The organism is Pseudonocardia abyssalis, assembly GCF_019263705.2.
Classification (GTDB): Bacteria; Actinomycetota; Actinomycetes; order Mycobacteriales; family Pseudonocardiaceae; genus Pseudonocardia; species Pseudonocardia abyssalis.
This window is the reverse complement of record NZ_JADQDK010000001.1, coordinates 909,751-1,134,619: the sequence shown is the minus strand read 5'-3', so window position 1 is coordinate 1,134,619 and position 224,869 is coordinate 909,751. Positions and strand designations below refer to the sequence as shown.

General features: G+C 73.8%; 222 protein-coding genes, 1 tRNA gene, 1 other RNA gene and 5 pseudogenes (2 of these 229 running past the window's edge). 103 read left to right on the top strand and 126 right to left on the bottom strand.

Annotated elements, in window-relative coordinates:
- The 6 genes from pheT to infC all read right to left on the bottom strand — a co-directional run.
- Positions 1-1,604: the 5' portion of a phenylalanine--tRNA ligase subunit beta gene (gene pheT / locus I4I81_RS05465; RefSeq protein ID WP_218615856.1), read on the bottom strand. It extends 874 nt beyond the left edge of the window; 1,604 of the gene's 2,478 nt are visible here — the first part of the coding sequence; its start codon is at positions 1,602-1,604; its stop codon lies beyond the left edge, outside the window.
- Between the two features lie 12 nt (positions 1,605-1,616).
- Positions 1,617-2,669 (bottom strand): phenylalanine--tRNA ligase subunit alpha, encoded by a 1,053-nt coding sequence (pheS, locus tag I4I81_RS05460; protein WP_218605974.1) that lies wholly within the window; start codon positions 2,667-2,669, stop codon positions 1,617-1,619.
- Positions 2,670-2,752: 83 nt separating this feature from the next.
- Positions 2,753-3,556 (bottom strand): TrmH family RNA methyltransferase, encoded by an 804-nt coding sequence (locus I4I81_RS05455; RefSeq protein ID WP_226363768.1) that lies wholly within the window; start codon positions 3,554-3,556, stop codon positions 2,753-2,755.
- An 8-nt stretch (positions 3,557-3,564) separates the two neighbouring features.
- On the bottom strand, positions 3,565-3,951 hold the full coding sequence (rplT, locus tag I4I81_RS05450; protein WP_218605973.1) for a 50S ribosomal protein L20: 387 nt from the start codon (positions 3,949-3,951) through the stop codon (positions 3,565-3,567).
- A 38-nt stretch (positions 3,952-3,989) separates the two neighbouring features.
- Positions 3,990-4,214 carry a 50S ribosomal protein L35 gene (rpmI, locus tag I4I81_RS05445; protein ID WP_218605972.1) on the bottom strand — a complete coding sequence of 75 codons (225 nt, stop codon included), beginning with the start codon at positions 4,212-4,214 and terminating at the stop codon, positions 3,990-3,992.
- A gap of 37 nt (positions 4,215-4,251) precedes the next feature.
- Positions 4,252-4,851, bottom strand: a complete 600-nt coding sequence (gene infC / locus I4I81_RS05440) for a translation initiation factor IF-3 (protein WP_218616524.1) — start codon at positions 4,849-4,851, stop codon at positions 4,252-4,254.
- Between the two features lie 229 nt (positions 4,852-5,080).
- Between infC and I4I81_RS05435 the strand changes: the two genes are divergently transcribed.
- Positions 5,081-5,302 carry a hypothetical protein gene (locus I4I81_RS05435; RefSeq protein WP_218615855.1) on the top strand — a complete coding sequence of 74 codons (222 nt, stop codon included), beginning with the start codon at positions 5,081-5,083 and terminating at the stop codon, positions 5,300-5,302.
- A gap of 247 nt (positions 5,303-5,549) precedes the next feature.
- Here I4I81_RS05435 and I4I81_RS05430 read toward each other — a convergent pair whose 3' ends face one another.
- The 3 genes from I4I81_RS05430 to I4I81_RS05420 all read right to left on the bottom strand — a co-directional run bounded on the left by I4I81_RS05430 (position 5,550) and on the right by I4I81_RS05420 (position 10,492).
- Complete coding sequence (locus I4I81_RS05430; protein ID WP_218605677.1) at positions 5,550-6,146, bottom strand: hypothetical protein; 597 nt, start codon at positions 6,144-6,146, stop codon at positions 5,550-5,552.
- A 381-nt stretch (positions 6,147-6,527) separates the two neighbouring features.
- The gene (gene uvrA, locus I4I81_RS05425) at positions 6,528-9,437 is read right to left on the bottom strand and encodes an excinuclease ABC subunit UvrA (RefSeq protein ID WP_218605678.1); all 2,910 of its coding nucleotides are present in this window, start codon (positions 9,435-9,437) and stop codon (positions 6,528-6,530) included.
- A gap of 458 nt (positions 9,438-9,895) precedes the next feature.
- A complete protein-coding gene (locus I4I81_RS05420) occupies positions 9,896-10,492 on the bottom strand; it encodes an SMI1/KNR4 family protein (RefSeq protein ID WP_218615854.1) in 597 nt (198 codons plus the stop codon).
- A gap of 54 nt (positions 10,493-10,546) precedes the next feature.
- On the opposite strand from I4I81_RS05420, the gene I4I81_RS05415 reads away from it, so the two are divergent.
- On the top strand, positions 10,547-10,951 hold the full coding sequence (locus I4I81_RS05415; RefSeq protein ID WP_218603678.1) for an OsmC family protein: 405 nt from the start codon (positions 10,547-10,549) through the stop codon (positions 10,949-10,951).
- Here I4I81_RS05415 and I4I81_RS05410 read toward each other — a convergent pair whose 3' ends face one another.
- From I4I81_RS05410 to I4I81_RS05370, 9 genes are all read right to left on the bottom strand, one after another.
- On the bottom strand, positions 10,952-12,508 hold the full coding sequence (locus I4I81_RS05410; protein ID WP_218603679.1) for a polyamine aminopropyltransferase: 1,557 nt from the start codon (positions 12,506-12,508) through the stop codon (positions 10,952-10,954).
- A 51-nt stretch (positions 12,509-12,559) separates the two neighbouring features.
- The gene (locus tag I4I81_RS05405; protein WP_218603680.1) at positions 12,560-13,003 is read right to left on the bottom strand and encodes a DUF350 domain-containing protein; all 444 of its coding nucleotides are present in this window, start codon (positions 13,001-13,003) and stop codon (positions 12,560-12,562) included.
- 14 nt (positions 13,004-13,017) lie between these two features.
- Complete coding sequence (locus tag I4I81_RS05400) at positions 13,018-13,410, bottom strand: DUF4247 domain-containing protein (RefSeq protein WP_218603681.1); 393 nt, start codon at positions 13,408-13,410, stop codon at positions 13,018-13,020.
- Positions 13,407-13,910 carry a DUF2617 family protein gene (locus I4I81_RS05395; protein WP_218603682.1) on the bottom strand — a complete coding sequence of 168 codons (504 nt, stop codon included), beginning with the start codon at positions 13,908-13,910 and terminating at the stop codon, positions 13,407-13,409. The genes I4I81_RS05400 and I4I81_RS05395 overlap by 4 nt, the downstream gene beginning before the upstream one ends.
- Positions 13,911-14,214: 304 nt before the next feature.
- Positions 14,215-14,916, bottom strand: coding sequence for an ABC transporter ATP-binding protein (locus tag I4I81_RS05390; RefSeq protein ID WP_218603683.1), 702 nt, complete (start codon positions 14,914-14,916; stop codon positions 14,215-14,217).
- A complete protein-coding gene (locus I4I81_RS05385; protein ID WP_218603684.1) occupies positions 14,913-15,671 on the bottom strand; it encodes an ABC transporter ATP-binding protein in 759 nt (252 codons plus the stop codon). Before I4I81_RS05385 ends, I4I81_RS05390 begins: the two co-directional genes overlap by 4 nt.
- Positions 15,668-16,636: a branched-chain amino acid ABC transporter permease gene (locus I4I81_RS05380; RefSeq protein ID WP_218603685.1), complete on the bottom strand. Its 969-nt coding sequence runs from the start codon at positions 16,634-16,636 to the stop codon at positions 15,668-15,670. Before I4I81_RS05380 ends, I4I81_RS05385 begins: the two co-directional genes overlap by 4 nt.
- Entirely contained in the window at positions 16,633-17,490 is an 858-nt protein-coding gene (locus tag I4I81_RS05375; RefSeq protein WP_218603686.1) for a branched-chain amino acid ABC transporter permease, read from the bottom strand. Before I4I81_RS05375 ends, I4I81_RS05380 begins: the two co-directional genes overlap by 4 nt.
- Before the next feature lie 4 nt (positions 17,491-17,494).
- The gene (locus tag I4I81_RS05370; RefSeq protein ID WP_218603687.1) at positions 17,495-18,715 is read right to left on the bottom strand and encodes an ABC transporter substrate-binding protein; all 1,221 of its coding nucleotides are present in this window, start codon (positions 18,713-18,715) and stop codon (positions 17,495-17,497) included.
- A gap of 142 nt (positions 18,716-18,857) precedes the next feature.
- Here I4I81_RS05370 and I4I81_RS05365 point away from each other — a divergent pair, with 142 nt between their 5' ends.
- The 9 genes and pseudogenes from I4I81_RS05365 to efeB all read left to right on the top strand — a co-directional run bounded on the left by I4I81_RS05365 (position 18,858) and on the right by efeB (position 29,555).
- The gene (locus I4I81_RS05365; protein WP_218603688.1) at positions 18,858-19,544 is read left to right on the top strand and encodes an MBL fold metallo-hydrolase; all 687 of its coding nucleotides are present in this window, start codon (positions 18,858-18,860) and stop codon (positions 19,542-19,544) included.
- A gap of 185 nt (positions 19,545-19,729) precedes the next feature.
- Positions 19,730-20,611, top strand: coding sequence for an ABC transporter permease (locus I4I81_RS05360; protein WP_218603689.1), 882 nt, complete (start codon positions 19,730-19,732; stop codon positions 20,609-20,611).
- Positions 20,608-21,390 carry an ABC transporter ATP-binding protein gene (locus I4I81_RS05355; RefSeq protein WP_218603690.1) on the top strand — a complete coding sequence of 261 codons (783 nt, stop codon included), beginning with the start codon at positions 20,608-20,610 and terminating at the stop codon, positions 21,388-21,390. Before I4I81_RS05360 ends, I4I81_RS05355 begins: the two co-directional genes overlap by 4 nt.
- Positions 21,391-21,400: 10 nt before the next feature.
- Positions 21,401-22,162, top strand: coding sequence for an ABC transporter permease (locus I4I81_RS05350; RefSeq protein ID WP_218615853.1), 762 nt, complete (start codon positions 21,401-21,403; stop codon positions 22,160-22,162).
- 11 nt (positions 22,163-22,173) lie between these two features.
- Positions 22,174-23,301 (top strand): ABC transporter substrate-binding protein, encoded by a 1,128-nt coding sequence (locus tag I4I81_RS05345; RefSeq protein WP_218615852.1) that lies wholly within the window; start codon positions 22,174-22,176, stop codon positions 23,299-23,301.
- 113 nt (positions 23,302-23,414) lie between these two features.
- Entirely contained in the window at positions 23,415-24,650 is a 1,236-nt protein-coding gene (locus tag I4I81_RS05340) for an LCP family protein (RefSeq protein WP_218615851.1), read from the top strand.
- Positions 24,651-24,677: 27 nt separating this feature from the next.
- Positions 24,678-26,750: a S9 family peptidase gene (locus I4I81_RS05335; RefSeq protein ID WP_226363767.1), complete on the top strand. Its 2,073-nt coding sequence runs from the start codon at positions 24,678-24,680 to the stop codon at positions 26,748-26,750.
- Positions 26,751-27,442: 692 nt separating this feature from the next.
- Positions 27,443-28,312 (top strand): EfeM/EfeO family lipoprotein, encoded by an 870-nt coding sequence (locus I4I81_RS05330; RefSeq protein ID WP_218603326.1) that lies wholly within the window; start codon positions 27,443-27,445, stop codon positions 28,310-28,312.
- Positions 28,312-29,555: pseudogene (gene efeB, locus I4I81_RS05325) on the top strand (iron uptake transporter deferrochelatase/peroxidase subunit). Before I4I81_RS05330 ends, efeB begins: the two are co-directional and overlap by 1 nt.
- Here efeB and I4I81_RS05320 read toward each other — a convergent pair.
- Entirely contained in the window at positions 29,556-30,965 is a 1,410-nt protein-coding gene (locus tag I4I81_RS05320) for an MFS transporter (protein WP_218603339.1), read from the bottom strand.
- 140 nt (positions 30,966-31,105) lie between these two features.
- On the opposite strand from I4I81_RS05320, the gene I4I81_RS05315 reads away from it, so the two are divergent.
- From I4I81_RS05315 to I4I81_RS05305, 3 genes are all read left to right on the top strand, one after another.
- Positions 31,106-31,480 (top strand): FKBP-type peptidyl-prolyl cis-trans isomerase, encoded by a 375-nt coding sequence (locus tag I4I81_RS05315; RefSeq protein ID WP_218603328.1) that lies wholly within the window; start codon positions 31,106-31,108, stop codon positions 31,478-31,480.
- A gap of 94 nt (positions 31,481-31,574) precedes the next feature.
- Positions 31,575-32,006 carry a YkvA family protein gene (locus I4I81_RS05310; RefSeq protein ID WP_226363765.1) on the top strand — a complete coding sequence of 144 codons (432 nt, stop codon included), beginning with the start codon at positions 31,575-31,577 and terminating at the stop codon, positions 32,004-32,006.
- A 149-nt stretch (positions 32,007-32,155) separates the two neighbouring features.
- A complete protein-coding gene (locus I4I81_RS05305) occupies positions 32,156-32,917 on the top strand; it encodes a ribonucleotide-diphosphate reductase subunit beta (protein ID WP_218603329.1) in 762 nt (253 codons plus the stop codon).
- Here the strand turns inward: I4I81_RS05305 and I4I81_RS05300 are convergent.
- Positions 32,904-33,677 (bottom strand): hypothetical protein, encoded by a 774-nt coding sequence (locus I4I81_RS05300; RefSeq protein ID WP_218603330.1) that lies wholly within the window; start codon positions 33,675-33,677, stop codon positions 32,904-32,906. The two genes, I4I81_RS05305 and I4I81_RS05300, sit on opposite strands and share 14 nt — an antisense overlap.
- Positions 33,678-34,114: 437 nt before the next feature.
- Between I4I81_RS05300 and I4I81_RS05295 the strand changes: the two genes are divergently transcribed.
- The 7 genes from I4I81_RS05295 to pqqE all read left to right on the top strand — a co-directional run bounded on the left by I4I81_RS05295 (position 34,115) and on the right by pqqE (position 39,550).
- A complete protein-coding gene (locus I4I81_RS05295; RefSeq protein ID WP_218603331.1) occupies positions 34,115-34,576 on the top strand; it encodes an MSMEG_3727 family PQQ-associated protein in 462 nt (153 codons plus the stop codon).
- A 31-nt stretch (positions 34,577-34,607) separates the two neighbouring features.
- Positions 34,608-36,296, top strand: coding sequence for a PQQ-dependent dehydrogenase, methanol/ethanol family (locus I4I81_RS05290; RefSeq protein ID WP_218603332.1), 1,689 nt, complete (start codon positions 34,608-34,610; stop codon positions 36,294-36,296).
- Between the two features lie 45 nt (positions 36,297-36,341).
- Positions 36,342-36,434 (top strand): pyrroloquinoline quinone precursor peptide PqqA, encoded by a 93-nt coding sequence (gene pqqA, locus I4I81_RS05285; protein ID WP_218603333.1) that lies wholly within the window; start codon positions 36,342-36,344, stop codon positions 36,432-36,434.
- Between the two features lie 73 nt (positions 36,435-36,507).
- Positions 36,508-37,407 (top strand): pyrroloquinoline quinone biosynthesis protein PqqB, encoded by a 900-nt coding sequence (pqqB, locus tag I4I81_RS05280; protein ID WP_218603334.1) that lies wholly within the window; start codon positions 36,508-36,510, stop codon positions 37,405-37,407.
- Entirely contained in the window at positions 37,404-38,159 is a 756-nt protein-coding gene (pqqC, locus tag I4I81_RS05275) for a pyrroloquinoline-quinone synthase PqqC (RefSeq protein ID WP_218603335.1), read from the top strand. Before pqqB ends, pqqC begins: the two co-directional genes overlap by 4 nt.
- 4 nt (positions 38,160-38,163) lie before the next feature.
- Positions 38,164-38,478, top strand: coding sequence for a pyrroloquinoline quinone biosynthesis peptide chaperone PqqD (pqqD, locus tag I4I81_RS05270; protein ID WP_226363764.1), 315 nt, complete (start codon positions 38,164-38,166; stop codon positions 38,476-38,478).
- Positions 38,471-39,550, top strand: coding sequence for a pyrroloquinoline quinone biosynthesis protein PqqE (gene pqqE, locus I4I81_RS05265; RefSeq protein ID WP_218603336.1), 1,080 nt, complete (start codon positions 38,471-38,473; stop codon positions 39,548-39,550). The genes pqqD and pqqE overlap by 8 nt, the downstream gene beginning before the upstream one ends.
- A 1-nt stretch (position 39,551) precedes the next feature.
- Here the strand turns inward: pqqE and I4I81_RS05260 are convergent, their stop codons facing one another.
- On the bottom strand, positions 39,552-40,595 hold the full coding sequence (locus I4I81_RS05260) for a calcium:cation antiporter family protein (protein ID WP_218603337.1): 1,044 nt from the start codon (positions 40,593-40,595) through the stop codon (positions 39,552-39,554).
- Positions 40,596-40,752: 157 nt separating this feature from the next.
- On the opposite strand from I4I81_RS05260, the gene I4I81_RS05255 reads away from it, so the two are divergent.
- The 6 genes from I4I81_RS05255 to I4I81_RS05230 all read left to right on the top strand — a co-directional run bounded on the left by I4I81_RS05255 (position 40,753) and on the right by I4I81_RS05230 (position 47,173).
- A complete protein-coding gene (locus I4I81_RS05255; protein ID WP_226363762.1) occupies positions 40,753-41,256 on the top strand; it encodes a metallophosphoesterase family protein in 504 nt (167 codons plus the stop codon).
- A gap of 193 nt (positions 41,257-41,449) precedes the next feature.
- Positions 41,450-42,403, top strand: coding sequence for a DNA polymerase domain-containing protein (locus I4I81_RS05250; protein ID WP_218602214.1), 954 nt, complete (start codon positions 41,450-41,452; stop codon positions 42,401-42,403).
- A gap of 19 nt (positions 42,404-42,422) precedes the next feature.
- Positions 42,423-42,722, top strand: a complete 300-nt coding sequence (locus I4I81_RS05245) for an antibiotic biosynthesis monooxygenase family protein (protein WP_218602213.1) — start codon at positions 42,423-42,425, stop codon at positions 42,720-42,722.
- Between the two features lie 61 nt (positions 42,723-42,783).
- A complete protein-coding gene (locus tag I4I81_RS05240) occupies positions 42,784-45,588 on the top strand; it encodes an alpha/beta fold hydrolase (protein WP_218602212.1) in 2,805 nt (934 codons plus the stop codon).
- Positions 45,585-46,475, top strand: a complete 891-nt coding sequence (locus I4I81_RS05235) for an ABC transporter permease (protein ID WP_218602211.1) — start codon at positions 45,585-45,587, stop codon at positions 46,473-46,475. The genes I4I81_RS05240 and I4I81_RS05235 overlap by 4 nt, the downstream gene beginning before the upstream one ends.
- 80 nt (positions 46,476-46,555) lie before the next feature.
- Positions 46,556-47,173 (top strand): hypothetical protein, encoded by a 618-nt coding sequence (locus tag I4I81_RS05230; protein ID WP_225924492.1) that lies wholly within the window; start codon positions 46,556-46,558, stop codon positions 47,171-47,173.
- 29 nt (positions 47,174-47,202) lie between these two features.
- On the opposite strand, the pseudogene I4I81_RS05225 reads toward I4I81_RS05230, so the two are convergent.
- A pseudogene (locus I4I81_RS05225) lies at positions 47,203-48,054 on the bottom strand (EamA family transporter); the annotation flags it as partial.
- A gap of 71 nt (positions 48,055-48,125) precedes the next feature.
- Here I4I81_RS05225 and I4I81_RS05220 point away from each other — a divergent pair.
- Positions 48,126-49,082 carry a LysR family transcriptional regulator gene (locus I4I81_RS05220; protein WP_218602209.1) on the top strand — a complete coding sequence of 319 codons (957 nt, stop codon included), beginning with the start codon at positions 48,126-48,128 and terminating at the stop codon, positions 49,080-49,082.
- A 35-nt stretch (positions 49,083-49,117) separates the two neighbouring features.
- Here the strand turns inward: I4I81_RS05220 and I4I81_RS05215 are convergent, their stop codons facing one another.
- From I4I81_RS05215 to uvrB, 4 genes are all read right to left on the bottom strand, one after another.
- Complete coding sequence (locus tag I4I81_RS05215) at positions 49,118-49,564, bottom strand: glycosyl-4,4'-diaponeurosporenoate acyltransferase CrtO family protein (protein ID WP_218602208.1); 447 nt, start codon at positions 49,562-49,564, stop codon at positions 49,118-49,120.
- A gap of 39 nt (positions 49,565-49,603) precedes the next feature.
- Positions 49,604-50,866: a glycosyltransferase family 87 protein gene (locus tag I4I81_RS05210; protein WP_218602207.1), complete on the bottom strand. Its 1,263-nt coding sequence runs from the start codon at positions 50,864-50,866 to the stop codon at positions 49,604-49,606.
- A 69-nt stretch (positions 50,867-50,935) separates the two neighbouring features.
- Positions 50,936-51,301, bottom strand: a complete 366-nt coding sequence (locus I4I81_RS05205; protein ID WP_226363761.1) for an MmcQ/YjbR family DNA-binding protein — start codon at positions 51,299-51,301, stop codon at positions 50,936-50,938.
- Between the two features lie 36 nt (positions 51,302-51,337).
- Entirely contained in the window at positions 51,338-53,518 is a 2,181-nt protein-coding gene (gene uvrB, locus I4I81_RS05200; protein ID WP_372453554.1) for an excinuclease ABC subunit UvrB, read from the bottom strand.
- A 41-nt stretch (positions 53,519-53,559) separates the two neighbouring features.
- On the opposite strand from uvrB, the gene I4I81_RS05195 reads away from it, so the two are divergent.
- Entirely contained in the window at positions 53,560-54,105 is a 546-nt protein-coding gene (locus I4I81_RS05195) for a ribonuclease FAU-1 family protein (RefSeq protein ID WP_218602217.1), read from the top strand.
- Here I4I81_RS05195 and I4I81_RS05190 read toward each other — a convergent pair.
- The 5 genes from I4I81_RS05190 to rpsA all read right to left on the bottom strand — a co-directional run bounded on the left by I4I81_RS05190 (position 54,081) and on the right by rpsA (position 59,080).
- The gene (locus tag I4I81_RS05190; RefSeq protein ID WP_218602206.1) at positions 54,081-54,734 is read right to left on the bottom strand and encodes a hypothetical protein; all 654 of its coding nucleotides are present in this window, start codon (positions 54,732-54,734) and stop codon (positions 54,081-54,083) included. The genes I4I81_RS05195 and I4I81_RS05190 overlap by 25 nt on opposite strands.
- Positions 54,734-55,456, bottom strand: coding sequence for an RNA polymerase sigma factor (locus I4I81_RS05185; protein WP_218602205.1), 723 nt, complete (start codon positions 55,454-55,456; stop codon positions 54,734-54,736). Before I4I81_RS05185 ends, I4I81_RS05190 begins: the two co-directional genes overlap by 1 nt.
- Before the next feature lie 85 nt (positions 55,457-55,541).
- The gene (gene coaE / locus I4I81_RS05180) at positions 55,542-56,723 is read right to left on the bottom strand and encodes a dephospho-CoA kinase (RefSeq protein ID WP_218602204.1); all 1,182 of its coding nucleotides are present in this window, start codon (positions 56,721-56,723) and stop codon (positions 55,542-55,544) included.
- A gap of 10 nt (positions 56,724-56,733) precedes the next feature.
- Complete coding sequence (locus I4I81_RS05175; protein WP_218602203.1) at positions 56,734-57,414, bottom strand: hypothetical protein; 681 nt, start codon at positions 57,412-57,414, stop codon at positions 56,734-56,736.
- A gap of 157 nt (positions 57,415-57,571) precedes the next feature.
- Positions 57,572-59,080 carry a 30S ribosomal protein S1 gene (rpsA, locus tag I4I81_RS05170; RefSeq protein WP_218602202.1) on the bottom strand — a complete coding sequence of 503 codons (1,509 nt, stop codon included), beginning with the start codon at positions 59,078-59,080 and terminating at the stop codon, positions 57,572-57,574.
- 221 nt (positions 59,081-59,301) lie between these two features.
- Here rpsA and I4I81_RS05165 point away from each other — a divergent pair, with 221 nt between their 5' ends.
- Both I4I81_RS05165 and I4I81_RS05160 read left to right on the top strand, forming a co-directional pair.
- Positions 59,302-60,117 (top strand): class I SAM-dependent methyltransferase, encoded by an 816-nt coding sequence (locus I4I81_RS05165; RefSeq protein WP_218602201.1) that lies wholly within the window; start codon positions 59,302-59,304, stop codon positions 60,115-60,117.
- On the top strand, positions 60,114-61,211 hold the full coding sequence (locus tag I4I81_RS05160) for a DNA glycosylase AlkZ-like family protein (protein WP_218602200.1): 1,098 nt from the start codon (positions 60,114-60,116) through the stop codon (positions 61,209-61,211). The genes I4I81_RS05165 and I4I81_RS05160 overlap by 4 nt, the downstream gene beginning before the upstream one ends.
- A gap of 45 nt (positions 61,212-61,256) precedes the next feature.
- Here I4I81_RS05160 and I4I81_RS05155 read toward each other — a convergent pair whose 3' ends face one another.
- Entirely contained in the window at positions 61,257-62,570 is a 1,314-nt protein-coding gene (locus I4I81_RS05155) for a BtrH N-terminal domain-containing protein (RefSeq protein WP_225924488.1), read from the bottom strand.
- A gap of 222 nt (positions 62,571-62,792) precedes the next feature.
- Here I4I81_RS05155 and I4I81_RS05150 point away from each other — a divergent pair, with 222 nt between their 5' ends.
- The gene (locus I4I81_RS05150; protein ID WP_218616523.1) at positions 62,793-63,173 is read left to right on the top strand and encodes a hotdog fold thioesterase; all 381 of its coding nucleotides are present in this window, start codon (positions 62,793-62,795) and stop codon (positions 63,171-63,173) included.
- 93 nt (positions 63,174-63,266) lie between these two features.
- Here the strand turns inward: I4I81_RS05150 and I4I81_RS05145 are convergent, their stop codons facing one another.
- The 6 genes from I4I81_RS05145 to I4I81_RS05120 form a co-directional block, all read right to left on the bottom strand.
- A complete protein-coding gene (locus I4I81_RS05145; RefSeq protein WP_218605116.1) occupies positions 63,267-63,989 on the bottom strand; it encodes an ABC transporter ATP-binding protein in 723 nt (240 codons plus the stop codon).
- A 70-nt stretch (positions 63,990-64,059) separates the two neighbouring features.
- A complete protein-coding gene (locus I4I81_RS05140; RefSeq protein ID WP_226363760.1) occupies positions 64,060-64,866 on the bottom strand; it encodes an ABC transporter ATP-binding protein in 807 nt (268 codons plus the stop codon).
- Complete coding sequence (locus I4I81_RS05135) at positions 64,863-66,608, bottom strand: branched-chain amino acid ABC transporter permease (protein ID WP_218605117.1); 1,746 nt, start codon at positions 66,606-66,608, stop codon at positions 64,863-64,865. Before I4I81_RS05135 ends, I4I81_RS05140 begins: the two co-directional genes overlap by 4 nt.
- Positions 66,605-67,537 carry a branched-chain amino acid ABC transporter permease gene (locus I4I81_RS05130; RefSeq protein ID WP_225924487.1) on the bottom strand — a complete coding sequence of 311 codons (933 nt, stop codon included), beginning with the start codon at positions 67,535-67,537 and terminating at the stop codon, positions 66,605-66,607. Before I4I81_RS05130 ends, I4I81_RS05135 begins: the two co-directional genes overlap by 4 nt.
- 106 nt (positions 67,538-67,643) lie before the next feature.
- A complete protein-coding gene (locus I4I81_RS05125; RefSeq protein WP_218605118.1) occupies positions 67,644-68,870 on the bottom strand; it encodes a branched-chain amino acid ABC transporter substrate-binding protein in 1,227 nt (408 codons plus the stop codon).
- A gap of 194 nt (positions 68,871-69,064) precedes the next feature.
- On the bottom strand, positions 69,065-69,691 hold the full coding sequence (locus I4I81_RS05120) for an ANTAR domain-containing response regulator (protein WP_218605119.1): 627 nt from the start codon (positions 69,689-69,691) through the stop codon (positions 69,065-69,067).
- Between the two features lie 107 nt (positions 69,692-69,798).
- Between I4I81_RS05120 and I4I81_RS05115 the strand changes: the two genes are divergently transcribed.
- From I4I81_RS05115 to I4I81_RS05105, 3 genes are all read left to right on the top strand, one after another.
- Positions 69,799-69,871, top strand: a tRNA-Leu gene (locus I4I81_RS05115).
- Between the two features lie 58 nt (positions 69,872-69,929).
- On the top strand, positions 69,930-70,409 hold the full coding sequence (locus I4I81_RS05110; RefSeq protein ID WP_218615849.1) for a DUF309 domain-containing protein: 480 nt from the start codon (positions 69,930-69,932) through the stop codon (positions 70,407-70,409).
- A gap of 393 nt (positions 70,410-70,802) precedes the next feature.
- Positions 70,803-71,417 (top strand): class I SAM-dependent methyltransferase, encoded by a 615-nt coding sequence (locus I4I81_RS05105; RefSeq protein WP_226363759.1) that lies wholly within the window; start codon positions 70,803-70,805, stop codon positions 71,415-71,417.
- On the opposite strand, the gene dprE2 is transcribed toward I4I81_RS05105, so the two are convergent.
- Entirely contained in the window at positions 71,414-72,142 is a 729-nt protein-coding gene (dprE2, locus tag I4I81_RS05100; protein ID WP_218605065.1) for a decaprenylphospho-beta-D-erythro-pentofuranosid-2-ulose 2-reductase, read from the bottom strand. The genes I4I81_RS05105 and dprE2 overlap by 4 nt on opposite strands.
- A gap of 36 nt (positions 72,143-72,178) precedes the next feature.
- Between dprE2 and I4I81_RS05095 the strand changes: the two genes are divergently transcribed.
- The 3 genes from I4I81_RS05095 to I4I81_RS05085 are packed head-to-tail and all read left to right on the top strand — an operon-like array spanning position 72,179 to position 73,618.
- On the top strand, positions 72,179-72,463 hold the full coding sequence (locus tag I4I81_RS05095) for an MSMEG_0570 family nitrogen starvation response protein (RefSeq protein WP_225925024.1): 285 nt from the start codon (positions 72,179-72,181) through the stop codon (positions 72,461-72,463).
- Positions 72,460-73,269 (top strand): shikimate dehydrogenase, encoded by an 810-nt coding sequence (locus I4I81_RS05090; protein WP_226363758.1) that lies wholly within the window; start codon positions 72,460-72,462, stop codon positions 73,267-73,269. Before I4I81_RS05095 ends, I4I81_RS05090 begins: the two co-directional genes overlap by 4 nt.
- A complete protein-coding gene (locus tag I4I81_RS05085) occupies positions 73,259-73,618 on the top strand; it encodes a DUF3253 domain-containing protein (protein ID WP_218605068.1) in 360 nt (119 codons plus the stop codon). Before I4I81_RS05090 ends, I4I81_RS05085 begins: the two co-directional genes overlap by 11 nt.
- On the opposite strand, the gene I4I81_RS05080 is transcribed toward I4I81_RS05085, so the two are convergent.
- Entirely contained in the window at positions 73,551-74,207 is a 657-nt protein-coding gene (locus I4I81_RS05080; RefSeq protein ID WP_218605069.1) for a class I SAM-dependent DNA methyltransferase, read from the bottom strand. The genes I4I81_RS05085 and I4I81_RS05080 overlap by 68 nt on opposite strands.
- A gap of 596 nt (positions 74,208-74,803) precedes the next feature.
- Positions 74,804-75,529: pseudogene (locus I4I81_RS31795) on the bottom strand (maleate cis-trans isomerase family protein); the annotation flags it as partial.
- Between the two features lie 63 nt (positions 75,530-75,592).
- Here I4I81_RS31795 and I4I81_RS05070 point away from each other — a divergent pair.
- Together I4I81_RS05070 and I4I81_RS05065 are read left to right on the top strand one after the other, a co-directional pair.
- Entirely contained in the window at positions 75,593-76,948 is a 1,356-nt protein-coding gene (locus tag I4I81_RS05070; protein ID WP_218605071.1) for a PLP-dependent cysteine synthase family protein, read from the top strand.
- Between the two features lie 7 nt (positions 76,949-76,955).
- Entirely contained in the window at positions 76,956-77,660 is a 705-nt protein-coding gene (locus I4I81_RS05065; RefSeq protein WP_218605072.1) for a DsbA family oxidoreductase, read from the top strand.
- Positions 77,661-77,674: 14 nt separating this feature from the next.
- On the opposite strand, the gene I4I81_RS05060 is transcribed toward I4I81_RS05065, so the two are convergent.
- On the bottom strand, positions 77,675-78,913 hold the full coding sequence (locus I4I81_RS05060) for an MFS transporter (protein WP_226363757.1): 1,239 nt from the start codon (positions 78,911-78,913) through the stop codon (positions 77,675-77,677).
- Positions 78,914-79,060: 147 nt separating this feature from the next.
- Between I4I81_RS05060 and I4I81_RS05055 the strand changes: the two genes are divergently transcribed.
- The 7 genes from I4I81_RS05055 to I4I81_RS05025 all read left to right on the top strand — a co-directional run bounded on the left by I4I81_RS05055 (position 79,061) and on the right by I4I81_RS05025 (position 87,025).
- Positions 79,061-80,596: an ABC transporter substrate-binding protein gene (locus I4I81_RS05055; protein WP_218604290.1), complete on the top strand. Its 1,536-nt coding sequence runs from the start codon at positions 79,061-79,063 to the stop codon at positions 80,594-80,596.
- A gap of 2 nt (positions 80,597-80,598) precedes the next feature.
- Positions 80,599-81,540, top strand: a complete 942-nt coding sequence (locus tag I4I81_RS05050) for an ABC transporter permease (RefSeq protein WP_218604289.1) — start codon at positions 80,599-80,601, stop codon at positions 81,538-81,540.
- On the top strand, positions 81,537-82,355 hold the full coding sequence (locus tag I4I81_RS05045) for an ABC transporter permease (RefSeq protein ID WP_218604288.1): 819 nt from the start codon (positions 81,537-81,539) through the stop codon (positions 82,353-82,355). Before I4I81_RS05050 ends, I4I81_RS05045 begins: the two co-directional genes overlap by 4 nt.
- A gap of 42 nt (positions 82,356-82,397) precedes the next feature.
- Positions 82,398-83,207, top strand: a complete 810-nt coding sequence (locus I4I81_RS05040; protein ID WP_218604287.1) for a TauD/TfdA family dioxygenase — start codon at positions 82,398-82,400, stop codon at positions 83,205-83,207.
- A 33-nt stretch (positions 83,208-83,240) separates the two neighbouring features.
- Entirely contained in the window at positions 83,241-85,877 is a 2,637-nt protein-coding gene (locus I4I81_RS05035) for a winged helix-turn-helix domain-containing protein (protein WP_218604286.1), read from the top strand.
- Between the two features lie 112 nt (positions 85,878-85,989).
- Positions 85,990-86,679: a hypothetical protein gene (locus I4I81_RS05030; protein WP_218604285.1), complete on the top strand. Its 690-nt coding sequence runs from the start codon at positions 85,990-85,992 to the stop codon at positions 86,677-86,679.
- A gap of 55 nt (positions 86,680-86,734) precedes the next feature.
- Positions 86,735-87,025, top strand: coding sequence for a DUF8691 family protein (locus I4I81_RS05025; RefSeq protein WP_218604284.1), 291 nt, complete (start codon positions 86,735-86,737; stop codon positions 87,023-87,025).
- 185 nt (positions 87,026-87,210) lie between these two features.
- On the opposite strand, the gene I4I81_RS05020 is transcribed toward I4I81_RS05025, so the two are convergent.
- Positions 87,211-89,142, bottom strand: a complete 1,932-nt coding sequence (locus I4I81_RS05020) for a sensor histidine kinase (RefSeq protein ID WP_218615847.1) — start codon at positions 89,140-89,142, stop codon at positions 87,211-87,213.
- Positions 89,139-89,813 carry a response regulator transcription factor gene (locus I4I81_RS05015; protein WP_218615846.1) on the bottom strand — a complete coding sequence of 225 codons (675 nt, stop codon included), beginning with the start codon at positions 89,811-89,813 and terminating at the stop codon, positions 89,139-89,141. The genes I4I81_RS05020 and I4I81_RS05015 overlap by 4 nt, the downstream gene beginning before the upstream one ends.
- 174 nt (positions 89,814-89,987) lie before the next feature.
- On the opposite strand from I4I81_RS05015, the gene I4I81_RS05010 reads away from it, so the two are divergent.
- The 3 genes from I4I81_RS05010 (at position 89,988) to I4I81_RS05000 (ending at position 93,033) form a co-directional block, all read left to right on the top strand.
- A complete protein-coding gene (locus tag I4I81_RS05010; protein ID WP_218615845.1) occupies positions 89,988-90,692 on the top strand; it encodes a hypothetical protein in 705 nt (234 codons plus the stop codon).
- A gap of 282 nt (positions 90,693-90,974) precedes the next feature.
- The gene (locus tag I4I81_RS05005; protein WP_226363756.1) at positions 90,975-92,606 is read left to right on the top strand and encodes a helix-turn-helix transcriptional regulator; all 1,632 of its coding nucleotides are present in this window, start codon (positions 90,975-90,977) and stop codon (positions 92,604-92,606) included.
- Positions 92,607-92,883: 277 nt separating this feature from the next.
- Entirely contained in the window at positions 92,884-93,033 is a 150-nt protein-coding gene (locus I4I81_RS05000) for a hypothetical protein (protein ID WP_218604764.1), read from the top strand.
- A 286-nt stretch (positions 93,034-93,319) separates the two neighbouring features.
- Here the strand turns inward: I4I81_RS05000 and I4I81_RS04995 are convergent, their stop codons facing one another.
- Positions 93,320-94,240, bottom strand: a complete 921-nt coding sequence (locus I4I81_RS04995; RefSeq protein ID WP_218604763.1) for an alpha/beta hydrolase — start codon at positions 94,238-94,240, stop codon at positions 93,320-93,322.
- Between the two features lie 112 nt (positions 94,241-94,352).
- Here I4I81_RS04995 and I4I81_RS04990 point away from each other — a divergent pair, with 112 nt between their 5' ends.
- Positions 94,353-94,670, top strand: coding sequence for a putative quinol monooxygenase (locus tag I4I81_RS04990; RefSeq protein WP_226363755.1), 318 nt, complete (start codon positions 94,353-94,355; stop codon positions 94,668-94,670).
- Between the two features lie 17 nt (positions 94,671-94,687).
- Here the strand turns inward: I4I81_RS04990 and I4I81_RS04985 are convergent, their stop codons facing one another.
- On the bottom strand, positions 94,688-95,206 hold the full coding sequence (locus tag I4I81_RS04985; RefSeq protein WP_218604762.1) for a hypothetical protein: 519 nt from the start codon (positions 95,204-95,206) through the stop codon (positions 94,688-94,690).
- 390 nt (positions 95,207-95,596) lie between these two features.
- Here I4I81_RS04985 and I4I81_RS31530 point away from each other — a divergent pair.
- Both I4I81_RS31530 and I4I81_RS04975 read left to right on the top strand, forming a co-directional pair.
- Positions 95,597-95,998, top strand: a pseudogene (locus I4I81_RS31530) (DUF222 domain-containing protein); the annotation flags it as partial.
- Positions 95,999-96,056: 58 nt separating this feature from the next.
- Positions 96,057-96,239 carry an HNH endonuclease family protein gene (locus tag I4I81_RS04975; RefSeq protein WP_218604767.1) on the top strand — a complete coding sequence of 61 codons (183 nt, stop codon included), beginning with the start codon at positions 96,057-96,059 and terminating at the stop codon, positions 96,237-96,239.
- Between the two features lie 88 nt (positions 96,240-96,327).
- Here the strand turns inward: I4I81_RS04975 and I4I81_RS04970 are convergent, their stop codons facing one another.
- The 3 genes from I4I81_RS04970 to I4I81_RS04960 form a co-directional block, all read right to left on the bottom strand.
- Positions 96,328-97,740 (bottom strand): DUF2252 domain-containing protein, encoded by a 1,413-nt coding sequence (locus I4I81_RS04970; protein ID WP_226363754.1) that lies wholly within the window; start codon positions 97,738-97,740, stop codon positions 96,328-96,330.
- A 20-nt stretch (positions 97,741-97,760) separates the two neighbouring features.
- A complete protein-coding gene (locus I4I81_RS04965) occupies positions 97,761-97,907 on the bottom strand; it encodes a hypothetical protein (RefSeq protein ID WP_218604761.1) in 147 nt (48 codons plus the stop codon).
- A gap of 64 nt (positions 97,908-97,971) precedes the next feature.
- Entirely contained in the window at positions 97,972-99,075 is a 1,104-nt protein-coding gene (locus tag I4I81_RS04960) for an ABC transporter ATP-binding protein (RefSeq protein ID WP_218615844.1), read from the bottom strand.
- A gap of 37 nt (positions 99,076-99,112) precedes the next feature.
- Here I4I81_RS04960 and I4I81_RS04955 point away from each other — a divergent pair, with 37 nt between their 5' ends.
- Complete coding sequence (locus I4I81_RS04955; protein ID WP_218615843.1) at positions 99,113-100,729, top strand: CocE/NonD family hydrolase; 1,617 nt, start codon at positions 99,113-99,115, stop codon at positions 100,727-100,729.
- Positions 100,726-101,106 (top strand): hypothetical protein, encoded by a 381-nt coding sequence (locus I4I81_RS04950; protein WP_218606052.1) that lies wholly within the window; start codon positions 100,726-100,728, stop codon positions 101,104-101,106. Before I4I81_RS04955 ends, I4I81_RS04950 begins: the two co-directional genes overlap by 4 nt.
- On the opposite strand, the gene I4I81_RS04945 is transcribed toward I4I81_RS04950, so the two are convergent.
- Positions 101,096-101,332: a hypothetical protein gene (locus tag I4I81_RS04945; protein WP_218606053.1), complete on the bottom strand. Its 237-nt coding sequence runs from the start codon at positions 101,330-101,332 to the stop codon at positions 101,096-101,098. The genes I4I81_RS04950 and I4I81_RS04945 overlap by 11 nt on opposite strands.
- A gap of 126 nt (positions 101,333-101,458) precedes the next feature.
- Here I4I81_RS04945 and I4I81_RS04940 point away from each other — a divergent pair, with 126 nt between their 5' ends.
- On the top strand, positions 101,459-102,229 hold the full coding sequence (locus tag I4I81_RS04940; protein ID WP_218606054.1) for a tetratricopeptide repeat protein: 771 nt from the start codon (positions 101,459-101,461) through the stop codon (positions 102,227-102,229).
- Between the two features lies 1 nt (position 102,230).
- Here the strand turns inward: I4I81_RS04940 and I4I81_RS04935 are convergent, their stop codons facing one another.
- Genes I4I81_RS04935 through I4I81_RS04925 form a run of 3 tightly spaced genes read right to left on the bottom strand, consistent with a single transcriptional unit; the run spans position 102,231 to position 104,801 of the window.
- Positions 102,231-102,968 carry an ABC transporter ATP-binding protein gene (locus tag I4I81_RS04935; RefSeq protein WP_218606055.1) on the bottom strand — a complete coding sequence of 246 codons (738 nt, stop codon included), beginning with the start codon at positions 102,966-102,968 and terminating at the stop codon, positions 102,231-102,233.
- A complete protein-coding gene (locus tag I4I81_RS04930; protein ID WP_226363753.1) occupies positions 102,961-103,800 on the bottom strand; it encodes an ABC transporter permease in 840 nt (279 codons plus the stop codon). The genes I4I81_RS04935 and I4I81_RS04930 overlap by 8 nt, the downstream gene beginning before the upstream one ends.
- Complete coding sequence (locus I4I81_RS04925; protein ID WP_218604626.1) at positions 103,797-104,801, bottom strand: ABC transporter substrate-binding protein; 1,005 nt, start codon at positions 104,799-104,801, stop codon at positions 103,797-103,799. The genes I4I81_RS04930 and I4I81_RS04925 overlap by 4 nt, the downstream gene beginning before the upstream one ends.
- A 179-nt stretch (positions 104,802-104,980) precedes the next feature.
- Between I4I81_RS04925 and I4I81_RS04920 the strand changes: the two genes are divergently transcribed.
- Positions 104,981-105,298: a hypothetical protein gene (locus tag I4I81_RS04920; protein WP_218604625.1), complete on the top strand. Its 318-nt coding sequence runs from the start codon at positions 104,981-104,983 to the stop codon at positions 105,296-105,298.
- Between the two features lie 4 nt (positions 105,299-105,302).
- Here the strand turns inward: I4I81_RS04920 and I4I81_RS04915 are convergent, their stop codons facing one another.
- The 4 genes from I4I81_RS04915 to I4I81_RS04900 form a co-directional block, all read right to left on the bottom strand.
- Positions 105,303-106,493, bottom strand: coding sequence for an ROK family protein (locus tag I4I81_RS04915; RefSeq protein ID WP_226363752.1), 1,191 nt, complete (start codon positions 106,491-106,493; stop codon positions 105,303-105,305).
- Positions 106,494-106,515: 22 nt separating this feature from the next.
- Positions 106,516-107,970 (bottom strand): sugar ABC transporter permease, encoded by a 1,455-nt coding sequence (locus I4I81_RS04910; protein WP_218604624.1) that lies wholly within the window; start codon positions 107,968-107,970, stop codon positions 106,516-106,518.
- Positions 107,970-108,743 (bottom strand): ATP-binding cassette domain-containing protein, encoded by a 774-nt coding sequence (locus tag I4I81_RS04905; RefSeq protein ID WP_218604623.1) that lies wholly within the window; start codon positions 108,741-108,743, stop codon positions 107,970-107,972. The genes I4I81_RS04910 and I4I81_RS04905 overlap by 1 nt, the downstream gene beginning before the upstream one ends.
- Positions 108,744-108,815: 72 nt before the next feature.
- On the bottom strand, positions 108,816-109,931 hold the full coding sequence (locus tag I4I81_RS04900; protein ID WP_218604622.1) for a sugar ABC transporter substrate-binding protein: 1,116 nt from the start codon (positions 109,929-109,931) through the stop codon (positions 108,816-108,818).
- A gap of 255 nt (positions 109,932-110,186) precedes the next feature.
- On the opposite strand from I4I81_RS04900, the gene ppk2 reads away from it, so the two are divergent.
- On the top strand, positions 110,187-111,125 hold the full coding sequence (gene ppk2, locus I4I81_RS04895) for a polyphosphate kinase 2 (RefSeq protein ID WP_218604621.1): 939 nt from the start codon (positions 110,187-110,189) through the stop codon (positions 111,123-111,125).
- Between the two features lie 100 nt (positions 111,126-111,225).
- Here the strand turns inward: ppk2 and I4I81_RS04890 are convergent, their stop codons facing one another.
- Positions 111,226-112,116, bottom strand: coding sequence for an EamA family transporter (locus tag I4I81_RS04890; protein ID WP_218604620.1), 891 nt, complete (start codon positions 112,114-112,116; stop codon positions 111,226-111,228).
- A 279-nt stretch (positions 112,117-112,395) separates the two neighbouring features.
- Here I4I81_RS04890 and I4I81_RS04885 point away from each other — a divergent pair, with 279 nt between their 5' ends.
- Positions 112,396-112,581, top strand: coding sequence for a DUF7455 domain-containing protein (locus tag I4I81_RS04885; RefSeq protein WP_218604619.1), 186 nt, complete (start codon positions 112,396-112,398; stop codon positions 112,579-112,581).
- 462 nt (positions 112,582-113,043) lie between these two features.
- Here the strand turns inward: I4I81_RS04885 and I4I81_RS04880 are convergent, their stop codons facing one another.
- Positions 113,044-114,711: a DEAD/DEAH box helicase gene (locus I4I81_RS04880; protein ID WP_218616520.1), complete on the bottom strand. Its 1,668-nt coding sequence runs from the start codon at positions 114,709-114,711 to the stop codon at positions 113,044-113,046.
- Between the two features lie 269 nt (positions 114,712-114,980).
- Between I4I81_RS04880 and I4I81_RS04875 the strand changes: the two genes are divergently transcribed.
- From I4I81_RS04875 to phaZ, 3 genes are read left to right on the top strand one after another with little or no spacing between them, the layout of a single operon-like run.
- Positions 114,981-115,964: a YihY/virulence factor BrkB family protein gene (locus I4I81_RS04875; protein WP_226363751.1), complete on the top strand. Its 984-nt coding sequence runs from the start codon at positions 114,981-114,983 to the stop codon at positions 115,962-115,964.
- Positions 115,961-117,664, top strand: coding sequence for a PHA/PHB synthase family protein (locus tag I4I81_RS04870; protein ID WP_218605053.1), 1,704 nt, complete (start codon positions 115,961-115,963; stop codon positions 117,662-117,664). The genes I4I81_RS04875 and I4I81_RS04870 overlap by 4 nt, the downstream gene beginning before the upstream one ends.
- Positions 117,661-118,482 (top strand): poly(3-hydroxyalkanoate) depolymerase, encoded by an 822-nt coding sequence (gene phaZ, locus I4I81_RS04865; RefSeq protein ID WP_218605052.1) that lies wholly within the window; start codon positions 117,661-117,663, stop codon positions 118,480-118,482. The genes I4I81_RS04870 and phaZ overlap by 4 nt, the downstream gene beginning before the upstream one ends.
- A 4-nt stretch (positions 118,483-118,486) precedes the next feature.
- Here the strand turns inward: phaZ and I4I81_RS04860 are convergent, their stop codons facing one another.
- Entirely contained in the window at positions 118,487-119,131 is a 645-nt protein-coding gene (locus I4I81_RS04860; protein WP_218605051.1) for a class I SAM-dependent methyltransferase, read from the bottom strand.
- Between the two features lie 7 nt (positions 119,132-119,138).
- Positions 119,139-119,387: a DUF3039 domain-containing protein gene (locus I4I81_RS04855; RefSeq protein WP_218605050.1), complete on the bottom strand. Its 249-nt coding sequence runs from the start codon at positions 119,385-119,387 to the stop codon at positions 119,139-119,141.
- Between the two features lie 10 nt (positions 119,388-119,397).
- Between I4I81_RS04855 and I4I81_RS04850 the strand changes: the two genes are divergently transcribed.
- The 4 genes from I4I81_RS04850 (at position 119,398) to I4I81_RS04835 (ending at position 122,689) form a co-directional block, all read left to right on the top strand.
- Positions 119,398-120,318 carry a pseudouridine-5'-phosphate glycosidase gene (locus I4I81_RS04850; RefSeq protein ID WP_225925009.1) on the top strand — a complete coding sequence of 307 codons (921 nt, stop codon included), beginning with the start codon at positions 119,398-119,400 and terminating at the stop codon, positions 120,316-120,318.
- Positions 120,315-121,145: a carbohydrate kinase family protein gene (locus I4I81_RS04845; protein WP_218615842.1), complete on the top strand. Its 831-nt coding sequence runs from the start codon at positions 120,315-120,317 to the stop codon at positions 121,143-121,145. Before I4I81_RS04850 ends, I4I81_RS04845 begins: the two co-directional genes overlap by 4 nt.
- Positions 121,146-121,841: 696 nt before the next feature.
- The gene (locus I4I81_RS04840; protein ID WP_225924485.1) at positions 121,842-122,243 is read left to right on the top strand and encodes a hypothetical protein; all 402 of its coding nucleotides are present in this window, start codon (positions 121,842-121,844) and stop codon (positions 122,241-122,243) included.
- 182 nt (positions 122,244-122,425) lie between these two features.
- Positions 122,426-122,689, top strand: coding sequence for a hypothetical protein (locus I4I81_RS04835; RefSeq protein ID WP_218602578.1), 264 nt, complete (start codon positions 122,426-122,428; stop codon positions 122,687-122,689).
- Between the two features lie 19 nt (positions 122,690-122,708).
- On the opposite strand, the gene I4I81_RS04830 is transcribed toward I4I81_RS04835, so the two are convergent.
- From I4I81_RS04830 to I4I81_RS04800, 7 genes are all read right to left on the bottom strand, one after another.
- Positions 122,709-123,023 carry a DUF3099 domain-containing protein gene (locus tag I4I81_RS04830; protein WP_218602579.1) on the bottom strand — a complete coding sequence of 105 codons (315 nt, stop codon included), beginning with the start codon at positions 123,021-123,023 and terminating at the stop codon, positions 122,709-122,711.
- Positions 123,024-123,115: 92 nt separating this feature from the next.
- Positions 123,116-123,979 carry an energy-coupling factor ABC transporter ATP-binding protein gene (locus I4I81_RS04825; RefSeq protein WP_226363750.1) on the bottom strand — a complete coding sequence of 288 codons (864 nt, stop codon included), beginning with the start codon at positions 123,977-123,979 and terminating at the stop codon, positions 123,116-123,118.
- Positions 123,976-124,710, bottom strand: a complete 735-nt coding sequence (gene cbiQ, locus I4I81_RS04820; protein WP_218602580.1) for a cobalt ECF transporter T component CbiQ — start codon at positions 124,708-124,710, stop codon at positions 123,976-123,978. Before cbiQ ends, I4I81_RS04825 begins: the two co-directional genes overlap by 4 nt.
- Positions 124,710-125,030 carry an energy-coupling factor ABC transporter substrate-binding protein gene (locus I4I81_RS04815; protein ID WP_218602581.1) on the bottom strand — a complete coding sequence of 107 codons (321 nt, stop codon included), beginning with the start codon at positions 125,028-125,030 and terminating at the stop codon, positions 124,710-124,712. The genes cbiQ and I4I81_RS04815 overlap by 1 nt, the downstream gene beginning before the upstream one ends.
- Before the next feature lies 1 nt (position 125,031).
- Positions 125,032-125,718, bottom strand: a complete 687-nt coding sequence (locus tag I4I81_RS04810; protein ID WP_218602582.1) for an energy-coupling factor ABC transporter permease — start codon at positions 125,716-125,718, stop codon at positions 125,032-125,034.
- A gap of 107 nt (positions 125,719-125,825) precedes the next feature.
- Positions 125,826-126,227: an ArsR/SmtB family transcription factor gene (locus I4I81_RS04805; protein ID WP_218602583.1), complete on the bottom strand. Its 402-nt coding sequence runs from the start codon at positions 126,225-126,227 to the stop codon at positions 125,826-125,828.
- Between the two features lie 2 nt (positions 126,228-126,229).
- A complete protein-coding gene (locus I4I81_RS04800) occupies positions 126,230-126,808 on the bottom strand; it encodes an HhH-GPD-type base excision DNA repair protein (protein WP_226363749.1) in 579 nt (192 codons plus the stop codon).
- 159 nt (positions 126,809-126,967) lie between these two features.
- On the opposite strand from I4I81_RS04800, the gene I4I81_RS04795 reads away from it, so the two are divergent.
- The 4 genes from I4I81_RS04795 (at position 126,968) to I4I81_RS04780 (ending at position 130,347) form a co-directional block, all read left to right on the top strand.
- Positions 126,968-127,624: an anti-sigma factor gene (locus tag I4I81_RS04795; RefSeq protein ID WP_218602585.1), complete on the top strand. Its 657-nt coding sequence runs from the start codon at positions 126,968-126,970 to the stop codon at positions 127,622-127,624.
- A gap of 18 nt (positions 127,625-127,642) precedes the next feature.
- Complete coding sequence (locus I4I81_RS04790; protein WP_218602586.1) at positions 127,643-129,127, top strand: DUF7782 domain-containing protein; 1,485 nt, start codon at positions 127,643-127,645, stop codon at positions 129,125-129,127.
- Positions 129,124-129,546 (top strand): D-aminoacyl-tRNA deacylase, encoded by a 423-nt coding sequence (gene dtd / locus I4I81_RS04785; protein ID WP_218602587.1) that lies wholly within the window; start codon positions 129,124-129,126, stop codon positions 129,544-129,546. The genes I4I81_RS04790 and dtd overlap by 4 nt, the downstream gene beginning before the upstream one ends.
- Before the next feature lie 123 nt (positions 129,547-129,669).
- Complete coding sequence (locus I4I81_RS04780; protein WP_218602588.1) at positions 129,670-130,347, top strand: head GIN domain-containing protein; 678 nt, start codon at positions 129,670-129,672, stop codon at positions 130,345-130,347.
- Position 130,348: 1 nt separating this feature from the next.
- On the opposite strand, the gene I4I81_RS04775 is transcribed toward I4I81_RS04780, so the two are convergent.
- Positions 130,349-130,726 (bottom strand): helix-turn-helix domain-containing protein, encoded by a 378-nt coding sequence (locus I4I81_RS04775; protein ID WP_218602589.1) that lies wholly within the window; start codon positions 130,724-130,726, stop codon positions 130,349-130,351.
- A 72-nt stretch (positions 130,727-130,798) separates the two neighbouring features.
- Positions 130,799-132,541, bottom strand: a complete 1,743-nt coding sequence (locus tag I4I81_RS04770; protein ID WP_218602590.1) for a PHA/PHB synthase family protein — start codon at positions 132,539-132,541, stop codon at positions 130,799-130,801.
- 237 nt (positions 132,542-132,778) lie between these two features.
- Between I4I81_RS04770 and I4I81_RS04765 the strand changes: the two genes are divergently transcribed.
- Positions 132,779-134,029, top strand: a complete 1,251-nt coding sequence (locus tag I4I81_RS04765) for a DUF3141 domain-containing protein (RefSeq protein ID WP_218602591.1) — start codon at positions 132,779-132,781, stop codon at positions 134,027-134,029.
- Between the two features lie 328 nt (positions 134,030-134,357).
- On the top strand, positions 134,358-135,308 hold the full coding sequence (locus tag I4I81_RS04760; protein ID WP_218602597.1) for a sigma-70 family RNA polymerase sigma factor: 951 nt from the start codon (positions 134,358-134,360) through the stop codon (positions 135,306-135,308).
- A 151-nt stretch (positions 135,309-135,459) separates the two neighbouring features.
- Here I4I81_RS04760 and I4I81_RS04755 read toward each other — a convergent pair whose 3' ends face one another.
- The 3 genes from I4I81_RS04755 to I4I81_RS04745 form a co-directional block, all read right to left on the bottom strand.
- Positions 135,460-135,999 (bottom strand): NAD(P)H-dependent oxidoreductase, encoded by a 540-nt coding sequence (locus I4I81_RS04755; protein ID WP_218602592.1) that lies wholly within the window; start codon positions 135,997-135,999, stop codon positions 135,460-135,462.
- Positions 135,996-136,496 carry a flavin reductase family protein gene (locus tag I4I81_RS04750; RefSeq protein WP_218602593.1) on the bottom strand — a complete coding sequence of 167 codons (501 nt, stop codon included), beginning with the start codon at positions 136,494-136,496 and terminating at the stop codon, positions 135,996-135,998. Before I4I81_RS04750 ends, I4I81_RS04755 begins: the two co-directional genes overlap by 4 nt.
- Positions 136,497-136,667: 171 nt before the next feature.
- Positions 136,668-139,487, bottom strand: coding sequence for a helix-turn-helix transcriptional regulator (locus tag I4I81_RS04745; protein WP_218602594.1), 2,820 nt, complete (start codon positions 139,485-139,487; stop codon positions 136,668-136,670).
- Positions 139,488-139,624: 137 nt separating this feature from the next.
- Between I4I81_RS04745 and I4I81_RS04740 the strand changes: the two genes are divergently transcribed.
- A complete protein-coding gene (locus I4I81_RS04740) occupies positions 139,625-140,266 on the top strand; it encodes a GNAT family N-acetyltransferase (protein ID WP_218615841.1) in 642 nt (213 codons plus the stop codon).
- Between the two features lie 4 nt (positions 140,267-140,270).
- Here the strand turns inward: I4I81_RS04740 and I4I81_RS04735 are convergent, their stop codons facing one another.
- From I4I81_RS04735 to I4I81_RS04725, 3 genes are all read right to left on the bottom strand, one after another.
- Positions 140,271-140,645 carry a tautomerase family protein gene (locus I4I81_RS04735; RefSeq protein WP_218604399.1) on the bottom strand — a complete coding sequence of 125 codons (375 nt, stop codon included), beginning with the start codon at positions 140,643-140,645 and terminating at the stop codon, positions 140,271-140,273.
- A 175-nt stretch (positions 140,646-140,820) separates the two neighbouring features.
- Positions 140,821-141,171: a hypothetical protein gene (locus tag I4I81_RS04730; protein ID WP_218604398.1), complete on the bottom strand. Its 351-nt coding sequence runs from the start codon at positions 141,169-141,171 to the stop codon at positions 140,821-140,823.
- A 379-nt stretch (positions 141,172-141,550) separates the two neighbouring features.
- The gene (locus tag I4I81_RS04725) at positions 141,551-142,432 is read right to left on the bottom strand and encodes a hypothetical protein (protein WP_218604397.1); all 882 of its coding nucleotides are present in this window, start codon (positions 142,430-142,432) and stop codon (positions 141,551-141,553) included.
- Positions 142,433-142,765: 333 nt separating this feature from the next.
- Between I4I81_RS04725 and I4I81_RS04720 the strand changes: the two genes are divergently transcribed.
- Positions 142,766-142,903: a globin family protein gene (locus I4I81_RS04720; RefSeq protein WP_218604396.1), complete on the top strand. Its 138-nt coding sequence runs from the start codon at positions 142,766-142,768 to the stop codon at positions 142,901-142,903.
- A 181-nt stretch (positions 142,904-143,084) separates the two neighbouring features.
- Here the strand turns inward: I4I81_RS04720 and idi are convergent, their stop codons facing one another.
- The 3 genes from idi to I4I81_RS04705 are packed head-to-tail and all read right to left on the bottom strand — an operon-like array spanning position 143,085 to position 146,594.
- Positions 143,085-143,630: an isopentenyl-diphosphate Delta-isomerase gene (idi, locus tag I4I81_RS04715; RefSeq protein WP_218604395.1), complete on the bottom strand. Its 546-nt coding sequence runs from the start codon at positions 143,628-143,630 to the stop codon at positions 143,085-143,087.
- Positions 143,631-143,654: 24 nt separating this feature from the next.
- Positions 143,655-144,197 carry a mycothiol transferase gene (locus I4I81_RS04710; protein ID WP_218604394.1) on the bottom strand — a complete coding sequence of 181 codons (543 nt, stop codon included), beginning with the start codon at positions 144,195-144,197 and terminating at the stop codon, positions 143,655-143,657.
- A gap of 24 nt (positions 144,198-144,221) precedes the next feature.
- Positions 144,222-146,594 carry an FdhF/YdeP family oxidoreductase gene (locus I4I81_RS04705; protein ID WP_218604393.1) on the bottom strand — a complete coding sequence of 791 codons (2,373 nt, stop codon included), beginning with the start codon at positions 146,592-146,594 and terminating at the stop codon, positions 144,222-144,224.
- A 123-nt stretch (positions 146,595-146,717) separates the two neighbouring features.
- Between I4I81_RS04705 and I4I81_RS04700 the strand changes: the two genes are divergently transcribed.
- Positions 146,718-146,900 carry a hypothetical protein gene (locus I4I81_RS04700; protein ID WP_218604392.1) on the top strand — a complete coding sequence of 61 codons (183 nt, stop codon included), beginning with the start codon at positions 146,718-146,720 and terminating at the stop codon, positions 146,898-146,900.
- 7 nt (positions 146,901-146,907) lie between these two features.
- Here the strand turns inward: I4I81_RS04700 and I4I81_RS04695 are convergent, their stop codons facing one another.
- Entirely contained in the window at positions 146,908-147,810 is a 903-nt protein-coding gene (locus I4I81_RS04695) for a universal stress protein (protein ID WP_218604391.1), read from the bottom strand.
- Positions 147,811-148,174: 364 nt separating this feature from the next.
- Between I4I81_RS04695 and I4I81_RS04690 the strand changes: the two genes are divergently transcribed.
- Entirely contained in the window at positions 148,175-149,164 is a 990-nt protein-coding gene (locus I4I81_RS04690) for an Acg family FMN-binding oxidoreductase (RefSeq protein WP_218604390.1), read from the top strand.
- Between the two features lie 3 nt (positions 149,165-149,167).
- On the opposite strand, the gene I4I81_RS04685 is transcribed toward I4I81_RS04690, so the two are convergent.
- The 3 genes from I4I81_RS04685 to I4I81_RS04675 form a co-directional block, all read right to left on the bottom strand.
- Positions 149,168-150,205: an acetate/propionate family kinase gene (locus I4I81_RS04685; RefSeq protein WP_225924484.1), complete on the bottom strand. Its 1,038-nt coding sequence runs from the start codon at positions 150,203-150,205 to the stop codon at positions 149,168-149,170.
- A gap of 37 nt (positions 150,206-150,242) precedes the next feature.
- Positions 150,243-152,633, bottom strand: a complete 2,391-nt coding sequence (locus I4I81_RS04680) for a phosphoketolase family protein (RefSeq protein WP_218603243.1) — start codon at positions 152,631-152,633, stop codon at positions 150,243-150,245.
- Positions 152,634-152,999: 366 nt separating this feature from the next.
- On the bottom strand, positions 153,000-153,323 hold the full coding sequence (locus I4I81_RS04675) for a ketopantoate reductase C-terminal domain-containing protein (RefSeq protein WP_225925000.1): 324 nt from the start codon (positions 153,321-153,323) through the stop codon (positions 153,000-153,002).
- A gap of 96 nt (positions 153,324-153,419) precedes the next feature.
- Between I4I81_RS04675 and I4I81_RS04670 the strand changes: the two are divergent.
- From I4I81_RS04670 to I4I81_RS04660, 3 genes and pseudogenes are all read left to right on the top strand, one after another.
- Positions 153,420-153,809: pseudogene (locus I4I81_RS04670) on the top strand (type I restriction enzyme endonuclease domain-containing protein); the annotation flags it as partial.
- 76 nt (positions 153,810-153,885) lie between these two features.
- Positions 153,886-159,045: a PDDEXK-like endonuclease domain-containing protein gene (locus tag I4I81_RS04665; RefSeq protein WP_226363747.1), complete on the top strand. Its 5,160-nt coding sequence runs from the start codon at positions 153,886-153,888 to the stop codon at positions 159,043-159,045.
- 595 nt (positions 159,046-159,640) lie between these two features.
- Complete coding sequence (locus I4I81_RS04660; protein ID WP_218603244.1) at positions 159,641-159,970, top strand: tyrosine-type recombinase/integrase; 330 nt, start codon at positions 159,641-159,643, stop codon at positions 159,968-159,970.
- A gap of 358 nt (positions 159,971-160,328) precedes the next feature.
- Here the strand turns inward: I4I81_RS04660 and rnpB are convergent.
- Both rnpB and I4I81_RS04650 read right to left on the bottom strand, forming a co-directional pair.
- Positions 160,329-160,751: RNase P RNA component class A (gene rnpB / locus I4I81_RS04655), an RNA gene on the bottom strand.
- Positions 160,752-160,908: 157 nt separating this feature from the next.
- The gene (locus I4I81_RS04650; RefSeq protein WP_218603242.1) at positions 160,909-161,580 is read right to left on the bottom strand and encodes an HAD family hydrolase; all 672 of its coding nucleotides are present in this window, start codon (positions 161,578-161,580) and stop codon (positions 160,909-160,911) included.
- Between the two features lie 37 nt (positions 161,581-161,617).
- Between I4I81_RS04650 and I4I81_RS04645 the strand changes: the two genes are divergently transcribed.
- Positions 161,618-162,382 (top strand): sulfite exporter TauE/SafE family protein, encoded by a 765-nt coding sequence (locus I4I81_RS04645; protein ID WP_218603241.1) that lies wholly within the window; start codon positions 161,618-161,620, stop codon positions 162,380-162,382.
- A 1-nt stretch (position 162,383) separates the two neighbouring features.
- Here I4I81_RS04645 and I4I81_RS04640 read toward each other — a convergent pair whose 3' ends face one another.
- The 6 genes from I4I81_RS04640 to cobC form a co-directional block, all read right to left on the bottom strand.
- Complete coding sequence (locus I4I81_RS04640) at positions 162,384-163,631, bottom strand: ArsB/NhaD family transporter (RefSeq protein WP_218603240.1); 1,248 nt, start codon at positions 163,629-163,631, stop codon at positions 162,384-162,386.
- Positions 163,632-163,637: 6 nt separating this feature from the next.
- Positions 163,638-164,168, bottom strand: a complete 531-nt coding sequence (locus I4I81_RS04635) for a beta-class carbonic anhydrase (RefSeq protein WP_218615839.1) — start codon at positions 164,166-164,168, stop codon at positions 163,638-163,640.
- 90 nt (positions 164,169-164,258) lie between these two features.
- Positions 164,259-164,915, bottom strand: coding sequence for a histidine phosphatase family protein (locus tag I4I81_RS04630; protein WP_372453677.1), 657 nt, complete (start codon positions 164,913-164,915; stop codon positions 164,259-164,261).
- Complete coding sequence (locus I4I81_RS04625; protein WP_225924483.1) at positions 164,912-165,649, bottom strand: zinc ribbon domain-containing protein; 738 nt, start codon at positions 165,647-165,649, stop codon at positions 164,912-164,914. The genes I4I81_RS04630 and I4I81_RS04625 overlap by 4 nt, the downstream gene beginning before the upstream one ends.
- On the bottom strand, positions 165,646-166,800 hold the full coding sequence (locus I4I81_RS04620) for a Nif3-like dinuclear metal center hexameric protein (protein ID WP_218605489.1): 1,155 nt from the start codon (positions 166,798-166,800) through the stop codon (positions 165,646-165,648). The genes I4I81_RS04625 and I4I81_RS04620 overlap by 4 nt, the downstream gene beginning before the upstream one ends.
- An 86-nt stretch (positions 166,801-166,886) precedes the next feature.
- Positions 166,887-167,984: an Rv2231c family histidinol phosphate aminotransferase CobC gene (gene cobC / locus I4I81_RS04615; RefSeq protein WP_218605488.1), complete on the bottom strand. Its 1,098-nt coding sequence runs from the start codon at positions 167,982-167,984 to the stop codon at positions 166,887-166,889.
- Between the two features lie 23 nt (positions 167,985-168,007).
- On the opposite strand from cobC, the gene I4I81_RS04610 reads away from it, so the two are divergent.
- Positions 168,008-168,466 (top strand): low molecular weight protein-tyrosine-phosphatase, encoded by a 459-nt coding sequence (locus tag I4I81_RS04610; protein WP_218605487.1) that lies wholly within the window; start codon positions 168,008-168,010, stop codon positions 168,464-168,466.
- A gap of 20 nt (positions 168,467-168,486) precedes the next feature.
- Here I4I81_RS04610 and I4I81_RS04605 read toward each other — a convergent pair whose 3' ends face one another.
- From I4I81_RS04605 to I4I81_RS04565, 9 genes are all read right to left on the bottom strand, one after another.
- Positions 168,487-169,407, bottom strand: coding sequence for a GNAT family N-acetyltransferase (locus tag I4I81_RS04605; protein ID WP_218605486.1), 921 nt, complete (start codon positions 169,405-169,407; stop codon positions 168,487-168,489).
- Between the two features lie 45 nt (positions 169,408-169,452).
- The gene (locus I4I81_RS04600) at positions 169,453-170,847 is read right to left on the bottom strand and encodes a WS/DGAT/MGAT family O-acyltransferase (RefSeq protein ID WP_218615838.1); all 1,395 of its coding nucleotides are present in this window, start codon (positions 170,845-170,847) and stop codon (positions 169,453-169,455) included.
- A gap of 9 nt (positions 170,848-170,856) precedes the next feature.
- A complete protein-coding gene (locus I4I81_RS04595) occupies positions 170,857-172,083 on the bottom strand; it encodes an SAM-dependent methyltransferase (protein ID WP_218603295.1) in 1,227 nt (408 codons plus the stop codon).
- Complete coding sequence (locus I4I81_RS04590) at positions 172,083-173,477, bottom strand: FAD-binding oxidoreductase (protein ID WP_218615837.1); 1,395 nt, start codon at positions 173,475-173,477, stop codon at positions 172,083-172,085. The genes I4I81_RS04595 and I4I81_RS04590 overlap by 1 nt, the downstream gene beginning before the upstream one ends.
- A gap of 60 nt (positions 173,478-173,537) precedes the next feature.
- Positions 173,538-174,263, bottom strand: a complete 726-nt coding sequence (locus tag I4I81_RS04585) for a DUF899 family protein (RefSeq protein WP_218603291.1) — start codon at positions 174,261-174,263, stop codon at positions 173,538-173,540.
- The gene (locus tag I4I81_RS04580) at positions 174,256-174,609 is read right to left on the bottom strand and encodes an ArsR/SmtB family transcription factor (RefSeq protein ID WP_218603290.1); all 354 of its coding nucleotides are present in this window, start codon (positions 174,607-174,609) and stop codon (positions 174,256-174,258) included. Before I4I81_RS04580 ends, I4I81_RS04585 begins: the two co-directional genes overlap by 8 nt.
- Positions 174,599-175,030, bottom strand: a complete 432-nt coding sequence (locus tag I4I81_RS04575; RefSeq protein WP_218603289.1) for an SRPBCC domain-containing protein — start codon at positions 175,028-175,030, stop codon at positions 174,599-174,601. The genes I4I81_RS04580 and I4I81_RS04575 overlap by 11 nt, the downstream gene beginning before the upstream one ends.
- A gap of 71 nt (positions 175,031-175,101) precedes the next feature.
- Positions 175,102-176,076: an aldo/keto reductase gene (locus tag I4I81_RS04570; protein WP_218603288.1), complete on the bottom strand. Its 975-nt coding sequence runs from the start codon at positions 176,074-176,076 to the stop codon at positions 175,102-175,104.
- Positions 176,077-176,109: 33 nt separating this feature from the next.
- The gene (locus tag I4I81_RS04565; RefSeq protein WP_226363746.1) at positions 176,110-177,165 is read right to left on the bottom strand and encodes a polyhydroxyalkanoate synthase family protein; all 1,056 of its coding nucleotides are present in this window, start codon (positions 177,163-177,165) and stop codon (positions 176,110-176,112) included.
- 88 nt (positions 177,166-177,253) lie between these two features.
- Here I4I81_RS04565 and I4I81_RS04560 point away from each other — a divergent pair, with 88 nt between their 5' ends.
- Positions 177,254-178,399: an acyl-CoA dehydrogenase family protein gene (locus tag I4I81_RS04560; protein ID WP_218603287.1), complete on the top strand. Its 1,146-nt coding sequence runs from the start codon at positions 177,254-177,256 to the stop codon at positions 178,397-178,399.
- 6 nt (positions 178,400-178,405) lie between these two features.
- On the opposite strand, the gene I4I81_RS04555 is transcribed toward I4I81_RS04560, so the two are convergent.
- The 6 genes from I4I81_RS04555 to I4I81_RS04530 form a co-directional block, all read right to left on the bottom strand.
- Entirely contained in the window at positions 178,406-178,870 is a 465-nt protein-coding gene (locus I4I81_RS04555; RefSeq protein ID WP_218603286.1) for a hypothetical protein, read from the bottom strand.
- A complete protein-coding gene (locus I4I81_RS04550; protein ID WP_218603285.1) occupies positions 178,867-179,712 on the bottom strand; it encodes a PPK2 family polyphosphate kinase in 846 nt (281 codons plus the stop codon). Before I4I81_RS04550 ends, I4I81_RS04555 begins: the two co-directional genes overlap by 4 nt.
- A 171-nt stretch (positions 179,713-179,883) precedes the next feature.
- Positions 179,884-180,624 (bottom strand): Uma2 family endonuclease, encoded by a 741-nt coding sequence (locus tag I4I81_RS04545; protein WP_218603284.1) that lies wholly within the window; start codon positions 180,622-180,624, stop codon positions 179,884-179,886.
- Positions 180,625-180,741: 117 nt separating this feature from the next.
- Positions 180,742-181,563, bottom strand: a complete 822-nt coding sequence (locus I4I81_RS04540) for an ABC transporter ATP-binding protein (protein WP_218603283.1) — start codon at positions 181,561-181,563, stop codon at positions 180,742-180,744.
- Positions 181,560-182,657: a FecCD family ABC transporter permease gene (locus I4I81_RS04535; RefSeq protein ID WP_218603282.1), complete on the bottom strand. Its 1,098-nt coding sequence runs from the start codon at positions 182,655-182,657 to the stop codon at positions 181,560-181,562. Before I4I81_RS04535 ends, I4I81_RS04540 begins: the two co-directional genes overlap by 4 nt.
- Positions 182,657-183,760 (bottom strand): FecCD family ABC transporter permease, encoded by a 1,104-nt coding sequence (locus I4I81_RS04530; protein ID WP_218603281.1) that lies wholly within the window; start codon positions 183,758-183,760, stop codon positions 182,657-182,659. The genes I4I81_RS04535 and I4I81_RS04530 overlap by 1 nt, the downstream gene beginning before the upstream one ends.
- Positions 183,761-183,836: 76 nt before the next feature.
- On the opposite strand from I4I81_RS04530, the gene I4I81_RS04525 reads away from it, so the two are divergent.
- The 9 genes from I4I81_RS04525 (at position 183,837) to I4I81_RS04485 (ending at position 189,229) form a co-directional block, all read left to right on the top strand.
- Entirely contained in the window at positions 183,837-184,562 is a 726-nt protein-coding gene (locus I4I81_RS04525) for a pyrimidine reductase family protein (RefSeq protein ID WP_218615836.1), read from the top strand.
- An 88-nt stretch (positions 184,563-184,650) separates the two neighbouring features.
- Entirely contained in the window at positions 184,651-185,118 is a 468-nt protein-coding gene (locus tag I4I81_RS04520; RefSeq protein WP_218605339.1) for an Asp23/Gls24 family envelope stress response protein, read from the top strand.
- Between the two features lie 14 nt (positions 185,119-185,132).
- Positions 185,133-185,507, top strand: a complete 375-nt coding sequence (locus I4I81_RS04515; protein ID WP_225924482.1) for an Asp23/Gls24 family envelope stress response protein — start codon at positions 185,133-185,135, stop codon at positions 185,505-185,507.
- A 40-nt stretch (positions 185,508-185,547) separates the two neighbouring features.
- On the top strand, positions 185,548-185,799 hold the full coding sequence (locus tag I4I81_RS04510; protein ID WP_218605340.1) for a hypothetical protein: 252 nt from the start codon (positions 185,548-185,550) through the stop codon (positions 185,797-185,799).
- 31 nt (positions 185,800-185,830) lie between these two features.
- Complete coding sequence (locus I4I81_RS04505) at positions 185,831-186,010, top strand: hypothetical protein (protein ID WP_218605341.1); 180 nt, start codon at positions 185,831-185,833, stop codon at positions 186,008-186,010.
- Positions 186,007-186,390, top strand: coding sequence for an Asp23/Gls24 family envelope stress response protein (locus I4I81_RS04500; protein ID WP_218605342.1), 384 nt, complete (start codon positions 186,007-186,009; stop codon positions 186,388-186,390). Before I4I81_RS04505 ends, I4I81_RS04500 begins: the two co-directional genes overlap by 4 nt.
- Before the next feature lie 9 nt (positions 186,391-186,399).
- A complete protein-coding gene (locus I4I81_RS04495) occupies positions 186,400-186,939 on the top strand; it encodes a DUF6286 domain-containing protein (RefSeq protein ID WP_218605343.1) in 540 nt (179 codons plus the stop codon).
- Positions 186,936-187,592: an alkaline shock response membrane anchor protein AmaP gene (locus I4I81_RS04490; protein WP_225924481.1), complete on the top strand. Its 657-nt coding sequence runs from the start codon at positions 186,936-186,938 to the stop codon at positions 187,590-187,592. Before I4I81_RS04495 ends, I4I81_RS04490 begins: the two co-directional genes overlap by 4 nt.
- A 227-nt stretch (positions 187,593-187,819) precedes the next feature.
- A complete protein-coding gene (locus I4I81_RS04485; protein ID WP_226363744.1) occupies positions 187,820-189,229 on the top strand; it encodes an alpha/beta hydrolase in 1,410 nt (469 codons plus the stop codon).
- A 4-nt stretch (positions 189,230-189,233) separates the two neighbouring features.
- Here the strand turns inward: I4I81_RS04485 and I4I81_RS04480 are convergent, their stop codons facing one another.
- Together I4I81_RS04480 and ligD are read right to left on the bottom strand one after the other, a co-directional pair.
- Positions 189,234-190,730: a DUF732 domain-containing protein gene (locus tag I4I81_RS04480; RefSeq protein ID WP_218615835.1), complete on the bottom strand. Its 1,497-nt coding sequence runs from the start codon at positions 190,728-190,730 to the stop codon at positions 189,234-189,236.
- 202 nt (positions 190,731-190,932) lie between these two features.
- The gene (gene ligD, locus I4I81_RS04475) at positions 190,933-191,970 is read right to left on the bottom strand and encodes a non-homologous end-joining DNA ligase (RefSeq protein ID WP_218605844.1); all 1,038 of its coding nucleotides are present in this window, start codon (positions 191,968-191,970) and stop codon (positions 190,933-190,935) included.
- 32 nt (positions 191,971-192,002) lie between these two features.
- Here ligD and I4I81_RS04470 point away from each other — a divergent pair, with 32 nt between their 5' ends.
- Positions 192,003-192,299, top strand: coding sequence for a hypothetical protein (locus tag I4I81_RS04470; protein ID WP_218605845.1), 297 nt, complete (start codon positions 192,003-192,005; stop codon positions 192,297-192,299).
- Positions 192,300-192,358: 59 nt separating this feature from the next.
- Positions 192,359-192,790: a peptide-methionine (R)-S-oxide reductase MsrB gene (gene msrB, locus I4I81_RS04465; RefSeq protein WP_218605846.1), complete on the top strand. Its 432-nt coding sequence runs from the start codon at positions 192,359-192,361 to the stop codon at positions 192,788-192,790.
- A gap of 190 nt (positions 192,791-192,980) precedes the next feature.
- Here msrB and acs read toward each other — a convergent pair whose 3' ends face one another.
- A complete protein-coding gene (acs, locus tag I4I81_RS04460; RefSeq protein ID WP_218615834.1) occupies positions 192,981-194,888 on the bottom strand; it encodes an acetate--CoA ligase in 1,908 nt (635 codons plus the stop codon).
- Between the two features lie 97 nt (positions 194,889-194,985).
- Between acs and I4I81_RS04455 the strand changes: the two genes are divergently transcribed.
- Positions 194,986-195,237: a hypothetical protein gene (locus I4I81_RS04455; RefSeq protein ID WP_218615833.1), complete on the top strand. Its 252-nt coding sequence runs from the start codon at positions 194,986-194,988 to the stop codon at positions 195,235-195,237.
- On the opposite strand, the gene hemQ is transcribed toward I4I81_RS04455, so the two are convergent.
- Genes hemQ through hemE form a run of 3 tightly spaced genes read right to left on the bottom strand, consistent with a single transcriptional unit; the run spans position 195,221 to position 198,539 of the window.
- Positions 195,221-195,916, bottom strand: coding sequence for a hydrogen peroxide-dependent heme synthase (gene hemQ / locus I4I81_RS04450; protein ID WP_218606431.1), 696 nt, complete (start codon positions 195,914-195,916; stop codon positions 195,221-195,223). The genes I4I81_RS04455 and hemQ overlap by 17 nt on opposite strands.
- A 50-nt stretch (positions 195,917-195,966) precedes the next feature.
- Positions 195,967-197,472, bottom strand: coding sequence for a protoporphyrinogen oxidase (hemG, locus tag I4I81_RS04445; protein WP_218615832.1), 1,506 nt, complete (start codon positions 197,470-197,472; stop codon positions 195,967-195,969).
- On the bottom strand, positions 197,472-198,539 hold the full coding sequence (gene hemE / locus I4I81_RS04440; protein ID WP_218601875.1) for a uroporphyrinogen decarboxylase: 1,068 nt from the start codon (positions 198,537-198,539) through the stop codon (positions 197,472-197,474). The genes hemG and hemE overlap by 1 nt, the downstream gene beginning before the upstream one ends.
- A gap of 117 nt (positions 198,540-198,656) precedes the next feature.
- Here hemE and I4I81_RS04435 point away from each other — a divergent pair, with 117 nt between their 5' ends.
- The 3 genes from I4I81_RS04435 (at position 198,657) to I4I81_RS04425 (ending at position 201,464) form a co-directional block, all read left to right on the top strand.
- Entirely contained in the window at positions 198,657-199,253 is a 597-nt protein-coding gene (locus I4I81_RS04435; protein ID WP_218601874.1) for a DUF3000 domain-containing protein, read from the top strand.
- A 295-nt stretch (positions 199,254-199,548) separates the two neighbouring features.
- Positions 199,549-200,202, top strand: a complete 654-nt coding sequence (locus I4I81_RS04430) for a LuxR C-terminal-related transcriptional regulator (RefSeq protein WP_075949948.1) — start codon at positions 199,549-199,551, stop codon at positions 200,200-200,202.
- A gap of 38 nt (positions 200,203-200,240) precedes the next feature.
- Positions 200,241-201,464: a ribonuclease D gene (locus I4I81_RS04425; RefSeq protein WP_218601877.1), complete on the top strand. Its 1,224-nt coding sequence runs from the start codon at positions 200,241-200,243 to the stop codon at positions 201,462-201,464.
- A 66-nt stretch (positions 201,465-201,530) separates the two neighbouring features.
- Here the strand turns inward: I4I81_RS04425 and I4I81_RS04420 are convergent, their stop codons facing one another.
- The 8 genes from I4I81_RS04420 to I4I81_RS04385 all read right to left on the bottom strand — a co-directional run bounded on the left by I4I81_RS04420 (position 201,531) and on the right by I4I81_RS04385 (position 211,044).
- On the bottom strand, positions 201,531-202,631 hold the full coding sequence (locus tag I4I81_RS04420) for a sensor histidine kinase (protein WP_218601873.1): 1,101 nt from the start codon (positions 202,629-202,631) through the stop codon (positions 201,531-201,533).
- Positions 202,632-202,635: 4 nt separating this feature from the next.
- Complete coding sequence (locus I4I81_RS04415; RefSeq protein ID WP_218601872.1) at positions 202,636-203,301, bottom strand: response regulator transcription factor; 666 nt, start codon at positions 203,299-203,301, stop codon at positions 202,636-202,638.
- Positions 203,301-205,217: a 1-deoxy-D-xylulose-5-phosphate synthase gene (gene dxs / locus I4I81_RS04410; protein ID WP_218601871.1), complete on the bottom strand. Its 1,917-nt coding sequence runs from the start codon at positions 205,215-205,217 to the stop codon at positions 203,301-203,303. The genes I4I81_RS04415 and dxs overlap by 1 nt, the downstream gene beginning before the upstream one ends.
- Before the next feature lie 35 nt (positions 205,218-205,252).
- Entirely contained in the window at positions 205,253-206,554 is a 1,302-nt protein-coding gene (locus I4I81_RS04405) for a GGDEF domain-containing protein (protein ID WP_218601870.1), read from the bottom strand.
- Between the two features lie 81 nt (positions 206,555-206,635).
- Positions 206,636-207,907: a GGDEF domain-containing protein gene (locus I4I81_RS04400; protein ID WP_218601869.1), complete on the bottom strand. Its 1,272-nt coding sequence runs from the start codon at positions 207,905-207,907 to the stop codon at positions 206,636-206,638.
- Between the two features lie 810 nt (positions 207,908-208,717).
- Complete coding sequence (locus tag I4I81_RS04395) at positions 208,718-209,944, bottom strand: MFS transporter (RefSeq protein WP_218601868.1); 1,227 nt, start codon at positions 209,942-209,944, stop codon at positions 208,718-208,720.
- A gap of 57 nt (positions 209,945-210,001) precedes the next feature.
- A complete protein-coding gene (locus I4I81_RS04390) occupies positions 210,002-210,616 on the bottom strand; it encodes a histidine phosphatase family protein (RefSeq protein ID WP_218601867.1) in 615 nt (204 codons plus the stop codon).
- Positions 210,617-210,618: 2 nt separating this feature from the next.
- Positions 210,619-211,044 carry an HIT family protein gene (locus I4I81_RS04385; protein ID WP_218601866.1) on the bottom strand — a complete coding sequence of 142 codons (426 nt, stop codon included), beginning with the start codon at positions 211,042-211,044 and terminating at the stop codon, positions 210,619-210,621.
- A 27-nt stretch (positions 211,045-211,071) separates the two neighbouring features.
- Between I4I81_RS04385 and I4I81_RS04380 the strand changes: the two genes are divergently transcribed.
- From I4I81_RS04380 to treY, 3 genes are all read left to right on the top strand, one after another.
- Complete coding sequence (locus I4I81_RS04380; RefSeq protein WP_218601865.1) at positions 211,072-211,533, top strand: PPOX class F420-dependent oxidoreductase; 462 nt, start codon at positions 211,072-211,074, stop codon at positions 211,531-211,533.
- Positions 211,534-211,597: 64 nt separating this feature from the next.
- Positions 211,598-213,766, top strand: a complete 2,169-nt coding sequence (gene glgX, locus I4I81_RS04375) for a glycogen debranching protein GlgX (RefSeq protein ID WP_218601864.1) — start codon at positions 211,598-211,600, stop codon at positions 213,764-213,766.
- A 65-nt stretch (positions 213,767-213,831) separates the two neighbouring features.
- Positions 213,832-216,138 carry a malto-oligosyltrehalose synthase gene (treY, locus tag I4I81_RS04370; protein ID WP_218601863.1) on the top strand — a complete coding sequence of 769 codons (2,307 nt, stop codon included), beginning with the start codon at positions 213,832-213,834 and terminating at the stop codon, positions 216,136-216,138.
- Positions 216,139-216,171: 33 nt separating this feature from the next.
- On the opposite strand, the gene I4I81_RS04365 is transcribed toward treY, so the two are convergent.
- A complete protein-coding gene (locus I4I81_RS04365; protein ID WP_218601862.1) occupies positions 216,172-217,044 on the bottom strand; it encodes a DUF8692 domain-containing protein in 873 nt (290 codons plus the stop codon).
- 151 nt (positions 217,045-217,195) lie between these two features.
- Between I4I81_RS04365 and treZ the strand changes: the two genes are divergently transcribed.
- Complete coding sequence (treZ, locus tag I4I81_RS04360) at positions 217,196-218,935, top strand: malto-oligosyltrehalose trehalohydrolase (protein WP_226363743.1); 1,740 nt, start codon at positions 217,196-217,198, stop codon at positions 218,933-218,935.
- On the opposite strand, the gene I4I81_RS04355 is transcribed toward treZ, so the two are convergent.
- Both I4I81_RS04355 and I4I81_RS04350 read right to left on the bottom strand, forming a co-directional pair.
- The gene (locus I4I81_RS04355) at positions 218,932-219,468 is read right to left on the bottom strand and encodes an OsmC family protein (RefSeq protein ID WP_218601860.1); all 537 of its coding nucleotides are present in this window, start codon (positions 219,466-219,468) and stop codon (positions 218,932-218,934) included. The two genes, treZ and I4I81_RS04355, sit on opposite strands and share 4 nt — an antisense overlap.
- A gap of 188 nt (positions 219,469-219,656) precedes the next feature.
- A complete protein-coding gene (locus tag I4I81_RS04350; protein ID WP_218601859.1) occupies positions 219,657-220,649 on the bottom strand; it encodes a malate dehydrogenase in 993 nt (330 codons plus the stop codon).
- 95 nt (positions 220,650-220,744) lie between these two features.
- Here I4I81_RS04350 and I4I81_RS04345 point away from each other — a divergent pair, with 95 nt between their 5' ends.
- Together I4I81_RS04345 and I4I81_RS04340 are read left to right on the top strand one after the other, a co-directional pair.
- Positions 220,745-221,905: a DUF418 domain-containing protein gene (locus I4I81_RS04345; RefSeq protein WP_218615831.1), complete on the top strand. Its 1,161-nt coding sequence runs from the start codon at positions 220,745-220,747 to the stop codon at positions 221,903-221,905.
- 10 nt (positions 221,906-221,915) lie between these two features.
- Positions 221,916-222,344, top strand: a complete 429-nt coding sequence (locus tag I4I81_RS04340; RefSeq protein ID WP_218615830.1) for a hypothetical protein — start codon at positions 221,916-221,918, stop codon at positions 222,342-222,344.
- On the opposite strand, the gene I4I81_RS04335 is transcribed toward I4I81_RS04340, so the two are convergent.
- The 3 genes in view from I4I81_RS04335 to I4I81_RS04325 are tightly spaced (each overlapping or abutting the next) and all read right to left on the bottom strand, a layout consistent with a single transcriptional unit that may run on beyond the window.
- Positions 222,316-222,801, bottom strand: a complete 486-nt coding sequence (locus tag I4I81_RS04335; RefSeq protein WP_218606334.1) for a CoA-binding protein — start codon at positions 222,799-222,801, stop codon at positions 222,316-222,318. The genes I4I81_RS04340 and I4I81_RS04335 overlap by 29 nt on opposite strands.
- Complete coding sequence (locus I4I81_RS04330) at positions 222,798-224,093, bottom strand: O-acetylhomoserine aminocarboxypropyltransferase/cysteine synthase family protein (protein ID WP_218606335.1); 1,296 nt, start codon at positions 224,091-224,093, stop codon at positions 222,798-222,800. Before I4I81_RS04330 ends, I4I81_RS04335 begins: the two co-directional genes overlap by 4 nt.
- Positions 224,086-224,869, bottom strand: the 3' portion of a protein-coding gene (locus I4I81_RS04325) for a PPE domain-containing protein (RefSeq protein ID WP_218615829.1). It continues 650 nt past the right edge of the window; only the last 784 of its 1,434 coding nucleotides appear in the window; its start codon lies off the right edge, out of view; the stop codon is at positions 224,086-224,088. Before I4I81_RS04325 ends, I4I81_RS04330 begins: the two co-directional genes overlap by 8 nt.

Sequence of the window (224,869 nt, the reverse complement as noted above, 5' to 3'; positions counted from 1 at the left end):
TCGGCGGGGAGGCCGAACGCGTCCCACGCCGCGGGCCCGACGAACGGGAACGGCAGCACCTCGACGTACCCGGCCTCGGCCAGCGCGCGGGAGACCGTGCGGCGCCGCGTCTGGGCCGGGGTGAGCCCGCGGCCGCCCGGGGCGGCGGGCAGGACCGAGGGGATCGAGTCGAGGCCCTCCAGCCGCAGGACCTCCTCGACGAGGTCGGCGGGCTGGACGAGGTCGGGCCGCCACGACGGCGGGGTCGCGATCACGCGGGCGCGCCCGTCGTCGCCGGTGACGAGCTCGACCGAGCAGCCGACCTGGCCGAGCCGCCGGACCGTCGCACCGCGCGGGTAGGCGCGGCCGGCGACGCGGTCGGGCTGGTCGAGCGGCATCGTGACGGCGGAGCGCTCGGGGGCGACCCCGGCGTCGGTGCGGCCCTCGGCGATCGTGCCGCCGCCGTGCTCGACGAGCAGCTGCGCCGCGCGCTCGGCCGCGACCGGGGGCAGCAGCGGGTCGACGACCCGCTCGAAGCGCTTGGACGCCTCACTGGGCAGCTTGTGCCGCCGCGCCGCACGGGCGATCACCGCCGGGTCGAAGTGCGCGGCCTCGATGAGGACGTCGATCGGGCCGTCGCCGTCGCGGATCTCCGTCGACGCCCCGCCCATGACGCCCGCGAGCCCGATCGGGCCGGAGTCGTCGGTGATGAGCAGGTCGTCGGGGTCGAGCGTGCGGGTGGCGTCGTCGAGGGTGACGAGCTGCTCCCCCGCCGTCGCCCGGCGCACCGAGATCGCCCCGGTGAGCCGGCCCGCGTCGTAGGCGTGCAGCGGCTGGCCGAGCTCGATCATCACGTAGTTGGTGACGTCGACGATCAGCGAGATCGGGCGCATCCCCGCGGCGAGCAGTCGGCGCTGCATCCACCACGGGGCGGGCAGGGCCGGGTCGACGCCGTCGACGCGGCGGGCGACGAACCGGGCGCACCCGGGGTCGTCGAGGGTGACCGGCCAGGCGTCGGCCTCGGCCGTCGGCACCGAGACGCGGGACGCGGGGTCGGTGTAGTCGGCGTCCAGCGCGGACGACATCTCCCGCGCCAGCCCGCGGATCGAGAAGCAGTAGCCGCTGTCCGGGTTGACGTCGAGTTCGATCACCGCGTCGTCGAGGCCCAGGAGGTCGCGCGCGTCGTCGCCGGGCTCCCCCGAGCCGGGGGGCAGCACGAGGATGCCGGCGTGGTCGCTGCCGATCCCCAGCTCGCGGACCGACGCGATCATGCCGTCGGAGACGTGGCCGTAGGTCTTGCGCGCGGAGATCGCGAAGCCGCCGGGCAGCACCGCACCCGGGAGCGCGACGACCACGAGGTCGTCGACCGCGAAGTTCTGCGCGCCGCAGATGATGCCGTTGGTCTGGTCGGGCCCGACCTGCACCTGGCACCAGCGGATCGGCTTCTTGAGGCCCGTCAGCTCCTCGATCTCGAGGACGCGGGCGACGACGAGCGGCCCGGTCAGCTCCGGGGCGCGGTGGATCTCCTCCACCTCGAACCCGACGCGGACGAACGCCTCGGCGGTGTCGTCGACGGAGGGGAGGTCGCCGACGAGGTCGGACAGCCAGGACTGGGGAACGCGCACGGGGACTCTCTCCTACACGCCGAAGGCGCGGCTGAAACGGACGTCGCCCTCGACCATGTCGCGCATGTCGGGGATGCCGTTGCGGAACATCAGCGTGCGCTCGAGGCCCATGCCGAACGCGAAGCCCGAGTACACCTCGGGGTCGACGCCGCACGCCCGCAGGACGTTGGGGTGCACCATGCCGCAGCCGCCCCACTCGACCCAGCCCGCGCCGCCCTTCTTCTGCGGGAACCACACGTCGGGCTCCGCGGAGGGCTCGGTGAAGGGGAAGTACGACGGGCGCAGGCGGATCTTCGAGGTGGTGCCGAACATCGCGCGCGCGAACGCGTCGAGGGTGCCCTTGAGGTGGGCCATGGTGAGGCCCTTGTCGATCGCGATGCCCTCGACCTGGTGGAACACCGGGGTGTGGGTCGCGTCGAGGGCGTCGGTGCGGAACGTGCGGCCCGGGCAGACGACGTAGACGGGCAGGTCGCGGTCGAGCAGCGACCGGATCTGCACCGGCGAGGTGTGGGTGCGCAGGACCCGCCCGGCTGTGTCGTCGGAATCGGCGAGGTAGAACGTGTCCTGCATGGTGCGCGCCGGGTGGTCCTTGCCGAAGTTCAGCGCGTCGAAGTTGAGCCAGGACGACTCGACCTCCGGGCCCTCGGCCACCTCCCAGCCCATCGCGACGAACACGTCGGCGATCTGCTCGGAGATCTGGGTCAGCGGGTGCCGGGCCCCGCGGGGGGTGCGGTCCCAGGGCAGCGTGACGTCGACGGTCTCGTCGGCGAGCACCGCCGCGTCGCGCTCGGCGGCGAGCACCTCGCGGCGGGCGTCGAACGCCTCCTGCGCCTCCTGGCGGGCGGCGTTGACGCGCTTGCCGGCGTCGGCGCGGTCGGGGCCGGGCAGCGAGCCGAGCTCGCGGCGGGCCAGCAGCAGCGGCGCGCGGTCGCCGAGGTGGGCGGGCTTCACGGCCGTCAGCGCGGCGAGGTCGGCGGCGGCGGCGAACGCGGCCCGGGCCGCGGCTACGGCGGCGGCCAGCGTGTCCGGGGTCAGTGCGCTCGCAACGTCGGTGCTCTCAGTCATGGTGGTGTCGATCCTAGGACGGCGCCCACGGGGGCCTGACGGCGCGCTGTACCGGCGTGACCGATCCCGGGGCGTCCACCTGGTCAGGAGGAGCGGCGGCGGGCCGCGGCGACACTGGCGTACAGGCAGATCGCGGCCGCCGTGGCCAGGTTCAGGCTCTCCGCGCGACCGAGGATGGGCACCCGCACGCGGTGTTCGGCGGCTGCGGCGAGGTCGGAGGGCACGCCGTGCGCCTCCCCCCCGAAGATCCACGCCACCGGTCCGGCGAGCACGGCGTCTGCGGCGGGATCGTGCAGGTCCAGCTCGCCGTGGCCGTCGGCCGCGAGCAGCGTCAGCCCGGCGGCCCGGCAGGCGTCGAGTACCGCGGAGGCGTCGCGGTCACGGGCCAGCGGCAGGTGGAACACGCTGCCGGTGGACGCCCGCACGGCCTTCCCGTTGTGCGGGTCGACGGTGTCGCCGGCGAGCAGCACGGCGTCGGCCCCGGCGGCGTCGGCCACCCGGATCACCGTGCCGGCGTTGCCGGGGTCGGCGATGCCCGCGCAGACGGCGACCAGCCGCGGCGTGCCGAGAAGCGCGTCGGCCACGGGGACGTCGACCAGCTCGCAGACCGCGACGATCCCCTGCGGCGTGACGGTGTCGGACAGCGTCTCGGCCGCGCGCTCGTCGACGAGGCTCACCCGGACCTCGGTGTCGACGAACTCCGGGTGGCGGGTGGCCGCCGCGGCGGTGACGAACAGCTCGTGGACGACGCCGTACGCGAGCGCCTCGCGGACGGCCTGCGCCCCCTCCACGAGGAACCGCCCGGCCCGATCTCGCCCCGCGCGGCGCAGCAGCTTGCGCGCTGCGACGACACGAGGGGTGCGTTCGGTGCCGGGCGGTGACTCCACGGGACGGCTCAGGCCGCCGTCTCCTTCTTGCCGTCCTGCGCCGGGACGTGCGCGCGGGCGATCTCGACCAGCGCGGTGAACGCGGCCGGGTCGCTGATGGCGATCTCGGAGAGGATCTTGCGGTCGACCTCGACACCCGAGAGCGTGATGCCCTGGATGAAGCGGTTGTAGGTCATGCCGTTGGCGCGGGCTGCGGCGTTGATGCGGGTGATCCAGAGCTTGCGGAACTCGCCCTTCTTCGCGCGGCGGTCGCGGTAGGCGTAGTTCAGCGAGTGGAGCATCTGCTCCTTCGCCTTGCGGTAGAGCCGCGAACGCTGACCGCGGTAACCGCTCGCGAGCTCCAGGGTGCTGCGACGCTTCTTCTGAGCGTTCACCGCGCGCTTCACGCGTGCCATGGTGATTCCTTACGTAGCGGGGGTGGGGCGGGAGAGGATCAGCGGCCGAGCATGATGTTGACGCGCTTGCGGTCGGCCTTGGCGACCTCCTTGACACCGGACAGGTCGCGCGTCTCCTTGCTCGACTTGACCTCCAGGCGGTGACGCAGGCCGGCCTGCTGGCGCATGAGCTTGCCGCCGCCGGTCACCTTGATCCGCTTGGCGATGCCGCTGTGCGTCTTGTTCTTCGGGGTCTTGCTGTGGTTCCGGGCCTTCTTGGGCATGGCTGTTCCTACTCCAGTGCTGGGGACGGTCAGGCCGTCAGGCCTGGTCCGCCTCGGCCTCGGGGGCCTGCTCCGCCTGATCGGTGGCGGCGGTGCGGGCACGCGGGGCCGGCTTCTTGGTGGGTCCGATCACCATCGTCATGTTGCGACCGTCCTGCTTCGGCGACGCCTCGACCACACCCAGGTCCGCCACGTCCTCCGCGAGGCGCTGCAGCAGCCGGAACCCGAGCTCGGGCCGGGACTGCTCGCGCCCACGGAACATGATCGTGACCTTGACCTTGTTGCCGCCTTCGAGGAAGCGTCGGACGTGCCCGCGCTTCGTCTCGTAGTCGTGCTTGTCGATCTTCGGTCGGAGCTTCTGCTCCTTGATCGTGGTGAGCTGCTGGTTGCGGCGGGACTCCCGGGCCTTCTGCGCGGACTCGTACTTGAACTTGCCGTAGTCCATGAGCTTGCAGACGGGCGGGCGGGCCTGGGCAGCGACCTCGACGAGGTCGAGCTCGGCCTCCTGCGCCAGCCGCAGGGCGTCCTCGATACGCACGATGCCGACCTGTTCCCCGTTCGGCCCGACCAACCGGACCTCGGGAACGCGGATTCGGTCGTTGATGCGCGTCTCTGTGCTGATGGGGTCTCCTCGTATCGACGTCGTGTGGAGCGACGGAGCGAAGACCCGACAACGGTCACATACCGACGCGCGCCACCATTGCGGTGGCTCGTTCGGCCGGGACCGGACCCGAACACCAGGGGTGGGCGGGTGGGAGCGGGGCTCCACTTGATCGCCCTGACGCCATCGTGAACGCGCGACAGGGTGGTCGCATTCCGCTACGGTAGCAGCCCCCCACCGGGCCGGTCGACGGGCCCGGGCGGACGTGCGGGACTCCCCCACCGCCGAGCAGTTCGGCGAGCGCCTGTTCGGCGCCGTGCTCGGCGCACCGTTCACCCAGGCCGCGTACCTCGGCTGGTATCGGGCGCTCGCCGCCGACGGCCCGCTGACCCCGGCGGAGCCGCCCGCCGCACCGACACCGCGGAGCGCCACGCCCGTGAGTGGGGCGAGCACCAGGCGGTGTGCGGCGTGCTCACCGTCGTGGTGATGGACGAACGGGTCGCCGGGGAGTTCACCGCTCCCGGCGACGAGGTGGAACAGCTGATGTACGGCTACGGCCTCATGCGCTGCTGCCCTGCGGCCTGGAGCAGGAGGGGTCCGTCGGGACGGGGACGGTCATGCGCCCGACACGCTGCGCCGGTACACCCGCGAGGCCGGGTTCGCCGGGGCCGGGTTCGCCGGGGCCGGGTTCGCCGGGGCCGAAGCGCCGCCGATCGACGACACGTTGTCCGCTTCTACCCGCCGGCCTGTTCCGGGCGGTCGAGCCAGCGCCGCAGCTGCGCCGTGCCGACCGACACCACCCCCGTCGCGGGCGACCCGTAGTAGGGGTGCCAGCCCGAGTGCAGCGTGCAGGCCAGCCGCCGTCGGCGGAGGTAGACGTACACACGGCGGTCGACCATGGCGACCACGTGGGTGCAGCCCTGCTCGCCCGCGACCCGCGCCGCAGCCCCGAGCATGTGCTCGAAGATCCGGCGGTTGCGGAACCGTCGACGGACCGCCGTGGTGAGGATGTCGAGGAGCACGACGGGCTCGTCGCCCGCGAGGTCGGCGAGGACGTCCGCCTCGAACGGTGGCGCGACGGAGTCCTCCAGGCTCAGCGACGCGAGCGGCCCCGGTAGGCCCAGGCGCATCATCCCGGCCCAGCCGCCGTCGTGGACGAGCACGATCCGGGTCTGCGGGAGGTGGTCGGTGTAATAGGCCCGCAGGTTCTCCGCGGTCTCGCCGAACCGGGTCCGGAACACCCCCGCCTCGATCCGCTCCGCCACACCCAGCGCCTCGGGGAACGGGGGTCGGCCGGCCGGGAAGGCGAGGCAGGTGACCGTGTCCGTCATCCACCCATCTGTAACGACGTTTCGGGGAGGTGTCCACGGCGGTGGAACTTCAGCTCCGGATGGCCCAGGACCCGCACCCGACCAGTCGAACCTCCGACGCCCCAGGGTGACCGGACCGCCTGAGCGGACGCGCGGCCCGCAGTGGCCCGGCCCTGACCGCAGTGGGGTGGCTCCACTGCAACCGGGCTGGAGTGGAGCCACCCCACTGCAACGCGGGCGGCGGTGGGCGTGATCGCCTCCGCCGCGCGGCAGGCGACGGGGCCGGCCGAGCTGCCCACCGACCGGCCGGCGGCTCGCACACAGCCCGGACCTGTGTGCGAGCCCGCAACCCGTGTGCGAGCCATCGGGTTGCGCCGTGGGTACGGCCGCGACGGGACCGCGTCAGCTGGCGGCGGTGGCCTTGCGGCGGCGGGCGGGGGCCTTGCGGGCGACCTCCGGGGTGACCAGACCCGCGAGGAACTGGCCGGTGTAGCTGGTGGGGTGGGCGGCGATCTGCTCGGGCGTGCCCTCGGCCACGACCGTGCCGCCACCGGAGCCACCCTCGGGGCCCATGTCGATGACCCAGTCGGAGGTCTTGATGACATCGAGGTTGTGCTCGATGACCAGCACCGAGTTGCCCTTGTCGACCAGCCCGTTGATGACGAGCAGCAGCTTGCGGATGTCCTCGAAGTGCAGGCCCGTGGTGGGCTCGTCGAGGATGTAGATCGTGCGGCCGTTGGACCGCTTCTGCAGCTCCGACGCCAGCTTCACGCGCTGCGCCTCACCGCCGGACAGCGTGGGCGCGGGCTGCCCGAGCCGCACGTACCCGAGACCGACGTCGACCAGCGTGCGCAGGTAGCGACTGATCGAGTTGATCGGCGCGAAGAACTCCGCGCCCTCCTCGATCGGCATGTCGAGCACGTCGGCCACGGTCTTGCCCTTGTAGTGCACCTCGAGCGTCTCGCGGTTGTAGCGGGCGCCCTTGCAGACCTCGCACGGCACGTAGACGTCGGGCAGGAAGTTCATCTCGATCTTGATCGTGCCGTCGCCGGAGCACGCCTCGCAGCGCCCGCCCTTGACGTTGAACGAGAACCGGCCGGGTTGGTAGCCGCGCACCTTCGCCTCGGTGGTGGAGGCGAACAGCTTGCGCACCTGGTCCCACACCCCGGTGTAGGTGGCGGGGTTGGAGCGCGGGGTGCGGCCGATCGGGCTCTGGTCGACGCGCACGAGCTTGTCGAGCTCGTCGAGCCCGGTGATCCGGGTGTGCCGACCCGGGACCTGGCGGGCACCGTTGAGCTTGTTGGCCAGCACCGTGGCGAGGATGTCGTTGACCAGCGTGGACTTGCCCGACCCGGACACCCCGGTGATCGAGACGAGCGCCCCGAGCGGGATGTCGACGTCGATGCCGCGCAGGTTGTGCTCCCGCGCCCCGACGATCGTGAGCTTGCGCTTCGGGTCGATCGCGCGGCGCGACTCCGGGACCGGGATCGAGCGGCGTCCGGACAGGTAGGCGCCGGTGAGCGAGGTGTCGTGGGACTCCAGCCCGTCGACGGGGCCGCTGTAGACGATGTGCCCGCCGTGCTCCCCCGCCCCCGGACCGATGTCGACGGCCCAGTCGGACGCGCGGATGGTGTCCTCGTCGTGCTCGACGACGATCAGCGTGTTGCCCAGGTCGCGCAGCCGCACGAGCGTCTGGATCAGGCGGCGGTTGTCGCGCTGGTGCAGCCCGATCGACGGCTCGTCGAGGACGTAGAGCACCCCGACCAGCCCGGACCCGATCTGCGTGGCCAGCCGGATGCGCTGCGCCTCGCCACCGGACAGCGAACCGGCCGCGCGGGACAGCGAGAGGTAGTGCAGCCCCACGTCGAGCAGGAAGCCGAGCCGGGCCTGCACCTCCTTGAGGATGGAGCCCGCGATGATCGTCTGACGCTGGTCGAGGACCATGCCGCCGAGGAACGCCGAGCACTCCGAGACCGACATCGCGGAGATCTCGGCGATCGACCGCTCGCCCTGGTCGCGGTGGGTGAGGGTGACCGCGAGGACCTCGGGCCGCAGCCGCGCGCCCTTGCAGACCGGGCACGGCACGTCGCGCATGTAGCCCTCGTAGCGCTCGCGCTGCGAGTCGGACTCCGTCTGGTCGAGCCGGCGCTCCAGGAACGGGATGACGCCCTCGTAGCTGGCGTAGTACGAGCGCTCGCGGCCGTAGCGGTTGCGGTAGCGCACGTGCACCTGGTCGTCGCTGCCGTGCAGGACGGCCTTCTGCTCGGCGGCCGACAGCTTGCGCCACGGGGTGTCCATCCGGAACCCGATCGCGCTCGCCAGGCCCTCCAGCAGCCGCCCGAAGTACTCCGCGGACTGGCCGCCCGCCCACGGCGCGATGGCCCCGCCGGCGAGGCTCGCGTCCGGGTCGGGGATGACCAGCTCGGGGTCGACCTCCTTCTTGATCCCGATGCCGCTACACTCCGGGCAGGCGCCGTACGGGGAGTTGAAGGAGAAGGTGCGGGGCTCCAGCTCGTCGAGTGCGAGCGCGTGGCCGTTGGGGCACGACATCCGCTCGGAGAACTTGACCTCGCGGTGCGGGTCGTTCTCCGGCAGGTCGACGAAGTCGAGCACGATCAGCCCGTCGGCCAGCCGCAGCGCCGTCTCGACGGAGTCGGTGAGCCGCTGCTTGGCCGAGCCCTTGACCGAGAGCCGGTCGACCACCACGGAGATGTCGTGCTTCTCCTGCTTCTTCAGCTTCGGCGGGTCGGTGAGCTGGTGCACGGTGCCGTCGACGAGAACGCGCGAGTAGCCCTGCGTCTGGAGCTGGTCGAACAGGTCGACGAACTCGCCCTTGCGGGTGCGCACGATGGGCGCGAGCACCTGGAACCGGGCACCCTCCTCCATCGCGAGGACCTGGTCGACGATCTGCTGCGGCGTCTGCTTCTCGATCACGTGCCCGCAGACCGGGCAGTGCGGGATGCCGGCACGGGCGTAGAGCAGGCGCAGGTAGTCGTAGACCTCGGTGATCGTGCCGACGGTGGAGCGCGGGTTGCGGTTCGTCGACTTCTGGTCGATCGAGACCGCGGGGGAGAGCCCCTCGATGAAGTCGACGTCGGGCTTGTCCATCTGCCCGAGGAACTGCCGCGCGTACGCGCTCAACGACTCGACGTACCGCCGCTGGCCCTCTGCGAAGATCGTGTCGAACGCCAGGCTGGACTTGCCCGAACCGGACAGCCCGGTGAACACGACCATGCTGTCGCGCGGCAGGTCGAGGTCGACGCCGCGCAGGTTGTGCTCGCGGGCGCCGCGCACGATCAGTCGATCCGCCACGGAAGGGCCTCCTGTGAGCCGGAGTGGGGCGAAGCGGCGGTGCTCTCGCCGGTCCTCCCCATGCTAGGCAGGCCCACCGACAATCACGCGCCGACGCCGAGGATCGCACAGACGTTCGACCGGTCGTGCGACCGCACCCCGCTCCCCCGCGGAACCCCAGGTCACCCGGCCCCGGGACGCCGATCGGGGTGATCGACACCGGTCGCGGCGCCGTCCGTCACGAACGCGATCCGACGCCGACCGGTCGTCGGGTTGCGCCGGACGGCCCATGAGGTCGGTGGTCAATGGCTCCCGGGCGGAAGGACGGCGACCCGGGGCTCAGAACCGACGACCCACGGGCGCGGAACCAGCGACTCACGGGCGGGAGAACGCCGACTCGCGGGCGCGGAACCAGCGACTCGCGGGCGGGAGAACAGCGACTCGCGGGCGCGGAACCAGCGACTCGCGGGTGGGCGGGGTCAGCGCAGTTCGGGGGCGTCCCACCAGAACACCCCGTCGCCCACCCCGTCCACCACGAGGTCCGCGGCCGTGAGCGCGCGCAGATACTCCGTCACACCGGGCGCGAGGCGGCGGCGCTCGTCCTCGTCCGGTCCGGCGACCACGATCTGACCGACGGTCCCGCCCTCCGCCGGGTCGGTGTCGACGACGAGTACGTTCCCGCCGCCGTCCTCGGCGAGGGGCCACCAGCCCGGGAGCCAGTACTCCCTGCGGACCGGGTCGCCGGCGCGCACCGTGACGTGCTCGGCGTGGTCGGCCATCCCGTCCGCGCCCTCGTGCCGGCGCACGTCGTCCCATCCGCCCCACACCACGAGGGCGTCGGCGACGGGCAGGAAGCGGTACTGCGGGAAGACCTGCGGGTCCTCCGGGGTCCGGCCCTGCCCGTCGGCGAGGGTGTAGAGCGCCGCCAGGTCGGCCGGGAACCGGATCCCCGTGCGTGCCTGCGCCGCCGCGACCCCGGCGGGGTCGGCGGGCGGGCGGAGCCCGGGCCGGGGGTCGAACCCGGCGGCGGCGAGGGTGGCGGTCCAGCTGGTCCAGGCCGCGGTGAGGTCGTCCACGCGCCCACCCTGGCGCACACCGCCGGGGAACCCTCCCCGGGCTACTCTGCGCCTGTGGGAGAGCCGAACGTCTGGTCCACCGCCCGTCTCCCCGACGGCGACGGGCGCACCGCCGAGGTCGACGTCAACGGGTTCGGACTGAGCTGCGACATCCCGCTCGACGCCGGCCCCGAGCCGACGGGCGCCACGCCGTTCGGACTGCTCGCGGCGTCGTTGTCGTCGTGCACCGTGATGTCGGTGCGCACGTTCCTGCAGCGCTGGCACGTCCCGCCCGGCGAGGTCGAGGTGCGGGTGGCCGTGCAGGGCGGTGCGACCCCGGTCCTCGTGCGCACGGTCACCGTCGGCGCGGTCGTGGAGCCGGACCTGCGCGAGCAGCTCTCCGCCGAGGTCGACAACACCCCGGTCACCCGCCTGCTCCGCGACGCCGTACCGATCCGGACCGTCCTGAACACGGCCTGATCAGCGCACGTATCCGGCCCGGGTGTCGTCGACGATCAGCGGGCGGTCCAGGGTGGACGGCTCCAGGTCCAGGCGCGGCCGGTCGCGGGGGAACACCGCGGCCGCGGCGAGCCCCGCCTCGTCGAGGAAGCGGAGCGCCGGGGCCCGCGGCGACAGCGCGAGCGGCGGCGGCCCGCCGACCTGCGCGAGCGTGAAGCCCCAGTCGCCGAAGCTGGGCACGTGCACGTGGTACGGCGTGACTCCGAGCCCCGCCGACGCGATCGTCGACACCGTCCGCCAGTACGCCTGCGGCGTCGAGTACGGGCTCCCCGACTGCACGACGAGCTGCCCGCCGGGGGCCAGCGAGCGCGCGACGAGCCCGTAGAACTCGGTGGAGTACAGCCGTCCGAGGGTCGGGGTGTCCGGGTCGGGCAGGTCGACGATGACCGCGTCGAAGGTGCCGGGCGCGGCCTCGCGCAGCCAGCGGAACCCGTCGTCGACGACGAGCCGGACACGCGGGTCGTCGAGGGCGTGGTCGTTGAGGTCGGCGAGGCGGGTGCGGGCGAGGTCGAGCACGGCGGGATCCAGCTCGACCTGGACGACCTCGGTCACCGACGGGTGGCGCAGCAGCTCGCGGGCCGCGAGTCCGTCGCCGCCGCCGAGCACCAGGACGCGCCCGGGGTCGCGGGACAGCACGGGGTGCACGAGCGCCTCGGTGTAGCGGTGCTCGTCGACGCTGGAGAACTGCAGGTCGCCGTCGAGGTAGAGGCGCAGGTCGGGGCCGCGCTCGGTGAGCACGATCTGCTGGTAGGCCGAGGTCAGATCGGCGACGACCGGGTCGGCGTAGAGCCGCTGCCGCGACGTCTCGACGATGTCCTGCGCCTGCACCAGCAGCACGGCGAGGACCGTGGCGGCGAGCAACAGCGCCGCCGTGGCGACGGCCCGAGCCCGCACCCCCAGCTGTCCGCGCAGCACGAACGCCGCGACGACGGCCGCGGCCACCAGGTTCACCATGCCGGTGACCGCCGACCCACGGATCTGCCCGACCAGCGGCAGCAGCACGAACGGCCAGGCCAGGCCGCCGACGAGCGCGCCAGCGTAGTCGGCGGCGTTGAGGTCGGCGACCAGCCGCCCCGCGGAGCGCCCGTCGCCCGCGAGCAGCGTCATCAGCAGCGGCACCTCGGCGCCGACCAGGATCCCGATGACGGCGGTGGCGAGCACCAGCACGGCACTGCTCGTGCCGTGGAAGGAGAACGCGACGTAGAGCGCGGTCGCCGACAGCCCGCCGACGACCCCGAGCACGATCTCGATCGCGACGAACGCGGTGGCGGCGTGCGGCAGCAGCGGCTTGGCCGCCAGCGCCCCGACGCCCAGCGCGGCGACGAACCCGGCCACGATCAGCGACGTGACCGCGATCCCGCCGCCCGCGAGGGTGACGGCCAGGGTGAGCAGGACCAGCTCGTAGACCAGCCCGCAGGCCGCGCACACCGCGACCGCGGCGAGGAGCAGCGGGCGGGCGCGTCGTGAGCCCAGGGGCGGCGCGTCGTCGGGGACGGCGAGCACCGGCGGCGCGGTCACGACGCCGCCGCGGGACCGCGCGTCACGGCGCGACCGGTCGGGGCGGCACCGTCACGACAGGGCCGCCGCGTTCACCGCCCCGATCGCGAGCAGGCTCGACCCCACCGCCCACGCCGCGCCGCACATCCGCGGCTCCGTGACCAGGGCCCGCAGATGACCCGGCACGAACGCGTCGAGCAGCCGCAGCGCGACGCCCTGCAGGACCACCCCGAGCAGGCCGTAGACCAGCGAGTCGACCAGGCCCTGGCCCAGCGAGTCGTCACTGGTCAGGATGGCCGTGACGACGATCAGCGCCAGCGCGAGGTGGTTGGACGCGAGCAGGATCGCCGCGTTGGGGTTGCGGTCGGTGTAGACCTGCCTGCGCAGGTTGCCGGGCGTCAGGACGTCGAGCGCGACGAAGCCCAGCGCCAGCACGGCGAAGCCGATGACGAAGTACAGCAGGGTGGCGAGGACGCCCTGGCCGAGCAGGCCGGCGTCCACGGATCCGAACTCCATGGCGAAGATCATCCTCACTTCACGTCGTCGTCGTCATCGTCGGTGGCGGCCGGGGAACCGGGGGTGAATCCCTGGCCGAGGTAGGCGTAGGAGCCGTCGCGGTAGGCCCCGTCGAGGTCCTCGACCCGCACGGTGCTGCCGCCGCTCGCCGGGCTGACCACGACGATGTCGTCGTCGTAGCGCAGGTACTCGCTGCCCGAGTCGCTGGCCTGCGCCGCGGGCGGCACCGCCCCGGCGATCTGCGACGCCGCGGCGGTGGCGGGGGCGGTCGCCAGGTAGGTGCTGGTGTCGCCCGACTCGCTCTGCTCGTCGAAGGTGTCGTCGAGGAAGCTGCGCACGTTCGAGCCTGCGCCGCATCCGGTCAGCAGGGCGAGCGCGACCGCCGCGCCCGCCAGATGTCGCTTCACGGGGTCCACCTGCTCCGCGTCGTCACGATCACGCCCTCCTCGGGTCCGGGGTAGAGGTGCCAGGTGCGCCAGGTCCAGCCGCCGTCGAGCGGGGCGCCGGTGAGTGCGGTGAGCGCCGCGCCGTCACCGGGGAACGCTCCGCACACCCAGGACGCGTCGTCGGTGGCACTGCGCCGAAGCGCCGACGCAGTGGCCGCCAGCTCGGCCGCGGGGACCGTCCGGCTCTCCGACGTCAACCGGTACGCCCCGGCCCGGGCGCTGCGCGGCAGGGGCCGACCGCCTGCGGCGACGGCGTCGCAGGAGACCTGCTCGGTGAGCCGCGCGGAACCCGCGGTCGCCGTGACGGCGTGCGAGGCACCCAGGACGCCGAGGACCAGCCGGGCGTCGCCGTGGGTGAGGACCAGCTCGGCGAGCGTGGGCGGCGCGGGGGCGTCCAGCAGCAGCCCGAGCGCGTCGGCGTCGACGTCGCGCGGCAGCACCCGGAGGCGGTGCAGCGTCATCCTTCGTCTCCCATGATCATGCGGTGCCGGGACCGTACCGGTTGCCGGGGTGATCGTCACCCGTCCGACATCGGGCCGGAACCGTAGTTCCACCACTCCGTGACGCGTGGCAGGGGTGAGCACCTCGCTGGTGGGGTGGCTCTCCGACGAGGTCGCCACGCGACGGACCTGACCGCGACGACCACCTCGCAGAGCGGGTGGTCACCGCGCAGACCGCCGGCGCTCTGCGAGCTCGCCGTGGGTCTGCGCCGTGCGGCCCGCACGCGACGTCACGAGGTGAGCCGGACCGGCGTGCGGTGGAGGTTCAGGCCACCCCGAGCAGTCGCTGGGCCGTGTCCGGGTCGCGGCGGAAGTCGGCGGTCGGGACGCGGTGCACGATCTCGCCGCGGGCCATCACCGCCACCTCGTCGGCCACGCCGAACGCCAGGTGCAGGTCCTGCTCGACGAGCAGCACGGCGACGCCCTCGGCCCGCATCGTCGTGATCACCCCGCCGATCTGCTCGACGATCGCGGGCGCGAGGCCGTCGGACGGCTCGTCGAGCAGCACCAGCCGCGGGTTCGTCAACAGGGCGCGCGCGACCGCGAGCATCTGCTGCTCCCCCCCGGAGAGCTGCCCGGCGAGCTGCCTGCGGCGCTCCCGCAGGCGGGGCAGGAGATCGAGGATGCCGTCGACCGTCCAGGTCCCCTTCCGGGACCGCGACGACAGCGACAGGTGCTCCCCCACCGTCAGCGTCGACCACACGCGGCGCCCCTGCGGCACGAGTGCCACCCCGGCCTTCGCGATGACGTCGGCGCGCCGCCCGGCGACCTCCACCCCGTCGACGGTGATCGAGCCCGACGTCACCGGGACGAGCCCCGCGAGCGTCATGACCAGCGTCGACTTGCCCGCGCCGTTGCGCCCGAGCAGCGCGAGGGTGGCCCCGGCGTCGAGGTCGAGGCCGACACCGCTCAGCACGGTGCTGCGGTCGTAGCCGGACACCAGGTCGCGGACGGAGAGGAACGTCATCGGGTGAACAACTCCTCGCGGCGCCCGGCGCCGAGGTAGGCCTCGCGGACCGCGTCGCTCGCCCGCACGTCGTCCGGGGTGCCCGAGAGCAGCACCCGGCCCAGGTGCAGCACGGTGACGGAGTCGGCGAGGGCGAACACCAGGTCCAGGTCGTGCTCGACGAACAGCACGGTGATCTCCGCGGGCAGCCCGGCGAGCAGCTCCACGAGCCGCGACCGCTCGGCGGGCGACATCCCCGCGGCCGGCTCGTCGAGCAGGAACAGCGACGGCCGGCAGGCGAGCGCGAGCGCCACCTCCAGCTGCTTGCGCTCCCCGTGCGAGAGCGACGGGACGCTGGTGGCGCCGCGCCCGACGAGACCGACGTCGGCGAGCAGCTCCTCGGCCCGTTCCCGCAGCTCGGGGCGGCGGCGGGGCCACGGGGCGATCCTGGACCCGTCGTGGCGGCGCAGCGCGAGCGTCAGGGTCTCGACCGCCGTCATCGACGTGAAGAGGCTGGAGTGCTGCAGCGTCTGGCTCATCCCGAGCCGGCTGCGCTTCACCTCGGACAGGCCGGTGACGTCGCGCCCGGCGAGCTCGATCCGGCCGGTGTCGGCCGTCATCGTGCCGGTGACCAGCTTGAAGAACGTCGACTTCCCGGCCCCGTTCGGCCCGATCAGCGCGTGCCGGGCGCCGGGCTCGACCACGAGGTCGACGGCGTCGACGGCCTGCAGCGCGCCGAACGCACGGCCGACGCCGGTGCAGGTCAGGGCACTCATGATCTCCTCCGCAACAGCCCGGCCGCACCGCGCGGCAGCAGGTAGACCACGGCCACGAACACCACGCCCAGCACCAGCGGGCCGTGCCCGTCGAGCGTGGGGCCCAGTGCGTCGCGGACGACGACGACGAGCGCCGCACCCAGGCACGCCCCCCACAGCGACCCCGCCCCGCCGATGACGACGGCGAGCAGCATCAGCGAGGAGATGAGGAACCCGACGTCGGCGGTGGACACCAGCCGCTGCTGCGCGACGAGCAGCGAGCCCGCCACCCCCGCGACGCCGCCGGCGAGCACGAACACCGCGTACTTGTAGAGCGAGGTGGAGTACCCGAGTGCGCGCATCCGCGGCTCGTTGTCGCGGATGCCGCGCAGCGCGTCCCCGAACGGCGACCGCGCCACGACCCAGACCAGCGCGAACCCGAGCACGAACACCAGGAGCACATACCAGTAGGTGAACCCCGCGTTGGCCAGCGGCTCGCCCGCCACCCGCACCGCGGGGATCCCGGTGAGGCCGTTCGCGCCGCCCGTCACCGACTCCCAGGTGTTGGCGACCTGCCCGACCAGCTCGCCGATCGCGAGCGTCAGCATGAGGAAGAAGACACCGGCCGACCGGACGGTGATCCAGCCGGTCAGCGCGGCCGCCAGCGCCCCGACGCCCGCGCCGACGAGGAGCGGGACCGGCGCCTCGGCCGTGACGTGGATCGACACCCACCCCGCCGCGTACGCCCCGGAGCCGAAGTAGGCCGCGTGCCCGAGCGAGGGCAGCCCGGTGACGCCGACGAGCAGGTCGAGGCTCACCGCGAACAGGGCGAACACCAGCACCCGGCTCAGCGTCGTGGTGGCGAACGGGGCCAGGAACAGCGGCGCCGCGGCCAGCACGACCAGTACCGCGATCGCCACCCAGCGGCCGTAGCCCCGGCGGCGCACGACCTCGGTCGGGACGACCGACGACTCGACGGCGGTCACCGCGCCACCGCCCGCGTCCCGAACAGCCCCTGCGGCCGCAGCACCAGCACCAGGGCCAGCGCCCCGAACAGCACGAACGACGCGAAGTCCGGCAGCAGCACGCGCCCGACGGTGTCGATCTGCCCGATCACCAGCGCCCCGACCAGCGCACCGCGCACGGATCCGAGCCCGCCGATCACGACGACGACGAGCGCGAGGATCAGCACGGTGGCGTCGAGGCCGGGGCGGGCGCCGTAGATCGGCCCGCCCAGCACGCCCGCGACCGTCGCCAGCACCGACCCGACCGCGAACACCGCCCCCTTCACGAGCCGGTTGTCGATCCCGAGCGTCGCCACCATCTCCCGGTCGGCGACGGTGGCCCGCACCAGCGCGCCGACCCGCGTCCGGTCGACGACGAGGTAGACGGCGAGCGCGAGCACCGCCCCGATGACGATGATCAGCAGGCGGTAGGTCGGGTACACCGCGCCGAGCACCGACACCGACCCGTCGAGCCCCGGCGGGGCCGCGGCCGAGAGCGGGTCGTCGCCGAACACGATGATCAGCAGCTCCGCGGCGATCAGGGCGACGCCGAGCGTGAGCAGCGCCTGGTCGAGGTGCGAGCGCTTGCGCAGCGGCTCGGTCATCAGCGACAGCAGCACGCCCGCCACCAGCCCGCCGAGCGCGGCGAGCCCGAGCGCACCGAGGAACCCGCCCCAGCTGCCCGCGAGGGTCGCCCCGAGGTAGGCCCCGAGCAGGAACAGCGCCCCGTGCGCGAGGTTGAGGACGTCCATCATCCCGAAGACGAGCGAGAGCCCGACGGCGAGGATGAACAGCAGGAACCCGATGGCGAACCCGTTGAGGATGCTGACCAGCACGCGCTCAGCCCGGCTGGCTCTGCTGGCCGAGGTCCTCGACGACCGCGTTGACCAGCGTGCCGCCCGCGTCCTGCACGCTGCGCAGGTAGATGTTCTGCCGCGGGGTCTGGCCGTCGAACTCCCAGGTGCCGCGCGGGCTGTCGTCGACGGCGCCGATGCCGCCGAGCGCCGTGGCGAGCGCGTCGCCGTCGAGTGCGGTGGCCGAGGCGAGGGCGCGGTTCAGGACGTTCGCCGCGTCCCAGGTCTGCACGGAGAACGTGCTCGGCGCCTCGCCGTACGCGGCGGTGTAGGACTCGACGAACGCGGTGTTGGCCGGGTTGTCGAGCTGGTCGGTGTAGTGCAGCGTCGTCTGTACGCCGAGCGCGGCCTGGCCCTGCTGGGCCAGCACGTTGCCCTCGGTGAGGAAGCCCGAGCCGTAGAGCGGGATCGACGCCGAGAGCCCGAACTGCGCGTACTGCTGCACGAAGGTGATCGCCTCGGCGCCGGAGAAGAAGCAGAAGGTGGCCTTCGCGCCGGAGGCCTGGATCGTCGAGAGGAACGGCTGGTAGTCCGACGTGGTGCCGAACGGGGGCTTCGCCTCTCCTGCGATCGTGCCGCCACCCGCGGTGTAGGCGGCCTTGAAGCCCTCGATGACCTCGGTGCCCGCCGCGTAGTCGGGGGCGATCAGGAAGACGCCCTCGGCGAAGCCCGTCTCGGCCAGGTGCGTGCCCATCGCGGCCGCGATCTGCGCGTTGGTGAACGAGGTGCGCCAGATGTAGGGGGTGCGGTCCGGGCCGGTCAGCGCGCCCGCGCCCGCGTTGGTGACGATGAGCAGCTTCTTCGACTCCGTCAGCAGGTCCTTGACCCCGAGTGCGGTGGCCGAGTTGACCAGGCCCACCACGACGTCGACGTTGTCCTGCTGGATGACCCGCTGCACGGCCGGGACACCGGTCTGCGGGTTCTCCCCCTCGTCGACGGCGACGGTCTCGACGGTGTAGTCGCCGAACTTCCCGCCGTTGGCGTCGAGCCACAGGTTCCAGCCGCGGGTCATGTCCTCGCCGAGTGCCGCGTAGACGCCGGACTGCGGCACGACCAGGCCGACCTTGATCGCACCCCCGCCACCGCCGGCGGCCGGGGCCGCACCGCCGCCACCGACGCTGCTGCCGCACGCGGAGAGGACAGGCAAGGCCGCCGCGGCCCCGAACAGACTCAGCAGACGACGGCGGGTGAGGGCGGGGTGCTCCATGTCGGGACTCCTCGGTGAGTGACCGGTGGTGGGACGTTCTACAAAGGGGGAGCGAACCGGACGGATCGTGTAGTGCTGACTCCAGCTTGTCAACGGATCGCGTGACGACCGGGACCCGATCGTGACGGACTACTGTGCTCTCGTGGACGTCCTCGACAACTACTCAGGTCACACCGATCCCGGCGGCCCCGCGGCCCGGCGCGAGCTCGAGGCGCTGACCGTCACCAAGCTCTCCGTCGGCCCGATGGACAACAACGCCTTCCTCCTGGTCTGCCGGGCCACGAACGAGGCGCTGCTGCTCGACGCGGCCAACGACGCGGAACGGCTGGCCGACCTGATCGGCGCGGGCGACGACCGGCCGGTGCTGCACACGCTGGTCACCTCGCACCGCCACGCCGACCACTGGCAGGCCCTCGGCGCGGTCGCGGGCATGTTCCAGCCGCACCTGATCGCCCACCCGATCGACGCCCCCGAGCTGCCGATCCCGATGGACGAGCTCGTCGAGCACGGAGACACGATCCGGTTCGGGCGCATCGAGCTCGAGGTCATCCACCTGCGCGGGCACACGCAGGGCTCGATCGCGCTGCTCTACCGCGGTGCCGACCACCCGCACCTGTTCAGCGCCGACTCGCTGTTCCCCGGCGGCCCCGGCCGTACCTGGTCCGAGCCCGACTTCTGGTCGCTGGTGGCCGACCTCGAGGCCCGCGTCTTCGACGTCCTGCCCGACGACACCTGGGTCTACCCCGGCCACGGCGACGACACGACGCTCGGCAAGGAGCGCCCGTCGATCCCGGACTGGAAGTCCCGGGGCTGGGTCGACGAGAGCTGACGACCCCGCGCGCACCCTCCGTCCCGACGCGCACCCTCGACGGTGCGCGGGGCGGCCGGGGGTGCGCGTGAGCCGGCCACACCGGGTGATCCGCGGCCGCCGCGAACGGCAACAGGTCGGCAACACCCTCGTCATCCGGACTGCGCAGTCTTCCCTTTCCACTGATCGGGAAGGACCCTGCACGGATGGTCTGGGCACGGATGGGTCGGGCGCGCACCGCGCTGAGCGCGGTGGCCGCGTTCGCGCTGCTGGTCGGGGTGTGGGAGCTGGCGAAAGCGGTGCTGCCCGACGCCGGGGTGAGCATCGGCGACACGCGGGTCCTCCCCCGCACCGACGACGCGGCGATGCCGCACGTGTGGACGGTGCTGACCCGGTTGGCCGAACCCGAGGTGGCGGGGGCGGCGGCGCAGCGGACGGTCGGTGAGGCCGTCGCGTCCGGCGCGGTGTTCACGCTCGGGCTGGCCCTCGGCGGGCTCGTCATCGGCGGTCTGCTCGGATCGGCGCTGGCCCTGGCGATGGCCCGGTTCGGGCTGTTCGAGCGCGCGCTGCTGCCCTGGGTCGTGCTGTCGCAGACCGTGCCGCTCATCGCGATCGCGCCACTGGTCGCCGGATGGGGCGGGAAGATCGCGATCTTCGGTCAGCCGTGGCAGCCCTGGACCAGCGTCATGGTCATCTCCTCCTACCTGGCGTTCTTCCCGATAGCGGTCGGGATGCTGCGCGGGCTGACCTCACCGCGCTCCGCCGACGTCGAGCTGTTCCGGTCGCTGGCCGCGGGTTGGTGGACGACGCTGCTCCGGCTCCGGCTGCCCGCGTCGGTGCCGCACGTGCTGCCCGCGGTGCGGCTCGCGGCGGCCGCGGCCGTCGTCGGCGCGATCGTCGCGGAGATCTCCACCGGCACCCGCGGCGGCGTCGGGCGGCTGATCATCGAGTACGCGCAGTCGGCGACGGGTGACCCGTCGCGGATGTACACCGCGATCCTCGGGGCCGCCGTGCTCGGGCTCGTCGCGGCCGCGGCCGTCGGGCTGCTGGACCTCGGGCTGCGCCGCTACCGCGGGAACACGGCGTGAGCGGGCCCGCCGTCGAACTGGTCGGCATCGACAAGGACTTCGGGCCGGTCCGCGCACTGGACGGCATCGAGCTGACGATCGCTGCGGGCGAGTTCGTGTCGCTGATCGGGCCGTCGGGGTGTGGGAAGTCGACGCTGCTGCGCGTCGTCGCCGACCTGGAGCAGCCGAGCACCGGGACCGTGCGTGTCAGCGGCAAACCCGCCGGGCGGGCCCGCCTCGACCAGGACTACGGCATCGCGTTCCAGCAGGCCGGGCTGCTCGAGTGGCGCAGCGTCGCGGAGAACGTCGAGCTGCCGCTGCACGTGCACGGGGTGCCGAAGGCGGAGCGCCGGGCGCGGGCCGCGGAGCTGCTGGAGATGGTGGGGCTGACGGAGTTCGCGCGGTCGCGGCCCGGGGAGCTCTCGGGCGGGATGCAGCAGCGTGTCGCGATCGCCCGCGCGCTCGCACCGAAGCCGTCGCTGCTGCTGATGGACGAGCCCTTCGGGGCCCTGGACGAGATGACGCGCGAGCGGATGCAGGCCGAGCTGCTGCGGATCGCGGGCGAGACCGGTGCCGCGGTGCTGTTCGTGACGCACTCGATCCCCGAGGCCGTGGTGCTGTCGGACCGGGTGGTCGTCATGTCGCCGCGGCCGGGGCGGATCACCGGGATCGTCACCGGCCGGCGACCGGGCACCGGCACCGACCTCGCCCCCGACGACGTCGAGGACGTCCGGGAGTCCGCCGCGTTCTTCACCGCGATCACCGACGTGCGCGAGGCGCTGCGCAAGGGGCACGAGTGAGGAACCGGCTGTGAGGAACTGGTGGCCGCCACTCGCGTTCGGCGCGGCCGTTCTCGTGCTCTGGCAGGTGCTCGTCACCGCGCTGTCCGTGCCGTCGTTCCTGCTCCCCTCCCCCACCGCGATCGCCGGGCAGGTCGGTGCGCAGTTCGGCGTCATCGTCCCCACCGCGTCGGTGACGGGCGGCAACGCGCTCGCCGGGCTCGTCGCCGGTTTCGTGCTCGGGGTGGCCCTCGCCCTGCTCGCCGCCCGGTCGAGGCTGGTCCAGGAACTGGCGACGCCGGTGGTCCTGGCCGCGAGCGCGGTGCCGATCGTCGCGCTCGCCCCGGTCTTCACGACGATGTTCGGCTCGACGACGGAGGTGCCGCGGCAGCTCGTCGTCACCGTGGTCGTCGTGGTGCCGGTGTTCGTCTCGACCGCCCGCGGGCTGCGCCAGGTCCAGCCGGTGCACGCCGACCTGATGACGGCGCTCGCCGCGACACCGTGGCAGGCCTCGCGGTTCGTGCGGCTGCCCGGCGCGGTCCCCCACATCGTCACCGGGCTGCGCCTGGCCGCCCCGGCCGCGGTGATCGCGTCGATCGTCGCCGAGTACTTCGGCGGTCCGCAGAACGGGCTGGGCAGCCGGATCTCCTCGGCCGCGGCCAACACCGCGTACGCGCGGGCGTGGGCGTTCGTCGTCGCGGCGATCGTGCTCGGCCTGCTGTTCCACCTCGCCGGGCTGCTCCTGGAGCGGCTCGCCACCCGGACCCCCCGCCCAGCCCGATCCCCTGCCTGAAGGAGACGCTCGTGTTCCGTCGAAGGTTCCTGGTGGCCGCCGCCGCCGCACTCGCACTCACGGCCTGTTCCACGGTCGCCGAGCCCACGACCCCCGCCGCCGAGGGTGGGCTGACGCCGGTGAAGCTGCAGTTGCAGTGGTTCACGCAGGGCCAGTTCGCCGGGTACCTCGCCGCCGTCGACCAGGGCTTCTACCAGGCCCAGGGCCTCGACGTGGAGATCCTGGAGGGCGGGGTCGACATCGTCCCGCAGACCGTGCTCGCGCAGGGCCAGGCCGACTTCGCGATCGCCTGGGTGCCGAAGGCGCTCGCGTCGCGGGAGCAGGGTGCCGGGATCACGAACGTCGCACAGGTGTTCCAGCGCTCGGGCACCTACCAGGTGTCCTTCGCGGACGCCGGCATCACCTCGCCCGCCGACCTGCGCGGCAAGCGCGTCGGCAACTGGGGCTTCGGCAACGAGTTCGAGCTGTTCGCGGGCATGACCGCCGCGGGGCTGGCCCCGGCCGCCGACGTGAGCCTGGTGCAGCAGCAGTTCGACATGCAGGCCCTGCTCTCCGGTGAGATCGACGCCGCGCAGGCCATGTCCTACAACGAGTACGCGCAGGTCCTGGAGGCGACGAACCCGGCGACGGGCGCGCTCTACCAGCCGTCGGACTTCTCGGTGATCAACTGGGAGGACCAGGGAACCGCGATGCTGCAGGACGCGATCTGGGCCAACACCGAGCGCCTCGCCGACCCCGCCTACCAGGACACGACGACGAGGTTCGTCGCCGCGTCGCTGCAGGGCTGGGCCTACTGCCGCGACAACGTCGAGTCCTGCCGCGACATCGTCGTGGCCGCCGGATCGACGCTGGGCGCGAGCCACCAGCTGTGGCAGATCAACGAGGTGAACAAGCTGATCTGGCCGGCCCCCGCGGGCGCGGGCACGATCGACTCCGCCGCGTGGGCGCGCACGGTCCAGGTGGCGCGCACCGCGGTCAACGCCGACGGCCAGACCGTGATCACAGCCGACCCGGACGCCGACGCGTACACCAACACCTACGTCGAGCAGGCGCTGGAGCAGCTGCGGGCCGAGGGCGTCGACGTCGAGGGCACGTCGTACACCCCGACGGAGGTCACGCTCAACGCCGGCGGCAGCTGACGGGCGACGGCGTTCACCCACCACTAGAGTGGGTGAACGCCGGTCGGGCCGGTCGTGTCCATCCGCTGTCCGCCGCGCGTGATGGCCCGCGTACGGGCGGGTACAGGGACGTCATGAGCCGCCGTCATCTCAGGTACGTGCTGCGTGGTGCCGTGGCGCTGCTCTCGGTGGCCGTCCTGGCCACCACCGGCTACAGCTGGTCGGTCTACCGGCAGGTGTCCGACACGCTCGTCACCAGCGAGGCACTCGGGGAGCAGGCACCGGCCGGGCTGGAGTCGGCGTTCACCGCCCTGCTCGTCGGGATCGACTCCCGCACCGACGCGTCGGGCGACCCGCTGCCCCCCGCGGTGCTCGCGGAGCTGCGGGCCGGCGAGGACGAGGGCCAGTTCAACACCGACACGATCATCCTGCTGCACGTCCCCACGGGCTCGACCGCGAGCGCGTCGGCGGTGTCGATCCCGCGCGACTCCTTCGTCGAGGTCGCGGGCGGGCTCGGCCGGCACAAGGTCAACGCCGCCTACCGGCGCGGGATGGCCGCCGCCGAGGACGAGCTGACGGCGCAGGGGCTGACCGGCCCGGCGCTCGAGCGCGCCACCCGCGAGGCCGGGCGCCGGACGCTCGTCGACACCGTGGAGGCGCTCACCGGCGTCACCGTCGACCACTTCGCGGAGATCAACCTCGCCGGATTCGTCGAGATCACCGAGGCGATCGGCGGAGTGCCCGTCTGCCTCAACGATGCCGTCCGGGAGCCGCGGTCGGGCGTCGACCTGCCGGCGGGGCCGCAGGTCGTCAGCGGGGGCGACGCGCTCGCGTTCGTCCGCCAGCGACACGACCTGCCCGACGGCGACCTCGACCGTGTCACCCGCCAGCAGGCCTTCCTCGCGGGACTCGCCCGCACGGCGCTGGGGACGGGGGCACTGGCCGACCCCGCACGCGTCGACGCGCTGGTCGGCGCCGTCACCCGCTACGTCGTGCTCGACCGCGGCTGGGACCTCGACCGGCTCCTCGCCCAGCTGCGCCGCGCGTCCGGCGGCGACCTCACCTTCCGCACGATCCCGACCGGGCGACCCGACGTGGACACCCCCGTCGACGGGGTGGCCGTCGAGATCGACCCCGACGCCGTGCGCACGTTCGTGACAGGCCTGTTCGACCCGGACACGGTGCGCGAGCGCCTGGCCGCGCCACTGACCGACGACGCCGCGCCCACCACCGTCCGGGCCCGCCCGGTGCCGCTGACGACCCCCTCCCCCACCACTCCGACCAGCACCACGACCACCACTCCGACCACCACCCCGACCACCACCACCGAACGCCCGATCACCGCGGCGACCGTGCCCTGCGTCGACTGAGGTGACCGGCACGGGACACTGTCGCGCGTGGTCGACTCCTTCCCCCGCCGCCAGGCCCGCACCCGTCGCTTCACCCTCGGCGCCCCTCGTGGCGTGACCATCTCCCCGGACGGCAGGCGCGTGGCGTTCCTGCGCAGCCGGGGCGGCACCGACCCGGTCACCTGCCTCTGGACCCTCGACGCCGCCACCGGGGAAGAACGCCTGGTCGCCGACGCGCGGCTGCTCGGAGAGAACGGCGACCTGCCGCCCGAGGAGCAGGCCCGGCGCGAGCGCAGCCGCGAGCAGGCGGGCGGGATCGTCGGATACTCCACCGACCGCGCGGTGGCGGTCGCGGCGTTCGCACTGGCCGGGCGGCTGCACGTCGCCGACCTCGCGGGCGGCGCCGCGCCGCGCGCGCTCCCGTCCCCCGGTGGCGTCATCGACCCGCACCCGGACCCGCTCGGCCGCCGCATCGCCTACGTCGGCGGCGGCGCCCTGCACGTCCACGACCTGGCGTCGGGATCGACCACCACCCTCGCCCAGCCGGAGGGCCCGGACGTCACCTACGGGCTCGCCGACTTCGTCGCGGCCGAGGAGATGGGCCGGATGCGCGGTTTCTGGTGGTCGCCCGACGGCGACCGGCTCGCCGTCGCGCGCGTCGACAGCGCGGCGGTCCAGCGCTGGCACATCGCCGACCCGGAGAACCCCGCACGCACCCCCTCGGTCGTCGCCTACCCCGCCGCGGGCACCGCGAACGCAGTCGTGACACTGGAGATCATCGGCCTCGACGGCACGCGCGTCCCGGTGCGGCTCGGCGACGACGAGTACCTCGTGCAGGTGGCCTGGAGCGTGCACGGCCTGCTCGTCACCACCGCCCCGCGCGACCAGACCGCGCTGCGCACCGCACTCGTCGACCCCCTCGGCGGTACCGCGACGCGGCTGCACGAGCAGACCGACCCGGCATGGGTCGACATCGTCCCCGGCGTGCCCGTGCACACCGCCTCCGGCGCACTGGTCACGGTCGAGTCCCGCGAGGACGCGCACCGGCTCGTCGTCGACGGTGTCGCCGTGACACCGCCCGCGGTGCAGGTGCGCGAGGTCGTCGACGTCGACGAGGACGTGGTGCTGTTCCGCGCGAGCACCGACCCCGTGTCGGTGGGGTTGTGGACGTGGGACCGCGACGGGCTCGTCGAGGTCGCGACGAGCCCCGGTGTGCACGCGGGGCGGCGCGCGGGTGGCACGACCGTCGTCACGAGCGGGGACCTGAGATCCGACGGGGCCCGCACGGTCGTACACCGCGGCGAGAACGAGTTCGCGATCACCTCGCTGGCCGAGTCCCCCGGCCTGGAGCCGTCGGTCGCGCTGTTCGAGGTGGGTGAGCGCGGGCTGCGCACCGCGGTGCTGCTGCCGTCGTGGCACACACCCGGCACGAAGCTGCCGGTGTTGATGGACCCCTACGGCGGCCCGCACGCCCAACGCGTCACCGCACTGCGCGCCGCCCACCTGACCAGCCAGTGGTTCGCCGACCAGGGCTTCGCCGTCGTCGTCGTCGACGGGCGGGGCACGCCCGGGCGCGGGCCGGAGTTCGAGCGCGCCGTGCACGGAGACCTCGCGACACCCGTCCTGGAGGACCAGGTCGACGCCCTGCACGCCGTCGCCGCGTCCCTGCCCGACCTCGACCTCACCCGCGTCGGCATCCGCGGCTGGTCCTTCGGCGGCTACCTCGCCGCGCTCGCCGTGCTGCGCCGCCCGGACGTCTTCCACGCCGCGGTCGCGGGCGCGCCCGTCACCGACTGGGGGCTCTACGACACGCACTACACCGAGCGCTACCTCGGCCACCCCGCGCAGCGCCCCGACGCCTTCGCGCACTCGTCGCTGATCGCGGACGCGCCGTCGCTGTCGCGCCCGCTGCTGCTGGTGCACGGGCTCGCCGACGACAACGTGGTCGCGGCGCACACGCTGCGGCTGTCCTCGGCGCTGCTGGCCGCCGGGCGTCCGCACAGCGTGCTGCCGCTGTCCGGCGTCACGCACATGACTCCGCAGGAGGTCGTCGCGGAGAACCTGCTGCTGCTCCAGGTGCAGTTCCTGCGTAGGGCACTCGGCGTGACGAACGGCGGGTGAACGGGTCCCTTTCCTCCCCGTTACGGGTGAGCGTCCGGCACGTCGACCTCCCGAGTGCTACGCAGGGTCAGCAGTGCGAGAGGATCCCCCGCGTGCGGGACAAGCGGGGCATCGACCCGGAGGCCACGACGGGCATCGGCGCGCCGACGCCGGACGACGCGACGGTGGCTCTCACCGCCCGGGCCCCGGCCCGACCCGACCTGCCCCCCGGACGCGAGCCACCCACCCGCGCGGTGCCGGTGCGGCCCGTGGGCCCGGCCCCGGCGCAGCAGCGTCCCGGCCGGTCCGGGGCCCCGCAGCCGGGCGGGCGTCCCGCGTCCGCGGTCCCGGCCCCCCGCACGACCGGATCGCGTTCCCGGACGCCCGTTCCCCCCACCCCCGACCGGCACCGTCGCGCCATCCCGGCCCTGCGCGCGCCCATGGCCCCGGAGACCACGGCGCTGCGCCCGGCCCCGGTGCCGCCCGAGCCCCCCTCACATCCGGAGAGCGCCGGAGGTCCGGCGGGCCGCGGCCGCCCGGGACGTCCCGCCCGACCGGAGGGCCCGGCCCGTCACGGAGGTCCTGTCCGGGTCGACGGTCCTGTCCGGGTCGACGGTCCTGTCCGTTCCGAGGTCGCGGACCGGCCGGACATCCCCGCCCAGCGGGGCCGCCCGGCCGCGCCCTCCCGGCCGCGTCGGCGCTCGCGCCGCCCGGTGGCACTGGCCGCCGCGGCGGCCGTGGTCGCGGGAGGGGTGGCGTGGGCGGTGCTGGCAATGACCGGGTCGGAGCCGGTGGCCGCCCCCGCGATCCCGGGCACGTCGGTCGTCCTGCGCCACGCCGCCGCCCTCGACACCGCCGCTGTGGCCTACCGCGACTTCGTCGTCGCCGAGGCCGACGCCCTGCGCGACCGCACCGCCGACCTGGTCGGCGCGGCGAAGGCGGGTCGGGTCACGCTCGCCCAGGACCGCTACCCGCTCGCCCGCGCGCACTGGGAGCGCATCCAGGTCGCCACCGAGGCCGTCACCGGCCCCGACGGCGAGGAACTCGGCGCCGCGATCGACGGCCAGGGCGTCGGGATGGAGCCCGGGGAGGAGTTCACCGGGTTCCACCGCCTCGAGCGCGACCTCTGGGCCGACGGCCTGCAGCCCGACACCCGGGCGATCGCCGACCGGTTGCTCGCCGACGTCACCACGCTCGCCGCCGGGGCCCCGGCGCTCCAGCTGACCGGGCACGACATGTGCACCAGTGCGAAGGAGCTCGTCGACTTCGCGGTCGTCACCGCGCTGTCCGGCCGCGAGAACCGCTTCGCCGGCACCGACGTCGCCGACCTCGCGGCGCGCGTCGAGGGGTCGCGGGCGGCGGTGGAGCCGCTGCGGGCGCTGCTCACCGAGGTCGACCCGGCGCTGCTCGCCACGCTCGACCGCCGCTTCGCCGAGACCCTCGACGTCCTCGACCGCTTCCGCACCGGCGACACCTACCGCCTCTGGACCGACATGTCCCCCGCCGACCTCAAGGCCGTCGCCGACGCCCTCGACTCGCTCGGCGAGCCGGTCAGCCGCGTGGGCGGGACGGTGCTGATCTGATGCCGAGGATCAACCGCCGCACCCTGTTCGGCCTGGCCGGGGCCGGTGCAGCCGCCGCGGCGGGGGCCGGCGCGGTGCTCGCCGCCGACCACCTCACGCCCCCGGGCACCGACGCCGTCGTGCCGTTCCGGGGCGCACGGCAGGCCGGGATCACGACGGCCGCGCAGGACCACCTGTACTTCGTCGCCCTCGACGTCACGACGACCGACCGCGCCGAGCTCGTCGACCTGCTGCAGCGCTGGACGCTGGCCGCGGAGCGGCTGACGACGGGTGCCGAGGTCGCGGTCGACGGCGCGATCGGCGGGCACCCCGAGGCTCCGCCGGAGGACACCGGCGAGGCACTGGGCCTGCCGCCCGCCCACCTGACGCTGACCTTCGGCGTCGGGCCCACCCTGTTCACCCGCGACGGCGTCGACCGGTTCGGGATCGCCGACCGGCGGCCCCCGAAGCTGATCGACCTGCCGGAGTTCGCCGGCGACGCGATCGAGGCCGGGCGCAGCGACGGAGACCTGTGCATCCAGGCCTGCGCCGACGACCCCCAGGTCGCGGTGCACGCCGTCCGCAACCTGATCCGCATGGGCTTCGGCACCACGGCCGTGCGCTGGGCGCAGATGGGCTACGGGCGCACGTCGTCGACCGTGGTCGGGCAGGCCACGCCGCGCAACATGTTCGGCTTCAAGGACGGCACCGCGAACATCACCGCCGAGGACACCGACGGTCTGGTCCGGCACATCTGGGCGGGCGCCGAGGACGGCCCGGGGTGGATGACCGGCGGGAGCTACCTCGTGGCGCGCCGCATCCGGATGGCGATCGAGCCGTGGGACCGCACGTCGCTCGTCGAGCAGGAGGAGATCGTCGGGCGCTACAAGGGCACCGGCGCGGCCTGGGGGCCACCGACGAGTTCGCCGACGTCGACTTCACCGCCGTCCGCCCCGACGGGGAGCCGATGGTCGGGATCGACTCGCACGTCCGCCTCGCCCACTCCTCGACACTGGGCGGGGTGCGGATCCTGCGCCGCGGCTACAACTTCATCGACGGCGTCGACGCCGAGGGGCACCTCGACGCGGGACTGTTCTTCATCTGCTTCGTCCGCGACCCCGGGGCCCAGTTCGTGCCGATGCAGCAGGCGCTGTCGACGCGCGACGTGATGATGGAGTACCTGGTGCACACCAGCTCAGCACTGTTCGCCTGCCCGCCCGGGGTGGGCACCGGCGACCACTGGGGACGCAGCCTGTTCGCGTAGTCAGTGCTGGTGCGCGTGGGCGTAGACGTGGTCCGGGGCGTCCGGGTCCGGCCCGCCCGCGCCGTCGGCGGTGCGCCGGTCGCGGCGCCACTCGACCACCGCCACCGCGAGCGCGACGACCACCGCGGCCGCCGCCGCACCGATCGCGGCCGCCACCGCGGCCTGCTGGTTCTGACTCGAAGCGGCGAGCACGGCGTAGAACAGCCCGGCCAGCCCGGCGGTGCCGATCGCCGAGCCGATGCGCTGCCCGGTCTGCAGCGCCCCGCCCGCCGACCCGGCCATCCGCACCGGCACGCAGCGCAGCGTCATCGTGGTGTTCGGCGGGATCACCCAGCCCCCGCCGATGCCGGCGACCAGCAGCGGGGCGATCCCGGCGACCCCGGCCACCGTCGGGTCGACGAGCAGCAGCACCAGCGCGGTGGCGCCCAGGCCGACGACCACCAGGCTCAGCCCCAGCACCGTCAGCAGGCGGCCCAGCCGGGCCACCAGCCGTCCGCCGATCACCGCCGACGCCGCCGACCCCAGCGCGAAGGGCGTGACGGCGAGACCCGACTGCAGCGGCGTGTACCCGAGGCCGGTCTGGAAGAACAGCGCCAGCACCAGCCAGATCCCGCTGAACCCGACGATGTACGCGGTGCCCAGCGCGGCCCCCGAGGCGTACCCGGCGGTGTGGGTGAGCAGCCGGATGTCGAGCAGCGGCTCGCGGTCGCGGTCGATCAGGCGGCGCTCCCACCGCACGAACCCGGCGAGCAGCACCGCGCCCACCCCGAACAGCCACCAGAGCCGTCGCAACCCGTCGGCCTCGGCCTCCACCAGCGGGAGCAGGAACGCGAGCACGCCGCCGCCGAGCAGCCCGACGCCGACGAGATCGACGTGTCCGCGCGGGCCCGGCTCGGTACGCGGGATCAGCCGCGCGGCCAGCACCAGCGCCACGACCCCGATCGGCAGGTTGACGAAGAAGATCCACCGCCAGCCCTCGGCCTCCCCGGCCAGCGCCAGGATCACCCCGCCGACGACGGGACCCACGGCCGTCGAGATGCCGACGGTGGCGCCGAAGAACCCGAACGCCCGCCCGCGCTCCGCGCCGGAGAACAGCTGCTGGATCAGCGCGGAGTTCTGCGGGGCGAGCGCCCCGGCCGCCAACCCCTGCAGCAACCGGGCGACGATCAGCAGCTCGGTGGTCGGCGCCGCCCCGGCCAGGCCGCTGAACAGCACGAACGCCCCCAGCGCGCCGAGGAACATCCGGCGCCGCCCGATGGCGTCCCCGAGCCGACCGGCGGGCACCAGGGCCAACCCGAACGCGAGCGCGTACCCCGACACCACCCACTGCGCACCGGCCGGTGTGGTGCCCAGGCCCTCCTGCAGCGACGGGAGCGCGACCGACACGATGCTCACGTCGAGCAGGCTCATGAACCCGGCGACGAGGGTGACCGACAGTGCCTTCCAGCGGCGGGGGTCGGGCCGGGGTTCGGTCACCCGCCCTGTCTACCCCTGCGCCGGGCCTCTGGCAGGCTGACCGTCCGCACATCACCAGACACGAGAGGACCACCGTGGCACCGCAGAAGCCCGAGGTCGACCCGCACGACGGGCCCGCCCCCACCGACCTCCTCATCACCGACCTCACCGTCGGGGACGGCGCCGAGGCCCGCGCCGGGCAGAACGTCGAGGTGCACTACGTCGGCGTCGCGCACTCCAGCGGCGAGGAGTTCGACGCCTCCTGGAACCGTGGCTCGACGTTCCGCTTCCCGCTCGGCGCCGGGCGCGTCATCGGGGGCTGGGACCAGGGCGTCGTCGGCATGAAGATCGGCGGGCGGCGGCGCCTGGTGATCCCCCCGCACCTGGGCTACGGCGACCGCGGAGCCGGCGGCGCCATCAAGGGCGGCGAGACGCTGATCTTCGTCGTCGACCTGCTGGGCGTCTCCTGACCCCACGCGTCCCGGTTGCCCACCGGCGCGGGCCATCCGTGCCGGTGGGCCGGACCGCTTGTCGGGTGACCCCGGGTCGGCGCACCATGGCGCCGTGAACGTCGACTGGACCGCCTGGCTGATCGGGCTGGCCGTCGCCGCCGCGGTCTGGCTCCTGCTGTGCGGGGCGATGATCCTGCTGGCCCGCAGGTTGCCACCGGGCCTGCTGCGCGACATCGCGGAGTTCCTGCCGGCCTGCGTCACGACCGCCCGGCGGCTGCGCCGCTCACCCGACGTGCCGCGGCGGGCGAAGATCGCGCTGCTGGTGGCCGTCATCTGGGTGGTCTCCCCGATCGACCTGCTGCCCGAGTTCCTGCCGGTGATCGGGCCGCTCGACGACGTCGTCGCCGTGGTGCTGCTGCTGCGCTACGCCGCGCGGTCGATCCCCCGCGCACAGCTCGTCGCGGCCTGGCCCGCCGAGCTCCGCCTGCTCGAACGCCTCCTCGACGGCCGTCGCCGGGTCGACCCGGACCCGACCGCACGGTAGGCGTCCGGCGCGTGACGCACGTAACATCGGGCGGAGGGGGCGAGAGCGATCGAGCAGACGACGCGATGTGCCCCGTCCGCGGTGCGACCACGACGGATCCACGCGCGCTCGAGCCGGGAGGGTTCCCGGAGGACTGAGGACGCCGAGTCATGATCACCGGATACGGCCATTTCGCGCAGCTCGCCGACTCGTTGCAGTGGGACGAGGCGGACATCGACTTCTCGGCCGACCGGGAGGCATGGCCGCAGCTCACCGTGGCCGAGAACGAGAACATCCTCGGGCTGCTCGCCGGTTTCCTCGTCGCCGAGAACGCGGTGTCCACGCAGCTCGGTGCGTACCAGCTGGTCGCGTCCGACCCCTCGATGAAGAAGGTGTTCCAGGCCCAGATCCGGGACGAGGTGCGCCACGCCCGCTTCTTCGACCTCGTCGCCGCCGAGGTCGTCGGCGTCCCCGGGGACGACCGCGACGCCCGGCGGGACGCCCTGCGCGCGTACGTCGACGCCGAGCTCGTCGACCTGTTCGAGGAGCGCCTGCCGGCCACCGCACAGCGGCTCGCCGACACCGGGGAGGGCCTGACCGCCGCGGTCGGGCTCTACCACATGGTGATCGAGGGCGTGGTCCTCGTCGCGGGACAGCACGCCATGCTCGACGCGCTGGAGTGCCTGTCCGTCCCGCTCCCCGGCGTGCGCCGCGGGATGGAGCTGGTGCTGCGCGACGAGCGCTGGCACATCGGGTTCGGGTCACGCATCGTCCAGGCCGCCGACGTCGGCGTGGACGAGGTGGAGTCGATGCTCGAGCAGGGTGAGACGGCCGCCAAGGTGTGGGGGAACCTCATCACCACCGAGGCCATCGAGACCGCGATGCGACAGCACCGCAGGCGGCTCAAGGCCGCGGGCATCAAGTTCTGGTAGCGCCGTCCCGGCCGGCCCGGCCGATCTCGTCCTGCCACACCGACGCCTTCGTCCGGTGCTCGTCCGCGACCGTGACGTCGCGCTCGTCGAGCAGCCGGTCGAACGCGGTGGCGGTCGTCGACACCTCCTGCGGCCGGCAGCGCGTGGACAGCTCCATCAGCTCCCGGCCGCTCGGGTAGCGGAAGTGCTCGAGGTCGGCCCGCCGCAGGCCCAGCCGCACGGCCGAGACCTTGACCCGGTGCACCAGCAGCGGTCCGTGCACCCGCAGCTCCCGCAGCCGGTCGTCGCCGACGACGTCGTGCCCGCCCCGGCACGCCCACGCCCGCTGGTGCGAGGAGAGCAGCTCCCGTGAGGCGGCCCCGCCCGCGATCACCTCGGCCGCGGCCGCCGAATCGACCTCGCGTCGGACCTCGACGTCCTGCCACAGCGCCCCGGGGACCACGTCGAACTCCACGCGCACCCCCGCCGGGACGGCCTGCCGCCGGGCCGTGCCACTGCGGCGGGCACACACCGACAGGTCGTAGCGACCGCGGGCCCGGCGGCGCAGGCGGACCTCCACCCCCGCCCGGACCAGGTCCAGGTCCGGGGTGTCGAGCAGGTACATCCGCCGGACGCTCCAGGTGGGCGCACAACGCCCCGTCAGCGCCTCCGCGGCGGGTCCGGCAGGCGGCAGGAGCAGCGTCTTCAGTTCGACGCTGTCGGCGTGCGCGCAATGGGAACCGAGCCGGGCCAGCGCCTCCGGTGATCCGAATCTCCGCACCGCAGATCGACCTCCCCCGAGTGGCACGCCGGTCGTCGTCGACCGCGTCCCCACCGCACCCTAGGGGCTCAGCCTGACGTCGCGACACCCCGCGAGCGCTCCCCCTTGCCGATCACGGACCCGCTACGTAGGGTCGAATGTGGCTCAGCACACACCGTTGTGCGGCGTGGATGTCCTCCACCGTCGTGAACCCCGTGTCCTGCCGCCCAGTGGTCGACAACCACCGACAGGTGGTCGAGTGACTCGTGGCGGCGTCCTGCGTCCTGCCGCGCAGCCCCTCGACCACGGACGGCACGGGTGTGTCCGAGATCGGTCGCTCCTGCCCTGCTCCGGCCCACGTCGATCACACCGACCAGGCCCGACGAGCCGAGGAGATCTCACGTGATGGCGATGCCGCCGTGGACAGGACGGACATTCATGACGAGGAGGTACGGCAGATGACGACTACTGCAGGAGATCCATCCGCCCAGTTGGCCGACGGCCTGGCCCGGCAGAACAGCACCGGACTGGGCCGGTTGCTCGGTACCGGGAAGGTCGGGCACGCCGTGGAGGGTCCCGACGGCCGGATGACCGCCACGGTCCGGATCCCGGAGGACGAGCTGAGCTGGGAGCCCGAGACGATCATCATGCCGCACGGCGGGGACCTCGAGCTCACGCTCATCAACGACGACAGGAACACCCACTGCGCGGTGCTGCCCAACAACGGTGACCCCAAGATCATCTGGCTGGTCAACCACTCCAAGGGCACGGCCTCGCTCAACCTGGACGGCCCGGGCACCTACTACTACGGCTCCACAACCGGCAACGACGAGGGCCGCGGCCTGATCGGGGCGATCGTCATCGGTGGAGAGGTGCCGGACCACGCCAAGCTCGACCGACCCGCGCAACCGCGCCCGTGACGACCGCCGAGCCCGCAGACAGGAGCAGACGATGACCGACTACGTCGACGCAGGCGCAGCCATCCCCCTGACGCAACTCAGCGCCGTCAAGGGCAGCGCGCCGGCCACCACGAACGTGGACTTCGAGCGCATCAAGAACGCCGGCACGGAGCCGGAGAACTGGCTCACCTACTACGGCACCTACGACGGGCAGCGCTACAGCGAGCTCGACCAGATCACGAAGGACAACGTCCGGCGCCTGTCGCCCGCGTGGGTGTTCCAGGCCGGCGCCACCGGCATGCAGTCCGGCGCGTCGACCTACTCCTTCGAGGCCGCCCCGATCGTCGTCGACGGCGTCATGTACGTCTCCGGCCCGGACGGCAAGGCCTGGGCGCTGGACGCCAAGACCGGCGAGGAGCTCTGGCGCTACAAGCACGCCTCCCCCTACGACGTCTCGCTGTGCTGCGGGAACGTCAACCGCGGCCTGGCCGTCGGGCACGGGAAGGTCTACATGGCCACCCTCAACGCCCACGTCGTCGCGCTCGACGCGACCACCGGCGAGAAGGTCTGGGACATCACGGCCGGTGACGTGCGGGCCGGGGAGAGCCGCACCGCCGCGCCGCTGCTGGTGAAGGACATGGTCGTCGTCGGGAGCTCCGGCGGCGAGTTCGGCACCCGCGGGTGCCTGGACGCGTTCGACGCCGAGACCGGGGAGCGCCGCTGGCGCCGGTACATGATCCCGAAGCCGGGCGAGCCGGGCGCCGAGACCTGGCCGTCCGACGGCGACGCGTGGCAGCGCGGCGGCGCGAACTGCTGGATCACCCCCACCTACGACCCGGAGCTGGAGCTGCTCTACCAGGGCACCGGCAACCCGGCACCCGACTTCGACGGCGGCGTGCGCCCGGGCGACAACCTCTACACCGACAGCATCGTCGCGGTGGACGTGAACACCGGCGAGATCCGGTGGCACTACCAGTGCACCCCGCACGACCTGTGGGACTACGACTCCACGATGGAGAACCTCCTGTTCGACGCCCCGGACGGGCGCAAGCTGCTCGCCCACGCGGACAAGAACGGGTACTTCTTCGTCCTGGACCGGACCAACGGCGAGCTCGTCCGCGTGTTCCCGTTCTGCGACCGGATCACCTGGGGTGAGATCAGCCCGGAGGGCAAGGTCACGCCCAAGGTGTACCCCGACGAGGAGGGCGTGCCGGTGCACTTCTGGCCGGGGCCGGCCGGGGCCAAGGAATGGACGCACATGTCCTACTCCAAGCAGACGGGGTTGATCTACATCCCGGTGCAGGAGGTCGGGGCGACGGCCACCCGCAGGCGCCGCGAGTTCAAGGAGTCCATCCCCTACTGGGGCGCCGGCGTCGCCGTCGACCTCGACGACTTCTACGGCTTCGTCAGCGCCGTCGACCCGCTGACCGGCGAGGAGAAGTGGCGCTGGCGCAACGAGTACCCGATGTGCGCCTCGAACGTCACCACGGCAGGCGGCCTGGTCTTCCAGGGCACGCCGACCGGTGAGTTCGTCGCGCTGGACGCCGAGACCGGCGAGAAGCTGTGGTCGTTCCAGTGTGGTAGCGGGCACCACAGCAGCCCCAGCGTCTACAGCGTCGACGGGCGGCAGTACCTCGCGGTACCGACCGGGTGGGGCGGCTGGATCGAGGGGTTCCTGCCCGGGCTGCTCGGGGCCGCCGCCGGCGACGCGCTGTTCGTCTTCGCCCTGCCGGAGGACTAGGACCAGATCGACGCCACGCACTACCCGGAAAGGAGGTGACGGCACATGGAGACGCTCCCTGAGTGGGAAGCCCCCGACTTCGAGGAGGTCGGGTGTGCACCCGAGGTGACGATGTACGTCGCTCGCTCGGAGGCCTAGGAAGACACATCGGGAGGGGCGCCGGAACTCAGGATCCGGCGCCCCTCCCGGCACGAGGAACGGGGGACGCGACATGTGGCTGCGGGTGCTCGGATCGGCGGCCGGGGGTGGCTACCCGCAGTGGAACTGCAGCTGCCCGACGTGCCGGGCGGTCCGCGAGGGCAGCAGGCCGGCACGGGCGCGGACGCAGTCGTCGATCGCGGTGAGTCCGGACCGGGAGCGGTGGTTCCTGTTCAACGCCTCCCCCGACATCCGGGCGCAGTTCGAGGCCTTCCCGGGCCTGCACCCCGGGGCCGACCGGGCCACCCCGCTGCAGGCGGTGCTGCTCACCGACGCCGAGCTCGACCACACCCTGGGGCTGCTCCTGCTGCGGGAGGGCCGCGGGATCGACCTGCACGCCACCGCGGCGACCCGCGCGACGCTGACATCGGGGACGGGGGTGCTGACCACGCTGGAGCGCTACTGCCCCGTCGAGTGGACGCCCGTCGTCCCGGGGCGGGACGTGTCGTTGGGCGGGATCTCCTACCGGGCCTTCGACGTCCCCACGGCCAAGCACGACCGCTTCGGCACCGGCGAGGACGACGGCCGGGTGGTGGGCTATCGGCTCACCGACGAGCGCACCGGACGCGTCGCCGTCTACCTGCCCGGTGTGCAGGAGCTGACACCCGCCGTGCTCACCGAGCTCGACGGCGTCGACTGCCTGCTCATCGACGGCACCTGCTGGCACGACGACGAGCTGATCCGCCTCGGCCTGGCCGCGAAGACCGCCCGCGACATGGGCCACCTGTCCCTCAGCGGTCCCGGCGGGAGCCTGGAGCAGCTGGCCCGGTTGCCGATCGACCGCACGATCTACATCCACATCAACAACACCAACCCGATCCTGCTCGAGGACTCACCGCAGCGGCGCGAGGTCGAGCGGGCGGGAATGGAAGTGGCCCACGACGGCCTCGAAGTGGAGGTTCCCGCACCATGAGCACCAGCACCCTGAGCACGGGCACCGGCGACCCGACGACGGACCCGACGACGGTGACACCGGAGACCGCGCAGCTCGTCGAGCAGTTGCGCGCGCACGCGCAGAGCTACCACAGTGCGCACCCGTTCCACCTGCGGATGAACGAGGGTGCGCTCCGCCCGGACCAGATCCGCGGCTGGGTGGCGAACCGCTACTACTACCAGGAGATGATCCCGCGCAAGGACGCGGCGATCCTCGCCAACTGCCCCGACCCGGCGGTCCGCCGGCGGTGGATCCGCCGGATCACCGACCACGACGGCGACGCACCCGGGCTCGGCGGCATCGAGGCGTGGCTGCGGCTCGGCGAGGCCTGCGGCCTCACCCGCGAGGAGATCGAGGACCACCGCCACCTCGTCCCCGGGGTCCGCTTCGCCGTCGACGCGTACGTCACGTTCGCCCGGACGCGGCCCTGGGTGGAGGCGGTCGCGTCGTCGCTGACCGAGCTGTTCGCCCCGGACCTGATGGCCGAGCGCCTCAGGGCCTTCGAGCAGCGCTACACCTGGATCGACCCGGAGGGCCTGGCCTACTTCCGGAACCGCCTGCACCAGGCGCCGCGCGACTCCGAGCACGCGCTCGAGGTGGTCACGCAGTACTGCCGGACCCCGCAGGACCGCGACGCCGCGGTGGCCGCGCTGTCGTTCAAGTGCGACGTCCTCTGGTCGATGATGGACGCGATCGGCCAGGCGTACGGAGACCGGCCCAGTGCCCGATGACCGCGTGACCACCGCGCCGGCGGTCCCGCCGGTCGTCGCGCCGTCGGGCCGCCCGACGTTGTCGCGGCACGTCCGGATGCGGTTCGACCCGACCCGGGAACGGCACGTGCTGCTGGGTCCGGAGTCGGTGATCGTGCTCAACCCGACCGGTGCCGACATCCTCGGGCTCTGCGACGGGCGGCGGACCGTGTCCGACGTCGCCGCGGAACTGCGGACACGGTACGGCCGCGTGGTCGACGCCGAGGTGCTCCAGGACGAGGTCGTGGCCTTCCTGGCCCGTCTCGTCACCAGACGATGTGTGGAGATCGCCGATGGATAGGCCTTTCGGACTGCTGGCCGAGCTCACCTACCGGTGCCCGCTGGCGTGTGCGTACTGCTCCAACCCGCTCGAGCTCGCCGCCTACGACGACGAGCTGAGCACCGCCGAGTGGCAGCGCGTGTTCGGGGAGGCCGCGGAACTGGGCGTGCTGCAGTGCCACCTCTCCGGCGGAGAGCCGCTGCTGCGCCGCGACCTGGTCGACCTGGTGCGCACCGCATCCGGGCTGGGCATGTACACGAACCTGGTGACGAGCGCGATCGGGCTCTCGCCCGGCCGCGCCGAGGAGCTGAAGGAGGCCGGGCTCGATCACGTGCAGATCAGCGTGCAGGCCGACGAGCCCACCGCCTCCGACCGCATCGCCGGCATCCCGTCGTTCGAGCGCAAGCTCAGGGCCGCCGCGGTCGCGAAGGACCTGGGCTGGCCCCTGACGGTCAACGTGGTCCTGCACCGGCAGAACATCGACCGGGTCGCCGAGATCATCGCCCTGGTCGAGGAGCTCGACGCCGACCGGGTCGAGCTCGCCAACACCCAGTACTACGGCTGGGCGTGGCGCAACCGCGCGGCGCTGCTGCCGAGCCGGGAGCAGCTCGCGGGGGCCGAGGACGTCGTCCGCGCCGCGCGCGCACGCCTGGCCGGGCGGATGGAGATCGTGCATGTCCTGCCCGACTACTACGGCGAGTTCCCCAAGCCCTGCATGGGAGGGTGGGCCGCCCGCCAGCTGACCGTGGCCCCCAACGGTGACGCGCTGCCCTGCCCGGCCGCGCAGACCCTCCCGCTGCCCCGGGCCAGCGTGCGGGAGGACCCACTGGGACGGATCTGGGACGGCGCCCCGGTCTTCACCGCGTTCCGCGGCACCGGCTGGATGCAGGACCCCTGCCGGACCTGCGACCGTCGCGAGCTCGACTTCGGCGGATGCCGCTGCCAGGCGTTCCAGCTCACCGGCGACGCCGCCCGGACCGATCCGGTCTGCCACCTCTCCCCCGACCACGCGATCGTCACCGAGGCGGTGGAGGCGGCCAACACGGCCTCGAGGCGCGACGACGAGGAGCTCGTGCCGCGTCCGCACCGCTGAGTCAGTCCATCTCGATCGGGGCCTGCCCGAACGCGACGAAGCTGACGACCCAGTAGGCGACGTAGAGCGCGAGCAGCAGGTAGCCGTGCCACGGCCGCAGCCGGCCGGTGTACAGGAAGAACGCCGCGAGACCGGTCACCACGACGAGCGCGGTCAGGTGCCAGGTGAGCACCTCCGGACCGACGACGATCGCGCCTCCCGCGAGGATGATGACACCGAGCTTGCCCGTGACCGAGAAGACGACGCTCCCGATGACGTTCCCGATCCCGATCTCCGGCGCGCCCTTCCGGATGGGTTCGACGGTCAGGAAGAGGTCCTCGATCGTCAGGACCGCGGTGACGATCGTGGCACCGAACAGCGTGCCCTCGATCCCGAAGCTCTCCAGGATCCCCTCGACCCCGATGCCCGTCGTCGCGGCGCCGATGATGAGGCCGGCGAGCGCGAGCAGCGCCAGTGCGATCCCCGCCCAGCCGGGACGCCCCCGGGCCTCGGCGAACGGCATCTCGTCGGCGAAGGACGGCCCCCGCGCATCGTCGGTGTCCTCCACCCGGCCGCCGTCCGCCTCACCCATTCCCGCGTAGACCTCCGCATGGCGGAAGACCGGGATCTCCCGGCGGGACTCCCGTACGGCGACGTAGGCCACGAACAGGGTGAACAGGCCGACCAGCACGGCGCCGTCGACGAGGGTGAACGGCGCCGTCAGCGTGAAGACGATCATGACCAGTGGCGCGGCGGCCAGGAGGGCGATGTAGTCCCGCGGGATCTGTACCCGGACCGGCGTGAGGATCGCGGCGACCGCGAGCACGACCCCGGTCAGGGAGATCGCGGTGCCGAAGACGGTGCCCAGCGCGACGTCGCTGAGGTCCTCCATGTTCAGCGCGACCCCGAGGAAGATGTCGTCGAACTCGATGCCCGTGAACACGATGGCCAGCAGGAAAAGGGACATCTTGAGCCCGCTGGCCGCCCCCACGAGGTAGCCGATCAGCTTCTCCGCGCTGAAGATGAGCAACACGGCGCCGGAGATGAAGACGAATACAGAGGTCAACGGTGACACTCCTTCTCGTTGCAGCCGAACGTTCTCGAATGCTCCAGGTCGGCCTGCCCGATGGTCGCAAGCAGCATCGCCCGACGCCAATCGGAGCAATGTCGCGGTCGGGCCTGCGGCAGGCCGTGGTCGCACCGTCCCCGAGAGGAGGTCCGTCGTGGGTCCGCCCGAGCGCATCCTGATCCTGAGCGACACCCACATCCCGGCGAGGGCGCGCGACCTGCCCGCGCCGGTGTGGGAGGCCGTCGACGCGGCCGACGTGGTGATCCACGCAGGCGACTGGGTCTCCGTCGCCGCCCTCGACGCCCTGCAGGCCAGGGCGGTGCGGCTGGTCGGGGTCTTCGGCAACAACGACGGCGACGAGCTGCGCGCGCGGCTGCCCGAGGTGGCCCGCGTCGAGCTCGCGGGCGTCCGGTTCGCCGTGGTGCACGAGACCGGGTCGTCGAAGGGCCGCGAGAAGCGCTGCTCCACGGCCTACCCCGACGTCGACGTCCTCGTCTTCGGCCACAGCCACATCCCGTGGGACTCCACCACCGTCACGGGCCTGCGCCTGCTCAACCCCGGCTCCCCCACCGACCGCCGCCGCCGGCCCACCCACACGTGGATGACGGCCTCGGTGGACGACGGCACCCTCGGCCCGGTCACCCTCCACCACCTCTGACGGGACTCCGGGCAGCGACTCGGGGGCGCGGAAACAGCGACTCGCGGGCCTGTCCGCGAGTCGCTGTTCTCCCGCCCCCGAGTCGCTGTTCTCCCGCCCCCGAGTCGCTGTTGTCCCGCCCCCGAGTCGCTGTTGTCCCGCACCTGGGTCATGGGTGCTGGTCAGGTCCGGCCGTCCGTGGTGAGGTGGCGCGATGGCAGCCGCGAAGGAGACTCGTGAGGGCGTCGAGCTGAGCAGTCTCGACGGCCCGCTGTTCGACGGAGCCGACGCCACCAAGCGCGACCTCGTCGACTACCTCGACGGCGTCTCGGCCCGGATCCTGCCCGGCCTCGTGCAGCGGGCACTGTCGGTGGTGCGCGTCCGGCCGGGGCAGGAGCCGTTCATGCAGAAGAACCTCCCGACGTACGCGCCGGACTGGATCGCCTCGACGACGGCGTGGTCGCACGCCTCCCAGCGCGACGTCCGCTACGCCCTGTGCGACGACCGGCGGACGCTGCTGTGGTTCGCCAACCAGCGCGCGGTCGAGTACCACCCCGCGCTGCTGCGCGACGGCGAGACGGTCTCCCGGCAGCTGGTCATCGACCTCGACCCCCCGGCCGACGACGACTTCGCGCACGTCGTGGCGGCCGCCGCGTGCGTGCGGCAGGCGCTGGCCGACTCCGGGCTCGCCGGCGCGGTGAAGACGAGCGGGGCGAAGGGCGTGCACGTCGTGGTGCCGCTGGAGCCCTCGGCGATCGACGACACCGCCGCCGCCACCCGCGCGCTCGCCGCCCGCGCCGAGCGGGTCGACCCGTCCGTCGCGACCACCGCGTACATCAAGGAGGACCGGCAGGGGAAGGTCTTCGTCGACTCCACCCGCGCGGGCGGCGCCACGATCGTCGCCGCGTACAGCCCGCGGGTCCGGCCCGGCGCGCCGGTGTCGTTCCCCGTCGCCTGGGACGACCTGGCCGAGGTCCACCCCCGCGACTTCACGATCCGCACCGCGCTCGGGCTCCTCGGCGACGCCGACCCGTGGGCCGACGCCCTGCCCGCCCCGCAGGCGCTGCCCGCCGACCTCGTCGAGCAGGGGCACGAGATCCCCGTCGCCCGCGTGGTCGCGATGCACGAGGGGAAACGGCGCAAGCGGGCGGCCCGGGCCGCGGAGTGACCCGTGCGACGATGACCGCATGATCACCGAGATCGCCGACTTCGCCGTCCTCCCCGACAAGCAGGAGGAGTTCGCCGACGCCGTCCGTGAGGGCCTCGCGCTCGTCGCCGGCACCCCCGGCTTCCGCCGCGCCCGGCTCACCCGCAGCATCGAGACGCCCACCCGGTTCGTGCTGCTCATCGAGTGGGACAGCGTCGAGGCGCACACCGTCGGCTTCCGCGAGTCGGAGGCGTTCCCGAAGTGGCGCGCGATCGTCGGGCCCTTCTTCGACGGCGCCCCGACGGTCGAGCACGTCGAGGACCTCGTCACGCACCCCTGAGCCACTCGGGCGCTGAGAACCGGCTGAGGGCCTGTCGACGGCCGTCGCCTAGCGTCGTACCGTGCCCCGCCTCCCGCGCGTGCTGCTGCTCGCGCTCGTCCTGTTCCCCGCGCTCGTCCTGTTCCCGGCGCTGCCCGCGACCGCGTTCGCGTCGACGCCGCAGGAGGGCGTCACCGAGGGGCGGGTCGAGGTCCCCGGCGCGAGCCTGGACACCACGCTGTACCTGCCCGCGACGACGCCCGCGCCCGCGGTGCTCGTCGCGCACGGCTTCGGCGGGAGCAAGGACTCGGTCGACGCCGACGCCCGCGCGCTGGTCGAGCGCGGCTTCGTCGTGCTGGCCTGGTCGGCGCGCGGGTTCGGCGCGAGCACCGGGCAGATCGGGCTGAACGACCCCGACGCCGAGGTCGCCGACGCGAGCGCGCTGCTCGACCGGCTCGCCGCGATGCCCGAGGTCGTCCAGGACGGGCCGGGCGACCCCCGCGTCGGCGTCACCGGCGCCTCCTACGGCGGCGCGCTGTCGCTGCTGCTCGCCGGGTACGACCCGCGCGTCGACGCCATCGCCCCGGTGATCACCTGGAACGACCTGGGCCAGGCGCTGTTCCCCAACGCCGCCGCCACGACCGCCCCGCCCGTCGACACCGCCGCCCGTGGCGCGTTCGCCCCCGACGGGGTGTTCAAGCGCGGCTGGGCGGGCGTGTTCTTCTCCGCCGGACTCGGGTCGGGAGCCGCTGGCGCCGACACCGGTTCCGACGCGACGGGCGCCGCAGCGGCGGGCACCGGAGCCGGGGCGGCGGTGCCGGAGGGGGCCGACCCCGTCTGCGGCCGCTTCACCGCCGAGGTCTGCGCCGCCTACACCGACGCCGCGACGACCGGGCGCCTGTCCCCCGACACCGCGGCGCTGCTGGAGCGCTCGTCGCCCCGCACCGTCACCGACCGCATCACCGCGCCGACCCTGCTGGTGCAGGGCGAGCGCGACACCCTGTTCGGGCTCGACCAGGCCGACGCCAACGCCCGCCAGATCGCCGCGACCGGCACGCCGGTGCAGGTGCGCTGGTACGCGGGCGGCCACGACGGAGGCGCCCCCGACGACGGCGTGCGCACGGCCGTCGGCGACTGGTTCTCCTTCTACCTCGACGGCACCGGCGACGACCCGGGCACCGCCTTCCCCTACGCGGTGGAGAGCGGGATCCGGGCCGGCAGCAGTACCCCGACCGGGCGCACGGTCGTGGCCGCCGACTACCCAGGCCTGGCGGGCACCGGCGTCCTCGACACCCGCGCGCTGCCGCTGGACGGCGGGCCGACCGTCGTCGCGACCCCGGCGGGCGGCAGTCCCGCAGCGATCACCGCCCTGCCCGGCCTCGGGGGCGCCCTCGGCAGCCTGAGCGGGCGGATCTCCTCGCTCACCTCCGCGCTGCCCGGTCAGTCGGCACAGTTCACCTCGGCCCCGGTCGCCGACCCGCTGCTGGTCACCGGCGCGCCGCGGGTCGACCTGACGGTCTCGCGCGTACCCGGGGAGCCCGGTCCCGCGGACGCGATCCTGTTCGTCTCCACCTCCGAGGTCACCCCCGACGGCACGCGGACGCTGCTCGGCTCCGCGGTCGCCCCGGTCCGGGTGGCGGTGCCCGCCGACGGATCCGCGGCGACGGTCACCGTCACGCTGCCCGGGGTCGTCGCGCCGGTCGAGGCGGGCAACCGGCTCGTCGTCACGGTCGCCACCACCGACCAGGCGTACGCCGGGGGCACCGAGCCCGCGGCGTGGACCGTCGACGCGGCGGCCGACCTGAGCGTCCCGGTCGTCCCGGGCGAGGCCGTCACCGCGAGCACCGTGCCGCTCGGCCCGGCCATCGGGATCGGCGTCGTGCTCGCCGTCGCGCTGCTGGCCTGGGCCGCCGCCGCGCTCGTGCGTCGCCGCGGGGCCGCCGCGCAGACGCCGGACCCCGGCGCGCCGCCGCTGGAGATCCGCGACCTCGCCAAGACCTACCGCGGCGGGTTCTCCGCCGTGCAGGGCGTGTCCTTCCGCGTCGACCGCGGGCAGGTGCTCGGCCTGCTCGGACCCAACGGCGCGGGCAAGACCACCGTGCTCCGGATGCTCATGGGCCTCATCCGCCCGACCGCAGGCACGATCACCGCGTTCGGCGAGCCCGTCGGGCCGGGTGCGCCCGTGCTCGCCCGGATCGGGGCGTTCGTCGAGGGGCCGGGGTTCCTCCCGCACCTCTCCGGCGCCGACAACCTGCGCCTGTACTGGGCCGCCACCGGCCGCCCGACGGCCGAGGCGCACCTGGCCGAGGCCCTGGAGATCGCCGGGCTCGGCGCGAGCGTGGAGCGCCGCGTCGGGGCCTACAGCCAGGGCATGCGCCAGCGCCTGGCCATCGCGCAGGCCATGCTCGGGCTGCCCGAGCTCCTCGTGCTCGACGAGCCGACCAACGGGCTCGACCCGCCCCAGATCCACGCCATGCGCGAGGTCCTGCGCCGCTACGCCGCAGGCGGGCGCACCGTGCTGGTGTCGAGCCACCTGCTGGCCGAGGTCGAGCAGACCTGCGACCACGTCGTCGTCATGCACCACGGCAAGGTCGTCGCGGACGGCTCGGTCGACGACATCATCGCGGGCGGCGGGGCGGCCACGTTCGCCGTCGACGCCCCCGCCCGGGCCGCGGACGTCCTGACCGGGCTCGACGGCGTCCACGCCGTCGAGGTCGACGGGGCGTCCGTGCACGCCGAGCTCAACGGCACCCCGCGCGCGTCGGCGGTGCGGGCGCTCGTCACGGCCGGGGTCGACGTCGCGTCGGCCGGGCCGCGGCGGCGCCTGGAGGACGCGTTCCTGCAGCTCGTCGGAGAGGACACCGTGGGAGAGGGAACAGGCCCGTGACGGACGACCGCTCCACCGTGACCGGCACCGTCGGCGCGCTCGCCGCCGGCCCGCCGGCGTCGCAGTACCGGCCGGGTCGCACGCTGCCGCTGCGCGTCGAGCTGGTGCGCCAGCTCAAGCGCCGCCGCACGCAGGTCACGTTCGGCCTGATCGCGCTGCTGCCGGTGATCCTCTGGATCGCGTTCGCGCTGGCCCCGGACGGCCCGCCGACGGGCTCGCTCAACCTCGTCGACCTCGCGAAGGTCAGCGGAGCCAACTTCGCGGTCTTCGCCCAGTTCGCGTCGGCGTCGTTCCTGCTGGTCGTCGTCGTGGCGCTGTTCTTCGGCGACACGGTCGCGGCGGAGGCGTCGTGGTCGAGCCTGCGTTACCTGCTGGCCGCCCCGATCCCCCGTGCGCGGCTGCTGCGGCAGAAGGCGGTCGTCGCGGCCGGGCTGTCGCTCGCCGCGATCCTCGCCCTGCCGCTGGTGGCGCTGCTCGTCGGCGGGCTCGCGTACGGCTCGGGCAACCTGGTGAGCCCGACGGGCGAGTCGCTGACGTTCTGGGGCGGGGCGGGGCGGCTGCTGGTCGGCGCGCTCTACGTGGCGGTGCAGCTGAGCTGGGTGGCCGCGCTCGCGCTGCTGCTCTCGGTGTCGACCGACGCGCCGCTCGGGGCCGTCGGGGGTGCGGTGATGGCGTCGATCGTCAGCCAGATCCTCAATCAGATCACGGCCCTGGAGGACCTGCGCGACTTCCTGCCCACCCGCTACGCGACGGCGTGGTCGGACCTGCTCGCCGTCGACGTCGACTGGGGCGGTATGACGCGCGGGGTGTTCTCGTCGCTGACCTGGGCGCTCGTCCTCGGCGCGGCCGCGGTGTACCGGTTCGGTCGCAAGGACGTCACGAGCTGACATCGGCGTGTGCCGGATCACCTGTCCGGGTACTCCCGCGCACCTGCCCGTGACCGACGGGCGTGACGAGGGAGAGCCTCATGACGTCCGGCACCGACCACGGACCCACCGACCCGATCGCGCCGGGCACCCCGTCCACCGCCCGTGAGCAGCGACGCGCCCTGAAGCAGGAGCAGCGCAGCCGGTTCGGGGGCACGAAATGGGGGTCGGCGTTCTTCGGCTGGCTCACCGCGCTCGGCACCGCGGTGCTGCTCAGCGGCATCGCCGCGTCGATCACCCAGGGATACGGACTCACGACCGTGCCCGGTGGTCCGCCCGCCGGGGTCGTCGCCGGGATCGTGGCCGCGGTCGTACTGTTCGTCGCCTACTTCTGCGGCGGGTACGTCGCCGGCCGGATGGCGCGGTTCGACGGTGCGCGTCAGGGCGTCGCGGTGTGGCTGTGGGCCGTCCTCGTGGCCGTCGCGGTCGCCGTGCTCGTCGCCGTCTCCGGCACGCCCGTCGACCTGACACCCCTCGCCGCGCTCGTCGGCGGTGTCCTGGACCCGGCCGCGCTGACGATCGGCGGGCTCATCCTGCTGTCCGCGGTGCTGCTGGTCGGGCTCGTCGGCGCGGTGCTCGGCGGGCTGGCCGGGATGCGTTTCCACCGCCGCGTCGACCGTGCGACGGCCCCGGTGACCCCGGTGACCCCCACCGTCTGACGCACACCCACCGTCTGACGCACACCCGGCGTCCCCAGCAGCACGCCACCGATGATGACGGCGCCGGCCACCAGCTCGACGGTGGTCGGCCGCTCGCCGAGCACGGCCGCGGCCAGGCCCATCCCCACGACGGGCACGAGCAGCGAGTACGGCGCGACGACGCCCGCCGGGTGCCTGCCCATGAGCACCGTCCAGATCCCGGAGCCGACGACGGTCGCGAGCACCACGAGGTAGGCCAGCGCGAGCAGCCCGGGGACCCCGGCCGGGGTGACGGCGGCCCGCAGCGCGTCGAACCCCGCCTGCGGGCCCTCGGTCGCCCAGGACATGGCGAGCAGTGGCACCGGCGGCACGACCGACATCCACAGCGTCAGGTGCAGCGGGTTCGGGGCCTGGGCGAGGCGGCTCGACAGGTTCCCGAGCGCCCAGCCCAGCGCGCCGAACAGGGTGAGCAGCACCGGGAGCAGCGCCGCGGTCTGCGCCCGGGACACCGCGATCGCGGCCAGCCCGAGCACGGCCAGCCCGATCCCCGCGGCCTGCCGCGCCGAGAGCCGCTCCCCCAGCAGCAGCGCGCCGAGCAGCACCGTGAACGGCGCCGACGCCTGGAGCACGAGCGACGCGAGCCCCGTCGGCATGCCGATGTCCATCGCGACGAACAGGCCGACGAACTGGACCGTGCCGAACCCCAGGCCGTAGCCGAGGAGCCAGCGCAGCGGCACCTGCGGGCGCGGGACGAGCAGCACGGTCGGGACGGCGATGACCGCGAAGCGCAGTGCGGCGAGGAACAGGGGCGGGAAGTGGTCGAGGCCGACGTGGATGGCGAGGAAGTTGCCGCCCCACAGGGCGGCGACGAACACGGCGAGCAGACGGTCGCGGAGGGGCACGGGTCCACCCTGCGCCGCGGCGTCCGTCCAGACCAGCGAATGATTCTGACGGAATGCTTTAGCGTGGCTACATGGATGTGCAGCGGCTCCGGGTGCTCCGCGAGCTGGCCGACCGTGGTTCGGTCACCGCCGTCGCCGCCGCGCTGTCGTTCACCCCGTCGGCGATCTCCCAGCAGCTCAGGGCACTCGCCGACGAGGTCGGGATGGCGCTCACCGAGCCGGCCGGGCGCGGACTGCGCCTCACCGACGCCGGGCGGGTGCTCGCCGCGGAGGCCGAGGGCGTGCTCGCCGCACTGGCCCGCGCCGACGCCGCCGTGGAGGGGCTGCGGACGACACCGCGCGGGCTCGTCCGCATGGCGATGTTCCCGTCGGGGGCACGGATGATGCTGGCGGGCGTGCTGGCGCGGCTCGACGAGCGGCCCGAGGTCGACGTGAGCTGCCGCGACGTCGACATGTCCCCCGCGGACGTCCTGGCCCTGACAGCCGACTTCGACGTCGTCGTGACCCACCGCGACGAGCACGGCCCCGCACCCGGCCACGGCCGGCTCGTCGTGCCGCTGCTGCGCGAACCGCTCGACGTCGTGCTGCCACCCGGGCACCGGCTCGCCCGGCGTCGGAAGGTCCGCCTCGACGAGCTCGCCGGTGAGTCGTGGATCAGCGTGGAGGTCGGCTGGCCCGTCGACGACGTGCTGCGCTCGCTCGCCGTGCGCACCGGCGCCACCCCGCGGGTGGTGCAGCGGATCAACGACTTCTCGGTGACCGAGACGCTCGTCGCCGCCGGGCGCGGTATCGCCCTGCTGCCCCGCTACTCCACCGACGACCGCGGCGGGCGGCGGCTGGTGCGCCGCCCCCTGGCCGGGGTACGGGCCGCCCGGCTGGTCGAGGCGGTGCTGCGGCCCAGTGCGGCCGCCCGCCCCGCCGTGCGGGCGGTGCTCGACGCGCTGAGCGCCGAGGCGGCCGCCGTCAGCGGGTCCCGCGCAGCGCCGGCGTCCGGCCCCGCACGGGCGGTGGAGGGTGCCGCACCCTGATGGCACGGCCGGATCGGACCGGGGCCCGTGGCCACTCACCGCCGCACGGCGTGGATGCGGGCGCGCAGCGACCGCTGGAGCACGACCGGGTGCAGGTGGATCGCCAGGCCCAGGAGCACCGCACCGGCGCCCCCGCGACGGGCCCGCACGACCAGCAGGGTGCCCGCCACCGCGCCGCCGAGGTGGGTCGCCTCACTGAGCCGGGTGTGCCGGTCCAGCGACGCCAGCCCGGCGCGGGTGCCGTCGAAGGACCGCCACCGCGTCACGACCCGGTCCCACGCGACGGCGCGCAGGAGCCGCCGGTAGTGCCGGACCCCCAGGCGCCGGTGCAGCTCCCGCTCCCCCGGGCGCACCCGGAACCAGCCCCCGTCCAGCTCGGGTCGCAGCACCCGCAGCGCGACCGCGGTCAGGGCCGTGGCGAGGGTGTGCCGCCCGAGGACCCCGGCCACCGTCCGGCCGACCCGCGCGGTCGAGAGCGGCATCGCGGACCGGTCAGGCGGGCCGCGGGCGGCGCGGCGGAGTCACGCCGGCCGTCGCCACCGCAGGAACAGCGCGATCATCAGCGCGACCGTGAACCACACGTAGGTGCTGCCGACGACCTGCTGCCACGCCGACCAGCCCAGCTCGACCTCCCCCGCACGCGGGAGCCCGAGCCGGTGCGGGGCGACGACGAACACCGTGCCCGCCAGCACCGTCACCACCGTCCAGCCGACGGACCGGGCCCGCCACGCCGACGCGGCGGCGACCAGCAGGGCGGGCGCGACCCACACCCAGTGGTGCGACCACGACGTCGGCGACGCGAGCAGCGCCACCCCCGCGACGGCGACGAGCGCGAGCGGAGCGGGGGCCCGGCGGATCACGGGTACCGCGATCGCCAGCAGTGCCGCGGAGAGCAGGACCCACGCCACGGTGCGCGCGGTGCCCTCGACCCCGGCGCGCACCAGCACCGCCTCCAGCGTCTGGTTGGTGAAGAACGGCGACCCGCTGACCCCGCCGGTGGGGTTGCCCAGCCAGAACGCGAGCGACTCGCGCGGCGCCACCGCGAACCCGATCGCGGTGGCCACGATCCCGGACACCACCGCGACGACCGCCGCCCGGAAGTCCCGACGGAGCAGGAAGAACAGCACGAACGCAGCCGGGGTCAGCTTGATCGCCGCGGCGATGCCGATGAGCATCCCGCGGGGCCAGCGCGGGTGGTCGACCAGGCAGTCGAGCGCGACCAGGGCCATCAGCAGCAGGTTGATCTGGCCGAACTCGACGGTCTGCAGCACCGGGTCGAGCGCGAAGGGGATGCCCTCGGTGGGGGTGTCGAGGTCGATCGGGCTGCCGGGGGTGACGGCGAGCGCGAGCGGCAGCGCGATCGAGGCCACCGCGAGCGCCCCGCCGGGGCCGCCGGAGGGCCACAGCCGGCGCGCGACGACGTAAAGGGTGGCGCCCAGCGCCAGCACCGACAGCGCGAGCAGCGCGACCCACGCGACCGTCCACGGCACGACCGCCAGCGGCGTCATCACCCACGCCGCGAAGGGCGGGTAGATGAACGGCAGCGCGATGTGACCGGAGGTCTCGGGCAGCGGGCCGTACATGTCGCCGCCGGAGAGCCACGCCTGCACACCGAACCGGTAGACCTCGAGGTCGATGTGCCGGCCCCCGGTGTGCACCACCAGCCCGGCCAGCACGAGCGCCAGCAGCGGCACGGTGACCGGCAGGACGCGACGCGGCGAGCGCAACCAGGCGGGCACGCGGCCCGCGGCTGCCACCGGGTCGGCCGTCGACGGACTGGTCACGCCGGCTCCCCCTCCTGCTCGACGCTCCACCGTAACCGGCCCCGGACCCCGCACCTCACCCGGTGGCGCTCAGGAGCGGGGCTGCTCGTCGAGCAGGGCGACGAACGTCGGTGGGGCGATCCGGCGGTAGGCGTCGGTGAGGATCTCGCGCACCACCTCCCAGTCGGGGCCACCCGGTTCCACGTCGAGGCGCAGCCCCACCCAGTCGGCCCCGCCGAACGGGGGCCCGAAGAACCGGGTCGGGTCGGCCGCGGCGAGCTCCCGGCGGGCGCCGGGCGGGGCGGCCGCCCAGAGCGCGACGTGCGACTCGTCGAACCGGTGGTCCGGAGGGTCGATGAACTTGGCGAAGGACCGGCGACCCCGCACGAACCAGGTCGGCGCACCGTGCGTCAGCCCCTCGGTGACCTCGGGCAGCGCCAGGCACCGCTCGCGCACGCCGGCCAGCAACTCGTCGGACTCGATGGTCGTCCCCTAACTGATCCCGGCCGCGTCCATGCCCCGCAGCTCCTTCTTGAGGTCCTGGATCTCGTCGCGCAGGCGCCCGGCCAGCTCGAACTGCAGGTCGCGTGCCGCTCCGAGCATCTGGTCGGTGAGGGCCTGCACCAGGTCGGCGAGCTCCGCGCGCGGCATCGACTTCGTGTCGCGGCCCGACACCACCCCGCTGCTGGACCGGCCCGGCTCGCCCGCCGCGCGCTTGCCCCGGGACTGGTTGCGGCCCGATCCGCCGATCGGCACGACGTTGCTGTCCTCGGCCTCCTTGTAGACCTGGTCGAGGATGTCGGCGATCTTCTTGCGCAGCGGCTGCGGGTCGACGCCCTTCTCGGTGTTGTAGGCGATCTGCTTCGCCCGGCGCCGGTCGGTCTCGTCGATGGCGTGCCGCATCGAGTCGGTGATCTTGTCGGCGTACATGTGCACCTCGCCGGACACGTTGCGCGCCGCGCGCCCGATCGTCTGGATCAGCGAGGTGCCCGAGCGGAGGAAGCCCTCCTTGTCGGCGTCGAGGATCGCGACGAGCGAGACCTCCGGCAGGTCGAGGCCCTCGCGCAGCAGGTTGATGCCGACCAGGACGTCGTACTCACCGAGCCGGAGCTGGCGCAGCAGCTCGACGCGGCGCAGGGTGTCGACCTCGGAGTGCAGGTAGCGGACCCGGATGCCCAGCTCGAGCAGGTAGTCGGTGAGGTCCTCGGCCATCTTCTTCGTGAGCGTGGTGACCAGCACCCGCTCGTCGCGCTCCGCGCGCTCCCTGATCTCGTGGACCAGGTCGTCGATCTGGCCCTTCGTCGGCTTGACGACGACCTGGGGGTCGACCAGGCCGGTGGGCCGGATGACCTGCTCGACGAACTCGCCGCCGGTGCGACTGAGCTCGTAGGGGCCGGGGGTGGCGGAGAGGTAGACCGTCTGCCCGATGCGGTCGGCGAACTCCTCCCACGTGAGCGGGCGGTTGTCGACCGCCGACGGCAGCCGGAACCCGAACTCGACGAGGTTGCGCTTGCGCGACATGTCGCCCTCGAACATGCCGCCGATCTGCGGCACCGTGACGTGGGACTCGTCGATGACCATGAGGAAGTCGTCGGGGAAGTAGTCGATCAGGGTGGCCGGTGCGGTGCCGGCGCCGCGGCCGTCGATGTGGCGCGAGTAGTTCTCGATGCCCGAGCAGAACCCGACCTGGCGGATCATCTCGACGTCGTACTGGGTGCGCATCCGCAGCCGCTGGGCCTCCAGGAGCTTGCCCTGGCCCTCCAGCTGCGCGAGGCGCTCCTCCAGCTCCCGCTCGATGTCGCGGACCGCCTGCTCCATCCGCTCGGGGCCCGCGACGTAGTGGGTGGCCGGGAAGATCTGCAGGTCCTCGACCTGGCGCACGACGTCGCCGGTGAGCGGGTGCAGGTAGTAGAGCGACTCGATCTCGTCGCCGAAGAACTCGATGCGCAGTGCGAGTTCCTCGTAGGCCGGGATGATCTCCACGGTGTCGCCGCGGACCCGGAACGTGCCGCGGTTGAACGCCATGTCGTTGCGCGTGTACTGCACGTCGACCAGCAGGCGCAGCAGCTGGTCGCGCTCCACCGTGTCGCCGACGTGCAGCTTCACCGACCGGTCGAGGTAGGACTGCGGCGTGCCCAGGCCGTAGATGCACGACACCGAGGCGACCACCACGACGTCGCGCCGGGACAGCAGGTTGTAGGTGGCGGAGTGCCGCAGCCGCTCGACGTCGTCGTTGACCGACGAGTCCTTCTCGATGTAGGTGTCGGTCTGCGCGATGTACGCCTCGGGCTGGTAGTAGTCGTAGTACGAGACGAAGTACTCGACCGCGTTGTTCGGCAGCATGTCGCGCAGCTCGTTGGCCAGCTGCGCCGCGAGGGTCTTGTTGGGTGCCATCACCAGAGTGGGCCGCTGCAGCTTCTCGATCAGCCAGGCCGTGGTGGCGGACTTGCCCGTGCCGGTGGCGCCGAGGAGGACGATGTCCTGCTCGCCGGCGTGGATGCGCTTCTCGAGCTCGGCGATGGCCGCGGGCTGGTCGCCCGCGGGCTCGAACTCGCTGACCACCTCGAAGCGCCCGCCGGTGCGGGGGATCTCCCCGACCGGGCGGTGCTCGGAGTGCGCCAGGGGCATCTCGCCCTCACGGGCGCTGCCGGGGACCTCGGTTGCGAATGCCACGGACCCCAGCGTACGAGCCCACCCCGACAGTTTCTGACAGCATCGACGGCGTGCACCCGCCGAAGACCGCGACCTTCGACGTCCCCGCCCGGACCAACATCGACACCAAGGGCCACGAGCGGGTGGTGGACGAGTACCGCGTCACCCCGTTCGGCCTGTACATGAGCCGCGCGATGGTGGGTCGCCCGACGGCGCACTGGCTGCAGACCTGGCTGCTGCCCGACCTCGGGCTGGCCGTCACCGACTTCGCGTGGAACCCCGGGCACGAGCGCGACCAGGACTTCTACCTCGACGTGTGCGAGATCGTCGGCGACGGCGACCGCTGGCTGCTCACCGACCACTACCTCGACATCGTGGTCCGCACCCGGCGCGACGCCCGCGTGATCGACGTCGACGAGTTCGTCGGGGCGGTGGCGTGCGGGGTGCTCGACCCGGCCGCGGCGGAGGCGGCGATGCACAGCACCCACCGCGCCGTCGACGGCCTGGCCGCCCACGGACACGACCTCGACGCCTGGCTCGGCAGCCTCGGTGTGGAGCTGACCTGGCGGGAACGGCCGCCGGGTCAGGCGACGCCGCCGCCGGCCTGACGACCGGCCTGGCTGCCGGGGGTGACCGATTCGGACTCGGTGGACGTCGTCGGCTCCGTCGTGGTGGTGGAGGACGGCATCGAGCTGGTGGTCGTCGTCTGAGTCGTGGTGGTCGGTGGAGCAGTCGTGGTGGGGTCCGGCGTGCCCTCGTCGATCGGCGGGCGGGTGGTGGTCACCGGCGGACGCGTGGTCGTCGGCGGGGCGACCACCGGCGGGGCCACGACGGGCGGTGCGACCGGGGCCGCCGTGCGCGCCGGGGTCCGCTCCGCCGTCTGCCGCCGCGTCGTCTCGGGGCGGCGGGTCTCCTCGGCGGGGGCCACTTCCGCCGGCGTCGGGACGACGGTGGTGGTCGGGGCGGCCGATTCCGGCAGCACCGGCACGACGTCGGAGGTGCCCGACGCGGCCGGCGCGACCTGCGCGGACGCCGCCGGGGCGTTGGCGATCTGCGCCACGGCGGTGACCCCGCCGAGCGCACCCACCGCGATGACGGCGGCGGCTGCGGCGGTGCTGGCGCGGTTCGCCGAACCGGTGTGGCGGATGACGTCGTCGACCGACGGGAGCGTGACGGCGGCCGACAGCTCGTCGTCGAGCCGCCGGAACTCGTCGGTGACGCGGGTCAGGGCGTCCATCAGTACTGCCTCTCCGCACCCGCGTGGGGTGTGTAGGGATCGTCGTATGCCGGTGCCACGCCGAGCACGCTCGGCAGCTCGTCGGCCATGCCCTCGGTGACCACCTGGTGGGCGCGCCGCAGCCGCAGCCGGACGGTCTCCTCGGAGACCTGCTCGAGCGCGGCGATGTCGCGCCGGGAGGTGCCGACCATGTGGAACAGGACCACGACCCGGCGCTCGGCGATCGAGAGCCGACCCAGTGCCGCGAGCAGGGCGGCCGTGCGGGGGTCGCCGTCGCCGACGGCGCGCGGCCGGGCGAGCCCGACCCGCTCCAGCACCCGGCGCCAGCCCCGCTGCGTGGAGCGGACGGCGACGCGGCGGACCCAGCCCGTCGGGTCGGGCCCGACGCTGATCTCGGCCCACTTGCGCCAGGCGCGCGAGTACGCCTCCTGGACGACGTCGTGCGCCTCACCGGGGTCGAGGGTGATCGCGTAGAGCTGGGCGACGAGGCGCTGGTAGTTGGCCTCGAGGTGGGCGCCGAAGTCGACGCGCAGCGACGCCGGCGATGCCGACGGGGCGTCCTGGACGACGACGGGCGCGGACGGCAGGGACGGCTCGGGGAGCGGCGTCGGCCCGACGACCGTCTCCCCGTACGCATCCGCCCCGTAGGCCTGCTCCGGAGCCGGAACGGCGTCGCCCTTGACCAGGTTGACGCGGACGTCCTGATCCACCTGCGCGCTCACTCCCCCACCCCGTCCCGTCCGTTCGCGGCTCTCCTGCTCACCCATCGTGGGGGCGTAGCGCTGCGTTACCGCAGGGTGCGTCCACTCAGCCCAACGAGGGGGTCCACCCCGACGATACTGCCCATCCCTCCGCGCGGTCGGACGCCCCGTCGAACCAGGGCGCCTCGATCCCGACGTACCGCTCCGCCTCGCCCCCCGACTCCGCCTGGGCCCGCCGCTGGAGCACGAGGTACTCCTCGCGGGACGCCGGGTCGGCGCGCAGCCAGTCGCGGAACAACAGCGCGTACCGCCAACCGGGCGACCCGGTCTCCCGGATATGCAGGTGGACGCGACGCCCGGGGTCGGCGGTGCCGTGGCACTGCTCGGGCCGGACGGGGCCGGGCGGCTTCGGGTCGTCGTGGTCGACGTCCGGGCACCGGGGGAACCCGACGTCGGCCAGTGCGTCGCGGAACCCGGCCGCCTCGTCCAGCGAGCCGACCGCGAGCTGCAGGTCGATCACGTCCTCGGCGGGCAGCCCCGGTACCGCCGTCGAACCGATGTGGGCGACCTCACGCCCCCCGGCGGCCGCGGAGATCCGGGCCGCGAGACGTGCGGCGTCGGCGGGCCAGGCCGGGTCGGGGTCGGCGAGCACGACCGTGGCGGTGCGCACCGGGTCGCGCCGGCGCAGGCGGGACTCGAACTCCACCAGCCGGCCGTCCCACAGGGCGTCGACCGCGCCGTCGAGCGCCTCGGGTGCGCCGCTGTTGTCGAGCCAGACGTCGGCGGCGGCCCGGCGGGCGTCGTCGTCGGCCTGGGCGGCGATCCGGGAGCGGGCGTCGGCCTCGGGCATCCCACGCTGCCCGACGAGTCTCCGGACCCGCTCCTCCGCGTCGGTGTGTACGACCACGACCAGCGGGAACATCGGTCCCATCCCGCCCTCGACGAGCAGCGGGATGTCCTGCACCACGATCGCGTCGGCGGGGGCCTGCGCGATCAGCGCGTCGGAGCGGCGGCGGACGAGGGGGTGCACGATCGCGTTGAGCCGGGCGCGCGCGTCGGCGTCGCCGAAGACGACGGAGGCGAGCGCGGGCCGGTCGAGCTCGCCGTCGGCGGTGAGCACGCCGTCGCCGAACGCGGTGGCGATCTCCGCCAGGCCGTCGGTGCCGGGCGCGACGACCTCGCGGGCCAGTGCGTCGGAGTCGACGAGCACGGCGCCGCGGTCGACGAGCCGGCGCGCCACCGTCGACTTGCCCGATCCGATTCCCCCGGTCAGCCCCACGCGCAACATGGCGGCGACGCTATCCGGCCGCGACCGCCGGGTCCTCGCTGGGTACGGGCGTGGCGGGTGCCCCGGTGCGCGGCGGGCCGACGACGGGCAGGACGCGCAGGGCCAGGTCGACGAGGACGTCGCCGCGGGGCCGGTCACCCGGACGTGGCCCCTCGGGCAGCACGAACGTCAGCGTGTCGTCGTCGTAGGTGACCATGAGGACCGACTCGCGGGCCCGGTCGAACAGGGCGGCGGGGGCGGCACCGATGGACAGGTCGCGCCGGTCGCCGCTCTCCACGCCGATGTTGGTCGTCCACTGCTTCGACGCGGCGGCCGCGTCGGTGTAGCGGGCCACGTTGAGGTCGAGCAGGACGCCGCGGGAGGCCCCGGTGCCGCTGTAGCGGCAGGCGACCCGCTCGGTGCGGCCCACCGACGGCTCGGCGACGCCGATCGTGGTGCGCACGACGACGCTGTCGAGCGGGCGGCCCAGCAGGGCCCCGAGATCGGCCGCGGACAGCATCTCGCCGCACTCCGTGGGGATCGCCCCGTCACGGTCGGCCTCCCCCGGCGCACCGGGGCCCGCCGAGGCCGGGACGGCGAAGGTGGGGACCGGTGTGGTCTCCGCGTCCACCGTGGCGCATCCCGCGCTCATCAGGAGTCCCACGAGCACCACCAACAGCCGCGTGCCGCCCGACCGTGTTCCCCCACCCACAACGGCAAGGGTAGTGCGCCGCGCCCCTCGGCGTGACGCCCCGCACCGGCGCGTCCACAGAACGCAGCGGAACCGTGACCGGAGGTGCCCCGGCAGACGCCGAACGGCCCCGGCGACCGTGGTGGTCGCCGGGGCCGTTCGGGTGTGACCTAGCTGATCAGGCGCCGCCCGACAGCTTCTCGCGCAGGGCCGCGAGCTGCTCGTCGCTGGCCAGCGAGCCACCGGACTGGGCGGGCGCGCCGCCGCCACCGGTGCTCTCGCCGCCGGCCTCGGCGTCGGCGGTGTCGGACGAGTAGCTCGTGCCCCCACCGTCGGCAGCCGCCTCGGCCTCGGCCTCGGCCGACTTCTTGATCTGCGTGATGTGCTGCTCGTAGCGGACGTGGGCCTCCGCGTACTCCTTCTCCCAGGCCTCGCGCTGGGTCTCGAAGCCCTCCTGCCAGTCGCCGGAGTCGACGTCGAAGCCCTCGGGGTAGATGTAGTTCCCCTGGTCGTCGTACTCCGCCGCCATGCCGTAGCGCGTGGGGTCGAACTCGGTCTCGGCCGTCATGCCCTCGTTGGCCTGCTTGAGCGAGAGCGAGATGCGGCGCCGGTCGAGGTCGATGTCGATGACCTTGACCATGGCGTCGTCGCCGACCTGCACGACCTGCTCCGGGATCTCCACGTGGCGCTCGGCCAGCTCGGAGATGTGCACCAGACCCTCGATGCCCTCCTCGACGCGCACGAACGCACCGAACGGGACGAGCTTGGTGACCTTGCCCGGCACGATCTGGCCGATCGCGTGGGTGCGGGCGTAGAGGCGCCACGGGTCTTCCTGCGTGGCCTTGAGCGACAGCGAGACGCGCTCGCGGTCCAGGTCGACGTCGAGGACCTCGACGGTGACCTCCTGGCCCACCTCGACGACCTCGGAGGGGTGGTCGATGTGCTTCCAGGACAGCTCGGAGACGTGCACCAGGCCGTCGACGCCACCGAGGTCGACGAACGCACCGAAGTTGACCACCGAGGACACGACGCCCTTGCGCACCTGGCCGCGGGCCAGCTGGTTGAGGAACTCGCTGCGCACCTCGGACTGGGTCTGCTCCAGCCACGCGCGGCGGGACAGGACCACGTTGTTGCGGTTCTTGTCCAGCTCGATGATCTTGGCCTCGATCTTGCGGCCGACGTACGGCTGCAGATCGCGCACGCGGCGCATCTCGACCAGCGAGGCCGGGAGGAAGCCGCGGAGGCCGATGTCCAGGATGAGACCACCCTTGACGACCTCGATGACGGTGCCCTCGACCGGCTCGTCGGCCTCCTTGAGGGCCTCGATCGTGCCCCACGCGCGCTCGTACTGCGCGCGCTTCTTGGACAGGATCAGGCGCCCTTCCTTGTCCTCCTTCTGGAGGACCAGGGCCTCGACGAACTCACCGACCGACACGACCTCGGCGGGGTCCACATCGTGCTTGATGGACAGTTCGCGGGAAGGGATGACCCCTTCGGTCTTGTAGCCGATGTCGAGCAGTACCTCGTCGCGGTCGACCTTGACGATCGTGCCCTCGACGATGTCGCCATCGTTGAAGTACTTGATCGTCTTATCGATGGCGGCGAGGAAGTCCTCTTCCGACCCGATGTCGTTGATGGCGACCTGCGGGGTCGTGGAGATCGGGGCGGCGGTGGTGTCGGTGGACATGTAGTGGGGTGCTCCGGTGATGGATGTCGGCGTGGTGCTGGTCTGGTGGAGTACGGCTCGTGACGTGGTGCTGTCACCCTTGATCTGATCGGTGCGAGAAGCCCGTGGAGGGTGCCCGGCGCTGACGCCGCGACGTTGACCACAGTGCTTGCGCCATGCTACGCGGGCGGTGAGCGGCGGCACAACGCGGGTCAGGTGCCACGAGCTGCGACGATGACCCGGTGAGTGCCGAGGAGCAACTGAACACCGTGGGGGTCGCGCGGCGCGCCGTCGACGGGGCCGAATCGCAGCGCGCGAGCCGTGCCTGGTGGGACGCCGACGCCGACGACTACCTGGCCGAACACGCCTCCGACATCGGCGATCTCGACTTCGTCTGGTGCCCCGAGGGACTGCGCGAGGCCGACGCCCGGCTGCTCGGCGACGTCGCCGGGCGGGCGGTGCTGGAGATCGGGGCCGGGTCGGCCCCGTGCGCGCGGTGGCTCGTCGCGCAGGGGGCGCGGGCCGTCGCGCTCGACCTGTCCGGGTCCATGCTCCGGCACGCCGCGGCCCTCGGCGCGTCCACCGGCGTGGCGGTCCCGCTGGTGCAGGCGGGCGCGGAGCGGCTGCCGTTCGCCGACGCCTCGTTCGACGCCGCCTGCTCGGCGTTCGGCGGCGTCCCCTTCGTCGCCGAACCGGAGCGGGTGATGCGCGAGGTGGCGCGGGTCCTGCGGCCGGGCGGGCGGTGGGTGTTCGCGGTGAACCACCCGATGCGCTGGATGTTCACCGACGACCCCGGCCCCGACGGGCTCACCGTCGTGCAGTCCTACTTCGACCGCACGCCCTACGTGGAGGTCGACGACACGGGCGCGGCCACCTACGTCGAGCACCACCGCACGATCGGCGACCGGGTCCGCGACGTCGTCGCGGCCGGGCTGGTGCTCGACGACGTCGTGGAGCCGGAATGGCCGGAGGGCCGCGAGCGGGTGTGGGGCCAGTGGAGCCCGCTGCGCGGGGCGCTGTTCCCGGGCACGGCGATCTTCGTCTGCCACCGGCCGTGACACTCACCTGGCGCCAGGTCCGACGGTGGCGGATCCGCCGGCAGCTGCTCCTGTCCCCCGCCCCCGGTCCCGTCGAGGTCGCGCGGGTGCTCGGCGGGATCCACGCGCAGGTCACCTCGTGCAGCGCGCTGATCGCCGGGATCCGGTGCGCCGGCGTACCGGACCTCTCGCGCGGGCTGGTCCGGACCTGGGCCGCCCGCGGCACGCTGCACCTGCTGCCCGCCGACGAGCTCGACGTGTGGGTCGGCGCGCTCACCGCCCGCGACGCCCGGCGCCGGTTCCCGCCGTCGTGGGAACGGGAGCACGGTGTGAGTGCCGCGCAGCTGCACGCGATCACCGACGCGATCGGCTCGGTGCTGGGGGCGGTGCCGTCGACCCGCGCCGAGCTGGTGACCGCGGTCGTCGCCGAGGTGGGCGACCCCGCGATCGCCGAGCCGCTGTCGACGGGCTGGGGTGCGCTGCTCAAACCCGCCGCCGCCCGCGGGCTGTTGTGCTCCGGTCCACCGGCCGACGACGGAGGGGTCACCTTCGTCTCCCCCGCCGCGTGGCTGGGCCGCCCGCTCGCTCCCGTGCCGGCGGAGGAGGCGGAGCGCGCGGTACTGCTGCGGTTCCTGGCCGCGAACGGCCCGGCCACCGCCGTGGACGTCGGGCGCTGGTGGGGCGAGCGGCCCGCCCCGGCCGAGCGCATGATCCGCGCCGCGGGCGACGCCGTGACCGCGGTGACGATCGAGGGCGAGGCCGGGTACGTCGCGCGCACCGAGGACGTCGACGAGATGGCGGCGGTCCCCGACGGCGGCACCGACCCCGCCGACGCCCCGCTGCTGCTCCCCGGCTTCGACCCGTGGGTGATCGCCCCGCTCAGCCACCGGTCGCGGGCGGTCCCGGACGGCCGCGTGAAGGAGGTCTCGCGGACGGCCGGCTGGATCTCCCCCGTCCTCGTCGTCGACGGGCTGGTCGCCGGGGTGTGGGAGCACTCCGGCGCGACGGTGACCGTGCGCCCGTTCGGGCCGGTGCCGCGGGCCGCGGTCGAGGAGACCGCGGCCCGCTACGCCCCGCTGCTCGGCGTCGACGCGGTCGCCGTCGCCTGGGCATGATCGCCGGTCGGGCGAGACGGTGACCATGGACCGCCGACCTGCGGGTCAGCCCGCCCGCTCCAGCACCGCCGCGAGCTCCCGCACCGCCACCTGCTCCGCCGCGTGCACGGCGTGCAGCCGGGAGCCCAGACCGGCGAAGAGGGCGTCCCGGTCGGCCGGGGTCAGCGGCGGCTCGGCGTCGAGGCGCGCCCGCAGCTCCCACAACCCGGCCGCGGCGACCACGGCCGCGTCCCGGCCCGCGTCGCCGTCACCCAGCACGGACTGCTCGACGGTCGCGGTCAGCTCGCGGAGCCGCCCGAACCCCGGGACGTCGGCGGGCAGCGCGGCGTCGCCCACCGCCGTCCAGCCCGCACCGGCCGCCCGCCACGCGTCGGCCGCCGCGGCGGTCGGCACCCCGAGCAGGGGGCCCGCGGCGTCGAGGCAGTCGGCGGTGAGGTCGCGCAGGTGCCCGCCCGTCGTCCCGGCGGGCGAGACACCCTCCCAGACCGAGGCCAGCGCCCCGGCCAGCCCGCGGCCGTCGGCGAACACCCGCGGCCAGCCCTTCGCCGCCTTCCCCTCGGTCACCAGCCGCGCCCACTTCCGCCAGGCCGGCAGCGCGAACGACGCGGACGTGCCGCCGAGCTGCGCCGCCCCGTGGGACAGGCCGGCGACCAGCGCCGACCGCAGCGCCTCGGGCGCGAGGTCGCCGGTGGGCTGCGGGTCCACGAGCAGGTTCCGGTAGGACCCGACGCGGGCCCGCGCCGCGTCGAGCACCGGGGCGGGCACCGTGAGCGGGGCGAGCGAGCGGTCGTCGACGAGGTAGCCGTCGCCGCTGCGGCCGTAGGCCACGACCACGTGCCCGCCCATCCCGTCGAGCGCGTCGGGAAGATGCCGGTACCCCGCCCGCCGACGGTCCGGCCAGACCAGAGCGGGCCGCCCGGCGTCGACGGCCGCGGCCAGCGCCCGTGCCGCGCCGACGGCTCCCCCGGTCCGGTGCACCGACGCCGCGACGCCGAGCCGGTCGAGCGCCGCGAGCGTCGCGCGGTCCGCGTACTGCCAGTCTGCGGAGAACGCGAGCACGACCGGGCGCGAGTCGTCGTGGGCGAACTCCCAGAGGATGTAGCCCGCCCCGGGCCCGCCCGCGACGCCGAAGATCAACTCCTCGGACACCTCGTCGCCGGCGCACCGCACCCCGTGGTGGGCGAGGACGTGCGCGAGAGCGGCGGACACCGGCTCCCGGCCGCCGGACAGCCGGTACCCGGCGGCGGACAGCGGGACGGGCGCGGCGCCCGCGACGTGCCGACGGGCGGTGGTGTAGCTCTCCCCGGTGCGGGCCATGCGCGCACGGATCCGGGCCTTGAGCTGCTTCTGACTCGTCATGACGCTCCACGGCCACGCGGCGGCACCCGGCCCCACGCCCCGTGCACCGCCCGGCCGCAGTTCACGGCGGGTGGGAGTCACCGAGGCTCACGAGGTCCCCTGCGCCCCCGCGCGGCCGGGCCGCGTGGGTGGCCCGATCAGGAGGTCCGGCGTGGTGATCGCCGCTCCGGAGTCTGCCATAGGGTGCCGTCCGTGCCCATCGATCCCGCGGACCTCCCCCCGATGCAGACCACCGAGCAGCTCGCCGAGCGGATGGGCATCGAGCTCGTGACGCTGAGCCTCGAGGAGGTCGTCGGACGCATGCCGGTGGCCGGCAACAAGCAGCCGTTCGGGCTGCTGCACGGCGGCGCGAGCGCGGTGCTCGCCGAGACGCTCGGCTCCACGCTCTCGGCACTGCACGCGATGCCGGAGCGGTTCCCCGTCGGCCTGGAGCTCGCCTGCACCCACCACCGCTCGGCGACCGGCGGGTACGTCACCGGGGTGGCCCGCCCGATCCACGTCGGCCGCAGCACCTCGACGACCGAGATCGTGATCACCGACGAGGACGGCCGCCGCACCTGCACGGCGAAGCTGACCTGCCTGCACCGGGACACCCAGCCCTAGCACCCCGCCCGCCCCCGGGACCCGAACGGCAGTAAAGCCACTGTGCCGCCACGAGATGGCAGCACAGTGGCTTTGCTGCCACGGGGCGCCGGGTCAGTTCGCGACGCCCTCGCCCAGGTAGGCCTCCTGGACACGCGGGTCCGCCAGGAGTTCCGGGCCCGTCCCCGAGAGCGTGGTGCGCCCCAGGTCGATCACGTACGCCCGGTCCGACAGTGCCAGCGCCGCCAGTGCGTTCTGCTCCACCAGCAGGACGGTGGTGCCCTCGGACCGCAGCTCGCGGACCGTCGAGAAGATCTTCTGCGTCATGATCGGCGAGAGGCCCATCGAGGGCTCGTCGAGCATGAGCAGCTTCGGCCGCGACATCAGCGCCCGCCCGATGGCGAGCATCTGCTGCTCGCCCCCGGAGAACAGGCCGGCCTTGTTCTTGCGGCGCTCACCGAGCACCGGGAACAGGTCGTAGATCCGGTCGAGGTCGGACACGATGCCCGACTCGTCGGAACGGGTGTACGCGCCGAGGCGGAGGTTCTCCTCCACCGTCATCCGCGCGAACAGCCGCCTGCCCTCCGGGCTGTGCGCCACGCCGAGCCCGAGGATCTCGTGGGCCGGCAGGGCGTGGATCGGCTTCCCGTCGAGCAGGACCGTGCCGGCGACCGGCCGGAGCAGCCCGGAGATCGTCCGCAGCGTCGTGGTCTTGCCGGCGCCGTTGCTGCCGATGAGGCTGACGATCTGGCCCTGCTCCACCGAGAACGTGACTCCGCGGACGGCCTGGATCGCGCCGTAGGCGACCGTCAGGTCGGTGACCTCGAGAAAACTCATCGTTCTCCCTCGCCGCGCGAGCTCGACGCTTCGCTCGGACGCTGTGTCGATGATTCGCTCGCAAGCTCGCTCATGGCGTCTGCTCCCCGGCGTGGATCTGCGCTTCGACTTCCTCCGGCGGCGCCCCGAGGTAGGCCTCGACGACGCGCGGGTCGCCCCGCACCTCGTCCGGCGTGCCCTCGACGAGCAGCTCGCCCTGCACCAGCACCAGCACCCGGTCGCACAGCGTGAAGATGAACTTGGTGTCGTGCTCGATCACGACGACCGAGATGCCCAGCTCGCGGATCGAGAGGATCAGCTGCCGGGTGGCCTCGGTCTCCTGCGCGTTCATCCCCGCGGTCGGCTCGTCGAGCAGGAGCACGGCCGGGTCGGTGGCCAGCGCGCGGGCGATCTCGAGCCGGCGCTGGTCGCCGTAGGGCAGGTTGCGGGCGAGCTCGTCGGAGAACCTCGTCAGCCCGACGAACGCGAGCAGCTCCGCCGAGCGCGCCAGCGCCTCGGACTCGCTGCGCCGGAAGCCCGGCCCGTGCAGCAGGGAGGAGAACGGGCTCTGCTTCATCCGGCAGTGCCGCCCGACCAGCACGTTCTCCTCCGCCGTCATCGACGGGAAGAGGCGGATGTTCTGGAACGTCCGGGCGACGCCCAGCTCGGTGACCTTCGCCGGGTCCTCGGGCAACCGCTTCCCGCGCAGTGCCACCTCGCCCGCGGTGGGCGAGTACAGCCCGGTCAGGCAGTTGAACAGCGTGGTCTTTCCCGCGCCGTTCGGCCCGATCAGCCCGATGACCTCGCCCTCGGCCAGGTCGAAGGAGACGTCGTTGAGCGCGGTGAGCCCGCCGAACCGCATGGTGACGCCCGTGGCGGCCAGGATCGCGTCGGTCACGACTTGTGCTCCTTCGCCTCGGCCGCGACCTTCTCCTCCGCGGCGATGATCGCCGGGTCCGTCTCCGGGGCCAGCTCGGCGCGGCGGTGCGCGTCGGGCACGATCCCCTGCGGACGGAACCGCATGATGAGCACGAGCGCGATGCCGAACAGCAGGAGCCGGTACTCGGAGAACTCGCGGAGCTTCTCCGGGAGCACGAACAGCACCGACGCCCCGAGCACGGCACCGGGGATGGTACCCATGCCGCCGAGGATGACGGCGGCGAGCAGCGTCACCGACTCCAGGAACCGGAAGCTCTCGTAGGACACCGTGCCGAGCTTGTGGGCGTAGAACGCCCCGGCCAGCCCGGCCAACATCGCCCCGATGAGGAACGCCAGGATCTTGATCGGACCGGTGCGGATGCCCATGGCCCGGGCGGCGTCCTCGTCCTCGCGGATCGCGATCCACGCCCGGCCGAGCCGGGAGAACTTGAGGTTCGCGAACACCACCATCACCGCGGAGATGATCAGCACGATCAGGACGTAGTAGAGGAAGCCCGGCGGCAGCTCCAGCCCGCCGATCTCCAGTCCCTCGTTGAAGTCGTTGCCGAACAACGACACCGGCGGGATGTTGGGGATGGCGTTCGAGCCACCCGTCAGACCGCCGATGTTGTTCTGCGCGCTGCGGACGAAGATCTCGCCGAACGCCAGCGTCACGATCGCCAGGTAGTCACCGCGCACGCGCAGCGTCGGCGACCCGACGATCGCGCCGAAGATCCCGGCCACGATCGCCGAGATGATCATGACGAGCGGGAACGGGAGCGTGATCCCGATCTGCGACGCCGCCGCCCCGGACAGGTTCGCCGCGACGAACGCGCCGATGCCCAGGAACGCGACGTAGCCGAGGTCGAGCAGGCCCGCGAGGCCGACGACGATGTTGAGCCCGATCGCGGTGGCCGCGTACACACCGATGGTGGCCGCGACCGTCATCCAGTACTCGGTGCCCGCCGACGTCAGCGGCAGCAGCAGCGCCGTGACCAGCAGGAGCAGGACGCTGTAGATGCGGTGCCGCTCGGTCAGCGCGGTGATCCACCCGAACAGGCCCGACGCCGACAGCGCGGCCATCAGCCCGCCGACCGCGCCGAGGAAGGACAGGAAGATCGCGCCCGCGTAGCTCGCGCCGCCGCCCTGGCCACCGCTGGTGAGCACGGCGGCGACGAGCAGGAGCAGCAGCAGGAAGATCACGATCAGCAGGGCCCGCTCGACCCAGGCGTTGAGCCGCCAGGTCCACACCGGCTGGGGCTCGATCCCGCCCGCGTTGGCGCCGACGACCAGCAGCACGCCGCCGACCAGGGCGGCGAGTGCCCCGAACGCGACGCCGTCGGCGACGGTGACCGCGCCCAGACCCCCGCCCTCGGCGACGATGTAGAGCCCGTTGACGACGCTCATCGCGACGACGCCGAAGCCCAGCGCCCGGATGATCCGCCCCTTCGCGGGTACGGCGACCAGCGCCAGCACGATCGCCGCCAGCCCGAACAGCAGCAGGTGCAGCCGGAACCCGGTGACCCCGAAGGGGACCGTGAAGAACTCCAGCGTGGCCTGCTCGGGGTAGGCGCCGTCGTTGAGCACGAACGTGGCCCACGGCAGGTAGGCGCCGACCACGGTGAGCACGCCACCCGCCGCGCGCAACGGCGTGGCGTAGGCGGTGAGGCCCGCGAGGCGGCCCGTCGGAGCCGGGGCCGGGGCCTTCTCCAGTGTGGTCATGCGCGCACCCGCTCGGTCTCGCCGAAGAAGCCCTGTGGCCGGAAGACCAGCACGGCGATCAGGACCACGAAGATCCAGACGTAGTCGTACGGGGTGCCGCCCGGCAGGTACTGCCCACCGAGCGTCTTGACCAGGCCGATCACCAGACCGCCCGCGACGGCGCCCTTGATGTTGCCGATCCCGCCGAGCACGGCCGCGGTGAACGCGAACAGGCCGTTCTGCAGGCCGATGTTGATGTTGATCAGGCCGAGGTCGGCGCCGTACAGGATGCCGGCGACGCCGGCCAGGGCAGCACCGAGGACGAAGGTCAGGACGATGACGCGGTCGGGGTCGATGCCCATGAGGCGCGCGACGTCGCGGTCCTGCGAGGTGGCCCGCATCGCGCGCCCCATCCGCGAGCCGTTGACGAACGCGTTGAGCGCGAAGGCCAGCACGAGGGACACGACGATGATCAGCATGCCCGTGTAGCGGATCGGCACGATGCCGTCGCCCATCGGGATCGCGAGCGTCCCCTCGACGAACACCTTGGGGAACGGGACGGCCGCGGTGGCGTTGGGGTAGAAGACCCGCACGGCCTCCTGCAGCGCGACGGACACACCGAGGGCCGTGATCAGCGGGGCGAGGCGGGGAGCGTTACGCAGGGGCCGGTAGGCGAAGCGCTCCATCAGGACCGCGACGATCACGGCGATCGCCGCGCCGGCGACCAGCAACAGCGGCAGCGCGAACCACCACTGGTTCTGGATCGCGGTGGGGAGCAGGTAGGTGAACATGGCCAGGCCCCCGTAGGAGCCCACCATGAAGATCTCTCCGTGGGCGAAGTTGATCAGCTGGATGATCCCGTAGACCATCGTGTAGCCCAGGGCGATCAGCCCGATCAACGATCCCAGGATCAGGCCGTTGACGACCTGGGACAGGAACGTGGACAGCAAGAGGGGTCCCTCCTACGCCGCGGTGGGGGCGGGCTCTTGGCCCGCCCCCACCGCTCGGCTCGTACTGGGCGGCCCCGGGTCGGGGCCGCACACCGGCTGACCTCGGTCAGCCCTCGAAGGTGCCCGTCTCCAGCGGGACGAACGCGTCGCCCTCGACCGTGTATACCGTCAGCAGCTTGTTGGTCGTGTCGCCGAACTCGTCGAACGTGACGGGACCCGCCGCGCCCTCGAAGTCGGTGGCCTGCACCGCGGAGACGACCGCGGCGCGGGTGTCCTCGGACCAGTCACCGTCGCCCAGGGCCGTGACCAGGGAGTTGATGATGATGTTCGCCGAGTCGTAGGTCAGCGCGCCGTAGGTCTCGTAGCCCTCGACGTAGTTGGCCGCCGCGTAGTCGGCGATGAACTGCTTGGCGCTCTCCAGGTCCTCGGCCGGTGCGCCGACGCTGGTGCCCAGGTCGCCGACCCGGCCGCCCAGCGGGACGTACTCGGCGTTGATCAGGGCGTCGCCGCCCATGACCGGGATGTCCAGTCCACCGGCGAGGATCTGCGCCGACAGCGGGCCCGCGGCGGGGTACTCGCCGCCGTAGTAGACCGCGTCCGGGTTCAGGGCGCGGATCGTGGTGACGACGCCGGAGAAGTCGGTGTCGTTCTCGCCGACCTTCTCGCGGGCGACGATCGTGGCACCCAGTCGCTCGGCCTCGGCGGCGAACGCGGCGGCGAGGCCGGCGCCGTAGGTCTTGCCGTCGTCGATGACCGCGATGGACTTCTTGCCCGCGGTGGTGACGAGGTACTGGGCACCGAACGGGCCCTGCACGGCGTCGGTGGTGGCGACGCGGAAGTAGTTCTCGAACGGGCGGGCCGGGGCCGTCTCGTACGCCTCACCCTGGGTCAGGGTGGGGTTGGTGTTGGCCGGCGAGACCTGCACGATGCCGCGCTGCTGCAGGATCGGCTGCACCGTCTGGGCGGTCGAGGAGTTCAGCGTGCCGACGACGCCGACGACGTTGGGGTCCGACGCGAGGCGCGTGGCCGCGTTGGCCGCGATGGCCGGCATCGACTGGTCGTCCTCGGCCTGCAGCCGCAGGGCGTAGCCCGGGACGGTGCAGTTCTGGTTGGCCTGGTCGACCGCGAGGTCGGCCGAGTTCTGCATCCCCAGACCCAGGGCGGAGAGCGGACCGGACAGGGGGGCGACGAGACCGACCACCAGGGTGCCCTTGCTCGTGTCGCAGGCCCCCGCGGCGGCGCCGCCACCCTCTTCCCGGTTGGTACCGCATGCCGAGAGCACAAGCGCTCCGGCGAGGATCGCGGCGGTGACGACTGCGCGCCTCCGACTCATACTGATGTCCTTCCCGTACTGCACGACTTCGATGTGCGGTGCCCGATCACCGCATCGCTCCCGCCTGTCGAGAGCGACCGGGACGTTAGACCGACGTTCGCCGCCACGTCACCACCTCGAAGCCGTCCTTTACCGGACCGCAACTCGGACACAGCGGTCCGTGATCGATCAGGTAGCCGTGCGTGAGGGGAAGATCAGGCGCGCGGCGGGTTGAGACCGTCGACGACCGCCTCGGCGACGGCCTTCATCGTGGTGCGCCGGTCCATCGCGGTGCGCTGGATCCAGCGGAACGCGTCGGGCTCGGACATCGACTGGCGGCTCATGAGCAGGCCCTTGGCGCGGTCGACGAGCTTGCGCGTCTCCAGCCGGTCGGTCAGCGTGGCGACCTCGTCCTCGAGCGCCTTCTTCTCCGCGAACCGGGACACCGCCAGCTCGATCGCGGGCACGAGCTCGTGCCGCGCGAACGGCTTCACCAGGTACGCCATCGCGCCGGCGTCACGCGCCTGCTCGATGAGCTCGCGCTGGCTGAACGCCGTGAGCATCACGACGGGGGCGATGCGCTCCCCCACGATCTCGCCGGCCGCGGCGATGCCGTCGACCTTCGGCATCTTGACGTCCATGATCACGAGGTCCGGCGTGAGCTCGCGGGCCAGCTTGACCGCCTGCTCCCCGTCGCCCGCCTCACCCGCGACGACGTAGCCCTCCTCGCGCAGCATCTCCGTGAGGTCGAGGCGGATCAGCGCCTCGTCCTCGACCACCAGCACGCGCAGACCTGTGGTCTCGGCCGCGGGGCTGCTCTCCTCGGAAATCGACTGGGTCACCGTTTCTCCCTCACACCGGACTGGTCGAACCGGAAGGATTCAGAATAGCCGGACGGTGGGTGGCGAGGCGCTGTGATCTCGGGTCTGCCGGTATCGTCCTTCTCACGGCTCCCGTATCCCAACGGCAGAGGAAGCGCTCTCAAACAGCGTCAAGTGTGGGTTCGAATCCCACCGGGGGCACCGCGTCACATCCGGCACGGCGAACGGATGGCACGGTGAACGGATGCACGGTGGGCACATGACGACCCGTGACCGCGACGACGCCGGGAGGGCCCGCAGCGCGCGGCCCCGGGACGCGGCCGGCCGGCCACTGCCGCACGGGGCCGACGGCGTGGAACGGGTGCCCGAGGACCTGGTGCTCACCGCCGACGAGGCCGTCACCGAGGCCCAGCGGCTGCTCGACGCCGGACTGCCCTTCGGGGCGCACGAGGTGCTGGAGGGGGCGTGGAAGGCCGCGGCGGCGCCCGAACGGGAGCTGTGGCGGGGCCTCGCCCAGGTCGCCGTCGGCCTGACCCACGCCCAGCGCGGCAACGCGCGCGGGGCCGTCGCACTGCTGGAGCGCGGAGCCGACCACGTCCGGCGCTGGGTCGGGGACACCCCCGCCGGGCTGGACCTGCCCGGCCTCGTCGCCCACGCCGACGCGCTGGCGGCGCGCATCGCGGACGGGGCGGCCCCGTCGGAGACCGACCTCCGCCCCCACCTGCGCCCACCCACCTGACCCCGCGAGTCGCCGCATCCCCGCCCGCGAGTCGCCGCATCCGCGCCCGCGAGTCGCTCCGTCCTCGCCCGCGAGTCGCTGTCCGCCACCGCGCCCGGTTGCGTCCGGGGCCCGGGCGGTGGTCCCGGCCGCGGCGGGCTGCGGCGCGCAGATCGCCATGAGCTGCGTACCACGGCTGCACGGGCCGCCGTGGCACGCAGGTGACGCCGATCATGGACCGGGAGCCGTGACAGGAGGTGAGCCCACCCGCCCGCCCCTGCGCCGGCGTCCCGCGCCGCGGGCCAGGGACGCCACGGGACAGGTGTGTGTCGCGGGGCGGGGATGTGGCGACTCGCGGGCGGGATTCCCGCGACTCGCGGAGCGGGGGGTGGGTTGCGGCCCTACGGTCGGGGCGTGACCGACGCCGTGTTCCCGCCGGGCTTCTTCGACCGCGCCGACCCCTCCCCCGACGCCGGGTTCTACGGTCCGCCGCGGCTCGTCACGCACATCGACGACAGGGCGATCGCCGCGGTCGGGGCGCTGTACGCCGAGCTGGGGCTCGACGGCGAGGTGCTCGACCTGTGCTCGTCGTGGATCTCGCACTTCCCGGACCCGCCGCGCCGGCTCGTCGGCCTCGGCATGAACGCGGCGGAGCTGGCGGCGAACCCGGCGCTCGCCGAGCGCGTCGTGCGCGACCTCAACACCGACCCGTCCCTCCCTTTCCCCGACGCCTCCTTCGACGACGCCGTCTGCTGCGTCTCCGTCGACTACCTCGTCGACCCGGTCGCCGTGTTCCGGGAGATCGCGCGGGTGCTGCGACCCGGAGGGCGGTTCGTGGTGACCTTCTCCAACCGGTGCTTCCCCACCAAGGCGATCCGCGGCTGGCTCGGCACGGACGACGAGGGCCGTCTGGAGATCGTCAACGCGTTCTTCGTGGTGTCCGAGGGGTTCGGCGAGGTGCGCGGGCAGCTCCGGACCCCACCGGGCCGCGGCGACCCCCTCTACGCCGTCTGGGCCGAGCGCCGCTAGCGCGGCATCCGCCGCCACAGCGCGCGCGGGGCGTGCCGGAGCAGGCCGAAGACGGGCTGCAGCACCGCCGGTACCCACACCTCGCCGCGGCCCGAGCGCAGCGCGCGGACGGTGGCGGCGGCGACCTGCGCAGGCGTGGAGGAGAACGGGGCGGGCGACATGCCCTGCGTCATCCGCCCGATCACGAAACCCGGACGGACGAGCAGCAGCCGGACGCCGGAGCCGTGCAGGGCGTCGGCGAGGCCCGAGGCGAACCCGTCGAGGCCCGCCTTCGCCGACCCGTACACGTAGTTGGCGCGGCGCACCCGGGCTCCGGCGACCGAGGAGAACACGACGATGTCCCCGCTCCCCTGCGCGCGCAGCACGGACGCGAGGTGGGTGAGCACGGCGACGTGCGCGACGTAGTCGGTGTGCACGACGGCCAGCGCGTGCTCGACCTCCCGCTCCGCGCGCGCCTGCTCTCCCAGGATCCCGAACGCGACGACGACGGTGTCGAGGCTCCCGTGCGCCGCCACCACCGCGTCGAGGACGGCTCGCTGGCCCGCGAGGTCGTCGGCGTCGAACTCCACCTTGTCCACGGCCACCGCGCCCGCGGCCAGCAGGGGCCCGTCGTCGAGGTCGGCGGAGCGCCGCGCCGCGAGCACCACCGTGGACCCGGGCGCGAGCCGACGCGCGACCTCCAGCCCGATCTCGCTGCGACCACCGAGCACCAGCACCGTCCCCATGGCGCGAGCATGCCCTAGCGTGTCGGGGTGCCGGAGATGCTGTTCGACGTGCGGTGGCCCGACGGGGCGCGCCAGACGTTCTACTCGCCGTCCCTGATCGTGCGGGAGTACCTGGAGGCGGGGCAGGACTACCCGCTCGCCGACTTCGTCGACCGCGTCCGCACGGCGATGGGCGTCGCCGAGGAGCGGGTTCGCGCGAAGTACGGGATGGGGTGCTCGATGGCCCCGGTCGCGGTGGCGCAGGTCGAGGCGGTGCAGGCCGAGATGGCCGCGGCCGGGCTCGCCGACGGCGCCGTGCGGGTCGAGCGGTTCCGGACGTGAGGCGCGCCGCCGTCCTCGGCTCCCCCGTCGCCCACTCCCTGTCCCCCGTCCTGCACACCGCGGCCTACGCGGCGCTCGGCCTCGACGACTGGGCCTACGGCCGCCACGAGTGCGCCGAGGACGGGTTGGCCTCCTTCGTCGACGGGCTCGGCCCCGAGTGGGCGGGCCTGTCGCTGACGATGCCGCTCAAGCGCGTGGCGCTGGGCGTGGCCGACACCGTGTCCGAGCTGGCCGCCGCCACCGGTGCGGCCAACACCCTGGTCCTGCGCGACGGGCGGCGCTTCGCCGACAACACCGACGTCGCGGGCATCGTCGCCGCGCTGGGGCCGGTCACGGGGCGCGCGGTCGTCCTCGGGGCGGGCGGCACGGCGCAGGCCGCGCTGGCGGCGCTGCGCGAGCTGGGGATCGGCGACGTCACCGTGCTCGTCCGCTCGGCCGCGCGGGCCGGGGACCTGCGGGCGGCGGCGCAGCGGCTCGGCGTCGACCCCCTCGTCGACGACGCCCTGGCCGATCCGGCCCGGACGAGCGCCGTGCTGGAGCGGGCCGACGTGGTCGTCTCGACGCTGCCGAAGGGTGCCGCCGACGACCTGAGCGGCGCCGCGGGCGTCGTGCTCGACGTCGTCTACGCGCCGTGGCCCACCGCGTTCGCGGCGACGGCGCAGGCGGCGGGCGCCCGGGTCGTCAGCGGGCTGGAGATGCTGCTGCACCAGGCCGTCGCGCAGGTGGAGCTGATGACCGGCCACCCCGGACCCGTCGACGCCATGCGCGCCGCCCTGGACGACGCGGTGGCCGCCCGTGCCTCCTGAGCCCAAGGCGTGCGTCGCCTGCGGGCGGCGGATCACCTGGCGCAAGAAGTGGGAGCGCGACTGGGCGGACGTGCGCCACTGCTCGGCCGGGTGCCGCCGCCGCGGGGTCTCCGACGTCGACCGGGACCTGGAGACGGCGATCACCGACCTGCTCGGCGCGCGGTCGGGCACCATCTGCCCGTCCGAGGCCGCCCGCAAGGTCGCCCCAGACGACTGGCGCGAGCTGATGGAGCCTGCCCGGCGCGCCGCGCGGCGGCTCGTGGAGGCGGGCGAGGTGGAGATCACCCAGGGTGGCCGGGTGGTCGACCCGTCGACGGCGAAGGGGCCGATCCGGATCCGCAGGCGCTGACGTCGGCCGCCGCGACCCCGGCGCGCACGTGCACGGCGACCACGTAGTCACCGCCCTCGTAGGGGAGGCGGTCCCAGGTGGACCAGCGCGCGTGCGGGCTCAGCCCGGCCGCGGCGCACCAGCCGTCGTACTCGGCCAGGGTCGGCCAGCCGTCCTGGAGCTGGAAGCCCGCGACCAGCCGCCCGCCCGCGACGAGGTGCCGCGCGCACCCGGCCACCACCTCGGCCCGGCGGGTGGCGTACGGGATCACGTTGCCGGCCAGCACGGCGACGTCGAACCGCTCGGGGCGGTCGAGGTCGGCGAGGTCGAGCTCCAGCCACTCGACGCCGGGCGCCTTCTCCCGGGCCGCGGCGACCATGTCCGGGTCGGGGTCGACGCCGAGCACCGCGATCCCGTGCCGGGCCAGCTCGATGCCGACGCGGCCGGTGCCGCAGCCGCCGTCGAGGACCGACCGGGGGCCGAGCGAGCGCACGAGGTCGGCCTCGCCGTGCGGGTTGCCGCCCTCGGCCTCGATGCGGGCCCAGCGCTCGTCGTAGCCGTCGAGGTCGACCTGGTCCCGCCAGTGCGTCCAGTCCGGAGGCAGGGTCACGGTGCCACCGCCGTCAGGGCCGTGAGCGCTCGCACGAACGCCTCCGCCCGCGCCACCTCGGTGACGGTGAACGGGGCCCACGCCCGGCGCGCGACCAGCCAGCCGTCGGCCGGGCCCGGTACGGCGAGCACATGCGGATCGGGGTCCGGCTCGTCGTCGACGACCTCCACGGAGTCGGCGTGCAGCAGGGCACCCAGCGCGGAGGCGGGGTCGCCGTTCTGCACGGCCTGGGCGGCGAGGTCGAGGGCGCGGGTCTGGCCGTCGACGAGGTCGTGCGGATCGGCCTCGGTGACCAGCACCGCCCCCGCCGCCCGTCCGACGGCCGCGCGGACCGCCCCGGCGAGCAGGTCGCGGTCGGACGCCCCGCCGACCACCAGTTCGTCGACGACCGACTCCGAGTCCTGCCCGTGCACCGAGAACGCCACGATGTTGCCCCCGGCCGACGCGACGGACTCCGCGAGCCGCGCCAGCGCCCCGGCCTCGTCGGGCAGCCGCACGCGGACCCGGTGCAGCGCGGCCGACCCGCCGGGACCGAGCCGCGGCGCCGGGTCCGGGACGGCGCGCAGGTGCGGGCCGCGGGCGGCGTCCCCGGCGATCAGGCGCTGCCCGGGACCGAGCGCAGGCACGCCGATCGCCTGCAGCGCCGCCCACATCGTCACCTGGTTCGCGGTGAGCACGGGCTTGCCGAGCTCGCGCTCCAGCGGCGCGATGACGTCGTAGGTGGCGAGGTTGGTGCAGGAGATGAACACGGCCTCGGCGTCGGGACGGTCGGCCGCGCGGGCGGCGGCGACCACCTCCTCGTAGGACACGCGCCAGATCTGGCCGAGCAGGCCGAGCCCGACCGCCGACGTCGAGGTGATGCCGTGCGCGGCGAGGAACGCGCCGAGCAGGTCGGTGAGCGAGTCGACGTACGGCGTCACGATCGCCACCCGGCTCGCCCCGACCGCCCCGAGCGCGGAGACCAGCGCCCCCGCGGTGGTGAGCGCGTGCCGCGCACCGGCCTCGTGCATGACGTCGAGCAGGGCGTGCTCGCCCGCGACGCCGTCGACGAAGCTGCCCGAGGTGCACGCGTAGGCGACGATCCGGGTGCCGGGCTGGAGCAGGTCGCGGGTGGCGCTGCGCACCGGTCCCGGGTCGCTGATCGCGCGCGCCATCTCCGCCGTGACCGGCGACGGGACGAACGGCGTCCGCGTCAGGTGGAGCTCGACGGGTTCGGGCACCCAGCGCCACAGCTCGCGGTCGAGGGCGAAGTCGAAGGGGACGATGACGCCGATCCCCCCGGCCGGGTCGGGCGGCGTGGCCGCGCCGGTCTCGTGCTGCATGGCGACACGGTAGGGCGCACTCCATTTCGGGGATGTTGCGAGGGGGTAAGGCACGATCGGGTGGTGGACGTCCATCAGTCATTGCTCGACGCGGTGGGCTCGACGCCCCTGCTCCGCCTGCGCCGGGTGACGGCCGGGCTGGCCGCCGCCGTGTACGTCAAGCTGGAGTTCCTCAACCCCGGCGGGTCGGTGAAGGACCGCGCCGCGCTGTCGATGGTGCGCGCGGCCGAGGAGTCCGGCGAGCTCCCCGCGGGCGGGGGCGGCGTCATCGTCGAGGGGTCGTCGGGCAACACCGGTGTCGGGCTCGCGATGGTCGCCGCGCAGCAGGGGCACCGGGCCGTCGTGGTGGTGCCGGACAGCATCGCGGCGGAGAAGATCGCGCTGCTGCGGGCGTACGGGGCGGAGGTGGTGGCCACCGAGCCGAAGGTGCCGCGCGAGCACCCCGAGCACGTCAACAACCTCGCGCGGCGGATCGCGGCGGAGACCCCCGGCGGCTGGTACGCGAACCAGTACGACAACCCGGCCAACCCGCGCGTCCACGAGCTGACCACGGGTCCGGAGATCTGGGAGCAGACCGGCGGGCGCGTGACGCACCTCGTCGCGGGCGTCGGCACCGGCGGCACGATCAGCGGCACCGGGCGGTACCTGAAGTCGCGTGGGCCGGTCACGGTCGTCGCCGCCGACCCGGAGAGCTCGCGCTACGGCGGGGGCGACGGCAGCCCGTACTTCGTCGAGAGCGTCGGGCACTACCTGCACCCCGGCACCGTCGACGACCTGTGGCCGCAGTCCTACGACCGGGGCGTCGTCGACCGGTTCGAGCGGATCGGCGACCGCGAGTCGCTGGAGACGGCCCGGCGGCTGGCCCGGGAGGAGGGGCTGCTCGTCGGCGGATCGGCGGGCACGGCCGTCGCCGCGGCGCTGCGGGTCGCGGCCGCGCTCGGGCCGGACGACGTCGTCGTCGTGATCGCGCCGGACTCCGGCCGCAACTACCTCTCGAAGTACTTCGACGACGGCTGGATGACCCGCCTCGGGTTCCTCGACTCCCCCACCGGCCCCCGTGTGCGGGACCTCGTGACCGCGCGCGGGGTCGCGGTGGCCCCGGCCGGCACGACCGTCGGCGAGGCGCTCGCGGTGCACGGCACCGGACCGGTCGCGGTGGTCACCCCGCGGGAGTCCGACCGGGAGACCCGGTCGGCGCCGGAGGTGCTCGGCGTGGTCGCCGTGCACCCCGGGCTGTCGGCCGGCGACGACGTCGCCGCACACGTCACCGGACCGCCGCCTGCCGTCGGCGACGGGGAGGAGGCCGCAGCCGCGCACGCCCGGGTGCCCGACGGTCCGGTGCTCGTCCTCGTCGACGGCCGGGTGGTGGCGATGATCTCGCGCGCGGACCTGGAACACGCGGGCACCGACCGCGGTTGACGCCCGTATGCAGGTGGAGATCTGGTCCGACGTCGTCTGTCCGTGGTGCGCGATCGGCAAGCGCCGGTTCGAGGCCGCGCTGGAGAGGTTCGAGCACCGCGACGAGGTGACGGTGCGCTGGCGCAGCTTCGAGCTCGACCCCACCGCACCGCAGGAGCGCGAGGGCACGCTGCTCGAGCACCTGGCCGAGAAGTACGGCACCGCCCCGGAGCAGGCGCGGGGCATGGTCCGGCAGATGTCGGAGACCGCGGCCGTTGACGGCTGGGAGTTCGACCTGGAGAACGCGCGGGGCGGCAACACCGTCGACGCGCACCGGCTCATCCATCTCGGCGCCGAGCACGGCATCCAGGACGCGGTGAAGGAGCGGCTGCTGCGCGCGTACGTCGCCGAGCGCGAGCCGATCGGCGACCATGCGGCCCTGACCCGGCTCGCCGTCGAGGCCGGGCTGGACGAGACCGAGGTCGGCGACCTGCTCGCCGGCGACCGCTTCCTCGACGCCGTGCGCGCCGACCAGCGCCAGGCGCAGGCCTACGGGATCAGCGGCGTGCCGTTCTTCGTGGTCGACGCGAAGTACGGCGTCTCCGGCGCCCAGCCCGCCGACGCCCTGCTGCAGGTGCTGGAGACGGCCTGGGCCGACGCCCACCCGATCCAGGTCCTGACGCCGGCCGGGGGTGCGGGAGAGACCTGCGCCGACGGCAGCTGCGCCGTCTGAGGTGGTCGTGCCTGTCATCCGTGCAGTGCTCCGCGGCGGGCCAGTGCACCGATCACCAGCGCACCGACGAGCGGTACGGCGGCCAGGACGAGCCAGGCCGTCGCCGCAGGGGCGACCGTGACGTCGAGGAGTGCGCCGACCGCCGTGCTGCCGACCAGCACGGCGAGCCCACCCGCCGAGGACAGCACCCCGAAGTAGGCCCCGAGCCGCCGCTCGGCGGCGAGGACCGGCACCAGCGCCTGGGCGACGGGCCCGGCCAGCATCTGCCCCGCGGTCAGCAGGACGACGAACCCGACCGCCGGCCACGGCCCGGCGGGGGCCGCCGGCAGGGCCGCCGCGACGAGCAGGAAGGCGGCCGACATCAGCCCGAAGCCGAGCAGGATCGGCGTCCCGGCCCGGCGCCGGCGCGCCCACCGGGTGGTGGGAACCTGCCCGAGGATCACCATCACCGCGGCCAGCGCGAACAGCCACCCCAGCCCCGCCTGCCCGCCGGTGCCCCGCTCCAGCTCGACCGGCAGCGCCAGGTAGAGCTGGTTGTAGCAGAGCAGGTAGGCCGAGTAGCCCGCCGCGAAGACGAGGAACCGCCGGTTGCGCAGTACCTCCGCCCACCCGTCGAGGATCGGCTCGTCGGCGTGCGCTGCGGGTCGGGGCGGCAACCACCGCAGGTGGGCCAGCCCGATCAGCACGAACGCCGCGGCGGCCACCATGCAGGCCAGCCCGAAGTCGACGAGGAGCAGCGCCGCGCCCACCAGCGGCCCGACCACCGTGCCGACCTGGCCGCTGACGGCGAACATCGCGAAGACGTCGGCGCGGGTCGGGCCCCCGGCCGGCAGCTCACCGGCCTCCCGCGCCAGCGCGGACTCCACGGCCGGGGAGAACAACGCCGCGGCGAAGCCGGTGAGCAGCGCTCCGGCGAGCACCCCCGCCAGGGAGGTGGCGACCCCCAGGAGCACGAACCCGGCCACGCGCAGCGCGCACCCGGCGAGGATCACCGGCTTCGCACCCCACCTGTCGGCCAGGGTCCCACCGACCACGAAGAGCCCCTGCTGGCTGAAGGTGCGCAGCCCGAGGACGAGCCCGACGAGCCCGCCGGCGAGCGCGAGGTCGGTCGCGAGGTGCACCGCGAGGTAGGGCACCACCATGAAGAAGCCGACGTTGAAGGCCAGCTGCGTGCCCACCAGCAGGCGCATCACGGGCGGCAGCGCGCCGAACGCCGTCCTGGGGTGATCACCGTCGCCGACCACAGTCACCACTCATTCGCATCTACGCATCTCTGCGACAACTGCCTATGTGCTGATGCAGAGTAGGTCGCACAAGCGTTGACACGCGGTCCGGCGCGATCACACAATCCGCCGACCCGTTCCGCCGCAGCGCCGGAATCCGTGAGAGGAAGGCCCACCGTGCACCCCGCACCGACCCGTTCCCGGGCAGTCGTACTGGCCCTCCTGGCGTGCCTGGTGACCGCCTGCGGCGCCGGCGCGGCCCCGGTCACCGGCGTCGCCGTCCCGGACGGCGCGGTCTCGATCGGCCTGCAGTTCGCACCGCGCTCCGGCCTGGCGATCGACACGGACGACGCGTTCGTCCTCACCCAGCTCGGGGCCGTCGAGACGCTGGTGGCCGTCGACGGCGAGCGCCGCCCGCAGCCCGGTCTCGCGACGCAGTGGACGCAGACCGAGCCCACCACCTGGCGCTTCACGCTGCGCCCGGGGGTGACCTTCCACGACGGGACCCCGCTGACCGCGGAGGCGGTGGTGGGTGCGCTCACCTACCTCACCGGGGTCGCCGCGCCGCCCCGGGCGATCGCGGGCGCGGCGCTCACCGCCGAGGCCGACGGTGACGCCGTGCTGGTGCGGACCGCGGATCCCGACCCGATCCTGCCCCTGCGGCTGAGCGCACCGGGCACCGCGATCCTCGCGCCGTCCGCCTACGCGGGCGACGGCCCGCCCTCGGTCGTCGGCACCGGTACCGGCCTGCTGCGGATCACCGAGGCGGACGCGGCGCAGGGCATCACCCTGGAGCGCTTCGAGCAGTACTGGGGGGAGCGCGCCCGGGTGGCCTCGGTGACGGCGCGCTTCCTCACCGACCCGACGGCCCGGGCGCTGGCGTTCCGCGCCGGTGACGTCGACATCGTGCTCGGTCTCCCCGAGCCCGCCGTGCTGGAGCTGCAGTCCACCCCGGACGTCGAGGTGCAGACGGTCCCGACCCCGCGCACGGCGAGCCTGTACCTCAACGGGTCCGCCCCGCCGTTCTCCGACGTCCGGGTCCGGCGCGCCGTCGCGCTCGCCGTCGACCGCACCGCGCTCGCGGAGCAGGCACTCGCCGGGTCCGGACTGCCGGCGTCGGAGATCTTCGGCCCGGCGGTGCCGTGGGGCGGCACCGGCCCGGTGCCGCCCCACGACCCGGCCGCGGCCGCCGACCTGCTCGCCCAGGCCGGCTTCGGCCCGGACAACCCCGTGACCGTGCGACTGTGGACCTACGCGAACCGGCCGGAGCTCCCGACGCTGGCCACGGCCGTACAGGCGATGCTGTCCGGGGCCGGGATCACCGCCGAGATCCAGATCGGCGAGTACGCGGCCCAGGAGCCCGAGCTGCTCGCCGGCCGCTACGACATGATGGTGCTGTCCCGCAACCTGCTCACCGACCTGCCCGACGCGGCGGGCGTGCTGAGCAGCGACTACAGCTGCTCGGGGACCTACAACCTCAACCGGTTCTGCTCCCCGGAGTTCGACGCGCTGGTCGCCGGCCTGGTGGAGGTCCCCGATCCCGCGGCCCGGCAGGACACGTTCGCCCGGGCGGCCCGGCTGCTCGAGGCGGAGTCGGTCGGCGTCCCTCTGGTGCACACGGTGGACAGCTCGGCGACCCGCGGGGTCACCGGGTTCGTGCCCGACCCGGCCGGGCGGGTGCTGGTCACCTCGGAGCTGGCCCGAACGGGCTGAGGATGCCCGGAACGCCGGTCCGGCGCCTGCTCCCGCTGCCCCTGGTCCTGCTGGTCGCGTCGGCACTGGTGTTCCTGCTGCCGCGGGCGTCCGGGCTCGACACCACCCGCACCGTCCTGCGCTCCCGGATCGCCGACTCGGTGCCCGATCCGGCCGCCGCGGAACGGGTGACCCGCGAGCTGGGACTCGACGGCCCCCTGTGGCAGCAGTACCTGCTCTGGCTCGGTTCCGCCCTGCGCGGCGACCTCGGCCTGTCCTTCTCCACCCGCACCGCCGTGCTCCCGCAGCTCGGTGCCGCCCTGGGCGTGTCCGCCCTGCTCACGACGCTCGCCCTGCTCCTGGCCGGACTCGTCGGCATACCCGCCGGCGTCGCCGCGGCCCGGCGGCCGGGCGGCCCCGTCGACCGGGCCGTGAGCGCCCTGTCGGTGCTCGGTGCGACGGTTCCCGAGTTCATCCTCGCCCCGCTGCTGGTGCTGGTGTTCGCCGTCGCCCTCCCGCTCCTGCCCGCCGCGGGCTGGGGCGGTGCGGCGGCCGCGGTGCTCCCGGTCGTCACGCTCGCCCTGTTCCCCGCGGCGCTGGCCGCCCAGCTGACCCGGGCCGAGACCGCCGACGTGCTGGGCACCCTGCACATCGCCGCGGCCCGGGCCCGGGGCATGTCCGAGCGCCGACTGCTCTGGGTGCACGCCGCCCGCCGCTCCCTCACCTCGGTGACGGCGCTGTCGGGCATGTTCTTCGCCGGCCTGCTCGGGGGGTCGGTCGTCGTCGAGGTGGTCTTCGCCGTGCCCGGACTCGGCCGGCTGCTCTACGACGCCGTGCTCGCCCAGGACCTGCCGATGGTGCAGGGTGGGCTGCTCGTCCTGCTCACGATCGCGGTCCTCACGACGGTCGGCACCGAGCTCGTGCAGCTCGCGATCGACCCCCTCGCCCGCCGGGCCGTCCGGTGAACCGCGACCGCCTGCCCGCGGCGGCCCTGGGCACTCTCGCCGTCGTCCTGGTGGTGGCGGGGCTGCTCCCGCTCGACGCCGTGGGCAACGACCTCGCGAACCGGTTCGCCCCGCCGTCCCCGGCGCACCCGCTCGGCACCGACCAGCTCGGCCGCGACGTGCTGGCCCGGCTGGCCGCGGGCACCCGACTGTCGGTGGGGTTCACCGTGGTGGCCGTCGCGCTGTGCGCCGGGATCGGCACGACCCTGGGCATGCTGGCCGGGTTCCGCGGGGGGATCGCGGCGCAGGCGCTGACCCGCGTCGTCGACGTGCTGGTCGCCGTGCCGTCGATCCTGCTCGCGCTGGTGCTCACCACACTGCTCTCCCCCGGCACCTCCACCCTGCTGATCGCGGTGACCCTCACGGGCTGGACCCCGTTCGCCCGGCTCGCTCTCGGCCTCACCGTGCGCGAGGCGGGCACCGACTACGTGCGCAGCGCGACCGCGCTGGGCGCCGGGTCCGGGCGCATCGTGTTCCGGCACATCCTGCCGAACGCCGTGCGCCCGCTCACCGCGCACGCCTTCCTGCGCTTCGCCGCGACCCTGCTGACCGTCGCGGGCCTGTCCTTCCTCGGCCTGGGGCCCCAGCCGCCGACGCCGGAGTGGGGGGCGATGCTCGACGACGCCCGGCCCTACCTGTTCGTACGGCCAGGCCTGGTACTGGCCCCCGCCGCGGCGATCGTGGGCGTCGCGTTCGTCGTCACGCTGGCCGGGCGGTCCCTCGAACGCCGCTGGAGCGAACCGGACGTCTTCCGCCGCACCCGCAATCCCTCTTAACCTGCATATGCAGGATCTGGGCAACAACCTTGTGGAGGCATCGTGGCGACCACCGACGAGCAGGGCCGCCGACGCGGCACCGTGCGACCCGAGCTCAAGGAGCTGCTCGCCCCGCTGGGGGTGACCCCGGCCCGGGTCGACGACGCCGATGCGCGCGCGGTGCTCGACCGCGACGGGGCCGTGATCCTCCCCGGCCGCGGGAGCGACCCGGAGGAACTGGTCACCGTCGCCGCGCGACTGCTCGGCGGCCGGCTCCGCGAGCTGTTCGGGATCCGGCTGCAGCACGGCGTCGACTCCCCGGCGCTGACCCTGCACAGCGACGGGGCCACGGTGACCGTCGACGTCCACGGCCGCGCCGTCCGGCTGCGCGACCCCGACGAGGACTACCTGTTCATGCTCTGCACCCGGCCCGCACAGCGCGGCGGCGACTCCGTGCTCATCGACGGCTACGCACTGGTCGACGTGCTGCGCGAGACCCGGCCGGACCTGCACGAGTTCCTCACCACCTGCGACGTCGACTTCTTCGGCGGCTGGACGGTCCGGCCCCACTCCGTCCCGCTCACCCCGCTGGTCCGCGGCCTGGTGGAGCACACGCGCCGCGGGCGGCGCGCGGTCCGGGCCAGCGACTACGCCCTGCCCGTCCCCCGCGAACCGCGCTGGGACGCCCACCTCGCCCACCTCGACGAGTACGCCGACGTGCTCGCCACCGCCCAGGAGTGCGCCGCGCGGTTCCGGCTCGAGGCCGGTGAGCTGCTCGTCCTGGACAACTACCGCTTCGTGCACGGCCGCGACGCGTTCGCGGGCGAGCGCACGATGCACGTGATGACGGTCCGGAGCACCGGCGCCTTCTGACCCGGCGCGGGCGCGCCGCCCCATACTGGCCGCATGGCCGGGACGGTGCTCGCCTCCAAGCTGCGGGTCCCCGCGTCGCGCGGCCGGTCGGTGGGGCGTCCACGCCTGCACGAGCACCTCGACCGGGCGACCGGCGGGACCCTGACCCTCGTGTCGGCCCCCGCCGGGTTCGGCAAGACCACGCTGCTCGCGAACTGGCTGGCGTCGGCAGGCGGACGGTCCACGGCCTGGCTCTCGCTCGACGAGCAGGACGACGATCCCACACGCTTCTGGACCCACCTCGTCGCCGCGCTGCGCACGGCTCCCGGCTCGCCGGACCGGTTCGGCGACGGCGCGCTGTCGCTGCTGACGGCGTCCCGGGCGCCGATCGAGTCGGTCCTCGCCGCACTGCTCGACGACCTGCACGCGCGGCGCGACGACCTCGTGCTGGTCCTCGACGACCTCCATCTCGTCGTCGCCCGCGAGGTCCACGACGGCCTCGCGTCCCTGCTGGAGCGCCTCCCCCCGCACGTCCACCTGATGATCTCCACCCGGGCCGATCCGCCGTTCCCGCTGGCCCGGCTGCGCGCACGCGGCGAGCTCACCGAGGTCCGCGCCGCCGACCTCCGCTTCACCCCCGCCGAGGCCGCCGCATACCTCGACGAGGTGGCGGGCCTCGACCTCGCCCCGTCCGACGTCGCCGCGCTGGAGGAGCGGACGGAGGGGTGGATCGCCGCCCTGCAGCTCGCCGCGCTCTCGATCCGGGGGCGCGACGACGTCAGCGGGTTCGTCTCGCGCTTCGCCGGGACCGACCGGTACATCGTCGACTACCTCGTCGAGGAGGTGCTGCGGCACCAGTCCGACGACGTCCGGGACTTCCTGGCACGGACCGCGGTGCTCGACCGGCTGACCGGGTCGCTCTGCGACGCCGTCACCGGCCGTGACGACGGGGCCCGGACGCTGCTGGCCCTGGAGCGCGCCAACATGTTCCTGATCCCGTTGGACGACCACCGCGAGTGGTACCGCTACCACCACCTGTTCGCCGACGTGCTGCGGGCGCGCATCCCCCCGGACCAGGTCCCGGTGCTGCACCGGCGGGCGGGCGGATGGCACGAGCGGCACGACCGGGCCGAGGGGGCCGTCCGCCACGCGCTCGCCGCAGGTGACGTCGACCGGGCCGCCCGGCTGATGGAACGAGCGGTGCCGGCCGTCCGGCGCGCCCGACAGGACGCGATGTTCCTCGGCTGGCTCCGGCAGCTGCCCGACGACGTCGTCCGGCGCAGTCCGGTCCTCGGCGTGTTCCACGGGTGGATGCTCATGGTCTCCGGTGACGCCGCGGCCTTCGAGTCGCGGCTCGACGACGCCGAACGTGCACTGGCCGCCGTACCGGACGGAGCGGCGCCGCCGTGGGCCGACACCGAGGAGCTGCACACGCTGCCCGCGACCATCGCCGTCTACCGCGCGTCGCTCGCACAGGCCCGGGGTGACGTGGCCGGCACCGCCGAGCACGCCCGGCGAGCGCTCGACCTGGCCCGTCCCGGCGACCACCTGTCGCGCGGCGCCGCGGCGGGGTTCCTCGGCCTCGCCGCGTGGGCGGAAGGGGACGTCACCACTGCGCTGCGGACGTTCGGGCAGGCGGTGGCCGGCCTGCGCGCCGCGGGCAACCTGGTCGACGAGCTGAGCAGCACCGCGGTCCTCGCCGACATGTGGCTCACGGCCGGTCGACCCCGGACCGCACGCCTGCTCTGCGAGCGCGCCCTGCGGTGGGCCGGCTCCCGGGGCGTGCCACGGGCGACGGCCGGGCTGCACGTCACGCTGGGCGAGCTCGACCGCCAGGCCGGCGACCTCGACGGTGCCCGGCGGCACCTCGAGACCGCCGCGGGGTTCGACGCGCGCACGGCGACGACCGAGGGCCGCCACCGGTGGTTCGTGGCGATGGCCCTGCTCACCGCGGCCGAAGGCGATCCGGACGGCGCCGTCGACCTCCTGGACCTGGCCGAGCAGCACCACCTGCCCGGCTTCCTCCCGGACGTGCGTCCGATCCCCGCGGTCCGGGCCCGGGTGCGGATCGCCCAGGGGCGCCCGGACGAGGCCGACGGCTGGGCCCGGGAACGGGGCGTGACCGCCGCCGTCGGCGGCGGCTTCCTGACCGAGTTCGACCAGCTGACCCTGGTGCGACTGCTCCTCGCACAGGACCGGGCCGCACAGGCCGTCGGCCTGCTGGACCGGTTGCTGGCAGCCGCCGAGTCGTCGGGCCGTGCCGGGAGCGTCGTCGAGATCCGGATGCTGCAGGCCCTCGCCCACGCCGCGCGGGGCGACCGGCCGCGGGCGCGTGCCGCACTCGGGCGTGCGCTGGCCGACGCGCCCGAGCCGGACGGTCACGTGCGACTGTTCCTCGACGAGGGTGCACCCCTGATCGCCCTGCTGCGTGACGCCGAGCGGCACGGGATGGCCCACGCACGTCGCCTCCTCGACGCCGGTCCGACTCCCCCCTCGGACGACCTGCTGACCGCCCGCGAGCTCCAGGTGCTGCGGCTGCTCGACGGCGAGCTGACCGGTCCGCAGATCGCCCGCGAGCTCTTCGTCACGCACAACACGCTGCGCACCCACACCAAGCACATCTTCACCAAGCTCGACGTGACCACCCGCCGTGCGGCCGTCGCCCGGGCGCGCGAACGCGGCGTCCTGTAGCCGGCTCACCCACCGGGTCACATCGTGGTGTGACGCGCCCGTACCCCCACGGTTCCTACCGTCGGGGCATCCCGCGGCGCCCGCCTCGGAACCCGAGGACACGGAGCCGGACATGACCGTCACCACCACGAAGCTGAGCCGGGCGGCCGGCCTCGCCGCCGTCGTCGCGGGCCTGCTGTTCATCGCCGTCCAGATCAACCACCCGCCGCTGGACGCCGCGCTCGTCAGCACGACGGAGTGGGCCCTGCGGCAGAGCGCGAAGGTGCTCATGGCCGTCCTCGCCCTCGCCGGTGTCACCGGCATGTACCTGCACCAGGTGCGTCGGATCGGGGTGTTCGGCCTGGTCGCCTACCTCGTGTTCGGCGCGGGCTACCTCGCCCTGCTGGGCGTGGAGCTGATCGGGCTGTGTGTGCTGCCGTCGGTCGCCGTGAGCGCGCCCGGCTACGTCGACGACGTCCTCGCGGTGGCCACCGGCGGCACCGCGGGCGGGGACATCGGCCCGTTCGCGGCCCTGAGCGCGGTCTCCGGCGCCACCTACATCGGCGGCGGCGTCCTGTTCGGCCTCGCGCTGCTCCGCGCCGGCGTGCTCGCCCGCTGGGCCTCCGCGCTGCTGGCCGTCGGCGCTCTGGCCACCGCCGCCATCCCCTTCCTGCCGCAGATCAACCAGCGGTTGTTCGCCGTCCCCGTCGCCGTCGCCCTGATCGGCCTCGGGTTCTCGCTGTGGCGCGGGCGGCAGAGTGCGGCGGCCGGGCCGTCGCTGCCCACGCCCGGCACCGCGCGACTCGACCCGGCCGACGTCTAGTGCCGGCCGGCGCACCCGCCGCCCGAGTCGTCGCGAACCGCCGGTCCCGCATCCCGTGAGCCGGCCGGCCGGTTACCGGATCCGGATCGACGGGCACTTCGGGGACCGCTGGTCCGCCTGGTTCGACGGCCTCGCCCTGGTGCGCGACCCCGACGGGACGACGACCCTCACCGGCGACGTCCCGGACCAGGCGGCGCTGCACGGCCTGCTCGCCAAGGTCCGCGATCTCGGCGTCATCCTGATGTCCGTCGAGGTCGTCCCGCCGGTCTGCCCCCGGAACCGCACAGCCGTCGCGGGTGTCGACCGGATGCCCGATCGCCCCGGCGAGCGCGGTCCGGAAGGGTGACCTCGAGGTGGGGGACACTGCGGCCCGGGCTCCGGCATCAGGACACCGACCTTGCGGAGTCGTCCTCCTCCGCACACGGTCGCCTCCCGGATGCCAGGGTGTGCAAGGGGTGGATCGGCTGCCGGCTCGACATGGCTCACCGCGACGACACCGCTGCCGGCCTCCAGGGAGCGGCGGTACCTGGCTCAGCGCAGGGGTAGCCGGGCGGTCAGCAGCCACGTCGTGTCGTCGGCGACGACCTCCGCGCTGCCTCCGAGCTCCTCGGCGCGTTCGGCCACCGACCGCAGACCGACGCCGGGTCGGTAGCCGTCCGGGGCCCCACCGTCGTCCTCGACGGCGACGACGAGGAGGTCCGCCCGGTGTTCGAGCCGGACCCGCACCCGCCGGCCGCGCGAGTGCCGCTGGGCGTTGGCGATGCCCTCCGAGGCGATCCGGTAGGCGGCGAGCTCCACCGCCGGGGTGAGGTCGGGCAGCGGGTCCGGTGCGTCGACGGTGGTCGGCAGGGGATGGGCACTCGCCGCCCGTTCCCGCACCGCACCGAGCAGACCCCGCTCCTCCAGGGCGAGGGGGCGCAGGCCGTACACGACCCGGCGCACCTCGTCGAGCGCTCCGCGGACGCCGGCGCGGACGTCGGCGAGCAGCGCGACGGCGGCGTCCGGGTCGCGGTGCACCAGGTTCGCCGCCGCGTCGGCGCGGAACGCGGCGTCGGTGAGGGTGGGGCCGAGCCCGTCGTGCAGATCGCGGTGCAGCAGCGACCGTTCGCTCTCCCTGGCCCGCACGACGCCCGCCCGGGAGGTGCGCAGCGCCTCGGCGAGCGCGGACTCCCGCAGCAGCAGCGCGATCGGGCCCGCGAGCACCGAGAGCGCCGCGCTGTCGTCGCGGTGCAGGGAGAACTCCCCGGTCCGCAGGGTGACCCCGAGGGTCCCCACCTGCTCCCCGCGGCTGGTCAGCGCGATCTCGGCGTACCCGGTCCGGATGTGCGGCGGGCCGGCCGCCGCCCCGGGCGGGGCCGTCGCGAGCACCTCACCGGCCGGGTCGCGCACCTCCAGGCCGGGCAGCCGCAGCGTCGACCGGGCCTGTTCCAGGACGTCCCCGAGGCCCGCGGCGTCCCCGAGCCGGCGCCCGACCAGCTCCGCGGCGACCGCCGGGTCGGCCCGCCCGCCGTAGAACGCCCGGTTGACGCCGCGGCGCAGCACGTCCCGCAGCGGACCGAGCGCGAACGCGACGACCAGGACGGCCGCCACCGGCCCCCACCCGGCCCGGTCCACCGGGAACAGCCACGTCGTCGCCGCGGCGACCACCGCGTACACGGCGAGCAGCGCCGCGACGAGCGCGCCGTAGAGCACCGTGCGGGCCACCACGACCCGGATGTCGAGCAGGTTGTGGCGCACGATCCCGATCGCCATCGCCACCGGCACGCACGCGAACGCGAGCAGCCCGAACTCGGGACCGGAGCCGGACACCGCGCGTTCCAGGTTGACCGCGACCAGGACCAGCACCGCGAGCAGCAACCACAGCACCTGACCACGGACCGCCTCGTCACCGCGCCGGTACCGGCCCACGAGCGCGCCGACCGCGACCGCCGTGAGCGCCAGGTCGGCCGGGGCGAGGCCGCCGGTGGCCAGCACCCCGTCCGGGTCGACGAGCTGTGCCCCGACCGACACGACGAGCAGCCCGACCGCGGCCCACGGGTACCAGCTCCAGCGCCGCGACGGCAGCCGCCCGTCCGGGTACAGCACGAGCAGGAGCTGGAACAGCGGTCCCAACCCGAACAGCCATCCCAGCCCGGCCAGCACGCCCAGCGCGTCGGACAGCCCGGGCAGGCCGGCGTCGAGGGCGGGCCGGACGCCGGCGAGGCCCACCCCGGACAGCAGGTGCCCGACCCCGCCCACCGCCAGCAGCAGCACCAGCCACGAGCGGGGCCGGTGCCACGCGATCACCGCCGCCGGGGCCAGGTAGCCCGCACCGACGACCAGGTTCGTGACCACGTAGGGCTCGAACGGGTGCCCCCGGCTCATCCCGACGGCCGCGACGGCGAGGAGCAGGGCGACCAGCAGCGCGCCCAGCGACGCCAGCGCGAGTGCGGTGGTGCGCCCGGGTGCGGGGCCGGCGGTCATCTCACCGGCTCCGCCGGTCCCGTGCCGAGCCCCGCCTCCCGGGCCCGGACCACCGCCTCCGCACGGGTGGCCACGCCGAGCTTGCCGAACAGGGCCGACACGTGGTTGCCCACCGTCTTGGGCGACAGGCCCAGCCGGCCGGCGATCGCGGCGTTGCCCAGCCCGCGCGCGACCAGGTCGAGCACGTCCCGCTCCCGCGGGGTGAGCCCGGTGAGCACGGTGGTCGGCGGCGTGCCGGCCCGGTGCAGCACCTGGTCGGCCACCGTCGGGCTGAAGATCGCCACTCCCCCGGCGACCGCCCGCACGGCCCGGTCGATCTCGGCGGACTCCGCCCCCTTCAGCAGGTAGCCCCGCGCCCCCGCCGCCAGTGCCGCGGCCACCAGCACGTCCTCGTCGAACATCGTCAGCACCAGCACCGCCGTGTCCGGCAGCTCGGCGCGGATCACCCGCGTCGCGGCGACCCCGTCGAGATCGGGCATCCGCAGGTCCATCACCACGACGTCGGGCCGGTGCCGCCGGGCCAGCGCCACGGCGTCGCGCCCGGTGCCGGCCTCGCCCACCACGACCAGGCCCGGGAGCGTGTCCAGCAGGGCGATCAGCCCGCCGCGCACGATGGGGTGGTCGTCGACGACGAGCACCCTGATCTCGCCCTGTCCGGCGGCCCGCGGCATCCGGCGATTCTCCGGCACCGCCCCCGGTGCCGGGTAGGGGCGCGATCCCGGGTGCACCCGGGAACTCCTCCCGGTCGGGCGGGTCCTGCAGGGGCGCGCACCCCGGGCGCCCGGAGCACCTCCGCCGCCACGCTCGGCGGGTCAGCCCGAGACCCGTCCCGACCAGGAGTCGCCATGTCCACCGACCCGCAGGCCCCACCCGCCCGTCCCGGCCCGACGCCCGTGCGCGACCGCCGCACCCTGCGCCGGGTCCTCGGCGCCGTGCTGATGCCGATCGGGCCCGCCGCCGTCGCGGTGATCCGGTCGGTCTACCCGCCCGACGCCGCCGCCGCCCTCGCCGCACCGTCGACGATGACGCTCGTGCTGTGGCTCGGGCTCGTCGCCACGTTCACCCTGCTCCCGGGCGCGTACACCGCGCTGCACCTGCTCCACCGCTACGTGCCCACCCTGGCGCTGTGGACCGCCGCCTTCCTCGTGCCCGGCTATCTCGCGATGTACACCCTCGGCTTCGTCGACACCGTCTACGCGATCGCACCCGCAGCCGGGCTCACCAGCACACAGGCCGAGGACCTGGTGGCCGCGGCCGACACGCTCGTCCCGCCCACGATCGCCCTGCTGGTCTTCGTCCTCGGGCACGTCGTCGGCACCGTGCTGCTCGGCGTGGCGGCCCGGCGGGCCCGGCTACTCAGCACACCCGTCGCCGCGCTGATGATCGTGTCGCAGCCGCTGCACGTGGTGTCCGTCGTTCTCGCGATGCCCCTGCTCGACCTCGCGGCCTGGGGCCTGACCGCACTGGGCATGGGCGCGCTCGCACTCCGCGTGCTGCGCACCCCCGACGACGAGTGGGAACTGCCCCCCTTCCCCCGCAGCGCGGACTGAGTCGGGTCCGAGCCCCGGCCCCCTCGCGACGCGCGAGTCCGAGCCCCGGGCCAGAGCAAGCGGCCCCGGACCCCGGCCGGGAACGGTCCCGGCCGGACGGTGTCCTGCGTTGGCGACGGGCGTTGGCGACGGCGGAGACGGGCCGGGTCGAGCAGTGCGACGATCCGCGCAACGGGCGGTGACGCACGGGGAGATGTGCTGACGTCGCCCTTGTCCGAGTACCGCGGTCCTCCCGTTCCGGACGACGCCCGAACCACGGAACCCGCCGTAGTCTCCCCAACCGTGGCGGTCCACCGTTCCCGGCTCCCGTTCTCCTGGCTCGTCGGTGGTCTCGCGCTACCGGTCACGGCTGCGGTGGTTGTCGCCCGGCAGGGCCCGGTACCGCTCGGGGGTGCGTCCTACGCGGTGCTCGCCGCCGCGCTCGTCGCCGCCGCCGCTCTCGTGCACACCTACCGCACCCTCGACCCGGGTTGGATCACCTGGCGGCGCGCGGTGGCCGGGCTCGCGCTGGCCGCGCTCGCAGTACCCGGCTGGTCGGCACTCGCGACGCTCACCTCTGCGGCCGCTCCGGACACACCCCTCGCCTGGGCCACGGCCGTACTCGCCGGGACGGCACACCTCCCCGTCCTGGCCGCCTTCTCACTGCTGCCGCTGCTCGCCGTGCGCTACCTGGGTCGCGGGTCCACCCGCCGCCCGGTGGCGGTCGTCCTCGGGCTGCTCGTGGCGGCCGTCCTGTCCTTCGCGGCGTTCTTCGACGACTTCGCTCCGCTCACCGCCCGCGCACCGCTGATCTGGCCGCCGGGCGTCGTCATCGGGACGGCGCTCAACGCCGCGTTCCTGGCCACCGTCCTGCTCGGTCCGCTGGCAGCGCTGCTCGCCACCCGTCGTGCCGAGGCCGAGGCCGTGCGCCGGCTCGCCACCGTCGGAGCGTCATCGCTGGCCGGCGCGGCACTCGTCATGCTCTGCGGGTCGGTGGGCCCGTCCGACGGGGACGCTGCGGCCGCCGTCGTGTACGGCGGGATGTACCTGGCGTTGACCGTCTGCGTCGTGTGCGCGTCGCGGGCGTTGACGGTCCGGCTGCCCAGTGCCGGTCAGCGCTCCGACGACGAAGCGGTGCCGATGGTCTCCGCTGCGCCGGACCGGGCGACATCCGGCCACCTGGGGTCGCTGACCGGGCGCGAGAACGAGATCCTCGCGCTGCTCGCGGAGGGCCTGTCCAACGCCGGGATCGCCGCCCGCCTGGTGCTGTCCCAGCGGACCGTCGACGCCCATCTGCGTTCGGTGTTCGCCAAGCTCGATCTACCGGACTCTCCGCAGGACAACCGTCGGGTACATGCTGTTCTGGCCTTCCGCGACGGCACCCGCACCCCCGCGTGCGACCGGTTAGGCGGTTTCGCCGATGTGGTCCTGAGCAGCGGATTCCTACGCTCCGACGCACTGTCACCCGTCCCGGAGGAGCTTCCTGTGGTGCGTCGCCTGCTCGTGTTGTCCGCGCTGGTCTGGCTGCCGTTCCTGTCCCTGTTCGTGTTCGCGTCCTTCGGGAACACGAGCCTGCTCCACATCGCCCACCACGTGATCGCCCTGGGGCTGTTGGTCCCCGCCGTCCTCATGACGTGGCGGCACCGTGGCGGTGCCACGACACGCGCCACCCGGATGCTGGCCGGAGCGCTGTCCGTCGCCCTGCCCCTCGGTACGCTCGGACATGCCGTCGAACTCACGATCGCCATTGGCCGGTACGCCTCCGACGGGTTCGCGAACCGTGACACCACCGACCTTTTCGACCACGGTCCGCACGCCGTGGTCGCGACCGTCACCGCACCGGCCATGCTCACGGCCATGCTGCTCGTCGTGGCGCTGACCGCGACCTCGACGGTGCAGAGCCGTCGCAGACTTGAGCCGGTCGCGGGCGAATAGCACTCCATGTCTCCGACCAGGTCCGGAGTCCGTTCTCGGGTGCGACGCGACGGTGGCGTCGTCGTCGGGGCCCCCGCATCACGGAATCCCTGGCCGGCGACCGGTTCGCTGCATCCGTCCTGTGTGGACGGCCACTTCCGCGGGACTCGCAACGATCGGCATGACCACGGATCCGCGTCAGCCTCACGTCGGTACACCGTGACCGCCGCATGCCGCGTCCGACCGTCCGGCTCATATCGGTCAGACGTGCCGTGCCGTCCTGGAGGACGATGACGGTGTGACGGTCGGCTTGCTCGCGCAACTCGTGCTGGCGACCGTCCTGTTCGTCACCGGCATCATGCTCGCCGCGGTGGGAGCACTGCTCCCCGCGGTGGTCAGCTGCCTCGGTGCGGGCGCATGGCTGTTCCGATCTCTACGTCGGCTGTAGCGGGACAGCCTCCGCGGCCTCGGCTCGCCGCCGCATTCGGTCGCGGAGCTCATGCGGAGGTGCGGCGCTACCTCGCCGAGTGGACCGCGATCGTCGACGCGCAGGCTGAGCCCGGCCGACCGAGGCCTGCAGCCACTCGCAGAACTGGGTGATGGAGTGCTCGTAGTTGCGGATCGTCAGCGGGCTCGGCCGCTGCGCGCGCAGATCGCGCCGGAAGCCGGCGACCAGCGGGGCGAGATCCACGCCCCACATGATCAGGTGAGGGAGCGCTGAGCCGGCGCTCCGGTCAGCCTGCCGCTGCCTCCACACGTAGTGTGCGCTGCAGGAATGCGACCTGTGCGGCCGCAGATCGCTCGAAGAACTCGCCTGAGTAGATGTCGAAGTGACCGGAGGGCAGCTCCAGGATCTCCGAGCCGGCACCCGCCTTCGCGGCCACCGCACGCACCGCCGACGGCGGGGCGATGTTGTCGTCGGCCGCCACCACCAGGAAGATCGGCGCCCGCAGCCGCGACGCCGCCGTGACCGGGCGGTTCAGCGGGATGAGGATGGCGCCGCGGGCGCACATCTCGTTGCGGAACGTCGGGCCCATGATCGAGCGGTAGCCGGTCTCGGCGCCCTCGGCGGTGATCGCCGCGAGCGAGCCGGGCGGGCCGACGACCGGGATGAGGTGCGGCTCGCGGCCCAGCACGGATCCGACGATGTCGCGCAGCGCGTGGCCGGTGAGCTTGAGCAGCTGGCCGACCCCGGCGTAGCGCCCGATCTCCAGCAGCGCGGCCAGCCCGTCCATCGCGGCGCCCTGGGAGATCACGGCCGCGACCTGGCCGTCCTTCGCCGCCACCGGCACGACGTGCCCGCCGGAGTACGAACTGCCCCAGAGGACGATGCGGTCGGGGTCGACGCCGTCGAGACCACGGGCGTGGGCGACGGCCGAGTGGTAGTCCTCGCGGTGCCGCACGTGCCAGACGTTCTGGCGCGGGGTGCCGTCGGAGGTGCCGTAGCCGCGGTAGTCGAAGACCAGGACGTCGGCGCCCGCGGCGGCGAAGCGCTCGGCGAACGGCAGCAGCCCGGCGTCCCTGGTGGCCCCGAACCCGTGCCCCATCACCACACACGGGCGGCCGCGGGAGCCGGCGAGGGCGTCGGAGGTGGCCTCCAGGTACCACGCGGCGCACCGCGTGCCGTGGCTGTCGAACCCGGTCTCGCTGACCATTCCCGCTCCCTCGTGCTCCTGTGGCGCCCACCACATCTTCGCCGTGGAGAGGCTATCGGTTCGCGCACTACGGTGATCGCTGTTCACCGCCGAACCACCCCGAGGAGTACCCGTGTCGATCCCCACCGACGACGACCGCAGCCTGCTCACCGTCGTCGCGACCATGCGCGCGAAGCCGGGCAAGGAGCGGGAGCTGCAGGAGGTGCTCGAGGCCCTCATCCCGCCGACGCGCGCCGAGGCCGACTGCACCACCTACGCGCTGCACCAGGGTTCGCAGGACCCGGCCGTGTTCATCTTCATCGAGCACTGGACCGACCAGGCCGCGCTCGACGCCCACCTGGGCACCCCGCACCTGCAGGCCGCGCTGCCGAAGATCCCCGAGCTGCTCGACGGCGACCTCGTCATCACCACCCTGAACCGCATCGCCTGACCGGTCCCCCGCGGCGGTCAGCTCCCGGTGAGGAAGCTGGCCGTCGTCGGGGTACCGGCCTCCAGGCCGCGCAGCCAGTCCAGGTCGCCCTCGCCGAAGACGGCGACCGAACCCGCCAGCAGCCACACCAGCGACGGCACGAACTCCGTCATCAGCACCTGCCGCATGCCGGGGACGTCGGCGGTGTCGGTCTCGCTCCGCAGCACGCCGGTGACGTACTTCGCCCGTGCCGCGTACCGCTTCCCCATCGACTCCGTGATCCAGCCGAGCACCTCGTCGACCCGCTCCGGACGGTCGGCCGTCGACTCGCGGACCAGGCCCAGCAACCGGATCAGCGTCAGCGTGCCCATGAGCTGCGCGGGCCCGCTGTCGCTCTCCGGGACGGTGCGGGAGTCGACGTCGTAGAGCTGCGCCGCGGCCTGACGGGCCGGTTCGGGAGCGGGGTCCTCCAGGGTGGCCTCCACCGCGCGGTAGAGCAGGTCACCGATCGCCTCGGCGGCCTGCGCGATCTCCCGGGCTCCACGCTCGTCCGTCATGCCGGTCACCCTAGGCAGCCGCCCCGCCCCCGACCCTTGCGGGTGCGCCAACAGCACCCGGCGAGTTTGCCGATGGTGCCCGGCCAGTCCGCCGTTGCGGTCCGCCTCCGTTGCCGGCGCGGCGGATCCGTGGTGAGCCCGTCTCCTGCGGGCCAGGACCGCCGGCCGACGAGCACAGCTCGGCTCGGGCGGTGGGGTTGCGGTCTCGGGACCACCGGGCGTCTCGCCTCTCCTGTCGGGAGGGCATGGCGCCGGGTCGGGCACCTCGGTCGGGGACGGCCGCCCACCTGACCCGGACATCCGGTGGTTGCTCGCTCGACCCGCACCCGTCCGGTGGCCGGGCACCCAGGCCGGAGATCCGAGATGCCGAAAGGCCCCTGAACTGCGGAGATACCTGGTCAGGTATGGCCGGCGATCCTCCGACACGCGCACCAGCACCTCGCCGCCGCGCTCGACGCCGTCGTCGCAGCCACCAGCACCGCCTCCGAGACCGACCTGATCCCGCTGCCGACCCGCTGCGAGGGCGCGTCACGCCGGGTCGAGGCGAACTCCACCGCGGCCGTCGCCACCCTCGACGACCAGGGCACGTTGCGCACCCGGGGTTCTCCGACCACCGCGGCCGCACTGTCGGGCCTGCTGTCCTGGGAACACCGTGACGCCCGACGGTTCGTCACCGCCGCCACCGACGTCCACGCCCGCACCACCCTGAGCGGAGAACAGCTCCCCGCACGATGGCCCGCCACCTCCGCTGCGTTCACCGCCGGGACGATCGGGTTGCGGCACGTCGAGGTCATCGACCGCGTCCTGAACACCCGCGCCGCCGGGCGACTCCCCACCGTCCCGGTCCGACATCCACCACATCCCGCACCGGGCCGACGGCGGTCACACGGAGATCAACAACCTCGTGATGCCGTGCAAGGCCCATCACCGCCGGATCCACCACACCGACTGGCTGGTCCGCATCCGCGACGGGCTACCGGAGTTCCTCCCACCGAAGTGGATCGACCCCACCCGCACACCTGCCGACACCTGACCCCGGCCTGACGATCACCCGTATCAGGACGGCACCCGCGCCGCTCCGTGAGACACCGCGTCGTGGCGGACGCCCCACACGGATCGGGTCAGTAGCCGGGCTCGCAGGCCACCTTCCCGCGGTCGACGGCGGCCACGAGCGCGGCGTGGTCGGCTTCGGTCTGGTCGGCGTAGCGGCGCGCGAACGTGCTCAGCGCCCGGTCGAGGTTGTCGCCGCGGCCGACGTACCCGGAGATCATCGACGCCCCGCTGGTGCGGGCGTGCCCCTTGGCCAGCAGGTGCCCAACGACGCCCGCGTAGTCGACGAGCGCGGCAGGCCGGATGCCCTCGAGGTCGATCGAGCCCTTCATGTCGCGGAACTGGCGTACGTAGAACTGCAGGTCGCCGACGCTGGCCCAGCCCAGCAGCGGATCGCTGACGGTCTGCAGCGCCTGCTGGTACTCCACGACCCGCTGCCCCTGGTGCGCGTGCAGGGCCGAGTCGCCGTGCACGTGCCGCGCCAACACGGAGCGGCGCGCCTGCTTGAGCTGCAGGAACACGACGTCGTCTGGGGCGGAGCCCTCCAGCAGCGCCACGTACGCGCGCAGCCCCACACTCCCGACGCCGACGACCTTGTGCCCGACGTCGAGCAGCGTGTAGCCGCCCAGCACACGGCGCCAGTGCGGAGCGAGGGTCTGCAGGTAGTCGTCGAGCGCGGCGGCGACGAGGTCGGCCTCGGCGCCGGGCAGCCGGGTGATCAGCGGCGGCTCCTCGACGAGCCGGCGGGTGCCCTCGACCTCCTCGGTGAACCGCGGCAGCGCGCGGTCCCCGGTGCGCCTGCGCGCCCGCCGGGCGGCCCGGACGACCTCGGCCCGCAGTGCGCGCGGGCTCTCCTCGGAGAGCCGGTCGACGTCGAGGCGCTCGTAGGAGCGCGACAGCAGCGGCATCTCGGCGAGGAAGCGCACCTCGTCGCGGTACGCGGCGACACACGTGCGCACGGCGTCGGCGCACTGGTCCTCCGACGCCGACCCGTGCCGTCCGGCGACCCACATGCTCGCGACGAGCCGCCGCAGGTCCCACTCCCACGCGCCGGGGTGGGCCTCGTCGAAGTCGTTGAGGTCGATCACGAGGTCGCGCTCGGGCGAGGCGTAGAAGCCGAAGTTGCCCAGGTGGGCGTCCCCGCAGACGACGGGGGTGATGCCGGTGCGGGGCAGCGCGGCGACGTCGGTGGCCATGACGACGGCGGTGCCGCGCAGGAACCCGTACGGCGACGCGGCCATCCGGCCGACCCGGATCGGGACGAGGGACTCGACGCGCCCGACGTGCGACTCGGTGATCTGCGCGACCGGGTCGGGGCGCTCGGGGCCGGGGTTCCAGTCGGCGAGCGAGGACCGGGGCACCCGCTTGCGCAGGGCCTTGCCCATCGCGTGCCGTTCGGCCCGCTCCACGGGCCGCTGACGCAGCGAGGCGTAGGCGGTGCCGTCGGCGTCGGCGAGGACGGTGTGTCCGGAGGCGGAGGTCACCCGCGCAGGTTACGCAGTGACTACAGGACCACGAGGCCGAGCAGGAACAGGGCGACGGTGAGGGTGAACAGGATGCCGACGACGCGGTCGACGGCGGGCACGGCCATCAGGTGCGGGCCGGGGGCGACGGCGCGGGCGGCGGTGGCGGCGGGAGCGATCACGGTCATGCCTGCTCATCGCCGCAGCGGGCACCGCCATTAGCAGCAGTCATCACTTCTGGTGAGGACGGCGTCAGGGTGTAACGCCGGGGTGCAGGAGCGCGCGACCGGTGACGGCGTCGAACACGTGGGCGCGCCGGGCGTCGACGACGAACTCGGCCCGCTCCCCCGGGCGCGGCGGCTCGGCGGTGCGGGCGACCAGCCGCGCCCCGTCGGCGTCGCCGGGGACCGACACCTCGCCGACGACGGTGGCCCGGTGCCCCGCGTGCTCGACCCGCCCCACCGTGACGGGCAGCCGTACGGCCCCCGGGTCGGCTCCGGGCCCCGCGACACCGACCACCTCCGCGCGCAGCCCCAGCACGACCCGCCGCCCGTCGACGAGCCCGGCCGGCGGCGGGGCCCACAGCGGCAGTCTGCGCGCGCCGACGGCGAACCCGGCGAACCCGTCCGCGACGACGACCCGCGCGGGCAGCAGCCCGATCCCGGACTCCGCGGCGACCTCGGCCACGAACACGTCGACGGGGTGGTGGTAGACGCGGGCGGGGGTGTCGGTCTGCACCACCTCGCCGTCGCGCAGCACCGCGAGCCGGTCGGCCACCGCCATCGCCTCTGCGTGGTCGTGGGTGACGTAGAGTGCGGCCACGCCCGCGCGCGCCACCGCCGCCGCGATCACGCGCCGGATCCGGGCGCGCTCGGCGGCGTCGAGGTGGGCGAGCGGCTCGTCGAACAGGAACGCGTCGGGGTCGCGCACCAGCGCGCGGCCCACCCCGACACGCCCGCCCTCCCCCGGCGACAGCGTGCGCGCCATCCGCGGCAGCAGCCGGCGCAGACCGAGTCGGCCCACCTGCTCGTGCCGCTCGGCCCCCGGGGTGAACCGACCCAGGTTGGCGGCGACGTCGAGGAACGGCACCAGCGACGTCTCCTGGAAGACCATCGCGAGCCGACGCTCCGAGGTCGGGGTCCGGGTGACGTCGCGCCCGGCCACCAGCACCCGACCGCCGCTCACCCGTTCCAGGCCCGCGACGGCCCGCAGCACCGTCGTCTTCCCGCAGCCCGACGGCCCGAGCACGGCCAGTACCTCCCCGGGTGCGGCGAGCAGGGTGACGTCGCGCAGCACCGGGGGGCCGTCGCCGAGCGCGACCGTGACCTCGCTCAGTCCGGTGAGCGGCAGGTCCACGTCACGACGGTAGGGCATCGGGGGCAGGATCGGCCCCATGAACGCCCCCGGTCCCGTCGCCCGCACCGTCGACCGCCTCGCCACCCGCGCGCTGGGCCTGCCCGGCGCGCGCACCGGGTACACCGTCGGCACCGAGCGGGTCCCGGTCCGCGACGGCGTCGTCCTGCTCGCGACCCACTTCGCACCCGATACCGGGTACCCGCTGGGCACGGTGCTGGTGCGCACGCCGTACGGCCGCGACTCCCCACTCGACGTCGTGTCGGCCCGCACGCTCGCCGCCCGCGGCTACCACGTGCTCGTGCAGAGCTGCCGCGGCACGTTCGGCTCGGGCGGGGTGTTCGAGCCGATGGTGAACGAGGTCGACGACGGGCTCGACACCGTCGCCTGGCTGCGCACGCAGGCCTGGTTCGACGGCCGGCTCGCCACCATGGGGCTGTCCTACCTGGGCTGGACGCAGTGGGCGCTGATGACCGACCCGCCGCCCGAGCTGAAGGCGTCGGTCGTGGTCGTCGGGCCGCACGACTTCGCGGAGGTGACGCACGGTCGCGGCGCGTTCACCCTCAACGACTTCCTGGGCTGGAGCGCGATGATGGCGACGCAGGAGGACGGCGGGCTGTTGCGACGCCTGGCCCGCAACGTCACCGGGCGCCGGGCGATGACCCGGGCGTACGCCGGCCTCCCCCTGGTCGACGCCGCGGAGCCGGTGCTGCACGGCGGCGCGGCCTGGTACCGCGGCTGGGCCTCGCACCCCGACCGCACCGACCCGTTCTGGGACGCGCGCCGCGTCACCACCGCGCTGGACAACGCCGCCGCGCCGGTGCTGCTGATCGGCGGCTGGCAGGACCTGTTCCTGGACCAGACGCTGCTGCAGTACGCCACGCTGCGCGGCCGCGGCGCCGAGGTCGCGCTGACCGTCGGACCCTGGACGCACCTGCAGGCCGGGGTCTCGCGCGAGGTGGCACAGGAGACACTGGGCTGGCTCGACGAGCACCTCGCCGGCGTCGGCACCCGCCCCTCCCCCGTGCGCGTCCACGTCACGGGGGCGGGCGAGTGGCGCGACCTGCCGGAGTGGCCGCCCCCGACCGCGGAACGGGTCTGGCACGCCGCGGCCGGGAACGCGCTGCTCCCCGACGGCGCCGACGTCCCCGCCCCCGCCACCCGCTTCCGCTACGACCCCGCCGACCCGACCCCGACGGTCGGCGGCCGGCTCCTCACCGCGGGCGCCGGGGTGCAGGACAATGCGGCGCTGGAGGCCCGGTCCGACGTCGTCGTGTTCACCGGGGAGCCGTTGGGTGCCGACCTGGAGGTCGTCGGGGAGCCGACCGTGGAGCTCGTCCACAGCACCGACAACCCGTACGCCGACGTGTTCGTCCGCCTCTGCGACGTCGACGCCCGCGGCCGCTCCCGCAACGTCACCGACGTGCTGCTGCGCCTGGATCCCGACCGCGGGTCCGGCCCGGTCCGGCTGGTGCTCGACGCGTGTGCGCACCGGTTCGCCGCCGGGCACCGGCTGCGGCTGCTGGTGGCGGGCGGGTCGCACCCGCGGTTCGCGCGCAACCTCGGCACCGGGGAACCGGCCGCGGAGTCGTCGCGGCTGGTACCGAGCGTGCACACCCTCGGCGGAGCCCGGCTCACCCTGCCGGTCACCTCGTGAACCGGCCCGGGGGCACCGCCGTCCTCGCCGTGGCGGCCGCGGCCTGCTGGTGGGTCTGGCTGGCCTGGGACCGGACCTACCGGATCGACGCGGTCACCGGCGTCGCGAGCGGGCCGTACGAGGCCTGGCAGGTGATCGGGTGCGCGGTGTGCCTGGTGGCCCTCACCGTCGCCGCCGCGGTCCGGCTCCCGCTGTGGATCGTCGTGCCCGTCGTGCCGGTGGCGTTCACGGCGGCGTGGTCGCTCACCGCGGCGTCCTACGACAGCAGTGGCCTGTGGCCGGTCGGGGCGCTCGCGGTGCTGGTCGGCACCCTCGTCGGCACGGCGCTGGTCGGCGGCGTGACGCGGGCCGTGCTCCGCCGCAGCGTCAGCCCGTGAGGTGGTGGTAGTTCGACGGGCGCAGCCGCATGGCGTGCAGCACGACCGGCGGGTCGCCGTCGGCGACGACGACCTCGACGAGGTCGCGGTCGTCGGTGAGCCCGATGTGCAGCACGACCCCGCCGCCAGGATCGGGCTGCGGCACCGACCGCAGCGGCGCGTCGAGCACACGACGGACCTCGTCGGCGGTGAACCCGTGCTTGCGGGCGCTGCGCGTCAGTCGCACGCCGCGATCCTACGGCGACACCACGGGGTGAGCGGACTCTCACCGGCGGTGAGAATTCGGCCGAATGTCCCACATCGCGGTCACACCGGTGGACGATCGACCGGGGTTCTCGATACGTTCCGTGACATGGCCTGGTGGAACCGCAAGGAGGACCGCGGCAACTCGACGCCGCGGCACGGCACCCGCGCGGAGCGGGTCGCGGCGCTCGCCGCCCGCAACGCCGAGGCGGCCGACCGCCTCGCCGACGCCGATCCCGACGGTGCCGTGCGCCTGCTGACGCCCACGGTCGTGGCCTGTCGCGCGCTGCTCGGCGACGACCACCCCGACACGCTCGTCGCCGAGGGCAACCTCGCCGTCGCCACCGCGGCGGCCGACCGGCCCCGCGAGGCGATCGACCTCATGCGCACCGCGGTCGACGTCCGCACCCGCCTGCTCGGCCCCGACGACGCCCGCACCGTCGACGCGCAGGACGCGCTGGCCACGGCGTACCGGTTGGCCGGGCGGCACGGGGAGGCGATCGAGCTGTCCGCGTTCGTCGCCGACGTCCGCCGTCGCGACCTGGGCCCCGCCGACACCCGGACCCTCGCCGCCCGCACCGGTCTGGCCCTCGCCCAGGCCGCGGGCGGCCACACCACCGCCGCCGTCACCGTGCTGGAGTCGGCGCTGCGCGACGCCGACTTCGCCCTCGGCTCGCGCCACCTGCACACGATCACGGTCCGGACCACGCTGGCGACCTGCCACGCGGTGCTCGGCCGCGTCACCGAGGCCGTCGCGGAGCTGGAGCGGGCCCTCGCCGACTGCACCGACCTGCTCGGCCCCGACCACCCCGACACCCGCGCCGTGGCCGCCGACCTCGCCGACGTCCACACCCCGCAGCGCCTGGGGCTCAGCGCCTAGCTCACTCCCGCAGGACCGCCAGCAGCTCCGCCTCCAGCGCCCCGAACGCGGGTGAGGTGACCGCGCGCGGACGCGGCAGGTCCACCGCGACCTCGCGCCGCACGCGGGTCGGCCGCGGGCCCAGCACCACCACGCGGTCGGACAGGCGTACGGCCTCGCGGATGTCGTGGGTGATCAGCAGGACGGTCCAGCCGAAGCCGGCGCGCACGTCGTCGAGCCAGGTCTGCAGGTCGGCGCGGGTCAGCGAGTCGAGCGCGCCGAACGGCTCGTCGAGCAGCAGGACCGCGCGGTCCTGCACGACGGTGCGCAGCAGGGCCGCGCGCTGCCGCATCCCGCCCGACAGCTCGGCGGGCCGGGCCTGCTCGAACCCGGCCAGCCCGAACGGGGCGAACAGCTCCCCCGCCCGCCGCCGGGCCTCGCGCCGCGGCACGCCGGCGACCTCCAGGCCGAGCGCGGTGTTGTCGAGCACCGTGCGCCACGGGAACAGCAGGTCCTGCTGCGGCATGTAGGCGAACGGGTCGACGCGGCCGGTCGCGTCCTCCCCGTCGACGACGACGCGCCCCGCGTCCGGCCGGTGCAGGCCCGCGACCACGTCGAACAGGGTCGACTTGCCGCAGCCGCTGGGTCCGATCAGCGACACGAACTCCCCCGGCGCGACGTCGAAGGAGACGCCGTCGAGGACCGGCAGACCGGGGAACGCGAGGTGCACGTCGTCGACCTGCACCTTGGCCTCACCCATCCCGGCTCCCCTCATCCCGGCTCCACGGGGCCACCGCGCGCTGCACCAGGAACGTCAGCCCGAACAGCGCGACGCTCAGCAGCGCCGTCACGACGACGGCGGCCAGGACGAGGTCGGTGCGGAAGGAGTTCTTCTGCACGCTCATGAAGATCCCGAGCCCGGCCGTCGCGCCGACGTACTCGGCGAAGATCGCGCCCGTCACGGCGTAGGTGATGCCGATGCGCAGCGAGGTGAAGAACCGCGGCATCGCCCCCGGCAGCCGCACGTAGCGGAACTGCGCCCAGCGCGACGCCCCCATGCTGCGCAGCAGACTGGTGGCCTGTCGCGGCGTCGACGCGAACCCCTCGATCAGCCCGACCGTCATCGGGAAGAACGTGACGAGGGCGATCACGACGACCTTCGGGGCCAGCCCGAACCCGAGCCAGATGATCAGCAGCGGCGCGATCGCGATGATCGGCAGCGTCTGTGACGCCACGAGCAGCGGGGTCAGGGCCCGGCGCAGCCACGGCGAGAAGTCGACGACGATCGCGAGCCCCCACGCGAGCGCGAGCGAGACCGTGAACCCGACGGCCGTGGCCTGCAGCGTGGGGACGGTGTTGGCCCAGAGCTGTCGGCGGAACACCCACCCCTGCTCGACGACCCGCAGCGGCGAGGGCAGCACCTGCGGCCGCACCCCGGACATCTCGACCCCGACCTGCCAGGCGACGAGCAGCCCGACGACGACGAGCAGCGCCGGCCCCACCCTCCCCGCGAGTCGCTGCTTCCCCGCCCGCGAGTCGCTGTTCTCCCGCCCCCGAGTCGCGGTCGCCGGGCGTTCCGCGGCGAGCGTCACGGCGCCAGGTAGTCGTTGGTGAACCACGTCGAGAAGTCCGGGCGCCCGGTGACCGGGGCCCCGTCCGGCCCGGTCAGCACCCCCGAGTCGACGACGAAACCCGAGTACCCGCTCCACCGCTCCAGCGTCTGCGGACCCACGGCCCCGGACTCGTCGCGCAGGTACTCCGCGGCGAGCATGTCCTGGCTGCGCGTCACGAGTTCGGGCTCGGTGAAGAAGCCCGGGTTCGCGTCCATCAGCAGCTGCGCACCGCGGGCCGGGTCGTCGGCGGCGAGCTCGTACCCGCGCTGCGCGGCCTGGACGAACGCGCGGGCGTCGTCGGGGTTCTCCGTCAGCCACGGCGAGTTCCCGATCAGGACGACGCTGTAGGCGTCCGGGAAGCCGTAGTCGGTGTAGGCGAACGTCTTGAGCGGCTCGCCGCGCAGGTCGGCCTCGATGCCCTCCCACGCGACGAACGGCTCGGTGAAGTCCACGTCACCGGAGTACAGCGCCTCGTAGGCCGACGTCCCGAGCACGACGGTCTCGAAGTCGCCCGTACCACCCGCGTCGCGGATCACGGCCTGCATCTTCGGCACCTCACCGGGCCCGCCGAACCCGCCGTAGGTCGCCCCGTCGAGGTCGGCGGGGCTGACGATGTCGGCCCGGTCGGCGCGCACCGCGATCTCGGTGCCCCAGTGCTGCAGGACCGCCATCACCGACGTGATGTCGGCACCCGCGGCCTTGGAGAAGGTGAACGAGTCCTGGAAGGAGATGCCGAACTCCGCGGCGCCGGAGGACACCAGCGTGTCCGGCGACGTCGAGTTGTACGGCAGGAACTCGACGTCGAGCCCGGCGTCGGCGAACCAGCCCTGCACCTGCGCGACGTAGAGGCCGGTGTGGTTGGTGTTGGGCGTCCAGTCCAGCGCGATCCGGATCGTGCGGTCGCCGGACCCGCCGGAACACCCGGCGAGGACGAGACTCAGTACCGCGACGAGCACGGCGAACAAGCGTGTACGGGCCATGACGGTCCTCCCTACGCCGGTGCTAACCGGGTCAGGTTCGAACGGTCGACGGCCGCCTGCCGCCCTCTCAGCCTCGGATCGTGGGCTCCCGCGGGTCGGACCGGACTGTACGCGACCGGGACCCCTCCCGCCGCCGTCGGCGAGACTGGGGCCCCGACCCGACCACCTCGGAGCCTCCTGTGCGCGCCCGCATCCCCGCCCTCGTCCTGCTCGCCGTCCTCACGCTGCCCGCCTGCACCGGCACCTCGCGGAGCAGCAGCTGCGTCAACGGCGTCTGCACCGTCTCGCTGAGCGGCGAACAGACCGTCGAGATCGAGATCGGTCCGTTCGAGCGCGACCTGCGCGTCGCCCCGATCACACCGGACGCCGTCACCGTCACGGCCCGCGGCGAGTCCGCCGACCTCTCCCCCGGCGAGAGCGCGGAGGTCGGCGGCCTGCTCGTGCGCGTCGACACGATCGCGGGTCGCGACGTCGGCCTGCAGGTCGAGCGGTCGTAGGCCCTCACACCGCCCCGAGCACCGGCTCGAAGGCGAGCTCCGCGGCGCCGACGAGCTTCGCGTCGCGCCCGAGCGGGCTGGTCTCGATCCGCGTCCCGCCGACGGCCCGGCTCACCAGGCTCCGCTCGTGCACCAGGTCACGGACGTGGTCGACGACGCCGGGCGGCAGCGCGGTGAACAGGTCACCGAGCACCACCAGCTCCGGCGCCATCATGTTGACGACGGTGACGAGCCCGGTCGCGAGCCACTCGGCGAACTCGTCGAGCGGCCCGGGCACCGGGGCGGTCTCCAGCGACCTCAGCTCCGCGACGACGACCCCGCGCGGGGTGTCCTCGGGCATCCCGAGCGCCCGGCACAGCGCGCGCTCCCCCACCTCGGTCTCCCAGCAGCCGCGCGACCCGCAGTAGCAGGGCCGCCCGCCCGGCCGCACGACGAGGTGCCCGAGCTCGCCGACGTAGCCGCGGGTGCCGCGCAGGGGGCGGCCCTCGGAGATCACGCCGCCGCCGACGCCCGTGTCCGCCGAGATGTAGACGAGGTCGGCGACGTCGCGCGCGATGCCCCGCACGTGCTCGGCCAGCGCGCCCATCTCGGCGTCGTTGGCCACCTGCACCGGCACCTTGAGGACGGCCGCGAGCCGCGTGCCGAGCGCGATGTCGCGCCACTCGAGGTTGGGGGCCTCGTGCACCCAGCCGTCGTCGCGGCGGACGACGCCGGGCACCGAGATGCCCGCGCCGGCCGGCGTCACGGCGAGCTCCTCGGCGAGGAGCTGTGCCGACTCCGCGACGTGCGTGATCACCTCACCCGGCGTGCGGGTGGCGCGGCGCAGGTTCCAGCTGTGCCGCCCGATCACCTGCCCGCCGAGGCCGACCATCGACATCGCGACCTGCTCCACGCGGACGTCGACGGCCAGCACCACGGCCGACTCGGCCTGCGGCAGCACCATCAGCGACGGCCGTCCGGCCCCGGTCCGGCGGGCCGGGACGGCCTCGCTGACGACGCCGGACTCCGCGAGCCCGTCGACGACGGCCTTGATCGTGCTGCGGTTGAGCCCCAGCTCCGCGGCCAGGACGGCCCGCGTGCAGGGGCCGTCGACGTGCAGGCGGCGCAGCAGCGCGGCGCGGTTGTGGCGGCGTGCCTCGTCGGGGCGGGCCCCCGACGAGGCGCCGCCGTTGTCGCCCACCCACGCCCGGTTCACCACGCCTCCGTGCGGTTCCGCTTCACCTGCCGGCGACCGCCGAGCGACGACGGGAGAGTACGTCGACCGACGCGGCGAGGAGCAGCACGAGCCCCGTGACGACGAACACCACGGCGGCGGGCTGGCGCAGCAGGCCCAGCCCGTTCTCGACGGTCGCGAGCACCGCACCACCGATCACGGCGTTGCTGATCCGCCCGCGCCCGCCGAACAGCGACGTGCCGCCGATCACGGCCGCGCCCACCGCGAACAGCAGCGTGTTGCCACCACCCGCACCAGGGCTGACCGACCCGACCTTCGACGAGTAGACGATCGCGCCGATCGCCGCGAACGCCGAGGCGATCACGAACACCGACGCCCGGATGCGCACGACGTCGATACCGGCCCGCCGCGCCGCCTCCCGGTTGCCGCCGACCGCGTAGACGTGGCGGCCGAAGCGGGTGCGGTCGAGCACGAACGTGCCGACGACCAGCAACGCCAGCACGATCGGCACGACGTACGGGACGCCCATGATCGGGAGCTGCCCCGGCGAGCGGTCGAGCGTCAGCAGGAACGTGGCGACCGCGCCGAGCAGGACCACCGCGCCGACCTTGATCAGGACCAGCCCGGTCGGCTGGGCCACGAGGCCCAGCCTGCGGCGCGAGACCTGCCGGTTGAGCAGCACCGCCGCGTACCCGCCCGCCGCGACGACGAACAGCACCCAGCTGCCCACCGTCGACAGGTTGCCGTTGGCGACGGCGTTGATGACCGGGTCGCGCAGGCCGAGCGTGCCGCCGTCGCCGATCAGCGCCAGGATGATGCCCTGCCAGGCGATGAACAGCGCCAGGGTCACGACGAACGACGGCATCCCGACCTTGGCCACCAGGAACCCGGTGATGCAGCCGATCACGACCCCGACGCACACGGCCAGGAGCATCTGCAGCCACGGGTTCGGCGGGAAGCCGATCACCATGAGCCCGAGCGCGACCGCGCTCAGCGCCGCGCCCGCCCAGATCCGCAGCAGCAGCGCCAACACGATCGCCAGCACGATGACCAGCATGAACAGCACGAACACGGTGGTGCCCATGCCGCCGAGCAGGTTGCCGCCGCTGACCAGGTGCAGCGCCATCACCGCGGCCGCGAGGCCGGACGCCGTGCCCGCGGCGAGGTCGATCTCGCCGGTGAGCAGCACGAAGACCAGGCCCATCGCGATGATCGTGCGACCGGCGCCCTGCTGGAGCAGGTTCGCGATGTTGAGCAGGCTGGGGAACGTGCCCGTCGAGTCCAGCGCGCTGAACAGGATCAGCAGGGCGAGCAGGCCGAGCAGCGCCGGCAGCGCCCCCAGCTCGCCGGTGCGCAGGCCGCGCAGGTACCCCGCGACGGCCTGGCCGGTGGTGCGGGCGGTGGTGTCGATGCCGAAGTCGGCCGCGCGGCTCGACGCCGGGGCCGCCCGCTCGGCGGCGGACCTCTTCTCCAGGTCCGGCTTCTCCGGAGCACTCATCAGACCGTCACCGCCTCGGGGCGCTGCAGGCCCAGGTCGCCGGAGCGCCCGGCCGTGATCAGCTCCACGACCTGCCCGTGGCTGACGTCCTTCGTCGGCACCTGCGCGACCATCCGTCCGAGGTAGAGGCACGCGATCCGGTCGGAGACCTCGAACACGTCGGCCATGTTGTGACTGATCAGCACCACACCGAGACCTTGCTCGGCGAGGCGGCGGACCAGGTCGAGGACCTGGCGGGTCTGGGCGACGCCCAGCGCGGCGGTCGGCTCGTCGAGGAGCACGACCTTGGAGTCCCAGAGCACGGCCTTGGCGATCGCGACGGTCTGCCGCTGCCCGCCGGACAGGGCCGCCACGGGCATGCGCACGGAGGTGACCGTGCGGACCGACAGCGACGCGAGGGTGTCGCGCGCGGCCTGCTCCATGTCGGCCTCATCGAGTAGCCACGGCTTGCCGCGCTCCCGGCCGAGGAACATGTTCTGGACGATGTCGAGGTTGTCGGCCAGCGCGAGGTCCTGGTAGACGACCTCGATGCCGAGCTTCGCGGCGTCCGCGGGGGCCGCCACGCTCACCGGCTCGCCGTCGAACAGCACCTCGCCGCCGTCGATCGGGTGGATCCCGGCCACGCACTTGACCAGCGTGGACTTCCCGGCGCCGTTGTCGCCGACGAGCGCGGTGACCTCACCGGCCCGGACCGTGAAGTCGACGTCGTGCAGCACCTGCACGGCGCCGAAGCTCTTGTTCACCCCGCGCAGCTGCAGGATCGGGTCACTCACTCGGCACCTCCGGTGCCCGTGCGCGGGAACCGTGGCCGGGGCCACGGTTCCCGCGCACGAGGGGTTGTCGGGTCAGCTGATGCCGAGCTCGGTGCAGGCGGCGGCCACGTCGGCGACGCAGACGTCGGACGCCGGGACGGCACCGTCGTCGATCACGGTCTTGACGTTGTCACGCGTGATCAGCTGCGGGGTGAGCAGGACCGACTTGACCTGGCGGTTGCCCTCCGGGTCGTCGACGGTGCCGGTCGCGATCGCGTCGGCGGCGGCGGTGTCGTCCTTCGCCAGAGCGGCGGCGAGCTCCGCGGTGGCCTGGGCCTCCTGCTGGATCGGCTTGTAGACCGTCATGTACTGGTCGCCGCGCAGGATGGCCTGCAGGCCGTCCGGGGTGGCGTCCTGGCCGGTGACGGGCACGGTGCCGTTGAGGCCGTACTTCTGCAGCACGGTGATGATCGCGCCGGCGAGGCCGTCGTTGGCCGCGAGCACGCCGCCGACCTGGCCGCCGTTGCTGGTGAGCAGCTGCTCGAAGGTGGTGCCGCCGATCTGGTTGTCCCAGTCCTCGATCGGCTGGCTGGCCGTGCGGACCAGCGCACCCGAGGCGTACAGCGGGTCGAGCACGGTCAGCGCGCCGTTGTAGAACAGCGTCGCGTTGTTGTCGGTCGGCGCGCCGCGGATCTCGATGACCTGGGCGCCCTGCTGGCCGGACAGCGCGTCGGCGAGGCCCTGGCCCTGCAGCGCGCCGACACCCTCGTTGTCGAAGGAGACGTAGTAGTCGCTGGAGCCACCGAGGCTCAGGCGGTCGTAGTCGATCGTCGGGATGCCCTGGGCCTTGGCCTTCGCGGCCACCGCGGCACCGGACTCGCTGGTGATCGCGGCGATGACGAGGACGTCGACGCCGCTGGCGATGAAGCCGTCGGCCAGCGTCGTGAAGGTCTGCTCGTCGCCCTGCGCGTTCTGGATGTCGGCGTCGAGGCCGGCCTCGGCCATCGCCTGCTCCAGCAGCGGGCGGTCGAAGCCCTCCCAGCGGGCCGAGCTCTCGGTCTCCGGGAGGATCACGCCGACGCGCGGCGCGTCGGCGGCCACCTCGGCGCCGGGGGCGGCGGACGGGGCCGCGGCGTTCTGGCCGCACGCGGCCAGCGTGAGCGCGACTCCCAACCCGAGTGCGAGCTGGGCGGTTCTCCTGGTGCGCATGCTGGTCCTTCCACATCGTCGGGGGGAGGGGAAATGTTGTGACCGGCAACGTATGCCTCCGGTTGGAGTGGTGCCAAGCACACTGAACCGTTCAAGTTGTCGCTTTTCGGTCACGTTTCGGTGACGCGGCCCCGAGTTTGTTGTGACTCCCACCGCCTGGGCGGTCGTATTACTCCGTTTGCGAACGCGTGTGACGCCCGATCCCGGACGGGCCGCGTTCATCTCCCGGCCATCACGACCGGCGAGAGTGCGCCCGTGGACCTCCCCGCCCTGCTCGCCGACCACTCCGCGCTGCGCGTCGACGACTCCGACGACGACGACCCCGTCCTCCTCGGGCCCGACGGCGCCCGCGTCGACACCTGGCGCGAGGGCTATCCCTACGACGAGCGCCTCTCCCGCGAGGACTACGAGCAGCACAAGCGACTGCTCCAGATCGAGCTGCTCAAACTGCAGAACTGGGTCAAGGAGACCGGACAACGGCTCGTCATCCTGTTCGAGGGGCGCGACGCGGCAGGTAAGGGCGGCACGATCAAGCGGTTCATGGAGCACCTCAACCCGCGCGGTGCCCGGGTCGTCGCACTGGAGAAGCCGACCGAGCGCGAGTCGTCGCAGTGGTACTTCCAGCGCTACATCGCCCACCTCCCGGCGGCCGGGGAGATCGTGCTGTTCGACCGCAGCTGGTACAACCGCGCGGGCGTCGAGCGCGTCATGGGCTTCGCCGAGGCGCGCGACTACATGGAGTTCATGCGCGAGGCCCCCGAGCTGGAGCGGATGTTCGTCCGGAGCGGGATCCACCTGGTCAAGCTGTGGTTCTCGGTGTCGCAGAACGAGCAGCGCACGCGGTTCACGATCCGCCAGGTCGACCCGGTCCGGCAGTGGAAGCTCAGCCCGATGGACCTCGCGTCGCTGGACAAATGGGACTCCTACACCGAGGCGAAGGAGGCGATGTTCTTCTACACCGACACCGCCGACGCGCCCTGGACGGTGATCAAGAGCAACGACAAGAAGCGGGCGCGGCTCGAGGCCATGCGCCACGTGCTGCGCCTGTTCGACTACCCCGGCAAGGACCTCGAGGTCGCCACCGACCCGGACCGACTGATCGTCGGGCCGGCCGCGGAGGTGTTCGAGTTCGGCGAGCGCCCCGGGCACTTCCCCGCCCTGTCCGGACGACCGCGCCGCCCACCGCAGGAGTAGCCCTCCGACGTCCCGCATCCTGGGAAGATCCGGGTCCGCCCAACGGGTCGACTTTCGTCACTCCGCGTCACATCAGAGTGGACTACAGTCCGTGAACGGATTACCGCCGGTCCGCGTTCGTCGCAGCGATCCCGGGCCCCGCGTCGCCGTCGCGGGACCGCAGGGCCACCGCGGCGATGACCGCGACGATGCCCAACCCCTCCAGCAGGCCCGGGACCTGGCCCAACCCGACCAGGCCGACGACCGTCGCGGTGGCCGGGAGCAGGGCCAGGAGCACCGCGAACCGAGCCTGGCCGACGCGGCGCAGGACGAGCTGGTCGAGCACGTAGGGCACGACGCTGGACAGCACCCCCACCCCGACCGCGAGCAGCAGGACGGCGGGGTCGCCGAGGGCGTCGAGGGAACCGGGGCCGCCGAGCAACAGCACCGGCGAGAGCACGACGGCGGCCACCGCGAACCCGACGGCCATGTCGTCGAGCCCGTTCCCGGCCGTCGCGACACGCTTGCCGAGCAGGATGTAGGCGGCCCACATGCCGGCTGCGGCGAGCGCCCAGAGCACCCCCGACGGACTGCCTGACCAGCGCACATCGGCGATGAGCGCCACCCCGAGAGCAGCGAGGGCGACGGCGGCGACGTCCCGCGGGCGCCGCGACGCCACAGCCGCGACCGCCACCGGGCCGACGAACTCGACCGCGACGGCGGTACCCAGCGGCAGCCGTGCGATCGCCTCGTAGAACGCCAGGTTCATCAACGCGGTCGCCAGACCGAACGCGACGGCCCGCACCAGACGTGATCCACGCCACGCCGCCCGGCCCGGTCGGCGCCACGCCAGCAGCACCGCGGCGGCCCCGAGCAGGCGCAGCACGGCCACCGCGCTGGGCGACAGGGCGTCGAACAGACCCACGGCCAGCGCCGCGCCGACGTACATCGACACGCCGCCCACGACGAACAGCACGGGGGCGGGGATCCGCTCGCGCGTGGCCGTGCTCATGACTCCAGAACGTAACAAGCGCGCGGGAAATCTTCCGCCGCGCCACCTTGCGGTGTCACTGCAGGGCACGCATCATTCACTCGTAGTCAACGAAGGTCCCGCATTCGTCACCGCGGCTCCATCGCACCGATCACTCACCGTCAAACGTGATGGTCGTCGCGACTCGCCACGGGAACACGTGCGGGGGTGTGCAACGTCTGGGAGAGTGGACACACCGCGCGAGCGGTCGTCCAGGAACGCGGCTCCGGGCCTCCGGAGCCGAGACGGAGGGAGACCGCCATGCAGCCAGGAACCCTGACCCGACCCGAGTTGACCCTTGCCGACCGCTGCGACCGATGCGGCGCGGCTGCGAAGGTCCGTGCCGTTCTGTCGTCCGGTGGTGAGCTGCTCTTCTGCGGGCACCACGGGCGTGCGCACGCGGACAAGCTTCGCGAACTCGACGCGAGCGTCCAGACCGGCAGCTGAGCGGAGCCGGCCCGGACGCCGGCACACCACCCACAACAGTCGACACGACGGGGCGGGGACCACACGGTCCCCGCCCCGTCGCCGTCCGCACCCCCACCCTGACTCCCCCACCCCGCGAGTTTGCCGCCCACGCCCGGCGAGTTTGCCGACGTGGCCCGGCGAGTTTGCTGCTGTGGCCCGGCGAGTTTGCCGACGTGGCCCGGCCAGTTTGCCGACGTGGCCCGGCGAGTTTGCCGACGTGGCCCGGCGAGTTCGCCGCGCCCGCCGACGGCCGGCTGCACGTCCAGCCGGCGGCAGGACCGCGACCGCGCCGCATCGGCCAGCTCGCCGTACGTGGACGGGACTCGCCGAGCGACAGCGGCAAACTCGCCGGGTGTGGGCGGCAAACTCGCCGGGTGTGGGCGGCAAACTCGCCGAGCGACAGCGGCAAACTCGCCGGGCGGCGGGGGCGGACCCGCGGGGTCAGCGCCAGCTGCGGAGGGTCGCGATGCGCTCCTCCAGCTGCTCCATGTTGGCCATCGCCGTGGGCGGGCCGCCGCAGCTCGTCCGCAGCTCGTTGTGGATCTTCCCGTGCGGCTTGTTCGTGCGGTGGTGGTGCAGCGCGACGAGGGTGTTGAGCTCCTTGCGCAGGGCCGCGATCCGTTCGCGCACCGACTGCTGGGGCCGCTCGACGGGGGCCGGCGGGGGCACCACGGCAGGGGCCTTCCGCCCGGACCGCGTCAGCCACTCCGTCTGGCGCTGGCTGAGCAGTGTGCGGACCTGGTCGGGCTCCAGCAGCCCGGGCAGGCCGAGGTAGTCCTCCTCGTCGGCGGAGAACGAGGTGCCCTCGTAGATGAGCTGGTCGAGCTCGGCGTTGGCACCCAGCGCGGTGAACGACGGCTCGTCCTCCCCCGGCTCGTCCTCCTGCCGGTTGGCGGCCGCGAGCTCCTCGTCGTTCCACTGCTCCTCGGCGCGGTGCGGCTTGCCGAGCACGTGGTCGCGCTGGGCCTCCAGCTCGCTCGCCAGCCCGAGCAGGACCGGCACGCTGGGGACGAACACCGACGCCGTCTCCCCCGGCCTCCGCGACCGCACGAAGCGGCCGATCGCCTGGGCGAAGAACAGCGGGGTGGACGCGCTCGTGGCGTAGACGCCGACGGCCAACCGCGGCACGTCGACGCCCTCGGAGACCATGCGCACCGCGACCATCCACCGGTCGGTCGACGCGCTGAACCGGGCGATCCGCTCGGAGGACCCCGCCTCGTCGGAGAGCACCAGCACCGGCGCGGAACCCGTCACTTCGGTGAGGATCGCCGCGTACGCGCGGGCGGTGGTCTGGTCGGTGGCGATGACGAGCCCGCCCGCGTCGGGCATGCCGCCCGCGCGGTGCCCGGACAGCCGCCGGTCGGCCGCCGCGAGCACGGCCGGGATCCACTCGCCGCCCGGGTCGAGCGCCGTGCGCCAGGCCCGCGCGGTCTGCTCGGCCGTCAGCGGCTCGCCGAGACGGGCGGTGATCTCCTCGCCCGCGCTCGTGCGCCAGCTGGAGACGCCCGAGTACGCCAGGAACACCACCGGCCGCACCACGCCGTCGGCGAGGGCCTCCGCGTAGCCGTAGGCGTGGTCCGAGCGGCTGCGCAGGGCCCCGTCGGCGTCGGGCAGGTAGTCGATGAACGGGATCGGGTTGTCGTCGCTGCGGAACGGCGTCCCGGTGAGCGTGAGGCGGCGTGTGGCGGGGTCGAACGCCTCCTTGACCGCGTCGCCCCAGGACCGCGCGTCACCCGCGTGGTGGACCTCGTCGAGGACGACGAGGGTGCGCCGGTTCTCCGTGCGCATCCGGTGCAGCACCGGATGCGCCGCGACCCCCGCGTAGGTGACGGCGATGCCGGTGTAGTCCGAGGACGTGCCGCCCATCGAGTTGCGGAAGTCGGGGTCGAGTGCGATCCCGACGGCCGCGGCGGCCTGGGCCCACTGGTACTTCAGGTGCTCGGTGGGCGCGACGACCGTGAGGTGGGTGACCGTCTTGTCGGCCAGCAGCTCCGCGGCCACACGCAGCGCGAACGCCGTCTTCCCGGCGCCGGGGGTGGCGACCGCGAGGAAGTCCTGCGGGCCCGCGGCGAGGTAGCGGCTCAGCGCCTTGCGCTGCCACGCCCGCATGGGGCGGGAGGCCGGGGCGATCTGCGCCGGATCGAGCTGCTGGGCCGCGATCTGGTGGGCCTGGGACACACGACTCCCTGACGTCAACGGCTGCTGGGGGGGGACCGCGCTGCGTTGTCGCGGACGAGACCGGGACCAGGGTAACGGGGCGGTATCGCCCGGCGCGCCGAGACCCGTGGTGCCCGGCGCGGGGGCCACCGGTGGTCCATCCTGGGCCCACCATGAGCGATGCGCCGACCAGCAACGACCCTGCCCCGAGCGTCCGGAGGGTGATCGGCCGGACGCTCGGCAACGCCTGGGACCAGGACATCTTCTCCCACTCGGCCCAGGCCGCGTTCTGGCAGGCGCTGTCGCTGCCGCCGCTGCTGCTGGCCCTGCTCGGCTCGCTCGGGTACGTGGGCGAGTGGTTCGGGACCGACACCGTCGGGGTCGTGGAGGAGGCCATCGTCACGTTCGCGCGGCAGGCGTTCACCCCCGACGTCGTCGACGAGATCATCGCGCCGACCGCGTCGAGCATCCTGACGATCGGGCGCGCCGACGTGGTGTCGGTCGGCTTCGTCATCGCGCTGTGGGCGGGGTCGTCGGCCATCGCCTCGCTCGTGGACTCCATCACCGAGGCCCACGGGCAGAAGCTCGTGCGCCACCCCGTCTGGCAACGGATCTTCTCGCTGCTGGTCTACCTGCTCGCGCTGGTCGTGGCCGTGTTCGGGCTGCCGGTCATCGTCCTGGGCCCCGACCTGCTCCCCCAGGTGCTCCCGCTGTCCTGGCAGGGCCCCGCGACGTCGCTGATCGGGGCGTTCTACTACCCCGGCGCCGCACTGCTCACCGTGCTGGTGCTGACGGCGATGTACCGGCTCGCGCTGCCGCACACTCTGCCCTGGCTGCGGCTGCTGCCCGGCGCGCTGCTCGCGATGGTCGTGTTCATCGCCAGCACCACCGGCCTGCGCGTCTACATCGCCGTCCTGACCACCACCGGCTACACCTACGGCGCGCTCGCCACCCCGATCGCATTCCTGCTGTTCGGCTTCCTGCTGGGCCTGTCGATCGTGCTCGGCGCGCACCTCAACAACGCGGTCGAGGAGGCCTGGCCCGCCCGCCCCGAGCCGGCGCCGCGGCGGATGGACCGGCTGCGCGCGATGGCGACCCAGCCGGGAATGCCCGCCGCACCCTCCGATTTGCCTGCGACCGGCCCCGCCACCCATGCTGCGGAGACCGTCGCACCCGCCACCGACGCCGCGAAGGAGCCCCGATGACCGTGGAGCAGGACCCCGCCGACGCCGACGTCGCGACCGGCCTCGACATGCTGCTCTCCGACGGGGCGCTGGGCCCGCTGCGGCGCATGCTGCCCGCCGCGGCCGGTCTGCGGATGGCCGCCTCGCTCGCCGTGAAGCCGGTGACGCTCGCGCGCCGCGGAGCCGGCCTCGCCGCCGAGCTGGCGAAGATCGGGGTCGGCGCCTCCGAGGTCGCCCCGAACCCCAGGGACAAGCGGTACTCCGACCCGGCGTGGACCGAGAACCCGGTGCTGCGCCGGCTCGTGCAGGCCCACATCGCCGCCGGCGGGGCGGCCACCGACCTCGTCGAGGACGCCGACCTGGACTGGGCCGACCACGAGCGCGTCCAGTTCGCCGTCGGCAACGTCGTCGACGCACTCGCCCCCAGCAACAGCCTGGTCAACCCGGCGCTGTGGCAGGCCGCGAAGGAGACGCGCGGCGCGAGCATCGTCAGCGGGGTGAAGCATCTCGTCGCCGACCTCTCGACGGCTCCCCGCGTGCCGTCGATGGTGGAGCCCGACGCGTTCACCGTCGGCGAGGACCTCGCCTGCACCCCCGGTGCGGTCGTGCTGCGCACGCCGGTCTTCGAGCTGATCCAGTACCTGCCGCAGACCGGGACGGTCCGCGAGATCCCGCTGCTGCTCGTCCCGCCGACGATCAACAAGTACTACGTCGCCGACCTCGCGCCGGACCGCAGCATCGTCGAGAACCTGGTGCGCAGCGGCCAGCAGGTGTTCCTGATGTCCTGGCGCAACCCCGACGCCGAGCACGCGGCGTGGGACCTCGACACCTACGGCGCCGCCATCCTCGACGCCATGACGGCCTGCGAGCGGATCAGCCGGCAGTCCAGCACGGCGCTGATGGCGTTCTGCTCCGGCGGCATGATCACCTCGATGCTGCTGGGCCACCTCGCGGCCACGGGCGCGCAGGAGCGGGTGGCGTCGGTGACGTTCGCGGTCACCGTCCTCGACCAGGCCAAGGCCGGCACGACCGGTGCCCTGCTCGACCCGGAGACCGCGCGCCAGGCCGTGGAGACGTCGCAGAAGAAGGGCTACCTCGACGGCCGCACGCTGGCCGAGGTGTTCGCCTGGCTGCGCCCCAACGACCTCATCTGGAACTACTGGGTCAACAACTACCTGCGCGGTAAGGCGCCGAAGCCGTTCGACATCCTGTTCTGGAACGCCGACACCACGCGCATGACGGCCGGGCTGCACCGCGACTTCATCGACATCGCCGTGTCGAACGCGCTGATCACCCCCGGCGGCACGACGATGCTGGGCACGCCGGTGGACCTGTCGAAGGTCGACCGCGACGCCTACGTCATCGCCGGGATCGCCGATCACCTCTGCGCCTGGCAGTCCTGCTTCCGCACCACCCGGCTCCTCGGCGGCGAGAGCCGGTTCGTCCTCTCCACCAGCGGCCACATCGCCTCGCTGGTCAACCCGCCGGGCAACCCGAAGGCGAGCTTCCGGGTCGCGCCCGCGGAGTCGCGCACGCCCACGCCGACCACCGCCGACGCGTGGCTGGCCGTCGCGGAGACCGTCAAGGGCTCCTGGTGGCCCGACCACGCCGAGTGGCTCGGTAAGCGCAGCGGCGCCGACGTCGACGCGCCCGCCGAGCTGGGCGGGAGGGGGCTGCACGCCCTCGTCCCCGCCCCCGGCGACTACGTTCGGGTGCGATGAACACCGCGATGACCGACGAGATCCTTGAACTCGACGTCCGGGGGCGCCGCCTGCGCGTGGCCGTGCGCCGCGCCACCGGGGCCGCCTCCCGCACTCCGCTGCTGCTGATGAACGGCATCGGCGCGAGCCTGGAGCTGCTCCAGCCCTTCGTCGACGAGCTGCCTCCCGAGCTGGAGGTCATCCGGTTCGACGTACCCGGCATCGGCGGCTCCCCGATGCCCCTGCTGCCGTACCACATGTCGACGTTCGCGCCGCTGGTCGGATCGCTCACCAAGCGCCTCGGGTACTCCCAGGTCGACGTCATGGGCTTCTCGTGGGGCGGCGGGCTCGCCCAACAGTTCGCGGCGGTGAACCGGCGCCGGTGCCGCAAGCTCGTGCTCGCCGCGACGGGCACCGGCTCGCTGATGGTGCCGGCCCGGCCGAACGTGCTGGCCAAGATGCTCACTCCGCGCCGCCACCGCGACCCCGAGTACGCGCGCACCATCGCCGGCGAGATCTACGGCGGCACCATGCGCACGCACCCCGAGAAGGCGTCGGAGGTGCTGCACACCTACACCCGCAAGGGCCCCAAGCGCGGCTACTACTACCAGCTCCTCGCCGGGGCCGGCTGGAGCAGCCTGCCGGGCCTGCCCCTGATCCGGCAGCCCACGCTGATCGTCGCGGGCGACGACGACCCGATCATCCCGCTGGTCAACGCCCGGATCATGCACAAGGGCATCCCGAACTCCCGGCTGCACGTCTACTCGGGCGGGCACCTCGCGCTGCTCACCGAGGCGAAGGACCTCGCCCCGGTGATCGACTCGTTCCTGGCGGAGTAGCCGCTCAGGCCGCGACGCTGCGGTCGTCGCCCTCGGGGACGGCCACGGCGAGGCGGTACGACGACGCGCGGGTGGAGCCGAGGGTGACCAGCTCCAGCACCTCCAGGTCGGCGTCGGCCAGCACGTGGCGGAAGTCGTCCTCGTAGGTGACGGTGCCGAAGTCGATCGAGGTGACGTGCCGGACCAGCGGCTTGAGCTTCTCCCGCAGCGGCGAGCGCCGGTGGTGGAAGGTCTGGGTGAAGAACAGCTGCCCGTCGGGCTCCAGGAGCCCCGCGACGTGACGCAGCGCGGCCACCGGGTCGGGCAGCAGCATCAGGCTGGCGCTGAAGTAGGCGGCGTCGTACGGCCCGCCGCGGTGGTCGTAGACCGACTCCAGCAGCGGCGTGACCTGGCCGGCCAGCCCGGCCTTCGCCATCTCCTCGACACAACGACGCAGGTAGTCGCGGTCGATGTCGAGGCCGGTGACGTGCAGGTCCTTCTCGCGGACGCGGTCGCCGCCGCGGGCGAGCGCGGTGCCGGTGCCGATGCCGACGTCGAGGACCCGGGCACCGTCGGGAAGCCGGTCGAACACGGCGCGGTACCAGCCGGCCGTCAGACCCGTGATCGCGCGGTCGTACACCCAGCCGCGGACGGCACCTCGTGTGGGCATCGCGGGCTCAGGCGTCCCCGCCGGGGCGGAGTCCCTCGAAGATCTTCTTGCAGTCCGGGCACACCGGGGAGCCGGGCTTGGGCGAGCGCGTGACGGGGAACGTCTCCCCGCACAGCGCCTGCACCATGTTGCCCAGGACCGCGCTCTCCGCGATCCGGTTCTTCTTCACGTAGTGGAACATCTTGGGCTCGTCGGTGCCCGTGCTGTCGGTGCCCTCGGGCCGCGTCTCGACGTCGGGCAGAACCTGGGTCGCCATGTCGTCCATGATGCCCCACGTGTCCCGTTCCGTCTTCTCGCCGGTCCCCTCCCCCGAGGTGCGTCACACGCTCGCGTCGGGCGGTGCCGTCGTCGCCCTGGAGAGCACGATCCTCGCCCACGGGCTGCCGGCCCCGCAGAACCGCGCCGCCGCCGACGAGCTGGAGGCCGCCGTCCGGGCCAACGGGGCGGTCCCGGCGACCGTCGCGGTGCTCGACGGCGTGCCGCGCGTCGGCCTGTCGGCGGCCGAGCTCGACCGCGTGTGCGGCGGCGGCCTCGACAAGCTCTCGGTCCGCGACCTCGGCGTCGCCGTGGGGCTCGGGCGCGACGGGGCGACCACCGTCGCCGCCACCGCCGCACTCGCCGCCGCGGCCGGGGTGGCCCTGTTCGCCACGGGCGGCCTCGGCGGGGTGCACCGCGGGGCCCGGGAGTCCTGGGACGTCTCCGCCGACCTCGCCGCCCTCGCCCGCACCGGCGTGCTCGTCGTGTGCTCGGGGGTGAAGTCCATCCTCGACGTCGCCGCCACGCTGGAGGTGCTGGAGACCGAGTCGGTACCGGTGCTGGGCTACGGCACCGACGCCTTCCCCGGCTTCTACCGGCGCGACTCGGGCCATCCGGTGCCGTGGCGCGTCGACTCGCCGGAGCAGGCCGCCGCGGTGTGGCGCGCGCACCGCGAGCTGTCGCCCGGTGTCGGCGCGGTGCTGGCGCAGCCCGTCGCCGTCGGCGACGAGCTCGACGCGGCCCTGCACGACCGCCTCCTCGCCGAGGGCCTCGCGCTGCTCGCCGATCGCGGGATCACCGGCAAGGACGTCACCCCGGCCCTGCTGGAGCACTTCCACGCCGGCAGCGACGGTGCGAGCCTGCGCACCAACCTCGCACTCGTGCGGGCCAACGCGGAACTGGCGGCGCGGGTGGCCGTCGCACTCACGTGAGGGTGGTGGTGGTCGGCGACCTCGCCGTCGACGTCCTGGTCACCCCGTCGGCCCCCGCCGTGCCCGGCGCGGACGTCCCGGCCCGGATCCGGACAGTCGGGGGTGGGGCCGGCGCGAACACCGCGGCCTGGCTCGCCCACCTCGGCGCGGAGGTCACGCTGGTCGCCCGGGTCGGCGACGACGCCGCCGGACGCGGGGCCGCGGCCGAGCTGCCGGGCGTCGAGCTGGCCCTGACCGTCGACCCGGACGAGCCGACGGCCACCGTGGTGGTGCTCCTCGACGGCGACCGCACGATGCTGTCCGACCGCGGCGCCGCGGCCCACCTGTCCCCCGCCGACCTGCCCCCGCTCGACGGGGCCGACCACCTGCACCTGTCCGGCTACGTCCTGCTCGACCCGTCGTCGCGGGCCGCCGGGCTGGCCGCGCTCGCCGCCGCCCGCGCCGCCGGCCTGAGCACCTCGGTCGACCCGCAGTCCGCACCCGCCCTCACCCCGGAGTTCGCGGACGGGGTGCGCGGGGTGGACCTGCTGCTCCCCAACGCCGACGAACTCGCCGCCCTCGGACACGTGCCTGGCGTCGGCGCGGTGGCCGCCACCGACGGTGCGCGCGGGGCCACCTGGACCGACGCGCAGGGCACGTGGAACGTGCCCTCCCCCGTCGTCGAGGTGCGCGACCCGACGGGCGCGGGCGACGCCTTCAACGCCGGCCTGCTGCACGCGTGGCTGGGCGGGGCGGCGCCGGAGGACGCGCTCCGGGCCGGTTGCGCAGCAGGAGCGGCAGCGGTGCGGACCCGCGGCGCCCGCCCGCCACGGCGGTTCGCGCGCTGAACCGGGCGCCGCGGACCGCGCGCGAGCACCCGGGGGCCGCCGTCGTACCGGGAGAGCACCGCAGCCCGGTCGAGCGTCGTTCCGGGCTGGGTCGTTCCGGGCTGGGTCGTTCCGGGCTGGGTCGTTCCGGGCTGGGTCGTTCCGGGCTGGGTCGTTCCAGGCTGGGTCGTTCCAGGAAGCCGGGGTCCTTGAGCACGTGCGCCGCCGACGTCGCCCGCACGTCGGACACCATCGCCCGGTACTCCTCGACGAACAGTCCGGGGAGGACGTCCATCCCGAGCGCGCACAGCGCGGCGGGAGTGACCGGCAACAGCGGGAGGTCCGCCGCATCGAGGGGAACCGCCCGCAGCCCGAGCACCGCAGCCGGGCCGGCGAGCACGTCGGTTCCGCCGATCACGCCGGCCAGCTCGTAGCACAGGCCCTGGTCCGGGGTCACCACGTCGCCGCTCGGGTCCGCTGCACAGGCACGGTCTGAAGAAGCAGTGTCGTTCGGAAGGACGGTCCGTACAGTCCGGACGGCCCACTGCTCGGCACGACGAACGCCACGTCGAGCGCGTCGGTGACCATGGGGCCCTCCCCGGCTGCTCCCGGGTCCGAGAGCTGCACCAGTCGGGAAGCACGGCATCACCGCGACGTTGACGGCTGTTGCGCCGATCGAGTGGTATCTGCGCAGATCTGCATGCATAAGGTGGATCCGTGTCCCGTCGCCGCACCTCCCCCTCCTCCCCCGCCGGATGCACCGTGACCGTCTGCCGCGGGTGCTGCTGCGGAACCGACCGCAAGCACCCCGGCGTCGACCACGCCGGCCAGGTCGCGGCGCTCGTCGACGGTGTCGGTGGGGACGCTCGGGTGCGCGTCACCGACTGCCTCGACGCGTGCGAGCGGTCCAACGTCGTGGTCGTCGGGCCGTCCCCGGCCGGCCGGGCCGCGGGAGCCCGGCCGGTCTGGCTGGCCAACGTGCTGCACCCGGAGACCGTGGAAGAGGTCGTGGAGTGGGTGCGCGCGGGCGGTCCCGGCGTCGACGACCCGCCCGGCCTGCTCGACCTCTGCGCGTTCACGCCCTCGCGCCGCGCCCGGGCCGAGGCGGGAGAGATCTAGAGAACTACCGTTCGGAAGCATTCCGATGCCGGCACGGCCCCACCGCCCGACGTCGACGAGATCGCGGCGTCCGTCCGCGCCGACTCCGCCGGCCCGAACCGCGTCCGGCTGTGGGAGGCGGTCCACGGCCTGGAGCACCGGTGGCTGGTGCCGACCGGAACGGCCGAGGACCCGCGCCCCTCGTGAGCGTCGTCGGGGAGCAGCGGTTCCTGCTCGCGTTCACCGGGCGACACCACGTGGCGGCGTTCGCCGCGGCCCGCGACGGGGCCGGGACGGCGACGGCCACCGCCGTCATGACGATCACTCCCGCCGACCTCACGGGCCTCGCCGCCACGCCGGCCGCCGGGGGCCTCGCGGGCGTCCTGTTCGACCAGGGGGTGCACGACCTCGTCGCGCCGATCTCGGGCCTGCAGTCGATGTGGACGCGGTTCGGTGAGGCCGCCTGACGGACCGCCCCCGGACGACTCAGCCGTCGATGACGCGGTGCTCGCGGTCCTCGATCTGCGGGCGGTCGGCCTGGAAGCGGTTGACGTCCTCACGCTTCTTCGGCAGCCGGTCGTTGGCGATCAGCACGGCCATCCACGGCAGCGGGATCGAGATGACGAGCAGGGTGACCGCGAGCCACGGAACGGAGTAGAAGACGGCCGCGAGGATCATCAGCGGGATCCGCATCCCCATCATGATCTTGTAGCGGTGCTTGCGGGCGGCGAGCTCCTCCTCGTAGGACATCGCCGCGTCCGTGATCAGGACCGGGTTCGCCGCATGCTGCGGGTCGGCCACCGTGACTCCTTCACTTACCTCACCGGCGGCGCTGGATGCCAGCGGTGGTCACGGGAACCGGGCCACTCGACCGCCGTTCGCCATGGTGCCACTCACCCCTGTGTGCCGCCTCCCGACCCGGGTGCGCCACCGGTGGCGTGCACCACCTCGAGCAGGGCGTGCAGCTCGGCGGCGGTGCGGGGGCGCGCGTCGGACCCCGCGTCGGCGAGCAGCCGGTGCACCGCGGGGGCCCAGGCCGGGCCGAGCCGGGCCGCGCGGAGCAGCCCGGCGTCGCCGAGGATCGTCGAGGTCTCCCCGGTGACCACCCGCCCGTCGACGACGACCGCGACCTCGTCGGCCCAGCGCTGCGCGAGGTCGACGTCGTGCGTGGACAGCACCGGCGTCGTGCCGGCCGTGTGCAGCGCGGCGAGGGTGACCAGCAGTTCCTCGACGCCCGCCGGGTCCAGGCCCGCCGTCGGCTCGTCGAGCACGAGCAGCCGCGGCGCCATCGCGACGGCCCCCGCGATCGCGACGCGCTTCTTCTGCCCGAACGACAGCAGGTGCGTCGGGCGGTCGGCGAGCGCGGAGATCCCCAGGGCGTCGAGCGCACCGTCGACCCGGGCCCGCACCTCGTCGGGGGCGAGCCCGAGGTTGACCGGCCCGAACGACACGTCCTGGCCGACGCTCGCCGAGAACAGCTGGTCGTCGGGGTCCTGCAGGACCAGCTGCACCTGGGTGCGCAACGCGGTGAGCCCGCGCCGGTTGCGGACGACCGGGGCACCGTCGAGCAGCACCTGCCCCGACGACGCCGCGAGCGCCCCGGCGAGGAGCCGGAACAGCGTCGTCTTGCCGCCGCCGTTGGGCCCGAGCACGGCGACCCGGCGGCCGGCGTGCAGGGCGAGGTCGGCGCCGTCGAGGACGGGGCGCCCGGGCTCGTAGGAGAAGCGCAGGCCGCGCGCCTCGAGGACGGGCGTCACGCGAGCACCAGCGTGGTGCTGACGACCGCGGCGACCAGCACCGCCGAGGCGACGACGAACGGCACCGACAGCGGCCGCTCCTGCACCTGCACCCGCAGGGATCCGGTGTACCCGCGCAGCGCGAGGCCCTGCTCCAGGCGCCGGGCACGGTCGAAGCACCCGACGAAGATCGCCGCGGCCTGGCTCGCGACGCACCGGTAGGTGGTGCGCCACGTGCGGAAGCCCAGCCGGCCGGCCTGCGCCTCGCGGACCGTGCCCGCCGTCTCCAGGAGCAGGAACAGCAGCCGGTAGACCAGTGCCGCGACCTCGGTGACGGCCGCGGGCACACCGAGGCGCTCCAGCCGGGGCAGTGCGTCGGCCAGCGGGGTGCTGGCCGCGAACAGGATCAGGCACAGCAGCGCGGCCGTGCCCCGCCCGGCGAGCGCGACCGCCTGACCGAGGCCCTCGGGGGCCCACCGGACCAGCGGGTCGCCCCCGACCGCGACGAGCAGCGGCACCGACCCGACGACGACGAACACCATCGGGGCCCGTACCGCGCGCAGCACCTGGGCGGGCCGCAGCCGCAGCGGGCCGAGCAGGATCGCGAGCGCGACCGCTCCGACGATCGGCGCACCGGGCCACGGTGGGAGCGCCACCGCCGCCCCGACCAGCCCGAGGGCCAGCAGCGCCTTCTCCCCCGGGTGCCGCAGCCGCCACGGCGTGGTGTGCGCCAGGGTGTCGAGCCCGTGCATCAGGCGGGATCGTCGAGCCGGGAGTCGGGGCGGGCCGCCGCGAGGCGGCGCCGGGCGTTCAGCGTGCCGAACAGGTAACCGAGGAACCCGGCCCCGATCGCCGCCTGCAGCGCGAACAGCGTGGACGCGGTCTCGGCCTCCGGCTCGAACAACGGCGTGAACCAGGGCTCGTAGTCGGGGTGGTCGGCCTCGATCTGCTCGACGGCGAGACCGTCGGCCCCGCCGAACTCGGTGTCGCTGCCGATGAACACCAGCGGGATGACCGCGATGACGAGCACCGCCAGCACGAGCAGCCAGTTGACCAGGGTGGAGCGCGACATCTCAGACCTCCTGCTGGGCGGGGGCGGGGGTGCGCAGCACGCCGAGGCGACGCAGCTCCTCGGGACTGACCTTGATCAGCAACCGCACGATCAGCACCGTGAGCAGGCCCTCGCAGACCGCGAGCGGGATCTGGGTGATCGAGAAGATCGTGCCGAACTTGACGATCGAGCCGAGCACGCCGGAGGTGGCGTCGGGGTAGGCCAGCGCGAGCTGCACCGACGTCGTGGAGTAGGTGGCGAGGTCGGCGAGCGACGCGGCGAGGAAGACCCCGACCGACAGGCCGCCGCCGAGCCGCCCGACCAGCCGGTACACCCCGTACGCGACCCACGGGCCGACGATCGCCATCGAGAACGCGTTGGCCCCGAGCGTCGTGATGCCGCCGTGGGCGATCAACAGGGCCTGGAAGAGCAGCACGACCGTGCCGAGCAGGGCCATCACCGGGGGCCTGAAGAGGATCGCCCCCAGCCCCGTGCCGGTGGGGTGCGAGCTCGACCCCGTGACCGACGGGATCTTCAGCGCCGACAGGACGAACGTGAACGCCCCCGCCGCGCCGAGGAGGAGCTTCGTGTCGGGGTCCTCGCGGACCTGCCGGACGACGGCGCGGGCTCCGTGGACGACGAACGGCGCGGCGACCACCGTCCAGGCCGCGGCGTGCAGCGGCGGGAGGTACCCCTCGGCGATGTGCATGACGGCTCCCGGGGTCGTGGCGGCGACGGGTCGGTCGACCCTAGGACGGCGACCCCAGGAGCTGCAAGACTGAACAGGTCTTCATTTGTTGACGTTCGTATGACGTCTCAGCCGACCGCCGGATCTCCGTGCGCGTGCAGGGCCACCTCGCCGACCACCCCGTCGGACACCACGTCGAGCAGCCGCTCGGTCAGGGCACCCGTGACCCGGTAGCGGACCAGCCTGCCCTCGCGGTGGGCGAGCACCATGCCGTGCGCGCGGAGCAGCCGCAGGGCGTGCGAGACCGCGCTGTCGCTCATCCCCACGGCGAACGCCAGGTCGGAGACGCACAGGTCCCCCGCGTGGTGCAGGGCGAGCAGGATGGAGAGGCGGTTGACGTCGCCGAGCGCGTCGAGGACGGCCGCGGCCTGCTGGACCTGCTCGATGTCGGCGAGCACCGCGGTGGCGTCGCAGACCTGGTCGGGGTCGATGACCCGGACCTCCCGGCGCTTCTCGGGGACCTTGTGCACTCCTACCCCTTCGCGGCTTTGGCCGCGGCCTTGGCCGCCTGCTTGAACTCGCGGACCTTGAGCAGCGACTCCGGATCGACGACGTCGGCGACCGACCGGTGCGCCCCCTCGTCACCGTAGGACCCCGCGGCCTCCCGCCAGCCCTGCGGCGTGATCCCCCGCTGCTTGCCCAGCAGCGCGGTGAAGATCTGCGCCTTCTGCTTCCCGAACCCCGGCAGGGCGAGCAGCCGGGAGAGGAGCTCCGCGCCGTCGGGCACGCCGTCCCAGACCACGGTGACGTCGCCGTCGTAGGTCTCGACGAGCGCCGCACACAGCGCCTGCACCCGCCCGGCCATCGCCTTCGGGTAGCGGTGCAGTGCGCGGGGCGTCGCGAAGATCGCGATCAGCGCGTCGGGGTCGTGGGAGGCGATCTCCCGCGCGTCGAGGCGTTCGCGGCCCAGGCGGCGGGCGAGCTCGGCGGGCGCCCAGAACGCGTGCTCCATCGGGATCTGCTGGTCGAGCAGCATCCCGATCAGGAGGGCGAGCGGGTCGCGGTCGAGCAGCGCGTCGGAGTCGGCGTCCTGGCTCAGCTGCAGCGGCACCCCACGAGAGTAGCGGCGGGCGCATCCGGAGCGGGGGAGGTTCCTCCCGATCAGATGGACGGCGCAACCTCGCGGCGCGATCGGCCGAACCGCACGCCGGGCGGGAACGAACCGTCCTGTGGCGGCCGCGCCGACACGACGAGGGGGTGGAGATCGACGATGTGGCATCCCGAGCCCGACCAGCTCTCCCTCGCCGCTCTGACCTCGACCCCCCGCGACGCGCGCGTCGACCGGCACCTCGAGACGTGTCCTCCGTGCCACGCGCACGTCGACCTGCTGCGACGCAGCATCGATCTCGCGGTCTCCGGCCGGGCGGGGCCCGACGACGAGCCGCCGCCCGGTCGGGTCTGGACCGCGATCACCGGGGAGCTGGGCCCGCGCAGGCGGCGGTGGGTGGCTCCCGTCGCGGCCGCGGTCGCGGCGCTGCTGGTCGGGCTGGGCGCGGGGTGGTTGCTGGGCGGCGCGTCCCCCGCCGAGCAGCCGCTCGGCACGCTCGCGGCCGTCGGCGGGTCGGGCGCGACGGGATCCGTCGCGCTGTCCGGGCGCGGCGGGGTCCGCGAGATCGTCATCCGCGTCGAGGGCGTCATCGCGCCGCCGGACACCGACTACCTCGAGGCCTGGCTGGTCGACGACGCCGGCACCGGGATGCTCTCCCTCGGGGCGCTGGCCCGCGACGGGGGCGGGTACGAGGGCATGTTCACGGTGCCCGCCGACCTGCCGATGGCCCGGTTCCCGACGCTCGAGGTGTCCGCGGAGCGGTTCGACGGGGTGCCCGCGCATTCCGGCGACGGCCTGCTGCGGGGTGCCGTCGGCTGACGGGGTTGGATCGGTGGTGTGGAACCCGCACTCTCCCCCGCATCCGCCGACGCCCTGCGCACCGCGTTGACCCGACACCGCTACACCACCGACGCCGTGCGAGACCTGCTCGGTCCTGGCGCCCACGCCGCGCTCGGCCGGGGCGAGGTCGAGCCCGCGTTCCGGGCCGCGCACGACGGCGGCGAGCTGGGCGTGCTGGTCAGGCTGCTGTTGCTCGGGGCGGTGGAGCCGGACGCCGCCGTGGCCGCCGCGCTCGCACCGCTCTCCGCCGCTGCCGCCGCCGCCGCGGGCCTGCTGCGGGCCGTCGACGGCGGGTGGGCGGCCGCGCTGGACCTGCGGCCGTACGGCGTCGACGACCCGGACGATCCCGCGGAGTGGTGGGTGCTGTCCGACCTCGACGCGCGTCGCCAGGAGCGCGACCACGTCACCGGCGTCGGCGGGGCGTCGCTGACGCTGGCCTCGGCCACCGACCGCCGCCCGGTCGGCACGCTGCTCGACCTCGGCACCGGCTGCGGGGTGCAGGCCCTGCACGCCACCCGGCACGCCCGCTCGGTCACGGCCACCGATGTGGCCCCGCGTGCACTGGCGCTGGCCGCGGCCACGTTCGCGCTCAACGGACTCGACGTCGAGCTGCTCGACGGCCCGTGGCTCGCACCCGTCGCCGGGCGCCGCTTCGACCGGATCGTGTCGAACCCGCCGTTCGTGCCGGGGCCCGCGCGCGTCGACTACGTCTACCGCGACTCCGGCCGGGCCGGCGACGACGCCCTCGCCGCGCTGGTGGCCGACCTGCCAGCCCACCTGGCCGACGGCGGGGTGGCGCAGCTGCTGGGGTCGTGGCTCCATGTCCGGGGCGAGGACTGGCCCGACCGCGTGCGCTCCTGGCTCCCCGAGGGCGTCGACGCCTGGATCGTGCAGCGTGAGGTGGCCGACCCGGCGCTGCACGTCGGGACCTGGCAGCGCGACGCCGGGCTCGACCTCACCTCGCCCGACGCCCGAGCGCAGGCCGGGGCCTGGCTGGACTGGATGGACGCCGCGGCGGTCGAGGCGATCGGGTTCGGGTACCTGGTGCTGCGCCGGACGTCCGGGACGCCGGAGGTGGTCGTGGAGGACCTGCTCACCGAGGTGTCCGACCCGCTCGGGCCCGAGGTGGCCGGCTGGCTCGACCGCGTCGACTGGCTGCGCGCCCACGCCGCCGACGCCGACCTCCTCCGCGCCCGGCTCGCCGTCGCGCCGCAGGTCGTGCTGGAGACGTTCTCGACGCCCGCTGACGAGGGCTGGGCCGACGCCGGGTCGGCCGTCGCGCGGCTGGACGGGCCGCGCTGGCGCCACGAGGTCGACGGCCCCGCCGCCGCCCTGCTGGCCGGGTGCCGGGGTGCGCTGCCGCTCGACGAGCTGCTGGAACTGCTGTCCTTCGCCCACGACCGCCCCGTCGACGAGCTGGTGGCCGCGACCCTGCCCGCGGTGCGGGAGCTGGTGCGGCACGGGCTGCTGGTCCCCGCGTGAGGGCGGTCACCGCCCGGGTGACCCGGGCGTCGGTGACGGTCGACGGGGCGGTGGTCGGGAGCATCGGCCCCGGCCTGCTGGTCCTGCTCGGGGTGCACCGCGACGACACCCCCGACGCGGTGCCGGTGATGGCCCGCAAGCTCGCCGAGCTGCGGATACTCGCCGGGGAGCGGTCCTGCGCCGAGGTCGGGGCCCCGATGCTGGTGGTCAGCCAGTTCACCCTCCACGGCGACACCCGCAAGGGCCGCCGCCCGTCCTGGTCGGCGGCCGCAGCGCCGTCGGTCGCGGCGCCGCTGGTGGACGCGGTGGTGGCGGCGCTGCGGGAGCGGGGGACGACGGTGCAGACGGGGGTCTTCGGGGCCGACATGGCGGTGGAGTCGGTGAACGACGGCCCGTTCACCCTGATCATCGACACCTGACCCGTCGGGTGTGCCGTCGGTGCCCGGCGAGTTGCCGGTAGTTCCTCCCCGGTCGACCCACACCCGTCCGGCCGCCGGGCATCCAAAGCGCCGTGGCCCGTGGCGGAGCCCTAGGCTGCCGCGATGCGACGACGCCTCTCCGTGCTCGTGGCGGTACTCGCCGCCACTCTCACCGCCTGCGGCACCGCGGCGACCCCGGCGATCTCCCCCGCCGACGGCCCGGGCGGCGGCGACGGCGGCACCGGCGAGTCCCGGGACGTCAGCGGGTTCACCGGGGTGGAGCTGACGACGATCGGCAATCTGGTGATCGACCGGACGGGCACCGAGTCGTTGACGATCGAGGCCGAGCCCGACGTCCTCCCACTACTCACCAGCGAGGTGTCGGGCGGCGTCCTGCGCCTCGGGGTGACGCCGGGCAGCGAGATCGCCACCCGGGAGCCGATCGTCTACCGGCTCACCGTCGCCGCGCTGGACTCGCTGTCCGTCTCCGGGGCGGGCGACGCCACCGCGACGAACCTCGAGACCGACCGCCTCACCGTCGACGTCGACGGGGCAGGCGACGTGACGCTGGCCGGCACCGCCGACGCCCAGGTCGTCAGGCTCGGCGGCGCGGGCGACTACGACGCCGAGGACCTGCGGAGCGCCACGGTCGAGATCACCGTCGGCGGGGCGGGCGACGCCGTCGTGAACGCGAGCGACCGGCTCGACGCGACCGTCGGCGGTGCCGGGTCCGTCGAGTACGTCGGGAACCCGCAGGTCACGCAGGACGTCAGCGGCGTCGGGTCGGTCGAGCCGCGCTGACTCACGACGGGTCGTCGACGAAGCTCCGGTAGACCGACAGCAGCGCGGCGCGCTGCGCGGGGCTCAGCCGCGGGTCGCGTGTGATCACGTCCTCCGTGGTCTCCGGGTCGGGAGCGGGGCGCGCGTCGCGCCAGCCGGCCTGGGTGAGCAGCTGCTCGGTGGACAGGTGCAGGGCGTCGGCGATGGAGTGCAGCACCTTGAGCGAGGGCTGGTGCAGCCCGCGCTCGATCTGGCTCAGGTAGGCGTTGGACACGCTCGTCATCGCCGCCATCTCGCGCAGCGACAGCTTCGCCAGCTGCCGCTGCGCACGGATGAACCCGCCCAGCGCGTTGATCGACCACGAGCCGGGCGGGTCATCGGGCTGCTCTGCCGCACTCATGCCCGCATCATGTCTGTTCCGGGCGCAGGTGCCCAACAGCTCAGGTGCCCAACAGCTCAGGTGCCCAACAGCTCAGGTGCCCAGCACGTAGCTCCCCGGCGCGGCCATCAGGACCGGGTGGTCGTCGCTGCCCAGGCGCGGCGGGTCGGTCATCTCGCCCGCCCGCTCACCGATCCACGGCGACCAGTCCTCCCACCAGCTCTTGCGGTGCTCGCCCGCGTCGTCGCGCCAGTCGTCGGCGCTCGCGGGAAGGTCGGCGCCCTCGCCGAACCAGTGCTTCGACTTCGGCGACGGCGGGTTGACGACGCCGGCGATGTGCCCGGAGTTCGACAGGACGAACCGGACCGTGCCGCCGAGGTGCCGCAGTCCCTTGTAGACCGAGCGCCACGGCGCGATGTGGTCGGCCTCCGCACTGACGACGTACGCGTCCTGGGTGACCGCGCCGAGGTCGAGGCGCTCCCCCGCGAGCTCCAGCTTGCCCTCGACGAGCTGGTTGTCGAGGTAGAGGTTGCGCAGGTACTCGGTCTGCATCGCGGCCGGCATGCGCGTGGAGTCGGCGTTCCAGGCGAGCATGTCGAACGCGGCGGGCTCCTCGCCGAGCAGCCAGTCGTTGATCACGTAGTTCCACACCAGATCGGTGGCGCGCAGCAGGTCGAACGTCGACTTCATGCTGCTCGCGGGCAGGTAGCCGGTGCGGCGCATGGTGCGCTCGAGGCGGTCGACCGTCTTCTCGTCGGTGAAGACGCCGAGCTGGCCGGGCTCGCTGAAGTCGAGCAGCGTGTTCATCAGCGTGATCGAGTTGATCCGCTGGTCACCCCGCGCGGCGAGCCACGCCGCGGTGGCCGCGGCGAGGGTGCCGCCCAGGCACAGTGCCGCGACGTTGACCTTCTCGGCCCCGGTGATGTCCCCGATGACGTCGAGCGCGGCGAGTGGGCCGTCCTGCATGTAGTCGGCCATCACGACGTCACGCATGCTCTCGTCGGGGTTGCGGTAGGAGATCACGAACACCGTGTGCCCGTGCTGCACCGCCCACTCGACGAGGCTCTTCTGCGGCGCGAGATCCATGATGTAGTACTTGTTGATCCACGGCGGCGAGAGCAGCAGCGGGATCTCGTGCACCTGCTCGGTCTGCGGCTTGTACTGGATGAGCTCCATCAGCCGGTTGCGGTGCACGACGACGCCCGGCGTGGCGGCCAGGTCCTTGCCCACCTCGAACTCACCCGGCGTGGTCTGCCGCGGCATCCCGCCCGAGCCGACGGTGTCGCGCAGCAGGTTGCGGGTGCCGCGGAACAGGCTCTGCCCACCGGTCTCGAACGCCTTCTTCACCATCGTCGGGTTCGACCACGGCCAGTTGACGGGCGAGGTGGCGTCGACGGTCTGGCGCACCAGGAAATCGATCTTGCGGCGGGACACCGGGCTCAGCTCGACCCCGCTCGCGACGGCCTCGAGGTACTCCGCGAACAGCGCGTGCTGCTGGCGCAGGAGGTAGTAGTACGCGTTGCCCTCCCACGCGGGGTCGGCGTAGCGACGGTCCTTCTCCGGCAGCGCGGCCGGACCGGCCCCGTGGCCGCCGACGCTGCGCGCGAGGGCGGCGATTGTCGCGCGGCCGGTCCCCGCGGCGAGCCCGGCCGTGCGGCGGGCCACCGGCAGCGGGCGCGACAGCAGTCCCTTGGCCACCTCGCCGAGCGCCCCGCCGAAGGCCACGGGATCGATCCGGGCGGCCAGCGCCCCGGGATCCAGGAGGTCCTTGACGCCGTTCACCACTCCCGCCGCGGTCTTCTGCAGGGTGGTGGTCGGGTCGCTCGAGGGGGTCACGGCAACTCCTTCGTCGTCGGTGGCGGTGCTCGTGGCACAGGGAGTACCCGATAGTGACCCCCTACTCACGGGTAGACATAAACCCTGGTCACACGTCACGTGCGAGCGTCGTCACCATCGTGCTTGGTATTCCAAGCGATACTTCCGAGTAGGCCACCTGTTGCTGTACATGCCTAACGCCACCTACCGTCGGGTGACGACGGCGCCGCAGCCGTCCGAGCCTCGGGGAGCCCAACGATGACCGCACCCACGACCGGAGTCGGTGGCGCCCTGCGCCACCTCGCGGCCTACAACGCCGCCGCAGCGACCCGCACGACCGTCGAACTGACGCGCTCCGCGGGCCACCTCTGGCTCGACGCCGTGACCCGGCCCCGTAGCCCGCTGAAGAACGCCGCCCGCGGCGCGCTCTGGTGGAGCACCATGCTCGACCGGCGCGAGCCGCGCTGGCACCGCGCCAACACGATCGCCCTGACGACGCCGTTCGCGTACCTGCGCGACTTCACCGCACCCACCGACGTCGACCACGACGTGGTGCCGACGCTGGTACTGCCGCCGCAGGCCGGGCACTCCAGCCACGTCATCGACTTCTCGCCGCGGCAGAGCCAGCTCGCCGTGCTCGCCGCGTCGGGGTTGACGAAGCTCTACGCGCTGGAGTGGCGCCCGGCCACCACCGCGACGCGCGACGTCACGATCACCGACTACCTCGACCTGATCGACCGCTCGATCCGCCGGATGGGCGGGCGCGCCAACCTCGTCGGCGACTGCCAGGGCGGCTGGCTGGCCGCGATCTACGCGGCGCTGTACCCCGAGCGCGTGCACACCCTCACCCTCGCCGGCGCCCCGATCGACTTCCACGCGGGCGAGTCCGTCATCGCCTCCTCCACCCGTGCCATGACGGGCGCACTCGGCCTCGCGCCGTACAAGGCGCTGGTCAAGGTGGGCGGCGGCAACATGCCCGGCCGCGCCGTGTTGGCCAACTTCATCGCGATCCAGCCGCAGTCGGAGGTGTCGCGGCAGCTCCAGCTGCTGGAGAACATCGACGACGAGGCGCACGTCGAGCGCTACCGGGTGTTCGAGGACTGGTTCAAGCACACCCAGGACATCCCCGGTGCGTTCTACCTGTGGCTCGTGGAGCACCTGTTCCACGGCAACGAGCTGATCAGCGGCGACCTCGTGATCGACGGCCGCCGCGCCGACCTCGCGAACATCACCTGCCCGCTGTTCCTGCTCGCCGGCTCGGCCGACCACATCACCCCGCCCGCGCAGCTGTTCGCCGCGGCCGACGCGGTGGGCACGCCGGAGGCGCAGATCACCCGGCGCACCGCGCAGGGCGGGCACCTCGGCCTGTTCATGGGCCGCGACGCGCTGCGCGACGACTGGCGCCCCCTGATGGAGGCCGTGTACGAGCTCTCGGCGTCCGGAGCGCACCCCGAACGCGCGGGGGCGGTCGCCGATCCCGGTGACACGCCCCGCATCCCGGCGCCCTGACCCGCGCGATCGACTGAGGGGGCGCTGAGAGTGCGTCCGCTCCCGGGAACGATTCCCGGGACGGGCGCGTTCAACCCCATGAGAGCCCCGGCAGCGACGGACCACAGCATCCGCTCGCCGCCCGGGTCGCGCAGGGGAGGAAGACACCATGACAGCGCCCACCAGGACCGCGCCCACCAAGACCGCGCCCAAGAAGACCCGGACCCCACGATCGTCCGCCGTGAAGACCGTCCCGAGCCAGCGTACCGGCTCCGGACCCGCGGCCGGCTCCGCCGAGCCGGTGGTGAGTTCGGTGTTCGCGAACGCCGCTCCCGGTGAGCGTCCCGAGATGACCGCGGAGGACCTCGACGCCCAGAGTCCCGCGGCCGACCTCGTCCGCGTCTACCTCAACGGCATCGGCAAGACCGCGCTGCTCACGGCGGCACAGGAGGTCGACCTGGCCCGGCGCATCGAGGCCGGCGTCTTCGCCCAGCACGTCATCGACAGCGCGGTCGCCGAGGGCACCGAGCTGGAGAAGCAGTACGCGGCCGACCTGCGCTGGGTCGTGCGCGACGGCCGCCGCGCCCGCAACCACCTGCTGGAGGCCAACCTCCGGCTCGTCGTCTCGCTGGCCAAGCGCTACACCGGCCGCGGGATGCCGCTGCTCGACCTCATCCAGGAGGGGAATCTGGGTCTGATCCGCGCGGTCGAGAAGTTCGACTACGCCAAGGGGTTCAAGTTCTCCACCTACGCCACCTGGTGGATCCGGCAGGCGATCACGCGCGGCATGGCCGACCAGGCCCGCACGATCCGGCTGCCCGTGCACCTCGTCGAGCAGGTCAACAAGCTCGCACGGATCAAGCGCGACCTGCACCAGAAGCTGGGCCGCGACGCCACCCACGAGGAGCTGGCCGAGGAGTCGGGCATCCCCGAGGGCAAGATCGCCGACCTGCTCGACCACGCACGCGACCCGGTGAGCCTCGACATGCCGGTGGGGTCCGAGGAGGAGGCGCCGCTGGGCGACTTCATCGAGGACGGCGAGGCCACCGACGCCGAGACCACGGTGATCTCGCACCTGTTGCACGACGACCTGCGACGCGTGCTCTCCACCCTGGAGGACCGCGAGCAGCACGTCATCCGCATGCGCTTCGGCCTCGACGACGGGCAGCCGCGCACGCTCGACCAGATCGGCAAGCGCTTCGGGCTCTCCCGCGAGCGGGTCCGCCAGATCGAGCGCGAGGTGATGGGCAAGCTGCGGATCGGCGAGCGCGCCGACCGGCTGCGGGCCTACGCCAGCTGACCCGTTCCCCGAAGTACGTTCTCTGACCGGCGCCGCCCGCTGGGCTCCCCTGAGCGCGGGCGGCGCCGGTCGTGACGTTGTCTACTCCCCCGCCGCCCGTCGCGGCGCGCGCCGCGCCCGGTACGAACTGGAGTTCACTCCAACGTGGTCGTCAGACCTGTGGGACCAGCGCCGAGAGAGCCGCCGAGCCGCGTACCGCGGTGGCGAGATCGACCAGTGCCGCACCGTGGCCCGCCGCGAGTGCGGCACTGTCGTCGGTGAGGGTTCCGCGGTCGACGTACGCGCCGTGGTCGAAGTAGAGCCCGGGGCTGAGCACCTGCACCGCGAAGAAGCCGGCCAGGACGTTGCGCAGGTCGTTGGTGGCGAGGAAGTGGTGCCCGCTCGCGCCGGTGATCACGGTGGCCGCCACCTTGCCCTGCAACGGCTGTGTCCGTTCCCCCCACCTGCCGCGCTCCGTGCCCTCCAGCAGCGTCTTGAGCAGGGCGGAGTAGGTGGCGCGGTAGACCGGGCTGCCGAACACGACGGCGTCGGCGGCGTCGATCGCGGCCACCACATCGGCCAGCTCCGCTCCCCCGAGCTCGATCAGGTCGGTCAGCGCGCCGGCCGACGCGGCACCCGTCAGCACGGCGGCGATCGCGGTGCTCGTGCGCCCGCCGGCATCCGGGCCACCGGCGACACCCACGACCTTCATCGACCCTCCCCCGACGTGACCGCATAGCGCCCGCGGTAGAACAGCAACGGCAACCGGGCCGCGTCGGCCCCGAGGTCCTGCACCTGCCCGACGACGATCGTGTGGTCGCCGCCGTCGAACTCGTCGCGGAGCTCGCAGTCGATCCAGGCGCTGACGCCGTCGAGCACCGGGGCTCCGGACGGGCCCGGCTGCCAGGTCACCCCCGCGAACTTGTCGACGCCGGACCGCGCGAAGCCCGAGGACAGCTCCTGGTGGTCGGCGGCCAGCACGTTGACGCAGAACGCGCCGACCTCGCGGATCCGTGGCCAGGTCGTGGACGTGCGCGACGGGGCGAAGCTCACCAGCGGCGGCTCCAGCGACAGCGACGAGAACGACTGACACGTGAAGCCGAGCGGGCCGTCCGGCCCCGACGCGGTGATCACGACGATGCCGGACACGAAGTGCCCGAGCACCTCCCGCATGACGGCGGGCGACACGGGTCCCGGTGGCGCACTCATGACCCGACCCTAGCCAATGCGGGGCCGTCGCCGTCGGACCGAGCGGAGATCCGGCTCGCCCGCAGCCCCGCCCGGGCCCGGTGTCTCGACACTGAGACACCTACGGCGCCGATCTTCGTCGAGACTGACGCGGTGTCCCGCCCGAAGCGGACACGACGACCGCTCCGCCGCTCACCTGCCGGGTGAGCGGCGGACGGTTCGGGCACGCACCACCGAGAGCTCGGTGCGGGAGCGAACGCCGAGTTTGCGGTAGACCTTCCACAGCGTCGCCTCGACGGTGGCGACGGTGAGGAACAGCTCCGCGGCCACCTCGCGGTTGGAGCGCCCGGCCGCCACCAGTGCCGCGACGCGCTCCTCGGCACCGGTGAGTGCCGTGGCCGACGGGGCCCGGCCGCCGATCCGGGCCAGTTCCTCGCGGGCGCGGGCGGTCCACGGCGGGCTGCCCAGTTCCTCGAAGATCACGACCGCGGCCCGCAGCGCGTCGCGGGCTGCGCGGCGGCGCTTCGCCCGGCGGTGGATCGAGCCCGCGACCAGCAGCGTCCGCCCGTGCTCGAAGGGCGCGCCGAGGCGTTCGTGGGCGGCGATCGCCTCGGTCGACGCGGCGGCCGCCCCGTCGGCGTCGCCCCGTGCGGCGAGCAGCAGGGCCCGGCAGCGCGTCGCCCCGGCCAGCGACGACGCCCGGCCCAGCGCCTGCGCCTGCGCGGTGAAACGCGCGAGGAGCACGTCGGCGCGGTCCAGCTCGCCGAGCGCGACGAGCGCCTCCACGTGGTCGAGGACGAACCGGGACAGCCCGGGGTCGAACCCCCCGTGCAACAGCCGCTCGGCCAGCGGCGAGAGGTGCCGGTCGACGGCGGCATGGTCGCCGCAGGACAGCTCCACGAACCCCAGCAGGGTGTGCCCGAACCGCACGGCCATCGGCGAGGAGACGGCCGTGCCGAGCGCCATCGCGTCGGCCGCGTCGGCCCTGGCCTCCGCGAGCATCCCCAGCCGGGCCCGCACGTGCCCCCTGGCCTGGAGCAGCAGCGACCGCCCGAGACCGTCACCGGAGGCGTCGGCGACGCGGTGGCCCTCGTCGGCCAGGTCGAGGGCGAGCGCCCAGTGGCCGGCGCGCCGCTCCACCTCGATGAGGTTGAACAGCGCGATGCACGCCGCGCGGTCGAGGCCGCGGTCACGGGCGTCGCCGTACTCGGCACGCAGGGTCGCGCGGGCCGCGTCGAGGTCGTCGGTCAGGCTCAGCAGCATCCCGGAGACGAGCCCCGGCGTCTTGTCGTTGGGGGCGAAGCGGGTCCAACGGCGCTGCGCCGACGCGGGTTCGAGCAGCTCGGGGCGCAGCCCGTGGCCGTCCCAGAACTGGGTCCAGGCCAGGGTCGCCCGGCTCTCCGCGATCGAGTCCGCGTCGGATCCGGTGAGCGCGATGCGCAGGCCCTGGTGCGCGTGGGCGTCGGCGGAGAAGGTGTTGCCCGCGAAGACCTGCACGACCGCGAGCTGGCGGTGGGCCGCGGCGGCCAGCTCGCCCAGCACGCCGCCGCCATCGTCGGTGCCCGCCAGCTCCGCGACGACCCCGAGCGCCCCCCGCAGCTGCGTGAGGGCCTCGTCGGTGTCGTCCTCGGACCAGAAGGTGCCCGACCACAGCAGCGCCTCGGCCCGCAGCGGCCCGGGCGGCAGGTCGGCGACGAGCGGGCGGAGCCGCTCACGGGCGGTGTCCGCGTCGTCGGCCCGGTAGTGGTGGCAGGCGGCGTCGATCACGCGCCGGGCCCGGTCGTCCGGACGGTCCGGCGGGGTCAGCGCCACCGCGCGGTCGGCCAGGGCGGCCGCGGCGTCCGGCGCACCCTGCGCCGACGCGCGGCGCGCGGCCGCGTCGAGCGCGGCGGCCACAGCCGGGTCGGGGCCGGTGGCCGCGGCGGCGAGGTGGACCGCGCGCTCGGCCGGGTCGTCGGTGGCGGCGGCCAGCTCCCGGTGCAGGCCCTGGCGGCGCAGCGCGGGCAGCCCCGCCGTCACCGCCGAGCGCAGGATCGGGTGGGTGAAGCGGACGTCGGCGCCGTCGACGTCGAGCAGTCCCTCGTCGACGGCCTCCTCCAGCGCCGCGGCCGTCTCCGGCCCGACGACCGCCGTGACCCGGTCGACGGTGGTCGCGGACAGCAGCGCGACGACCCCGAGCGTCCGCCGCGCCGCAGCGGAGAGCGCGGCCAGTCGCCGGGTCGTGACGGCGAGGACGCCGCCGGGCACCGGGAGGTCCTCCTCGCTCGGGCGTCGCCGCCCGCCGGCCACCACCGCCCGCCCGATCTCGACGGCGTAGAACGGGTTGCCGCCGCTGACCCGGTGGATGTGTCCGGTGGTGCGGGCCGACAGCGCCATACCGGCGTGCTCGGTGAGCAGCACGTGCACGTCGTCGACGTCCAGCGCCCCGAGCTCGACGCGCACGGTCGTCGCCGCCAGCGCCGGAGCGTCCAGCCCGATCGGCACGCCCGGTTCCCCCGTGCGCCGGGCCAGCAGCACCCCCACCCGCTCCCGGCGCAGCCGCCGCAGGACGTAGCGCAGCAGCCGCTGCGAGGAGCGGTCCATCCAGGTGACGTCGTCGACGGCGACGACCAGCGGACCCTCGGCCGCGAGCAGCCGGACGACGCCCAGTGCGGCGGCGCACACGGCGCTCGGGTCGGCAGCCGCACCGGGGTCGCCCGAGCGCAGCAGCGCCACGTCGAGCGCGGCCCGCTGCACCGCGGGCAACCCGTCGCCCGCCTCCACCGGCACCACGGCGGACAGGTCGCGCAGCCCGACGAACGGCAGGTCGGACTCGGCGTCGACCGCCGTGGCGGACAGCACGCGGTGCCCGCGCGCCCGGGCCGCGGTGATCGCGGCCCGCCACACGGTGGTCTTGCCGATCCCGGCGGGCCCCTCCAGCAGCAACCCGGCCGGACCGTCGGCGGCGCGGTCGAGAAACCGCTCCACCTCGGCGAGCTGCGCGTCCCGGCCCACGGCCACGGTCTCGGACATGGGTCCTCCCGAACCCAGGATCCACCACGGGCCACGGGCACACCACAAGGTTTTCCTGGTTTCGACGCCCTCTCCGCGTTCCTAACGTCGGTGGCGGCCGGTGCCCCCCGGCCCACCGTCCGAGAGGAACGCCCCCCTTGAGTCCCCTGACCCCGATCCAGCCCGCCCCGACCCAGCCCGCCCCGACCCAGCCCGCCCCGACCCCGCCGTCGCCCGCCCGGTGGCGGTGCCGCTGGGACACCCGGCTCGCCACCCCCGTGCCCCGGCTGCGACCGTTACGTCGCGACGACGACCTCGCCGTCGACACGGTGTTCGCCGGGCTGTCGGCGCAGAGCCGCTACCTGCGCTTCCACTCCCCCACGCCGGTGCTGTCCGCCGGGACCCGGCGCCGGTTGCTCGACGTCGACGGGCGCACCCACGCCGCGCTGCTGGCCGAGCTGCCGACCGTGGCGGGTTGGCACCCGGTCGGCATCGCCCGGCTCATCGCGCACGCTCCCCGACAGGCCGAGCTCGCCGTCGCCGTCGTCGACGACCGCCAGGGCCGGGGCATCGGCCGTCGACTCGTCGAGGGTCTCGGCACGCTGGCGGCCGAGCTCGGCTACGCAGAGCTGTTCGGCGACGTGCTCCGGGAGAACGTGCGGATCGTGCGGCTGCTGCGCTCGGCCTTCCCCGGCGCGCGGCTGACCTGGAACGACGGCACCCTGCGGGTGTCCTGCCGAATCGACCGCCCGACCGGGGAGATCACGGACGAGGACATCCTCGCCGACCTGCTGTTCTGACGGGCTAGTCGTCGGCGGCCTCGGGGAGGATCTCGCCGTGTTCCATGACGGCGTGCCCGGGCACCTCCTGCAGGAAGAGCGCGAAGCCCGCCACGGGCTCGCCGGTGACCTCCGCCCAGGCCTGCGCGAGGCCGGTGATCAGCTCGCGCTTGACCGCCTCGGTGCGGCCGGACCGGATGAGCCCGATCATGCGGCCGTGCTCGACCACCTCGTCGGCGACGAACAGGCTGCCGCTCGGCACCTCGACGAAGGAGCAGTTGACGTAGCGCGCGGGCGCCCCGGTGACGGAGGTGTGGACCTTCGTGAACGCGGCGGCGATCTCCGCCTTGCGCTGCGCGCTCGGACCGTCGGCCGGGATCGTGAACTGGTAGAAGGGCATGCGCCCATCCTGAACCGGAGGATCATCGCGGTCCACCGCGGACGACCCCGGAAACGGCACCACGCCGGGCCGCATGTGCGGCCCGGCGCGGAATCCCCGGTCAGACTACGGAGACGTCGGACGTCTCCGGTGCGACTCGCAGTGCTCGAGTCTGAACTCCCAGTGCTGGAGTCTCTCAGTCCTCGAAGTTCGCCTGGTTCACGCTGTCGTCGTTGACGCAGGCGGCGGTGCCGTCGGCGTCGGCGTCGGCCGCACCGGAGCCCAGGATGCCCAGGATGTTGCCGATGCCCGCGGCGACGGGGATCGCCGGGCAGACGTTGACGTCGTTGAGGGCGTTGACGTCGCCGACGTTGACGAGGCCCACCTGCGAGCTGTCGCGGTCGTTGTCGACGCGGTTGACCTGACGGTCGTTGTTGCCGTCGTGGTCGCCGTCCCAGCCGCCCTTGTCCCCGGCGAAGGCGAGCGGGCTCACCGCGAGCAGACCAGCGGCGGTTGCGGCAACGAGGATGCCAGCCTTCTTCAGCACAGTACTTCTCCTGTCGAGTGATCCGAATGCCAGCCTGTGAGGGGGAGCCTCGCTGACAGGAATAAAGCTATCCGGATTCACCCGTGCCACCACTATCAACTACCACTATCGGATGAAGACAAATACTCGACGTGAGGATACTCGTCTATTCCGGGAGGCTCCGGCTCCAGGAATACCCTCTGGTCACCGCGTTACCGTCACTCTCCGCACTTGCGCATCACCCGATCGTCCGAACATCGAATCCCAGAACTACGCACCGTGTCGGACCCCCCTAACGGGGATCGCCCGTCACCCGGGTCGCGTGGGGCCCGAACAGGGGGTTGACGGTCCGATATCACCGTGCGTCCACCATTACCGGGCCCCGATCGATCGGATCGGGTCAGGACAACGGCGGAATGCTGGGGAACTTCGGCAGCGCCGGGACCAGATCCGTGACCGGGTCGAGGATCTCGAGGCGCTCCACCTCCCCGCACGCCACGAGCGTGTAGCTCAGAGGGTTGACGGGGAGCGCCGTGGCCGTGGAGAAGTCGTGCTGGACCTCGCGGATCGAGATGGTCCCGGCCTGCAGCGTGTAGCGGGCCCCGAGCGGGTTGGCCGCCGAGAGCGTGCCGTTGCCGTCCTCGTCGACGTCCCACTCCCCGATCGTCTGGTCCGAGGGCAGCGGGTTGGTGCCGTCGAGGATGCAGGGGTTGTTGTTGGTCGCACTGCTCGTCGCGCCGTAGAAGAAGCTGACGTAGCGGGAGTCCGGGTCCAGGCCCGTGGCCGTCGCGACGACGCGCTCGGCGTCGATCGTGGCGCTGCCGGTGACGCCGGAGCCGTTCTTCTCCAGCAGCGTCACGTCCGTGGATCCGGCCCCGGCCGCGGGGAGGGCGGCCGCGGACTGCTCCTCCTCCCCTCCCGCCGCCTCGTCCGCGGCCACCGCACCGCTGCCCTCGACGACGTCGGCACCCGTGACGGGTCCGTCGGACCCGTCCGAGCCGCCGGAACCCGGGTCGGAGGAATCGGACCCGTCGGAGCCGGAGCCGTCCGCGACGTCGGAGGCGTCCGGGCCGGTGCCCAGCGCCGAGCCGAGCAGCGTGCCCGCGTCGTCGACCGGGGCGGGCGGCGGGTCGTCGTCGGCGAAGGCGACGCCGGGACCGGCGACGAGCAGGGCCGCCGCGAGCGCCATCGGGGCCGCGGGGGCGAGCCGGACGGAGCCCCGGTGCGCGGCGTGCCGCGGACGTCCGGGGCGGGAAACGGGACGGAGCCGGTGGCGGCCCATGGCTGGTCTCCTTCCACCCTCGGGAAGGATTCGTCGCGGGGAGCGTCCGAGGGCTGGGAGCCGACCGTACGAACGGGTGCGTGGGCGGAGCCGAATCTGAGAACCCGGGTTGCGTCCGCACGGCCAGATGCTCCCGTGGCGCGACGACCGACGGTGCGGGTGACCCGATCGGCTCAGCGCGATGCGCCGGACGCCGGACGCGTTCTCAGGAACGCCGTTCGTCGCGACCGGCGGGCGTCCAGGGCGCTCGGTGGGTACAACGAGCGAACCCCGTCCGGGTGACGCCCGAAGCCGCTACCGTGGACGGGCGCAACGCTGTGATGAGCGGGGCGTGTGCCGCATCCGACGCTCTACGACTGGTGCGGCGGCCACTCCGCCCTGCTCCGGCTCACCGAGGTGCTCGACGACCGGGTGGCGGCCGACCCGACGCTCGAACCGGTGTTCCCGCCGGATGAGCCCCGATCACCGTGAGCACGTGGCCCGCCGGCTCGGCGAGGTGTCCGGCGGCCCGGAGTTCCGGTCGGCACCGGTCGCGTACGTCGAGTGGGGCACCCGGATCGCGCGGGCCGACTCCGCCCCCGGTGCGACCCCACCGCAGAACCTGCCGTCCCCGCGCTGGGGGCGAGGCGCCCCGTACCCCCCGCTGAGTCGCTCAGCCGGTGCGGCGGGTGCGGGGGTCGCCCAGGTCGGCGAGCAGCGGGGCCTGCAGCGCGGCCCACGGAGACAGCTCGCCCGCCGCAGCTGCGTCGAGGAACCGCTCCCAGCCCCACCACTGCCACGCCTCGACCTCGCCGCGCAGCGGGCGGGGGTCGGCGTCGAGGGTGCAGACGAAGACCGGGCAGAACTCGTACTCCTCGATCCCGCCCGCGTCCGACGCGCGGTAGCCGAAGTCGGGCAGGACCAGGCGCAGGTCGTGGGCGCGGACCCCGAGCTCGTGGTCGAGCCGCCGGTGCACCGCATCGGCCAGGTCCTCCCCCGGTGCGGGGTGGCCGCAACAGGTGCCCGTCCAGACCAGCGGGAACGCCCGCTTGTCGCGCGCCCGCTGCGTCACCAGGACGCGACCGGACGCGTCGAACCCGTAGCAGGAGAACGCCAGGTGCCGGGGCGTGCTCGTGCCGTGGACGGTGGCCTTGTCGGCGACGCCGACCGGGCGCCCGTCGTCGTCGACGAGGACGACCTGCTCGGGGGTGGGGGGCATGGCGCCCAGCCTGCCACCGCGGCGTCAGGCCCGCCCTGTCACCGTGTCCGGTTCCACCGCCTCGCGCAACACGATCCCCCGCAGCAGGGCGGCCTGCCCGACGTGCTGCAGGTCGTCGTCGACGATGCTGACCAGTCGCACCCCCAGCGTGACGGGCGGGTCCCAGTCCTCGTCGACGACGCGGTCGAGATCGGTGTCGGTCAGCGTCGCCAGGTACTCCCCGGTGCGGGCGAGGACGGCGTCGAGGTAGCCGGTGAGCAGGTCGGGTGGGTCCGGGTGCACCGCGGCGACGTCGGCGGCGTGGTGGCCGTAACCGATCTCGGCGTCGTCGAACGGGAGGGCGAACCTCTCCGACCAGCCCTGGGCGGTCCACACCTGCGGGCTCCCCGCGACACCCGCCACATGGTCGTCCTGCACTCGGGCGAGGTGCCAGAGCAGCCAGGCGACGGTGTTCGCCGCCGGGTCGGCCCGCCACGCGAGCTGCCCGGCGGTGAGGTCGGCGACGGCGGCGTGCGCGCTGTCCCGCACGCGGGAGAAGGCGTCCGCGAGGACGTCGGTGGCGTTCATCCCCCGAGGATGCCCCGGTGCGGTTCAGGACAGGTGCTCGGGGCGCGGGTAGTCCTTCTCCCCCTCCTCGGCGTCGACCCCGTTCTGCCCGCCGGTCGTGGTCCCCTGCGCCGCACCCGCGCGGGACAGCGAGATGATCACCGACTTGGACGCGGGCTGGTGGCTGCCCTCCGCGACGTGGTCCAGCGGCACGAGCGGGTTGGTCTCCGGGTAGTAGGCCGCCGCCGTGCCGCGCGGGGTGTCGTACTCCACGATCCGGAAGTCGCGGGCGCAGCGCTCGATGTCGTCGTCGTCCCAGCGGGTCGACAGGTCGACGTGGTCGCCGTCGTCGAAGCCCAGCGCCGCGATGTCGTCGCGGTGCAGGAACACCACGCGACGTCCGCCCTCGATCCCGCGGTAACGGTCCGACAGCCCGTAGATCGTGGTGTTGAACTGGTCGTGGCTGCGCATCGTCTGCAGCAGCAGGTGCCCGTCGGGCACGTGCAGCACCTCCACCGGCGACACGACGAACTCGGCCGACCCGGACTCCGTCGGGAACGTCCGGGAGTCGCGCGGCGGGTGCGGCAGGACGAACCCGCCGGGGCGCCGCGCGTTGACCTCGTAGCTCTCGCAGCCCGGCACCACGCGCGCGATGTGCTCGCGGATGCGGCGGTAGTCCTGGCGCATCGGGGACCAGTCGATGCCGTACCGGTCCCCCAGCGCGGCCTCGGCGATCCCGGTGACGATCGCGACCTCCGAGCGCAGCAGCGGTCCGGCGGGCGGCAGCGGGCCGCGGCTGGAGTGCACCGAGCACGTCGAGTCCTCGACGGAGATCCACTGCGGCCCGGTGGCCTGCACGTCCTTCTCCGTGCGCCCGAGCGCGGGGAGGATCAGGGCGATCTCGCCGCACACGAGGTGGCTGCGGTTGACCTTCGTCGAGATCTGGACGGTCAGCCGCGTGCGGCGCAGCGCCGTCGCCGTCACGTCGGTGTCCGGGGTGGCCTGCGCGAAGTTGCCGCCGAGCCCGACGAAGACCTTCACCTTCCCGTCGCGCATCGCCCGCACCGAGTCGACGGTGTCGAGCCCGTGCTCGCGCGGCGGGTCGAACCCGAACTCCTTCTGCAGCGAGTCCAGGAAGGCGTCCGGCACCCGCTCCCAGATGCCCATGGTGCGGTCGCCCTGCACGTTGGAGTGCCCGCGGACGGGGAACAGCCCGGCCCCCTGGCGCCCGATGTTGCCCTGGGCCAGCGCGACGTTCGTGATCTCCTTGATCGTCGCAACGCCGTTGCGGTGCTGGGTGACACCCATCGCCCAGCAGAACACGGTGCCGCGGGAGTCGCGCAGCATCTCCGCGGCGCGCGTGATCTCCTCACGGGTCAGCCCGGTGGAGGCCAGCACCGCGTCCCAGTCCAGCGCCTCGACGTGCCTCTTCCAGGCGTCGAAGCCGGTGGTGTGGCGCTCGATGAACTCGTGGTCGAGCGCGTCCCACTCGACGAGCAGCGACCCGATCGCCTGGAACAGCGCGAGGTCGCCGTTGATCCGGATCGGCAGGTGCAGGTCCGACAGCGCCGTGCCGTGCCCGATGACCCCCTTGGGCCGCTGCGGGTTCTTGAAGCGGGTCAGACCGGCCTCGCGCAGCGGGTTGATCGTCAGGATCTTCGCGCCACGCTCCTTGGCCATCTCCAGGTGCGTCAGCATGCGCGGGTGGTTGGTGCCGGGGTTCTGCCCGGCGATGATGATCAGGTCGGCGGTCTCGAGGTCGCTCATCACGACGCTGGCCTTGCCGATCCCGATCGACTCCTGCAGCGCGATCGACGTCGACTCGTGGCACATGTTCGAGCAGTCCGGCAGGTTGTTCGTGCCGAACGCCCGCGCGAGGAGCTGGTAGGCGAACGCGGCCTCGTTCGACGCCCGGCCCGAGGTGTAGAAGGTCGCCTCGTCGGGGCTGTCCAACGCCTGGAGCTCGCGCCCGATCAGCGCGAACGCGCCCTCCCAGTCGATGGGCCGGTAGTGGGTGTCACCCGGCTGCTTGACCATCGGGTTCGTGATCCGGCCCTGCTGCCCCAGCCAGTACTCCGAGCGCTCGTCGAGCTCGGCGATGCTGTGCCGCGCGAAGAACTCCGGGGTCGCGCGGTCGGTCGTCGCCTCCTCGGCCACGGCCTTGGCGCCGTTCTCGCAGAACTCGGCGATCGAGCGGTGCCCCGGGTCGGGGTCCGGCCAGGCACAGCTCATGCAGTCGAAGCCCTCGGCCTGGTTGAGCTTCGTCAGCGTGCGGGCGGTGCGGGAGGCGCCCATGCGCTCGAACGCGCGCTTGAGCGACACCGCCACACCCGGGACCCCGGCCGCCCAGTGCTCCGGGTGGGTCACGCGCAGGTCCGACTCGTCGTAGTCCGTGGTCCGGCGCTTGGGCTGCTTCATGGAGCTGACGTACCCGCTTCGGCGCGGCGCAACCGGGGAGGTCCAGGTTTCCCGGGCCGTTCGGCCCGTCCCCGCCCGGGGCGGTCCGAGATGTCGGTCCACCCGTCTCCAGGAGGACGACCGATGACGACGTCGCGAAGCACCGTGCTGGACCGGCTGGTGCAGGCCGGCATCACCGGGGCCCGCGCCCGCGACCACCCGCACGACGGCTGGGTGCTGGTCGACGGGCACCAGGTCGAGGACCCCGCCTCGCTCGTCACACCGCCCTCGACCGTCGAGCTCCGGGCGATCCGGCGCACCGAGTAGGGACCCGCTAGGCCGAGTACGGCTGGGCGGTGTCCGGGCGGACGACCGCGACCGGGCACGGCGAGCGGTGCACCAGCGCGTGCCCGACCGAGCCGAGGATCAGCCCGGCGAGCGTGCCGTGCCCGTGCGACCCGATCACGACCAGCTGCGCCCGCGCCGCCTGCTCCAGCAGGCTGTGCGCGGGCCGGTCCCGGGTGACGACCTGCTCGACGACCGTCTCCGGGTGCTTCTCCGCCCAGCCGGCGAGCTGATCGGCCAACAGCCGCCGCTCGGCGTTCTCGATCGCCTCCCAGTCGATCCCCATCGACGCCGTGCTCGGGTCGAACACCATTCCCGACCAGGTGTGCACCGCCACCAGCGGGACCTTCCGGGCCGCCGCGGCGGCGAACGCGAACGCGATCGCGGCCTCGCTCGTCGCCGACCCGTCGACGCCGAGCACCACCGGCAGGGACCCCGTGGCGGCGGAGTCCCGCTCGGCCCACCGCACCACGACGACCGGGCAGGCGGCGTGCGCGGCGAGCGCCACGGCGACGGAACCGACCAGCAGCCCCTCCACCCGGCCCGTGCCCCGGTCCCCGATGACCACGAGCCGCGCGCGCCGGGCCTCGGCGCCGAGCACCGCGATCGGCGAGCCGACGACGAGCTGCTGCTCCACCATGATGCCGGGCTGCTCCCCCGCGGCGACCGCGGCCGCCTCCGCGAGCTGCCCGCGGGCGTGGCCGAGCAACCGCTCGCGGTACGCGCCGCCGAGGGTCCCCGCGTCGTCGGCGGGCCAGCCGAACGCGATCACCAGGCGCAGCGGGACTCCGAGCCGCGCGGCCTCGGCCGCTCCCCAGCGCACGGCGTCGGTCGCGCTCGGCGACCCGTCGACGCCGACCACCACGGTCCGCCGGATGTCCTGCTCACTCATCGCCGTCTCCTCGGGTTGGGGCCGGCCCCCAGGGTCGCGCGGCCGGGGCCGCCGGCCCAGCGGCTCCCGACCCGACCCGGGTCGTCGCGGGGCCCGGATGATCGGGACCTTCGGCCCTGCTGCGGACGGGGGTGCGGGGGCGATGCTCACCGCTCGGTGGGCCCTCCGCACCGACCACGATCGCGGCCCGGACCCGCCGTCTCCGCGCCGCCCGGATCGGGAGGCGACCACATCCCCTCCCGATCCGGCCTGTCCCGGCCCCGTCCGCGGCACGACGGCGTAGCGTCCGGTCACCGGCAGGTCGCCTGTTCGGTGGTGTGGAACCCGGTCGTCCACCTCGGAGACCGGAACCGGAGGGTGCCCTGTGCCGACCGTCCCTTCCGACGTGGCGGTGCTGCGCCGGGCCGTCGAGTACGCGATCCACGCGCCGTCGGTCCACAACTCGCAGCCGTGGCGCTGGCGGATCGGTCCCGAGGGCGTCGACCTGTTCGCCGACCCGGACCGGCGCCTGCCCGCCACCGATCCCGAGGGCCGGGACCTGCTGCTGAGCTGCGGTGCGGGCCTGCACCACCTGCTCGTCGCGCTCGCCGGTCTGGGCTTCTCCGCGCGGGTCGACCGATTCCCCGACCCGCAGGACTCCGACCACCTCGCGCACGTCCGGCCGACCGACGCCGTTCCGGCCCCCGGGGCGGTGCGGCTGGCCGGGGCGATCCCGCGCCGGCACACCGACCGCAGGCGGTTCGCGGCCCGCCACGTCGACCAGGCCGTGCTCGACGCCCTGGTCCGTGCGGCCGCGGGGTGGGGCGCACACCTGCACGTCGTGGGGCCGGGCAACGCACGCCGGCAGCTCCTGGAGATGCTCACCCGGTCCGCGACCCTGCAGCGCCAGCAGGCGGGCTACGCCGCCGAGCTCGCGATGTGGACCGGCCGCTACACCGGCTCGGGCGACGGCATCCGGGCCGATGCCGTCGCGGTCGCCGGTGGGCGGGCCGGCGACGTCCCGATGCGGCCCTTCCCCCGGTCCGGCCTGGTCCAGCCCCCGCACAGCATCGAGCACGTCGACGCCTCGGTGTTGATGGTGCTCTCGGCCGCCACCGCGGACGCCGTGGGCACGCTGCGCGCGGGCGAGGCCACCAGCGCGGTGCTGCTGACCGCCACCGACCTCGGCCTCGCCACCACCCCGCTGAGCCAGCCGCTGGAGGTGGCCAGCACGCGGGCGGCGATCAGCCGCAACATCGTGGGCCCGCAGCGGTTCCCGCAGATCGTGCTGCGAGTCGGCTGGGCCCACGCCGACTCCGCGAACCTGGTGTCCACCGCGCGGCGCGCGCTCGACCACGTCCTGCGCACCGGCTGACCCTCACCCGGCGAGCACCCGACGGGTCCCGCGCGCGATCTCGAGGTCCTCCCGCGCGGTCACCACCAGGGTGCGGACGCGCGCGTTCGGCGTGCTGACGTCGACGTCGCCGCGGGCCGACCGGTTGAGCGGTCCGTCGACGTCCACGCCGAGGAACGCCAGCCCGCGCGCCGCCCGCCCGCGCACCCCGGCCGAGTGCTCCCCCACCCCGCCGGTGAACGCGAGCGCGTCCAGCCCACCGAGTGCCGCGGCCATCGCGGCGATCCCGGCCACCAGATGGTGGGTGTGGACGTCGAGCGCGAGCAGCGCGTCCGGGTCGCCCCGCGCCGCGGCCGCCTCGACGATCCGTAGGTCCCCCGACCCGGCGAGCGCGGTGAGCCCGGAGCGGTACTCCAGCGCGGCGGCGACCTCGTCGGGGGGCAGGCGCGCGCACAGCCACAGCACGAGGCCCGGGTCGACGCTGCCGGAGCGGGTGGCCATGACCAGGCCGTCGAGCGGGGTGAAGCCCATCGTCGTGTCGACGCTGCGCCCGTCGAGCACCGCGGCCAGCGACGCGCCCGCCCCGAGGTGACAGGTGACGATCCGGCGGACCGGCCCGCCCAGCAGCTCCGCGACCCGCCCGGCGCAGTAGGCGTGCGAGAGCCCGTGGAACCCGTAGCGGCGGACACCGAGGCGCTCGCGCCACTCGCGGGGCACCGGGTAGGTGGCGGCCGCGGAGGGGAGCGTCGCGTGGAAGGCGGTGTCGAGGCAGGCGACCGCGGGCACGTCCGGCAGCAGCGCGGTCACCGCGTCGAGCGCGGCGAGGGCAGGGGGCTGGTGCAGCGGGGCGAGGTCGGTCAGCTCCGCCAGCCGCGCGCGGACCGCCGCGTCGATCCGCACCGGCACGGTGAACGACGTCCCGCCGTGCACCACGCGGTGCCCGACGGCGTCGGGCACGGGCCAGCCGCGCAGCGCGTCCGTCACCTGCGCGGGATCGACGCCCCCGGCCAGGTCCGCGCTCCGCTCGACGGTGTCGGCGGCGCCGAGGAGCCGCAGCTTCATGCTCGAGGACCCGGCGTTGACGACGAGCACCCGCACCTCAGCCGCCCTCCGGCCACACCCATCCGGCGATCACAGGATCGTCCTCGCCGTGCTCGCGGGTGTACGCGCGGGCCGCGACCCGGGCGTCGGACATCCGCTGCCGGAGCACCGCCCCCGCCGCGCCCAGCCCCGGGACGCGGTCGATGACGTCCATGACCAGCCGGAACCGGTCGAGGTCGTTCATCATCACCATGTCGAAGGGCGTCGTCGTCGTGCCCTCCTCCTTGTAGCCGCGCACGTGGATGTTGCGGTGGTTGGTGCGCCGGTAGGTCAGCCGGTGGATCAGCGACGGGTAGCCGTGGTAGGCGAAGATCACCGGCTTGTCCGGGGTGAACAGCGCGTCGAAGTCGCGGCCCGGGAGCCCGTGCGGGTGCTCGCTGTCGGGTTCGAGGCGCATCAGGTCGACGACGTTGACGACCCGCACCCCCAGCTGCGGCAGGTGGGTGCGCAGCAGGTCCGCCGCGGCGACGGTCTCGAGCGTCGGAGTGTCGCCGGCGCAGGCGAGCACGACGTCGGGGTCGCCGTCGGTCGTGCCGGCCCACGGCCAGATCCCCAGGCCGCGGGTGCAGTGCGCGATCGCCTCGTCCATCGTCAGGTAGGTCAGCGCGGGCTGCTTCCCGGCGACGATCACGTTGACGTAGTGCCGGCTGCGCAGGCAGTGGTCGGCCACCGACAGCAGCGTGTTGGTGTCCGGCGGCAGGTAGACGCGCACGACCTCGGACTTCTTGTTGACGACGTGGTCGATGAAGCCGGGGTCCTGGTGGGAGAGCCCGTTGTGGTCCTGGCGCCAGACGTGGCTGGTCAGCAGGTAGTTCAGCGACGCGATCGGGGCCCGCCACGGGATGTGGTTCGTGGTCTTGAGCCACTTCGCGTGCTGGTTGAACATCGAGTCGACGATGTGCACGAACGCCTCGTAACAGGTGAACAGCCCGTGCCGCCCGGTCAGCAGGTAGCCCTCCAGCCAGCCCTGGCACAGGTGCTCCGAGAGCACCTCCATCACCCGTCCGTCGGGGGCGAGGTGGTCGTCACCGGGGAGCGTCTCGGCGTCCCAGGCGCGGTCGGTCGTCTCGAACACCGCCTGCAGCCGGTTCGACGCGGTCTCGTCCGGGCCCATGAGCCGGAACCGGTCCGGGTTGGCCGCGATCACGTCGCGCAGGAACCCGCCCAGCACCCCGGTGGCGCTGCTCGACCCGGTCCCCGGCCGGTCGACGGCGACGGCGTAGGCGCGGAAGTCCGGCATCGTGAGGTCCCGCAGCAGCAGCCCGCCGTTGGCGTGCGGGTTCGCGCTCATCCGGCGGGTGCCCCGCGGGGCCAGCGCCCGCAGCTCAGGGACCAGCGCCCCGGTGGCGTCGAACAGCTCCTCGGGGCGGTAGCCGCGCATCCAGCCCTCGAGCAGCGCGCGGTGGGCGGGGTTCGTCCGGGTCTGCGCGACCGGGACCTGGTGGGCGCGGAACGTGCCCTCGACGGGCAGCCCGTCGACCTCCTTCGGACCCGTCCAGCCCTTCGGGGTGCGGAGCACGATCATCGGCCAGGCCGGGCGGACCGTCGCTCCCCCGCCGCGGGCCGTGGCCTGGATCGTGGCGATGTCGTCGAGCACCGCGTCCAGGGTGGCCGCGAGCTGCGCGTGCACGGTCATCGGATCCTCACCGCCCGCCCCGTCACCCCCCACGAAGTGCGGCGCGTAGCCGTAGCCGCGCATCAGGTCGGCGAGCTCCGGCTCCGGGATGCGGGCCAGCACCGTCGGGTTGGCGATCTTGTAGCCGTTGAGGTGCAACACCGGCAGCACCGCGCCGTCCGTGACGGGGTTGAGGAACTTGTTCGAGTGCCAGCTCGCCGCCAGCGGCCCGGTCTCGGCCTCCCCGTCGCCGACGACGCAGAGCGCGAGCAGGTCGGGGTTGTCGAAGACCGCGCCGAACGCGTGCACCAGCGCGTAGCCGAGCTCGCCGCCCTCGTGGATCGAGCCCGGCGTCTCGGGGGCGACGTGGCTGGGGATACCGCCGGGGAAGGAGAACTGCCGGAACAGCGCCCGCATCCCGTCCTCGTCGGTGCCGATCGACGGGTACACCTCGCTGTAGGTGCCCTCCAGGTACGCGTTCGCGACCAGTCCGGGCCCGCCGTGGCCGGGACCGGTGACGTAGAGGGCGTCGAGGTCACGGTCGCGGATGACCCGGTTCAGGTGGGCGTAGAGCAGGTTCAGCCCGGGGGTCGTGCCCCAGTGCCCGAGCAGGCGGGGCTTGACGTGCGCGGCCGCGAGCGGCTCGCGCAGCAACGGGTTGTCCAGAAGGTAGATCTGGCCGACGGACAGGTAGTTGGCCGCCCGCCACCAGGCGTCGATCAGCTCCAGCTCGGCAGGACCGCAGGTCGAGGTCGGCGCGGGGGTGTGCAGCACGGCACCAGGCTGTCCCCGGTGGCGGGGCGCGGGTACCGGCGAAGGTCCCCGCGGGACGGGCCGGTCGGACCTACCGGGCCCGGGCGCCACCCGGCGACGCTGCCGGGGAGGTCGTCCGCCGCCGGGTGACGTGGGGCGTCAGGCGCGTGCTCCCGCCACACCGGCGGCCGCACTGCCGGGGTTCACGCCGCTGCCGGCCGGGTTCTTCGCGGTGCCCGCCTCATGGTCGTCGGGTACCCGGTGCCGATCGAGGCCGGCAGCGCGCCTGCTGCGGGGCGGTGCCGGCCCCGGTCCGGCGCCGGCACGACCCGCGGCGGTACCTGCCCCGCCGGGCCGCGTACCTCGGCACGGCCGGACCCGGGTGCCTCAGCGGGCCGCGATCTCCGCGACGATCCCGCGGGTGACAGGTGCGCCGTCCGGCGCCGCCCGCAGGACCGGACCGGCGACGGCGTCGAGCTCGAGGACGGCCCCGGCGACGGCGTCCTTGAGCATCGAGGACCGCATCGTCGCGGGCATCCCGCCCAGCCGGGCTCGGACCGCCGCCCCGTCGACGCGCGCCCCGGCTGCCGTCGCGGCGGCCACGGCTTCGGTGACGAGGGAGTCCAGCAGGTCGGGCCCGGACTCGCGGGCCGGCCCGATCGGCTCCATCGCCCGCGTCGTGAGCAGCGCGAACGGGCCGAGGAAGCACAGCTTGCGCCAGAGCAGGGTGGACTCCTCGGGCGCGGAGGAGTCGACGTCGAGTCCCGCCTCGCGCAGCAGCTCACCCGGGTCGACACGAATCAGCAGCTCACGTCAGCCGAGGTGATCGCAGAGCTGATCGCCCTGGCCAAGGAGGTCGCCGCCGAGGGCGACCGCGGACAACGGTTCACCCCGCCGCTGCCCGAGGACGAGCTGGCGTTCTACGACGCGGTGAGCGAGAACGAGTCGGCGGTGGAGCTGCAGGGCGAGGACGTCCTGGCGACCATCGCACGGGAGCTGGTCGCGGTGATGCGCCGAGACGTCAAGACGGACTGGATGGTCCGCGATGACGTCCGGGCGAAGCTCCGATCGTCGATCAAGCGGTTGCTCATCAAGCACAAGTACCCACCGGACAAGCAGCTCGACGCCATCCGGCTCGTACTCGAGCAGATGGAAGCGATGGCGCCGCTGTACACACACCATCGCGAAGCCGGATGAGCGTGGCGCCGTCGCCCGGACAGCGGAGTTCCGACTCGGGCATCTGTGACTGTCGGTGCCGTCGTGTACTCATGGTGTGTCCGACCTCGACAGGAGAGCACATCCGGTGATCAGCACGTCCGCAGCCGACCCGCTCGTCGACCACGCCGTCCGGTTGTTCACGTTCCTCGGCAGGGCCCAGCAGCTGCGCGCGCCGATCGTGCGGGACATCGAGTCGTACCGCACCGAGGGCGCTGTGCACTGGTGGCACGAGCTGCCTGAGCACCCGGCCGTGTACACCACCGACGGCACCGCTGCCGACGGCTCGCTGCTCACGATCGACCGCATCCCACCCGTCGAACCACCCCGACCCGGTCCCGAGCTGCGCACGTGGCTCGCGGGCAGGGTGGACGATCCGCGACAGGCCCCCGCGCTGCTCGACGACGAGAACCACCCGCTCGGCGAGCATCCCGAGATCGCGGACGCGTTCGCCACCTACCTCGGCCCCTGGGAGGAGTGGGCGCGCCGAGAGCTGCGGGACGGACCGGTCCGCGAGGTGTACGCCGCGCTGTTCGCGACCTACGTCAAGGCGTCCGGTCGACCGGACGAGCTGGAGACCGTGATCGGTACCGGGCTGCTCGCGTGGCGGCCCGGCCAGGGTCAGACTCTCCGCCGGCACCTGAGCACGACGCCCGTGCGCGTCGCGTTCGACGAGGACACCGCGCGGCTCGTCGTCGCAGTGGACGACGGCGGCGAGCTACCCCGGGTCGAGACGGAGATGATCGACCCCGGTCTGATCCGCGACCCGGCCACGATCAACGCCGTCCAGGAACGGGCTCGGGAGGCCGCCGGCTCACCGCTGGACCCCGATCACGCCGGTGAGATCGCCCGACGCGTTGTGCACCTGCTCGCGGCGGACGCCGAGTACCGCGACGACATGACGCCTCCCCCGGTCACGCCCCGCCCGATCGGGGCGTTCGCACCCGCGCTCGTCCTGCGCCGCCGATCGCAGCAGGGGCTGGTCGAGGTCTTCCGGCGGATCGTCGCGCAGATCCAGGAGAGTGGGCAGGTCCCACCCGGAGTGCGACCGCTCGTCGATCCGGACGCCGTTCCGGCCGTAGACACTTCCGGTGAACCGGCGGCGGGTGCTCTCGTCACGATCGACGACGAGCCCTTCTTGCCCTTGCCGGTCAACGAGACGCAGCTGCGCATCCTCCAGCGCGTCGACAGCCACGCGCAGACCCTCATCCAGGGTCCGCCCGGTACCGGCAAGACCCATACCGCCGCTGTCCTGATCGCGCACCTGCTCGCTCAGGGCAAGCGGGTCCTGGTCACCGCGCAGACCGACCGGGCCCTCAAGGAAGTTCGTGGGAAGCTCCCGGACCCGATCCGACCCCTGGCCGTCGCCATCGTGGGGGCCGGACGGGAGGAGATGTCCGATCTACGGGTTGCCGTGGAACGCATAGGCGCGGCAGCGGGCGACTTCGACGCGGCCGAGTCGGGGCGGGCCATCACCGAGCACCTCACGAGGATCGACGCGCTCCGCCGGCAGCGGGCGTCCCTGCAGCACACACTCGCCGAGGCCCGTAGGCGCGAGGTCGACGACAAGACCTTCACAGGCTATTCCGGGACCGCCGCGTCGATCGCTGCCCGGCTGGAGGACGAGCGGGCGGAGCACGGCTGGATCGAAGACCTCGCCGCGCCTGCCGACGACCAACCGCCCATGCGTTCGGCAGACGTCCTACGCTGGCACGCCGCCCTGCTCGACGAGGAGCTGATCCGCGACGAGCCCGCGGCGCAGTCCGTGCTCGTCGATCTCCGATCCGTGCCGGACGCGGGGACCTTCGCCGCGCTGGTCAGCGTCGAGCGCACGAGCCAGGAGGAAGCGGCCCGCCTGCGGCAGTACGCCCACCACCCTGCCTACACAGCGGTCGAACGTCTCCCTGCAACCGACCGCGAAGCGCTCGGGCAGCGTTACTCGCGGTTGGTCACCGAGACCGGTGCGCTGGCCGGTCGATCAGAACCGTGGTTGCGCAACGCGGCGCTGAACGATGTGTTGGACGGGCGACCGCAGCGATGGGCCGATCATCGGGACCGGATGGGAGCCCTCCTCGTACGCCTGCGAGAGGTCGTGTCCCAGCTGGGCGTCGTCGTCGATGTCCGGGTGAGCGGGCCGCACGGCGGGCTCGACCCCCACGCCCTGAACCTACTGACGCACCTCGCGGGGGGCGGCCAGATCAAGGTGAGCGGCGACGGCACCCCACGGATCGGGATGCTGACCGCCCGCCCGGTCAAGGACGCCGCAGACTTCTTCGAGCGGGTGCGGGTCGACGGCGTCCCTGCGACGACGACCGACCAGCTGACGGCCGTCCGCCGCTGGCTGGACGTCCACCGGTTGCTGGACGCGCTCGACCGGGCCGCGCCCGCCGCGCGGGCCGAGGTCCCGGGCGACGTCACCGAACGACTCCACGGTCACGCCGACACCCACGCGCTCCTGGAGCGACTGCTCAGGCTGGGTGCCGCGCTCCACGAGGAGGACCGAGCCTCCGCGGCCGCGGGTCTGCCGCCCACGGTGTGGCGGGACGGTCGCACCACGAGCGAGGTCGTGCAGCTTCCCGCTGCGGTGGCGAGCGCAGAGCAGGAGACCACTGCGCGGGCCGCGATCCAGAAGGTGTTGGACGACATCGACGACGTGGCCCGCCGCCCGGACGCCGGAGCAGTTGTCGCCCAGCTTCGCGCTGCCGTGTCGGACCGGGACCCCGCGGCGTACACCGCGGCGCGGTTGCGCCTGGAGCGGTTGCACGAGGTGCGGGCCATGTGCGCCGCGCGTGCTGCTGCTCGTGACGTGCTGTGGACGGCGGCCCCCGACCTGGCGGACGCGATCGAGCGGATGCCCGAGGATCCGCTGTGGCCGACCCGCCTCGCCGACCTCGAGAAGGCTTGGATGTGGGCCGCGGCGGGAGTTCGGATCGACAACCTCGTGCGCACCGATGTCGGCGACGTCCAGCATCGCATCGTCGAGATCGAAGATCTGATCAGGCGGCAGGTGCAGGAACTCGCGTCCAGGCGGGCCTGGGGCCACGCCGTCCGTCCGGATCGCCTCACCCAGCGGTCGCGGGCAAGCCTCGAGCAGTACGCGGGCCTGGTGAAGGGCTTCGGGAAGACCGGCGGCAAGTACCGCGAGCAGCGGCGTACCGAGATTCGGGCTGCGCTCGACCGATGCCGTGCCGCGGTCCCGGTCTGGATCATGCCCTTGTACCGGATCGCTGACCAGCTCAGCGTCGAGCCCGGGATGTTCGACGTCGTCATCGTCGACGAGGCCTCGCAGGCGGGCGTGGAGGCGACGTTCCTGCAGTACCTCGCTCCCCGCATCGTGGTCATCGGTGACGATCGCCAGGTCTCGCCGAGCGCGGTGGGCGTCGACCAGCAGGAACTGCGCGACCTCGCCCGCCACCACTTGTACGACGACCAGTACCGCTCCACCTGGCAAGATCCGCAGCGCAGCCTCTTCGACGAGGCGAAGATGCGCTTCAGCGGCATGCTCACCCTGACCGAACATCGCCGCTGCGTGCCGGAGATCATCAACTTTTCCAATCGCATCGCCTACGAGCCGGACGGCGTGCGTCTGATCCCGGTCCGCCAGTTCGGACCCGACCGGCTCGTACCGATCTGTCCGGTCTTCGTGCACGACGGGTATGAGCGCGGCTCCTCGGCCGCCCGAACGAACCCGGCCGAGGTCGACGCCCTGGTCGATCAGCTCGAGAAGTGCGCCGCCGACCCCCGCTACGACGGCCTCACCTTCGGCGTGATCTCGCTGCTGGGTTCAGGTCAGGCCAAGGCGATCGAGCAGAAGCTGCTCGAGCGGATGTCGCCGCAGCAGTGGGTCGATCGCGACCTGCGGTGCGGCGACGCCGCGGACTTCCAAGGCTCTGAGCGGGACGTCATGTTCTTGTCGATGGTCGCGGCACCCGGACCCGACCGTCGGATTACCGCGCTCACCAGCGCCCAGTACGTGCAGCGGTACAACGTCGCATTCTCTCGGGCCAAGGACCAGGTCTGGGTCTTCCACTCGGTGCCGCTCGCCGACCTGCACAACCCGGAGGACATGCGCTTCCAGCTGCTCGACTACTGCTACGGCATCACCGCCCGCAGCTCAGCCGACGACGAGCGGTTCGTGACCGCGCCCGTACGCGAGGACGTGGTCGTCCAGCCCTTCGGCTCGCGGTTCGAGCAGCGGGTCTGCAACCGGATTGCCGATCGCGGGTACAGCGTCGTTCCGCAGTACCCGGCTCTCGGCTACAGCATCGATCTCGTCGTAGTGGGAGCGCACGCACGCCTGGCCGTCGAATGCGACGGCGACTTCTGGCACGGGCCCGAGGCCCACCAGCGCGATATGGCCCGCCAGAGGGAGCTCGAACGGTGCGGTTGGACGTTCGTCCGCGTCCTCGAATCCGATTTCGTCCGCGATCCCGCGTCAGCCATGGCTGTTGTCTGGGAACAGCTGGAGGGATTGGAGATCCATCCTTCGGGATGGCTACCTCCTGCGCCCGCCGACCTCACTGATCAGCCCGCGATGCCGATCAATGTTGATGACGATCCGGCGACGGTCGAGATTCCTGTCGCCATTTCGGCGGCCGACCGATCGGAACCGTCGCCGGTCTCGCCGGTCTCGCCCGCCGACGCGGCACACGCATCGACGCCAGAGGAACCTACTCTGGCTGAACTGGATCCCTACGCGGCGTTCTCCGGAGATCTCGTTCCCGTCGGATCGGCGAGGAGCCAGGACCTCGTCGACGGTCTCGTACAGATCGTAGCCGCCGAGGGCCCGATTGTGGGGCATCGCCTGCACTCCGTCTATGTGCGCTCCTCTGCTGGGCAGCGCGTCGGTTCGCAGATCGCACGCCTGCTCAACCGGGCCGTCTCCACCGCAGTGCGGCAGGGACGTCTGATCCAGTACGACCCCCTTGGCGAGGTCGGGATCAAGCCGCGCACCTTCCGACTACCTGAGCAGGAAGCGGTCAGGGTCCGCGAACTGGGTCCGCGGGAGTTCGACCACGTCCCGCCCTCGGAGCTCGCCGCAGTGATGGCCAGGGTGGCCGACCGGTTGGGGTGGGATGATCTCGACACGGTCCACCGCTACACCGCGCTCACCTATGGGGTCCGCCGTCGCGGACCGTCGATCCGACAACGGCTCAACGCCGTCACCGCACTCGCCCGCACCGCCGATGGACTACCGACCGGGTCAGACCCACAGTGAGTCGCCCATCGTGGCGCCGTACCTCTTGCGTCACCGGGGCGGACGAAGCGGGACGGAGCCCCTCCACGATGAGCGACAGGTCATCCTGGAACGAGCTTGGCCCACAGATTGTCCGGACGCACGCGAAGACAATGCGGCCTTCTGGTCGAACCTGGCTCTGTTCCGGCGGGCTGCGCCATTTCACCGACGCAGACGGGCATGGCCGACAACGCCATCAAGTGGATCTGACCGAGGCGGCTTCATGGGCCACCCCGTCCAGCGGGTCACCAATCCCCGTCGGCCCAGTTCCTGGTCCGGGACTGCCGCCGCTGCCCTGGGCAGTACTTCGTGAGGAGAGCATCGAGGTCTGCGGTACCCGCAAGCTCAGCAACCGCCGGCGGGATCGGACGGGCAGCGACAACCTGCCGAGCCTGAGGAACTGCCTCGCCCTGGCCGAAGGCCGTGAGCGGCGTTCGCGGACGTCGGAGCTCGTAGATCCGCCACCGACCGACCGTCGAATCGAGCACGGCCACCATTCTTTTCGGCCCGCCCAAGATGCCGGCCTCGTACCGCACGGTCCCGCTCCCCGGGGTGGTGGGGGCGCTGCGCACCCCACCTGGAGCAGTTCCCGGTCCGCCACCGTGACGGACTGGTCTTCACCGACGACGACGGACGCGGCATCCGGCGCACCACGTTCTCCTACCAGATCTGGCGCCCGGCCATCGCAGCCACGGGAGCGCGGCGCGGCACCGGCTTCCACGACCTGCGCCACTACTACGCCTCACTCCTCATCCGCCACGGCGAGTCGGTCAAGACCGTGCAGCGCCGCCTCGGGCACGCCACCGCCGCGGAGACGCTCGACACCTACGCCCACCTCTGGCCCGACTCCGAGGACCGCACCCGCGCCGCCATCGACGCCGTCCTCCGACCGCCGCCCACGCTCTAGCGGACCACGCCCCGACCGGCGACCACGCCGCGGACCACCGCTGGACCACACCGCAGCCACAGTGGCTCGACCCTCGAGTGAACCCGTACCGATGTCGTCCACATCGCGGTAGCCCGCGGGCGCCGACGCAGGAGTCCGAGCAGTCGGCGGGCACGCGATCGCGCCGGGACGGGCCAGACGATGGCGCGGCCGCGGTCCTCGAACGGTCCCGCTGAACGGATCATGCGCCGTATCGTCCACAGTGGATGAGAATCGAGCGAGATCGATCTTGCTCGACCAAGATCTTCAATTCTTGTGCCGTGTGCGTGCCATGCGAACGATCTTGAACCGCGTTTCCGCAGGTCAGATCCGATGAGGTGGGACGAGCTGGCCTGTAAGCCGGATCCTGTGAGCGGTGCGCCTCGCGGCTCACCGCCCGGCGACCATCCATCTAGGCCCGCCGTCGCCGACGGGCTCGTGCGACCTACCCGCAGACTCGGACGGGCCGCCCTCGAACGCCTGCGCAGACCCCGCCGGAGCGGGGCCCTCTTGGTCTTGCTCCGGGTGGGGTTTACCGAGCCACCCCGGTCACCCGGGGTGCTGGTGGTCTCTTACACCACCGTTTCACCCTTACCGCCCGCTTCTCGCAAACGACACGAGACGCGGGAGGCGGTCTGTTCTCTGTGGCACTGTCCCGCGGGTCACCCCGGGTTGCCGTTGACAACCACCCTGCCCTGCGGAGTCCGGACTTTCCTCGGCGGCGGTCCGGGTGGACCGCCGACGCGGCCGCCCGGCCAGCTCGTCCGCGTCGTCAGTCTAGGCACCGGGGTCGGGAGAGGGCCGCGGGGGCACGGTGCCGCAGCGCCAGCACGGGCCGCCCGGGTCCTCGTCGGCCGGCATCGCCCCGCACTCCGCACAGAGGCGGTGCAGCCAGCAGACGGGGTCACCGGGCTCGTCCATCAGAAGTGAACCGGCAGGTCGTGCAGCGAGTCGACGGTGAGGACGGCCGGGTCGTCGATCTCGGCCTCCTCGTGCGCCCAGGTGTACGGGTGCGGCACGAACACGGCGTTCAGGCCGGCGGCGCGGGCGGGGAGGATGTCGGAGCGGGGCGAGTTGCCGATCATCCACGTCGTCGACGGGTCGAGCGCGAGTTCACCGGCCAGCGCGCGGTAGGTGGCCACGTCCTTGCGCGCCACCACGTGCGTGCTGCGGAAGTGGCCGGCGAGCCCCGACACCTCGATCTTGCGCTGCTGCTCGACGGGGTCGCCCTTGGTCATCAACCGCAGCTCGTGGCGGGTGCCCAGCTCGGCCAGCACGTCCGCGACGCCGGGCACCAGCTCCAGCTCGTGCTGGAGCAGCGCGGTGGCCAGCGCGGCGACCTCGGCCCGCTCGGCATCGGTGGCGGGGCGGCCGCGCAGATGCGTGACGCAGTCGTGCAGCGACCGCAGGAACACCGCGCTGCCGTAGCCGTGGAGAGCGATGTTGGCGGTCTCGATCTCCGCGCGCACGGCGCGGGCGTGGGCGTCGTCCGGGTGGGCGAGCCAGGCGAAGAAGTCCTCGCTCACGCGCTCGAACAGGACGTTGTTCTCCCAGAGCGTGTCGTCGGCGTCGAAGATGAGAGTCAGGGCCACCGGGCGACGCTAGCGCGGGGCGCATACGGTCGCACCCGTGATCGACGTGTCGTCGCCGGGTGCGCTGGTGTTCCTGCTCGTGGCCGGGCTGCTGGCCGGGGGCGTCAACGCGGTGGCGGGCGGTGGGTCGCTGCTGGTGTTCCCCGCCCTGCTCGCCGTCGGGTTCCCGCCGCTGGCCGCCAACGTCACCAACTCGGTGGCGCAGTGGCCCGGCTACCTCGGCATCGTCGCCGGGGCCCGCAGGGAGCTCCGCGGGCAGGGTCGGCGCATCCTGCTGACCTCCGGGGTCGCCGTCGTCGGGGCGGCGATCGGCTGCGCGCTGCTGCTCGTGCTGCCCGGCGAGGTGTTCGACACCGTCGTCCCGGTGCTGGTGCTGCTGGCCAGCGTCGTGATGGCGCTCGGGCCGTGGATCAAGAAGCGGATCGGCACTCCCGACGCCGGGGCGCCCGACCGCAACGCCGGTCTCCTCCCGTCGGTCTTCTTCGCCTCGATCTACGGCGGCTACTTCGGCGGCGCGCTCGGCGTCATCCTCGTCGCGACGCTCTCGCTGTGCGTCGGTGACGAGCTGCGCCGTGTCAACGCGCTCAAGGGCCTGCTGTCGCTGGTGATCGCCACCGTCACCGTGGCGGTGTTCGCGTTCGGCGCGCCCGTCGACTGGCTCGCCGTCGCCCTGCTCGCCCCCACCACGCTGATCGGCGGGTTCCTCGGCGCGAAGCTGGCGCGGCGGCTGCCCGAGAGCGTGCTGCGCTGGGCCGTCGTGGTGCTCGGCGTCGGGGTCGCGATCTACCTGTTCCTGACCTGAGTCACACGACCTGCAGCCCCGCCCACAGCGCGAGGACCGCCGCCACCAGCCCCAGCGGGACCGTCAGCAGCCCGAGCCCGGTGAACTCCCGCACCGACGGCGCCGCCTCCGTCCCGGACAGCACGCGCCGCCACAGCAGGGTCGCGAGCGAGCCGACGTAGGTCAGGTTCGGCCCGACGTTGACGCCGATCAGCACGGCGAGCACCAGCCCCGGTGCCGGGGCGGCGCCGAGGACTGCGAGGAGCACCAGCGTCGCGGGGATGTTGTTCACGACGTTCGCGAGCACCGCGGCCACAGCGGCGAGGCCCAGCAGGCCGGGCAGCGTGACCGCCGACGGTACGACGCCGGCCAGCACCGCCCCCAGCCCGTTCTCCGTCACCGCCTCGACGACGACGCCCAGCGCGAGGACGAACAGGCAGAACAGCGGATCGGCCGCACGGAGCAACGCGACCGGCCGCGCCCGCCCGGTCACGAGTGCGCGGGCCCCCAGCGCGACGGCCCCGGCGAGCGCGACCCACACCGGCTCGATCCCGAACAGCGACGACACCCCGAACCCGACCAGAGTCGCGGCGAGCACGGCCAGCGCGAACCCCGGCGTCGCGATGTCGGGGGCGGGTGCCGGGGCGGACGGCACGACCCGCAGGTCGGCCCGGAACCACCATCGGAACGCCGCGTACTCGACGGCGATCACCACGAGCCACGGCACCGCCATCAGCGCGGCGAACCCGAGGAACGTCAGCCCGGACGCGGCGAACGCGAGCAGGTTCGTCAGGTTCGACACCGGCAGCACCAGCGACGCGGAGTTCGCGAGGTGGGTGCACGCGTACACGTGGGGCCGGGCGCGGATCGCGAGCAGTCGCGCGGTGGCGAGCACGACCGGCGTCAGCAGGACGACGGTGGCGTCGAGGCTGAGCACCGCGGTCGTCACGGACGCGGCGGCGAACATCAGCCCGAGCAGCCGCTGCGGGCTCCCCCGTCCGGCCGCCGCCATCCGTGCACCGAGCCAGGCGAACACACCCTCGACCTCGGCCAGGTACCCGAGCAGCAGGATCGCGGCCAGGAACGCGATCGTCGGACCGAGCTCGGTGATCTCCCCGAGCGCCGCGGCCGGGGTCGTCAGCCCCAGCGACAGCGCCAGCCCCGCGGCCGGGACCGCGACCAGTGCCTCCGGGAGCCCCCGGGGCGAGGCCAGCGCGAACACCAGCACCGCGGCGAGCAGGGCGAGGGCCGCGAGGGCGGCCCCGGTCACCGGGGGTCAGGCAACGGCGTCGTCCCGGTTCTCGCCCTCCTCGTGGACCTCCAGCAGGTGGAAGTCCTCCAGGTCGAGCACGAACCCGCGGATCGGCGTCCCCGGCAGCAGGAACGGGTCGCGCCGCAGCAGCGCCATGTCGCGGCGCACGCTGACCACCGGGTCCCGGAACGCGTGCGTGCGCCACGGCGGCCGCATGCCGGTCTCCTCGGCGAGCTCCTCGGCGAAGTCGTCGTCGGCGAACGTGGTGAGGCCGCATCCCGCGTGCTGCACGAGCAGGATCTCGCGGGTGTGCAGCTTGCGCTGGCTGATCGTCAGCGAGCGGATCACGTCGTCGGTGACGACGCCGCCCGCGTTGCGCAGCACGTGCACCTCACCGAGCTCCATGCCGAACAGGGCGAAGACGTCGATGCGGGAGTCCATGCACGTCAGCAGGGCGGTGTGCAGGGCGGGCGGGACGGGCAGTCCCTCGGCGTTGGACGCCGCGAGGCGGCCACCGCCCGCCTGGTAGCGCGCCAACAGTTCCTCGATCGCCATGGTCGGCACCCCTCTCGCTCCGCGGTTCACGAGACGATAGGCCGATGGAGGCCCCGGGGTCCCCCCGGCGTGCCGTGCACCACCCGACGATCATCCCGCCGGGTGGTGGCTGGTGTCGTTGACCAGCCGGACGCTCGTGCCGCCGTCGGGGTAGTAGGCCACCTCGGACAGGCCCGCGAGGTCCAGGTGCATCCGGTAGAGGATCTCCGGGCCGGCGCCCAGCGCGTCGCGCAGCAGCATCTTGATCGGTGTCACGTGGCTGACCACGACGACCGTCGTGCCCGCGTGCGCCGCGAGGATCGCGTCGCGCTCGGCCGCGATGCGGTCCGAGACCTCCGCGAAGCTCTCCCCTCCGGGCGGGGAGACGTCCTGGCTGCCCAGCCACAGCGCGTGCAGCTCGGGGTCGCGCAGCTTCGCCTCGCCGAACGTCAGGCCCTCCCAGGCGCCGAAGTCGGTCTCGATCAGCCCCTCGCGCACCTCCAGCGGCGCGTTCGTCGCCTCGGCGACGGTGGCGGCGGTCTGCCGGGCGCGACGCAGCGGCGAGCTGACGATCGCGCCGATCTCACCGGCGATGCGGCCCAGCCGGACCGCGGCGCCCGCGGCCTGCGCGTGCCCGAGCGCGGTGAGCTCGGGGTCGCCGTGCCCGGAGTAGCGGCGGTCGACCGACAGCTCGGTCTGGCCGTGGCGCAGCAGCAGCAGGCGCGTCGGCTCGCCCTTCTGCCCGGTCCACGAGTTCGACGCCGTCACAGGCCGGACTCCGGCGTGCGGACCAGGATCACGCCGCACTCCTCGCAGTGCACGACCTCGTCGGGCGCGGCGGCCTTGAGCGCGGAGATCGCGGTGCGGTCGACGTCGAGGCGGCAGGCCTGGCAGCGGCGGGCCAGCAGCAGCGCCGCGCCGGTGCCGGTGCGGGCGCGCAGGCGCTCGTAGGCGGCGAGCAGGTCCTCGGGCAGCGTCGCGACGACCTCCTCGCGGGCCCGGCGGCGACCGGTCTCGCCCGCGTCGATGTCGGTGAGCGCGGTGTCGCGGCGCTCGACGATCGTGGAGATCTCCTTCTCCGCGGCCTCCAGCGTGACGCGCGCGTGGCCGAGCTGGCCCTCCAGCGCCTCGCGCTGCTCCATGATCTCGAGCTGCTCGTCCTCCAGCACCGACTGCCGCCGGGCCAGGGTCTCCAGCTCGTGCTGCAGCTCGGAGGCCTGCTTAGCCCCGATGCCGGATCCGGAGAGGAGCTGGTTGTCGCGCGCCGTGCGGGTGCGGACACCGTCGACGTCGCGCTCGATGCGGCGGATGTCGCGGTCGAGGTCGCTCGCGTTGGTCTCGGCCTCCACGACCGCGTCCTTGGCGGTGCGCACCGCGGCCTCGGCGGCCGTCAGCTCGGCGTGCTCGGGCAGCGAGGTGCGGCGGTGGTTGAGGCGGTTGAGCTCGGTGTCGACGCCGGCGAGGTCGAGCAACCGCCGCTGGACGGCGGGTTCGGCTTTCATGGGGAGGTCCTTCCAGAGGCGACGGTCCACGGATCGGTGCGCCGGTCCGAGACGTGGACCTCGACGCTACCGCCCGTGGCCGCACGCACCACGTCCGCGGCCTGCGCGCACCACGGCCACTCCGACGCCCAGTGGGCGACGTCGACGAGCGCCGGCGTCGGTCCCCCCGGGCCGGTGCCCGCGAGGAGGTGCTCGGAGGCCGGGTGGTGGCGCAGGTCGGCGGTGACGTAGACGTCGACGCCCGCCGCGATCGCCGCGCCGAGCGCCGAGTCACCGGCCCCGCCGCACACCGCGACCCGCTCGACCAGGCGGTCCGGGTCGCCCGCGGCGCGCACGCCCCACGCGGTCGGCGGCAACGCGGCGGCGACCCGTTCGGTGAAGGCGCGCAACGGTTCCGGCTCGGCCAGGCGGCCGACCCGGCCCAGCCCGAGAGCCGACGGGATCTCGGCCAGCTCGAGCAGGTCGAACGCCGGTTCCTCGTAGGGGTGCGAGGCCCGCAACGCCGCGACGACCGCGGCCCGCTTCCCCCGCGGCAGCACCATCTCCAGGCGCGTCTCCGCGACCCGCTCCAGCCGCCCGACCCGGCCGATCGCCGGCTGCGCGCCGTCGAGTGGCTTGAACTGGCCGGTGCCGGCGGAGGCGAACGAGCAGTGGCTGTAGTCGCCGATGTTGCCCGCGCCCGCCGCCGACAGCGCGTCGTGCACCGTCGTGATGGCCGGGCCGACCGGGATGAACGTGACGATCTTGTCGAGCGGCGGCAGCGGGGCCCCGACCAGCGGGCCCTCCACCGTCAGGCCCAGTGCGGCGGCGAGCGCGTCGGAGACGCCGGGGTCGGCGGAGTCGGCGTTGGTGTGCGCGGTGAACAGCGCCGTACCGCCGCGGATCAGCCGGTGCACCAGCGCACCCTTGGGGGTGTCGGCCCCGACACCGTGCACGCCCTTGAGCAGCAGCGGATGGTGCGTGACGAGGAGCTGCGCACCGATCTCGGCGGCCTCGGCGACGGTCTCCGGCACGGGGTCGACGGCGATCAGCACGGTGGTGACGGATTCGGACGGGTCGCCGCAGACGAGACCGACGGCGTCCCAGTCGGCGGCGAGGCGGGGCGGGTAGGCGGCCTCGAGGGCGGAGACGACGTCGGCGACGGTGGTCACTGCGTCCTTCCCGGTCGCTGCGTCCTTCCCGGTCACTGCGTCCTTCCCGGTCGCTGCGTCCTTCCCGGTTACTGCATCCCTCCTGGTCACCGGGGCCCTCCCGATCGCAGCATGGCCACCTTCACGCCATCCGGTTGCGTGAAGGTGGCCATGCTGCACTCCAGGGCGGCCACCAGCCTCGCCACCGCCGCGGCCGGGCGCACCGCGACCCGGATGTGGTCCGGTCCCAGGCCCGGGAAGGTGTCGCCGCGGCGGACCGCGATGCCCGCCTCCCGCAGCTCGCCGCGTACCCGCTCGCCGTGCCCGTCGGGCAGGCGCAGCAGCAGGTAGGGCGCGCGCCCGGGCAGGACCGTGACGCCGTCGACGGCCGACAACGCGGCGGCCTGCTCCGCGCGCAGCAGGGCCAGCGTGGCCGCCGCCTCCTGCGCCTGCGCGACCGCGGCGGGCTCGCAGCAGGCGATCACGGCCTCCAGCGCGGGTGTCGACACCGGCCACGGCGGCCGGGTGCGTGCGAGCCGGGCCAGCAGGTCGGGAGCACCGAGGGCGTAGCCCGCCCGCAGACCGGCGAGCGCCCAGGTCTTCGTGAGGCTGCGGAACACCAGCGGCCCCGGTTCCCCGGCGAGCGACTCGGTCTCCCCCGGCACCGCGTCGGCGAACGCCTCGTCCACCAGCACGACCCGGCCGGGTGCGGCGAGTGCCCGCACGTCGTCGGCGGGGTGCAGGACGCCGGTGGGGTTGGTCGGGTTGCCGACGACGACGAGGTCGGCGCCCGCGGGCACGTCGGCGGGACGCAGCCGGTGCCCGTCGGTGGCGGAGGTCAGCACGCGGGTGACCGGCACGCCCCCGTCGCGCAGCGCGGCCTCGGGCTCGGTGAACCCCGGGTGCAGCACGGCCGCGAGCCGCGGGCGCAGCGTGGGGAGCAGCGCGAACCCCTCGGCGCTGCCCGCGAGGACCAGCACCTCGTCGGGGCGCCTGCCGTGGCGGGCGGCGACCGCCTCGCGCGCGGCGCGGTCGTGCGCGGCGCCCGGGTAGCGGCCCAGGTCGTCGAGGACGGCGGCGATGCGGTCGCGCAGCCAGCGCGGCGGGCCCGTGCCCTGCACGTTCACCGCGAAGTCCAGCAGCCCCGGCTCGGCGTCGACGTCGCCGTGGTGACGCAGCCCATCGTGCTGCGGGGCGTGATCCATGTTCCGCACCCTACGGTGGAGCGGTGCATGTGGTTTTCGTCTGTACCGGCAACATCTGCCGCTCCCCCATCGCCGAGAAGGTCTTCGCCGCCGAGCTGGAGCGGGCGGGCCTCTCCGACGGCGTGACCGTCACCAGCGCGGGCACCGGTGGCTGGCACGTCGGCGCCCCCGCCGACGACCGCGCCGCCGCCCTGCTGCGCGCGGAGGGCTACCCCGACGGGCACGCCGCCCGCCAGGTCGACGCCGAGCAGCTGGGCGCGGAGCTGCTCGTCGCGCTCGACCGGACGCACCTGCGGGCGCTGCAGCGGATGGTCCCCGAGCCCGACCGCGTCCGCCTCCTGCGCTCGTTCGACCCGGCCGCCCCGGAGGGCGCCGAGGTCCCCGACCCCTACTACGGCGAGGCCGACGGGTTCGCCGACGTGCTGGCGATGATCCGGGCCGCGGTCCCCGGCATGCTCGACTGGGTGCGCGATAACCGCTGACCCGGCGGCGCCGCGGCGTGTCAGCGCCAGTCGTCGAGGACGTAGGCGTCCGGGCGGTCGTAACCGGGACCGTTCGGGCGGTGCATCGTGACGCCGGGGGTGTCCGTGCGGAAGCCGCTCGCGAGCAGGTGGCGGTAGGCGTCGTGCCGGCCGGTGTTGACGCCCGCCACCAGCCGCCGGGCCCCCGCCGCGGCCGCCCAGCCCTGGCACGCGGCCAGCAGGCTGTCGAACGCGTCGCGGGCCTGCGGGCCGGGCGTGACCGCGGCGAACTTGACGAACGCGATCCCGGTGCCGGCCTCCGAGCCCGCGCCGGTGTGGCAGACGGCGAGCCCGGAGGGTGCGTCGGGGTCGCCGACCAGCACGACGTCGCCGAGCCCCTGGTCGAGCACGGACCCGATCTCGCCCGTGACGTCCAGGCCCGCGTGCAGTGCGTCGGTCACCGCGAGGCACCCCGCGACGGCCGCGGCCCGGTCCTCGGCCGCCGAGAGCAGCCGCCCTGCGGGTGGCTCCGAGCCGGTCACCTGCCGCGACATGATCGCGGTGAGGAACCTCGGCCAGAAGCCGAACTTCTGGTAGAGCCCGTGGTGGCGGGGGCTGTGCGCGAAGGTGAACAGGCCCTGGTGCGTCACGCCCCAGTCGGCGAACACCTCCATCGTGGCCACCATCAGCCGCGACCCGACGCCGGCGTCCCACAGCTTCGGGGCGACCGAGAGCGGCCCGAACCAGCCGACGTCGCCCCAGCGCGAGACCACGTTCGACCCCACCAGGTCGCTGCCGTGGTACGCCCCGAGGACGGTGGTGTGCCCCGCGCGGAACCGGGTGCGCAGCAGGTCGGTGTCGCCGAACACGTCGGATCCGAGGAACGTGCCGAAGGCGTCCCGGAAGATCTCGTCGGCGACGTCCAGGTCGGTGGCGCCGAGCGGGTGAACGTCGATGTCCATCCACGCACTATGCCGTGCTCCGAACGGCGGCAGCCGACTGGTCCGTCAGGGGATGGTCGCGACCAGTTCGGCGAGTGAGTCGCGCAGTGCGGCGGCGAGCACGGCGACGTCCGGCATCGCGTCGCGGTCGGCGGTGAGCCCGTAGTGCATCGCCCCGTCGTAGGACGTCACCCCGATCGCGACGGCCTGCCCGCCGGCCAGCGGGACCACCGGGAACATGTCGGCCATCCGCGCGCCCAGCGCGTAGAGCGGGCGGGGCGGGCCGGGCACGTTCGTGATCAGCACGTTGTAGAGCCGGCTGGAGTACTGGCTGGTCAGCCGCGCGGCGAGGCTGTGCACGACCGGCGGGGCGAGTCCCACGAGCCCGATCAGCCGGGCGGCTCCGACGGCGCGCCCGCCGCGCTTGTGCGCCTCCATCGCCCCGCGGACCGCGGCGAGCCGGGCCACCGGGTCCTCCTCGGCCACCGGCAGGTCGACGAAGTACGCGGAGATGCTGTTGCCCGCACCCGACCCCGAGGCGCCGGACCGCGCCCGCACCGAGACCGGCACCAGCGCGCGGACGGTCGTGTGGTGGGTCAGCGGCTCACCGCGGCTGATCATCCAGCGTCGCAGCCCCCCGGCGACGACGGCGAGCACCACGTCGTTGACGGTTCCGCCGTGCGCCCTGCGGACGGCGCGGTGCTCGGCGAGCGGGGTGCGCGCGGTGCCGTAGCGGCGCTGCGACCCGGTGACGGCGTTGAGCGGGTGCACCGGACGGGTGCGGGCTGCGGTGCGCCCGGTGTCGAGCGCGGCCTCGACCGTGCGCCCGACCGCGGTGGCGGCGTAGCGGACGTCGCCGAGGATCCGGCCGGTCACGTCGAGGGCGAGCTGCGGGCGGCGCATGGTGTCGAGCACCGCCGACGCCGCCAGCTCCAGGCCCCACGGCTCGCGCGCGGGCCGCCACTCGTCGTCGGGGGTCTCCCGGGGTTCGGGGGTGAGGTCGAGCAGCACCGCCCCGATGTCGACGGACGCGAGCCCGTCGACCATCGCGTGGTGGGTCTTCGTGACCACCGCGAGCCGCCCGTCGGCCAGGCCCTCGACCAGGTAGATCTCCCACAGCGGGCGCGAGCGGTCGAGCCGGCGCGACAGCAGCCGCCCGACCAGCTCGTGCAGGACCTCCTCGGTGCCCGGCGCGGCGAGCGCGGAGCGCCGGACGTGGTAGGCGAGGTCGAACTCAGGGTCGTCGACCCACACCGGCAGCCCGAGCCGGCCCGGCACCTCGCGCACCTTCTGGCGGTAGCGCGGCACCAGCCCGAGCCGTCGCCCGATCAGCGCGACGAGCGCATCGACGTCGAACCCCTCACGGGGCTCGAACGTCATCACCCCGCCGACGTGCATCGCCGTCGTGTCGTGCTCGGCGTAGAGGAACGACGCGTCCAGCGGTGAGAGTCGGTCGGGCACGGAGGAGTCCTACCACCCCCGCAGCGGGAAGCCGGAACGGCCGTCCCCGTGCACCCGCTCCCCGAGCACCTGGTGCAGCTGGATGTTGTCGCGCTCGAACCCGAGCCGGCACGCGGCCATGTAGAGCCGCCACACCTTCGCCTTGCCGATGCCGACCTCCGCGACGGCCTCGTCCCAGTGCGCCTCCAGGTTGTCGCCCCACCCGTGCAGCGTCCGCGCGTAGTGCTCGCGGAAGTTCTCCTCGTGGCGGATCTCGAACCCGGCGTCGTTCATCGTGCCGATCACGTGGCCGACGGTGTGCAGCTCGCCGTCGGGGAAGATGTAGCGGCCGATGAAGGGGTCGAGCCGGCGGGCGGGCGTGCGCGACTCGGTGATGCAGTGGTTGAGCAGCCGTCCGCCGGGCTTGAGGCGCGCGTGCAGCGAGGCGAAGTAGCTCGGCAGCTGCGCGCGCCCGATGTGCTCGGTGAGCCCGATCGAGCTGATCGCGTCGAACTCGGTCTCCGGGGCGTCGCGGTAGTCGACGTGGCGCACCTCGGCGAGGTCGTCGAGACCACGGCGGGTGATCTCGGCCTGCGCCCACGCGGCCTGGTTCGCCGACAGCGTCACCCCGAGCGCCTTGACGCCGTGCTCCGCTGCCGCGTGCATGACCATGCCGCCCCAGCCGCAGCCGACGTCGAGCAGGCGCATGCCCGGTGCCAGCGCGAGCTTCTGCGACACCAGCTCGTGCTTTTCTGCCTGCGCCTCCTCGAGGGTCGCCGTGGCGGTCGGGTAGACCGCGCAGGTGTAGGCCATCGACGGGCCGAGCACCCACTCGTAGAAGGTGTTGGAGACGTCGTAGTGGTGCGAGATGACCTTGCGGTCGCGCGCCCTGGAGTGCAGCCGGCCCGGCGGGACGAACTCGAACTCCGGCGGCGGCATCCGGTGCTTGAGCCACACCGGCACGAGCTGGCGCGCCAGCTTCACCCGCTGGGCGCGCGAGATGTCGTGCAGGATCACGTCCGGCATCGCGGCGAGGATCCCGTAGAGCTCGCCCTCGACCTCGATCTCCCCCGTGACGTACCCGCGCGCGAGCCCGAGCGTGCCCGGTGCCGTCACCAGCCGGGCCATCGCCCGCGGTGAGGTGATCCGGATCGCCGCCTCGGCGCTGTCGGGCCCCGCCTTGCTGCCGTCGTAGCCGATGATCCGCACCGGTACGTCGGCACCGAGGACACTCGAGATGATCTCTGCGACCTGCATCATGGCCTCCCCGTGACCTTGGTGTAGAGGTCGGGCAGCCTGCCGTCCGGGTCGTAGCGATCCTTGAGCGTCCGGTAGGCGGGCCCGTTGTAGTGCTGCCAGAACTCAGGCTCGTCGTAGTGCACCGTGGAGTACAGCGACTTGTGGCCGCCGAGCTCGGCGACCAGCCCCTCCACGCGTCTGTTGTGGCCCTCCGGGTCGCCCGGGACCTCGGGCACCGTCGACCAGAACCCCACGTTGACGTACAGCTCGTGGGGCTGCATCGGGTACAGCGGCCAGGTGCGGCTCGATCCGTCCTCCATGACGCGCAGCCTCAGCGGGCACAGCCACACCGGCTCGATGCCGACGTCGCGCTGGAACGCGTCGAGGAACTCGGGCAGCCGCCCCACCGGGATCTCGACGTCCTGGATCACCGGCTCCTCCTGGGGCTGCCGAAGCAGGCTGCGGATCCGGGAGGAGAAGCGCGTGCGGCGGTCGAGCGCGACGATCCGGCGGTACACGTCGGACCGGCGGAGGCGGCCCGGCCACACGCGCCGGACCAGCGGGTGCTGCGCCCCGAGCGCCGCGGAGCACCAGAACCAGTCGGTGTCCCAGCGCCACAGGTAGTCGTGGATCGTCAGGTGGTCGACGGTGCGCTCGCGCACGGACTTGTAGAACACCTGCTGGCCGGTGTAGTCGCTGACTCCGGGGCCGGGGTCCTCGGTCAGGTACGCCAGCGTCAGGTACTGCTCGTCACGGGTGAACACGACGCCGTCGACGAAGTCGGCGGGCCCGGAGCACGCCTCCTCGATCGCCTCGACGAGCTTCCCCGTCGGCACCCGGTGGTGCTCCAGCCGCACGTAGGGCATGACGGGCAGCAGGTCGATCTCGAGGCGCAGCGCGTAGCCGAGCGTGGCGTAGGAGTTGGCGAACCCGGCGAACAGGTCGGCGTGCTCGCCGTCGGGCCGCGCGGTGACCAGCTCCCCGCTCGGCAGCAGCACGTCCATCTCGCGCACCGACTCGTGCGGCAGCCCGTGCCGGAACGACGTCGACTCGATCCCCAGCCCCGTCACGGCCCCACCCAGGGTGATCGTCTTGAGCTGCGGGACGACCAGCGGCATCAGGCCGTGCGCGAGCGTGACGTCGACGAGGTGCTCGTAGGTGGTCATGCCCTGCACCTGCGCGGTGCGCGCGACGGGGTCGACCTCGATCACCCCGGTGAACGCGGACGTGTCGAGCCTGCGGTCGTCGGCACCGGCGGTACCGAACCGGAACAGGTTCGACGTGCGCTTGCCCAGACGCACCCGCTCCCCCGGCGGCACGGCCCGGTACTGCCGTACGAGCTCGGCGACGGCGGCGTCGTGCACGGCGCGGGGGACGGTGGGCGGGGAGGTGACGTGCAGCCCGGCGCTCATGTCGAGCGACGCTAGTACCCCGGTGCCGCACTGCCCACCCCGTTGATGTGGGCTGATTCGTCACATCGGAGTGACGACGAGGTCGTCGCGGTACCCGGCGGCCACGCGCGGCCACTGCGCGGTGGGCCGTCCACCGACGCGCAACTGCTCTCCTGTGGACGCATCCCACCGTTGCGGACGCCCCGACGGTGAGTCCTGCCAGGTCTCCTGCCGGCCGAGGGCGGTCATGTCCAGCAGCGCGAGCGTCGGCGCCATCACCTCGATGCCGCGACCACCGGTCCGGTAGGTCTCGAACACCCGGTCGCCGACGCGCAGGTAGCAGACCATCAGGACCTCCCATCGGCCGGCGTGCAGCGCCCCGGCGGCGTCGCGCACCGAGTACCAGGGCACGTCCCAGCCCATGAAGTCGCGGTAGCGGACGCTCTCGGCGTAGGGCCCGTGGCAGAACGTGGCGTAGGTGACGTCGCAGGCGTGCAGGTACGACAGCTCGCGGACCTGCCCGTTGAAGAACGTGCAGCCCACGCACTGCCCGGCCGCGGGGGTGTCGTCGTGCCACATCTGGAAGTAGGCGATCAGCTGGCTCCGGCCCTCGAACACCTCCGCCAGCGGCACGGGCCCGTCCGGGCCGGTGAGGCTGAGGCCGGCGTCGACCTCCACCATCGGCAGGCGGCGGCGGGCCGCGGCGATCGCGTCGCCGGCGCGGGTGTGGGACTTCTCGCGCACCAGCAGGGCGTCGAGTTCGGCCTGCCAGGTGGCGCGGTCGGTCACCGCGGGCAGCTCACTCATGATCGGTTCCTTCGCTCGTCAGGTGGTCGGTCAGTGCGTCGAGCCGGCCGTCCCAGTCACGGGCCAGCGCGGCGAGGAACTGCTGCGCGACCCGCATCGGGGCGGAGCGCAGGCGGTAGCGGACGCGGCGGCGCTCCCCCGGCTCGGCCGCGACGAGCCCGGCCCCGGCCAGCAGGGCCAGGTGCTTGGCGATCGCCTGCCGCGTGATCGGCAGCCGCCCGGCCAGGTCGGTCGCCGTGGCGGGGCCGTACCCTGCGAGCGCGGCCAGCACGGCCCGGCGGCTCGGGTCGGCGAGGGCGACGAAGACCTGCTCGGCGGTCGCCTCGAGATCGGGGTCAGGCGGCACGGAGGTGCTCGACCAGCTCACCCAGCTCGCTCGCCCAGCCCTGGACGTGGCTGTCGTGCTCGATGCGGTGCTCGGCGTCCGGGAGCTGGGCGAACCCGGTCTCGACGACGGTCAGCCGCGTGCCGCCGTCGGTCGGCTCCAGGGTGAACTCGACGTAGGTGCGGCGCGGGTCGTCGGCGGGCAGGTGCTCCAGCGGCCAGGTGAAGGCGAAGACGCTCGGCTCCTCCACCCGTTCCACCCGCATCTCGACGCCGTGCCCACCGTCCCAGCTCATGCTCGCGGTGCCGCCGGGGCGCAGGTCGATCGCGGCCCGCTGACCGAACCAGGCGGCGAGCCCGTCGGCCGAGGTGAGCGCGGTCCACACCGCGGCCGGTGGCCGGTCGATCTCGACGACCCGTTCGATCCGGTCGGGGAACCCCATGACTGCCTCCGCAGATAGCAACTGATCGGTTGCCATGAAACGTATGGCAACCGATCAGTTGCGTCAAGGGGTCAGCGGCGGGCCCGCACCAGTCCGGGCAGGGCCGAGAGGCCGGTCGTCGGGTGGAACGCCTCCGCGGCGGCGGTCAGCGCCCCGTGCTCGGACCCGGTCAGGACGATGTCGGCGGCCGCCGCGTTCCGCTCCACCTGGGCGACGCTCGACGCCCCCGGGATCGCGACGACGTTCGGGAAGTACACCAGCCACGCCAGCGCGATCTGGGCGGGCGTGGCGTCGTGGGCCGATGCGACGTCGCGCAGCAGGTCGAGCAGCGGCGCGGCGGCCGTCATGTTCTCGGGCAGGAACATCGCGTTGGTCGCCCGGATCCCGCCCGTCGGGCGGTGGTCGGCGCCGTAGCGGCCCGACAGCAGGCCCTGGGCGAGCGGGCTGTAGGCCATCACGATGTGGCCGGTGCGCTGCGCCCACGGCAGCATCTCGGCCATCGGGTCTCGAGAGACCAGGCTGAACTGCACCTGGTTGGACAGGATCCGCTGCCCGCCGCGCGCCCCCTCGGCCCGCTGCCAGCGCTTGAGGGAGTAGTTCGAGACCCCCACCTCGTCGATCACGCCGACGTCGCGCAGCGCCTGCATCCCGCGCATCGTCGTGGCGTCGCCGACGACCGGGTTGGGCTGGTGCACCTGGTAGAGGTCGATCTGCTGCACGCCGAGCCGCTGTGCGCTCGCCACCCCGCGCTGCTGCACGATCGCGGCCGTCGGCATGACCGGGAAGACCTTCGACGCCACGACGACGTCGTCGGTGCCGCCGGAGTCCGCCAGTGCCTGCCCGAGGATCCGCTCGCTGCGCCCGAAGCCGTAGACCTCGGCGGTGTCGAACACCGTGATCCCCAGCTCCCGCGCCCGTGCGACGATCTTCGCTGCCTCGCCGTCGGCGTAGTCGGTGCCGTAGCCCCATTCCCGGGAGCCGAACTGCCACGTGCCCAGGCCGATCACGGAGTAGGGCTTGGCGGTGGCGATGTCGAGATGGCGCATGCCCCCGTTGTACCCCGAACGGGCCGGCGCGACTCAGGCGTGCTCGGTCAGGAACTCGTCGAGGTACACCCAGGTCGACGTGCGGGCGCGCCGGCCGGTGAGGACGCCGAGGTGGCCGCCGGGTGCGCTCTCGAACCGCACGTCCGGAGCGCCGGTGAGCAGGTCGGCCACCCGCTCGACGGCCGCCAGCGGCGCGATCACGTCGCTCTCCCCGCCGACGACCAGCACCGGCACGTCGATCTCCTTGAGCGCGATGGTCCGCCCGGCGAGGTCGAGGGTGCCGTCGGCGAGGTCGTTGCTGCGCAGCAGCAGGTGGTAGATCTGCCCGAACACGCGGCCGGGGTAGCCGTGCATGTGCGTCATCATGTGGTCGACGGCCTCGATCTGGGCCAGACAGTCGCGGTCGTCGAGCCGCGAGAGGATCGTCAACGGCTTGGTGACCAGCCGGTCGACCGCCGTCAGCTGGAACGCCCAGCTCACCAGCGGGGCCGGGAAGCTGCCGATGGCCTGGTACACCGCGGAGAGACCGAGCCCACCGGTGACGGCCGCGAGCGGGCGCAGCGGAGCCACCAGCGGCACCGCGGCGATGTCGATCGGGCTGCCGATCACCGACAGGGTGTGGATCGGCAGCGTCACGTCGGCGGCGGTGGCGAGCAGGCAGAAGATCCCGCCGAGCGACCACCCCAGCAGGTCGACGCCGTCGGCCCCGGTCTCCGCGCACGTGTCGCGGACCGCCCGGGGCACCACGTCGTCGACCCAGTGCTCCATGCCCAGCGCGCGGTCGGCGAAGCGGATGGGGCCGTAGTCGACGAGGAACACGGTGCGGCCGGCGGCCAGCAGGTGCTGCACCAGCGAGCATCCGCGGCGCAGGTCGTAGGCGAAGTCGGGGGCGCCCAGCGGTGGCACGAGCAGCACCGGCGGGGCGTCGAGCAGGGGCACGCCGGCCAGCGGGCGGTAGCGGTACAGCGTGGCGGCCGGGGAGCCGGTGATCGCGTCGCGGGGCATCCGCCGCAGGTCGGCGACCCCGCCACGGACCGCCTTGTCGACGACGTTCAGCGCCACGGCGGGGATCCGGTCGACCAGGCTCACGTGACGAGCCTATCCGCGGCCCGCGCGGGCCGCCGTCGGCACAGGCGAGCCGTTCCCGGTTACCGGCGGGTATGTGAGACTGCGGGACATGCAGCGCGACCTCTTCGACGCCGACCACGACGCGTTCCGCGACACCGTCCGGACCTTCCTGACCAAGGAGGTGCTCCCCCACCACGACCAGTGGGAGGCCGACGGCCACGTCGACCGCGCGGTGTGGAAGGCCGCGGGCGCCACCGGCCTGCTCGGCACCGACGTGCCCGAGGAGTTCGGCGGCGGCGGCGTCGAGGACTTCCGCTACAACTGCATCATCACCGAGGAGATCTCCCGCGCCGGCACCTCGGGCCTGGGCTTCCCGCTGCAGAACGACGTGATCGCGCCCTACCTGCTCCGCCTCGCCACCGACGAGCAGAAGAAGCGCTGGCTCCCCGGGTTCTGCTCCGGTGAGATCATCACCGCGATCGCGATGACCGAGCCCGGCACCGGCAGCGACCTGCAGGGCATCGCGAGCACCGCGAGGAAGCAGGACGACGGCAGCTGGCTGCTCAACGGCGCCAAGACGTTCATCACCAACGGCATCCTGTCCGACCTGGTGATCGTCGTGGCGAAGACCGACCCCGAGGCCGGGGCGCGCGGGTTCAGCCTGCTCGTCGTCGAGCGCGGGATGGCGGGCTTCGAGCGCGGCCGCAACCTCAAGAAGGTCGGTATGAAGGCCCAGGACACCGCGGAGCTGTCGTTCACCGACGTCCGCGTGCCCGCGGAGAACCTGCTCGGCGAGGAGGGGCAGGGGTTCATCTACCTCATGCAGAACCTCGCGCAGGAGCGCCTGTCGATCGCCGTCGGCTCGATCGCGGGCGCCGCGCAGGCCCTGGAGCTGACGCTCGACTACGTCAAGGAGCGCAAGGCGTTCGGCAAGCCCGTCTCGGCGTTCCAGAACACCCGCTTCGAGCTGGCCGAGATGGACACCGAGGTCACGGTGACCCAGGTGTTCGTCGACCGCTGCATCCGGCAGCACGTCGAGGGCGAGCTGTCGATCTCCGACGCCGCGAAGGCCAAGTGGTGGGCCTCCGACGTGCTCAAGCGCGTGGTCGACCGCTGCGTGCAGCTGCACGGCGGCTACGGCTACATGCTCGAGTACCCGATCGCGAAGGCGTTCGTCGACTCGCGCGTGCAGTCGATCTACGGCGGCACGAACGAGATCATGAAGGAGATCATCGGCCGGTCCCTGATCGGCTGAGCCGGGTCAGCGCGCGCCGCAGACCCGCTCGATCTCGGTGACGGCCGCGACGATCCGCGTCGCGTCGAGCTGCACGGCGTCCTGGGCGGCGTTGCCGTCGGGGCCGAGCAGCGCGCGCCCCTGCGCGTCGAGGTCGTCGATGGCCGCGACGAGCTCGGTCTGGGCGGCGACGATCGCCGGGTCGGTGACGCCGCCGGTGGTGGCCACCTCGCGCGCGCCGAGCAGGAGCACCGCGACCCCGGCCGGGAGCACCGGCATCCGGTTCATCGCGTCGGCGGCCTGCCGGACGATCGACTGCGAGTCGGTGTAGTCCGCGCAGACGACGTCCTCGGGCGTGGCGGGTGCGGCACCGGTGGGGGCCGGCGCGGCCGACGGTGTGGAGGCGGGCGCGGGAGCGGCGGCCGTGCTGCAGCCGGCGAGCACGCTCAGCGCGGCGAGGGTGGTGGCGAGGGCGATCGCGGGGCGCTTCATGCCACCACGCTCGCACGGATCCGGGCGCGCTCGTTCTCCACGTCCACGGAGGCGGTCGGGAAGCGCGGGTCGAGCTCGGTGAGCGTCTCCGCGAGGATCGACGCGATCGCCCAGTTCCGGTACCACTTGCGGTCCGAGGGCACGACGTACCAGGGCGCGGCGTCGGAGTCGGTCCCGCGCAGCGCGTCGGTGTAGGCCTGCCGGTAGGCGGCCCACTTCGCGCGGGAGTCGAGGTCGCCGGTGTTGTACTTCCACACCTTCGCCGGGTCGTCCAGGCGGGCGAGCAGCCGCTCGGCCTGCTCCTCCGGCGAGATGTGCAGCATGCACTTCACGAGGGTGACGCCCTGCTCCGCGAGCTCGGACTCGAACGCGGTGATCTCGGCGTAGCGGCCGCGCCAGACGTCCTCGGGGACCAGCGAGTCGACCCGGGCGATGAGGACGTCCTCGTAGTGCGACCGGTCGAACACCCCGATCTGCCCCGGCGCGGGCACCTTCGGACGCACCCGCCACAGGAAGTGGTGGGACCGCTCCTCCGCCGTGGGCTTCTTGAACGAGGAGATCATCAGGCCCTGCGGGTTGACCAGCCCGGCGACGTGCCGGATGACCCCGCCCTTGCCGGAGGTGTCCATGCCCTGCAGCACGAGCAGCACCGCGCGGGTGCCACCACCGACGGCCTCGGCGTAGAGCGCCTCCTGGCGCTCGTCGAGCACGGTGGCCAGGTCGGCCATCGCCTCGGCGGCCGCCGACTTGTCCTTCGGGCCGACCGGCCTTCCCCGCGGGTCGATCTCCGCGAGGTCGGGCTCGGCGGGCACCCGGAACGTCGAGCGCGCGGTACTGACCATGATCCCCACCCTAGAGGGACCGCCGGGGCCGCTGACGTGCGGCGGGCGGCGATCACCGGCCGCCCGGTCCGGTTCCGCGCACCTGCCGGCGATCCGCGCACGTCCGGCGGTGCGCAGGACGCGGGACGGTGCGCAGGACGCGGGACGGTGCGCGGAGCGCGGGACCGGGGATCAGGCGCGCAGGCGGTGGTCGCCGTCGGGTTCCTCGTCCGGCACCACGATGTCGGGCGCGGTGCCGTGATCGGGCGCGGTGCCGTGATCGGGCGCGGTGCCGCCGCCGGACATGAGCTCGGGAACCGTGTCGTCGTCGGCGGGGTCGGTCGTGTCGTCCGCGACCGGCCGGGCGTCGCCCGATCCGGGGGGCGTGGACGCGGACGGGACGGGCGTGGACAGCGTGGAGAGGTCCAGCTCCAGTCCGAACGGCTCCTCCAGGGCGAAGGTCTCCCCCGCCCCCGCCTGGGCGTACTCGTGGTACCGGCCGCCGATCAGCATCGTGGCGACGGCGAAGGGGGCGTCGTGGTCGACGAGCAGGGCGTAGGGGATGCGGCTGCCCGCGTAGAGCTGGGGCTTGAACCAGCGGTCGGCGACCCCGTTGCCGGAGCCGACGACGTCGATCACGACCAGCGCGACGGACCCGTCACGCACGTCGGGGGTCTCGTCGGTGCGGGCGGCGACCACCAGGTCGGGGACGAGGATGCGCCCCGGGCACAGGCGCAGCGCGACCGGTCCGGTGACCTCCAGCCCCTCGGGCAGCACCTTCTCCACCGCGTCCCGGACGGCGGCGACGGCCGCGGCGTGGCGGTCGTCGGTGGTCGGGGCCACCAGCAGGCTGCCGTCGACCAGCTCGATCCGCCGGTCGCGGGGCAGCGCGAGGTAGGCCTCCTCGGTCCAGGGCCCGTCCTGGTCGAGCATCGTCAGGATCCCCCTCCTCAGACGATCGGCGCACGTCGCGGCGCCGCGCCATCGTGGCACAGGAGGTCGGATCCCGCGTCGAACCCGGTCGCGACGCGCGACCGGCGGGCGGCGGCGTCAGCCGACCGGTCGGGCCCCGACCGGCACCACCAGCGGTGTCCCGGCGACCGGATCGGCGATCACGCGTGCGTCGAGCCCGAACACCTCGAGGAGGAGGTCCTCGGTGATCACCTCGTGGGGGGTGCCCGAGACGACGATCCGCCCGTCGCGCATGGCGACGAGCCGGTCGGCGTAGCGGGCGGCGAGGTTGAGGTCGTGCAGGACCATGACGACGGTGCGGCCGGCCTCGAGGTGCAGCCGCCGCACCAGCTCCAGGACGTCGACCTGGTGGGCGAGGTCGAGGAACGTCGTGGGCTCGTCGAGCAGCAGCAGGTCGGTGCCCTGGGCCAGGGCCATCGAGATCCACGCGCGCTGGCGCTGGCCGCCGGACAGCTCGTCGACCGGCCGCTCGGCGAGATCGAGGATGCCGGTCCACTCCAGGGCCTGGTGCACGGCGTCCTCGTCGTCGGAGGACCACTGCCGGTACCAGGCCTGGTGCGGGTGCCGCCCGCGGGCGACGAGGTCGGCGACCGTCAGCCCCTCCGGCGCGGTCGGGGCCTGCGGCAGCACCCCGAGGATCGTCGCGACCTCGCGGGTGGCCATCCGGTCGATCCGCTCGCCGTCGAGCAGGACCTGGCCGGAGCTGGGCTTGAGCAGCCGCCCCAGCGCGCGCAGCAGCGTCGACTTCCCGCAGCCGTTGGGCCCGATGACGGCCGTGATCGTGCCGGCGACGACGTCGAGGTCGAGCCCGTCGACGACGACGCGGTCGCCGTAGCCGAGCCGGACCTCCTCCGCGCGCAGCCGCACGGCCGCGTCGACGGACGTCACCACTTCGGTCATGTGCGGGCCTCCCGGCCGTGTCGGGCGAGCAGGTACAGCAGGTACGGGGCGCCGACGACGGCGGTGATGATCCCCACCGGGAGCGGCGACGGGAACGCGGTGCGTGCGATGACGTCGGACAGGACCGTCAGCGCGGCCCCCACCAGCAGCGACGCGGCGATCGGTGGCCGGGCCGACCCGACCAGGCGCTGCGCGATCTGCGGGGCGACCAGCGCGACGAACGCGATCGGCCCGGCCGACGCGGTGGCGACGGCGGCCAGCCCGACCGCGACGACCAGGAGCCACGACCGGGCGTGGTCGACGCGCATGCCCAGGCCGCGGGCGGTGTCGTCGCCGAACTGGAGCGCGCCGAGCCCGTGGGCGAGCACCAGCGCCGCGGGCACCAGGACCACCAGCGCGAGCCCGACCGGGATGACGTGCTCCCAGCCGCGGGCGTTGAGGCTGCCGGTGAGCCAGACCGTGGCGCGCGCCGCCTCGTGGATCTCGGCGACGACGAGCAGCCACTGCACGATCGCCAGCAGCATCGCGTTGATCCCGATGCCGACGAGCACGAGCCGGAAGCCCTGGATCCCGCGGCGCCAGGACAGCCCGTGGATGACGAACGCGGTGAGCAGCCCGCCGATCAGGGCCGCGATCGGCAGGCCGGCCGCGGTGAGGAAGCCGCCGACGGCGCCGAACCCGCCGCCGATCACGATGACGAACACCGCGGTGGCACTGGCGCCCATCGTGATGCCGATGATGTCGGGGCTGGCCAGCGGGTTGCGGGCGATGGCCTGGGTGATCGCGCCCGACACGGCGAGCGCGCCGCCGACGAGCGCGCCGGTGAGCGACTGGGGCAGGCGCAGGTCGAGGACGATGAACCGCTGCCCGCGGTCACCGCCACCGAACAGGACGGCCACGACCTCGCCGATGCTGATCGGGAAGTCGCCCCGGCCGATGTTGACGACCAGCCCCACGAACAGGACGAGTGCGGTGAGGGCCAGCACCACCACGGTGCGCGGACGCCAGACCACGGAGAACCGGCCGCGGCGCAGGGCCGGGCGACCGGGGACCTTCGCCGGGGGCTCCGGGGCGCGCTTCGTGAGGACGGCCATCAGATGTCCACCATCTTCCGCCGGCGCACCAGGTAGATGAAGAAGGGTGCGCCCACCAGGGCCAGGACGATCCCGACCTGGAGCTCCCCGGGCCGCACCAGCACGCGGCCGAGGACGTCGCCGACGAGCAGCAGCACCGAACCGGACAGTGCCGACGCCGGCAGCAGCCAGCGGTAGTCGGGACCGGTGAACGTGCGCACGATGTGCGGCACGACCAGCCCGACGAACGCGATCGGCCCGCACGCCGCGGTGGCACCGCCCGCGAGCAGGGTGATCGCGACGGTTCCGAGGATCCGCGTGCGCCTCACCGAGTGGCCCAGCGACCGCGCCACGTCGTCACCGAGTGACAGCGCGTTCAGGGCGGGGGCCGAGGCCAGCGCCAGCACCGCGCCCGCCGCCAGGAACCAGACGACGTTCGTCAGCACTTCGCCGTCGCGACCGGCCAGTGATCCGACGGCCCAGAACCGGTACGCGTCGAGGGCGGCGACGTCGATGAGGATCACCGCGGACGTGAGTGCCCCCAGCAGGGCACTGATCGCGGACCCGGCGAGCGCGAGCGTCACCGGGGTCGCCCCACCGCGCCCGACCGAGCCGAGGACGAACACGGCGACGCTCGCCGCGGCGGCGCCGGCGAAGGCGAACCAGACGTAGCCGAGGGGGTCGGTGACGCTGAACACGTAGATCCCGAGGACGACCAGGAATGCGGCGCCCGCGTTGATCCCGAGGAGCCCGGGATCGGCCAGCGGGTTGCGGGTGTGGCCCTGGATCAGCGCGCCGGACAGCCCGAGCGCGGCCCCGGCGACCAGCCCGAGGACCGTGCGCGGGATGCGCAGCGAGCGCACCACGATGTGGTCCTCCAGGGTGAGGTCGGGCCGGACCAGGGCGTCCCAGACGACGTCCAGCGGGATCGGCTTCGCCCCGACGGCCACGCTGAGCAGTGCACCGGCGACCAGTGCCACCAGCAGGAGCGCGAGCCCGACCAGCCGGCGCCCGCGCAGGGAGCGCCGCGGGCCGGGGGGGCGTCCGGTGGCCGTGGCGGGCACGGGCGTCACCGTGCTCAATGGGGTCTCCTCGGGGGCCGAATGCTGTGCTGCGCTCACCATAGGTGAGCCTCGCCTTGCGGCCTACCCGGTGGGTCACCGAATCGTGCCGGCCGACGTCCCGTGCTGGGATCCGGTCATGGACCGCATCTGGCCGCTCCCCGCCCTCGACGATCCCGCCCTCGTCGAGCACTACGCCTACCCCGACCTCGACTCCCCGTACGTCCGCGTCAACTTCGTCTCGAGCCTCGACGGGGCCGTCTCCGTCGACGGCGTGTCCGGCGGACTGGGCACCGACGCCGACAAGCGGGTCTTCGGCGTGCTGCGGCAGCTGGCGCAGGTGGTGCTCGTCGGGGCGGGCACCGCCCGCGCCGAGGGGTACCGCGGTGCCCGCAGACCGACGATCGGCACCGACACCCCGCCACCGATCGCCGTCGTCACCGGGTCGGCGGACATCGACCCGGGCGGCGGGCTCTTCACGGACACGCTGGTCCCGACCGTCGTCCTGACCACCGGCGACGCCCCGCGCGAGCGCCGGGACCGGCTCGCCGCGGCCGGCGCCGACGTCGCCGTGCTCGACGACCTCACCCCCGGGTCGCTGCTCACCGAGCTGGGCCGCCGCGGCCTGTACCGGGTGCTGTGCGAGGGCGGGCCGTCGCTGCACGGCGCGCTGGTGGCGCACGACGCCGTCGACGAGCTGTGCCTGACGCTGTCCCCGCTGCTCGCCGCGGGCGACGCCGGCCGGATCGCCGTCGGGGACGCGGGGGACGTCCCGCGCTCGATGTCACTGGCCGGGGCCCTGCACGAGGACGGGGCCCTGCTGCTGCGCTACCGCCGGTCCGGCGATGCTCAGGGCCGGGACTAGTCCGATCGGGTGAGTTAGCGAGAGGCTGCGCCGGGTACCTGCGTCCTAAGTCCGTACGCAACGGACGTGAACGACCTGAGGAGCACACATGACCACCCCCACGCCCAGCCCCACCACCGGCGCCAGCCCGGCACGCCTCGCCGACGACACCACGCAGGGCAAGACCACGATCGCGGCGTCCGTCGTCCAGAAGATCGCCGGTATCGCCGCGCGTGAGATCTCGGGTGTGCACTCGATGGGCGGCGGTGTGTCCCGCGCCTTCGGTGCCCTGCGCGAGCGTATCCCCGGCGGCGGCACCGGCGCCTCGAACATCGCGGGCGTCCAGGTGGAGGTCGGCGAGAAGCAGGCCGCCGTCGACCTCGACCTCGTCGTCGAGTACGGCGCGTCCATCGTGGACCTCGCCCGCGCGGTGCGCCGCAACGTGATCACCGCCGTCGAGCGCATGACGGGCCTCGAGGTCATCGAGGTCAACATCGCGGTCAACGACATCCACCTGCCGTCCGAGGACGACGGCGCCGAGGACGTCGTCGTCGCCCAGCCGTCGCGGGTCGAGTGACGGAGCCCGGCACCATGGCTGGCCCCAGCGGCGCCCGGCCCGTCGGCGACCCGGCGCTTCACGACGGTCCGCTCGCCGACGCCGACGCACTCGCCGTTCTCGTCGCCGCCACCGTGACCGCGCACCCCGCGGTCGCCCGGCTCGACGGCGGCGTGTTCGGATCGATCGCGACCTACCTGCCCGGACGCCGCCTCGTCGGCGTCCGGATCGGGCAGGGCGCGGAGCCCGTCGAGCTCAGCGTGGTGCTGAACCTCAGCGCCCGTATCCCGGACGTGGCCCGCGACCTGCGTCGAGAGGTCTCCGCGCTGTGCGGAGGGACCGCCGTGAACATCACGGTGTCCGACCTCGCGATCCCCGCGGTCGTGGTCGGTCCGCCGGCCACGGCCTGACCGGCCCGGCGCGATGGCAGCGGACGATCCGTCGGGAAGCATGAGCCCGGAGCAGCGCGCGGAGTACCGCGCGTTCGTCCGCGACCACCATCCCGACCGGGGCGGTGACCCGGAGTTCTTCGTGGCCGGCCTCGCACGTCTGCGGGCCGGCCGGGCGGCGGTGCCGCCCGGAGACGACGACCGCCGGTACGACGCGCCGATCGAGATCGTCACCCCGCTGCCACTGCCCGCCCGGGTGGTGGTGGCCCTCATCCGCACCCTGCGGTGGCATCGCGAACGCCGCGTCGAGTAGCCGCACGCACGTCCCTCACACAGGAGATCCCATGAACGCCACCCACACCGGCCTGCTGGCCGGCCTCATCCTCGGCGCCACCGGCGCGATCGGCGGGTTCGGCGCGTTCCTCGTCGCCCTCGTCATCGGCGTCATCGGACTCGTCGTCGGCCGTGTGCTCGACGGCGAGCTCGACCTCAACGCGGTGCTGGGCCGGGGTCGGGACCGGTGACCGGGTCCGACGCCGCCTCCCCCGAGGAGCGCGGCCGGCTCGACATCCACCCGACGGTGCTGCGCAAGATCGTCGAATACGCCGCCGACGGCACCCCCGGCACGCTGCGCCACGAGCGCCGCCTCGCGGGCGTCGGCGTCGGGCAGGCGGGGTCCACCGCGAAGATCAGCGACGGGCCCGACGGTGCCGTCGACGTCGCGCTCGAGCTCACGCTGCAGTACCCCGCACCCGTCCGCCGGACGGTCGACGCGGTCCGCGGCCGGGTGGGCGACGAGCTCGTCCGCATCACCGGCCGCCGCATCCGCAACCTCGCCGTCACCGTGTCCGGCCTGCGTGGACCCGACGACGGCTCCACCGGCTCCGGCTCCCGAGTCCAGTAGGAGATGACCATGCGTGTCCTGCTCAGGGTCCTCGCCCCACTCCTCGGCCTCGCGCTGGCCGCCGTCGGAGTCCTGACCGTCATCGAGGTCGTCGCCGCGTGGGTGCGGACCCCCGCAACCGCCGGCCTGCTCGTGCCCTGGCCCGACTGGCGCACCTCCCTCGAGTCGCTGACCTGGGCGGACGCACCGGTACCCGGCATCGCGATCGGCGTCGCCGTCCTCGGGCTGCTGCTCCTGCTGATCGGCCTGCTCGCCCGCCGCCACGACATCGCGCTGACCTCCCCCGCCCCGGAGGTCGCCGTCACGACCTCCCCGCGCGTGCTCGCCCGGCTCGTCGGGCGCCGGGTCCGCGCGGCCGACGGGGTGGCCGCCGCGTCGGTCACCGCGACCGGCCGCAAGGTAGCCGTCGGGGCCCAGGCCTGGAACGACTCCGGCTCCGAGCTCCGCAGCAGCATCTCCTCCACCGTCGACACCCTGCTCGACGAGCTGCCGCTGGCCCGCCGCCCGCGGGTCGCCGTCACCGTGCAGCAGAGGAAGGGCCCCCGATGACCGTCTCGATGGAGAAGCCGGCCGATCCGCCGCCCGCGCCGGCCTCGGGTGCGCTCAAGCGCCGCTCGAGGTCGGCCGTCGCCCGGTCCTCGGGCGGGGACCGGTCCCTGCTGGTGCTGCTGGGCACCGTCGTGCTCGCCGTCGGGGTGCTGGTGGCGCTGCTGGGCTACGGCGTGTTCGGGACCGACCGGGGCGGGCGCCCGCTGCTCGACCCGATGGTCGTCGACCTGCTGCGTGCCCAGCCGCTGATCGCCCGGATCGTCGCGATCCTCGTCGGCCTCCTGCTGCTCGTGCTCGGCCTGTCCTGGGCCGCGCGCTCGCTGCGCCCGGAGCGCAAGCCGGACCTGGTCATCGACCGCGGCCCGGCGACGGCGATCACCGTCAGCTCCTCCGCGGCCGCCGACGCGCTCGCCGCGCAGGCCGCCGAGCTCCCCGGCGTCGGCCGGGCGAAGGCACGCATGGTCGGGACCGAGGACGCCCCGGCGCTGCGCGTCTGGGTCTGGCTCTCCGACGACGCCGACGTCCGCGACGTGCTGGAGAAGCTGCACGGCCAGGTCCTGGCCTCGGCCCGCTCCTCGCTCGGGATCGCCGCCCTCCCGGTGGCGGTCCGGCTCGAGCTCGACCAGCCCACCAGTGGCCCCCGGGTCGCCTGAGACCCACCGTCACCGCTGCGGCCTTCACCCCTGCCACACCGGCCCTGCGACACGCTGCCCCGGTCATGATCGGGAATCCACGCCGCGTCGTCGCGGGGCTGTTGTGTCTGTCCGCCCTGCTGGCCGGGTGCACGGTCGGTCCGTCGCAGCGTCCCCCGGTGGCGGTGCGCGGGCAGGACGGGCTCCCCGCCGCACCCGCCGCGAGCCCAGGTCCGTCGGTCCCCGCGATGCCACCGCTGCAGGCGCAGGACACCTCGATCCCCTTCGCCGACTGCACCTCGGACGCGTTCGCCTCGTACGACGTCGCCGTCCCCGCCGACCGGGCGCTGCGCGTCGAGTGCGGGGAACTGCCGGTCCCGGCCGACCCGGACCGCCCCGAGCAGGGCAGCGTGCTGCTCGGCGTCGTGCGGATCGGTCCGGCCGGCGGCCCGCTCGACGGTCCCCCGCTGCTCGCCGTCGGCGACAGCGCGACCGGCCCGACGGCAGGTCACGCCCTCGCCGTCGCCGCCCGCGTCTCCCCCGCCGTGCTCGAGACGTACACCGTGATCGGTCTCGACCGGCGTGGGGCGGGAGTGGATCGCATCGACTGCGCCGACCCCGCCGCGCGCGCCGCACTCGTCGACGCCGACCCCGCCGCCACCTCGGAGGGCGACCTCGCCCCGCTGCTGGAGCGGGCCCGATCCGTGGTGCAGGACTGCAACCTCACGCTGCCCTCCGGGCTGGGGGGCCTCCGCAGCTCCGCGACGGCCGCCGACGTCGAGCAGCTGCGGGTCCGGCTCGGCGTCGCCCGCCTCTCCGCGGTCGGCACGGGTGACGGGGCGGGCGCGCTCGACACCTGGGCCCGGACCGCGCCCGGCGGGGTCGGCCGGCTCGTCCTCGACGGGCCACCCGACGCCGCCGCCACCGAGCCGGACCGCAGCACCGCCCGCGCGGCGTCGGTCGACGCCGCGTTCGACGCGTTCGCGCTGGCCTGCACCGGGGGCGGCGCCTGCCCGCTCGGGGCCGACCCGCGCGAGGCCGTGACCGCACTCGCCGACGCCCTGCGCTCGCGTCCGCTGGCCGCTGCCGACGGGCGACGGCTCACCGCGGGCGCGGCACTGCTCACGGTGCTCACCGTCCTGGCCCGCCCCGACGAGTGGCCCGCACTGTCCGGCGCGCTCGCCACCGCGGCCACGGGCGACCCGACGGCTCTGCTCGGCCTGCTCGACCCGCTGACCGGGCCGACCGGAGGGTTCGACGCGACGTTGGCCACCACCTGCAACGACGACCCCACGCGGCTCTCCCCACCGGAGGTCAGCGAGCTCGCGACCACCCTGCGCACCGACCACCCGCTGTTCGGCGGCACCCTCGCACTCGGCCTGCTGGCCTGCGCGCCGTGGCCGGCCGGGACGGCGCGGGCGGCACCGGCCCCCGCCGAGACGCTGCCCCAGGTACTCGTCGTGGGCACCGCAGGCGACCCGCGGTACCCGGCCGAGGCGGCACGGAGGATCTCCGAGCAGTTCACGACCGGCGCGTTCGTCAGCTGGCAGGGGGCCGGGACGGGCGCCTACCCCCGCACGCCGTGCGTCCGGACGGCGGTGGACACCCTGCTCGTCGACGGGCTGCTCCCGGCGGCGGGCACGCTCTGCCCGCCGTGAGGGATCAGCTGGTGCAGTAGTTCTCCTTGGCGATCTCCACCAGGTCGGCCGCCTGCGCACGGGTCACCGTCGGCAGCGAGGCCGGCAGCGCGCGGGCGATCCGGGCCTCGTCGACGCCGTCGGCGAGCTCCCCGCAGACCAGCTCGGCGGCCTCGGTCTCCGCGGCCCCGCCCCGGCTGGTGGGCACCCCGGCCTCGCGCAGCGCGCTCAGGAACGTGCTGCCGCGATCGGAGAGCGGGTCACCCTGGCTCGGGCCGGCCGCCTCGTCCTGCCCGTCGGAGGCGTCGGAGGCGGTCGGCAGCTCCGGCACCACCGGGGCGGACTCGACCACGGCCGTCGGCTGCGGGGCGGCGTCGCCGCTGTTCAGCAGGACGATCCCGGTCAACCCGATCACCCCGACGACGACACCCGCCGCCAGCAGGGGCCAGCGGCGACGGAACAGGCCGCGGCGCTTCCCGGCGGCCCGGCGGGCGGCGCGACGGCCACCCGTCTCGGAGACGGCGTCGGCGGGCGCCTCATCGTCCTCGCCCGCTCCGGGGAGGACGTCGATGCCGCTGTCGACGAGGTCGTCGTCGGCGGGGCGGGCCCGGCGACGGCCGCCGGTGGCGACCAGCGCGGTCGGCTGCTCGCCCGTGGCCCGGGTGTCGACCAGCTCGGTCACCGGCTCGCCGGGACCGTCGTCGTAGGCCCGGTCGTCGTAGGCCGCGTCGTCGTAGGCCGCGTCGCCGTACGCCGCGTCGCCGTACGCCGCGTCGCCGTACGCCGCGTCGCCGTACGCCGCGTCGCCGTACGCCGCGTCGCCGTACGCCGCGTCGCCGTACGCCGCGTCGCCGTAGGCCGCGTCGCCGTAGGCCGCGTCGCCGTAGGCCGCGTCGCCGTAGCTCGGGACGTCGTAGCTCGGGACGTCGAACACGGTCGTCTCGGCGGCCGCGGCGCGGCGCCGGGCCGCCCGGCCACCCCCGGGCGCCGTCCCGGTGCCGTCGGTGTCGACGCGGCGGGACGGGATCGGACGCGGCGAGGGCACGCGCCCCAGCACGTCGGTCTCGGACACCGCGTTGCCCGACGGGTCCCCGTGGCGGGGGCCGTCGGGGGCACCGTGGCGGGGCGCCTGCGGCGCGGAGTGAGCGGCGTGAGCGGCGCCGGGGAACGGCGGGCGGGCGTCGAGCGGCGGGGCGAACGCCGGCAACGCCTCGGCGGCGGCCGCGGCGCGGACGGCGGCGTCGGCCTGCACGGCGGCCTGGGCCGCGGCGTCGGCGGCGGCGGCGGCCCGGGCGGCGAGCTCGATCGCGGCCTTCGCGTCGGCGGCGGCCGCTGCGGCCGCGGCCTCGGCGGCCCGGGCGTTGGCCTCGGCGGCCTGGCGGCGCAGCGCGGCGTCCGGCGGGGCGGACTCGCCGTGCGAGAGCAGCTCGTACCCGTCGCGGGCCGGGTCGTGGTCGGGCCAGGCGGGCGGCACGTCCTGCCCGTACCCCCCGGCCCTTCGGCCGCTACCGATCTCCGTCATCGGAGTACTCGACATCGTGCACCCCCCGTCCGATCCGGCCCCAGTGGCCTGTCGTCACCGGGTTCAACGACCGTGTGTCGCGGAGGTATCGCGAATACGTCCATCCGGGTGTACGTCGCCCGGCGTGTCGTGACCCATCGGAAGAGGCGTGAGCGCTCGAGAGTGAGATGGTGCGCATGTGGGGTGGGGCGCGCACCCGAGGTCACGACGGTGCAACATCCTCCGCCGGCGCCTTCGCCCGACTGGGTTGCACCCGCGTCGGCTCGCCCGGCATCTTCGGGTACTCGGGCGGGTAGGGCAGCTCCCCCAGGCCGCGTTCCCGCTGGTCAACGCCGTACCAGTCGAGTGCGACCTCGATCCCGCCCACCGCGGCGTCCATCCCCTCGTGGGGGTCGCCGCGCTCGGCGAGCAGGCCCGGCACCGTGCGCACGTCGAAATCCTCCGGCTCGACGTCGGGCAGCTGCTCCCAGGTCAGCGGCATCGAGACCGTCGCCCGCGGACGCCCGCGCACCGACCACGCCGACGCGACGGTGCGGTCGCGCGCGGCCTGGTTGTAGTCGAGGAACACCCGCTCGCCGCGCTCCTCCTTCCACCACGCCACGGTGGCCTGATCGGGAAGCCGGTCGCACACCCGCCGGGCGATCGCGATGACGGCGTGGCGGACGTCGATGAAGTCCCACTCCGGGCGGATCCGGGCGAACACGTGGACGCCGCGCCCGCCGGAGGTCTTCGGCCAGCCCACGAGCCCGGCCTCGTCGAGCACCTCGTGCAGCGCGGCGGCGACGGTGCGGGCGTCGGCGAAGTCGGTGCCCGGCTGGGGGTCGAGGTCGATGCGCAGCTCGTCGGGCCGGTCGGTGTCGGCGCGGCGGACCGGCCAGGGGTGGAAGTCGAAGGTGCCCATGTTGGCGGCCCACAGCAGCACCGCAGCCTCGGTGGGGCACAGCGACTCCGCGGTGCGGCCGCTCGGGAACGTCACCCGGGCCGTCTCCGCGTAGTCGGGGGCACCCTTGGGCAGGCGCTTGCCGTAGAACGGCTCGCCGTCGACGCCGTCGGGGAAGCGTTTGAGGTTCGTCGGCCGCTCGAACAGCACCCGCAGCAGCGGCTCGGCGACGGCGAGGTAGTAGTGCACGACCTCGCGCTTGGTGATCCCCGGCTCGGGGAAGTACACCTTGTCTCCGCTGGTCAGGCGCACCTCTCTGCCGCCGACGGAGAGCAGCTCGACCGGTGTCTTGGACGCCACGCTGCGGCACGCTACTCCGCTACCCTGCTCCCGTGCCCGAACTCCACCGCCCGGACCGTTCCGACCGGTTCGACGACGAGCTGCTCGGGCTCGACCCCGCCGATCCCGAGGCCCGGGCCTTCGCCGAGCACCTCGACCGGATGCAGCGACAGCGCCCCGCGTTCACCGTCGAGGGCTACCTGGACGGGGTGAGCCACTTCGCCGACTCCGCCAACCGGGCCGAGGGCAGCCGCCGCTGGGGGGCCGTGCTCGTCGTCGGGCTGCTGCTCGCCGTCGCCGCGTTCCTGGTGTGGGAGGCGTTCGTGTTCGTGGTGACGACGTGGCTGTGAGGACCCTGTTCTCGCGGATCCGCGGCGCGCTGTCAGGGTCCGGACGTAGCCTGGAGCGCATGGATCCCGACACCGAGCCCGCCGCCAAGGTCGTCAAGTCCGATGCCGAGTGGCGCGAACAGCTCACCCCGGCCGAGTACCAGGTGCTGCGCCAGGCGGGCACCGAGCGCCCCTTCGTCGGGGAGTACACCGACACGAAGACCGAGGGCGTCTACGCCTGCCGCGCGTGCGGCGCCGAGCTGTTCCGCAGCGACACCAAGTTCGAGTCGCACTGCGGCTGGCCGTCGTTCTACACCCCTCTCGCGGGTGCGGCCGTGATCGAGCGCACCGACTGGTCGATGGGCATGAAGCGCGTCGAGGTCGTCTGCGCCACGTGCAAGAGCCACCTCGGCCACGTCTTCGAGGGCGAGGGTTACGGCACCCCCACCGACCTGCGCTACTGCATCAACTCGATCTCGCTGCGTCTCGAGGAGAAGCAGCCGGGCGCCTGAGGTCCGGCGATGTTCGTGCCGCTGCGGAAGGTCTGCACCGTCCACGTCAGCGCCCTGCCAACCTCGTCCCCGCCACCGTCGCGCTCGGTGCGGTGCCGATCCTCGGCGAGGCGCTGACGCCGCAGGCCGTGATCGGGCCGGGCATCGCGCTGGTCGGGATGTACGTAGGGCTGGGATGGTGGGGCGGCGGTCAACGCGCCCGGAAGTCCGAGGCGAGGGTCGCGAACGCGTCGGGGTCGACCAGTGACGTGGTGTCCCCCGGCTCCCGGCCCGCGGTGACGTCGAGCAGCAGCCGACGCATGATCTTGCCGGAGCGGGTCTTGGGCAGCTCGTCGACGACGATCACCTCCCGCGGCCGCGCGACGGGCCCGAGCTCGCGGCCGACGTGGGCACGCGGTTCGGCGCCGAGGTCCTCTCCCGGCGTCGCCTCCCCCGCGGTGACGACGAAGGCGACCACGGCCTGTCCGGTGGTGTCGTCCGGCGCCCCGACCACCCCGGCCTCCGCGACCCGGGGGTGACTGACCAGCGCCGACTCCAGCTCGATCGAGCTGAGGCGGTGCCCGGACACGTTCATCACGTCGTCGACGCGGCCCTGCAGCCAGACGTAGCCTCCCGTGTCGATCCGGGCGCCGTCGCCCGCGAGGTACCAGCCCTGCTCGGCGAACTTCGCGTAGTAGCTCGCCACGAACCGCTCCGGGTCGCCCCAGACGGTGCGGGCCATCCCGGGGCCGGCGCGGTCGATGACCAGCAGGCCGCCCTCGTCGGGATCGCAGGTGCGGCCGTCCTCGTCGACGACCCGCACCGACATCCCGGGCAGCGCGTGGGTGGCCGAGCCGGGCTCGAGCGCGGTCACCCCGGGCAGCGGCGCCACGACGGCGGCCCCGGTCTCCGACTGCCACCACGTGTCGACGACCGGGCACCGCCCGCCACCGATCACGCCGTGGAACCAGCGCCACGCCTCGGGGTTGATCGCCTCGCCGACGGACCCCAGCAGCCGAAGCGACGACAGGTCGTGGCGGCCGGGAACCTCCGGCCCCCACTTCATGTACGTCCGGACCAGCGTCGGAGCGGTGTAGTAGACGGTGACGCCGTGCTTCGCGATGATCGCGAAGTGCCGGCCCGGTCCGGGGGTGTCCGGGGTGCCCTCGTAGATCACCTGCGTGACGCCGTTGGACAGCGGCCCGTAGACCTCGTAGGTGTGCGCGGTGACCCAGGCGAGGTCGGCGGTGCACCAGTAGACGTCGTCGGGCTTGTGGTCGAAGCAGGCCCACGCCGTCCAGGACGCCTGCGTGAGGTAGCCACCCATGGTGTGCAGCAGGCCCTTGGGTGTGCCGGTCGTGCCCGAGGTGTAGATCAGCATGAGCGAGGTCTCGGCGGGGAACGCCTCGGCCTCGTGCACGCCCGGCTGCCCGTCGACGACGTCGTGCCACCAGACGTCGCGCCCGTCGGTCCACTCGACGTCGCCGCCGGTGCGCCGGACGACGAGCACATGCTCGATCGAGTCGACCCCGTCGACGGCGGCGTCGGCGTTCGGTTTCACCGGCACGGCCCTGCCCCGGCGGTACTGCCCGTCCGTGGTGACCAGCAGCTTCGCCCTCCCGTCGGTGACCCGGAACCGCAGCGCGCCGGCGGAGAACCCGCCGAAGACCATCGAGTGGACCGCGCCGATCCGGGCGCACGCCAGCATCACGACGACCGTCTCCACCAGCACCGGCAGGTAGACGACCACCACGTCGCCCCGGCCGACGCCGAGCGCGGTGAGCGCGTGTGCGCAGCGGGCCACCTCGACCTGCAGTTCGGCGTAGGTGACCCGGCGCTCGTCGCCCGGCTCGCCCTCCCACAGCAGCGCGGCCTTCTCCCCCAGCCCGGCCTCGACGTGCCGGTCGACGCAGTTGCGGGCGACGTTGAGCGTGCCGTCGGCGAACCAGGTGACGGTCGGGAACGCGCTGCCGTCGTAGGCCTGCTCCGGAACGCGCTCCCACTCCAGGCGCCGCGCCTGCCGCAGCCAGAACGCCTCCGGGTCGGCGGCGGCCTCGGCGTAGACGTCCGCCTGGACGTTCGCGGTGGCGGCGAGGGCGGTGGGGGGCGGGATGCTCACCGGGACCAGCGTGCCACCGTACTTTCGGCGGAGGGCTCTCAGGTGATCAGTACCTCCGGCCGAGGTTTCTCACGGGTTCCGCGCGGACGCTGCAGCCATGACGAACCTCGTGACCGTGCTCGGCTCCGCGGGTGGTGTGGCACTGCTCGCGGTGATGGCGATCGTGCCGCTCCTCCTCGACCTGCCCCGGCGCCGACCCACCCCCGTGGTGCCCCTCCCGCGGCAGCGCACGTCCGAGCCGGCCCCGGCCCGGACCGCGCAGCCCCTCGCTCACCGCGTGGAACGGCAGGTGCTCCCGCAGGCACCGCGCCGGACGCAGGAGTGGTCCCGCGCTACGGCAACGCGTTGACGAGGGCTTCGACCCGCACCCGGGGGCCGGTGTAGAACGGGATCTCCTCGCGGACGTGGCGTCGGGCCTCGGTGGCGCGCAGGTCGCGCATGAGGTCGACGATCCGGTCCAGTGCGTCGCACTCGAATGCGAGGATCCACTCGTAGTCGCCGAGAGCGAACGCGGGCACGGTATTGGCCCGGACGTCGGCGTAGCCGCGGGCAGCCTTGCCGTGGTCCGCGAGCATGGTGCGGCGCTCGTCGTCGGGGAGCAGGTACCAGTCGATCGACCGGACGAACGGGTAGACGCAGACGTAGCCCTTGGGCTCCTCCCCCGCCACGAACGCGGGGATGTGGCTCTTGTTGAACTCCGCGGGCCGGTGCAGCGCGACCTGGCTCCAGACCGGGGTGCTCGCCCGGCCGAGCGCGGTGCTGCGGCGCAGGTCGGCGTAGGCGCCCTGCAGTGCCTCGACGTTGTCGGCGTGCCACCAGACCATGTAGTCGGCGTCGGCGCGCATGCCCGCGAGGTCGTAGACGCCGCGGACGGTGACGCCCTTCGCCTCCAGCCCGTCGAGGAACTCCGCGGCCTGCGCGGCGGACTCCGTGCGGTCGTCGCCGAGGCGGCCGGGTTCGGCGCGGAACACCGACCACATCGTGTAGCGGACGGTGCTGTTGAGCTCGGCGTAGTCGAGGCGGGCCATGCCCTCATGGTGCCATCCGTCCGGCGGCGGGGGGCGTCAGGTCGCCGCCGTCACCCCGGCGCGTCGATCCCCGCGGCGATCCGCTCCGCCGCCGCCCGGGCCGTCGCCACGCAGGCCGGCACCCCGACGCCGTGCAGCGCGGCCCCGACCACGGCGAGCCCGGGCGGCAGTCCCGTCTCGATCGCCGCGACGCGGTCGAGGTGCCCGACGCCGTACTGCGGCAGGCCGCCGCCCCACCGCTGCACGACCGCGACGACCGGGTCGGCCGTGACGCCGGTGAGCACCGCCAGGTCGGCCCGGACCCTGGCGACGAGCTCGGCGTCGTCGACCTGCAGGGAAGCGGCCTCCCCGAAGCGGCCGAGCGACGCGCGGAGCCGGACCAGGCCGTCGGCGCCGAGGTGGGCCCACTTCGTCGACGAGTGCGTGACGCCCTTGACGCCCAGCGGCTCCCCCGCGGCGACCAGCGCCCCCGACGTCGGGGGGAGGCGCACGTCCTCCGGGAAGGCCAGCGCCACGACGACGGACGAGGCCAGCTCGATCTCCCCCGCGGCCCGGGACGCCCCCGGCGCGACCGGCGCGAGCAGCTTCGCGGCCGCGGGGGCGGGCACGGCGAGCACGACGGCGTCGACGTCGAGGGCCTCGGGGTCGGTGGTCGGGCCGAGCACCAGCCGCCAGCCCGTCGCGCGCCGCTGCAGCGAGCGGACGGTGACGCCGAGCCGCAGTTCCGGCCGGGCCGCCGCCACGAGTGCGTCGAGCAGGACGCGGTACCCGCCGCGGACGGCACCGAACACCGGGCCGCCGGACGCGACGACCGGTGGCGCGGCCGGCCCCGCGGCGTCGGCGGGGCCGGGAACGGCGGGGCCCCGACCCGTGGGCGGGGAAGCAGCGACTCGCGGGCGCGGATCCGGCGACTCGCGGGCGGGGATCCGGCGACTCGCGGGCGGTGGGGTCGTGGCGCGGTCGGCGGCGGCCGTCACCGACGGGGCGCCCGCGTCGAGGGTCCGGGCCAGGGCCGGGATCGTGGCGCGCAGGCCGAGCGCGTCGACGCGGCCGGCGTAGACCCCGCCGAGGAGGGGGTCGGCGAGGCGGTCGGCCGCCTCGTCGCCGAACCGGTCGCGCAGCAGCGCCCCCAGCGCGACGTCGGCACCGGGCTCCCAGGCCAGCGGACGGGACGGCTCGGCGGCCACCGCGGCGAGTCCGGCCGGGGAGAGCAGGGCGTCGAGACGGGCCGCGCCGGTCGGCACGCCGAGCAGCGTGCCGCCGGGCAACGGGGCGGTGCGGCCGCCCGCACGGACCGTCGCCGACGCCGCCGTCGGGTGCACGGCGGGGTCGAGCCCGAGCTCCGCGAGCAGCGCCGGCACCTCCGGGCGCCGCGCGAGGAACGCCTCGGCACCGACGTCGAACGGCGTCCCGGCCAGGTCGACGGTGTGCAGCACGCCGCCGACGCGGTCACGCTGCTCGAGGACCGTGATCTCGGCGGCCGGACCGAGCAGGGTGCGCAGCCGGTGCGCCGCGGCGAGGCCGGAGACGCCCCCGCCGACGACGGCTATCCGCATCACACCTGCTGGCGGTGCACCAGGTCGACCACGCGTGTGATCACGTCCGGGTCGGTGTCGGGCAGCACGCCGTGACCGAGGTTGAACACGTGCCCGGGTGCGCGCCTGCCCTCGGCCGCGATCCGGGTGACCTCCGACGCCACCGACGCCCGGTCGGCGAACAGCACCGCGGGGTCGAGGTTGCCCTGCACCGGGTGCGTGCCGCCGGCGCGGCGGGCCGCGTCGTCGAGCGGGATGCGCCAGTCGACGCCGACGACGTCGGCCCCGGCCTCCGCCATCGCCCCGAGGATCTCCCCCGTGCCGACGCCGAAGTGGATGCGCGGCACGCCCGCGTCGACCAGGCCGCCCAGCACCCGCGCGGAGTGCGGCAGGACGTACTCGCGGTAGTCGCGCTCGGACAGGGCCCCGGCCCAGGAGTCGAACAGCTGCACCGCGTCGACGCCGGCGGCGATCTGGGCGCGCAGGAACGACGAGGTCATGTCGGCGAGGCGGCCGAGCAGGGCGTGCCAGACGTCGGGCGCGCTGCGCATCATCGCCTTGGTCCGCTCGTGGTTGCGGCTCGGCCCGCCCTCGATGAGGTAGGAGGCCAGCGTGAACGGGGCGCCCGCGAACCCGATGAGCGGGGTGTCGCCCAGCTCGGCGAGCAGCAGCGCGATCGCGTCGGTGACCGGGGCGATCTGCGCGTCGTCCAGGACCGGGAGCCGGTCGACGTCGGCGGCGGTCCGCACCGGGTGCGCGACGACCGGACCGGTGCCCGCGACGATGTCGACGCCGACGCCCGCCACGTAGAGCGGCACGACGATGTCGCTGAACAGGATCGCGGCGTCGACGCCGTGGCGGCGCACCGGCTGCATCGTGATCTCGCACGTGAGGTCGGGCGTCAGGCAGGCCTGCAGCATCCCGCTGTCCTTGCGCAGCGCCCGGTACTCCGGCAGGGACCGGCCGGCCTGGCGCATGAACCACACCGGCAGGTGCGTGGGTCGCCCCCCGCGGGCGGCGACGAGGAACGGGGCGGACGCGAGATCGCGTCGGGCACCGGTGGGGGCGGGAGCTGTGTGCGCGACCATGACCACACCATCTTCCCACGCCGGTGAACCGCCCTGCCGGGTGAGGGCGCCACCGGAACGTGGGGGTCCGGCGCGCCTTGCCGACCGGGCGTGTCGGGCGACCTAGAGTCCCGGCTCGTGCCTGATGCGACCGCCTCCCCACCTCCCGAGTTCCGCCGCGCGGTCGCCTCGCTCGGCACCCTGCGACCACGTCCGGAGCTGATCGTCACCGCGCTCGACGCGCCGCCGCGACTGGCGCCGTGGACGTGGGCGCTGTCGGTGGAGGTCGCCGACTCCACCCTGGGCCGCGGGGCCGCCGACGACGGCGTCGACGAGTCCGACACCTCGGGGCGGCTGATCCTGCTGCACGACCCGGCCGGGCAGGACGCCTGGGAGGGCACGTTCCGGCTCGTCTGTTTCGTCCAGGCACGCCTGGAGCCCGAACAGCTCGGCGACGAGATGCTGCCGGTCGTCGGATGGTCGTGGCTGACCGAGGCCCTCGAGGACCACGGCGCCGACCACGTGGCGCTCGGCGGGACCGTCACGCAGACCTCGTCGGTCCGTTTCGGGGACATCGCCGGGCCCCGCCGCGACGACGACGTGGAGCTGCGCGCGTCGTGGACGCCGAGCGGTACCGATCTCTCCCGGCACGCGGCGGCGTTCTGCTCCTTCGTCGCGTCGGCCGCAGGACTACCGCCGGTCGGCGCAGTTTCTCTCGCCCATCGAACCGTCTGAACCCGGTGTTCACCTGCGATTACCCCGCTTGCAGTGATCGGGTCCGTCACCCGATCGTGTGGACGGGGAGCGACAAGGCTGTAACTTTCACCCCGCTAAGTTCGATCCGATACACGACGTTAGACCGCTTGGGGGGCTACGCTTCCTCCACGACACCTCCTCGGGCGGTCTCTTCGCCGGCCGAGGTCTGGTGCCGGTCGGGGGCAACGACCGACTCCAGGGAGGTAACACCGTGGCCGTAGTTGGCCAGGGCGCACCAGTTCGCACCACTCCCGGTGCTGTTCTGTCGCCTGCAATGGTCCCGCACCCGCGGGAAGAGCTCTTCTCGGTACTCGTGGTCGACGACCACCCGCTGCTGCGCGAGGCCATCGCCGCGCGCCTGCGGTCGATGGGTGCCGGCACCGTGTACGAGGCCGCCTCGGTGGCCGAGGCACGGGCTCGTGCGCACGCCAACGGGCCGTGCGATCTGGCGATCCTCGATCTCGGCCTGCCGGACGGCAGCGGGCTCGACCTCGTCACGGAGCTGCGCTCACTGGGCTGGAACCGCCTCGTCGTGCTGGCGTCCTCGGACGACCCGTACGCGGTGCGCTCGGCCTTCCAGGCCGGGGCGCAGGCCTACCTGCTGAAGTCGGCGTCGGCCGCGATCGTCACCGACGGCGTGAAGCGCGTGCTCGACGGCGGCGTCTACGCCGACCCGACGGTCGCCCCGCTGCTCGCCACCGGCACCCGCGTGCCCGGCACCGACAACACCCCGCGCGAGCTCTCGGCACGCGAGGTCGAGGTCCTGCAGCTGGTCGCGGACGGGCAGTCCAACAAGGAGATCGGCGAGGCGCTGAGCCTGTCCGCGCTCACCGTGAAGAGCCACCTGTCGCGCATCGGGCGCAAGCTCGGCACGGGCGACCGCGCGCAGATGGTCGCGCTGGCGATGCGGGCCGGGGTCATCCGCTGACCCCAGAGGGCCCCGAAGGTCCACCGGCGCAGGAGGGACTGGACACGACAGCCGGGGCGGACGCACCTGCACCCACCCCCCTGCTGGCACCGGCCGACGGGCTCCCCGCCGTCGTCGCCGACCGCGATGCCCTGCGCGCCACCGCGTCGGCGTTCGGCGCCGGCAGCGGCCCGATCGCCGTCGACGCCGAACGGGCCTCCGGGTTCAAGTACTCCCAGCGGGCCTACCTGGTGCAGCTGCGCCGGGCGGGCGCGGGCACCGCACTGGTCGACCCCATCCCCCTGGGCAGCGACCTCTCCGATCTCGCCCCGGCGCTGACCGGGCCGGAATGGGTCCTGCACGCGGCCTCCCAGGACCTCGCCTGCCTGGCGGAGACGGGGCTCGCGCCGAGCAGGCTGTTCGACACCGAGCTGGCCGGGCGCCTCGCGGGGCTGCCCCGCGTGGGGCTCGGCCCGATGGTCGAGAACCTGCTCGGACTCGCCCTGGAGAAGGGGCACGGCGCCGCCGACTGGTCGCGGCGCCCGCTCCCGCAGGACTGGCTGGTCTATGCCGCCCTCGACGTCGAGGTGCTGGTGGAGCTGCGTGACGTCCTCACCGGGATGCTCGGCGACCAGGGCAAGCTCGAGTGGGCCCATCAGGAGTTCGAGGCGGTCCGCACAGCGGGGCCACCCACCCCGCGCGCGGAGCCGTGGCGCCGCACGTCGGGCATCCACAAGCTGCGCAAGCCCCGCCAGCTCGCCGCCGTGCGCGGGCTGTGGGAGGCGCGCGACAAGCTCGCCGCCGAGCGCGACATCGCACCCGGCCGGGTCCTGCCCGACGCCGCGATCGTCGACGCCGCCGTCACGGCGCCGGAGACGGCGGCGGAGCTGGGCGGGCTGCCGGTGTTCCGCGGCCGGTCGCAGCGGCGGCTCACGGCGTACTGGTGGTCGGCTCTGGCCGCGGCCGAGCGCCTCGACGCCGCCGACCTCCCCCGCCCGACGACCCCGGCCGAGGGACCGCCACCGGTCGCCCGCTGGGCCGACCGCGACCCCGACGCCGCCGCCCGCCTCACCGCAGCCCGCGCGGCCGTCGCCGAGGTCGGCACGGAGTGGGTGGTGCCGGTGGAGAACCTGCTCCAGCCCGACCTCCTGCGCCGCCTGTGCTGGACCCCTCCGGAGGACGGCGACATCCCCGGCTTCCTGCGCAAGGGCGGGGCCCGGGAGTGGCAGATCGCCCTCCTCACGCCGGGCCTGGAACCGGCGCTCGCCACCCGCAGCAGCTGACTCCCCCGCCTCGCACCTCCCGGGGGCCGTACACAGGGCCGGACCTGACCCTGTGTACGAGCCGCGTCAGGTGGGGAGGCGGACCGTCACCGTCAGGCCGCCGCCGGGGACCGGGTCCGCCGACACCGTGCCCCCGTGCGCCCGCACCACCGCCCGCACGATCGACAGGCCCAGGCCGGAGCCGGGGGTGGCCCCCGTGCGCTCCACCGGTCCGCGGCGGAACGGCTCGAACAGCTCGTCGACCCGGTCGATCCGCTGCCCCGACGACACCACGCACAGCTCCGCGCACCCGTCGCGCGTCCCGGTGACGACCTCGATCCAGCCCCCGGTGACGTTGTGCCGCACCGCGTTCTCCAGGAGGTTGCCCGCCACCCGCTCCAGCAGCACCGCATCGCCGGTGACGGGGGCGGCCGCTGTGCGGACCTGCACACGCAGCCCGCGGTGCCCGGCCTCGACGCGCACGGCCGACAGCGCGGGCACGACGACGGCGGCGAGGTCGACCGGGCGGCCGTCGGCGAGGTCGGCGCCCTCGGTGCGGGCCAGCAGCAGCAGACCGGCGACGAGGTCGTCGGCGCGGCGGGTCGCATCACGCACCACCACCCCCATCCGGCGCAGCTCGGCCTCGTCGGCGGACGGGTCGGACAGCGTCACGTCGACCTCGGTCCGCAGGACGGCGAGCGGGGTGCGCAGCTCGTGGCTCGCGTTGGCCACGAAACGACGCTGGGCATCGAACGCGGCCTGCAGACGGTCGAGCATCGCGTCGAAACCGGCCGCCAGTTCGGCGACCTCCCCCCGCGCATCGGCGAGGCCCAGGCGGGAGTCGAGGGTCTCCACGGTGAGGCGCCGCGCGGCCGCCGTGACCTCGTGCAGCGGCCCGAGCACCCGGCCGACCAGCACCCAGGACACGAGGGCCGCGGCCAGCACCACCAGCGGGAACGCGACGAGGCCCGCGCGCAGCACCTCGTCCTGCGCGGCCTGCCCGACGGCCTCGCCCAGTCCTTCGGCCGCCACGGTGATGCCGTCGACGCGCACCGTGCTGCCCGGGGGGAGGGCGGGCACGGCCTGCGCCACGTCGCCGACCAGCAGCCAGCCCAGCCACAGCAGCAACGCGCTGACCAGCGCGACGAGCCCCGTGGCGAGGGCCGTCAGCCGCGGCCGGAGTCCCACGGGCTCACCCCGCGGCCGGCACGCGGTACCCCGCGCCCACCACCGTCTCGATCACGCCGGGCTCGCCGAGCTTCTTGCGCAGCGTCATCACCGTGACCCGCACGGTGGTGGTGAACGGGTCGGCGTTCTCGTCCCACACCCGCTCGAGCAGCTCCTCGCTGCTGACGACGCTCCCGCCCGCGGAGATCAGGACCTCCAGGACCCCGAACTCCTTGCGCGTGAGCTCCACCGGCTGCTCCGAGCGCAGCACCGTGCGCCGGGCCGGGTCGAGCGCGACGTCGCCCGCGACGAGCAGCGGCGGCGCGGCCGGCGTGGCGCGACGGCCGAGTGCGCGCAGCCGGGCCACGAGCTCGGGGAAGTCGAAGGGTTTGGCCAGGTAGTCGTCGGCGCCGCGCGACAGGCCGTCGACCTTGTCGGCCAGCGTGCCGCTCGCGGTGAGCATCAGCACCCGCGTGGTGGCCCCGGAGCCCACGATCTCGCCGCACAGCACGTCGCCGGACATGCCGGGCAGGTCGCGGTCGAGCACCACGACGTCGTAGCGGGTGACCGAGGACTTCTCGTGTCCCGAGTCGCCGTCGTAGGCGACGTCGACGGCCATGCCCTCGCGCCGCAGCCCGCGCGCGATCGCGTCGGCCAGCGGGTGCTCGTCCTCGACGACCAGCACCCGCATCAGGACTCCGCGCGCGCGTCGGACGCCGCGACGGACGGCATCGTGAACGACGGCAGCGCCGCCGCCCACTCGGTGACGCGGCGTGCCACATCCTGGGCGGTGAGCCCGGTGGCGGCGAGCACGTCGTCGCGGCTGCCGTGGTCGAGGAACCGCTGCGGGATCGCGACGTCGCGCAGCGGCACGTCGCACTCGGCGTCGCGCAACGCGGCCGAGACCACCGAGCCGAACCCGCCGTGCCGCCCACTGTCGCTGACCGTGACGACGAGCCGGTGCGACCGCGCCAGGTCGACGACGGCGTCGGGCACCGGCAGCACCCACCGCGGATCGACGACGGTGACCGCGACGCCCTGCGCCGACAGCCGCTCCGCCGCCGCGACGCCCAGCTGCCCGAACGCCCCGGCGCAGACCAGCAGCACCGCGGCGTCGGGACCCTCGTGCAGCACGTCGACGCCGTCGACCCGACGCACCGCGGGCACCGACTCGATCACCGATCCCTTGGGGAAGCGCAGCGCGGTGGGCCCGTCGTCGACGGCCACCGCCTCGGCCAGCTCCTCGCGCAGCGTGGCCGCGTCGCGCGGGGCCGCGACCCGCATCCCCGGGACGATGCCGAGGAGGGAGAGGTCCCACATGCCGTTGTGCGAGGGGCCGTCGCTGCCGGTGACGCCGGCGCGGTCGAGCACCAGCGTGACGGCCTGCCGGTGCAGCGCGACGTCCATCAGGAGCTGGTCGAAGCCGCGGTTGAGGAACGTGGAGTACAGCGCGACGACGGGGTGCAGGCCGCCGGCGCTCAGCCCCGCCGCGCACGTCAGCGCATGCTGCTCGGCGATCCCGACGTCGATCCAGCGGTCCGGGTGGGCCGCCGCGAACGGGGCGAGCCCGGTCGGGCCGAGCATCGCCGCGGTGATCGCGACGACGTCGGGGCGCCGCTTCCCGAGCTCGACCATCTCCTCGGCGAACACGCTCGTCCACCCGACCGACGGCGCCCCGGTGGGCAGCCCCGTCTCCGGATCGAACGCCGCCGGGCTGTGCATCTGCTCGAGCTCGTCGTTCTCCGCGGGCAGGTAGCCGTTGCCCTTGCGGGTGACGGCGTGCACGATCACCGGTCCGCCGAAGCCCCTCGCCCGGCTCAGCGCCGACTCCATCGCCGCGATGTCGTGCCCGTCGACCGGGCCGAAGTACTTGATCCCGAGGTCGGAGAACAGCTCCTGCGGGCTCAGCGCGTCCTTGAGGCCCGCCTTGAGCGCGTGCAGGCCCGCGTAGAGCGTGTCACCGACGACGGGGGTGCGTGCGAGTGCGGCCTTGCCGGCGTCGAGCACCCGCTCGTAGCCCGGCTGCAGGCGCAGCGACGCGAGCCGGTCGGCCAGGCCGCCGATCGTCGGGGAGTAGGAGCGGCCGTTGTCGTTGACGACGATCACGACGTTGCGGTCGGCCGCGGCGATGTTGTTGAGCGCCTCCCAGGCCATGCCGCCGGTCAGCGCGCCGTCGCCGATCACCGCGACGACGTGGCGCTGCTGGCCCGTGAGTGCGTAGGCGCGGGCGATGCCGTCGGCCCAGGACAGCGACGACGACGCGTGGCTGGACTCGACGACGTCGTGCTCGCTCTCGGCGCGGCTCGGGTACCCGGACAGGCCTCCGGTCTTCTTCAGCCGGTCCCAGCCGTCGTGGCGTCCGGTGAGCAGCTTGTGCACGTAGGCCTGGTGGCCGGTGTCCCACACGACCGTGTCGCGCGGGGAGTCGAAGACGCGGTGCAGCGCGATCGTCAGCTCGACGACGCCGAGGTTGGGGCCCAGGTGCCCGCCGGTGCGCGAGACGCACTCCACGAGGAAGCGGCGGATCTCGGCGGCGAGCTCGGGCAGGCGGTCGGGCCCGAGGCGTCGGAGGTCGGCGGGACCACTGATCGTTCGGAGCACGGTCACCGGCCCAGTCTACGGACGGTGACCCGTCGGCGCCGTCACGCCGTGGGGCGGCGCGGGGACGGCACGTGGCCGTCGGTGGCGATCCGGACGAGGTTGCGACCCGCGTCCTTCGCCGCGTAGAGCGAGGCGTCGGCGGCCCTGAGCACCTGGTCCAGCGTGGTGCCGTCGGTGGGGACGGTCGCGCCGCCGACCGAGACCGACAGCCCGGTGACGACGCCCACGCCGCCGGATGTGGCGACCCCCACGTCGAGCCCGGACACCCGGTGGCGCAGCCGTTCGGCGATCTCCCACAGCTCGGTGCGTCCGGTGCCGCCCGGCGGAAGGTCGGGCAGCAGCACCACGAACTCCTCGCCACCGAAGCGGCCGACGAGGTCCTGCTCCCGCACGCCCGCGCGCAGCTCCGCGGCCACCGCGGCGAGCACGTCGTCGCCCGCGAGGTGCCCGTGGGTGTCGTTGACGACCTTGAAGTGGTCGAGGTCGAGCATCAGGACACCCGCTCCGGTGCCCGAGTGGTGCGCCCGCCGGACGGCGCGCAGGGCCTCGGCCCGCCAGGCGGCGACGTTGAGCAGGCCGGTCTTGGCGTCGGTGCTCGCGTCCTGCTCCAACTGGCGTACGAGCACCGCGCGGTGCAGCACGAGGATCGGCGGGAGGACCAGCGCGACCAGGCCGGGCGTCGACGCGAGCGCCACGGCGGCCAGCGCACCCATGCACAGGGTGGCGACCTCCAGCGCGTTGTCGTCCCAGCGCCCGAGGACGTCGCGCAGCGCGACCCGCGGTCCGGTCAGCGCGATCGCCGCCCCGACCAGGACGGTGTTGACGAGCACGTAGGACACGACGGCCAGCCCCACCGCGACGACGACGGCCGGCCGGGTGGGGTCGGCGGGCAGCCCGCCCGCCAGCGCGACGACCTCGTGGGCCGCGCGCGCGGCCAGCAGCACCGTCGCGGTCGTGTAGAGGTGGCGGTAGAGCGGGATGCCGGCGGGGGCCCACACGCGGTGCCACAGGTGCAGGTAGACGAGCACCACGACGGTTGCGGCGAGCCCGGGCGGGAGCAACAGCGCGGCGGCGAAGGTCCAGACGGAGCTGAGGTCGAAGTACGAGTTCTCCGCCGCCCGGCGCCGGACCCGCTCGATCCCGGTGGCCAGCTCGGTGTGCACGACGCTCAGCGCCGTCAGCCCCAGTGCCAGCAGCAGCGGCCCACCGCCCGACGGCAGGGCCGCGATCCCGACGCCCGCGACGGTGATCGCGGCCAGCTCCACGGACAGCGCGAGGGTCACGAGACCGGCGCCCAGACCCCACAGGGTGCGGGATCCCGGTGCGGGTGACGGCTCGTCCACGCATCGAAGGCTAGTGAGCGGGGCACCCCGTGTCAGGGTGGCTGGAGTCGCACGACGGGGTGGAACACCTGCCCGTCGGAGTCACACTCCGTAACGGTGACCGGACGCGGGCTCCTCCGCGGCACAGGGCTGCGGGGCCGTCTGCCGGACGCCCATGCGTACGACGTTGCGCCCGGCGCGCTTGGCCGCGTAGAGCGCGGTGTCGGCCACCTGCAGCAGCTCGCGCAGATCGTGGCCGTCGTCGGGGTAGAGGGAGCAGCCGACCGACGCGCTGAGACCGGCGACGGTGAGCGGCCCGTCGGCGGTGGGCATCTCGACGCGCAGCTCGGAGATGCGGACCCGGATCCGTTCGGCGACGACCTGCATCTCGCCGCTGCCCGTGCCGGGGTCGCCGAGTGCGCCCAGCAACACGACGAACTCCTCACCGCCGAAGCGACCGACCAGGTCGCGGTCGCGCACCTCGGCGCGCAGGGTGTCGGCGACGGCGGCGAGGACGCGGTCGCCCGCGAGGTGGCCGTGGGTGTCGTTGACGTCCTTGAAGTGGTCGAGGTCGATGACCAGCACGGCCCGCGGCCCGGACCGGCGCTCGGCCCGGCGCAGCTCCCGCTCGGCCCGGGTGTGCCAGGCGGCGGCGTTGAGCAGGCCCGTCTTGCCGTCGGTGCTGGCCGCGACCTCGAGGTGACGCACGAGCACCGCCCGGTGCAGCACCAGCAGCGGCGGGAACACGAACACGACCAGCCACGGGTTGACCACCAGCACGGCCGCCGTGAGCGCGCCGAGGCAGAGCGTGGCGACCTCGAGGAGGTTCTCGTCCCACTCCCCCACGATCGAGGCGACGTCGGACTGCGGGGAGTTCACCGCGATCACGCCCGCCACGAGAGCCGTGTTGACGGTGAGGAAGACCAGCACGCCCAGAGCCAGCACGTGGAGGTCCCAGCGGTCACCGGTGCCGCCCGCCGTGACTGCGGCCATGACCCCGGACGTCGCCAGGCTGGTCAGCACCATCGTGGCCGAGCTGAACAGGTGCTTGAAGACCGGGTTGCGTGGCCGCGCCGACCTCAGCCACAGGTGCAGGTGGATCACGAACGTGCAGAGGACCGCGTAGATCGGCGGGAGCAGCACGATGGCCGCGAAGAACCATACCGAGCCGAGGTTGACGTGCACCTCGCCGTTGACCCGGCGCCGGATCTGTTCCACGCCGCGCGCGATCTCGGTGTGCAGCACGCCGAAGCCGATGATCAGCAGAACGTCGCGCACCGTGCGTCCGTCGGGTGCGGAACTGCCCGCCGCGAAAACGACGACGAGGGAGATCGCCGTGAACTCGACCGTCAGGATCGCCGCCGACAATCGCACGGGCAGATTCCAGATGGGCCATCGCGCGATGATTGCCGGCAGCCCGGGTCCGGGCGCCCGGCGCCCGGTGCTGCGGCCAGGACTCATCGGTCTCCTAGATCGACTCGGCGTGCGGTCCCGACGCTAGCCGAGTGCGGGAGCGGCGTCATCCCCGACCGCACCGATGCGCGGACAGGTTCCGTTCACTCCAAACCGACGCTCCAGTGGCTAGACCGAACGGCCCAACAACGTCGTCCATATGCAGTCCTTGCTCGCGGACGGGGTCGATGCGGCCGTCCGGTCGGCGACCCTGATCCCGTCCGCCGGCGACGGCGGACCCGGCACCGCACCCCGGCCGCAGCGGATCACCGCACACGGCGCGACCGGGAGCACGATCGGCGATCGGCGTCGATCCGACCAGGAAAGGAGACGCCCGTGACCGGCAAGGACTGGAACTGAGACCGCTCTTCACCGATTCTCGCGGATCAACGGGAAAGGAGAGGAAATGGGCAAGGACTGGAACTGAGACCGCCACCCCACACCCCACAACCCGAAAGGACCAGCCATGGGCAAGGACTGGAACTGACACCACCACCCCACACCCCACAACCCGAAAGGACCAGCCATGGGCAAGGACTGGAACTGACACCACCACCCCACACCCCACAACCCGAAAGGACCAGCCATGGGCAAGGACTGGAACTGACACCACCACCCCACACCCCACAACCCGAAAGGACCAGCCATGGGCAAGGACTGGAACTGACACCACCACCCCACACCCCACAACCCGAAAGGACCAGCCATGGGCAAGGACTGGAACTGACACCATCAGGCGACGGCGGGCTGGGGTCGCCCGACGTGGTCGGCCGCCGATGCGGACCGCCACGCGAGCGCCCCGCCGAGCGCCACGACCACACCCGCGGCCCCGCACACGGCGATGGCCGTGGACGGGGTCCAGAGGTCGGCGAGCACCCCGCCGGCCAACACCGCGACACCCTGACCCGCGACGATGCCGGACGCGGCGACGCCGATGGCGCGGCCGCGGATCGCGGTCGGGGTGGCCCGGACGAACGACGCCTGGGCCTGCATGACGTACGCGGTCGACGCCATCCCGGACACGCCGAACAGCAGGAGCGCGACCGGGACCCCGGGGACGAGCGCCACGAACAGCAGGGGGACGCCGGCGGCGACGGCGAGCGCGCCGATCAGGCGCGCCCGCCGCGCCGGCGAGACGAACCGCACGAACAGCCACGCCCCGAGCACGCTGCCCAGCGGGTCGGCGGCCATCAGGAACCCGACGACGGCGGGGCCGGCCCCGATCTGCGCGGCGTACGGGGCGGCCAGCGCCTCGGGCACGACGTAGAGGCCGACCATCCAGACGAGCAGGACCAGCGCGCGCCGCCGCGGGTCGGCGACGATGTCGGTGACCCCGGCGAGCAGGTCCCTGGCTCCGTCGCGCGACGTGGCGTCCGCGCGGGGCCGTCGCGCGAGCCCGAACCGGAACAGCACGCCCGCGACCAGGAAGGTCACCGCGTTCAGTGCCAGCGCCGACGACGGGCTGACCGCCGCGACGAGCAGACCCCCGGCGGCGAACCCGACGACCTGCGCGGTCTGCCCGGTGATCTGTGCGACGGCGAGTCCGCGCTCGTAGAGGTCACCGGGCAGCAGGTCGGGCAGCAGCGCGCCGCGGGCCGCCGTGTGCGGGGCGCCCAGCAGCACGACGACGACGAGCAGGCCGCACAGCACCGGCAGCGGGATCTGCGGGATCGCCATCACCCCGACCAACGCGGCCCGCGCGAGGTCGGTGACGGCGAGGACCTCGCGGCGCGGGAACAGGTCGGCGAGCCCGGAGAGGAGCACGCCGCCGACGATCGCGGGCAGGAACGTGAGCGCGTAGGTGGCGGCGGCCCACGCCGCCGACCCGGTGCGTCCGTAGACGAGCACGGCCAGTGCCACCCGCGCGAGCTGGTCACCCGCCACCGAGAGCAGGTCCGCCAGCCACACCGTGCGGTACTCCCGCACCGCGAAGACCTGCCGCAGCGTCCTGTCCGTCATCGGATCCCCCCGGACCGAGAGTAGGCAACCGTGCGCGCTGCGGCACCCCCAACCGGGTCAGTCGCTGCCCGCGGTCGGGGAGAGCAGGTCGGCGACGTGCGCGATCTCGTTGACCGTCCGCACCAGCCTGCGCCCGTCACGGACGGCGAGCACGCGACTGATCCCGGTGTAGTCGAGCGGGAACGCGAGCGGCCGGTCGATCCCGAGCAGGTGTGCCAGCCAGCAGTTGACGACGCCGGCGTGCGCGACGACCACGACCGTGCCGCGGCCCGGGTGCTCGGCGATGATCCGCTCCAGCGCGGCGACGACCCGGGCGGTGAACGCCGTCACGTCGACGCCCTCGGGCAGCAGCCCGTCGACGATCCGCTGCCAGCCGGCCGGGTCGACGACCGGCATCTCGTGCACCGGGACGTAGTGCGCGGAATCGGAGTCGTACTCGCGCAGGTCCTCGACGATCACCGGCTCGACCCCCAGCGCGGTGGCCAGCGGCGCGGCGGTGGCCCGGGCCCGGGCCATCGGGCTGGAGTAGAGCGCCTCCACCTCCTTCCCGACGGCGTCGACGACGCGCTGGGACTGCTGCTCGCCCCGCGCGGTGAGCGGCGGGTCGGCGACACCGCCCCCGCCGCCGTCGACGCGCTCGGGCAGGGCGTGGCGGACCAGTACCAGCTGCACCGTCAGGCCGGCACGTGGGCGCCGTGGCCCGCGTCGCGCAGGGCGGCGCGCAGGGCGTCGCGGTGGCCGTCCTGCTCGGCGGCGTCGACGGTCGCGGCGGCGTTCGCGAAGTCGAACGCCGCCATGTCGGCGGCCGGGAAGACGTGCAGGTGCAGGTGCGGCACCTCGAACCCGGCGACCAGCAGCCCGACGCGCGGCGGGGCGTAGACCGTGCGCACGGCCTCGCCGATCGCGTGGGCCACCGACGTGAGGTGCCCGAGCAGGCCCGCGTCGGCGTCGACCCAGTGGTCGACCTCGGCCCGCGGCACGACCAGCGTGTGCCCGGGGGCGAGTGGATTGATCGAGAGGAAGCCCACGGCGAGGTCGTCGGCCCAGACGAAGCGGCCGGGCAGGTCGCCGTCGATGATCTTCGTGAACACGGTGGTCATAGGAGGGACACACTAGCCTCCCCGATCATGGCCAGAACCATCGCGACGAACACGACCGTCGACCGCGAGGAGCTGCTCGAGTTCCTGCGGCCCCGCCACCACGTGATCCTGATGACACCCCGGGCCGACGGCTCGTGGCAGGGCTCCCCCGTCACCGCGGGCGTCGACCCGCAGGGCCGGATCGTCGTCGCCACCTACCCCGAGCGCGCGAAGTCGCGCAACGTCGCCCGGCACGGGAAGGCCTCGGTCGTGGTGCTGTCCGAGGAGTTCGACGGCGCATGGGTGCAGGTCGACGGCGACGCCGAGCTGATCGAGCTGCCCGACGCGGTGGAGCCGCTCGTCGACTACTTCCGCTCGATCTCCGGCGAGCACTCCGACTGGGACGAGTACCGGCAGGCGATGAGCGACCAGGGCAAGGCGCTGATCCGGATCACCCCGACGCGCTGGAGCCCGATCGCCACCGGAGGGTTCCCCGCGCGGCTCGCGTGAGGCGGGCCGTCGGCCCGTCCCGGTAACCTTCCTCCTTCGTCCCCCAACCGATTGAGAGATCCACATGCGGCCGTGGCCGGGTCACGCCTATCCCCTGGGTGCCACCTACGACGGAGCGGGCACGAACTTCGCCCTGTTCTCCGAGGTCGCCGAGCGGGTCGAGCTGTGCCTGTTCGACGACGCGGGCGAGGAGAAGAAGGTCCCGCTCACCGAGGTCGACGGCTTCGTCTGGCACGGTTACCTGCCCACGGTCGAGCCCGGCCAGCGCTACGGTTTCCGGGTGCACGGGCCGCACGACCCGGCGCGGGGGCTGCGGTGCAACCCCAACAAGCTGCTCATCGACCCCTACGCCAAGGCCCTCGACGGCCCGGTCGACTGGGACGAGTCCGTCTTCGGCTACCCGTTCGCCGACCCCACGGCCCGCAGCGACTCCGACTCGGCGCCGTTCGTGCCCAAGTCCGTCGTCGTGAACCCGTTCTTCGACTGGGGCTCCGACCGCCCGCCGAAGATCCCGTACAACGAGTCGGTCATCTACGAGGCGCACGTCCGCGGCCTGACCATCGCCCACCCCGACATCCCCGAGCCCCTGCGCGGCACCTACACGGGGCTCGCGCACCCGGCGATGATCGAGCACCTGAAGAACCTGGGCGTCACGGCCGTCGAACTCATGCCGGTGCACGAGTTCCTCAACGACCACCACCTGCAGGAGAAGGGCCTCTCCAACTACTGGGGCTACAACACCGTCGCCTTCCTCGCCCCGCACCACGCCTACGCGATGGGCAACGCCCGCCCGGGCAACCAGGTGCAGGAGTTCAAGGCGATGGTCCGCGACCTGCACGACGCGGGCATCGAGGTGATCCTCGACGTGGTCTACAACCACACCGCCGAGGGCAACGACATGGGCCCGACGCTGTCCATGCGCGGCATCGACAACCACGCGTACTACCGCGTCGTCGAGGACGACCCGCGCTACTACATGGACTACACGGGCACCGGGAACTCGCTCAACGTCCGCAACCCGCACACGCTGCAGCTGATCATGGACTCGCTGCGCTACTGGGTCACCGAGATGCACGTCGACGGCTTCCGCTTCGATCTCGCGTCCACCCTGGCCCGCGAGTTCTACGACGTCGACCGCCTGTCGGTGTTCTTCGACCTCGTGCAGCAGGACCCGGTGATCAGCCAGGCCAAGCTCATCGCGGAGCCGTGGGACGTCGGTCCCGGCGGCTACCAGGTCGGCAACTTCCCGCCGCTGTGGACGGAGTGGAACGGCAAGTACCGCGACACCGTCCGCGACTTCTGGCGCGGCGAGCCCGGCACGCTCGGCGAGTTCGCGCAGCGGCTCACCGGCAGCTCCGACCTCTACCAGAACGACGGCCGCCGCCCGTTCGCCTCGATCAACTTCGTCACCGCGCACGACGGCTTCACGCTCAACGACCTCGTGTCCTACAACGACAAGCACAACGAGGCCAACGGCGAGGACAACAACGACGGCGAGAGCCACAACCGGTCCTGGAACTGCGGCGTCGAGGGCCCCACCGACGACCAGGGCGTGCTCGAGCTGCGGGCGCGGCAGCAGCGCAACATCATCGCCACGATGCTGATCAGCCAGGGCGTGCCGATGCTGCTGCACGGCGACGAGCTGGGCCGCACGCAGAACGGGAACAACAACGTCTACTGCCAGGACAGCGAGATCGCCTGGGTCGACTGGTCGCTGGCAGGAAAGAACGCCCCGCTGATCGGGTTCACCGCGGGCATGGTCGCACTGCGCCACGCGCACCCGGTGTTCCGGCGGCGCCGGTTCTTCGCCGGCCGACCGATCGCGCCGCGCCGCCGCTCCGACCCGGCCGAGGCGCTGCCGGACATCGCCTGGTTCACCCCGAGCGGCGAGGAGATGACCGAGGGCGACTGGGACTCCGGCTTCGGCAAGTGCGTCACGGTGTTCCTCAACGGCGACGGCATCTTCGACGTCGACGCACGCGGGGAGCGGGTCGTCGACGACTCCTTCGTCATCGCGCTGAACGCGCACCACGAGGACATCGACGTCGTGCTGCCCGGGTCCGACTACGGCTCGCGGTGGGCCGTGGTCGTCGACACCACCTCCGGTGTGGTCACCACACTCGCCACGGCCCCCGGCATGGCCGCGGCCGACCCCGACACCGTCGGGGCCGGTGCCACCTACACCGTCACCGCCCGGTCGCTCGTGGTGTTCCAGCGCACCGAGGGACCCTGATCACCGAGGGCCGGATCACCCTCGCCGACCCGGCCGACGACGGGGCCGTCGGCTAGGTTCTCCGCGTGCCAGATGCTCGGAGAACCGCGGCCCCGTCGTCCACCTACCGGCTGCAGTTCTCGAAGGACACCACCTTCGACGACGCCGTCGGCCTGCTCCCCTACCTCGACGCCCTCGGGATCGGCGCGCTCTACGCGTCCCCGCTCCTGGAGTCCGGGGCGGGCTCCAACCATGGCTACGACGTCGTCGACCCGACCCGCGTGTCCGCCGAGCGCGGTGGTGAGGAGGGGCGTCGTCGCCTCGTCGACGCCGTCCGGGAGCACGGGCTCGGCTTCGTCCTCGACATCGTGCCCAACCACGTGGGCGTGGACGTGCCGAAGGCCAACCCGTGGTGGTGGGACGTGTTGCGCCTGGGCCGCGACTCCGAGCACGCTGCCACGTTCGACGTCGACTGGGCGGCGGGCCCGATCCTGCTCCCGATCCTCGGCGACGACTCGCTCGACGACCTATCCGTCGACGGCGACGAGCTGCACTACTACGAGCACGCCTTCCCCATCGCCCCCGGCACGGGCGAGGGCACCCCGCAGGAGGTGCACGAGCGGCAGCACTACCGCCTCGTGAACTGGAAGCGCGGCGCGGGCGAGCTGACCTACCGCCGCTTCTTCGACGTCTCCACGCTCGCCGCGGTGCGCGTCGAGATCCCGGAGATCTTCGAGAAGACCCACCGCGAGGTGCTGCGCTGGGTCGACGCGGGCGACGTCGACGGCATCCGCGTCGACCACCCGGACGGCCTGTCCGACCCCGGCGCCTACATGCGCCGCCTGCGCACGGCGATCGGGCCGGACCGCTGGCTGCTCGTCGAGAAGATCCTCGGCGTCGGCGAGGACCTGCCGCCGTCGTGGCCGGTGGACGGGACGTCGGGGTACGAGGCGCTGCGCGAGGTCCAGGGTGTGTTCGTCGACCCCGACGGCGCCGGCCTGCTCACCCAGCTCGCCGCCGAGCACACCGGGGGCAAGCAGAGCCTGCACGGGGCCGAGCACGACGCCCGTCGCGAGGTGGCGGGCACGATCCTGGCCGCCGAGGTGCGCCGGATCGCCGGGCTCGTGACCGGTGACACCGACCGCACCCGCGACGCCGTCGCCGAGCTGCTGTGCGGCTTCCCGGTCTACCGCTCCTACCTGCCCGAGGGCCGCGACTCCCTCGACACGGCCGTCTCCGTCGCCCGCACCCACCGCCCCGACCTCGCCGACGTCCTCGACGCGATCCGCACCGCGATGCTCGCCGAGCCCGGCGGTGAGCTGGCCACCCGCGTGCAGCAGACGTCCGGGATGGTCATGGCGAAGGGCGTCGAGGACACCGCGTTCTACCGCTGGAACCGGTTCGTCGCCCTCAACGAGGTCGGCGGCGACCCGTCGCGGTTCGGGGTCTCCCCCGGCGAGTTCCACACCGCGCTCGCCGTCCGCGAGGCGTCCTGGCCGTCGACGATGACCACCCTGTCCACGCACGACGCGAAGCGGTCCGAGGACGTGCGCGCCCGGCTGGCCGTGCTCGCCGAGATCCCCGGCGAATGGGCCGACCGCTTCCGCCGCTGGTCGGCCGCGCACCCGCTGCCCGACCCCTCGCTCGACCTGCTGGCCTGGCAGAACCTGATCGGCGCCTGGCCCATCTCGGTCGAGCGGATGGCGTCGTACCTGGGCAAGGCGTCGAAGGAGGCGAAGCTCGTCACCAGCCACGTCGAGGCGGTCGCCGAGGTCGACGAGGCCGTCGCCGCGTGGCCCGCCGCCGTGCTGGGCGACGCCGCGCTCGTCGCCGAGATCGAGGAGTTCGTCGCGCGCATCTCCGCGCCGGGACGGTCGAACTCGCTGGGCCAGAAGCTGCTCCAGATCGCCGGTCCCGGTGCGCCGGACGTCTACCAGGGCACCGAACTGTTCGAGTACTCGCTGGTCGACCCGGACAACCGCCGCCCGGTCGACTGGGCCGTACGCCGCGACCTGCTGGCCCGGCTCGACGACGGCCTGCTCCCCGACGTCGACGCCGAGGGGGCGGCGAAGCTGCTGGTCACGGCGCGGGCGCTGCGGCTGCGCCGCGACCGGCCCGGGGTGTTCGACGGCTACCGCGCGGTGCCCGCCCAGGGTCGCGCCGCCGCCCACGCGGTGGCGTTCGCGCGCTCGTCGTCGCTGGTGGCGGTGGCGACACGGCTGCCGGTCGGGCTCGCGGAGCGCGGCGGTTGGGGCGACACCGTCCTGCCCCTGCCCGACGCGGCCGGCGACTGGCACGACGTCGTCACCGGCACGCCCGTCGACGGATCCGCGCCCGCCCTGGCGGCGCTGCTCGCGCGGTACCCCGTGGCCCTGCTGGTGCGTCCGGCCTGACCGCACACGGCCGGACCGGCCCGTCCCGGCGGTTCAGGGGCGGGCCGACACCACGGGTATCCGGTCGGTGACGGCCACGGCGTCGATCTCGACGAGGCGGACGGACGGCTCCGGGACGACCCGGTCGTCGTCGGCGGGTGGCCCGCCGGCCACCAGGCCGCGGTCGGCCACGCGCAGCGCGACCCCGCCGCGGGACCGGCTGACCTGCAGCAACGCCAGTGCCCCGCGCAGCACGAGGATCATGCCGAGGTCCTCGGTGATCTCCTCGACGTGCGTGCCGATCTGCAGCGGCATCCCGTCGAGGCCGGGGCGGTCGAGGAACCCGTTGACGGTCTCGAGGCCCAGCGCGGCGACGAAGAACACCGCGATGCCGAGCAGCAGGTCGCGCCGTGGCGTTCCGCGCAGCCGCGTGGCGAGTCGCCGGAACGCCCACACCACCCCCGCCCCGATGACGGCGCCCGGCAGCACCCAGGCGTACTCGAACGCGCCCAGGTCGCCCTCGGCCATGAGGTCGCCCAGTGCCCTGAGGTGCTCGTGCAGTGCCGCGAAGTCGTCGAACCCGAGCAGGACCAGCAGCCCGGCCGTGATCAGGAACGGCGTGCGCAACCGGCCCCCGGCCAGCACACCGGCCAGCCCGAGGACACCCGCTGCGGCGAGTGACGTCATCACGCTGAAGAACGTCGGGAGGTTCATCTCCTCCGAGACGCCGAAGAACTGCCGGACCGGGGACCCCGGTGCCGACATGAACTCGACGTCCGGGGCGATGTTGGGCAGTCCGATGCTGAGGACCCCGAGGACGAGAGCGGTGAACACCAGCGCCCGGGGCAGCGACGGCGCGAGCGGACGCCACTGGTGGTCGCTGCGCACCCCGGCGTCGTCGCGCTGCCCGCGTCGGTGTCCCGCCATGCATCCTCCCGGTGCCAGACTCCCCGGGCATCGTATGGGTGAACAACAGGAGGCACGTGCCCGACTCCGGGATGACGGGGTGTCGCCGACCCGCAGTGGCGCTCGTGGCACGTCGTGCGTCGCCGGAGGCCGCCTGGAAGGATTCAGCCCCGTGACCGACTTCGAGGTGTGGGCCCCGCACCGCAACCAGGTACGCGTGCTCGTCGACGGGACCACCCACCCGATGAGCCGGGACGGGTCGGGCTGGTGGCGCGCCGCCGTCGACTCGGCGGGTCCCGGCACCGCGTACGCGTTCCTCGTCGACGACGACGAGACCCCGCTGCCCGACCCGCGCTCGCGGTGGCAGCCGACCGGGGTGCACGGCGCGTCGCGGGTCTACGACGACGGCGGGTACCGCTGGCAGGACCGGATGTGGACCGGCCGCGCGCTGCCGGGCAGCGTCCTCTACGAACTGCACATCGGCACGTTCACCCCGGCCGGCACGTTCGACTCCGCGATCGGCAAGCTCGACCACCTCGCCGGGCTCGGCATCGACATGGTGGAGGTCCTGCCGGTCAACGCCGTCGACGGGCCGCGCAACTGGGGCTACGACGGCGTCGGCTGGTACGCGGTCACCGAGAACTACGGCGGCCCCGACGCGTTCAAGCGCTTCGTCGACGCCTGCCACGTGCGCGGGATGGGCGTCGTGCTCGACGTCGTCTACAACCACCTCGGCCCGTCGGGCGCCTACCTCGACCGGTTCGCGCCGTACTTCTCCGGCAGCAACATCTGGGGCCCGTCGGTCAACCTGGACAAGGCGCACTCCGAGCCCGTCCGCCGCTTCGTCATCGAGAACGCGCTGATGTGGCTGCGCGACTTCCACGTCGACGGCCTGCGACTCGACGCCGTGCACGCGCTGCACGACGAGCGCGCCACACATGTGCTGGAGCAGCTCGCGATCGAGGTCGAGGCGCTCTCGACGCACGTCGGACGGCCGCTGTCGCTGATCGCGGAGTCCGACCTCAACGACGCGAAGCTGGTGACGGCGCGCGAGGGCGGTGGCTACGGCCTGCACGCGCAGTGGTGCGACGACATCCACCACACGCTGCACTCCGCGCTGACCGGCGAGGGCCAGGGCTACTACGCCGACTTCGCCACCGCAGGGCTCACCGGGCTCGCGCACGTGTTCACGCGGGCGTTCCTGCACGAGGGCACCTGGTCGAGCTTCCGGCAGCGCCTGCACGGCGCGCCCGTCGACACCCGGCGCGTCCCGGGCCACCGGTTCCTGGCCTACCTGCAGAACCACGACCAGATCGGCAACCGCGCCACCGGCGACCGCCTCACCGAGACGCTGTCGCCCGGGCTGCTCGCCTGCGGTGCCGCGCTGCTGTTCGGCTCGCCGTTCACCCCGATGCTGTTCATGGGCGAGGAGTGGGGCGCACGTACGCCGTGGCAGTTCTTCTCCCACTTCCCCGACCCCGCGCTGCGTGAGGCCGTCCGGAAGGGCCGCACCGCGGAGTTCGCCGAGCACGGCTGGGGCGAGGTCGAGGTGCCGGACCCGAACGCCGAGAGCACCTTCGAGAACTCGAAGCTCGACTGGGACGAGCAGCTCGCCGAGCCGCACGGCACCCTGCTCCAGGTGCACCGCCGGCTCATCGCACTGCGCAAGGAGTGGGCCGAGCTGTCGGACCCGTGGCTCGACGAGGTGGACGTCGACATCGACGAATCCGCCCGCACCGTCGTGCTGCACCGCGGGCGGCTGCGCGTGGCCTGCAACCTCGGGCCCGACGTCGTCACCCTCGCCCTGAACGCCCCCGTCGGCCGGATCCTGCTGGCCAGCGAGCCGGTGCAGGGTCAGGACGGGGCCCTGACCCTGCCACCGGAGTCGTTCGCGATCGTGCAGGTCGGCTAGACCGTCACGAGCTCGGTGGTGACGGGAGTCGTGTTGCGGAAGAGGTCGAGCACCGGGCAGTGGGCGTCGACGGCGGCCGCGAGCTCGCGGTAGCGCTCCGGCTCCGCCGGCCCGGACAGCGTGACCTTCACGCGCACCTCTCCGAACCCGGGACGCACGGCGTCGTCGAGCCCGAAGAAGCCGCGGACGTCGAGATCGCCCTCGACGTCGACGGCGATGTCGTCGAGCGGGATGCCCAGCTTCACCGCCCAGAACCGGTAGGTGACGACCTGGCAGGACAGGAGCCCGGCCAGGGCGTTCTCCACCGGGTTCGGGGCGTCGTCGGCGCCGCCGAGGGCCGGCGGCTCGTCGACGAGGACGCTGTGGCGGCCGATGCGGATCTCGGCCCGCACGCCGTCGCCGCCGGTGCCGGTGGCCCGGAACAGGGCCGCGGCGCGGTCGGGGTCGTCGGCGAGCGCGGATCCGGTGGCGTCGAGGATCGCGCTCAGGGTCTGGTCGCGCCCGATCGCGGGTGCAGGGGTATCCACGGACATGAGGTGTCTCCTGGTGGTCGAGTGGGTGTCGGGGTCAGCGGGGACCCGGACACGCGCAGCTGCAGACCAGGGAGAAGTCGATGTGGCGCCGGCGCACGAGGATCTGCGAGGCGGGCACAGGTCATTCCTACCGGACGGCCCCCGACCTGTCGAGGTCGGGGGCCGGTCGGGTCGGACGGGGGTGGTGACTACAGCAGGCCGAGGGCCTTCACGGCGTCGCGCTCCTCGACGAGCTCCTTCGCGCTGGCGTCGATGCGCTCGCGGGAGAAGTCGTTGATGTCGAGGCCCTGGACGATCTTCCAGGCGCCGTTCTCGGAGGTGACCGGGAAGCTGGAGATGATGCCCTCGGGCACGCCGTACGAGCCGTCGGACGGGATGGCCGCGGAGACCCAGTCGCCCTCCGGGGTGCCGTTGACCCAGTCGTAGACGTGGTCGATGGCCGCGTTGGCCGCCGACGCGACCGACGACCCGCCGCGCACCTCGATGATCTCGGCGCCGCGCTTGGCCACGCGCGGGATGAACTCGTCGCGCAGCCAGGCCTCGTCGACCTGCTCGGCGGCGGACTTGCCGTTGACCTCGGCGTTGTAGAGGTCCGGGTACTGGGTGGCCGAGTGGTTGCCCCAGATCGTCAGCTTGTGGATCTCGGTCACCGGCACTTCGAGCTTCGCGGCGAGCTGGCCGACGGCGCGGTTGTGGTCGAGGCGGGTCATCGCGGTGAAGCGCTCGGCCGGCACATCGGGTGCGGCCGAGGAGGCGATGAGCGCGTTGGTGTTGGCCGGGTTGCCGACCACCAGGATGCGGATGTCGTCGGCGGCACCGGCGTTGATCGCGCGGCCCTGGGGGGCGAAGATCCCGCCGTTGGCCTCGAGCAGGTCGCCCCGCTCCATGCCCTTGGTGCGGGGCCGGGCGCCGACGAGCAGGCCGACGTTCGCGCCGTCGAACGCCTTCGTGGCGTCGTCGGTGATGTCGACGCCCGCGAGCAGCGGGAACGCGCTGTCCTGCAGCTCGAGCGCGACACCCTCGGCGGCCTTCACCCCCTGCGGGATCTCGAGCAGGCGCAGGCGGACCGGGGTGTCCGGTCCGAGCAGCTGGCCGGACGCGATGCGGAAGAGCAGCGCGTAGCCGATCTGTCCGGCGGCTCCGGTGACGACGACGTTGACGGGTGCGGTGGGCGCAGACACGGCAGGGAATCTAGCCCTCGACGTCCGCGGGCGCCGCGACGGGCGGCACACCACGGGTCCGAAGTGCGCAGGGACACACCTGGGAGGCTGGGCCCATGACGACCGCGGCCGACCCCGGCGCCACCCCCACGACGGACCGGGCGCCCGCCCCCGACCTGGCCCGCGGTGGGATGCTGCTGCTCATCGCGCTGGCCAACGTCCACACCTACCTCTACGCCCAGGGCGCGGGCGTCCGGTCCTACCCCGGCGACCTCGACGCGCCGGACCGGGTCGTCGTGCTCACCCAGATGCTGCTGGTCGACGGGCGGGCGTACCCGCTGTTCGCGCTCCTGTTCGGCTACGGCGTCACCCAGCTCGCGTGGCGCCGCGCGGCCGTCGGGCTACCGGTCGACGCCGTCACGGCGCTGGTGCGCCGCCGCGGGCTCGTCATGATCGGTATCGGGTTCACGCACGGCGTCCTGCTGTTCTCCGGCGACATCGTCGGCGCGTACGGCCTGGTCGCGGTCGCGCTGGCCGCCGCGCTGGTGGCGGGCTCGGACCGCACCCTGCTCGTGATCACGGGGGTCGGCGTCGTCGTCGCGGCACTGCTGTCGCTGCTCAGCGGGCTGCCGATCACCGACGAGGTCGCCGACGCCCGCTCCGTCGCGGTTCCGGACGCACTCGGCGCACTCGCGTTCCGCGGGTTCGAGTGGGGGCTCAACGGGCTGCTGGTCCAGGCGATCGCCGTCTTCGGGATGGTCGCGCTCGGGGCATGGGCGGGCCGACGACGACTGCTCGACGACCCGGCCGCGCACCGCGTGCTCCTGACGCGCGTCGCCGTCGTCGGTGTCGCGCTCGCCGTGCTGCTGGGACTGCCCTTCGCGCTCGCCGCGGCGGGGCTCGGGCCCGAGCAGGGCGTCGGCCTGCAGGTGCTGGGGGCCGCGCTGCACACCGTCGGCGGGTTCGCGGGCGGGGCCGGGCTCGCCGCCGCGTTCGGGCTGCTGGCGCTGCGCGGGGCCGGGCCGGTCCTGTCCGCACTCGGGGCGTGCGGGCGGCGGTCGCTGTCGTGCTACCTCGCGCAGTCGGTCGCGTTCGCGGCCCTGCTGCCCGCGTGGACGCTCGGCCTCGGGGCGCGGATCGGCGTGGCGGATGCCGCGCTGGTCGCCCTCGGGGTCTGGCTGGTGGTGCTGCTCGTCGCCGTCGCCTCGGAGCGCGCCGGGTACCGCGGGCCCGCCGAGACGCTGCTGCGGCGCCTCACCTACCGCGCGCGCCGGTAGCGTCCCGCCCATGACCCGTCCCGACGACGGCGCGGAGCGCCCATCCTGGATGGGGGCGCCCGGCTACTCCCCGCCGCCCCCGAACCTCGCCCCGCACGCCCCGATGCCCGGCGCCCCGCCGTACCCGCCGCACGTCGAGGAGCCGCTGCCCCCGGTCGGCGCGACCGGGCGCACGAGCTACCTGCGGGTGCTCGGTGCCGCAGGGGTGTGGGCCGCGGTCGACCTGGTGCTGCTCCTCGTCCTCTCCGGGCCCTTCCCGTCGCCGGCGGCGCTCGGGCTCGCGGTCGGGGAGCTGACGGGCGTCGCGCTGCTCGCCGCCCTCGGGGTATGGCCCTTCCTGCGGTCGCGTGCACGGGCCTTCTGGGTGCCGCTGCTCGCGGTGCTCCCGCTCTTCGTGGTGCTGCGCGTGGTCATCTCGGCGGTCGTCGGCGCGAGCTGATCACGCCGGTGTCGAACCCGGCGATGTGCAGGCCGCCGTGGAACCGCGCGTGCTCGACCTTCAGGCAGCGGTCCATGACGACCTCCAGCCCCGCGGCCTCCGCCCGGCGGGCCAGTTCCTCGTCGAAGAGGCCGAACTGCAGCCAGAACGTCCGGACGCCCTCGCCCAGGGCCAGCACCTCGTCGAGCACGCCCGGCAGGTCGGCCGGGCGGCGGAACACGTCGACGAGGTCGGGGACGACGGGCAGGTCGGCAAGGGTCCTGTGCACCGGCCGCCCGAGGATCTCCGGCGCGTTCGGGTTGACGAAGTACACGTCGTAGTCGGTGCTCGCCAGCAGGTACGTGGCGACGAAGTTGCTGGCGCGGGCCGCGTTCGGCGACGCCCCGACGACCGCGACGGACCGGGTCTCCCGCAGGATCCCCCCGCGGCGGGTGGCGGAGGGGTTCTCCCAGGTCATGCCTTCTCCTTGGACGCCGCGGCGAGGGCCTGGTCGAGGTCCCAGATGATGTCGTCGACGTCCTCGAGCCCGACGCTGATCCGCACGAGGTCCGGTGGCACCCCGGCGTCGCGGAGCTGGTCGTCGGTGAGCTGCTGGTGGGTGGTGGAACCGGGGTGGATGACGAGCGTGCGGGCGTCGCCGATGTTGGCGAGGTGGCTGCACAGCTGCACCGACTCGATGAACCGCTGCCCCGCCTCGCGGCCGCCGGCCACGCCGAAGGAGAACACCGCGCCCGGGCCCAGCGGCAGGTAGCGGGCGGCGCGGTCGTGGTGCGGGTGGTCGGGCAGCCCGGCCCACTTCACGTAGGACACGCGGGGGTCGGCGTGCAGCCACTCCGCGACCGCGCGCGCGTTCGCGACGTGCGCCTCCATCCGCTGCGGCAGCGTCTCCACGCCCTGGAGCAGCAGGAACGCGCTGTGCGCCGCGAGCGTCGCGCCGACGTCGCGGAGCTGCTCGGCGCGGAGCTTGGTGAGGAAGCCGAACTCCTGGAAGTTGCCCCACCAGTTGATCCCCCCGTAGGACGGGATCGGCTCGGTCATCATCGGGAAGTTGCCGTTGCCCCAGTCGAAGCGGCCGGACTCGATCACGACCCCACCCAGGGTGGTCCCGTGACCGCCCAGGAACTTCGTCGCGCTGTGGATCACGATGTCGGCGCCGTGCTCGATCGGGCGGCACAGGTACGGGGTGGCCATCGTGGCGTCGACGACGAGCGGCAGGCCCGCGGCGTGCGCCACGTCGGCCAGCCCGGCGAGATCGGCCACCTCGCCGCCGGGGTTGGACACGACCTCGGCGAACACGAGCCGGGTCTCCGGGCGGATCGCGGCGGCGAAGTCGGCCGCGTCCCCCCCGGGGACGAACGTGGTGTCGACGCCGAACCGGCGCAGCGTCACGTCGAGCTGGGTGATCGTGCCGCCGTAGAGGCCGGCCGCGGCGACGATGTGGTCGCCCGCCCCGGCGAGCGCGGCGAACGTGAGGAACTCCGCGGCCTGGCCCGACGCCGTCGCGACCGCGCCGATCCCGCCCTCCAGGCTGGCGAGGCGCTCCTCCAGCACCGCGACGGTGGGGTTCGCGATCCGGCTGTAGATCAGCCCGTACTTCTGCAGCGCGAACAGGCTCGCGGCGTCGGCGGTGTTCTCGAACACGAAGCTCGTGGACTGGTAGATCGGCACCGCCCTCGCCCCGGTCGTGCCGTCGGGTACGTGCCCGGCGTGCACGGCGCGCGTGCGGAAACCCCAACTCCGATCACTCATGCCGCCCATCTTGCCCTGCGAGCCGCCCGTGCTCGTCGCGGACGAGGTCACCGGGCGCGATCACGGCGGGCTGGACCCAGCGCCGGTCGACGAACGCATCGGAGTCGTCGACGAGGTACGCCGGGCGCCGCCGCTCCGATCCCTGCCCGGCCCCGGTCCCCGCCATCGGGGGGTACACCCCGTGCGACGCCGCGGTCCGCGCCCCGGCGGCCGCCGCTCCCCCGGTACCCGGACGCCCGACGGCCTCCCCCGCCGCCCGCGGCGGTGGCTCGGCGGGGAGCAGCACGCTGCGCCAGCCCGGCGAGGCCGGGTGCGGCGGTGCTCCGGGGGCGACGACCCGGACCCCGGTGGGCGTGGCCGCCCTGGTCCACGGGCCCGGCCCGGTGCCGCGGCCACCGGGTGCCGGGGCGGGGCGGCCGACCGGGCTCGGGGGCAGGCCGGCGGCACCGTGGGGGCCGGGCGACGGCGCTCCCTCCCGGAGCCCCGTCCCGGCACCGCCGCCCGCCGGGGCGCGCCCCGTCGACGCGGCGGCCGGTCCGCGCGCGGTCGACGCACCGGCCACCCCCGGCCCGGCGCCGGGGACACCCGGACCGGACGCCCCCGGTAGTCCGGCCGGGTCGCCCGGTGCCCGCCCGCCCCGCCCCGCTCCACCCGCCGGCCCCGTTCCGCCACCCGGCCCCGTTCCGCCTGCCGGCCCCGTTCCGCCTGCCGGCCCCGTTCCGCTCCACACGCTCCCGGCGACACCGGCCCCGGCACCGCCCGCCGGGCCGCCACCC

What these genes read in the sequence shown, in the direction of transcription:
- pheS (WP_218605974.1), bottom strand. Translation starts at nt 2,669, where the DNA reads ATGACTGAGAGCACCGACGTTGCGAGCGCACTGACCCCGGACACGCTG.
- rplT (WP_218605973.1), bottom strand. Translation starts at nt 3,951, where the DNA reads ATGGCACGCGTGAAGCGCGCGGTGAACGCTCAGAAGAAGCGTCGCAGC.
- rpmI (WP_218605972.1), bottom strand. Translation starts at nt 4,214, where the DNA reads ATGCCCAAGAAGGCCCGGAACCACAGCAAGACCCCGAAGAACAAGACG.
- I4I81_RS05430 (WP_218605677.1), bottom strand. Translation starts at nt 6,146, where the DNA reads ATGACGGACACGGTCACCTGCCTCGCCTTCCCGGCCGGCCGACCCCCG.
- I4I81_RS05405 (WP_218603680.1), bottom strand. Translation starts at nt 13,003, where the DNA reads ATGGAGTTCGGATCCGTGGACGCCGGCCTGCTCGGCCAGGGCGTCCTC.
- I4I81_RS05395 (WP_218603682.1), bottom strand. Translation starts at nt 13,910, where the DNA reads ATGACGCTGCACCGCCTCCGGGTGCTGCCGCGCGACGTCGACGCCGAC.
- I4I81_RS05390 (WP_218603683.1), bottom strand. Translation starts at nt 14,916, where the DNA reads ATGACGTTCCTCTCCGTCCGCGACCTGGTGTCCGGCTACGACCGCAGC.
- I4I81_RS05385 (WP_218603684.1), bottom strand. Translation starts at nt 15,671, where the DNA reads ATGAGTGCCCTGACCTGCACCGGCGTCGGCCGTGCGTTCGGCGCGCTG.
- I4I81_RS05370 (WP_218603687.1), bottom strand. Translation starts at nt 18,715, where the DNA reads ATGGAGCACCCCGCCCTCACCCGCCGTCGTCTGCTGAGTCTGTTCGGG.
- I4I81_RS05360 (WP_218603689.1), top strand. Translation starts at nt 19,730, where the DNA reads ATGGTCTGGGCACGGATGGGTCGGGCGCGCACCGCGCTGAGCGCGGTG.
- I4I81_RS05340 (WP_218615851.1), top strand. Translation starts at nt 23,415, where the DNA reads ATGAGCCGCCGTCATCTCAGGTACGTGCTGCGTGGTGCCGTGGCGCTG.
- I4I81_RS05320 (WP_218603339.1), bottom strand. Translation starts at nt 30,965, where the DNA reads ATGAGCCTGCTCGACGTGAGCATCGTGTCGGTCGCGCTCCCGTCGCTG.
- I4I81_RS05305 (WP_218603329.1), top strand. Translation starts at nt 32,156, where the DNA reads ATGATCACCGGATACGGCCATTTCGCGCAGCTCGCCGACTCGTTGCAG.
- I4I81_RS05295 (WP_218603331.1), top strand. Translation starts at nt 34,115, where the DNA reads ATGACGACTACTGCAGGAGATCCATCCGCCCAGTTGGCCGACGGCCTG.
- I4I81_RS05290 (WP_218603332.1), top strand. Translation starts at nt 34,608, where the DNA reads ATGACCGACTACGTCGACGCAGGCGCAGCCATCCCCCTGACGCAACTC.
- pqqA (WP_218603333.1), top strand. Translation starts at nt 36,342, where the DNA reads ATGGAGACGCTCCCTGAGTGGGAAGCCCCCGACTTCGAGGAGGTCGGG.
- pqqB (WP_218603334.1), top strand. Translation starts at nt 36,508, where the DNA reads ATGTGGCTGCGGGTGCTCGGATCGGCGGCCGGGGGTGGCTACCCGCAG.
- pqqC (WP_218603335.1), top strand. Translation starts at nt 37,404, where the DNA reads ATGAGCACCAGCACCCTGAGCACGGGCACCGGCGACCCGACGACGGAC.
- pqqE (WP_218603336.1), top strand. Translation starts at nt 38,471, where the DNA reads ATGGATAGGCCTTTCGGACTGCTGGCCGAGCTCACCTACCGGTGCCCG.
- I4I81_RS05250 (WP_218602214.1), top strand. Translation starts at nt 41,450, where the DNA reads ATGGCAGCCGCGAAGGAGACTCGTGAGGGCGTCGAGCTGAGCAGTCTC.
- I4I81_RS05245 (WP_218602213.1), top strand. Translation starts at nt 42,423, where the DNA reads ATGATCACCGAGATCGCCGACTTCGCCGTCCTCCCCGACAAGCAGGAG.
- I4I81_RS05230 (WP_225924492.1), top strand. Translation starts at nt 46,556, where the DNA reads ATGACGTCCGGCACCGACCACGGACCCACCGACCCGATCGCGCCGGGC.
- I4I81_RS05220 (WP_218602209.1), top strand. Translation starts at nt 48,126, where the DNA reads ATGGATGTGCAGCGGCTCCGGGTGCTCCGCGAGCTGGCCGACCGTGGT.
- I4I81_RS05215 (WP_218602208.1), bottom strand. Translation starts at nt 49,564, where the DNA reads ATGCCGCTCTCGACCGCGCGGGTCGGCCGGACGGTGGCCGGGGTCCTC.
- I4I81_RS05190 (WP_218602206.1), bottom strand. Translation starts at nt 54,734, where the DNA reads ATGGACGCCCTGACCCGCGTCACCGACGAGTTCCGGCGGCTCGACGAC.
- coaE (WP_218602204.1), bottom strand. Translation starts at nt 56,723, where the DNA reads ATGTTGCGCGTGGGGCTGACCGGGGGAATCGGATCGGGCAAGTCGACG.
- rpsA (WP_218602202.1), bottom strand. Translation starts at nt 59,080, where the DNA reads ATGTCCACCGACACCACCGCCGCCCCGATCTCCACGACCCCGCAGGTC.
- I4I81_RS05155 (WP_225924488.1), bottom strand. Translation starts at nt 62,570, where the DNA reads ATGACGAGTCAGAAGCAGCTCAAGGCCCGGATCCGTGCGCGCATGGCC.
- I4I81_RS05150 (WP_218616523.1), top strand. Translation starts at nt 62,793, where the DNA reads ATGCAGACCACCGAGCAGCTCGCCGAGCGGATGGGCATCGAGCTCGTG.
- I4I81_RS05145 (WP_218605116.1), bottom strand. Translation starts at nt 63,989, where the DNA reads ATGAGTTTTCTCGAGGTCACCGACCTGACGGTCGCCTACGGCGCGATC.
- I4I81_RS05135 (WP_218605117.1), bottom strand. Translation starts at nt 66,608, where the DNA reads ATGACCACACTGGAGAAGGCCCCGGCCCCGGCTCCGACGGGCCGCCTC.
- I4I81_RS05125 (WP_218605118.1), bottom strand. Translation starts at nt 68,870, where the DNA reads ATGAGTCGGAGGCGCGCAGTCGTCACCGCCGCGATCCTCGCCGGAGCG.
- I4I81_RS05110 (WP_218615849.1), top strand. Translation starts at nt 69,930, where the DNA reads ATGACGACCCGTGACCGCGACGACGCCGGGAGGGCCCGCAGCGCGCGG.
- dprE2 (WP_218605065.1), bottom strand. Translation starts at nt 72,142, where the DNA reads ATGGGGACGGTGCTGGTGCTCGGTGGTCGCAGCGAGATCGGGCTGGAG.
- I4I81_RS05095 (WP_225925024.1), top strand. Translation starts at nt 72,179, where the DNA reads ATGCTGTTCGACGTGCGGTGGCCCGACGGGGCGCGCCAGACGTTCTAC.
- I4I81_RS05065 (WP_218605072.1), top strand. Translation starts at nt 76,956, where the DNA reads ATGCAGGTGGAGATCTGGTCCGACGTCGTCTGTCCGTGGTGCGCGATC.
- I4I81_RS05050 (WP_218604289.1), top strand. Translation starts at nt 80,599, where the DNA reads ATGCCCGGAACGCCGGTCCGGCGCCTGCTCCCGCTGCCCCTGGTCCTG.
- I4I81_RS05035 (WP_218604286.1), top strand. Translation starts at nt 83,241, where the DNA reads ATGGCCGGGACGGTGCTCGCCTCCAAGCTGCGGGTCCCCGCGTCGCGC.
- I4I81_RS05030 (WP_218604285.1), top strand. Translation starts at nt 85,990, where the DNA reads ATGACCGTCACCACCACGAAGCTGAGCCGGGCGGCCGGCCTCGCCGCC.
- I4I81_RS05020 (WP_218615847.1), bottom strand. Translation starts at nt 89,142, where the DNA reads ATGACCGCCGGCCCCGCACCCGGGCGCACCACCGCACTCGCGCTGGCG.
- I4I81_RS05015 (WP_218615846.1), bottom strand. Translation starts at nt 89,813, where the DNA reads ATGCCGCGGGCCGCCGGACAGGGCGAGATCAGGGTGCTCGTCGTCGAC.
- I4I81_RS05010 (WP_218615845.1), top strand. Translation starts at nt 89,988, where the DNA reads ATGTCCACCGACCCGCAGGCCCCACCCGCCCGTCCCGGCCCGACGCCC.
- I4I81_RS04995 (WP_218604763.1), bottom strand. Translation starts at nt 94,240, where the DNA reads ATGGTCAGCGAGACCGGGTTCGACAGCCACGGCACGCGGTGCGCCGCG.
- I4I81_RS04985 (WP_218604762.1), bottom strand. Translation starts at nt 95,206, where the DNA reads ATGACGGACGAGCGTGGAGCCCGGGAGATCGCGCAGGCCGCCGAGGCG.
- I4I81_RS04965 (WP_218604761.1), bottom strand. Translation starts at nt 97,907, where the DNA reads ATGACCGTGATCGCTCCCGCCGCCACCGCCGCCCGCGCCGTCGCCCCC.
- I4I81_RS04955 (WP_218615843.1), top strand. Translation starts at nt 99,113, where the DNA reads ATGAACGCCCCCGGTCCCGTCGCCCGCACCGTCGACCGCCTCGCCACC.
- I4I81_RS04940 (WP_218606054.1), top strand. Translation starts at nt 101,459, where the DNA reads ATGGCCTGGTGGAACCGCAAGGAGGACCGCGGCAACTCGACGCCGCGG.
- I4I81_RS04935 (WP_218606055.1), bottom strand. Translation starts at nt 102,968, where the DNA reads ATGGGTGAGGCCAAGGTGCAGGTCGACGACGTGCACCTCGCGTTCCCC.
- I4I81_RS04925 (WP_218604626.1), bottom strand. Translation starts at nt 104,801, where the DNA reads ATGGCCCGTACACGCTTGTTCGCCGTGCTCGTCGCGGTACTGAGTCTC.
- I4I81_RS04910 (WP_218604624.1), bottom strand. Translation starts at nt 107,970, where the DNA reads ATGAGTGCTCCGGAGAAGCCGGACCTGGAGAAGAGGTCCGCCGCCGAG.
- I4I81_RS04900 (WP_218604622.1), bottom strand. Translation starts at nt 109,931, where the DNA reads ATGCGCACCAGGAGAACCGCCCAGCTCGCACTCGGGTTGGGAGTCGCG.
- I4I81_RS04890 (WP_218604620.1), bottom strand. Translation starts at nt 112,116, where the DNA reads ATGAGCACGGCCACGCGCGAGCGGATCCCCGCCCCCGTGCTGTTCGTC.
- I4I81_RS04885 (WP_218604619.1), top strand. Translation starts at nt 112,396, where the DNA reads ATGCAGCCAGGAACCCTGACCCGACCCGAGTTGACCCTTGCCGACCGC.
- I4I81_RS04880 (WP_218616520.1), bottom strand. Translation starts at nt 114,711, where the DNA reads ATGCGGGCGTGGCAGCGCAAGGCGCTGAGCCGCTACCTCGCCGCGGGC.
- I4I81_RS04870 (WP_218605053.1), top strand. Translation starts at nt 115,961, where the DNA reads ATGACCGTGGAGCAGGACCCCGCCGACGCCGACGTCGCGACCGGCCTC.
- phaZ (WP_218605052.1), top strand. Translation starts at nt 117,661, where the DNA reads ATGAACACCGCGATGACCGACGAGATCCTTGAACTCGACGTCCGGGGG.
- I4I81_RS04860 (WP_218605051.1), bottom strand. Translation starts at nt 119,131, where the DNA reads ATGCCCACACGAGGTGCCGTCCGCGGCTGGGTGTACGACCGCGCGATC.
- I4I81_RS04855 (WP_218605050.1), bottom strand. Translation starts at nt 119,387, where the DNA reads ATGGCGACCCAGGTTCTGCCCGACGTCGAGACGCGGCCCGAGGGCACC.
- I4I81_RS04850 (WP_225925009.1), top strand. Translation starts at nt 119,398, where the DNA reads ATGCCCCACGTGTCCCGTTCCGTCTTCTCGCCGGTCCCCTCCCCCGAG.
- cbiQ (WP_218602580.1), bottom strand. Translation starts at nt 124,710, where the DNA reads ATGCACGGGCTCGACACCCTGGCGCACACCACGCCGTGGCGGCTGCGG.
- I4I81_RS04815 (WP_218602581.1), bottom strand. Translation starts at nt 125,030, where the DNA reads ATGTCGCGCTCCACCCTGGTCAACTGGCTGCTCGTGCTGGCGGTGCTC.
- I4I81_RS04810 (WP_218602582.1), bottom strand. Translation starts at nt 125,718, where the DNA reads ATGCACATCGCCGAGGGGTACCTCCCGCCGCTGCACGCCGCGGCCTGG.
- I4I81_RS04795 (WP_218602585.1), top strand. Translation starts at nt 126,968, where the DNA reads ATGTGGCATCCCGAGCCCGACCAGCTCTCCCTCGCCGCTCTGACCTCG.
- I4I81_RS04780 (WP_218602588.1), top strand. Translation starts at nt 129,670, where the DNA reads ATGCGACGACGCCTCTCCGTGCTCGTGGCGGTACTCGCCGCCACTCTC.
- I4I81_RS04775 (WP_218602589.1), bottom strand. Translation starts at nt 130,726, where the DNA reads ATGAGTGCGGCAGAGCAGCCCGATGACCCGCCCGGCTCGTGGTCGATC.
- I4I81_RS04765 (WP_218602591.1), top strand. Translation starts at nt 132,779, where the DNA reads ATGACCGCACCCACGACCGGAGTCGGTGGCGCCCTGCGCCACCTCGCG.
- I4I81_RS04760 (WP_218602597.1), top strand. Translation starts at nt 134,358, where the DNA reads ATGACCGCGGAGGACCTCGACGCCCAGAGTCCCGCGGCCGACCTCGTC.
- I4I81_RS04755 (WP_218602592.1), bottom strand. Translation starts at nt 135,999, where the DNA reads ATGAAGGTCGTGGGTGTCGCCGGTGGCCCGGATGCCGGCGGGCGCACG.
- I4I81_RS04750 (WP_218602593.1), bottom strand. Translation starts at nt 136,496, where the DNA reads ATGAGTGCGCCACCGGGACCCGTGTCGCCCGCCGTCATGCGGGAGGTG.
- I4I81_RS04745 (WP_218602594.1), bottom strand. Translation starts at nt 139,487, where the DNA reads ATGTCCGAGACCGTGGCCGTGGGCCGGGACGCGCAGCTCGCCGAGGTG.
- I4I81_RS04735 (WP_218604399.1), bottom strand. Translation starts at nt 140,645, where the DNA reads ATGCCCTTCTACCAGTTCACGATCCCGGCCGACGGTCCGAGCGCGCAG.
- I4I81_RS04725 (WP_218604397.1), bottom strand. Translation starts at nt 142,432, where the DNA reads ATGGGCCGCCACCGGCTCCGTCCCGTTTCCCGCCCCGGACGTCCGCGG.
- idi (WP_218604395.1), bottom strand. Translation starts at nt 143,630, where the DNA reads ATGCCCCCCACCCCCGAGCAGGTCGTCCTCGTCGACGACGACGGGCGC.
- I4I81_RS04710 (WP_218604394.1), bottom strand. Translation starts at nt 144,197, where the DNA reads ATGAACGCCACCGACGTCCTCGCGGACGCCTTCTCCCGCGTGCGGGAC.
- I4I81_RS04705 (WP_218604393.1), bottom strand. Translation starts at nt 146,594, where the DNA reads ATGAAGCAGCCCAAGCGCCGGACCACGGACTACGACGAGTCGGACCTG.
- I4I81_RS04700 (WP_218604392.1), top strand. Translation starts at nt 146,718, where the DNA reads ATGACGACGTCGCGAAGCACCGTGCTGGACCGGCTGGTGCAGGCCGGC.
- I4I81_RS04695 (WP_218604391.1), bottom strand. Translation starts at nt 147,810, where the DNA reads ATGAGTGAGCAGGACATCCGGCGGACCGTGGTGGTCGGCGTCGACGGG.
- I4I81_RS04685 (WP_225924484.1), bottom strand. Translation starts at nt 150,205, where the DNA reads ATGAAGCTGCGGCTCCTCGGCGCCGCCGACACCGTCGAGCGGAGCGCG.
- I4I81_RS04635 (WP_218615839.1), bottom strand. Translation starts at nt 164,168, where the DNA reads ATGGCGATCGAGGAACTGTTGGCGCGCTACCAGGCGGGCGGTGGCCGC.
- I4I81_RS04625 (WP_225924483.1), bottom strand. Translation starts at nt 165,649, where the DNA reads ATGAAAGCCGAACCCGCCGTCCAGCGGCGGTTGCTCGACCTCGCCGGC.
- cobC (WP_218605488.1), bottom strand. Translation starts at nt 167,984, where the DNA reads ATGGATCACGCCCCGCAGCACGATGGGCTGCGTCACCACGGCGACGTC.
- I4I81_RS04605 (WP_218605486.1), bottom strand. Translation starts at nt 169,407, where the DNA reads ATGGACATCGACGTTCACCCGCTCGGCGCCACCGACCTGGACGTCGCC.
- I4I81_RS04595 (WP_218603295.1), bottom strand. Translation starts at nt 172,083, where the DNA reads ATGCAGGTCGCAGAGATCATCTCGAGTGTCCTCGGTGCCGACGTACCG.
- I4I81_RS04590 (WP_218615837.1), bottom strand. Translation starts at nt 173,477, where the DNA reads ATGAGCGCCGGGCTGCACGTCACCTCCCCGCCCACCGTCCCCCGCGCC.
- I4I81_RS04585 (WP_218603291.1), bottom strand. Translation starts at nt 174,263, where the DNA reads ATGAGTGAGCTGCCCGCGGTGACCGACCGCGCCACCTGGCAGGCCGAA.
- I4I81_RS04575 (WP_218603289.1), bottom strand. Translation starts at nt 175,030, where the DNA reads ATGGGGTTCCCCGACCGGATCGAACGGGTCGTCGAGATCGACCGGCCA.
- I4I81_RS04570 (WP_218603288.1), bottom strand. Translation starts at nt 176,076, where the DNA reads ATGCGCCATCTCGACATCGCCACCGCCAAGCCCTACTCCGTGATCGGC.
- I4I81_RS04560 (WP_218603287.1), top strand. Translation starts at nt 177,254, where the DNA reads ATGCAGCGCGACCTCTTCGACGCCGACCACGACGCGTTCCGCGACACC.
- I4I81_RS04555 (WP_218603286.1), bottom strand. Translation starts at nt 178,870, where the DNA reads ATGAAGCGCCCCGCGATCGCCCTCGCCACCACCCTCGCCGCGCTGAGC.
- I4I81_RS04550 (WP_218603285.1), bottom strand. Translation starts at nt 179,712, where the DNA reads ATGGTCAGTACCGCGCGCTCGACGTTCCGGGTGCCCGCCGAGCCCGAC.
- I4I81_RS04545 (WP_218603284.1), bottom strand. Translation starts at nt 180,624, where the DNA reads ATGCTCGACCAGGACGGGCCCTGGACCGAGGAGGCCTACCTCGCGCTG.
- I4I81_RS04540 (WP_218603283.1), bottom strand. Translation starts at nt 181,563, where the DNA reads ATGACCGAAGTGGTGACGTCCGTCGACGCGGCCGTGCGGCTGCGCGCG.
- I4I81_RS04535 (WP_218603282.1), bottom strand. Translation starts at nt 182,657, where the DNA reads ATGGCCGTCCTCACGAAGCGCGCCCCGGAGCCCCCGGCGAAGGTCCCC.
- I4I81_RS04530 (WP_218603281.1), bottom strand. Translation starts at nt 183,760, where the DNA reads ATGGTGAGCGCAGCACAGCATTCGGCCCCCGAGGAGACCCCATTGAGC.
- I4I81_RS04525 (WP_218615836.1), top strand. Translation starts at nt 183,837, where the DNA reads ATGGACCGCATCTGGCCGCTCCCCGCCCTCGACGATCCCGCCCTCGTC.
- I4I81_RS04520 (WP_218605339.1), top strand. Translation starts at nt 184,651, where the DNA reads ATGACCACCCCCACGCCCAGCCCCACCACCGGCGCCAGCCCGGCACGC.
- I4I81_RS04515 (WP_225924482.1), top strand. Translation starts at nt 185,133, where the DNA reads ATGGCTGGCCCCAGCGGCGCCCGGCCCGTCGGCGACCCGGCGCTTCAC.
- I4I81_RS04510 (WP_218605340.1), top strand. Translation starts at nt 185,548, where the DNA reads ATGAGCCCGGAGCAGCGCGCGGAGTACCGCGCGTTCGTCCGCGACCAC.
- I4I81_RS04505 (WP_218605341.1), top strand. Translation starts at nt 185,831, where the DNA reads ATGAACGCCACCCACACCGGCCTGCTGGCCGGCCTCATCCTCGGCGCC.
- I4I81_RS04495 (WP_218605343.1), top strand. Translation starts at nt 186,400, where the DNA reads ATGCGTGTCCTGCTCAGGGTCCTCGCCCCACTCCTCGGCCTCGCGCTG.
- I4I81_RS04490 (WP_225924481.1), top strand. Translation starts at nt 186,936, where the DNA reads ATGACCGTCTCGATGGAGAAGCCGGCCGATCCGCCGCCCGCGCCGGCC.
- I4I81_RS04485 (WP_226363744.1), top strand. Translation starts at nt 187,820, where the DNA reads ATGCCACCGCTGCAGGCGCAGGACACCTCGATCCCCTTCGCCGACTGC.
- I4I81_RS04480 (WP_218615835.1), bottom strand. Translation starts at nt 190,730, where the DNA reads ATGACGGAGATCGGTAGCGGCCGAAGGGCCGGGGGGTACGGGCAGGAC.
- msrB (WP_218605846.1), top strand. Translation starts at nt 192,359, where the DNA reads ATGGATCCCGACACCGAGCCCGCCGCCAAGGTCGTCAAGTCCGATGCC.
- I4I81_RS04455 (WP_218615833.1), top strand. Translation starts at nt 194,986, where the DNA reads ATGACGAACCTCGTGACCGTGCTCGGCTCCGCGGGTGGTGTGGCACTG.
- hemQ (WP_218606431.1), bottom strand. Translation starts at nt 195,916, where the DNA reads ATGGCCCGCCTCGACTACGCCGAGCTCAACAGCACCGTCCGCTACACG.
- hemG (WP_218615832.1), bottom strand. Translation starts at nt 197,472, where the DNA reads ATGCGGATAGCCGTCGTCGGCGGGGGCGTCTCCGGCCTCGCCGCGGCG.
- hemE (WP_218601875.1), bottom strand. Translation starts at nt 198,539, where the DNA reads ATGGTCGCGCACACAGCTCCCGCCCCCACCGGTGCCCGACGCGATCTC.
- I4I81_RS04430 (WP_075949948.1), top strand. Translation starts at nt 199,549, where the DNA reads ATGGTCCCGCACCCGCGGGAAGAGCTCTTCTCGGTACTCGTGGTCGAC.
- I4I81_RS04415 (WP_218601872.1), bottom strand. Translation starts at nt 203,301, where the DNA reads ATGCGGGTGCTGGTCGTCGAGGACGAGCACCCGCTGGCCGACGCGATC.
- I4I81_RS04395 (WP_218601868.1), bottom strand. Translation starts at nt 209,944, where the DNA reads ATGACGGACAGGACGCTGCGGCAGGTCTTCGCGGTGCGGGAGTACCGC.
- I4I81_RS04385 (WP_218601866.1), bottom strand. Translation starts at nt 211,044, where the DNA reads ATGACCACCGTGTTCACGAAGATCATCGACGGCGACCTGCCCGGCCGC.
- I4I81_RS04380 (WP_218601865.1), top strand. Translation starts at nt 211,072, where the DNA reads ATGGCCAGAACCATCGCGACGAACACGACCGTCGACCGCGAGGAGCTG.
- glgX (WP_218601864.1), top strand. Translation starts at nt 211,598, where the DNA reads ATGCGGCCGTGGCCGGGTCACGCCTATCCCCTGGGTGCCACCTACGAC.
- I4I81_RS04365 (WP_218601862.1), bottom strand. Translation starts at nt 217,044, where the DNA reads ATGGCGGGACACCGACGCGGGCAGCGCGACGACGCCGGGGTGCGCAGC.
- I4I81_RS04355 (WP_218601860.1), bottom strand. Translation starts at nt 219,468, where the DNA reads ATGTCCGTGGATACCCCTGCACCCGCGATCGGGCGCGACCAGACCCTG.
- I4I81_RS04345 (WP_218615831.1), top strand. Translation starts at nt 220,745, where the DNA reads ATGACGACCGCGGCCGACCCCGGCGCCACCCCCACGACGGACCGGGCG.
- I4I81_RS04340 (WP_218615830.1), top strand. Translation starts at nt 221,916, where the DNA reads ATGACCCGTCCCGACGACGGCGCGGAGCGCCCATCCTGGATGGGGGCG.
- I4I81_RS04335 (WP_218606334.1), bottom strand. Translation starts at nt 222,801, where the DNA reads ATGACCTGGGAGAACCCCTCCGCCACCCGCCGCGGGGGGATCCTGCGG.
- I4I81_RS04330 (WP_218606335.1), bottom strand. Translation starts at nt 224,093, where the DNA reads ATGAGTGATCGGAGTTGGGGTTTCCGCACGCGCGCCGTGCACGCCGGG.